This window comes from Mesorhizobium sp. Pch-S (assembly GCF_004136315.1).
Lineage (GTDB): Bacteria > Pseudomonadota > Alphaproteobacteria > Rhizobiales > Rhizobiaceae > Mesorhizobium.
In genome coordinates, this window is sequence record NZ_CP029562.1 from 1026546 (window position 1) to 1250784 (window position 224239).

Annotated in this window: 210 protein-coding genes, 3 tRNA genes, 4 pseudogenes and 1 riboswitch (2 of these 218 only partly in view); of the genes and pseudogenes, 99 read left to right on the plus strand and 118 right to left on the minus strand. The window is 63.9% G+C overall.

Features of this window, described 5'->3' with window-relative positions:
- On the minus strand, window positions 1-981 hold the 5' portion of the coding sequence (locus C1M53_RS04750; protein ID WP_129411192.1) for an RsmB/NOP family class I SAM-dependent RNA methyltransferase. Its footprint begins 309 nt before the window's first position; the window shows 981 of its 1290 coding nt (coding positions 1-981); the start codon lies at window positions 979-981; its stop codon lies beyond the left edge, outside the window.
- A 178-nt stretch (window positions 982-1159) separates the two neighbouring features.
- Between C1M53_RS04750 and C1M53_RS04755 the strand changes: the two genes are divergently transcribed.
- Window positions 1160-1837 (plus strand): MIP family channel protein, encoded by a 678-nt coding sequence (locus tag C1M53_RS04755; RefSeq protein WP_129411193.1) that lies wholly within the window; start codon window positions 1160-1162, stop codon window positions 1835-1837.
- A gap of 106 nt (window positions 1838-1943) precedes the next feature.
- Here the strand turns inward: C1M53_RS04755 and katG are convergent, their stop codons facing one another.
- Complete coding sequence (gene katG, locus C1M53_RS04760; protein WP_129411194.1) at window positions 1944-4127, minus strand: catalase/peroxidase HPI; 2184 nt, start codon at window positions 4125-4127, stop codon at window positions 1944-1946.
- 332 nt (window positions 4128-4459) lie between these two features.
- On the opposite strand from katG, the gene C1M53_RS04765 reads away from it, so the two are divergent.
- Entirely contained in the window at window positions 4460-5371 is a 912-nt protein-coding gene (locus C1M53_RS04765) for a hydrogen peroxide-inducible genes activator (protein ID WP_129411195.1), read from the plus strand.
- A 105-nt stretch (window positions 5372-5476) separates the two neighbouring features.
- Here C1M53_RS04765 and C1M53_RS04770 read toward each other — a convergent pair whose 3' ends face one another.
- Window positions 5477-6541 carry an ornithine cyclodeaminase gene (locus C1M53_RS04770; protein WP_245488567.1) on the minus strand — a complete coding sequence of 355 codons (1065 nt, stop codon included), beginning with the start codon at window positions 6539-6541 and terminating at the stop codon, window positions 5477-5479.
- A complete protein-coding gene (rocF, locus tag C1M53_RS04775; RefSeq protein ID WP_129411197.1) occupies window positions 6538-7458 on the minus strand; it encodes an arginase in 921 nt (306 codons plus the stop codon). The genes C1M53_RS04770 and rocF overlap by 4 nt, the downstream gene beginning before the upstream one ends.
- Before the next feature lie 282 nt (window positions 7459-7740).
- Between rocF and C1M53_RS04780 the strand changes: the two genes are divergently transcribed.
- Window positions 7741-8178, plus strand: coding sequence for an Lrp/AsnC family transcriptional regulator (locus C1M53_RS04780; protein WP_054309499.1), 438 nt, complete (start codon window positions 7741-7743; stop codon window positions 8176-8178).
- 4 nt (window positions 8179-8182) lie between these two features.
- Here C1M53_RS04780 and C1M53_RS04785 read toward each other — a convergent pair whose 3' ends face one another.
- The 5 genes from C1M53_RS04785 to hisS all read right to left on the minus strand — a co-directional run bounded on the left by C1M53_RS04785 (window position 8183) and on the right by hisS (window position 13891).
- Window positions 8183-9931: an AMP-binding protein gene (locus C1M53_RS04785; RefSeq protein WP_129411198.1), complete on the minus strand. Its 1749-nt coding sequence runs from the start codon at window positions 9929-9931 to the stop codon at window positions 8183-8185.
- Between the two features lie 83 nt (window positions 9932-10014).
- Entirely contained in the window at window positions 10015-10716 is a 702-nt protein-coding gene (gene hisG, locus C1M53_RS04790; protein WP_129411199.1) for an ATP phosphoribosyltransferase, read from the minus strand.
- On the minus strand, window positions 10713-11837 hold the full coding sequence (locus C1M53_RS04795; protein WP_129411200.1) for an ATP phosphoribosyltransferase regulatory subunit: 1125 nt from the start codon (window positions 11835-11837) through the stop codon (window positions 10713-10715). The genes hisG and C1M53_RS04795 overlap by 4 nt, the downstream gene beginning before the upstream one ends.
- Window positions 11834-12202 carry a VOC family protein gene (locus tag C1M53_RS04800; protein ID WP_129411201.1) on the minus strand — a complete coding sequence of 123 codons (369 nt, stop codon included), beginning with the start codon at window positions 12200-12202 and terminating at the stop codon, window positions 11834-11836. The genes C1M53_RS04795 and C1M53_RS04800 overlap by 4 nt, the downstream gene beginning before the upstream one ends.
- A 183-nt stretch (window positions 12203-12385) precedes the next feature.
- Entirely contained in the window at window positions 12386-13891 is a 1506-nt protein-coding gene (gene hisS, locus C1M53_RS04805) for a histidine--tRNA ligase (RefSeq protein WP_129411202.1), read from the minus strand.
- 300 nt (window positions 13892-14191) lie between these two features.
- Between hisS and C1M53_RS04810 the strand changes: the two genes are divergently transcribed.
- Both C1M53_RS04810 and C1M53_RS04815 read left to right on the plus strand, forming a co-directional pair.
- Window positions 14192-14437, plus strand: coding sequence for a hypothetical protein (locus C1M53_RS04810; protein WP_245488449.1), 246 nt, complete (start codon window positions 14192-14194; stop codon window positions 14435-14437).
- Window positions 14438-14559: 122 nt separating this feature from the next.
- Complete coding sequence (locus C1M53_RS04815) at window positions 14560-15528, plus strand: DUF389 domain-containing protein (protein ID WP_129411203.1); 969 nt, start codon at window positions 14560-14562, stop codon at window positions 15526-15528.
- A gap of 245 nt (window positions 15529-15773) precedes the next feature.
- Here the strand turns inward: C1M53_RS04815 and C1M53_RS04820 are convergent, their stop codons facing one another.
- Complete coding sequence (locus tag C1M53_RS04820; protein ID WP_129411204.1) at window positions 15774-16409, minus strand: DNA-3-methyladenine glycosylase I; 636 nt, start codon at window positions 16407-16409, stop codon at window positions 15774-15776.
- A 226-nt stretch (window positions 16410-16635) separates the two neighbouring features.
- On the opposite strand from C1M53_RS04820, the gene C1M53_RS04825 reads away from it, so the two are divergent.
- Window positions 16636-17460 carry a L,D-transpeptidase gene (locus C1M53_RS04825; RefSeq protein ID WP_129411205.1) on the plus strand — a complete coding sequence of 275 codons (825 nt, stop codon included), beginning with the start codon at window positions 16636-16638 and terminating at the stop codon, window positions 17458-17460.
- A 298-nt stretch (window positions 17461-17758) separates the two neighbouring features.
- Window positions 17759-18685 carry a bifunctional 5,10-methylenetetrahydrofolate dehydrogenase/5,10-methenyltetrahydrofolate cyclohydrolase gene (locus C1M53_RS04830; RefSeq protein ID WP_129411206.1) on the plus strand — a complete coding sequence of 309 codons (927 nt, stop codon included), beginning with the start codon at window positions 17759-17761 and terminating at the stop codon, window positions 18683-18685.
- A gap of 140 nt (window positions 18686-18825) precedes the next feature.
- Here C1M53_RS04830 and C1M53_RS04835 read toward each other — a convergent pair whose 3' ends face one another.
- The gene (locus C1M53_RS04835) at window positions 18826-19149 is read right to left on the minus strand and encodes a putative quinol monooxygenase (protein ID WP_129411207.1); all 324 of its coding nucleotides are present in this window, start codon (window positions 19147-19149) and stop codon (window positions 18826-18828) included.
- A gap of 101 nt (window positions 19150-19250) precedes the next feature.
- The gene (locus C1M53_RS04840; RefSeq protein WP_129411208.1) at window positions 19251-19814 is read right to left on the minus strand and encodes a helix-turn-helix domain-containing protein; all 564 of its coding nucleotides are present in this window, start codon (window positions 19812-19814) and stop codon (window positions 19251-19253) included.
- An 83-nt stretch (window positions 19815-19897) separates the two neighbouring features.
- On the opposite strand from C1M53_RS04840, the gene C1M53_RS04845 reads away from it, so the two are divergent.
- The gene (locus tag C1M53_RS04845; RefSeq protein WP_129411209.1) at window positions 19898-20806 is read left to right on the plus strand and encodes an SDR family oxidoreductase; all 909 of its coding nucleotides are present in this window, start codon (window positions 19898-19900) and stop codon (window positions 20804-20806) included.
- 96 nt (window positions 20807-20902) lie between these two features.
- Here C1M53_RS04845 and glcF read toward each other — a convergent pair.
- From glcF to C1M53_RS04875, 6 genes and pseudogenes are all read right to left on the minus strand, one after another.
- Window positions 20903-22215: pseudogene (gene glcF, locus C1M53_RS04850) on the minus strand (glycolate oxidase subunit GlcF).
- Between the two features lie 2 nt (window positions 22216-22217).
- Window positions 22218-23420, minus strand: a complete 1203-nt coding sequence (glcE, locus tag C1M53_RS04855; RefSeq protein WP_129411210.1) for a glycolate oxidase subunit GlcE — start codon at window positions 23418-23420, stop codon at window positions 22218-22220.
- The gene (locus C1M53_RS04860; RefSeq protein ID WP_129411211.1) at window positions 23417-24001 is read right to left on the minus strand and encodes an ASCH domain-containing protein; all 585 of its coding nucleotides are present in this window, start codon (window positions 23999-24001) and stop codon (window positions 23417-23419) included. Before C1M53_RS04860 ends, glcE begins: the two co-directional genes overlap by 4 nt.
- Window positions 24002-24011: 10 nt before the next feature.
- Window positions 24012-24275 carry a hypothetical protein gene (locus tag C1M53_RS04865; RefSeq protein ID WP_129411212.1) on the minus strand — a complete coding sequence of 88 codons (264 nt, stop codon included), beginning with the start codon at window positions 24273-24275 and terminating at the stop codon, window positions 24012-24014.
- A 147-nt stretch (window positions 24276-24422) separates the two neighbouring features.
- Window positions 24423-25919 (minus strand): FAD-linked oxidase C-terminal domain-containing protein, encoded by a 1497-nt coding sequence (locus C1M53_RS04870; protein WP_129411213.1) that lies wholly within the window; start codon window positions 25917-25919, stop codon window positions 24423-24425.
- A 157-nt stretch (window positions 25920-26076) separates the two neighbouring features.
- Window positions 26077-27399, minus strand: coding sequence for a DUF3422 family protein (locus C1M53_RS04875; RefSeq protein ID WP_129411214.1), 1323 nt, complete (start codon window positions 27397-27399; stop codon window positions 26077-26079).
- A gap of 202 nt (window positions 27400-27601) precedes the next feature.
- Between C1M53_RS04875 and C1M53_RS04880 the strand changes: the two genes are divergently transcribed.
- The 4 genes from C1M53_RS04880 to C1M53_RS04895 all read left to right on the plus strand — a co-directional run bounded on the left by C1M53_RS04880 (window position 27602) and on the right by C1M53_RS04895 (window position 30842).
- The gene (locus tag C1M53_RS04880; protein ID WP_129411215.1) at window positions 27602-28453 is read left to right on the plus strand and encodes an FCD domain-containing protein; all 852 of its coding nucleotides are present in this window, start codon (window positions 27602-27604) and stop codon (window positions 28451-28453) included.
- A complete protein-coding gene (locus C1M53_RS04885) occupies window positions 28450-29586 on the plus strand; it encodes an alpha-hydroxy acid oxidase (RefSeq protein ID WP_129411216.1) in 1137 nt (378 codons plus the stop codon). The genes C1M53_RS04880 and C1M53_RS04885 overlap by 4 nt, the downstream gene beginning before the upstream one ends.
- 139 nt (window positions 29587-29725) lie before the next feature.
- Complete coding sequence (locus tag C1M53_RS04890) at window positions 29726-29944, plus strand: hypothetical protein (protein ID WP_129411217.1); 219 nt, start codon at window positions 29726-29728, stop codon at window positions 29942-29944.
- Between the two features lie 196 nt (window positions 29945-30140).
- A complete protein-coding gene (locus C1M53_RS04895) occupies window positions 30141-30842 on the plus strand; it encodes a metallophosphoesterase (protein WP_129416025.1) in 702 nt (233 codons plus the stop codon).
- Here C1M53_RS04895 and C1M53_RS04900 read toward each other — a convergent pair.
- From C1M53_RS04900 to C1M53_RS04950, 11 genes are all read right to left on the minus strand, one after another.
- A complete protein-coding gene (locus C1M53_RS04900; protein WP_245488450.1) occupies window positions 30839-31654 on the minus strand; it encodes a hydroxymethylpyrimidine/phosphomethylpyrimidine kinase in 816 nt (271 codons plus the stop codon). The two genes, C1M53_RS04895 and C1M53_RS04900, sit on opposite strands and share 4 nt — an antisense overlap.
- A complete protein-coding gene (locus C1M53_RS04905; RefSeq protein ID WP_129411218.1) occupies window positions 31624-32229 on the minus strand; it encodes a thiamine phosphate synthase in 606 nt (201 codons plus the stop codon). Before C1M53_RS04905 ends, C1M53_RS04900 begins: the two co-directional genes overlap by 31 nt.
- Window positions 32226-32999, minus strand: a complete 774-nt coding sequence (locus tag C1M53_RS04910) for a thiazole synthase (protein ID WP_129411219.1) — start codon at window positions 32997-32999, stop codon at window positions 32226-32228. Before C1M53_RS04910 ends, C1M53_RS04905 begins: the two co-directional genes overlap by 4 nt.
- Window positions 33000-33259: 260 nt before the next feature.
- Window positions 33260-33457, minus strand: a complete 198-nt coding sequence (gene thiS, locus C1M53_RS04915; protein ID WP_129411220.1) for a sulfur carrier protein ThiS — start codon at window positions 33455-33457, stop codon at window positions 33260-33262.
- Window positions 33441-34424: a glycine oxidase ThiO gene (thiO, locus tag C1M53_RS04920; RefSeq protein ID WP_129411221.1), complete on the minus strand. Its 984-nt coding sequence runs from the start codon at window positions 34422-34424 to the stop codon at window positions 33441-33443. Before thiO ends, thiS begins: the two co-directional genes overlap by 17 nt.
- On the minus strand, window positions 34421-36277 hold the full coding sequence (gene thiC / locus C1M53_RS04925; RefSeq protein WP_245488451.1) for a phosphomethylpyrimidine synthase ThiC: 1857 nt from the start codon (window positions 36275-36277) through the stop codon (window positions 34421-34423). Before thiC ends, thiO begins: the two co-directional genes overlap by 4 nt.
- A gap of 113 nt (window positions 36278-36390) precedes the next feature.
- Window positions 36391-36502, minus strand: a riboswitch (TPP riboswitch).
- Between the two features lie 81 nt (window positions 36503-36583).
- Window positions 36584-37672, minus strand: coding sequence for a sn-glycerol-3-phosphate ABC transporter ATP-binding protein UgpC (gene ugpC, locus C1M53_RS04930; RefSeq protein ID WP_129411222.1), 1089 nt, complete (start codon window positions 37670-37672; stop codon window positions 36584-36586).
- A gap of 55 nt (window positions 37673-37727) precedes the next feature.
- Complete coding sequence (locus C1M53_RS04935) at window positions 37728-39077, minus strand: alpha-glucosidase/alpha-galactosidase (protein ID WP_129411223.1); 1350 nt, start codon at window positions 39075-39077, stop codon at window positions 37728-37730.
- Between the two features lie 277 nt (window positions 39078-39354).
- Window positions 39355-40671 carry a sugar ABC transporter substrate-binding protein gene (locus tag C1M53_RS04940; RefSeq protein ID WP_129411224.1) on the minus strand — a complete coding sequence of 439 codons (1317 nt, stop codon included), beginning with the start codon at window positions 40669-40671 and terminating at the stop codon, window positions 39355-39357.
- A gap of 37 nt (window positions 40672-40708) precedes the next feature.
- The gene (locus tag C1M53_RS04945) at window positions 40709-41500 is read right to left on the minus strand and encodes a carbohydrate ABC transporter permease (RefSeq protein WP_245488452.1); all 792 of its coding nucleotides are present in this window, start codon (window positions 41498-41500) and stop codon (window positions 40709-40711) included.
- 191 nt (window positions 41501-41691) lie between these two features.
- Window positions 41692-42597, minus strand: coding sequence for a sugar ABC transporter permease (locus C1M53_RS04950; protein WP_129411226.1), 906 nt, complete (start codon window positions 42595-42597; stop codon window positions 41692-41694).
- Between the two features lie 190 nt (window positions 42598-42787).
- On the opposite strand from C1M53_RS04950, the gene C1M53_RS04955 reads away from it, so the two are divergent.
- Window positions 42788-43819, plus strand: coding sequence for a LacI family DNA-binding transcriptional regulator (locus C1M53_RS04955; RefSeq protein ID WP_129411227.1), 1032 nt, complete (start codon window positions 42788-42790; stop codon window positions 43817-43819).
- Window positions 43820-43932: 113 nt separating this feature from the next.
- On the opposite strand, the gene C1M53_RS04960 is transcribed toward C1M53_RS04955, so the two are convergent.
- A complete protein-coding gene (locus C1M53_RS04960) occupies window positions 43933-44073 on the minus strand; it encodes a hypothetical protein (RefSeq protein ID WP_165358046.1) in 141 nt (46 codons plus the stop codon).
- A gap of 699 nt (window positions 44074-44772) precedes the next feature.
- Between C1M53_RS04960 and C1M53_RS04965 the strand changes: the two genes are divergently transcribed.
- The 3 genes from C1M53_RS04965 to C1M53_RS04975 all read left to right on the plus strand — a co-directional run bounded on the left by C1M53_RS04965 (window position 44773) and on the right by C1M53_RS04975 (window position 48309).
- A complete protein-coding gene (locus tag C1M53_RS04965) occupies window positions 44773-45927 on the plus strand; it encodes a porin (RefSeq protein ID WP_129411229.1) in 1155 nt (384 codons plus the stop codon).
- A 664-nt stretch (window positions 45928-46591) separates the two neighbouring features.
- Window positions 46592-47044, plus strand: a complete 453-nt coding sequence (locus tag C1M53_RS04970; RefSeq protein WP_129411230.1) for a MarR family transcriptional regulator — start codon at window positions 46592-46594, stop codon at window positions 47042-47044.
- Between the two features lie 158 nt (window positions 47045-47202).
- Window positions 47203-48309, plus strand: coding sequence for an ionic transporter y4hA (locus C1M53_RS04975; RefSeq protein WP_129411231.1), 1107 nt, complete (start codon window positions 47203-47205; stop codon window positions 48307-48309).
- Window positions 48310-48361: 52 nt separating this feature from the next.
- On the opposite strand, the gene C1M53_RS04980 is transcribed toward C1M53_RS04975, so the two are convergent.
- The gene (locus tag C1M53_RS04980) at window positions 48362-49852 is read right to left on the minus strand and encodes a hypothetical protein (RefSeq protein WP_129411232.1); all 1491 of its coding nucleotides are present in this window, start codon (window positions 49850-49852) and stop codon (window positions 48362-48364) included.
- A gap of 349 nt (window positions 49853-50201) precedes the next feature.
- Between C1M53_RS04980 and C1M53_RS04985 the strand changes: the two genes are divergently transcribed.
- Window positions 50202-50459, plus strand: coding sequence for a hypothetical protein (locus C1M53_RS04985; protein WP_129411233.1), 258 nt, complete (start codon window positions 50202-50204; stop codon window positions 50457-50459).
- Window positions 50460-50641: 182 nt separating this feature from the next.
- Window positions 50642-51034: a RidA family protein gene (locus tag C1M53_RS04990; RefSeq protein ID WP_129411234.1), complete on the plus strand. Its 393-nt coding sequence runs from the start codon at window positions 50642-50644 to the stop codon at window positions 51032-51034.
- An 88-nt stretch (window positions 51035-51122) separates the two neighbouring features.
- On the opposite strand, the gene C1M53_RS04995 is transcribed toward C1M53_RS04990, so the two are convergent.
- Together C1M53_RS04995 and C1M53_RS05000 are read right to left on the minus strand one after the other, a co-directional pair.
- Window positions 51123-51380 (minus strand): hypothetical protein, encoded by a 258-nt coding sequence (locus tag C1M53_RS04995; RefSeq protein ID WP_129411235.1) that lies wholly within the window; start codon window positions 51378-51380, stop codon window positions 51123-51125.
- Between the two features lie 79 nt (window positions 51381-51459).
- Window positions 51460-52158 (minus strand): type 1 glutamine amidotransferase, encoded by a 699-nt coding sequence (locus tag C1M53_RS05000; RefSeq protein WP_129411236.1) that lies wholly within the window; start codon window positions 52156-52158, stop codon window positions 51460-51462.
- Between the two features lie 92 nt (window positions 52159-52250).
- Between C1M53_RS05000 and C1M53_RS05005 the strand changes: the two genes are divergently transcribed.
- The gene (locus C1M53_RS05005) at window positions 52251-52910 is read left to right on the plus strand and encodes a hypothetical protein (protein ID WP_129411237.1); all 660 of its coding nucleotides are present in this window, start codon (window positions 52251-52253) and stop codon (window positions 52908-52910) included.
- Window positions 52911-53082: 172 nt separating this feature from the next.
- Here the strand turns inward: C1M53_RS05005 and C1M53_RS05010 are convergent, their stop codons facing one another.
- The 9 genes from C1M53_RS05010 to C1M53_RS32005 all read right to left on the minus strand — a co-directional run bounded on the left by C1M53_RS05010 (window position 53083) and on the right by C1M53_RS32005 (window position 59743).
- The gene (locus tag C1M53_RS05010) at window positions 53083-53670 is read right to left on the minus strand and encodes a biotin transporter BioY (protein WP_129411238.1); all 588 of its coding nucleotides are present in this window, start codon (window positions 53668-53670) and stop codon (window positions 53083-53085) included.
- 72 nt (window positions 53671-53742) lie between these two features.
- Window positions 53743-54489 carry a hypothetical protein gene (locus tag C1M53_RS31995; RefSeq protein ID WP_245488453.1) on the minus strand — a complete coding sequence of 249 codons (747 nt, stop codon included), beginning with the start codon at window positions 54487-54489 and terminating at the stop codon, window positions 53743-53745.
- Window positions 54441-55097, minus strand: a complete 657-nt coding sequence (locus C1M53_RS32000; RefSeq protein WP_245488454.1) for a hypothetical protein — start codon at window positions 55095-55097, stop codon at window positions 54441-54443. The genes C1M53_RS31995 and C1M53_RS32000 overlap by 49 nt, the downstream gene beginning before the upstream one ends.
- A gap of 95 nt (window positions 55098-55192) precedes the next feature.
- A complete protein-coding gene (locus C1M53_RS05020) occupies window positions 55193-56164 on the minus strand; it encodes a biotin-dependent carboxyltransferase family protein (RefSeq protein WP_129411239.1) in 972 nt (323 codons plus the stop codon).
- Window positions 56154-57029, minus strand: coding sequence for an allophanate hydrolase subunit 1 (locus C1M53_RS05025; RefSeq protein ID WP_129411240.1), 876 nt, complete (start codon window positions 57027-57029; stop codon window positions 56154-56156). Before C1M53_RS05025 ends, C1M53_RS05020 begins: the two co-directional genes overlap by 11 nt.
- A complete protein-coding gene (locus C1M53_RS05030; protein WP_129411241.1) occupies window positions 57026-58414 on the minus strand; it encodes an acetyl-CoA carboxylase biotin carboxylase subunit in 1389 nt (462 codons plus the stop codon). Before C1M53_RS05030 ends, C1M53_RS05025 begins: the two co-directional genes overlap by 4 nt.
- Window positions 58411-58653: an acetyl-CoA carboxylase gene (locus tag C1M53_RS05035; RefSeq protein WP_129411242.1), complete on the minus strand. Its 243-nt coding sequence runs from the start codon at window positions 58651-58653 to the stop codon at window positions 58411-58413. Before C1M53_RS05035 ends, C1M53_RS05030 begins: the two co-directional genes overlap by 4 nt.
- Window positions 58654-58655: 2 nt before the next feature.
- Window positions 58656-59456, minus strand: a complete 801-nt coding sequence (locus C1M53_RS05040) for a 5-oxoprolinase subunit PxpA (RefSeq protein ID WP_281040920.1) — start codon at window positions 59454-59456, stop codon at window positions 58656-58658.
- Window positions 59457-59560: 104 nt separating this feature from the next.
- Window positions 59561-59743 carry a hypothetical protein gene (locus C1M53_RS32005; RefSeq protein ID WP_245488455.1) on the minus strand — a complete coding sequence of 61 codons (183 nt, stop codon included), beginning with the start codon at window positions 59741-59743 and terminating at the stop codon, window positions 59561-59563.
- Between C1M53_RS32005 and C1M53_RS05045 the strand changes: the two genes are divergently transcribed.
- Window positions 59742-60647, plus strand: a complete 906-nt coding sequence (locus C1M53_RS05045) for a LysR family transcriptional regulator (RefSeq protein ID WP_129411244.1) — start codon at window positions 59742-59744, stop codon at window positions 60645-60647. The genes C1M53_RS32005 and C1M53_RS05045 overlap by 2 nt on opposite strands.
- Window positions 60648-60715: 68 nt before the next feature.
- Here C1M53_RS05045 and C1M53_RS05050 read toward each other — a convergent pair whose 3' ends face one another.
- On the minus strand, window positions 60716-62794 hold the full coding sequence (locus C1M53_RS05050; RefSeq protein WP_245488456.1) for a hydantoinase/oxoprolinase family protein: 2079 nt from the start codon (window positions 62792-62794) through the stop codon (window positions 60716-60718).
- A 10-nt stretch (window positions 62795-62804) separates the two neighbouring features.
- Window positions 62805-64553: a hydantoinase B/oxoprolinase family protein gene (locus C1M53_RS05055; RefSeq protein WP_129411246.1), complete on the minus strand. Its 1749-nt coding sequence runs from the start codon at window positions 64551-64553 to the stop codon at window positions 62805-62807.
- Window positions 64554-64770: 217 nt separating this feature from the next.
- On the opposite strand from C1M53_RS05055, the gene C1M53_RS05060 reads away from it, so the two are divergent.
- Window positions 64771-65757 (plus strand): helix-turn-helix domain-containing protein, encoded by a 987-nt coding sequence (locus tag C1M53_RS05060; RefSeq protein ID WP_129411247.1) that lies wholly within the window; start codon window positions 64771-64773, stop codon window positions 65755-65757.
- On the opposite strand, the gene C1M53_RS05065 is transcribed toward C1M53_RS05060, so the two are convergent.
- Window positions 65737-67176: an MFS transporter gene (locus C1M53_RS05065; protein ID WP_129411248.1), complete on the minus strand. Its 1440-nt coding sequence runs from the start codon at window positions 67174-67176 to the stop codon at window positions 65737-65739. The two genes, C1M53_RS05060 and C1M53_RS05065, sit on opposite strands and share 21 nt — an antisense overlap.
- A gap of 159 nt (window positions 67177-67335) precedes the next feature.
- Window positions 67336-67713 carry a helix-turn-helix domain-containing protein gene (locus tag C1M53_RS05070; protein WP_129411249.1) on the minus strand — a complete coding sequence of 126 codons (378 nt, stop codon included), beginning with the start codon at window positions 67711-67713 and terminating at the stop codon, window positions 67336-67338.
- Window positions 67714-68026: 313 nt separating this feature from the next.
- Between C1M53_RS05070 and C1M53_RS05075 the strand changes: the two genes are divergently transcribed.
- Entirely contained in the window at window positions 68027-68446 is a 420-nt protein-coding gene (locus C1M53_RS05075; RefSeq protein ID WP_245488457.1) for a GFA family protein, read from the plus strand.
- 1 nt (window position 68447) lies between these two features.
- Here C1M53_RS05075 and C1M53_RS05080 read toward each other — a convergent pair whose 3' ends face one another.
- Entirely contained in the window at window positions 68448-68843 is a 396-nt protein-coding gene (locus C1M53_RS05080) for a GFA family protein (RefSeq protein ID WP_129411251.1), read from the minus strand.
- 146 nt (window positions 68844-68989) lie between these two features.
- On the opposite strand from C1M53_RS05080, the gene C1M53_RS05085 reads away from it, so the two are divergent.
- Complete coding sequence (locus C1M53_RS05085) at window positions 68990-69721, plus strand: 16S rRNA (uracil(1498)-N(3))-methyltransferase (RefSeq protein ID WP_129416027.1); 732 nt, start codon at window positions 68990-68992, stop codon at window positions 69719-69721.
- Window positions 69722-69766: 45 nt separating this feature from the next.
- Here the strand turns inward: C1M53_RS05085 and C1M53_RS05090 are convergent, their stop codons facing one another.
- Window positions 69767-70678 (minus strand): alpha/beta fold hydrolase, encoded by a 912-nt coding sequence (locus C1M53_RS05090; RefSeq protein ID WP_129411252.1) that lies wholly within the window; start codon window positions 70676-70678, stop codon window positions 69767-69769.
- Window positions 70679-70813: 135 nt separating this feature from the next.
- Between C1M53_RS05090 and C1M53_RS05095 the strand changes: the two genes are divergently transcribed.
- Both C1M53_RS05095 and C1M53_RS05100 read left to right on the plus strand, forming a co-directional pair.
- A complete protein-coding gene (locus C1M53_RS05095; protein ID WP_129411253.1) occupies window positions 70814-71401 on the plus strand; it encodes a TetR/AcrR family transcriptional regulator in 588 nt (195 codons plus the stop codon).
- A 202-nt stretch (window positions 71402-71603) separates the two neighbouring features.
- Window positions 71604-72977 (plus strand): glutamate--cysteine ligase, encoded by a 1374-nt coding sequence (locus tag C1M53_RS05100; protein ID WP_129411254.1) that lies wholly within the window; start codon window positions 71604-71606, stop codon window positions 72975-72977.
- Between the two features lie 76 nt (window positions 72978-73053).
- Here C1M53_RS05100 and C1M53_RS05105 read toward each other — a convergent pair whose 3' ends face one another.
- Window positions 73054-73884 carry an AraC family transcriptional regulator gene (locus tag C1M53_RS05105; protein WP_129416028.1) on the minus strand — a complete coding sequence of 277 codons (831 nt, stop codon included), beginning with the start codon at window positions 73882-73884 and terminating at the stop codon, window positions 73054-73056.
- Between the two features lie 176 nt (window positions 73885-74060).
- Here C1M53_RS05105 and C1M53_RS05110 point away from each other — a divergent pair, with 176 nt between their 5' ends.
- From C1M53_RS05110 to C1M53_RS05120, 3 genes are all read left to right on the plus strand, one after another.
- Window positions 74061-74966: a DUF937 domain-containing protein gene (locus tag C1M53_RS05110; protein WP_129411255.1), complete on the plus strand. Its 906-nt coding sequence runs from the start codon at window positions 74061-74063 to the stop codon at window positions 74964-74966.
- Between the two features lie 58 nt (window positions 74967-75024).
- The gene (locus C1M53_RS05115) at window positions 75025-75612 is read left to right on the plus strand and encodes a hypothetical protein (RefSeq protein WP_129411256.1); all 588 of its coding nucleotides are present in this window, start codon (window positions 75025-75027) and stop codon (window positions 75610-75612) included.
- A 125-nt stretch (window positions 75613-75737) separates the two neighbouring features.
- On the plus strand, window positions 75738-76772 hold the full coding sequence (locus C1M53_RS05120; protein ID WP_129411257.1) for an aldo/keto reductase: 1035 nt from the start codon (window positions 75738-75740) through the stop codon (window positions 76770-76772).
- A gap of 181 nt (window positions 76773-76953) precedes the next feature.
- On the opposite strand, the gene C1M53_RS05125 is transcribed toward C1M53_RS05120, so the two are convergent.
- Window positions 76954-77244, minus strand: a complete 291-nt coding sequence (locus C1M53_RS05125; protein WP_101936649.1) for a DUF1127 domain-containing protein — start codon at window positions 77242-77244, stop codon at window positions 76954-76956.
- A gap of 236 nt (window positions 77245-77480) precedes the next feature.
- Between C1M53_RS05125 and C1M53_RS05130 the strand changes: the two genes are divergently transcribed.
- Entirely contained in the window at window positions 77481-78437 is a 957-nt protein-coding gene (locus C1M53_RS05130; protein WP_129411258.1) for a LysR substrate-binding domain-containing protein, read from the plus strand.
- 36 nt (window positions 78438-78473) lie between these two features.
- Here C1M53_RS05130 and C1M53_RS05135 read toward each other — a convergent pair whose 3' ends face one another.
- Window positions 78474-79421 (minus strand): DMT family transporter, encoded by a 948-nt coding sequence (locus tag C1M53_RS05135; RefSeq protein ID WP_245488458.1) that lies wholly within the window; start codon window positions 79419-79421, stop codon window positions 78474-78476.
- 137 nt (window positions 79422-79558) lie between these two features.
- On the opposite strand from C1M53_RS05135, the gene xseA reads away from it, so the two are divergent.
- Window positions 79559-81169 (plus strand): exodeoxyribonuclease VII large subunit, encoded by a 1611-nt coding sequence (xseA, locus tag C1M53_RS05140; protein WP_129411259.1) that lies wholly within the window; start codon window positions 79559-79561, stop codon window positions 81167-81169.
- 36 nt (window positions 81170-81205) lie between these two features.
- Here xseA and C1M53_RS05145 read toward each other — a convergent pair whose 3' ends face one another.
- The 4 genes from C1M53_RS05145 to C1M53_RS05160 all read right to left on the minus strand — a co-directional run bounded on the left by C1M53_RS05145 (window position 81206) and on the right by C1M53_RS05160 (window position 83144).
- The gene (locus C1M53_RS05145; protein WP_129411260.1) at window positions 81206-81568 is read right to left on the minus strand and encodes a VOC family protein; all 363 of its coding nucleotides are present in this window, start codon (window positions 81566-81568) and stop codon (window positions 81206-81208) included.
- Between the two features lie 51 nt (window positions 81569-81619).
- The gene (locus tag C1M53_RS05150; RefSeq protein ID WP_129411261.1) at window positions 81620-81862 is read right to left on the minus strand and encodes a DUF768 domain-containing protein; all 243 of its coding nucleotides are present in this window, start codon (window positions 81860-81862) and stop codon (window positions 81620-81622) included.
- Between the two features lie 257 nt (window positions 81863-82119).
- Window positions 82120-82196: transfer RNA gene (locus tag C1M53_RS05155), tRNA-His, on the minus strand.
- A 495-nt stretch (window positions 82197-82691) separates the two neighbouring features.
- Window positions 82692-83144, minus strand: a complete 453-nt coding sequence (locus tag C1M53_RS05160) for a phasin (protein ID WP_129411262.1) — start codon at window positions 83142-83144, stop codon at window positions 82692-82694.
- A gap of 268 nt (window positions 83145-83412) precedes the next feature.
- On the opposite strand from C1M53_RS05160, the pseudogene C1M53_RS05165 reads away from it, so the two are divergent.
- Window positions 83413-87305, plus strand: a pseudogene (locus C1M53_RS05165) (histidine kinase dimerization/phospho-acceptor domain-containing protein).
- A 558-nt stretch (window positions 87306-87863) separates the two neighbouring features.
- Here C1M53_RS05165 and C1M53_RS05170 read toward each other — a convergent pair.
- On the minus strand, window positions 87864-89822 hold the full coding sequence (locus C1M53_RS05170; protein ID WP_129411263.1) for an acetoacetate--CoA ligase: 1959 nt from the start codon (window positions 89820-89822) through the stop codon (window positions 87864-87866).
- Window positions 89823-90095: 273 nt separating this feature from the next.
- Between C1M53_RS05170 and C1M53_RS05175 the strand changes: the two genes are divergently transcribed.
- Complete coding sequence (locus tag C1M53_RS05175) at window positions 90096-92063, plus strand: AsmA family protein (protein WP_129411264.1); 1968 nt, start codon at window positions 90096-90098, stop codon at window positions 92061-92063.
- 44 nt (window positions 92064-92107) lie between these two features.
- Here the strand turns inward: C1M53_RS05175 and C1M53_RS05180 are convergent, their stop codons facing one another.
- The 6 genes from C1M53_RS05180 to C1M53_RS05205 all read right to left on the minus strand — a co-directional run bounded on the left by C1M53_RS05180 (window position 92108) and on the right by C1M53_RS05205 (window position 98248).
- The gene (locus tag C1M53_RS05180; protein WP_129411265.1) at window positions 92108-92926 is read right to left on the minus strand and encodes an ABC transporter permease subunit; all 819 of its coding nucleotides are present in this window, start codon (window positions 92924-92926) and stop codon (window positions 92108-92110) included.
- 1 nt (window position 92927) lies between these two features.
- Window positions 92928-93893: an ABC transporter permease subunit gene (locus tag C1M53_RS05185; RefSeq protein WP_129411266.1), complete on the minus strand. Its 966-nt coding sequence runs from the start codon at window positions 93891-93893 to the stop codon at window positions 92928-92930.
- Between the two features lie 9 nt (window positions 93894-93902).
- The gene (locus C1M53_RS05190; RefSeq protein ID WP_129411267.1) at window positions 93903-95042 is read right to left on the minus strand and encodes an ABC transporter ATP-binding protein; all 1140 of its coding nucleotides are present in this window, start codon (window positions 95040-95042) and stop codon (window positions 93903-93905) included.
- Between the two features lie 278 nt (window positions 95043-95320).
- Window positions 95321-96421, minus strand: a complete 1101-nt coding sequence (locus C1M53_RS05195) for a polyamine ABC transporter substrate-binding protein (protein ID WP_129416030.1) — start codon at window positions 96419-96421, stop codon at window positions 95321-95323.
- A gap of 358 nt (window positions 96422-96779) precedes the next feature.
- Window positions 96780-97712 (minus strand): DMT family transporter, encoded by a 933-nt coding sequence (locus tag C1M53_RS05200; protein ID WP_129411268.1) that lies wholly within the window; start codon window positions 97710-97712, stop codon window positions 96780-96782.
- Window positions 97713-97870: 158 nt separating this feature from the next.
- Window positions 97871-98248 carry a nuclear transport factor 2 family protein gene (locus tag C1M53_RS05205; RefSeq protein WP_129411269.1) on the minus strand — a complete coding sequence of 126 codons (378 nt, stop codon included), beginning with the start codon at window positions 98246-98248 and terminating at the stop codon, window positions 97871-97873.
- Window positions 98249-98330: 82 nt separating this feature from the next.
- Here C1M53_RS05205 and C1M53_RS05210 point away from each other — a divergent pair, with 82 nt between their 5' ends.
- On the plus strand, window positions 98331-98900 hold the full coding sequence (locus C1M53_RS05210; RefSeq protein WP_245488459.1) for a TetR/AcrR family transcriptional regulator: 570 nt from the start codon (window positions 98331-98333) through the stop codon (window positions 98898-98900).
- Between the two features lie 37 nt (window positions 98901-98937).
- Here the strand turns inward: C1M53_RS05210 and C1M53_RS05215 are convergent, their stop codons facing one another.
- The 3 genes from C1M53_RS05215 to C1M53_RS05225 form a co-directional block, all read right to left on the minus strand.
- Window positions 98938-100365 carry a S41 family peptidase gene (locus C1M53_RS05215; protein WP_129411271.1) on the minus strand — a complete coding sequence of 476 codons (1428 nt, stop codon included), beginning with the start codon at window positions 100363-100365 and terminating at the stop codon, window positions 98938-98940.
- Between the two features lie 222 nt (window positions 100366-100587).
- Window positions 100588-101376 (minus strand): methyltransferase, encoded by a 789-nt coding sequence (locus C1M53_RS05220; protein ID WP_129411272.1) that lies wholly within the window; start codon window positions 101374-101376, stop codon window positions 100588-100590.
- Window positions 101363-102259 carry a DMT family transporter gene (locus C1M53_RS05225; protein WP_129411273.1) on the minus strand — a complete coding sequence of 299 codons (897 nt, stop codon included), beginning with the start codon at window positions 102257-102259 and terminating at the stop codon, window positions 101363-101365. Before C1M53_RS05225 ends, C1M53_RS05220 begins: the two co-directional genes overlap by 14 nt.
- A gap of 188 nt (window positions 102260-102447) precedes the next feature.
- Between C1M53_RS05225 and C1M53_RS05230 the strand changes: the two genes are divergently transcribed.
- From C1M53_RS05230 to C1M53_RS05245, 4 genes are all read left to right on the plus strand, one after another.
- Window positions 102448-103404 (plus strand): fatty acid desaturase, encoded by a 957-nt coding sequence (locus tag C1M53_RS05230; protein WP_129411274.1) that lies wholly within the window; start codon window positions 102448-102450, stop codon window positions 103402-103404.
- 137 nt (window positions 103405-103541) lie between these two features.
- Window positions 103542-103958: a ParB N-terminal domain-containing protein gene (locus C1M53_RS05235; protein WP_129411275.1), complete on the plus strand. Its 417-nt coding sequence runs from the start codon at window positions 103542-103544 to the stop codon at window positions 103956-103958.
- Window positions 103959-103973: 15 nt separating this feature from the next.
- The gene (locus C1M53_RS05240) at window positions 103974-105308 is read left to right on the plus strand and encodes an alanine racemase (protein ID WP_245488569.1); all 1335 of its coding nucleotides are present in this window, start codon (window positions 103974-103976) and stop codon (window positions 105306-105308) included.
- 3 nt (window positions 105309-105311) lie between these two features.
- Window positions 105312-106355, plus strand: coding sequence for a cysteine synthase family protein (locus C1M53_RS05245; protein WP_129411277.1), 1044 nt, complete (start codon window positions 105312-105314; stop codon window positions 106353-106355).
- Window positions 106356-106433: 78 nt separating this feature from the next.
- Here the strand turns inward: C1M53_RS05245 and C1M53_RS05250 are convergent, their stop codons facing one another.
- The 3 genes from C1M53_RS05250 to C1M53_RS05260 all read right to left on the minus strand — a co-directional run bounded on the left by C1M53_RS05250 (window position 106434) and on the right by C1M53_RS05260 (window position 109476).
- Window positions 106434-107357: a LysR family transcriptional regulator gene (locus tag C1M53_RS05250; RefSeq protein ID WP_129411278.1), complete on the minus strand. Its 924-nt coding sequence runs from the start codon at window positions 107355-107357 to the stop codon at window positions 106434-106436.
- Window positions 107358-107563: 206 nt separating this feature from the next.
- Window positions 107564-109018 (minus strand): helix-turn-helix domain-containing protein, encoded by a 1455-nt coding sequence (locus C1M53_RS05255; protein WP_129411279.1) that lies wholly within the window; start codon window positions 109016-109018, stop codon window positions 107564-107566.
- A 5-nt stretch (window positions 109019-109023) separates the two neighbouring features.
- The gene (locus tag C1M53_RS05260; RefSeq protein ID WP_129411280.1) at window positions 109024-109476 is read right to left on the minus strand and encodes a hypothetical protein; all 453 of its coding nucleotides are present in this window, start codon (window positions 109474-109476) and stop codon (window positions 109024-109026) included.
- 239 nt (window positions 109477-109715) lie between these two features.
- On the opposite strand from C1M53_RS05260, the gene aceA reads away from it, so the two are divergent.
- From aceA to C1M53_RS05275, 3 genes are all read left to right on the plus strand, one after another.
- Window positions 109716-111005: an isocitrate lyase gene (aceA, locus tag C1M53_RS05265; protein WP_129411281.1), complete on the plus strand. Its 1290-nt coding sequence runs from the start codon at window positions 109716-109718 to the stop codon at window positions 111003-111005.
- A gap of 94 nt (window positions 111006-111099) precedes the next feature.
- Window positions 111100-111342, plus strand: a complete 243-nt coding sequence (locus C1M53_RS05270; RefSeq protein ID WP_024926069.1) for a hypothetical protein — start codon at window positions 111100-111102, stop codon at window positions 111340-111342.
- Window positions 111343-111617: 275 nt separating this feature from the next.
- Window positions 111618-112055: a response regulator gene (locus tag C1M53_RS05275; protein WP_129411282.1), complete on the plus strand. Its 438-nt coding sequence runs from the start codon at window positions 111618-111620 to the stop codon at window positions 112053-112055.
- Window positions 112056-112165: 110 nt separating this feature from the next.
- On the opposite strand, the gene C1M53_RS05280 is transcribed toward C1M53_RS05275, so the two are convergent.
- Entirely contained in the window at window positions 112166-112867 is a 702-nt protein-coding gene (locus C1M53_RS05280; protein ID WP_129411283.1) for an HAD family hydrolase, read from the minus strand.
- A 321-nt stretch (window positions 112868-113188) separates the two neighbouring features.
- Between C1M53_RS05280 and C1M53_RS05285 the strand changes: the two genes are divergently transcribed.
- Both C1M53_RS05285 and C1M53_RS05290 read left to right on the plus strand, forming a co-directional pair.
- Entirely contained in the window at window positions 113189-114622 is a 1434-nt protein-coding gene (locus C1M53_RS05285; protein WP_129411284.1) for a glutamine synthetase family protein, read from the plus strand.
- A 140-nt stretch (window positions 114623-114762) separates the two neighbouring features.
- Window positions 114763-116049 (plus strand): FAD-binding oxidoreductase, encoded by a 1287-nt coding sequence (locus C1M53_RS05290; protein WP_129411285.1) that lies wholly within the window; start codon window positions 114763-114765, stop codon window positions 116047-116049.
- On the opposite strand, the gene C1M53_RS05295 is transcribed toward C1M53_RS05290, so the two are convergent.
- The 3 genes from C1M53_RS05295 to C1M53_RS05305 form a co-directional block, all read right to left on the minus strand.
- A complete protein-coding gene (locus C1M53_RS05295) occupies window positions 116018-117496 on the minus strand; it encodes a HAMP domain-containing sensor histidine kinase (RefSeq protein WP_129411286.1) in 1479 nt (492 codons plus the stop codon). The two genes, C1M53_RS05290 and C1M53_RS05295, sit on opposite strands and share 32 nt — an antisense overlap.
- On the minus strand, window positions 117493-118167 hold the full coding sequence (locus tag C1M53_RS05300; RefSeq protein WP_129411287.1) for a response regulator transcription factor: 675 nt from the start codon (window positions 118165-118167) through the stop codon (window positions 117493-117495). Before C1M53_RS05300 ends, C1M53_RS05295 begins: the two co-directional genes overlap by 4 nt.
- 83 nt (window positions 118168-118250) lie before the next feature.
- Window positions 118251-118634 (minus strand): hypothetical protein, encoded by a 384-nt coding sequence (locus C1M53_RS05305; protein WP_129411288.1) that lies wholly within the window; start codon window positions 118632-118634, stop codon window positions 118251-118253.
- A gap of 487 nt (window positions 118635-119121) precedes the next feature.
- Here C1M53_RS05305 and C1M53_RS05310 point away from each other — a divergent pair, with 487 nt between their 5' ends.
- Window positions 119122-119949 carry an SH3 domain-containing protein gene (locus C1M53_RS05310; RefSeq protein WP_165358047.1) on the plus strand — a complete coding sequence of 276 codons (828 nt, stop codon included), beginning with the start codon at window positions 119122-119124 and terminating at the stop codon, window positions 119947-119949.
- Between the two features lie 45 nt (window positions 119950-119994).
- On the opposite strand, the pseudogene C1M53_RS05315 reads toward C1M53_RS05310, so the two are convergent.
- Together C1M53_RS05315 and C1M53_RS05320 are read right to left on the minus strand one after the other, a co-directional pair.
- A pseudogene (locus C1M53_RS05315) lies at window positions 119995-120740 on the minus strand (SDR family oxidoreductase).
- Between the two features lie 138 nt (window positions 120741-120878).
- Window positions 120879-122354 carry an aldehyde dehydrogenase family protein gene (locus tag C1M53_RS05320; RefSeq protein ID WP_129411290.1) on the minus strand — a complete coding sequence of 492 codons (1476 nt, stop codon included), beginning with the start codon at window positions 122352-122354 and terminating at the stop codon, window positions 120879-120881.
- A gap of 257 nt (window positions 122355-122611) precedes the next feature.
- On the opposite strand from C1M53_RS05320, the gene zwf reads away from it, so the two are divergent.
- The 3 genes from zwf (at window position 122612) to edd (ending at window position 126660) form a co-directional block, all read left to right on the plus strand.
- Window positions 122612-124084, plus strand: a complete 1473-nt coding sequence (zwf, locus tag C1M53_RS05325; protein WP_129416031.1) for a glucose-6-phosphate dehydrogenase — start codon at window positions 122612-122614, stop codon at window positions 124082-124084.
- 1 nt (window position 124085) lies between these two features.
- The gene (gene pgl, locus C1M53_RS05330; protein ID WP_129411291.1) at window positions 124086-124781 is read left to right on the plus strand and encodes a 6-phosphogluconolactonase; all 696 of its coding nucleotides are present in this window, start codon (window positions 124086-124088) and stop codon (window positions 124779-124781) included.
- A 61-nt stretch (window positions 124782-124842) separates the two neighbouring features.
- Complete coding sequence (edd, locus tag C1M53_RS05335) at window positions 124843-126660, plus strand: phosphogluconate dehydratase (protein ID WP_129411292.1); 1818 nt, start codon at window positions 124843-124845, stop codon at window positions 126658-126660.
- 103 nt (window positions 126661-126763) lie between these two features.
- On the opposite strand, the gene C1M53_RS05340 is transcribed toward edd, so the two are convergent.
- The 3 genes from C1M53_RS05340 to C1M53_RS05350 form a co-directional block, all read right to left on the minus strand.
- Window positions 126764-128413 carry a VWA domain-containing protein gene (locus C1M53_RS05340; RefSeq protein ID WP_129411293.1) on the minus strand — a complete coding sequence of 550 codons (1650 nt, stop codon included), beginning with the start codon at window positions 128411-128413 and terminating at the stop codon, window positions 126764-126766.
- Between the two features lie 590 nt (window positions 128414-129003).
- Window positions 129004-130656 carry a VWA domain-containing protein gene (locus tag C1M53_RS05345; RefSeq protein WP_129411294.1) on the minus strand — a complete coding sequence of 551 codons (1653 nt, stop codon included), beginning with the start codon at window positions 130654-130656 and terminating at the stop codon, window positions 129004-129006.
- Between the two features lie 110 nt (window positions 130657-130766).
- Window positions 130767-131219 carry a MarR family winged helix-turn-helix transcriptional regulator gene (locus C1M53_RS05350; RefSeq protein ID WP_245488460.1) on the minus strand — a complete coding sequence of 151 codons (453 nt, stop codon included), beginning with the start codon at window positions 131217-131219 and terminating at the stop codon, window positions 130767-130769.
- A gap of 78 nt (window positions 131220-131297) precedes the next feature.
- On the opposite strand from C1M53_RS05350, the gene C1M53_RS05355 reads away from it, so the two are divergent.
- A complete protein-coding gene (locus C1M53_RS05355; protein ID WP_245488461.1) occupies window positions 131298-132101 on the plus strand; it encodes a glucose 1-dehydrogenase in 804 nt (267 codons plus the stop codon).
- 19 nt (window positions 132102-132120) lie between these two features.
- Here C1M53_RS05355 and C1M53_RS05360 read toward each other — a convergent pair whose 3' ends face one another.
- The 3 genes from C1M53_RS05360 to C1M53_RS05370 all read right to left on the minus strand — a co-directional run bounded on the left by C1M53_RS05360 (window position 132121) and on the right by C1M53_RS05370 (window position 134983).
- The gene (locus C1M53_RS05360; RefSeq protein ID WP_129411295.1) at window positions 132121-133083 is read right to left on the minus strand and encodes a GlxA family transcriptional regulator; all 963 of its coding nucleotides are present in this window, start codon (window positions 133081-133083) and stop codon (window positions 132121-132123) included.
- A gap of 60 nt (window positions 133084-133143) precedes the next feature.
- Complete coding sequence (locus C1M53_RS05365; RefSeq protein WP_129411296.1) at window positions 133144-134034, minus strand: bifunctional methylenetetrahydrofolate dehydrogenase/methenyltetrahydrofolate cyclohydrolase; 891 nt, start codon at window positions 134032-134034, stop codon at window positions 133144-133146.
- 193 nt (window positions 134035-134227) lie between these two features.
- Window positions 134228-134983 (minus strand): WecB/TagA/CpsF family glycosyltransferase, encoded by a 756-nt coding sequence (locus C1M53_RS05370; protein WP_129416034.1) that lies wholly within the window; start codon window positions 134981-134983, stop codon window positions 134228-134230.
- 294 nt (window positions 134984-135277) lie between these two features.
- On the opposite strand from C1M53_RS05370, the gene proC reads away from it, so the two are divergent.
- The gene (gene proC, locus C1M53_RS05375; protein ID WP_129411297.1) at window positions 135278-136093 is read left to right on the plus strand and encodes a pyrroline-5-carboxylate reductase; all 816 of its coding nucleotides are present in this window, start codon (window positions 135278-135280) and stop codon (window positions 136091-136093) included.
- 18 nt (window positions 136094-136111) lie between these two features.
- Here proC and C1M53_RS05380 read toward each other — a convergent pair whose 3' ends face one another.
- Window positions 136112-137128 carry an AraC family transcriptional regulator gene (locus tag C1M53_RS05380; RefSeq protein ID WP_129411298.1) on the minus strand — a complete coding sequence of 339 codons (1017 nt, stop codon included), beginning with the start codon at window positions 137126-137128 and terminating at the stop codon, window positions 136112-136114.
- A gap of 138 nt (window positions 137129-137266) precedes the next feature.
- Here C1M53_RS05380 and C1M53_RS05385 point away from each other — a divergent pair, with 138 nt between their 5' ends.
- Together C1M53_RS05385 and C1M53_RS05390 are read left to right on the plus strand one after the other, a co-directional pair.
- Entirely contained in the window at window positions 137267-138334 is a 1068-nt protein-coding gene (locus C1M53_RS05385) for an alpha/beta fold hydrolase (RefSeq protein ID WP_129411299.1), read from the plus strand.
- A 123-nt stretch (window positions 138335-138457) separates the two neighbouring features.
- A complete protein-coding gene (locus tag C1M53_RS05390) occupies window positions 138458-138784 on the plus strand; it encodes a hypothetical protein (RefSeq protein WP_129411300.1) in 327 nt (108 codons plus the stop codon).
- A 108-nt stretch (window positions 138785-138892) separates the two neighbouring features.
- On the opposite strand, the gene C1M53_RS05395 is transcribed toward C1M53_RS05390, so the two are convergent.
- A complete protein-coding gene (locus C1M53_RS05395; RefSeq protein WP_129411301.1) occupies window positions 138893-140203 on the minus strand; it encodes an NAD(P)H-dependent oxidoreductase in 1311 nt (436 codons plus the stop codon).
- Between the two features lie 184 nt (window positions 140204-140387).
- Between C1M53_RS05395 and C1M53_RS05400 the strand changes: the two genes are divergently transcribed.
- From C1M53_RS05400 to C1M53_RS05420, 6 genes are all read left to right on the plus strand, one after another.
- Complete coding sequence (locus tag C1M53_RS05400; RefSeq protein ID WP_129411302.1) at window positions 140388-141107, plus strand: type 1 glutamine amidotransferase; 720 nt, start codon at window positions 140388-140390, stop codon at window positions 141105-141107.
- Between the two features lie 164 nt (window positions 141108-141271).
- Window positions 141272-141433, plus strand: a complete 162-nt coding sequence (locus C1M53_RS31605) for a hypothetical protein (protein WP_165358049.1) — start codon at window positions 141272-141274, stop codon at window positions 141431-141433.
- 6 nt (window positions 141434-141439) lie between these two features.
- The gene (locus C1M53_RS05405; protein ID WP_129411303.1) at window positions 141440-141661 is read left to right on the plus strand and encodes a hypothetical protein; all 222 of its coding nucleotides are present in this window, start codon (window positions 141440-141442) and stop codon (window positions 141659-141661) included.
- Between the two features lie 183 nt (window positions 141662-141844).
- Complete coding sequence (dapA, locus tag C1M53_RS05410) at window positions 141845-142771, plus strand: 4-hydroxy-tetrahydrodipicolinate synthase (RefSeq protein ID WP_129411304.1); 927 nt, start codon at window positions 141845-141847, stop codon at window positions 142769-142771.
- Window positions 142772-143007: 236 nt separating this feature from the next.
- Window positions 143008-147534 (plus strand): autotransporter domain-containing protein, encoded by a 4527-nt coding sequence (locus C1M53_RS05415; RefSeq protein ID WP_129411305.1) that lies wholly within the window; start codon window positions 143008-143010, stop codon window positions 147532-147534.
- Window positions 147535-147730: 196 nt separating this feature from the next.
- The gene (locus tag C1M53_RS05420; protein WP_129411306.1) at window positions 147731-148087 is read left to right on the plus strand and encodes a cupin domain-containing protein; all 357 of its coding nucleotides are present in this window, start codon (window positions 147731-147733) and stop codon (window positions 148085-148087) included.
- 251 nt (window positions 148088-148338) lie between these two features.
- Here C1M53_RS05420 and C1M53_RS05425 read toward each other — a convergent pair whose 3' ends face one another.
- The gene (locus tag C1M53_RS05425; protein ID WP_129411307.1) at window positions 148339-149277 is read right to left on the minus strand and encodes a LysR family transcriptional regulator; all 939 of its coding nucleotides are present in this window, start codon (window positions 149275-149277) and stop codon (window positions 148339-148341) included.
- Window positions 149278-149490: 213 nt separating this feature from the next.
- Between C1M53_RS05425 and C1M53_RS05430 the strand changes: the two genes are divergently transcribed.
- On the plus strand, window positions 149491-150123 hold the full coding sequence (locus tag C1M53_RS05430) for a glutathione S-transferase N-terminal domain-containing protein (protein ID WP_129411308.1): 633 nt from the start codon (window positions 149491-149493) through the stop codon (window positions 150121-150123).
- A 41-nt stretch (window positions 150124-150164) separates the two neighbouring features.
- Window positions 150165-151088, plus strand: a complete 924-nt coding sequence (locus tag C1M53_RS05435; RefSeq protein ID WP_129411309.1) for a DMT family transporter — start codon at window positions 150165-150167, stop codon at window positions 151086-151088.
- A gap of 233 nt (window positions 151089-151321) precedes the next feature.
- On the opposite strand, the gene C1M53_RS05440 is transcribed toward C1M53_RS05435, so the two are convergent.
- Window positions 151322-151903, minus strand: coding sequence for a TetR/AcrR family transcriptional regulator (locus C1M53_RS05440; RefSeq protein WP_129411310.1), 582 nt, complete (start codon window positions 151901-151903; stop codon window positions 151322-151324).
- Window positions 151904-152000: 97 nt separating this feature from the next.
- Between C1M53_RS05440 and C1M53_RS05445 the strand changes: the two genes are divergently transcribed.
- Window positions 152001-152519 carry a DinB family protein gene (locus tag C1M53_RS05445; protein ID WP_129411311.1) on the plus strand — a complete coding sequence of 173 codons (519 nt, stop codon included), beginning with the start codon at window positions 152001-152003 and terminating at the stop codon, window positions 152517-152519.
- A gap of 33 nt (window positions 152520-152552) precedes the next feature.
- Here C1M53_RS05445 and C1M53_RS05450 read toward each other — a convergent pair whose 3' ends face one another.
- Together C1M53_RS05450 and C1M53_RS05455 are read right to left on the minus strand one after the other, a co-directional pair.
- Window positions 152553-152765, minus strand: coding sequence for a hypothetical protein (locus tag C1M53_RS05450; protein WP_129411312.1), 213 nt, complete (start codon window positions 152763-152765; stop codon window positions 152553-152555).
- Entirely contained in the window at window positions 152762-153103 is a 342-nt protein-coding gene (locus tag C1M53_RS05455) for a hypothetical protein (protein WP_129411313.1), read from the minus strand. The genes C1M53_RS05450 and C1M53_RS05455 overlap by 4 nt, the downstream gene beginning before the upstream one ends.
- Window positions 153104-153341: 238 nt before the next feature.
- On the opposite strand from C1M53_RS05455, the gene thrS reads away from it, so the two are divergent.
- The gene (gene thrS / locus C1M53_RS05460) at window positions 153342-154547 is read left to right on the plus strand and encodes a threonine--tRNA ligase (protein WP_129411314.1); all 1206 of its coding nucleotides are present in this window, start codon (window positions 153342-153344) and stop codon (window positions 154545-154547) included.
- 151 nt (window positions 154548-154698) lie between these two features.
- Here thrS and C1M53_RS05465 read toward each other — a convergent pair whose 3' ends face one another.
- From C1M53_RS05465 to C1M53_RS05505, 9 genes are all read right to left on the minus strand, one after another.
- On the minus strand, window positions 154699-156264 hold the full coding sequence (locus C1M53_RS05465; protein WP_129416035.1) for an FGGY-family carbohydrate kinase: 1566 nt from the start codon (window positions 156262-156264) through the stop codon (window positions 154699-154701).
- A 172-nt stretch (window positions 156265-156436) separates the two neighbouring features.
- Entirely contained in the window at window positions 156437-157915 is a 1479-nt protein-coding gene (locus tag C1M53_RS05470) for a mannitol dehydrogenase family protein (RefSeq protein ID WP_129411315.1), read from the minus strand.
- 201 nt (window positions 157916-158116) lie between these two features.
- Window positions 158117-158890: an L-iditol 2-dehydrogenase gene (locus tag C1M53_RS05475; RefSeq protein WP_129411316.1), complete on the minus strand. Its 774-nt coding sequence runs from the start codon at window positions 158888-158890 to the stop codon at window positions 158117-158119.
- A gap of 31 nt (window positions 158891-158921) precedes the next feature.
- On the minus strand, window positions 158922-159311 hold the full coding sequence (locus C1M53_RS05480; RefSeq protein WP_129411317.1) for a VOC family protein: 390 nt from the start codon (window positions 159309-159311) through the stop codon (window positions 158922-158924).
- A 7-nt stretch (window positions 159312-159318) separates the two neighbouring features.
- On the minus strand, window positions 159319-160317 hold the full coding sequence (locus C1M53_RS05485; protein WP_129411318.1) for an ABC transporter ATP-binding protein: 999 nt from the start codon (window positions 160315-160317) through the stop codon (window positions 159319-159321).
- 27 nt (window positions 160318-160344) lie between these two features.
- Entirely contained in the window at window positions 160345-161169 is an 825-nt protein-coding gene (locus C1M53_RS05490) for a carbohydrate ABC transporter permease (protein ID WP_129411319.1), read from the minus strand.
- A gap of 9 nt (window positions 161170-161178) precedes the next feature.
- Window positions 161179-162051, minus strand: a complete 873-nt coding sequence (locus C1M53_RS05495; RefSeq protein WP_129411320.1) for a sugar ABC transporter permease — start codon at window positions 162049-162051, stop codon at window positions 161179-161181.
- Window positions 162052-162314: 263 nt separating this feature from the next.
- A complete protein-coding gene (locus C1M53_RS05500; protein ID WP_129411321.1) occupies window positions 162315-163625 on the minus strand; it encodes a sugar ABC transporter substrate-binding protein in 1311 nt (436 codons plus the stop codon).
- 251 nt (window positions 163626-163876) lie between these two features.
- Window positions 163877-164839, minus strand: coding sequence for a sugar-binding transcriptional regulator (locus C1M53_RS05505; RefSeq protein WP_129411322.1), 963 nt, complete (start codon window positions 164837-164839; stop codon window positions 163877-163879).
- Between the two features lie 353 nt (window positions 164840-165192).
- Here C1M53_RS05505 and C1M53_RS05510 point away from each other — a divergent pair, with 353 nt between their 5' ends.
- The 11 genes from C1M53_RS05510 to C1M53_RS05560 are packed head-to-tail and all read left to right on the plus strand — an operon-like array spanning window position 165193 to window position 175576.
- Window positions 165193-165894, plus strand: a complete 702-nt coding sequence (locus C1M53_RS05510; RefSeq protein ID WP_165358050.1) for an HAD-IB family phosphatase — start codon at window positions 165193-165195, stop codon at window positions 165892-165894.
- A 14-nt stretch (window positions 165895-165908) separates the two neighbouring features.
- On the plus strand, window positions 165909-167345 hold the full coding sequence (locus C1M53_RS05515) for an aminotransferase class III-fold pyridoxal phosphate-dependent enzyme (RefSeq protein WP_129411324.1): 1437 nt from the start codon (window positions 165909-165911) through the stop codon (window positions 167343-167345).
- A 4-nt stretch (window positions 167346-167349) separates the two neighbouring features.
- Window positions 167350-168273 (plus strand): hypothetical protein, encoded by a 924-nt coding sequence (locus C1M53_RS05520; RefSeq protein ID WP_129411325.1) that lies wholly within the window; start codon window positions 167350-167352, stop codon window positions 168271-168273.
- Complete coding sequence (locus C1M53_RS05525) at window positions 168270-168638, plus strand: EamA family transporter (protein WP_129411326.1); 369 nt, start codon at window positions 168270-168272, stop codon at window positions 168636-168638. The genes C1M53_RS05520 and C1M53_RS05525 overlap by 4 nt, the downstream gene beginning before the upstream one ends.
- Entirely contained in the window at window positions 168638-169510 is an 873-nt protein-coding gene (locus C1M53_RS05530) for an alpha/beta fold hydrolase (RefSeq protein WP_129411327.1), read from the plus strand. The genes C1M53_RS05525 and C1M53_RS05530 overlap by 1 nt, the downstream gene beginning before the upstream one ends.
- Window positions 169485-170735 (plus strand): GNAT family N-acetyltransferase, encoded by a 1251-nt coding sequence (locus C1M53_RS05535; RefSeq protein WP_207213069.1) that lies wholly within the window; start codon window positions 169485-169487, stop codon window positions 170733-170735. Before C1M53_RS05530 ends, C1M53_RS05535 begins: the two co-directional genes overlap by 26 nt.
- Complete coding sequence (locus tag C1M53_RS05540) at window positions 170732-171118, plus strand: EamA family transporter (RefSeq protein ID WP_129411328.1); 387 nt, start codon at window positions 170732-170734, stop codon at window positions 171116-171118. The genes C1M53_RS05535 and C1M53_RS05540 overlap by 4 nt, the downstream gene beginning before the upstream one ends.
- The gene (locus C1M53_RS05545) at window positions 171115-171624 is read left to right on the plus strand and encodes a DUF2147 domain-containing protein (RefSeq protein ID WP_129411329.1); all 510 of its coding nucleotides are present in this window, start codon (window positions 171115-171117) and stop codon (window positions 171622-171624) included. The genes C1M53_RS05540 and C1M53_RS05545 overlap by 4 nt, the downstream gene beginning before the upstream one ends.
- A gap of 25 nt (window positions 171625-171649) precedes the next feature.
- On the plus strand, window positions 171650-173413 hold the full coding sequence (locus tag C1M53_RS05550) for a HAMP domain-containing sensor histidine kinase (protein ID WP_129411330.1): 1764 nt from the start codon (window positions 171650-171652) through the stop codon (window positions 173411-173413).
- Complete coding sequence (locus tag C1M53_RS05555) at window positions 173388-174764, plus strand: sigma-54 dependent transcriptional regulator (protein ID WP_129411331.1); 1377 nt, start codon at window positions 173388-173390, stop codon at window positions 174762-174764. Before C1M53_RS05550 ends, C1M53_RS05555 begins: the two co-directional genes overlap by 26 nt.
- Before the next feature lie 8 nt (window positions 174765-174772).
- Window positions 174773-175576, plus strand: coding sequence for a MipA/OmpV family protein (locus C1M53_RS05560; protein WP_129411332.1), 804 nt, complete (start codon window positions 174773-174775; stop codon window positions 175574-175576).
- 70 nt (window positions 175577-175646) lie between these two features.
- On the opposite strand, the gene C1M53_RS05565 is transcribed toward C1M53_RS05560, so the two are convergent.
- Window positions 175647-176285 carry an NAD(P)-binding domain-containing protein gene (locus C1M53_RS05565; RefSeq protein ID WP_129411333.1) on the minus strand — a complete coding sequence of 213 codons (639 nt, stop codon included), beginning with the start codon at window positions 176283-176285 and terminating at the stop codon, window positions 175647-175649.
- A gap of 102 nt (window positions 176286-176387) precedes the next feature.
- On the opposite strand from C1M53_RS05565, the gene C1M53_RS05570 reads away from it, so the two are divergent.
- Window positions 176388-177299 (plus strand): LysR family transcriptional regulator, encoded by a 912-nt coding sequence (locus C1M53_RS05570; protein ID WP_129411334.1) that lies wholly within the window; start codon window positions 176388-176390, stop codon window positions 177297-177299.
- Window positions 177300-177344: 45 nt separating this feature from the next.
- Here C1M53_RS05570 and C1M53_RS05575 read toward each other — a convergent pair whose 3' ends face one another.
- Window positions 177345-177722, minus strand: coding sequence for a helix-turn-helix domain-containing protein (locus C1M53_RS05575; protein ID WP_129411335.1), 378 nt, complete (start codon window positions 177720-177722; stop codon window positions 177345-177347).
- 123 nt (window positions 177723-177845) lie between these two features.
- On the opposite strand from C1M53_RS05575, the gene C1M53_RS05580 reads away from it, so the two are divergent.
- Window positions 177846-178310, plus strand: coding sequence for a nuclear transport factor 2 family protein (locus C1M53_RS05580; RefSeq protein ID WP_129411336.1), 465 nt, complete (start codon window positions 177846-177848; stop codon window positions 178308-178310).
- Between the two features lie 44 nt (window positions 178311-178354).
- Here the strand turns inward: C1M53_RS05580 and C1M53_RS05585 are convergent, their stop codons facing one another.
- Window positions 178355-179080, minus strand: coding sequence for a LuxR C-terminal-related transcriptional regulator (locus tag C1M53_RS05585; RefSeq protein ID WP_165358051.1), 726 nt, complete (start codon window positions 179078-179080; stop codon window positions 178355-178357).
- A gap of 367 nt (window positions 179081-179447) precedes the next feature.
- Here C1M53_RS05585 and C1M53_RS05590 point away from each other — a divergent pair, with 367 nt between their 5' ends.
- Window positions 179448-184784 (plus strand): autotransporter domain-containing protein, encoded by a 5337-nt coding sequence (locus tag C1M53_RS05590; RefSeq protein WP_165358052.1) that lies wholly within the window; start codon window positions 179448-179450, stop codon window positions 184782-184784.
- Window positions 184785-184802: 18 nt separating this feature from the next.
- On the opposite strand, the gene C1M53_RS05595 is transcribed toward C1M53_RS05590, so the two are convergent.
- The 5 genes from C1M53_RS05595 to C1M53_RS05610 form a co-directional block, all read right to left on the minus strand.
- Window positions 184803-185525 carry an alpha/beta hydrolase gene (locus tag C1M53_RS05595; RefSeq protein WP_348630048.1) on the minus strand — a complete coding sequence of 241 codons (723 nt, stop codon included), beginning with the start codon at window positions 185523-185525 and terminating at the stop codon, window positions 184803-184805.
- Window positions 185438-185725: a hypothetical protein gene (locus C1M53_RS32435; RefSeq protein WP_348630062.1), complete on the minus strand. Its 288-nt coding sequence runs from the start codon at window positions 185723-185725 to the stop codon at window positions 185438-185440. Before C1M53_RS32435 ends, C1M53_RS05595 begins: the two co-directional genes overlap by 88 nt.
- 45 nt (window positions 185726-185770) lie before the next feature.
- Complete coding sequence (locus C1M53_RS05600; RefSeq protein ID WP_129411339.1) at window positions 185771-186202, minus strand: nuclear transport factor 2 family protein; 432 nt, start codon at window positions 186200-186202, stop codon at window positions 185771-185773.
- A 120-nt stretch (window positions 186203-186322) separates the two neighbouring features.
- Window positions 186323-186673, minus strand: a complete 351-nt coding sequence (locus tag C1M53_RS05605) for a hypothetical protein (protein WP_129411340.1) — start codon at window positions 186671-186673, stop codon at window positions 186323-186325.
- Between the two features lie 271 nt (window positions 186674-186944).
- Window positions 186945-187019, minus strand: a tRNA-Thr gene (locus C1M53_RS05610).
- Window positions 187020-187150: 131 nt separating this feature from the next.
- Here C1M53_RS05610 and C1M53_RS05615 point away from each other — a divergent pair.
- The 10 genes from C1M53_RS05615 to C1M53_RS05665 all read left to right on the plus strand — a co-directional run bounded on the left by C1M53_RS05615 (window position 187151) and on the right by C1M53_RS05665 (window position 193993).
- Entirely contained in the window at window positions 187151-187342 is a 192-nt protein-coding gene (locus tag C1M53_RS05615; protein ID WP_129411341.1) for a hypothetical protein, read from the plus strand.
- 132 nt (window positions 187343-187474) lie between these two features.
- Window positions 187475-188773 carry a UDP-N-acetylglucosamine 1-carboxyvinyltransferase gene (gene murA / locus C1M53_RS05620; RefSeq protein WP_129411342.1) on the plus strand — a complete coding sequence of 433 codons (1299 nt, stop codon included), beginning with the start codon at window positions 187475-187477 and terminating at the stop codon, window positions 188771-188773.
- Between the two features lie 262 nt (window positions 188774-189035).
- Window positions 189036-189470, plus strand: coding sequence for a DUF2948 family protein (locus tag C1M53_RS05630; RefSeq protein ID WP_129411343.1), 435 nt, complete (start codon window positions 189036-189038; stop codon window positions 189468-189470).
- 3 nt (window positions 189471-189473) lie between these two features.
- Window positions 189474-190766 (plus strand): histidinol dehydrogenase, encoded by a 1293-nt coding sequence (gene hisD / locus C1M53_RS05635; RefSeq protein ID WP_129411344.1) that lies wholly within the window; start codon window positions 189474-189476, stop codon window positions 190764-190766.
- Window positions 190767-190772: 6 nt separating this feature from the next.
- The gene (locus tag C1M53_RS05640) at window positions 190773-191258 is read left to right on the plus strand and encodes a UPF0262 family protein (protein ID WP_054310239.1); all 486 of its coding nucleotides are present in this window, start codon (window positions 190773-190775) and stop codon (window positions 191256-191258) included.
- Between the two features lie 204 nt (window positions 191259-191462).
- The gene (gene infA / locus C1M53_RS05645; protein ID WP_006200926.1) at window positions 191463-191681 is read left to right on the plus strand and encodes a translation initiation factor IF-1; all 219 of its coding nucleotides are present in this window, start codon (window positions 191463-191465) and stop codon (window positions 191679-191681) included.
- Window positions 191682-191704: 23 nt separating this feature from the next.
- Entirely contained in the window at window positions 191705-192334 is a 630-nt protein-coding gene (locus C1M53_RS05650) for a Maf-like protein (RefSeq protein WP_129411345.1), read from the plus strand.
- A gap of 186 nt (window positions 192335-192520) precedes the next feature.
- On the plus strand, window positions 192521-192751 hold the full coding sequence (gene yacG / locus C1M53_RS05655; RefSeq protein WP_129411346.1) for a DNA gyrase inhibitor YacG: 231 nt from the start codon (window positions 192521-192523) through the stop codon (window positions 192749-192751).
- Between the two features lie 222 nt (window positions 192752-192973).
- Window positions 192974-193049 (plus strand) — tRNA-Phe (locus tag C1M53_RS05660).
- Window positions 193050-193783: 734 nt separating this feature from the next.
- The gene (locus C1M53_RS05665; protein ID WP_129411347.1) at window positions 193784-193993 is read left to right on the plus strand and encodes a hypothetical protein; all 210 of its coding nucleotides are present in this window, start codon (window positions 193784-193786) and stop codon (window positions 193991-193993) included.
- 81 nt (window positions 193994-194074) lie between these two features.
- On the opposite strand, the gene C1M53_RS05670 is transcribed toward C1M53_RS05665, so the two are convergent.
- Both C1M53_RS05670 and C1M53_RS05675 read right to left on the minus strand, forming a co-directional pair.
- Window positions 194075-194374, minus strand: a complete 300-nt coding sequence (locus C1M53_RS05670) for a hypothetical protein (protein WP_129411348.1) — start codon at window positions 194372-194374, stop codon at window positions 194075-194077.
- A gap of 211 nt (window positions 194375-194585) precedes the next feature.
- Window positions 194586-195404 carry a helix-turn-helix transcriptional regulator gene (locus C1M53_RS05675; protein WP_129411349.1) on the minus strand — a complete coding sequence of 273 codons (819 nt, stop codon included), beginning with the start codon at window positions 195402-195404 and terminating at the stop codon, window positions 194586-194588.
- Between the two features lie 58 nt (window positions 195405-195462).
- On the opposite strand from C1M53_RS05675, the gene C1M53_RS05680 reads away from it, so the two are divergent.
- Window positions 195463-195882, plus strand: a complete 420-nt coding sequence (locus tag C1M53_RS05680; protein WP_129411350.1) for a cupin domain-containing protein — start codon at window positions 195463-195465, stop codon at window positions 195880-195882.
- Between the two features lie 25 nt (window positions 195883-195907).
- On the opposite strand, the gene lhgO is transcribed toward C1M53_RS05680, so the two are convergent.
- Window positions 195908-197110 carry an L-2-hydroxyglutarate oxidase gene (gene lhgO / locus C1M53_RS05685; RefSeq protein WP_129416037.1) on the minus strand — a complete coding sequence of 401 codons (1203 nt, stop codon included), beginning with the start codon at window positions 197108-197110 and terminating at the stop codon, window positions 195908-195910.
- Window positions 197111-197231: 121 nt separating this feature from the next.
- Here lhgO and C1M53_RS05690 point away from each other — a divergent pair, with 121 nt between their 5' ends.
- Window positions 197232-198716, plus strand: a complete 1485-nt coding sequence (locus C1M53_RS05690; protein WP_165358053.1) for a PLP-dependent aminotransferase family protein — start codon at window positions 197232-197234, stop codon at window positions 198714-198716.
- 80 nt (window positions 198717-198796) lie between these two features.
- Here the strand turns inward: C1M53_RS05690 and C1M53_RS05695 are convergent, their stop codons facing one another.
- The 9 genes from C1M53_RS05695 to C1M53_RS05735 form a co-directional block, all read right to left on the minus strand.
- On the minus strand, window positions 198797-199429 hold the full coding sequence (locus C1M53_RS05695; RefSeq protein WP_129411352.1) for a class II aldolase/adducin family protein: 633 nt from the start codon (window positions 199427-199429) through the stop codon (window positions 198797-198799).
- Window positions 199430-199462: 33 nt separating this feature from the next.
- Complete coding sequence (locus C1M53_RS05700; protein ID WP_165358054.1) at window positions 199463-200974, minus strand: amidohydrolase family protein; 1512 nt, start codon at window positions 200972-200974, stop codon at window positions 199463-199465.
- A complete protein-coding gene (locus C1M53_RS05705; RefSeq protein WP_129411354.1) occupies window positions 200971-202005 on the minus strand; it encodes a s-methyl-5-thioribose-1-phosphate isomerase in 1035 nt (344 codons plus the stop codon). Before C1M53_RS05705 ends, C1M53_RS05700 begins: the two co-directional genes overlap by 4 nt.
- 51 nt (window positions 202006-202056) lie before the next feature.
- Window positions 202057-202887 carry a nucleoside phosphorylase gene (locus C1M53_RS05710; RefSeq protein ID WP_129411355.1) on the minus strand — a complete coding sequence of 277 codons (831 nt, stop codon included), beginning with the start codon at window positions 202885-202887 and terminating at the stop codon, window positions 202057-202059.
- Between the two features lie 22 nt (window positions 202888-202909).
- A complete protein-coding gene (locus C1M53_RS05715) occupies window positions 202910-203659 on the minus strand; it encodes an ABC transporter permease (RefSeq protein ID WP_129411356.1) in 750 nt (249 codons plus the stop codon).
- Window positions 203656-204438, minus strand: coding sequence for an ABC transporter ATP-binding protein (locus C1M53_RS05720; RefSeq protein WP_129411357.1), 783 nt, complete (start codon window positions 204436-204438; stop codon window positions 203656-203658). Before C1M53_RS05720 ends, C1M53_RS05715 begins: the two co-directional genes overlap by 4 nt.
- 3 nt (window positions 204439-204441) lie before the next feature.
- On the minus strand, window positions 204442-205461 hold the full coding sequence (locus tag C1M53_RS05725; RefSeq protein ID WP_129411358.1) for an ABC transporter substrate-binding protein: 1020 nt from the start codon (window positions 205459-205461) through the stop codon (window positions 204442-204444).
- Window positions 205462-205768: 307 nt separating this feature from the next.
- Entirely contained in the window at window positions 205769-206185 is a 417-nt protein-coding gene (locus C1M53_RS05730; protein ID WP_129411359.1) for a hypothetical protein, read from the minus strand.
- A gap of 190 nt (window positions 206186-206375) precedes the next feature.
- A complete protein-coding gene (locus tag C1M53_RS05735; RefSeq protein ID WP_129411360.1) occupies window positions 206376-207167 on the minus strand; it encodes a helix-turn-helix transcriptional regulator in 792 nt (263 codons plus the stop codon).
- Between the two features lie 154 nt (window positions 207168-207321).
- On the opposite strand from C1M53_RS05735, the gene C1M53_RS05740 reads away from it, so the two are divergent.
- From C1M53_RS05740 to C1M53_RS05800, 13 genes and pseudogenes are all read left to right on the plus strand, one after another.
- Window positions 207322-208878 (plus strand): ABC transporter substrate-binding protein, encoded by a 1557-nt coding sequence (locus C1M53_RS05740; protein WP_129411361.1) that lies wholly within the window; start codon window positions 207322-207324, stop codon window positions 208876-208878.
- Window positions 208879-208953: 75 nt separating this feature from the next.
- Window positions 208954-210951 carry a CocE/NonD family hydrolase gene (locus tag C1M53_RS05745; RefSeq protein WP_129411362.1) on the plus strand — a complete coding sequence of 666 codons (1998 nt, stop codon included), beginning with the start codon at window positions 208954-208956 and terminating at the stop codon, window positions 210949-210951.
- A 164-nt stretch (window positions 210952-211115) separates the two neighbouring features.
- Entirely contained in the window at window positions 211116-211763 is a 648-nt protein-coding gene (locus tag C1M53_RS05750; protein ID WP_245488463.1) for a GntR family transcriptional regulator, read from the plus strand.
- 113 nt (window positions 211764-211876) lie between these two features.
- Entirely contained in the window at window positions 211877-212479 is a 603-nt protein-coding gene (locus C1M53_RS05755) for an amino acid synthesis family protein (protein ID WP_129411363.1), read from the plus strand.
- The gene (locus tag C1M53_RS05760; protein WP_129411364.1) at window positions 212454-213248 is read left to right on the plus strand and encodes an alpha/beta fold hydrolase; all 795 of its coding nucleotides are present in this window, start codon (window positions 212454-212456) and stop codon (window positions 213246-213248) included. Before C1M53_RS05755 ends, C1M53_RS05760 begins: the two co-directional genes overlap by 26 nt.
- A complete protein-coding gene (locus C1M53_RS05765) occupies window positions 213245-214177 on the plus strand; it encodes a flavin reductase (protein ID WP_129411365.1) in 933 nt (310 codons plus the stop codon). Before C1M53_RS05760 ends, C1M53_RS05765 begins: the two co-directional genes overlap by 4 nt.
- Window positions 214174-215214 (plus strand): LLM class flavin-dependent oxidoreductase, encoded by a 1041-nt coding sequence (locus C1M53_RS05770; RefSeq protein WP_129411366.1) that lies wholly within the window; start codon window positions 214174-214176, stop codon window positions 215212-215214. The genes C1M53_RS05765 and C1M53_RS05770 overlap by 4 nt, the downstream gene beginning before the upstream one ends.
- Before the next feature lie 5 nt (window positions 215215-215219).
- Window positions 215220-216683 carry an aldehyde dehydrogenase gene (locus C1M53_RS05775; protein WP_129411367.1) on the plus strand — a complete coding sequence of 488 codons (1464 nt, stop codon included), beginning with the start codon at window positions 215220-215222 and terminating at the stop codon, window positions 216681-216683.
- 36 nt (window positions 216684-216719) lie between these two features.
- The gene (locus C1M53_RS05780) at window positions 216720-217727 is read left to right on the plus strand and encodes an ABC transporter substrate-binding protein (protein ID WP_129411368.1); all 1008 of its coding nucleotides are present in this window, start codon (window positions 216720-216722) and stop codon (window positions 217725-217727) included.
- Between the two features lie 56 nt (window positions 217728-217783).
- Window positions 217784-218643 (plus strand): annotated as a pseudogene (locus tag C1M53_RS05785) (ABC transporter permease).
- A 4-nt stretch (window positions 218644-218647) separates the two neighbouring features.
- Window positions 218648-219448 carry an ABC transporter permease gene (locus C1M53_RS05790; protein ID WP_129411369.1) on the plus strand — a complete coding sequence of 267 codons (801 nt, stop codon included), beginning with the start codon at window positions 218648-218650 and terminating at the stop codon, window positions 219446-219448.
- Window positions 219445-220536, plus strand: a complete 1092-nt coding sequence (locus tag C1M53_RS05795) for an ABC transporter ATP-binding protein (protein ID WP_129411370.1) — start codon at window positions 219445-219447, stop codon at window positions 220534-220536. Before C1M53_RS05790 ends, C1M53_RS05795 begins: the two co-directional genes overlap by 4 nt.
- A gap of 155 nt (window positions 220537-220691) precedes the next feature.
- Window positions 220692-221078: an RcnB family protein gene (locus C1M53_RS05800; protein WP_129411371.1), complete on the plus strand. Its 387-nt coding sequence runs from the start codon at window positions 220692-220694 to the stop codon at window positions 221076-221078.
- 198 nt (window positions 221079-221276) lie between these two features.
- Here C1M53_RS05800 and C1M53_RS05805 read toward each other — a convergent pair whose 3' ends face one another.
- From C1M53_RS05805 to C1M53_RS05815, 3 genes are all read right to left on the minus strand, one after another.
- Window positions 221277-222293, minus strand: a complete 1017-nt coding sequence (locus C1M53_RS05805) for an Hsp33 family molecular chaperone (RefSeq protein WP_129411372.1) — start codon at window positions 222291-222293, stop codon at window positions 221277-221279.
- A 232-nt stretch (window positions 222294-222525) separates the two neighbouring features.
- Window positions 222526-223437: an ornithine carbamoyltransferase gene (argF, locus tag C1M53_RS05810; RefSeq protein WP_129416039.1), complete on the minus strand. Its 912-nt coding sequence runs from the start codon at window positions 223435-223437 to the stop codon at window positions 222526-222528.
- A 12-nt stretch (window positions 223438-223449) separates the two neighbouring features.
- Window positions 223450-224239, minus strand: partial view of an aspartate aminotransferase family protein gene (locus tag C1M53_RS05815; RefSeq protein ID WP_129411373.1) — the 3' portion only. The gene runs 407 nt beyond the window's last position; only the last 790 of its 1197 coding nucleotides appear in the window; the start codon falls outside the window, past its right edge; it ends in the stop codon at window positions 223450-223452.

A 224239-nucleotide genomic window follows, 5' to 3' on the forward strand; every position in this document is an offset into this window, starting at 1 on the left:
GTTGGTCAGCCGCCATTTGGCGTCGGGCCGGCGCCGCCATGTGCCGGAGCCGGTGCAGGGGGCATCGACCAGCACGATGTCCATGTGACCGGCCAGAGGCGCCAGTTCCTGTTCGCGCGCGACGACCTGGATGTTGCGGTTTTCCGAGCGGCGCATGCGGTCGAAGATCGGCGCCAGACGCTGCTTTTCGGCGTCATGCGCAAACACCTGCCCCTTGTTCTGCATTGCAGCCGACAGCGCCAGCGATTTGCCACCGGCGCCGGCGCAGTAGTCGAGCACCTGCATGCCTGGCTTGGCGTCGGCGAGTTCCGCGGCAATCTGCGAACCCTCGTCCTGCACCTCGAACCAGCCCTTCTGGAAAGCCGGTTCGGCCTGGACATTCGGATGGCGGCCGTCGCCGGCGATCGGCGCGATGCGGATACCCTGGGTGGCGAGATGCGAAGGCTCGGCGCCCGTCTCGGTGAGTTCCGCCAACACCTTGGCACGATCGGCCTGCAAGGTGTTGGTGCGCAGGTCGAGTGGCGGACGGGCAGCAAGAGCGGCCCCTTCTTCCACCCATGCCCCGTCGAAAGCTTCCTTCAACAGCGGTACGCACCAGTCGGGGCAGTCGGCACGCACCTCTTCGGGGGCGTCTGCGAGCTTGCGCCCGGCGACGGTTGCCAGTTCGGCCTCGCTCAGCAAGGGTGGCGCGAACTTGTCGCCTTCGAGCGCGGCGTTCAGCGACTGCGCCGTCTGCCCCCATTCCAGCAGGAGCGCGCCGAACCCGACGGCGCGCGGCGTCTCGTCATCGAAAAGCCAGCCGGCACTGCGTCTGCGGCGCAGCGCATCATAGACGATATTGCCGATGGCTGCGCGATCGCCGCCGCCGGCAAAACGGTGCGACAGTCCCCAGTCGCGCAAGGCATCCGCCGCAGGGCGATGCCGACGGTTGATGTCTTCCAAAACTTCGATGGCCGCCGCCAGCCTTCCGCCCAGTCGCATTCGTCTCGCCGCAAAGGATTGATTTCGTCCCTGCTGTAATGGGCGCAACCCGAATGCACAAGCTGTTGAACTGGCGTAATATCCACTGCTTTAAAACGGTTCGGCTTAAGCATACGCTCCCTCGTGCGATTCGCGGCTCTTGCCAGAGCCTGGCAGAGCCCTTTCGAGGAGAGGGACTATGAAATCTTATCTGGCTGAAGTTCTGGGTACATTTCTGTTGGTGTTCATCGGCACTGCCTCGGTGGTGACCGGAGGGTTCGGCGGCGCCCTGCCTCTGGGCCAAGAAGGCATTGGCCTTGCTTTCGGTATCGGCCTCATCGCCGCTGCCTACGCGATCGGGCCGATTTCCGGCGCGCATCTCAACCCGGCGGTGACGCTGGGCGTCTTCCTGGCCGGTCGCTTGCCGGCCAAGGACGTGATCCCTTACTGGATCGCACAGATCATCGGCGCCATCATCGCTTCGCTGGCGCTGTGGGTCATCGTTTCGGGACAGACCGGCGGCCATACCGGCGGCTTCGGCGCCAATGGCTGGGACGAAACGAAATGGGGCGTCAGCTCCGCCTTCCTCTGGGAGCTGATCGGCACCTTCACATTCGTGACGGTCATCCTCGGCGTCACCAGCGGCAAGCACACGACAGCCTTTGCCGGCCTCGTCATCGGCCTGACGCTGGCCGGTCTGCACTTCGCCATCATTCCGGTGACCGGAACCTCGCTCAACCCGGCGCGTTCGATCGGCCCGGCGCTGTTCAGCGGCAGCGCGGCGATCAGCCAGCTCTGGCTGTTCATCGTGGCGCCGCTGATCGGCGGCGCCATCGCCGGCATCGTCGCCAAGACCGGCGTGTTCGAGAAGGACTGAGCAACACCCAAGCAAGGCGCTTAACCAGGCGCCTTGCCGATCTTCAGACAATAAAAAACAGGCGCGGATCGCTCCGCGCCTGTTTTGTTTTCAGACAAACTCGAACTCAGACGAGGTCGAAGCGGTCGGCGTTCATGACCTTGTTCCAGGCAGCGACGAAGTCCTTCACGAAGGTCGCCTGGGCATCAGAGCTGCCATAGACCTCGGCAAGTGCGCGCAGCTGGGCGTGCGAGCCGAAGATCAGATCGACACGCGTGCCGGTCCAGCGGGCCTCGCCGGTGCTGCGGTCGCGCCCTTCGAACACGCCCTCGGTGGCGGAAGGCCGCCACTCAGTGCGCATGTCGAGCAGGTTGACGAAGAAGTCGTTGCTCAGCGTCTCCGGCCGTTCGGTGAACACACCATGCGTGGACTGGCCTGTATTGGCGCCGAGGACGCGCAGGCCGCCAAGCAGCACAGTCATTTCCGGAGCGGTCAGGTTCAGCAACTGCGCCTTGTCGACCAGCAGCGTCTCGGCGGAGAGGCGGTGAGTGCCGCGGCTGTAGTTGCGGAAACCGTCGGCGACCGGCTCGAGCGGAGCGAAGGAGGCGACGTCGGTGTCTTCCTGCGAAGCATCCATGCGGCCGGGCGTGAACGGCACGTTCACGGACTGGCCGGCGTCCTTTGCCGCCTTCTCGACCGCGGCGGCACCACCAAGCACGATCAGGTCAGCGAGCGAGACTTTCTTGCCGCTGGACTGCGCGGCATTGAACTCGGCCTGGATCGCCTCCAGCTTCTGCAGCACCGCGCTCAGTTCGACCGGCTGGTTGATCGCCCAGTCCTTCTGCGGCGCAAGCCGGATACGGGCGCCGTTGGCGCCGCCGCGCTTGTCGGAACCACGGAAGGTCGAGGCCGACGCCCAGGCAGTCGACACCAGTTGCGACACCGACAGGCCGGACGCCAGGATCTTCGCCTTCAGCGCGGCGATATCGGCCTGGTCGACCAGCCCGTGATCGACAGCCGGGATCGGATCCTGCCAAGGCAGCACTTCTTCCGGCACGAGCTTGCCGAGGTAGCGGGCGCGCGGTCCCATGTCGCGATGCGTCAGCTTGTACCAGGCGCGGGCGAAGGCGTCGGCGAACGCATCCGGATCCTCGTAGAAGCGCCGCGAGATCTTCTCGTAGGCGGGGTCGACGCGCAGCGCGAGGTCGGTGGTCAGCATCGACGGCGCATGACGCTTGGACTTGTCGTGCGCGTCCGGCACCGTGCCGGCGCCCATGCCATGCTTCGGCGTCCACTGATGGGCGCCGGCCGGGCTCTTGGTCAGTTCCCACTCATAGCCGAACAGGTTCCAGAAGAAGTTGTTCGTCCATTTGGTCGGGGTCGTCGTCCAGATGACTTCAAGGCCGCTGCCGATGGCGTCGCCACCCTTGCCGGTGCCGAAGGCATTGGCCCAGCCCAGGCCCTGCTGTTCGATGCCGGCCGCTTCCGGCTCCACTCCGACGAGCTTCGCATCGCCGGCGCCGTGCGTCTTGCCGAAGGTGTGGCCGCCGGCGATGAGCGCAACGGTCTCCTCGTCATTCATCGCCATGCGCGCGAAGGTCTCGCGGATGTCGCGCGCCGCAGCCAGCGGATCCGGCCTGCCGTTCGGCCCTTCCGGGTTCACGTAGATCAGGCCCATCTGCACGGCGCCGAGCGGGTTCTGCAGGTCGCGATCGCCGGTGTAGCGCTCGTCGGCGAGCCAGACGCCTTCCGGCCCCCAATAGAGCTCCTCCGGTTCCCAGACGTCGGCACGGCCACCGGCGAAACCGAAGGTCTTGAAGCCCATCGATTCCAGCGCGACGTTGCCGGTCAGGATAAGCAGGTCGGCCCAGGAGAGCTTGCGACCGTATTTCTGCTTGATCGGCCAGAGCAGGCGGCGGGCCTTGTCGAGGTTGACGTTGTCCGGCCAGGAATTCAGCGGGGCAAAACGCTGCTGTCCGGCGCCGGCACCGCCACGGCCGTCGCCGATGCGGTAGGTGCCCGCGCTGTGCCAGGCCATGCGGATGAAAAGCGGGCCGTAGTGGCCGAAGTCGGCCGGCCACCAATCCTGCGAATCCGTCATCAGCGCCTTCAGGTCGGCAATGACGGCATCGAGATCAAGGCTCTCGAACTCCTTGGCGTAGTCGAACGCCTCGCCCATCGGGTCGGACAGGCTGGAATGCCGGTGCAGGATCTGGATGTCCAGCTGGTTCGGCCACCAGTTCTGGTTTTTCGGTCCATGGCCGCTGAACGGGCATTTGCCTGCGCTTTTGTCGTCGGTCTTTGCGTCCATTTCTTTCTCCAACGCTGATCTTCAAACGATGCCAAATCCCATACACCCTACCGGGCACACAGCGGACTTTGGTCTGGAGAGAGGCTGATAATGGCTGCCTCCCTCGTGAATGGGTGGGTTGCCGAAGAGCTGCCCGAGGGGCGCCCGCCGAATAGAGCATTTTGTAGTCAAGTGGAATCACTTGGCGTTACAAAATGCGGCGAAAACAAAAACTTAGAGCGTTTCCGCGTTTCCGTGAAAAACGGAAACGCTCTAATGGAACGGCGGCAGCCTAAAAGCTCCATTCTATAAAAGCAAATTGCCTTTTCTGTTTTTTTCGATAGTTTTTTCTTATGATAAAACTGACACTGCGGCAGATGCAGTATTTCGAGACGCTGGTGCAGACGCTGCATTTCGGCAGGGCGGCAGCACTGTGCGGCATCAGCCAGCCGGCGCTTTCCGCGCAGATCGCCGACATGGAGGAAAAGCTCGGCAGCAAGCTGTTCGACCGCTCCGGCCGCAACGCCATCCTGACGCCGGAAGCCGCGACACTGCTGCCGCTGATCACGCGGGCGCTGGCGGCGGCGCGCGACGTCGAAGAGGCCGCCCTGGCGGGACGCAAGGCACTGGAAGGTCGCTTCCGGCTCGGCATCATCCCGACGGTGGCGCCTTATCTGCTGCCTTCGATCCTGCCGGAGCTGCGGCAGCGCTATCCCGAGCTGCGGCTCGAACTGCGCGAGGCGGTGACCGATACGCTAGCCGAGGAGGCAGCACTCGGCAGCCTCGACGCCTTCATCGCGGCACTGCCGCTCGACCAGCCGGGACTGACGGCGGAAGCCCTGTTCGAAGACCGCTTCTTCCTGGCGGTGCCGCGCGCGGAGCCCGACCTGGTGGCACCGCCGGTGCCGCCGGAAAGCCCGGTTCTGGAAAGACTGATGCTGCTGGAAGAGGGCCATTGCCTGCGTGAACAGGCGCTGCAGCTGTGTGGCAGCGTGCGCCCGACCGCCATGGCGAATTATGGCGCGACCAGCCTGACCACGCTGCTGCAGATGGTCGGACATGGCTTCGGCGTGACCCTGGTGCCGGAGATGGCCGTGGCGCCCACGGCAGCGCTGCCTGACCTGCGCGTCGTGCCTTTCGCCGAGCCGATGCCTTCTCGCACCGTGGCGCTGGCCTGGCGCCGCAATGGCCATCGCCAGGCAGAATGCAAGGCACTGGCCCAGGTGTTGAAAGGCGTGCGGACCGATGCCGCGCACGCCCACTAGAGCGTTTCCGTTTTTCACGGAAACGCGGAAACGCTCTAAGTTTTTGTTTTCGCTGCATTTTTGCAGCGCCAAGTAATTCCACTTGGCTACAAAATGCTCTAGGATTTAGGCAGGAAGCCCCTCTTTGGCCCCTGCCCTGAGCAGCATGCCGAAGAGGTCACGCGGTTCGTCGGGATCGGCGAGCAGGTCGAGTTCCTCATAGAGGCCGGTCGCCTGCAGCTGGTCACGCACATAACGCAGCGCCGAGAAATCCTCGGTGGCGAAGCCGACCGAATCGAACAGCGTGATCTGCTTGGCGCTGGTGCGGCCGGCAGCCTTGCCCGCCATCACCTGCCAAAGCTCGATCACCGGATGATCGGCATCCAGCTGCTGGATCTCGCCCTCGATGCGCGTCTGCGGCGGGAACTCCACGAAGATGTCAGAGCGCAGCAGGATGTCGCGATGCAGTTCGGTCTTGCCGGGGCAATCGCCGCCGACCGCGTTGATGTGCACGCCCGAGCCAACCATGTTGTCGGTCAGGATCGTCGCATACTGCTTGTCGGCCGTCACCGTGGTGATGACCTCGGCGCCCTCCACCGCCTCCTGGCCGGAGGCGCAGATGGTGATGTCGAAGCCCATACCGGCGAGGTTCCTGGCACAGCGCTTCGAGGCCGACGGATCGATGTCGTAGAGCCGCAGCCGGTCGATGCCGGTGATCGCCTTGAAGGCGATGGCCTGGAACTCCGACTGCGCGCCATTGCCGATGATGGTCATGGTGCGGGCACCCTTCGGCGCCAGGTATTTGGCAACCAGCGCCGAGGTGGCGGCGGTGCGCAGTGCCGTCAGGATGGTCATCTCGGTCAGCAGCATCGGGTAGCCCGAGCCGACATCGGCCAGAACACCGAAGGCGGTCACCGTCTGCAGGCCCTCGCGCGTGTTCTTCGGATGGCCGTTGACATATTTGAAGCCGTAGAGGCGGCCGTCGCTGGTCGGCATCAGCTCGATGACGCCGTCATGGCTGTGCGAGGCGACGCGCGGTGTCTTGTCGAACAGCTCCCAGCGGCGGAAGTCCTCTTCGATATAGGCTGCCAGTTCGGTCAGGAAGCGCTCGACGCCGATGGCCAGCACCAGCTTCATCATGGAATCCACGCTCACGAACGGAACGATGTTCAGTTTGGCCTGCATGATCAGAAGCTCCTCGTCGGACGGTCCATGATGCGGCGGCCCATCAGGCTGGCCGTCAGGTCGACCATCAGAGTGGCGGTGCGGCCACGTTCATCGAGGAAGGGATTGAGTTCGACGAGGTCGAGACTGGTGACGAGACCGCTGTCGGACAGCATCTCCATGACCAGATGCGCCTCGCGCAAGGTGGCGCCGCCCGGCACCGTGGTGCCGACTGCCGGCGCGATCGACGGGTCGAGGAAATCGACGTCGAGGCTGACATGCAGAAGGCCGTTCTCCTCGGCGACACGCGCGAGGAAGGCACGCAGCAACGGCGCGATGCCGTGCTCGTCGATGGCGCGCATGTCATGCACGGTCACGCCGGCTGCCTTGAGCGCCTCACGCTCGGGTGCATCGACGCTGCGCAGGCCAAGCGTGCAGATGCGCGTCGGATCCACTCGCACGGGCAGGTCCGGGAAAACACCGTCAAAGCCCGGGAGACCGCTGACATAGGCGAGCGGCACGCCATGCAAATTGCCGCTCGTGGTGGTGTCGAGCGTATGATAGTCGGGATGCGCGTCCAGCCACAGGACAAAAAGCGGGCGCCCGGTCTCGGCAGCGCGGCGGGCGACACCCGACAGTGTGCCGGCCGAAATGGCATGATCGCCACCGAGGAAGATCGGCATGGCGTCCTTGCTGGCCTGATAGGCAGCCTCGGCAATCGCCGCCGTCCAGGCAACGATCTCCGGCAGCTTCTTCAGCGCCGGATTGCGATGCGTGATCGGCTGGGCTGCGGCCGGCTGCACCGTGCCCAGATCCTCGACCTCGTGGCCGAGCTCGGTCAGTGCCGAAATCAATCCTGCCGTGCGCAGCGCACTCGGCCCCATCTCGCAGCCGAGATGCCCGGCGCCATCCTGTTCCGGCGCACCCACGATCCTGCAACGCATGGCGTTCCTTCCCTGTTTTTGTTCCCTATGTCCCGGATGTTGACACATCCAGGACGCCTCAAGCGCCGGCGCGGCCCCTCCGGGCCGCTTGGCTAGCGCGCCAACGGGCGCGGCGCGCGGTCGCGCGCTCCAACGGTCATTCCGAATGACCGTTGGTATTCTCTTGCTCAATTGAAGCGCAAACGACTGGCGGAATGAACAAACTGATTTGGCAGATATCGCTCATTGCCTTATCATTTCGGCAATATCGAATGCCAATATGGTCAATCATGGATATCCCGCATGGATTCGCTCGACGAAAAGCTGGTGACGCTGCTGAGGCATGACGGCCGCCGTTCCATCTCCGACCTTGCGGTCGACCTCGGCGTGTCGCGGGCAACGGTGCGTGCCCGCATCGAGCGGCTGGAGCGGCAGGGCGAGATCCTCGGCTATACCGTCATCTTGCGGGCGGATGCGCTCGAACAGCGCGTGCGCGGCATCATGATGATCGAGGTCGAGGGTCATGCCGCCGACCGGGTGGTGCGGGCACTGGGAGGCTTCCCGGAAATCTCCGCCATCCACACCACCAACGGCCGCTGGGACCTCGTCGTCGAACTGAACACGGAAACACTGACGCAGCTCGACGCCGTGCTGCGCAAGGTGCGGCTCATTCCGGCCATCACCGGTTCGGAAACGACGCTGCTGCTTGCGACGCCACGCTCGACGCGGGCGCGTCTATAACAAACTAGAGGCCCAGTTCCTCGACCATGGCATCGCGCATGACGAACTTCTGCGCCTTTCCGGTCACCGTCATCGGCAGGCTGTCCTTGAAGCGGATGTAGCGCGGCACCTTGTAGTGCGAGATCTGGCCGGCGCAGAAGGCCTTCACCTCCTCTTCGCTCATCGCCTCGCCCGGTTTCACCACGATCCAGGCGGCGATCTCCTCGCCATATTTTGCGTCAGGCACGCCGAACACCTGCACTTCCTTGACCTTCGGGTGGCGGTAGAGGAACTCCTCGACCTCGCGCGGATAAACGTTCTCGCCGCCGCGGATGACCATGTCCTTCACGCGGCCGACGATGTTGCAGAAACCTTCCTCGTCGATGGTGGCGAGGTCGCCCGTATGCATCCAGCCGTCCGGGTCGATCGCCTCGTCGGTCTTTTCCTGGTCTTCCCAATAGCCTTTCATCACCGAGTAACCGCGCGTGCACAGTTCGCCGCGCTCGCCGACCGGCACGGTCTCGCCCTCGGCATCCACCACCTTGACCTCCACATGCGGATGGATGCGCCCGACCGTCGAGACGCGCTTCTCGAGCGGATCATCAACCCCGCTCTGGAAGGAGACGGGACTGGTCTCGGTCATGCCGTAGGCGATCGTCACCTCCGACATGTTCATCAGCGCGATGACCTTCTTCATCACCTCGATCGGGCAAGGCGAGCCGGCCATGATGCCGGTGCGCAAGGACGACAGGTCGAAGCTCTTGAAATCGGCATGGTCGAGCATGGCGACAAACATGGTCGGCACGCCGTAGAGCCCGGTGCAGCGCTCGTCGGATATCGCCTTCAGCGTCACGCCGGGGTCGAAGCCCTCCCCCGGGAAAACCATGGTGGCGCCCTTGGAGACGCAGCCCATCGAGCCCATCGACATGCCAAAGCAATGATAAAAAGGTACCGGAATGCAGAGCCGGTCCTTCGCGGTCAGCCGAATGGCGGCGGTGACGAAATTGCCGTTGTTGACGATGTTGGCGTGGGTGAGCGTGGCACCCTTCGGCGCACCGGTGGTGCCGCTGGTGAACTGGATGTTGATGGCATCGTCCGGCTTCAGGCTCGCGCTGATGCGGTCGAGCCCGGCGCGGTCGGCACCAGCGCCCATGGCGAGCACATCGCCGAAATTGAGCATGCCAGGCGAAACCTCCTCACCCATGCGGATGACGGTCTTCAGCGCCGGCAGTTTCCCGGCAGCGAGTTTGCCGGGTTCGGCGCTGTCGATCTCTGGCGCCAGCGTACGGATCATGCCGAGATAGTCCGAGGTCTTGAACTGTGCCGCCGTGACCAGCGCCTTGCAGCCGACCTTGTTCAGCGCATAGTCGAGTTCGGCGAGCCGGTAGGCCGGATTGATGTTAACGAGGATCAGGCCGATACGGGCGGTGGCATACTGCGTCACCAGCCACTCCCAGCGGTTCGGCGACCAGATGCCGACGCGATCGCCCTTCACCAGTCCGAGTGTCGCCAGCCCGGCGGCGAAGTCGTCGACAACGCTTGCCAGTTCATCCCAGGAGAAGCGCTTGTCCTGACTTGGGAACACCGCGGCGTCGCGTGGTCCATAGGCCCGCACCGTGTCGGCCAGAAGCTGCGGAATGGTCTTGTCGAGCAGCGGCTGCAGGCGCTCGCCGGAGACATGCGACAGCCCTTCCTTCGGGGCAATGAAGACAATCCCCACCTGAACAGGATTTGACGGTCGCGTGCCTTTCAGTTCGTCCGGATTGATCGCCATGGCCTCCTCCTCCGCTAGCAGTGAAAGGCTATCAGCCAGCCACCGATGAGAAAATCAGGCCAAAAGTCTGATGGCAACACCCGTCAGGCAAGCGAAGCCGCGACCTTTGCAGCGATATCGGCGACGAGGGCGGCATCGGCCGGCTTGCGTTGCTTCTTCGAGACAACGAGGCAGGCCTGTGACTGCAGCACGATGCCGTCCGACAGGATCTTCAGATGGTTCGCCTTCAGCGTCGAGCCGGTGGTGGTGATGTCGACGATGATATCGGCCGAGCCTGCCGCCGGTGCGCCTTCGGTCGCGCCCAGGCTTTCGACGATGCGATAGACCTGGATGCCATGCTTGGCGGTGAAGAACTGCTGCGTCAGCCGCCAGTATTTGGTTGCGATGCGCAGCCGGCGGCCATGGCGCTGGCGGAAGTCGGCGGCGACGTCGTCGAGATCGGCCATCGAGTCGACGTCGAACCAGATGTCCGGCACCGCCACCACGACATCGGCGTGGCCGAAGCCGAGCCGCGCGGCGATCTCGGCGCGCGACTGCCAGTCCGCCAGGTTCTCGCGCAGCAGGTCCTCGCCGGTGATGCCGAGGTCGACGGCGCCCTGCCCGATCTCGCCGGCAATTTCCGAAGCCGACAGGAAGGCCACCTCGATGTCATCGCGACCGGCGATGCGGGCATGATATTTGCGATCGTCTTCCGGCAGGCTGACGGCGAGCCCGGCCTTGGCCAGCACTTCCAGCGCCTGTTCCTTCAACCGCCCCTTGGACGGGATCGCCAGCGTCACGGTCATGATGCGTCACCCCGCAGCGCCTCGATGCGGTCGAGCCAGACCGAGAAGCCGACACCCGGGATCTGGCCCTTGGCGCCGAGCAGCGTCAGCAGGCGGTCATAGCGGCCGCCGCCGACCAGCGGGCGTTCACTGTGCCCGGATGCGATCTCGAAGACGAGACCCGTATAATAGTCGAGCGGACGGCCGAAGGCGGCGTCATAGTGGACCGCATCGCCCGTCAGGCCGTGACCGGCAACCGCCTCCGCCCTCGCGGCAAAGGTGTCGAGCGCAGAGCCCAGAGCCAACCCCGCACTCGAGGCAAACTCCTGCAGGGCCCCTGCCGCCTGCGACAGCGGCACATGGATGGCAAGGAACGTCTTCAGCGCGGCGAAGGCCTCGTCGGATAGCCGCACCGAGCGCAGCTGCGCCTTCTCGATCAGCCGGCGCGCGATGTCGGCCGGCGTGCGGCTGGCGGAAGCAGAAAGGCCAAGTTTTTCCATGTCGGCGGCGATATGCGTCGTCAGGGCGTCGAGGTCGGCATCCAGTGCCAGCGTGGCGACCGGCGGCGGCAGTTGGCCGTTGCGTGGCGGATTGGCGAGATCGGCAAGGGCGGCTTCCAGCATCGCCTTCGAACCGAAGGCACGGGCAAGCCGCATGCGCCAGCCGCGCGGCAGGCCGAGCGCCGCCAGCACGGCCTCGAAGATGGCCTGGTCACCCAGCGTGACCGAAAGCGCGCGCTTCGGCAGCACCAGCGCCAGCAAGGCATGGGCGTCGGCAACGCTGCGGGCGTCGGCGGCTGCGGTATCGCCATCGCCGAGATCCTCGATGCCGGCCTGGAAGAATTCGTTGCCGCCGTCGCGGCGCTGGCGGAAGACCTCGCCGAGATAACCGTAGCGGCGCGGCGTGCCCGCCTGGCTGGCAATGTGGTCGAGGCAGACCGGAATGGTGAACTCGGGACGCAGGCAAAGCGTCTGCCCGGTCTCGCTCTCGGTCAGGAAGATGCGGCGGCGCAGATCCTCGCCAGCCATGTCGAGGAATGGATCTGCCGGCTGCAGCACGGCGACGTCGACGAGGCCGACGCCACGCTGTTCGAGCAGCGCCACCACTTCATCGGCAAAGGCAGGCGGACGCGCGCCTCTCATGACGTCACTTTCTGCATCAGTTCGATGCGGTTGCCGAATGGATCATAGACATGGATGCGCTCGTAGCCTTCGAGCGGCACATCGGTCGCCGTCCGGTACCCGGCCGTTACCGCCGCTGCCTCCAGCCGCTTCACATCATCGACCAGGAAGGCCGGATGCGCCTTGGCGGCCGCGTGGAAGTCGGGATCGACGCCGAGATGCACCTTGACCACAGCGCTTTCGAACCAGCAGCCGCCACGCCTGGCAAGGTTATCGAGTTTCGCCACCTCGGTCAGGCCCAGTATGCCGGCATAGAAGGCGCGCGCGTCGGCCTCGCGCCCGGCTGGCATGGCAAGCTGGACGTGATCGATGGCAAGCAGGGTCATTGAGCAACGCCTCCCCTTCTCCCCTTGCGGGAGAAGGTGGATCGGCGCGCAGCGCCGAGACGGATGAGGGGTGTTGGAAGAAACGGGATGCTGGCGATCCGGCCAACACCCCTCATCCGGCCCTCCGGGCCACCTTCTCCCACAAGGGGAGAAGGGGTCGGCAACGTCGAGCAAGCACTGGCCTCAGCCACGTTCGCGCTCCGCCTGCTGCGCGGCGAGGATCTTCTTCACCTCGGCGACCAGATCGGCTTCCTTCACCGTGACCTGGCCCGGCCGTGCTTCCTTGTATTCGGCATGATCGGCGATCGCCGCCGCCTGCCTGGCGCCTTCGATCAGGTCCTTCAGCTGGACTTCGCCGGCCTCGCGTTCGCTCGAGCCCTGGATGACGGCGATCGGCGACCCGCGACGGTCGGCATATTTCAGCTGCGCCTTCATGCCGGCGCCCCCGAGATAGAGTTCGGCGCGGATACCGGCCTGGCGCAGGTCCGACACCATCTTCTGGTAACGGCCGAGGCTTTCCGTGTCCTTGTCCATCACCAGAACGATCACCGGCTGCAGGATGTCGGAGGTGTCGAGCTTGCCGAGGTTCTTCAGCGCCGTCATCAGGCGCGAGACGCCGATGGAGAAACCCGTCGCTGGCACCGGTTCGCCACGGAAGCGCGAGACCAGCCCGTCATAACGTCCGCCGCCGCCAACCGAGCCGAAGCGCACGATCTTGCCTTCGTCGTTGGGAATCTCGGCCAGCAGCTCGGCCTCGTAGACCGGGCCGGTGTAATATTCGAGGCCGCGCACGATGGAAGGATCGATCTTGACGCGTGTGTCGAGATAGCCGGCGGCCGCGACCATCGCGCCGATATCCTGCAATTCCTGCACGCCTTCGGCGCCGCGTTCCGATCCGGCGACGGCTTCGCGCATCTTGGCCAGCGTGTCGGCAAGATCGCCGGTGCCCGGCGCGGTCAGGAGCAGCACGCGATCGGACTGCGCGGCATCCAGTCCGGCACCCTTGGTGAAGTCGCCGCTCTCGTCGAGGCGCCCCTTGCCAAGCAGCGCGCGCACACCGTCCGGCCCGACCTTGTCGAGTTTGTCGATGGCGCGCAGCACGGTCAGGCGGCGGCCGGCATTGTCGTCGCCGCCGAGGCCGATCGCTTCGAGCACACCGTCGAGCACCTTGCGGTTGTTGACGCGGATGGCATAGTCGCCGCGCTTGATGCCGAGCGCTTCCATGACATCGGCCATCATCATCGCCATTTCGGCATCCGCCGCGACGCCCGGCGTGCCGACGGTGTCGGCGTCGAACTGCATGAACTGGCGGAAGCGGCCGGGGCCCGGCTTCTCGTTGCGGAACACCCAGCCGGAGCGGTAGCTGCGATAGGGTTTCGGCAGGCGCTCATAATTCTCGGCGACGAAACGCGCCATCGGCGCCGTCAGGTCATAGCGCAGCGACAGCCACTGCTCGTCATCGTCCTGGAAGGAGAAGACGCCTTCATTGGGACGGTCCTGGTCCGGCAGGAACTTGCCCAGCGCATCGGTATATTCGATCAGCGGCTGGTCGACCGGCTCGAAGCCATAGAGCTCATAGACCGCGCGAATGGTCGCCATCATCTTCTCGACGGCACGGATGTCCTCGGCGCTGCGGTCGACAAGGCCGCGCGGCAGCCGCGCTTTCATCTTTTCCGGTTTGTCGGCCATGGTCTTGAACTCGCTGTCGATGGCATAGGCATGTCAAAAACTGCCGCTTTCGCGGCGCGGTTGTCCTAGCCGATGCAGGCAGGTGCGGCAAGGCGTTTGCCGGAGACAACACTTTCCAGCGCGACAGCGGTTTCGCGACGGCAGAACCGCTGGAATGAGCCCCTTGAAGCCTCCCCGGCTAACCACTCGTCAACCATTGCGGCCAAAAGCGCCAAAACGCACCAATTTGGCCATTATCGCGGCATCGTGCCGACATAATCGACGCCGATAAGCGGCTTGAAACCAAGGACTTGCACTGAAATGGCTGCGGCGCACAAAATCGAACTGCTGGATGAACCGGTCATGACCGCACAGGTGATACCGCTGCGCCGTTCCGAAGTCCTCGCGCCCACGGTCACCCAGCAGGCGGGACCATTCGAGGTGCCTGCCACCGATCGCAGAAGCTCCGGCCTCGGCGACATCCTGATCACCGGCCTGCTGGTGATCTACCCGGCACTCGCCACCATCACCGCGATCATCATCGGGCTGATGCTGTCGCGCGGCTGAACGCCTGCCTCGCACGATAATGACCTCCCGAAGCTCGGCGCTGGACAGCGCCGGCCGCCTGCGGCATCCATGCGCGCGGGCAGATGCCCGGATGAACCTCCATCGAGGAGAGGGCATTGCCGATGCTTCAGGTCCGTGTGCTGACGCCGCCCCAGAGTTGCGAAGCCGCCATCAAGGCCATCAAGGCAAATGCGACGACGGCCAATCTCGTGGTGCTGCACGGCGCAGCACTGGGCGGCAAGGGGGACGTCCTGCTGTTCGACGTGGCGCGCGAAACCGCAAATGCCATCGTCGATGCGCTGCGCGCTCTTGGCATCGAAAAGACCGGCTCCATTTCGCTGCATGACAACGTCACGATCATTTCAGAGGCGGCCGATCGAGCCGAGGCAGCAGCGGATGGCCACCCCGCCGACGCCGTCATCTGGGACGAGATCGAGGACCAGGCGCATGAGGACGCCGACCTCTCGTGGTCGTTCCTGACCTTTCTGGTGCTGGCGACCTTGATTGCCAGCATCGGGCGTTATGTCGACCAGCCTATCTTGATCATCGGCGCCATGGTGGTCGGGCCGGACTTCGCTCCTGTGGCGGCGATCTGCCTGGCAATTGCCCGGCGTCGCTGGTCGCTGCTGCGACCGGCAGCGACCACCCTGATCGGCGGCTTCGCTACGGCCACCGCCATTGCCTGGCTTGTCTGGGCGGCCGCCTATACCGCCGGCTTCGTCGATTTTGCTGCCGCGACCAGCGGCCCGCAGACACAGTTCATCGTCAAGCCCGACGCGTGGTCCTTCATCATTGCAGTGCTGGCCGGCTGTGCGGGCGTGCTCTCGCTGACGGCCGCGAAGTCGTCGGCGCTGGTCGGCGTGTTCATTTCCATCACCACCGTACCGGCGGTCGGCACGATTGCACTGACGCTCGCCGTCGGTGCGTGGGATGAAGCGCGGGCAGCGCTGATCCAGCTTGTGGTCAATGTCGTCGGCATGATCATCGCCGGCACGGCAACGCTCATGATCCAGCAGCGTCTGCTGCACGATCCGCGCAAGAGCCTGGCCGAGAGGGCCAGAAGGAGACGGATTCGAGCCCAACGCGGCTAAAGACCCACGGGCCGGCGTTTCCGCGAAAAACGGGAAACGCTCTCGAGCAATTCCAGCAAAAGTGCGTAGCGGTTTGCGTCCGGAAATTGCGTCAAAACAAGAAGATAGAGCATTGCCGGCGATTCTGTTTTTGCCGGAAATGCTCTAGAGCATTTTGTAGCCAAGTGGAATCACTTGGCGTTACAAAAATGCGACGAAAACAAAAACTTAGCGTTTCCGCGTTTCCGTGAAAAAACGGAAACGCTCTAGGCAGGCCGCTTCAGCGCCTGCCGCTCGGCCTCGACCTCGGCGCGGCAGACACAGCCTTCGATATGATCGTTGACCATGCCCATGGCCTGCATGAAGGCGTAGACGGTTGTCGGGCCGACAAAGGTCCAGCCACGCTTCTTCAGTTCCTTCGAGATGCGGGTCGACACAGCCGTGGTCGGGTTGGCGCGCAGATGGGTGATGTCGACCACTGCAGGCCGCTCCTGCGGGCCGGGCTCGAAGCTCCAGAACCAGGCGGCGAGCGAACCAGCCTCCTTGACCAGTTCCTGCGCGCGTCTGGCATTGTTGATGGTCGAGACGATCTTGCCGCGATGGCGGATGATGCCGGCATTGGTCAACAGCCGTTCGACGTCGGCATCGGTGAACCGCGCGACCTTGTCGAAATCGAAACCAACGAAGGCTTCGCGGAAAGCCTCGCGTTTGCGCAGGATGGTCAGCCAGGACAGACCCGACTGGAAGCCTTCCAGGCAGATCTTCTCGAACAGGCGGCGGTCGTTGGTCACCGGCCGGCCCCATTCATGGTCATGATAAAGCTGGTAGTCGGGCAGGTTGCCGTGCCAGGCACACCGGGTGACGCCATCGACCCCGGTGATCAAACCATTGTTGTCGCTCATTGCAAATCCATTCGTTAACGCCTGGAAAGCGTGCTTTACCGGGGCTTTACCAGATTCCTGAACCAGCCGGTAACCACACCAAAAGGTTTACTGACAAAGCGGCATTTTAAACGTTCGCGATTCACCATTCGCTTGCCGCCTGCGGACAACATGCCGATCGAGGCCGCGAGGAACACCCGTTTCCTGCGCGGCGCGACGATCGAGTTGAGAGTGCGTCCCTATGCGAATGACAAAGCTGTTTCTGCCCCTGTTCGGCGCAATCGGCGCGCTGGCAGCGGTTGCCACCCCTGCCCTTGCCAATGACCGCTATGCCGAGCGTCCGCCGGTGATGGTGAGCCCCGACCTTTCAGCGCCCTGGGTCACGCAGCTCGGCCGCGCGCCGGGCGTGGTCAGGGCCAGCCGCGGCTATGCCGTCCGGCCATGGGGAGAGCCGCAGGTGCGCTACCGCCAGGCCGTCCCGCAGGATCAGTATTACGGCCAGGCGCAGCCACGCGTGCAGTACCGCCAGGTCCGGCCGCAGGCCGGAACCGACCGCGTGCGTACCGCGGCAGTGCCCGGCCAGCAGGTCAGGCGAACGGTGGCAAGACCGCAGATCAACCCGATCTACCTGCCGCAGGAGGTCGCCTTCGACGGCAAGGAGAAGCCGGGCACCATCATCATCGATACCACGCAGAACTTCCTCTATCTGGTCGGCGAAGGCGGCAAGGCGCGCCGCTACGGCGTCGGCACCGGCAAGCCGGGCTTCGAATGGGCCGGCACGCACAAGGTCAGCCAGAAGCGCGAGTGGCCGGACTGGCGCCCGCCGAGCGAGATGATCGCACGCGAAAAGGCCAAGGGCCGCTACCTGCCGACCTTCCTGGCCGGCGGCATCGAGAACCCGCTTGGCGCCCGCGCACTCTATCTCGGCTCGACGCTCTACCGCATCCACGGCACCAACCAGCCCTGGACGATCGGCGGGGCGGTGTCCTCCGGCTGCATCCGCATGCGCAACGAGGATGTCGTCGACCTCTATGACCGGGTGAAGGTAGGCACGACGGTCGTCGTGATGTAATGTTTGCGCATTGAGTCGGCCTGACGCGCCGACCGACGAAATAACGGGGGACGGGCCTTGTGGGGACATGGCCAGTCCAGAAAGGGCAGCCGGCCATGCCGCGCTGCCCTTTCTGTTTTGGCCGTTTCGATCGGTTTTCACTGCCAGTGACCATAATTGACTAAGGCAGGACGGATTCAGTCTCCCGCCGGCGGCATTCTCCTGCTATGTCGCCCGCAACCGAGAGCGCCGCGCGTCTGTTCGGACGCGCAAAAGACGCTCTAGCACCTTGAAACGCTGGAACTCTGGAAATCCGCCCATGTCCACCACCGACAGCCGCTACCTGAAAGGTGGCCCCGTCGCCAAGCGCATCATCGAAAGCGTCCGCATCGCCGCCGAAGAGGCGCGTGCCGAAGGCTTTCCGGCGAAGCTGGTCTCGATCACCGTCGGCGATGTCGATGCCGTCGACGTCTATGTGCGCAACCAGCGCGCCAAGGCAGCGCAGGCCGGCATCGATTTCGAGGAGCGCCGCTTTCCGGCCGACGTCACCGCGCGCGAGCTCGAGGCCGCCATCCACGGCATGAATGCCGATCCACGCGTCACCGGCATCATAATCCAGCGCCCTGTGCCCAAGCATATTCCGGTCAAGGCGCTGCAGAGCGCGGTGCACCCGCTGAAAGACGTCGAGGGCATGCACCCGGCCTCGATCGGCAACATCGTCTACAACCAGCTCGACCTGGCGCCCTGTACAGCGGCCGCCTCGGTCGAGCTGCTCAAGGAAACCGGGCTCGACCTCAAGGGCCTCGAGGTCGTGGTCGTCGGCCATTCCGAGATCGTCGGCAAGCCGATCGCCTTCCTGTTGATGAGCGAGGGCGCCACCGTCACCGTCTGCCACCACATGACACGTTCGCTGGCCGTGCATGCGCGCCGCGCCGACGCGCTGTTCGTGGCGGTCGGCAAGCCGCGCCTGATCAAGGCCGACATGGTCAAGCCGGGCGCCGCCGTCATCGACATCGGCATCAACTCCGAAACGCTCCCGGACGGCACCACCCGCATCGTCGGCGACGTCGACACCGAAAGCGTCAAGGAGGTCGCCTCCTGGATCACCCCGGTGCCGGGCGGCGTCGGCCCGATCACCGTTTCGATCCTGCTGCGCAACACGATGGTGGCGCTCAACCGCCAGCGCGAACTCTACCGCGCCAGCTATGCCGTCGACGAACAGCCCGGCCAGATCGCCGCAGAGTAGTACCAACGGTCATCTTGATTGACCGTTGGAGCGCGCGACGGCGCGCCGCGCCCATTGGCGCGAAGCCAAGCGGCCCGGATGGGCCGCGCCGGCGATTGAGGCGCCCTGGATGAGTCAACATTCAGGGCCTCTGGATAAGACTAAGCCAGATCGAAGGCGCCGCGGCTGTCGCTTCTGAGCGGCTGCCAGACCTGGATGTCGCGCGGCCCTTCCAGCACCTCGTCCAGCGCGGCGTGCCATTCCTCGCGGTAAGGGCGCTTCAACTGCACGTCGAGCACGTCCTGATGGTCGACCCAGGTCTCGTGCAGCAGCAGCCGCAACGGGTCCTGCGGATCCCCGTGCAGGGTAGCGGAGATGAACATCTCTTCGTGACGCATCGCGTCGAGGACGCCATCGAGCAGCATCATGAACCGCTCCTGATGCTGCGGGCGGACGCGAAAGCCGATGATGTAGGTGATCGCCACTGTTCTTCTCCTGTCTGAGCTTGATGGCGCACAAAATGCCTGAGCCAGCGACAGCAGCAATGACCTCTCAGGTAATGATATCCAGATAACAGACGCGCCGGTCAACGCGGCAGCAGCGCCGTAACGAACTGACGCAGGCTGGTTTCGACGAAATCCTCGACGCGCCCTTGCGGGTCGAACCCCCACCACAGCAGCGACCCCTGCCACTGCGAGGCCATCAGCAGGCCGATATCGCGCGGCGCGACGGCTGTATCCGCAAAGCACGCGTCGAGCGCGGCCGAGAGACGCTGGCGCCAGGCAGCACCCCGTGCCCGCAGCACCGGGTCACGCAGGTCCTCGCGCAACACCAGCAGGCCCTCGGCATAGGCCTCGATCTCGCCATAGCCGCGCGACAGATCGACCAGCAGGCCGACCGCCCCCTCCGGCGTCCTGGCGACGCTGGCACCGAGCTCTTCGGTCCGCGCGTCAAGCCGATCCCAGGCGGCCAGCAAGGCCGACTGTTTCAGCCCGGCCTTGGTCCCGAAACGCTGGACTAGCGTTGCCGGGGAAAGACCGCAGGCACGTGCCAGGCTCTCGAAGGTCAGCGCCTCGGGGCCGCGCTCATGGATGAGGCCGAGCGCGATCTCCAGCACCTTCTCGTCGGACAACGTCTTGGGTCGCGGCATCTTGATTTCCAATTAATAAGTGAATATTCATTTATATATCATTTCACGCCATGCCATCAAAGGCAAAAGCCCGGGAGGTTTCAATGACTCTTGCTGGAAAGGTCGCGCTTGTCGCAGGCGCAACGCGCGGCGCAGGCCGCGGAATAGCAGTTGAACTGGGAGCAGCCGGCGCGACCGTCTACGTTACCGGGCGCACGACACGCCAGCAGCAATCCGAGTACCGGCGGCCGGAGACGATCGAGGAGACCGCCGACCTCGTGACTGCAGCCGGCGGCAAGGGCATCGCCGTCCAGGCCGACCATCTCGTTTCGGAAGAGGTCGCCGCCCTCGTGCAGCGCATCCGCACCGAGCAGGGCCGCCTCGACATCCTGGTAAACGACATCTGGGGCGGCGAAAACTATGTCGAATGGAACAAGCCCGTGTGGGAACACGATCTCGCCAAAGGCTTGCGCATGCTGCATCTGGCCATCGACACGCATCTCATCACCGCCCATCACGCATTGCCTCTGCTGATCGAGAATCCCGGCGGACTGTTGGTGGAGGTGACGGACGGGACGGCTGAATACAATGCCGACCACTACCGCCTCTCGCCCTTCTACGATCTCGCCAAGGTGGCGGTGAACCGCATGGGATGGGCTCACGCCAAGGACCTTGCCCCGCATGGCGCCACCGCCATTTCATTGACGCCCGGGTGGCTGCGTTCCGAAATCATGCTGGAGACGTTTGGCGTCAGGGAAGAGAACTGGCGCGACGCCATGGCGAAGGTGCCGCATTTCGTCATCTCGGAAACGCCGCGCTTCGTCGGCCGCGCCGTCGCAGCGCTTGCGGCCGATCCGGACCGGGCGCGCTGGAACGGCCAATCGCTGTCGAGCGGAAGCCTGGCGAAAGAGTACGGCTTCACCGACCTCGACGGTTCGCGGCCGGATGCCTGGCGTTACATCGCCGAGGTCGAGGAGCCCGGCAAGCCGGCGGACGCCACCGGCTATCGCTAGAGCGTTTCCGTTTTTCACGGAAACGCGGAAACGCTCCGAGTTTTGTTTTCGTCGCATTTTTGCAACGCCAAGTGATCCCACTTGGCTACAAATGCTCTAACCTGCTTTTCGCAGTTCGGCCGGCGGCTCGCCGCCATAGGCCCAGTCGAGCAGCTTCACCGTGTGCACCACCGGCAGTTTCGCGGCTGAACCGATCTGCGTGATGCAGCCGATGTTGCCGGTGGCGACCACTTCGGCGCCGGTGGCGGTGATGTTCCTGACCTTGCGTTCGAGCAGGCGGGCCGAAATCTCCGACTGCAGAATGTTGTAGGTGCCAGCGGAACCGCAGCACAGATGCCCTTCGCGCGGCTCCTTCACCACGAAACCGGCACGGGCGAGCAGCTCCTTCGGCTGACGCGTGATCTTCTGGCCATGCTGCATCGAGCAGGCGGAATGATAGGCTACGACCGTGCCCGACTTGCGCACGGGTTCCGGCAGGTCGAGCGTGGCGAGATATTCGGTCACGTCCCTGGCCAGCGCCGACACCTTCGCCGCTTTTTCGGCATAGGCGGGGTCCAGCCGCAGCATGAAGCCATAGTCCTTGATCGTGGTGCCACAGCCCGAGGCGGTGATGACGATGGCATCCAGCCCCTCGCCGTCGATCTCCCGCATCCAGGCATCGACATTGCGGCGGGCCGAGGCGAGTGCCGCTTCCTCACGCCCCATATGATGGACCAGCGAGCCGCAACAGCCCTCGCCTTCGGGCAGTACCACGTCAATGCCAAGCCTGTTGAGCAGCGAGACCGTCGCCTCGTTGATGCCGGGCTCCAGCACCTGCTGCGCGCAACCGGTGAGCAAGGCGACCCGCCCGCGCTTCTGTGCTCTCGCGGCACTGTGCACACCGGGCCTCGCCAATGGCGATGCCGCCGGCACGCTGATGGGTGCCAGCTTCAGCATGCGGCAAGCGGCTTCAGCGTTTTGCTGTTTTCGAACAGTCCCAAGAAAGGCCGGCCGAGCCTTGCCAGCTTCAGCGCGGCGCGGAAGCGCGCCGGATGCGGCAGCACGAAGGCGAGCACGGAGCGGATCAATCGGTCGGCCAGCGGCCGCCTGTAGGTCTTTTCGATATGGCTGCGCGCATGATCGACCAGATGCATGTAGTTGACGCCCGAGGGGCAGGTCGTCATGCAGGCGAGACAGGACAGGCAACGATCGACATGGGTGACGATCTCCTTGTCGGCCGGACGGCCGTTTTCCAGCATGTCCTTGATCAGGTAGATGCGCCCGCGCGGGCTGTCGAGTTCGTTGCCAAGCGTCACATAGGTCGGACAGGTGGCAGTGCAGAAGCCGCAATGCACGCATTTGCGCAGGATCTTCTCCGATTCCGCGACATGCGGATCGGCAAGCTGATCGGCGGTGAAAGAGGTCTGCATCGCTACGCCATCCGGCCTGGGTTGAGGATCTGCCTGGGGTCGAACTCGGATTTGAGCCGGTGGGCCAAGGCCGCCAGGGCCGATGGCTGCGGCTGGAACACCGGTGTGGCGGCACGGATGCCGGGGGCAGCCCGGACCAGCGTCGCATGGCCGCCGCCAAAATGCTGCACCGCCGCCCGCACCAGCTGATCTTCCGGTTCGCCCATTTCCATGCTGAGCCAGATCAGCCCGCCCTGCCAGTCGTAGAACACTTCCACCGCAAACTGCATGCGCAGCGCCATCACCATGGCATGGCCGTCGGCGGGTGCCATAGACACGCGCCAGAGCGGCTTGTCGGAACCGGCGAACGGCACGCAGTCTCGGACATCGCGCCAGATCGCTTCGGATGCTTCGCCGGCGATCTCCTGCAGCGGTCCGGCATTACGCAGCAGATTCTTCAAGGCACCGATGCGATAGCTCACCGAGGGGCCAAAACCCTCGACACGCAGCAGGGTCGCCGCCGCGCTGCCCAGGACGCCGCCGGCAACACGCGCCGCGATGCGTTCCGGCAGATGCGCGGCGCTCGACACTTCGGCGCTCGAGCCAAGCGCCAGCGACATGGCAGCAGTGGCGTTGTCGTCGAGCAGGCCGCGCACGGCCAGCGTCACCTCGGTTTCCGCCGCCGGCAGGACCTTGAAGGTGACGTCGGAAAACACCGCGAGCGTGCCCCATGATCCCGCCATCGCCTTGGAGAGATCGTAGCCGGTGACGTTCTTGACGACGCGTCCGCCGGATTTGAACGCCTCGCCACGCCCCGATACGGCATGGATACCGAGGATATGGTCGCGGGCAGCTCCAGCCTTCAGCCGGCGCGGGCCGGAAAGGTTGGCCGCAAGCACGCCGCCGATGGTGCCTTTGCCGGGTTCCTGCCCGAGCAGCCGGGCATAGTCCATCGGCTCGAAAGCAAGCTGCTGGCCGTTTTCGGCAAGCAGCGTCTCGATCTGAGCCAGCGGCGTTCCGGCACGCGCCGACAGCACCAGCTCCGCCGGTTCGTAGAGCGTGACGCCGGTGAGCTTCGAAAGATCGAGCGTGTGCTCGGTCTGCAGGGGGCGGCCAATCGCGCGCTTGGAGCCATGGCCGACGATCTCCAGCGGCGCCTCTTCGGCAACAGCCCATTGCACGGCGGAAAGGACTTCGGCAGGCGAGGTTGGGGTGAAGGTGGTCACAGCCGATGCTCCCGCAACTTCTCCAGCACCGCCTCGCCACGCGGCGAGAGCCGGTAGCCGATTTCAAGGCTTTCCGTCAGGCCAAGCTCCTTCAGCCTGCGCACATCCTGCTTGAACTTCAGCTTCTCGACGCCGGCAGCCAGCGCGAGTTCGCCAGCCGGTTTGCCCGGATGGGCGCCGATAGCGCTCAGAATCGACGGGAAATAACCCGGCTTCGCCTTGTCCCAGCGCGCGAAGCGGGCCGCCAGATCATGCCAGTCGGCTTCGGAAAGTTCGCCCTCGCGACGCAGGGCAACCCGCTGGTCCGGTTCGATGCCATCGAGAACGATCCGATAAAGCCTGCGATCGCCGTCCGAACGCAGATCGGCCAGCAGCGCCGCGCGATCGGCAAAGCCAGCCGCCTGCGCCTCGGCATCCGTCAGATCCCGTTCATCGACAGGCTCGACGGCACCGATGCGCACCACGCCGGCGGCGGTGCGCAGGCCGGTGCCGGCTTTCACCGTCGGGCGCAACCAGCGCCGGAAGGCCAGCGTGACGTCGCCACGCGCGATACCGACCAATGTTGCTTGCCTCAGTTGCACGAGATCCGTCTCACTTGAGCATGCCGTGATGGAAAGCCGCGGCAATCCAGTTCCAGTCTGCTTGGGAAAGATCGTAGGTCGACACCCTGCGCTGGCCTGAATCCGACAGGACAAGAAAGCTCCAGAGACGACCGGGCCCGGCGCGTACGCGCTCCAGTCGCAGATAGCCATGCTCGACCAGCCAGCGCATGTCGGGTGTGTAAGGCGGGCGATGTTGGCGGGCGATCCCCAAACCATCAGGCAGCTCACGAGCGACATAACAGAGCAACGCCATGCGTCGGCGCATGGAAGGAGGGTTCGCCAAGGGCCTTGGCGGAACGGTTGCCAAGCGATCCAACACCTCACGTTGTTCCTTGGTCTGTCGTATCCAAGCGCGCAATATCTGCCCCTTGGACTGTGGCCCAGCCAATCGCCCCATCGTTCAAAACCTCGGAATGTCGGGAAAGGCGACCTGGCCGCGATGCACATGCATGCGGCCGAGTTCGGCGCAGCGGCGCAGTTGCGGAAACACCTTGCCGGGGTTGAGCAGATGGTTGGGGTCGAAGGCGCATTTCACCCGCATCTGCTGGTCGAGATCGGCCCCGCTGAACATCTCCGGCATCAGGTCGCGCTTCTCGACGCCGACGCCATGTTCGCCGGTCAGCACGCCTCCGACCTCGACGCAGAGCCGCAGGATGTCGGCGCCGAACTTCTCGGCCTTGTCCAGTTCGCCCGGCACATTGGCATCGTAGAGGATCAGCGGATGCAGGTTGCCGTCGCCGGCATGGAAGACATTGGCGACGCGCAGGCCGTAGGTCTCGGACAGGTCGCGCATGCCGGCCAGCACGCGCGGCAGTTCCTTGCGCGGAATGGTGCCGTCCATGCAGTAGTAGTCCGGCGAGATGCGCCCGACCGCCGGGAAGGCTGCCTTGCGGCCGGCCCAGAAACGCAGGCGCTCTTCCTCCGAATTCGAGATGATGCAGGTGGTCGAGCCATTTTTGATGGCGATCGCCTCGACGGCGCCGATCAGGTGATCGACCTCGACCGCCGGCCCGTCGAGTTCGACGATCAGCAGCGCCTCGCATTCCAGCGGATAGCCGGCCTGCACGAAATCCTCCGCCGCGTGGATCGCCGGCCGGTCCATCATCTCCATGCCGCCGGGAATGATGCCGGCGCCGATGATGTCGGCCACGCACTGGCCGCCCTGCTCGCTGGTCGGGAAACCGATCAGCAGGGCGCGCGCCGTCTCCGGCTTCTTCAGGATGCGCACGGTCACTTCGGTGACGACGCCGAGCAGGCCTTCCGAGCCGGTCATCAGGCCGAGCAGGTCATAACCCTCGGCATCGAGATGCTTGCCGCCGAGCCGCACCACCTCGCCATTCATCAGCACCATTTCGATGCCCAGCACGTTGTTGGCGGTGAGACCGTATTTCAGGCAGTGCACGCCGCCGGAATTCTCCGCGACATTGCCGCCGATCGAGCAGGCGATCTGCGAGGACGGGTCCGGCGCGTAGTAGAACCCCTCCTGCTCCACCGCATGGGTGATGCCGAGATTGGTGACACCCGGCTGCGCGGTCACGGTGCGGTTGGGATAGTCGATGCCGAGGATGCGGTTGAAACGGCTCATCACCAGCAGGACCGCGTCTTCCAGCGGCAAGGCACCACCGGACAACGAGGTGCCGGCGCCGCGCGGCACGACGCGGATGTTGCGTTCGTTGCAATATTTCAGCACGCGCGACACCTGCGCCACCGTCTCGGGCAGCACCACGACCAGCGGAAGCTGGCGATAAGCGGTCAGTCCGTCGCTTTCGAAGGCGCGCATCTCGTTGACGGTCTCGACGACGCCTTCGCCCGGAACGATCGACCTGAGATCGGCGACGATGGTGGCGCGCCGCGCAAGGGTCGCCTCATCCGGCTTAGGCATGGCAAGACCGGACATGATGCCTCCCGCTTGGCAAATAGGCTGACTGGTAAAAGCTTTTTACCAATTTGGTGCAGTGCTTGCAAATGATGCTTTGGGCCCAGGCACTGACGGCCGCACGCGCACCTTCCCGCGCGTCAATCTGACGCTGGCAAACAGGATCGATCGTTCTACGCTATTCGCCCGCGTGGCCTGCCGGCTCGCCGTGCAGGCGCTGCACACGGCGCACACCCCACCAGACCAGCAGCACGGCGACCGGCACCGATGCGGCCGTGACCACTTCCGGCGCAAAGGCATGGCCGAAGAAGGAAGCGCCCTTGGCGAGATAGCCGATCAGCCCGACGACATAATAAGACACCGCCGCCACCGACAGGCCCTCCACCGTCTGCTGCAGGCGCAGCTGCAGGCGGGCGCGGTTGTTCATCGAGGCGAGCAGGTCGCGGTTCTGCTTTTCAACCTCGACATCGACCCAGGTGCGCAGCAGCGTGGTGGCGCGCGTCAGCTTGCGCGACAGGTTCGCCTGCCGCTCCTCGACCGAACGGCAGGTGCGCATGGCCGGCGCGACGCGGCGCTGCAGGAAGCCGGCCCAGGTGTCGTAGCCCGGCACCACCTCCTCATCGAGCGCTTCCAGGCGCTCCGTGACGATGCCGTCATAAGCGCGGCTGGCGCCGAAACGATAGAGGCTGGAAGCCGCATCCGCCTCCAGCTCGGCGGCGAGTTCGGTCAGGTCGGCCAGCAAGGTCTGGCTGTCGCGGGTTTCCGCCGCCTTCATCTCGCGCGTGATGACGGCCAGCTTGTCCTCGATGCGGCGCACGCGCGCCGACAGCGACAGCGCCAGCGGCAGCCCGAGCATGGCCAGCGTTCGATAGGTCTCGATATCGAGCAGACGCTGCGACAGCGCGCCGGTGCTCGCCGCGGTCAGCGAGCGGTTGAGCACCAGGATGCGCGTCAGGCCGTCGCCATCCTGGCGGAAGTCGGCGACGATGGCGGCAGCGCCACGCTCGACCAGCGAGAAACACAGGCTGGTGGGGTCGAAACCGTCGAGCAGCTTCTCGTTGGCGGCCGTCCAGTTACGAATCTCCAGCCGGATGCCGGAAATAACCGTTCCGGGCGGCGAGAAACCGTTGCCGAACGGCGTGTCCTCATGCGCACGCCCGCTTTCGTCGAGCGGCCCTTCCCACAGATAGGTCGAGAATTCGGTGTGGCGCTCCCAGCGCAGCGAACCCTTGCCCCACTTCATGGCATGGAGGCGCGCCTGGCTGCCGGGTGCGGCAATGCCGAGCCGGCGCGAAAGCTCGGACAGCACGGCGTGATCGACGCTGGTGCCGCCCTCGGTCATGAAGGAAAGCTGGATCAGGACGCGCGGTGTCTCGACCAGCGGGTGCGGGCGGGCATGCACCTCGCCGAGCGCGCTCGGGCGGCCCTCATGCGCGGGAAAACCCAGCACGCTGCCAATGGCACGCGGCCGGAATTCGAGATTGGACTGGTCGTCCGACACGGCAGTTCCCCCAGGTTCCGAGCCCTGTCTTTTGTAAAGCTCTAGGAGCAATCCCGGGCCGTGACAATGAAAACTCCTGGAGCAATGCCGCCAAAGCGACCGTCATCGCCTCTCCTTTGAACATCAAATTGGATAGATTAATTGACCAGTTTGCGTGATTGCCGCTATTCTGGGCTGCAGAAGCTTTTTCTCGGGCACTCCCTTGGGCGACATCTTTTCCCGCATCGATCATTCGCGCACCGCCGACGAGGTGGTGGCGCAGATCGAGGCCCTGATCCTCGAAGGCGTGCTGCGCCCGGCCGACCGGCTGCCGGGCGAACGCGACCTCGCGCGCCAGTTCGAGGTGTCGCGGCCGATCCTGCGCGATGCGCTGAAGGCGCTGGAGACGCGCGGCCTGCTGACGACCCGGCATGGCGGCGGCACCCATGTCGCCGACGTGATCGGCCAGGTGTTCTCCAAGCCGGTGATGGAGCTGATCTCCTCGCACCGCAAGGCGGCCGCCGATTATCTGGAGTACCGCCGCGAGATCGAGGGGGTTGCCGCCGAATATGCGGCCCGGCGCGCCACGCCGGACGACCTTGCCCTGCTCGACCGCATCATGGCGCGCATGGACGAGGCGCACCGCACCGGCGACTTCCAGCACGAAGCCGACATCGACGTCGAGTTCCACAATGCCGTCGGCGAATGCGCACACAACATCATCCTGCTCCACACCTTGCGCTCCTGCTACCGCCTGCTGTCGGAAGGCGTGTTCCAGAACCGGCTGCTGGTGTTCACCTTGCCTGGCGCGCGCGACGAATTGCTTGCCCAGCACCGCGCCATCCATGCCGCCGTCAAATCGGGCAACCCGGCGGCGGCACGTAAGGCGGCGATGGACCATATCACCTATGTCGAACGCTCCATGGTGGAAGCCGAGCGCAGCGGCGACTGGCAACGCGTGTCGCGGCTGCGGCTGAAACAGCGTGGCGGGGACGTGAAACAGCGTGACGGGGAATCCGGCCGCAGGCGCAACGAAACGGACGCGGCGGCACGCGAAACCGGGAAAGCGGAATGAGCATGCTTCTGACCATCGACGATCTGAAGAACCAGGCACGCCGGCGCGTGCCGAAGATGTTCTTCGACTATGCCGATTCCGGCGCCTGGACGGAGAGCACCTACCGCGCCAACGAAGAAGACTTCGGCAAGATCAAGCTGCGCCAGCGCGTGCTGGTCGACATGGCCAACCGCTCGCTGGCCTCGACCATGATCGGAGAGACCGTCTCGATGCCGGTGGCGCTGGCGCCGACGGGCTCGACCGGCATGCAGCATGCAGATGGCGAAATGCTGGCGGCACAGGCGGCCGAGGAGTTCGGCGTGCCGTTCACGCTGTCGACCATGAGCATCTGCTCGATCGAAGACGTCGCCTCGGTAACCAGCAAGCCGTTCTGGTTCCAGCTCTACGTGATGCGCGACAAGGACTTCGTGCTCAACCTGATCGATCGCGCCAAGGCCGCCAAATGTTCGGCGCTGGTGCTGACGCTCGACCTGCAGATCCTGGCACAGCGCCACAAGGATGTGCGCAATGGCCTGTCGGCTCCGCCGCGATTGACCTTGCCGAACCTGATCGACATGGCGATCAGGCCCGGCTGGTGCCTCGGCATGCTCGGAACCAAGCGCCGCACCTTCCGCAACATCGTCGGCCATGTGAAGGGCGTCGGCGACCTCGCCTCGCTGTCGTCCTGGACGAACGACCAGTTCGACCAGACGCTGTCCTGGGACGACGTCGAATGGATCCGCCAGCGCTGGGGCGGCAAGCTGATCCTGAAAGGCATTCTGGACAAGGAAGACGCGGTGCTGGCCGCCAAGACCGGCGCCGACGCCATCATCATCTCCAACCATGGCGGCCGCCAGCTCGACGGCGCCCCCTCCTCCATTGCGGTGCTGGAAGAGATCGTCGACACCGTCGGCGACCAGATCGAGGTCCACATGGATGGCGGCATCCGTTCCGGGCAGGATGTGCTGAAGGCGCTCTGCCTCGGCGCCAAGGGCACCTATATCGGCCGTCCATTCCTCTACGGGCTCGGCGCGGCCGGAAAGAAAGGCGTCACGCAGGCGCTGGAGATCATCCGCAAGGAACTCGACCTGACGCTGGCGCTGTGCGGCAAACGCGACATCAAGGATGCCGGCAAGCACATGCTTTACCGCTAGTGCACTGCTGCTATCTTCAAATCACGGAACCGCAACGCTAGCTTGCTGTTTTGGCGCATCCCGGTCCGAATGTCCCTGATCAGCAGTGGCCTCTCAGGCGCTGACTTGCTAGAGTTCGATGGACAACGGAGACATGCTAATGGGGCGGATCGAATTCGTGTTTCGTAAGCTGGCTTGGATGGCCAACTCAGGCTCGCCACTTCACGAAGCGCGGTTTGAAAAGGCGCAGGCCTTCTTGAATCCAAAGACCAAAAAAGATCGTGAACGCCTCGATGCCTTCTTCGAAAAATACCGCGGCCAAGTGCGCGGCAGCGCCCTCGTGCTCGTAGATGACGAAGGCAACCGGAGCGTCATCTAGCGAAGCGTCACACAGCCCTCCCGCCAAAGAATCGTTATCTCCCCATTTTGCCGCATCCTTGTCCAAAAGTTCCGCGACTTTCCGCTTCGCTGACCTTCGGTTCGGGATCATAATTCAGCGCTCCCGAACCGATTTGAAAGCAGCTTCTCCTTTGACCGACGGCATCCATTTCCTCGACGCCCGCGCGCCGGACGGCATGCGCCTCTACGCCATCGGCGACGTGCACGGCCGGCTCGATCTTTTGTCCGGCATGCACAGGCAGATCGCAGCCGAAATCGAACGCGACCGGCCGGCTGACTGGCGCATCATCCATCTCGGCGACTATGTCGACCGCGGCCCGGACTCCAAAGGCGTCATCGATTTCCTGATCGCCGCCGAGAAGCGCGACCCGCGCATCATCGCGCTGGCCGGCAACCATGATATCGGCTTCCGCGATTTCCTGGCGATGCCGGACGCCGATGGGCTGTTCGCACGTTATGGCGGTCGCGAGACGGCTCTTTCCTACGGCGTCGCGATCGATTTCGCCGATCCGGCCTCGCTCGAACAAGGCTGGAAGGGTCTCGTCAGCGCCGTGTCGCCCGAACAGAAACAGTTCCTGCACGACCTGCCCTATTCGGTTTCGTTCGGTGATTTCTTCTTCTGCCACGCCGGCGTGCGTCCCGGCATCGCGCTCGACCGGCAGGCGCATGACGACCTGATCTGGGTTCGCGCCATCTTCCTCGATCATCCCGGGCTCTACGAAAAGGTGATCGTGCACGGTCATACACCGCAGGCGGAAGCCGAGCTGATGCCCAACCGCGTCAACGTCGACACCGCCGCCTACCAGAGCGGCAGGCTGACGGCACTGGTGGTCGATGGTGCGGACAAGCGAATCCTGACGGAAACCATGGACGCTTAGAGCAGCGCGACTTGCGAAGCAGGCCTGCCGGTTCGCCGTCCTTCCCGCTCCAGCCTTTCAAAGACATGATCCTTTGCCTTGCCAACGGCCGTTGGCAGGTCATCCCCCAGACCCAGTCCGGCAGCGATGGCGCTGGCCAGCATGCAGCCGGTACCACGCATGCTGACATCGAGGCGCGGCGCTTCGAAACGTGACGGCTTCGCGCTGGCGCGCAGAAGAAGGTCGACCGAGCGATCGCCCCCTGCATGACCGCCCTTGACCAGCAAGGCCGGAACGCCGCTTTCGAACAGCGACCCCGCCTGACCGATGATGCCGGCCTCGTCTGTTGCCGCCGGTTTGCCGCTCAACAGGCCGAGTTCCGGCAGATTGGGCGTGACCAGCGTACACAGCGGCATCAGCCGGCGTTTCAGGACATCGATAGCATCCATAGGAAGCAGCGCGCGACCCGACGTCGAGGCAAGGACTGGATCGAGCAACACCGGCAACGGCAGGCGGCTGGCGAGAACGGAGGCAACCGCGGTTATGGCATCTGAACTGCCCAGCATGCCGATCTTGACCGCGGCTATCGCGTTGGCAGCAAAGGCGGCGCGCATCTGCGCCGCGATCAGGTCGGCCGGCATCTGCTCGACCCGCTCGACCGCGCCGTGGGTCTGCACGGTCACGGCCGTAACCGCGAGACAGGCACGCAGGCCGAAGGCCGCGATCGTCTCGACATCGCGCGCGATGCCGGCGCCGCCGCTGGAGTCCGAGCCGGCGACCACCAGAACATGCCGCCCGGGCGTCACCGCCATGGTGCGGTGGCCGCCAGCCATGCGCGGGTGCGGGCTTCCGGATCGGCATTGCGGGTGATGTCGGTGACGACGGCAGCGCTGTCGGCGCCTTGCGCAAGGACACCCGGAATGCGCTCGACGGTCAATCCGCCGATGGCGACAAGCGGCGTATCACCTGCCCGGCGCTTCCATTCGGCGATGCGGTCGAGGCCTTGCGGCGCCCATTTCATGGCCTTGAGGATGGTCGGATAGACCGGGCCCAGCGCGACATAGTCGGGTCCTGCCGCCAGCGCCGTCGCCAGTTCGGAGTGGTCATGCGTGCTCAGGCCGAGCTTCAGCCCTGCCCGGCGGATCGCCCCGACATCAGCCTCGGCCAGATCCTCCTGGCCGAGATGAACGAAGTCGCAGCCCTCTTCGATGGCGAGTTGCCAGTAATCGTTGACGACGAGCTGGCAGCCGTGGCGTTCGCATGTCGCCCTGGCGGCGCGGATCTCCACACGCAGCGCCTCGTCCGGCGTGTCCTTGACGCGGAGCTGCACCAGCTTCACGCCAAGCGGTACCAGCCGTTCGATCCAGGCAGCGGAATCGACGATGAGGTAGAATGGGTCGAGTTTCATGAGAACGCTGCCATGCCGATGACGGGGGTGGAGGGAACGGCCATGTCGCGCGGTTCGAGCGGACCGGCGTGGAAAGCCTCCCGCCCCGCCGCGATCGCCTTGCCGAAGGCGCTGGCCATCGCCACCGGATCGCCGGCCCTGGCGACGGCGGTGTTGAGCAGGACGGCGTCGTAACCGAGTTCCATGACCGCGGCCGCGTGCGACGGCCGGCCAATACCGGCATCGACGATCAGCGGCACCTCGGGGAAATGGCCGCGCAGCGAGCGCAGCGCATCGACATTCTGCGGTCCACGCGCCGAGCCGATCGGCGCACACCACGGCATCAGCAGCCTGCAGCCGGCCTCCAGCAGCCGCTCGGCCACGACCAGATCGTCGGTGGTGTAGGGAAACACCTCGAAGCCGTCCCCGCTCAGGATACGCGCGGCCTCGACCAGTCCGAACACGTCCGGCTGCAAGGTGTCGTGATTGCCGATGACCTCCAGCTTGATCCAGTTGGTGGCAAAGACCTCGCGCGCCATCTGCGCCGTGGTGACGGCTTCCTTCACCGAATGGCAGCCGGCGGTGTTGGGCAGCACGCGCACGCCGAGCGACTGGATCAGCGACCAGAACTGCCCGCCCGTCTTGCCGCCGGCGCTTTCCCGGCGCAACGACACCGTCACGATCTCGGTCTTCGAGGCTGTCACTGCATCGGCCATGATCGCCGGCGACGGATAAAGTGCTGTGCCCAGCAGCAGGCGTGATGAGAACTGCTGTCCATAGAGTTCGAGCATCAGGGGTGCTCCTTGGTGGCGGGTGAAGGGGCTGAACCCTCGCGTGTCGCGCTGCCCCTCACCTGCCTGCCGGCATCCTCTCCCCGTAAACGGGGAGAGGGCGACTTGCGCCAAGGGTTTCGCCAATCGCCAGCGTTGCAGAATGAGCGTCTTCGCCGGCGCCAGCCTCCTTCTCCCCGTTTACGGGGAGAAGTGCCCGGCAGGGCGATGAGGGGCAGTGCGACCGCGGATGCTCTCAGTGAGGATAAACTCGTCATGTCTCACCCTCCCTTCATCGGCGACAGGATTTCGATGCGATCGCCGTCGGCGATCCGGCAGGTCTCGCGCTCCCTGGCCGGCACCACTTCGCCGTTGAGCGCCGTTGCCAGCCAGCCGCCCTCGTAGTCGAGTTCGGCGAGCAGTGCGGCCAGCGTGCCGGCGTCGACCTCGCGGCTCTCGCCGTTAATGATGAGCCGCATGGGCGAGCTCCCCTTGCGATTTGAAGATCAGATCGGCCGCCTGCCTTGCCATGGCCGGCGCCAGCAGGAAGCCGTGGCGATAGAGGCCGTTGATCGAGACCCGGTTGGCTTCGCGGCTGACGCGCGGCAGGTTGTCGGCAAAGGCCGGGCGCACGCCGACACCGGCCTCGACGATCTCGGCCTCGCCGAACGCCGGGTGCAGCGCATAGGCGGCACCGAGCAGCTCCATCATCGAGCGCGCGGTGACGGGGTCATTGGCGTCGCTTTCGATCATCGTCGCGCCGACCATGAACAGATGATCGGCGCGCGGCACGACATAGACCGGAAAGCGCGGATGCAGCAGCCGAACCGGGCGCGCCAGTGAAACATCCGGCGCATGCAGCAGGAGCATCTCGCCGCGTACGCCGCGCAGGCCCGGAACGCCTGCCGCGATGCCGGTGCAATCGGCCTCGATGTCGACCGGCTCCGGCACCCGCACCGCGCCATAGCCGAATTCGAAGCGCACACCCATCCCGAGCAGCCTGTCCCTGAGGGTCGCCAGGGCGCGGCGCGGATCGAGATGTGCCTCCTGCGTGAAGAACAGCCCGCGCCGGAACCGGCCGGCGAGATCCGGTTCGAGCGCGGCAACGGCCTCTTCGCCGATCGTCGAGTACCCTGTCGTGCGCCGCGCGAAACGGTCGAGCTCGCCGGCATCCCGTGCCGGCGCCACCACCAGCGTGCCGGTGCGCACGACATGGCCCGGCAGCACGGTGTCCCACCAGTCGAGCGCCAGGCGCCCCAGCGTGACGACCGCCTCTTCCGCGCTCTCGCGCTCGCACCACGGCGCCAGCATGCCGCCGGCAGCCCAGGAGGCGCTGCCGGCAAGGCGATGCCGTTTTTCGATGACGGTGACGTCGGCGCCGCGCGACGCCAGCTCGTAGGCCAGCGTCAGTCCGGCGACGCCGGCTCCCTTGACCAGCGCTTTCATGGCTGGTCGGCCCCCGCCTCCGTAGCTTCGACGGAAGCGGCCACGTCGACGATGTCGACGGAATCGAGCGGCAAATAGAGATCGCCGCCGACGCGGAACTTTTCCGCCATCGCTGCCATGCCTTCCTTCTGTGCCTCGGCACGGATGTCGTGCGAGATGCGCATGGAGCAGAATTTCGGCCCGCACATGGAGCAGAAATGCGCCACCTTGTGCGCTTCCTTGGGCAAGGTCTCGTCGTGGAAGGCGCGCGCTGTTTCGGGATCGAGCGAGAGGTTGAACTGGTCTTCCCAACGGAACTCGAAGCGGGCGCGCGACAAGGCGTCGTCCCGGACCTTGGCGGCGGGATGGCCCTTGGCGAGGTCGGCGGCATGGGCGGCGATCTTGTAGGTGATGACGCCGACCTTCACGTCATTGCGGTCGGGCAGGCCGAGATGTTCCTTGGGCGTGACGTAGCAGAGCATGGCGGTGCCGAACCAGCCGATCATGGCAGCGCCGATGCCGCTGGTGATGTGGTCATAGCCGGGTGCGATATCGGTGGTGAGCGGCCCGAGCGTGTAGAACGGCGCCTCGCCGCAGACGGCGAGCTGCTTGTCCATGTTTTCCTTGATCTTGTGCATCGGCACGTGACCGGGACCCTCGATCATCACCTGGCAATCCTTGGCCCAGGCGATCTGCGTCAGTTCGCCCAGCGTCTCCAGCTCTGCGAACTGCGCGGCATCGTTGGCGTCGGCGATGGAGCCGGGCCGCAGCCCGTCGCCCAGCGAGAACGACACGTCATAGGCGCGGCAGATGTCGCAGATCTCCTCGAAATGCTCGTAGAGGAAGCTTTCCCTGTGATGGTAGAGGCACCACTTGGCCATGATCGAACCGCCGCGGCTGACGATGCCGGTGACGCGATCGACGGTGAGCGGAATGTAGGGCAGCCGCACGCCGGCATGGATGGTGAAATAGTCGACGCCCTGCTCCGCCTGTTCGATCAGCGTGTCGCGGAACACCTCCCAGGAGAGATCCTCGGCAACGCCGCCGACCTTTTCCAGCGCCTGGTAGAGCGGCACGGTGCCGATCGGCACCGGCGAATTGCGCAGGATCCAGTCGCGGATGTTGTGGATGTTGCGGCCGGTGGAAAGGTCCATCACCGTGTCGGCGCCCCAGCGGGTTGCCCAGACCATCTTTTCCACCTCCTCGGCCATGGACGAGGTGACGGCCGAATTGCCGATATTGGCGTTGATCTTGACCAGGAAATTGCGGCCGATGATCATCGGCTCGGCTTCCGGATGGTTGATGTTGGCCGGGATGATGGCGCGGCCGCGCGCAACCTCGTCGCGCACGAACTCCGGCGTGACGTAGTCGGGGACCGCCGCACCGAAGCTCTCGCCATCGCGCTGCAGCTTGGTGTGCACCGCCTGGCGGCCGAGGTTTTCGCGAATGGCGATGAATTCCATCTCCGGCGTGATGATGCCGGCGCGGGCGTAAGCGAGCTGGGTGACGGCACGTCCGCCCCTAGCCCGGAACGGCTGGTTGCGCACCGGGAATTCCGGCGTCAGCCGCTCACCGGAGACGAAGCCATTGTCCTCCGGCTTGACCAGCCGACCCTCGTAGCGCTCGACATCGCCGCGCGCGACGACCCATTCTTCGCGCAGGCGCGGCAGGCCGCGCTCGATATCGGTCTGCACGTTGGTGTCGGTGTAGGGCCCCGAGGAATCATAGACCGTGACCGGCGGCTCGCCGGCAGTCGGATGCACGGAGATCTCGCGCATCGGCACGCGCAGGCCGGGATGGATGACGCCCGGTTTGTAGACCTTGCGCGATGCCGGCAATTCGCCAACGGTGACGGTCGGGGTATGGATATTCATGTGCGAGCCTCCTCGAGTGACGGAGACCCAGTCCACGCAGTGAGGAGGAAGCGACGCCTGGCTGAAGGGAATACGGGCATCCTGCCCGATAACCAAAGCCGGAAATGCCGGCCCGCAAAGCGTTCCCACCGTCCCTACGCCAGTATGAACTGGATCAGGTTCAACGGGTCACTGCGCGTTACAGCAGTATCTCAGCCCCTTGTCGGGACCCCCCTGGTGAGCCTCAAGGGTGAACCTCAAGCGCCCTTTTTGTCAACAGGGGTGTGAGCGGGAGATGCGAGGAGGCCTTTGCCGGCCGGTCTCCACCTAAGGCAAACGCAGGTTCTTTCCCTCGGCATCGAACACATGCGGGGCTGTGGAAAACGCCAGCGGCAAGGTATCGCCGGAACGAACCGACGTGCGCTCCTGCGCCGGCACGATCAGCGCGGTGCCGTCCTGGGTCACGGCGTAGATGAGCGTGGAGCCGCCCAGATTTTCGGTGATTTCCACCCTGGCGCTGAACACCGGATTCGCGGCATCGATCCTGATGGTTTCCGGGCGCAGGCCGAGCGTGACCGGGCTGCCTGCTTCAGGCAACCGCGCAAAGGGTCCGGCAATGGACTGCGGCCGGGACAAGGCCGGACACGCGACCTGAATGCCATGCGCCGAGGAGCTTTCAACGGTTCCCGACAGCAACGTCATTCGCGGGCTGCCGATGAAGCCGGCGACGAAGAGATTGGCCGGATTGTCATAGAGATCGATGGGGGTGCCGATCTGTTCCACCAGCCCGCCGCGCAGAACGACAATCCTGTCAGCCAGCGTCATGGCCTCGACCTGATCGTGGGTGACGTAGATCATCGTCGCCCCGATCTCGCGATGGATCTTGGCGATTTCGACACGCATCTGGGTGCGAAGCTCGGCGTCCAGATTGGAGAGAGGCTCGTCGAACAGGAAGATCTTGGGCTTGCGCACGATGGCGCGGCCAATGGCGACACGCTGCCGCTGGCCGCCGGAGAGTTGCTTCGGCCTGCGGTCGAGCAGCGGTTCGATCTGCAGGATGCGGGCGGCCTCCGCGACGCGTGCCTTGATCTCGGCCTTCGGCACCTTGTTGATCTGCATGCCGAAGGCGATGTTGTCGAAGACCGACATGTGCGGGAAGAGCGCGTAGGACTGGAACACCATCGCGACATGACGATCGGCCGGATCGGCATGGGTCAGGTCCTCGCCGTCGATCGAGATCGAGCCCTCGCTGGTCTCCTCGAGGCCGGCGATCATGCGAAGCAGGGTCGACTTGCCGCAGCCCGAGGGGCCGACGAAGACGACGAATTCCCCCTTCGTGGCCTCGATCGACACTCCCTTGACGACCTGAAGGGAGCCGAACTGCTTGGTGACGTGATCGATCCTGAGAAAAGTCATGGGGTCGAACTGTTGCTCCGGTTATCTTGCGAATTGCCCGCCATCTGGCGGGCGCTCAGCCGCGTGCCCAGGCGGGCAGCCAATCGCCATGCGCCGCGATCAGCCTGTCGACGAGGTTCCAGATCTGGTCGAGATCGAGCTCGGCCGCCGTGTGCGGATCCATCATCGCCGCATGGTAGATATGGTCGCGGTTTTCGGTGGTCAGCGCCCGAACGGTGAGTTCCTGGACGTTGATGTTGGTGCGGATGAGCGCAGTCAGTTGCGGCGGAAGATCGCCGATGAGCGTTGGCTGGATGCCGTTGGCATCGACGAGGCAAGGTACCTCCGCGACGCAATTGGCCGGCAGCGAGGTGATCGAGCCGTTGTTGCGCTGGTTGCCGTAGATGATCGACGGCTCGCCGGTCCAGACCGAATTCATGATCGAGGAGGCATATTCGTGGCTCTCCTTGATGGCGATCGTATCGGCGCCGGTCAGCGTCCCGGATTCCTCCTTCCAGCGGGCGATCTGCTCGACGCAGCGTTTCGGGTATTCATCGAGCGGGATGCCGAATTTCTCGATGAGATCGGCACGGCCGTCCTTGATGAAATAGGGCGTGTATTCCGCGAAGTGTTCGGAGCTTTCGGTGACGAAATAGCCGAGCCGCGTCAGCATTTCATAGCGGACCCTGTTCGGACAGCGCGGGTTCCAATGGCTCGGTTTCGGGAAGCGCCCTTCGCGATAGCCCTGCACCAGGTCGGGATAGAGGTTGCGGTAGCTGCCATCCGCCAGGCGATGCTCGAAGGTGAGGAAGAACGCCATGTGGTTGATGCCGGCGGCGCGATAGCGGATTTCCGAAACCGGGATATCGAGATCGCGCGACAGCTCATAGGCGGTGCCCTGGACGGAATGGCACAGCCCCACCTGCCGGATGGAAGGATATTTCTCGGCGATCGCCCAGGTGTTGATCGCCATCGGGTTCACATACTGCAGCAGGATCGCCTTGGGGCAGACCTGAAGCATGTCCTCGCAGATGGCCCACAGATGCGGCACGGTGCGCAGGCCGCGCATGATGCCGCCGACGCCGAGCGTGTCGGCGATGGTCTGGCGCAGTCCGAATTGCTTGGGGACCTCGAAATCGGTCACGGTGCAAGGTTCGTAGCCGCCGATCTGGAAGGCGACGACGACGAAATCCGCCCCTTCCAGGGCCTTGCGCTGGTTGGAATGTGTTTCAATGGTCGCGCTGGCGCCAAGTGCCTGCACGAGTTTGCCGGCGACGACCTCGCTTTCCTTCAGCCGCTCGGGATTGATGTCCATCAACGCGATCACCGCGTCCTTGAGCGCGGGGCGATACAGCACATCGCCGATGATGTTCTTCATGAAAACGGTGGAGCCGGCTCCGATGAACGTGATCTTTGGGCGTCGCATTGCGGGTTCTCGATAAGATGACGGGGATTGTGAAGGGTCCTCCGACGTCCGGGAAGGAACGCCGGAGGAAAATCCTACCGCGGGGAGAGGCGCGCCAGGAATTGGAGTTCAAGGGCTCGGAGCGTGATCTTTACCGGAAACCGGTTCCCACTTTCCGGGATCACGCTGATTGTCGGAGCGTGATCTTTTCCGAAAACCGGTTCCCACTTTTCGGGATCACGCTGATTGTCGGAGCGTGATCTTTACCGAAAACCGGTTCCCACTTTTCGGGATCACGCTAGAGCATGCCGTTCGCCTGGTCGTTGGCTTCCTTGAGGATGGCGGCCGGATCGCCCTTGCCAAGCAGGACATTCTCGATCGCCGTCGTCAGGATCGCCGAAATCTCCGAGGCGCGATCCGAGATGGGGAACGGGAACGTCGTTTCCGGTGTCGCCAGCTGAACGAAGGCAGATACATCAAGTCCCTTTGCCTTGTGGGCCTCCTCGGCCGCCTTTGCTGCTTCGGGACGGGCCGGGAAGACGACCCCGGATTTGCCGACGATGGTCTGGCAATCCGATCCGCCGAGATATTTCACCCATTTCCAGGCTTCGTCCTTGTGCTGGGATCCGGACCAGATGCTGTCGGACAGACCGTTGAACATCGAGCGGCGGCCTTCAGGCCCCTGCGGCAGCGGCGCAAAGCCGAACTCGGCCTTGGACGTGTCGCGATAGGAGGAAATGTTCCACGAGCCATCCGGAACGATGGCGGCCTTGCCGGCTGCGAAGATCGCGGTCGCGTTCAGCCTGCCGGTCTGTTCCTGGCTGAGCGCGTAGCCCTTCTTCAGGGCCAGGTCGCGTATCCAGGTCAGCGTATCGGCAAGCGCCGGGCTGTCATAGCCATACTGCTTGCCCCACGGCTTATCGATCGGCTTGAAGCCGTCGGAGACAGCCAGGAAGCTCCATTGCGTCTGGCCGTAGCCATCCACGGTGTTGGTTGCCCAGCCATAGACGGCAACCCTGGACTTGTCGAAACCGGCTTCGTTGCCGCGCTTGCCGTTCTGATCCACGCTGAGGCGCGCGACGACCTTTTCGAGCGAGCCGCCGTCTTTCGGGTTCCAGGTGAGGTTCCTGAGCTCCTCCTCGCTGACCCCGGCATCGGCGACCATCTTCTTGTTGTAGACGAGGGCAATCGTGTCCCAGTCCTTCGGCAGACCGTATTGCCGGTCGTCCTTGTTCCAGCTTTCGGCCAGACCGGGCAGATAGGCCTTCATGTCGACCTTGTCGGCCGCGATGCGCTCCGACAGGTCATCCATCACGCCGTTCGCCAGGAATTCCGGGAAGCGGCTGAGATGGTTGACAAACACGTCCGGCGCGGTGCCGGCGACAAAGGATGTGCTCAGCGTGGTCCAGTAATTGTCCCAGCTGTCCTGCTTGATGTTGATCTTGATGCCGGGGTTTTCAGCCTCGAACTTGTCCGCGCACTGGCGATACACGGGAGCCTGGTTGGCGTCCCACATGGCATAATTGAGGGTCACCTCCTCGGCCCGCGCGAACGAGGATGCGAGCGTGGTCAGCGCGGTTGCGGCGGCAAGGACGCCTGTCAGGTTTTTTCTCATTGTCTCTCCTCCACTTCATGACTTCACGACTGGCCGGCTATTTCAGGCCGCTCGTCTGCAGCGACTCCACGATCTGCCGGCCGAAAATGATGAGCATGGCGATGACGGGCAGGATCGACAGCATGATCGCCGCCATCAGCCCGCTCCAGTCGGGATTGCCCCTGCCGGTCTGGCTCATGAAATCCGACAGGGCGACCGCCATGACGCGCACGCCGGGATCGCGCCCCACCAGGAAGGGCCAGAAGAACTCGTTCCACGAATTGATCGACAAAAGGATCGCCAGCGTGGCAATCGGCCCCTTCTGGATCGGCAGCGCGATGCGCCAGAAGATCTGGAACTGGGACGCCCCCTCCAGCCGCGCGGCCTCGTCGAGTTCCTTCGGCGCAGACAGGAAGAACTGGCGCAGGAAAAACACCGCGAAGGGCGTCATCAGGATCGTCGGGGCGACCAGACCGGCAAAGCTGTTCAGCAGACCGAGCTGCTTGATGAGAACGAAGTTCGGGATGAACAGCACCACGCTCGGGATCATGGTGGCGGCGAGGAAGGCGAAGAACAGCTTGTTGCGGCCCGGGAAATTCATGCGGGCAAAGGCGTAGCCGGCGAGCGCCGAAAAGAAGATCTGCCCCGTGACCGTCAACGCGGTGTAGATGACGCTGTTTCGCAGCGCCAGCATGAAGTCGATCGGCGCGGCGCGGAACGCCGACAGCTCGATGGTGGAAGGCAGGCCCATCACGCGCAGGAAGTTTCCGGGCGTGTAGGCGCTCGGCAACAGGCTCGACGCACTGGTGTAGACATCGTTCGGATACGTGAGGCCGATCTTGAGTGCCATCCACAGCGGCAGCAGGGAAATGAAGACGAACAGGGCAAGGACGGGATAACCCAGAGCATTTTGTAGCCAAGTGGAGTCACTTGGCGTTACAAAAATGCGACGAAAACAAAAACTTAGAGCGTTTCCGCGTTTCCGTGAAAAACGGAAACGCTCTAGGACGGCCTGCGGGGTGAGCTTCTTCATCGCGGGCCTCAATCCAGATCCGACTGATCTGCCCGCAACACCCGCATCTGCAGCAGCGTGATGAGGATCAGCGTGACGAACAGCACGACGGAAATCGCCGACGCGTATCCCATCTTGTTGAATTTGAAGGCGTTCTCGTAAATGTACCAGAGAATGACGCGGGTCGAATTGGATGGTCCGCCCGCTGTCGCGACAGCGACCACGTCGAAGACCTGAAACGAACCGATGAGGCTGGTCACCACGACAAAGGCCAGCACCGGACGCAGCAGCGGCAGGGTGATACGCCGGAACATCGTCCACTCACCTGCCCCCTCCAGCCTGGCAGCCTCGTAGAGATGGGCGGGAATCGCCTGCAGGCCGGCATAGAACAGCAGCGCGGTCAGGCCGGTGTGCCGCCAGGTGGAGATGGCGGCCACCGATACCATCGCCTCATCCGGAGAGGCGAGGAAACCCTGCGGTCCGACACCGAAGAAGGTGAGGAATGCGTTCACGAGACCCAGGATCGGGTCCAGCATCATCATCCAGACGAGCGCGGCAACCACATTGGAAATCAGATAGGGCGCGATGATGATCGCCCGCAGCCAGACCGCACGCGCCAGCCGGTCCGAGAGCACTGCCAGCAGCAGCCCGAGCACGGTCTGCAGCGGAATGTTGTAGAGAACGTAGGCGAACGTCACCTTGGCCGAATGCCAGAAGTTCGCGTCCGAAAGCAGCATCGCATAATTGCCGAGCCCGACGAATTTCGGGGCGCGCATGAGGTTCCAGTCGGTCAGGCTGATCTCAACGGCGCGAAGCGTCGGCAAAAGGTAGAAGATCAGGAAACCGAGGAACGCCGGGGCGACGAACAGATAGCCGACCAGGGCCTCCTTCCGCCGCCTCTGGCGCAGTGAAACACTCCTCCCCTGTGTCGGCATAGGATCTCCACCCGATTGATCATTACACGTGTTAGCCTCCATGAATTTCCATTCCTAACACGTGTTAGTAATGGATAAAGATGAAAAGCCGTTGTTGTCAAGCCGGGACTTCGGTTGTAGGTCATGACAAGGGCGAAGCGACTGAATGCGCTGATGAAAGATCGGCGGCGCGAGCACCCGGAGGCGGCCGATGAATTCCACCCGAGTGACCAGCCATGACGTGGCGCGCCGTGCCGGCGTATCCCGCGCGACGGTATCGCTGGTGCTGAACCGCTCGGAAAGCGTGGTCCTCAGCAAGGAAACCCGCGAACGCGTGATGCAGGCCGCGGCGGAACTCGGCTACAAGCCCAATTCGGCCGGGCGCATGCTGGTCAGCGGCCTGACCGAAACCATCGGCCTCGTGGTCTCGGATCCCTCGATCCTGCTGGTCGACCAGTATATCCCGCAGGTTCTCTACGGCATCGAAAAGGCCAACCGGGAAATGGGCTTCCATGTCCTGGTCGAGGGGCTTGAGGCCCATGGCACAGGCGGGGCTTACGACAACCTGGTGGAATCGCGGCGCATCGACGGGTTGATCGTCGTCAACCCGCGCGCTGGCGACGAAGCGCTGATCTCCCTGATCGACAAGAATTTCCCGGTCGTCCTCGTCGGCTCGGTACGCCACCCCTCCGAGGTCTCGGTAACGTTCAGCACGCGCGGGGCGATCAAGGCAGCCGTCGACCACGTCGCCGGCCTCGGCCACAAGCGGATCGGAGCGATAACGTTCTCGCCACGCGGTTTCGTAGCGACCGATGCGCGATTGAGAGCGCTGGAACGCAGCCTGCAGGACCACGGGCTTTCACTGGACGAGGATGCGGTGCAGGAAGGCGACTTCAGCGCCGAGAGCGGCCATGCCGCTGCAACCGCACTGCTGCGGCGGCGCCCGGACCTCACAGCGCTTTTTGCGGGCAACGACACGATTGCCATCGGCGTGCTCAACGCAGCACAGGAGATCGGCCGACGCGTTCCGGACGATCTTTCCATTGTCGGGTTCGACGACCTGCCGTTCGCGCGATGGCTGACGCCGCCCTTGACCACGATCAAGACGGAGGGTGTCCGGCAGGGAACGATCGCCGCCCAGATGCTCTTCGCGCGGCTGAACCACCGGCCGCTGGAAAACAACCGTGTGAGGCTGGAGCCGGAACTGGTGGTGCGCCGTTCAACGGCGCCCGCACCATCATAGGACTTTCAGGAAGAAAAGCGTTGCAGCCTTGGAAGCCAACGGCTCGACCTAGGCACCCGAAGGGCCTGGACGCACCACCGGCCATGCTTTCGACCGGCTGCCCGGAAGACTGATCAGTGCGAGGCGGAGACGACGCCGTAGCCGTCGACGGCGAGATGGTTGTTGGCTGCGTCGGCGGAGTAGATACCGAGGCCGCAGATCACGATTGCGGACAGCATGAAGAAGGACAGAAGCGCTGCTTTCACGGAGGTCATCTCAAGTTGAGCCTTCTGTATTGTCCTGCAAAGGACCGGTTACGAATGTGTTGAAACTCCCACTTGGCGAGGCGGTTTCAGCACATTTGCGTGTCTGGACGATGCTTGTTTCGGCTTGTGTGACGCTTGTGCAACAGTGGGACACCCGCGCCGGAAAGCCAGCCGCCGCCTTCTAGGAAATCGCGCCGACACAGGCCAAGCGCGAAATGCGCCATCCACAGCGGAATCCGGGCGGCGTGCCAAATTTGCCACGCGGACGTTGCGGAAGCTTTTCCCGGGCGCGTTTCAGGTGACCGGAATCGGCAGCCGATCACACCTCGCCACCACACTCGCAAAAATCGCGAAGCACGCCGTCCGTCTCCTCCGGTGCAAATCGAAATTGTTTCGGAGGCTCACTATGTGTTTTTGAAACCGTTCCATTTGATGATCAACTAAAAGTAAACATCCCATCGAAATAACTAACACCACCAATTTCACATAAAAAACAAACAGATATCAATCACGTAAAAACTGAAATCATTCCATTTGAAAGCATATTTAGAAACATGAACACAGATATGTGATATCTCGTTGCCGTTCGGCTACACATCAACTTAAGTCACGCGACGCAATATCAATCAATGACATTTGAGCTTAAAAATATTCAGGGTGCGAGGTTGATCGTACGTACTCGGAACCCAGTATCGATAGGGGATTACAGTGAACATCAGAACGCTTCTTTTAGGCTCGACTGCGGCTTTGATTGCCGTTTCCGGCGCACGTGCCGCTGACGCGGTCGTCGTCGCCGAGCCGGAACCCGCTGAATACGTCAAGATCTGCGACGTCTACGGCGCCGGCTACTTCTACATCCCGGGCACCGAGACCTGCCTGCGTGTCGGCGGCTACATCCGCTACGATGCCAGCCTGGGTGATCGCGGCACCTTCGACGGCGCCAGGACGACCGACCGCCTCAATGGCAAGGAACAGGATACCTGGGGCAAGAACACCCGTTTCGCCCTGAAGACCTGGACCGGCCAGGAGACCGAACTCGGCACCCTGAAGACCTACACCGAGACCCGCTTCCAGTTCGGCAACAGCAATGACAACGCTGACGCCCGCAACAAGAACGTCTCGCTGAACTTCGCCTGGATCCAGCTCGGCGGCCTGCGGGTCGGCAAGGACGAGTCGGCCTACGACACCTTCATCGGTTATGCCGGCAACGTCATCCAGGACACGATCGTTCCTTACGGCGAATTCGACACCAACCTGATCAGCTACACCTTCGACGCCGGCAACGGCTTCTCGGCGATCGTCTCGCTGGAACAGGGCTCGGGCAGCTACGACACCTTCGTCAAGGACGGAGCTGGCAACTGGGTTCCGGGCATCGTCAACAACACCATCGACAGCTATGCTCCGAACGTCGTGGTCGGCGCCAAGTATACCCAGGGCTGGGGCGGCATCACCGGTGTCATCGCCTACAATCCGAGCTGGGAAGAGTGGGCCGGCAAGGTACGCCTCGACGTGAACGCCACCGACCAGATCGCCCTGTGGGTCATGGGCGGCTATGGCACGGACGACAACGCGGCCCGTACCTTCTACAAGCCGTGGGGCGGCAACTGGGCCGTCTGGGGTGGCGGCAGCTACAAGTTCAACGAGAAGACCACGTTCAACCTCCAGGCGTCGTATGACGAGCAGGAAAACCTGGGCATCGCCGCCAACGTCGCTTACCAGGTGGTGCAGGGCTTCACCGTCACGGCCGAAGTCGACTACCTCAACGAAGGCAAGCGCGGCGATTCCGACTGGCTCGGCGACTGGACCACGACGGACAAGAAGAGCAGCGTCGGCGGCATCCTCCGCTTCCAGCGCGACTTCTAGAGCATTTTGTAGCCAAGTAGAAACACTTGGCGTTACAAAAATGCTGTGAAAACAAAAACTTAGAGCGTTTCCGTGTTTCCGTGAAAAACGGAAACGCTCCAGGACCTTCCTCCTTTAGCGGGTGCCGGTTTGACCTCCAGTCATTCGCTCTTTTTATCGAGGTGAAAGACCTCCCATTATCGGCCCGGACAGACCGGGCCGATCCTTTCGAAAGCTCTCGGCCGCAGCCCTGGTGGCTGGCCGATCAGAACCAGGACCGCAGGTTGGGACATCCTGATGCCGTCGTCCCACGAGCAATTTCGGCTCGACCTCTCGGCGCAGACGACATCATCGATGATCCAGCTGATCCGCGGCCGCCACCCCTGTCGGCCGCGGTTCAGTTTCGGCTGCAAGGCACTCTTCGGAATGTTGTGGGCGAATTTGGCTGTAACATTTCCGTGTTGCGGGAACTCCCTTTCGCCGCCTGCATTTTTCGTTCGCCGGATCGGGAACTCCGGCGAGGTCACCACCATCAATGGAACTGAATGATCGATCCGTGGAGCATGCTGTGGGATGGACGTTGTCCGTTCCCGTTCGCGACGGAACGATCCTCTTTTCTTCCAGGCCGGCCCAGAGGCCATCCAGGTGCCGTGACTTCAATGGGTGATATGCGGACAGGTCGACAATGGAAGAACAGGAAAGCCCGATCGCTATTTTCGAAGACATGGGGGAGATCGTCAGGCGCCTGCAAGACATCTACGAGATAGCGCTGCAAGGTACGGGACTGTCGCTGGAAGAAGGCGCCACGCTGTACCGGGTCGCGCATGGCGGCGCCAACAGCCAGAAGATGCTGGCCGACCAGTTGCGGATCGAAACGCCGACCTTCGCGCGCCTGGCCAGAAGGCTCGAGATCCGGGGGCTGATCCGGCGTTTCGAGGACGACAACGACCGTCGCGTCAAGCAGCTTTTCGTCACCACGGAAGGCATGGCGATGGTCTCGAAGTTCACAGAGAAGCTCGCCGCCGATACCGCGGAATTACTGTCCGCGTTCGGCCGGACCGAACTGGAAGCCGCCAAATCGGTCGTCAAGGACATCTCGACCAGCATCGGGGACCTTGCCCGCGCCAGGGGAAGATAGTCCCACACCGGCGGGTGTTGTCGATGTCACCCGGACATATGCCGAGACAGCACTTTCGCACTTTCGCACTTTGGTCGGCCGGTGCGAATGTACAGGGCGACACAGTTCCTCTACCTTCGCAGCCAGGACCGCAATGATCTCCGGCGCTTAGAGAATACATGGCTCTCGATCACCACACGACGATACCGCTCTGGACCTGGGCCGCGCCGGCGGCAGCGCTTGTGCTGGTTGCGCTGAAGTATCTCGGGCTGGTTTCAGACGACGCGATACCGGTGATCATCCTTGCATCGATCGCCCTCGGCGCGTCGATCTTCGCGTCCGTGCACCATGCCGAAATCCTGGCGCTCAGGGTCGGCGAACCGATGGGCTCGATCATCCTTGCCGTATGCGTGACGATCCTGGAGGTCGGGCTGATCGTCTCCATCATGCTGGCCGGCTCTGAAGGCAGCGAATCCGTCGCCCGCGACACGGTCTTCTCGGCGCTGATGATCGTGCTCAACTGCGTGATCGGACTGTGCCTGGTGTTTGGCGGCCGGCGCCACCACGAGCAGACCTTCCAGCTCAACGCAGCCTCCGCCTCGCTCGCCGTGCTCGGAACCCTGGCGATCAGCGTGCTGGTGCTGCCGAACTTCGTCTCGGCAGGCGGACCGCAGCAATTCTCGCCCATCCAGCTGCTGGTGGTCAGCCTGGTGCTGCTGGCTCTCTACGCGGTCTTCGTGTTCATCCAGACGATCAAGCATCGCGACTACTTCATGGACGTGCCAGTCGGCGGACAGGATCCCGACGAGGCCCCGCTCGAGCCGCCGACATCCAGGGTGACCCTTGTGAGCGCGGTGATGCTTCCGGTTTCGCTGCTCGTCGTCATCCTGCTGGCGAAAGTGCTGTCGCATCCGCTGGAGAACCTCGTCGCCGCAGCCGGCCTTCCGCAGGCCGTCGTCGGCGTCATCATCGCGACGCTGGTGCTTCTGCCCGAAGGCATCGCCTCGGTTCGCGCGGCACTTCTGAACCGGCTGCAGAACAGCGTGAACCTTGTGCTCGGTTCCGCGCTCGCCAGCATCGGCATGACCATCCCGGTCGTGGCGGCGGTGGCCGTGCTGACCGATCGCAAACTGATGCTCGGCCTCAGCCCCGCCGCCATGGTGCTTCTGCTGCTGACGCTGTTCGTCAGCACCATCACGCTCGGCACCGGACGCACCACCGTGCTGCAAGGCGCGGTGCATCTCGGCATCTTCGTCATCTTCCTGCTGATAACGGCCGTGCCGTAGGCTGGGGGCGTTTTGCATCCCATTTTTGATGCAAGAATGCCGAGTACCGTGGCTAAAGGAACTTTTTAATGATGATCTTGATGTACTTATTGACCGTACAGGACTCCCCATTCGCGCGGGTCGCAATGAGCGGAGCGAGAAGCGGAACTCCTCCAATGTATGTCGCAGCCTCCTTTGGGGGCATCGATGGCGAGGCGCCGTTTACATCCTGAACGACGAAATGAACCTTCCACTCTCCCAAAGGATCGAATTTCGCCTGAGCCATCAACTCCTCAATCAAGATGACCCCTGTGTACCACCCGTCCGATGCGATAGCGTCCCTATTCGCTCCATCATCAAGCAAGGGAATCCTGAATGAATTTTTGCCATCAGGCGCAACGGCTATAGCGTACGCATAGAGTTCGTCGCCCTTGTAGAAGGTGCCTTGAGCATCCTGGCCGCGGAGCCTGACAATGATTGGATCGAACTGAGCGGCCTCAGCTGGAGCTTGCATTTCCCAGGTGGCGAGGTGAACATTGGTCCGAGTTTCGTTCACCGTGAGCGATGTCGCTCTACCAGTGCTCAAGACCGCGTCATATGTCCACTTTGCTCCAACTGGGAATGGCGTGCCAGCTTCCATCGCAGGCGGATACGTTAGGTCTACTGAAACCGTTTCCCGAACAGGAACTTCGCCCGTCAGGAGGTTAGCCGCAGTCCTTCCCCGCTCCCAAGGATCTGCGTCATCTGCCAATCCAACCAGCATCGCTCCATTCGCAATAGCGGACAAAATCCCGGCAGGCGTTGCGTAATTCCCCTCCCCAAAAGCCGTTGGATCAGGAATGCACCATTCGAAATCGGCGGGATTATCGTGCCCATGGCCGCCGATCCCTATTTGAGCACTGCCGTGCCCTTTTGATGCCTCCAAAAGCGCACCAATACCGGCGAGAAGAGCTACCAGCCAGCCCACAACCTTCCACCATGGATCCTCAAACGGCAACGACAGACCATTCGGCAGCACAGTTGCTGTAAGTCGCTGAGGGAATTGGACAGGCGGTAGCTTTCCTTCGTCACCAGGTTTTGTTGTCTCCAACGACTGTTCCGAATTGTCGAACGTTATCGCCAAGCTCCCTTCCGGGACTTTACAAAGGTACGTCTTTGAGGTGCTGTCATAGCTCGTGCTGGAAAGAAAATAGCGGGCGTCACAGTAGCCATCCCAATATAGCGGCTTCCCACTCTCCAGTACCGACATTCCGCCCGCTTCAATCTGCAGGGTTTTCTTGCCAGGTTGGGCACCTGCAAACGTTACTTCCCATTGCAAGAGAGTGGCGGCACCGCTCGCCAGTTCGCGATTGACTTGGTGCTCTCGCAGCCCGAGCACAGTGTAGTCAGGAGTATCCGCAATCCGCGCCCAAAACCCTCTGACAGTATGCTTGCTGTCATTGACCAAGTAGACACTGATTAAAAGCCGCGTTATGCAAGTATCAAAAATACCGTCAGGCAGCATGAGACCGGTTACTGGCTCCACCGCAAACGGCCTCTTTCTGATCATAAATGGAGTCGCCATCTCCTCCCCCCTGTTACTTACCCTCCCCCTAGAGGGTACAGCGAGAGGACTGAACACGCAAAGAAGAAATTCGCCTTCAGAAAATAAAACTGCGGATCTACTCAAATTCCCCGCCACTCGGCTCTGCGAGTATGCCTTGCTGTATTGTGCTTCTTCGCCCAGGAAAATGCAGACCGTGGTTCGCCGCTCTTGAACGGGCACATTCCATCTGCTGTGTTTCAGGTCCTCCACAGCTCCTGAAATATGACGGCAGGCCAATCTCTCCCAGTCTGCCACACCACCCCCGAACGCGTCCTTGTCAGGGCACCTTACGTTTGGTTAACCTCCGCCACAAAACTGGGGGAGAACAATGACTTTCGAAAACACAATCCTGAATGCAAAAAACGTGCTGCGGATCATGAGCGCGACGCTGCTGATCCCGGCGATCCTGGATGTCGTCTCCGGATACCTGGGATTTCGCATTCCCTGGTATGCAACAGCAACCCTGCTCACGCTTTTCATGTATGCCTGCGAGGCCGACGCCAATGCGCAGCGATGGGAAGGGCTCTACGCGGAACTCGAAAGGCGGGACATGGAACGACGGGACAAGGAAAGGCAGTTGGCCTAGCCTGATCGCGTAAGGCTGCCCCGGGCGGCCGTCACCAACTCCGTGAAAACCGGACCTTGAACGGCTGCCAGCCAGCCCCTGGGCTCGTTCTTGTTGCGCCGTCGCCGACGCTTTGCCACCGTACCGCAGGCCAGCGACACGGTGAACACGCGTTTTCAATCGAACAAGACAGGAGATCGTCCATGTCCCTCGAACTCATCAACCCCGACGACCTGCCCGTTCCGGAGATCTACACGCAGGTTGTCATCGCGACGGGATCCAGGATGGTGTTCGTCTCCGGCCAGCAGCCGGAAGGCAGGGATGGCAAGCTGGTCGGGCACGGCGATTTTGCGGCGCAGGCGCGCCTGGCTTTCGGCAATCTCGGCCGGGCGCTCAGGGCGGCAGGCGCAAGACCCGAACAGGTCTGCAAGATCACCATCTACATCGTCGACTATGACCGTGACGAACATGTTCCGATCATCGAGGAAGCGCAGATTTCGCTGTTTGGAGACCACAAGCCGGCGAACGTGGTGGTCGGGGTGGCGATCATGTCACCGGGTTATCTGATAGAGGTCGACGCGATCGCGGTGATCTGACGAGGCCATCGGAAGCTGGCGCGATAACCTCCTTCCGGCTATGAGCCGGTGCGGGAGAAGCTTTGGATTGCCAAAGCTGCGGAAAGCTCTACTGCACCTGCAATCCAGCATAGATCGTCATTCCCGCCACCAGGATCACGATCATCCTCAATACCCATATGGCGAGCGGCGGGAACGGCATCCATCCGGCTATCGCGATAGCGGCAGCCGATATCAGCGCCGTTGAAGCCAACAAGAAAGACAGAAATACCATGGCACCTGCTTTCGGGGGCGCTTGGCTCCTCGCTGCCGATTCCGCCTTCTCTACCAACGAGAAGACGGTCGTTTTCCCCTCATGAACAGCCAAGGCATCATCTGCCAGTCATGAGTCGAGCTTACTACGCCGCCGCGCACACCTCTTCCCGGCTCTTCGACATTCCCAGCCCTCAGATCGTCGCCACCCAGGCCCTTGCGATCGCAAGACCCGACTGGTCGGCAAGCGCGGCATTGCGGGCGGCTTCGGCTGGCAGCCGCTCCGGCCAGTCCGGCCAGCGAGCCGTCACCGTCTCGGCGAAGGTCGTGGTCCAGTAATTGACCACAGGCGTGTCGGCCTCGAAATGGAACTGGAAGGCATAGACGGCGCGGCCGAGGCGGAAGGCCTGGTTTTCGGCCACAGCGCTCGAAGCCAGCCGCACGGCGCCGGGCGGCAGGGTGAAGGTGTCGTCGTGCCACTGGAAGATCGGGAACGCCACCGGCATGGCGCCGAGAACCGCGTCGGCCTTCGCCTCGTCGGTCAGGGTCACGCCGTGCCAGCCGAACTCGGACGCGCCGCCGACCTGGTTGATGCCGCCGAAGGCGCGCGCCACCAGCTGGCTGCCGAGGCAGATGCCGAGCACCGAGCGGTCCTTGTGGGCGAAGTCGCGGATGAGGTCGAGCAATTCGGGGAAATAGGGATGGCTGTCGTCGGCAAGCGCATTCTGGCCGCCGCCGAACATCACCAGCGCGTCATGCTCGCTGGCATCCTTCGGCAGTTCGTCGCCGAGATAGGCCCGGCGGACATCGAGTTCGGCATTGGCTTCGTTGAGTGCAGCCCCGACATTGCCGAGATCGGTGCCCTGATAATTCTCGACGACAAGAACCCGCATGACCATCCTGACATGAATTGCGCTGGCGATTGCGTATCATGGCAACGAAGCAGCGGCCAAGCGCCGGTGCCGGACAGCAACGGAAAAAGCCTATGCCACTGCAGAACCGCGTCGATCCCTATGGAGCCATCCACGCCGTGGCCGAGCGCGGGCTGTTCACCGGCAATCGCGGTATCATCCACGACCCGGAAACAAGGACGCTGCTGAAGAAGCGCTGGGCGCTGCCGGCCTGGATCATCTGCGTCTGCGACTACCAGGGCCGCAGGCGCGAACCGATGGGCCGCAACCGGCCAGGGGGCAAGGCCGGCTGGACCGAGCTGTTCTTCCTTGACGAGCCGACCGCGCTCGCCGCCGGGCATCGGCCCTGCTTCTTCTGCCAGCGGGCGCGGGCGAGCGAATTCCTCGGCTGTTTCGGCAAGGCCTTCGGCATCGCCGAGCCGCGCGCGCCGCAGCTGGATGCACGGCTGCACAAGGAGCGTTTTGCTTCCTCGCGCAAGCCGTTGCCGTCGATCCGGGCCGAGGAGATCGCGCGGCTGCCGGATGGCACGATGGTGGACATCGGCGGCAAGCCTTTTGCCGTGCGGGACGGCGGACTGCTGGGCTGGAGCTTTGCCGGCTACGACAGGCCGGCCAGCATGAGCGCGGCAACCAGGGGCGGCGCGTCAGTCGCGCTGATCACCCCTCCAACAGCGGTTGCCGCGCTCACCGCCGGCTTCACGCCGGTCTGGCATGCGAGCGCGGGAAACGGATAAGACCTGCGCAAACTGCTCCCCGCCCGCCTCGCTGCATGACGGGGTACGCACTTCCGGGAGCCGGCAGGGTGGGTTGCCACGCTGGCGCGATGCCCCCATCGCACCCTGGCGCAGCTCCCGCCCTGCCGGCCTCTCGAACCGACGCGGTCCGCATCGGGGGGAGGAATGCAGATCAGCTGTTCCTGCCGACGAGGCGCCAGACCAGCGGAAGTGCCGCCGACGCCAAGCCGAGCTTCAGCAGGTCGCCGAGCAGGAATGGGGTCAGCCCCCAGGCCAGAACCGGCTTGTCCCAGCCGACAACCGCGCCGAGCCAGAGCAGGCCCGGCAGATAGATCATGACGGTGCCGGCCAGCATCGCCAGCGCGGTGAGCGCAACGCTGCGATCCCAGCCGCGTTCGGCCAGCCAGCCGCAGACGGCGGCAGCAGGAAGGTAGCCCAGCAGATAACCGCCGGTCGGCCCCATCATGTAGGCAAGACCGATGCCCTTCTCCGGCGTGCCGGCAAAGACAGGCAAACCCGCAGCGCCTTCGGCGAGATAGAGCAGGACGGTGGCAAGCCCGAGCCGCCAGCCGAGTGCTGCGCCGATGGCCAGCACCGCGAAGGTCTGCATGGTCAGCGGCACGGGATAGAAGGGAAGCTGGACCTTCGCCGATGCCCAAAGCAGGAGCGAACCGGCAAAGACGACGGCGGCCTTTTGCAACAGCGACGTCTCGCCGGCGAAACGCTGCAGCAATGTGGAGATACCAGCCTGGGAAGCCATGGAACCTGTCCTTTCTCGCTTTTGAGTTCTCGGTAAAGCCTCGCGCCCCTGGCAGGGCGCGAGGTCTGGATGTCATGCGGCGGTGAGGAACCACTCGCGCTTGGCGCTGTTCAGGCCCAGCGCATAGATGCAGAAACCGACAACCGCGGTGGCCGGTGCCGATAGTTCGGTGTAGGCGCCACCCCACAGGTGCAGCGCGATGCCGACGGCTGCTGCCGCGAACCAGGCGATGATGCCGAGTGGATTGAAGGCCGGCACGTGGCTCGAACGGTATTCGATCGTGCTGCCGACAAGCTGCTCGTAGCGGCTGGAGAAGATATGGGCCATGGCGACCGCCACCCAGGCGACGACGAAGATGCCCTGATAGGCGAGTGCCTGCAGCAGATAGCTGAACACGTCGATCAGCATCAGCAGATAGACGATCGCGCCGACCACGATGGCCCAGCCGATGCGGCCGAAGGGCGGCTTGCCGAACAGCTGCACCAGCGCCTCAAGGTTGACCGCGGCGAGGTAATAGTTCGCCGTGTTGATGCGGGTCTGCGTGACCCAGACGAAGAGCAGGCCGCCTATGCCCATGATCTTCAGAAGCGCCAGCAGCACCGAGACTTCGGTGACGGTGCCGAGATCCGGCACCGTGCCGACCATGAACATGCCGAACAGGCCGCTGACCAGGAACACCATGACATAGAACGGCATGCCGAAGTTGAAATAGGCGTGATAGCCGGCATCTTCCTGGCGGCCGAAACGGGCGTAGTCGAAGGTGAACATCATCAGCACCCACACGCCCATGTAGTACACGAAGCAGGACAACCAGCCCAATGCCGGCTCGCCGCGGCCGGCCCGAGATTGAGCCACTTGTCGCTGTAGCCATACTGGCTGATCGCCAGCACCACCGCGAGCACGAGGCCCAGTATGTAGAACGGCAGCAGCACGCCGTTGAATTTGTCGAGCCAAGTCTGGATGCTGCCGAAGATCAGCGGCACCGAATAGAGCACGACGATCAGGGCAGCGATCGGATAGGAGATCGACGGGAAGATGTTGTTGATGCCGACCGCGATCACCGACCCCTCGAAGACGGCGTAGTAGATGGCGGTGGCGCAGAAGATCAATGTCGCGAGGCCTGCCCCGACATTGCCAAAGAGAACGCGTGAGAACAGGGCGACGGACAGCCCGGTCTTGATGGCAAACCTGCTCAGCACCGCATTGATGAGCCCATAGGCGACCACCGACAGCACCATGCCGATGATTGCGTTCCAGGTGCCGAAGCCAAGCGCCAGCGCGGCGCCGACCACGATGTAGAAGACGGCGCTGCAGACGGCCCACCATGCCATGGTCAAAGCCATCTTCGGCATGCGGGCATTGGGTGGTACGGCAATGTTCGAATAGTCCAGTGTGTCGGCTTCATCAGCCGCTAGTTTTCCAGCCATTGTATTTCCCCTTCTCTTTTTTGGTTATGACTGACGGATTGGCCGTCCACCTCCGCCTTGTTTCGACGCAATTGCGGACGGAAAACCGAATAGCTTCAGGCCAGCGCCTCCCTCATCCGATGGAGCAGCGCAGCCCTGTCGGCACGCGCGCGCAACGCCTCGGCCATGTCGACCTTGATGAAGGTCGTGGGCGTGTTGGGCTGCATCTGGCCGATCAGGTCCATGTCGGCGGCAATCACCGTGCCCAGCATGAAGTAGCCGCCGCCCGACACCGCATCCCGGTGCAGGATGATCGGCTCGGTGCCGCTCGGCACCTGGATGGAGCCATAGGGGTAGCAGCTGTCGACGATGTTGGAAGGATCGGAGCCCGCGCCGAAGGGCGGCTCGCGGTCGACGAACGCCAAGGGCCGGCCGCCCTTGAAACGATAGCCCATGCGGTCGGCTTCGGACGCGACCTTCCATTGGTCCTCGAAGAACCCGGCAGCCGACTCCTCCTGCAACCTGTGGACATAGAGCCCCGGCAGCACGCGCAGCCCGGCCGGCGACGCGGATGACCGCCGCAGTTCCTCCGGCAAGGTTTTGCCTTCCTTCGTCGCTCCCGGCCGCCCGATGGGGAGTTCATCGCCCTTGGCGATCGCCCGTCCCTTGAAGCCGCCGAGCGCACCGATGACATAGGTCGAGCGGCTGCCTAGCGCTTCCGGCACGTCGATGCCGCCGGCGATCGCCACATAGATGCGCGCGCCTTTCTTGAGGAAACCGAAGCTCAGCTTCCCGCCCGCCCTGACCTTGAGCGCGGTCCAGGACGGCTGCTCGACGCCATCGATCCTGATCGGCATCTCCGCGCCGGTGACGGCGATGGTCGCGTTCTCGCCGAACTCGAGCTCCGGCCCCATGAACACGGCTTCGAGGCACGCAGCACCTTCGTCATTGCCGACCAGAAGGTTGGCGGCGCGCAGCGCCATGCGATCCATGGCGCCGCCGATGGGAATGCCGAGATGAAAATAGCCGGGCCGGCCGAGGTCCTGCACCGTGGTGGCGAGGCCGGGATTGATGACGCTAACGACCATGGACCTCGCCCTCCAGTCTGGCGTTGTAGCCGTCGATGTCCTTGCGGAATTCGCGCAGGTCGAAGGTGACGTCGCGCATCACCGGCACGAAGCGCCCCGCCTTCACATCGCCTTCGATGCCGTCATGTTCGTCACGGCCGATCGGTCGGAATTTCACGATGTCGCCGGGACGGAAGAACACCATGAAATCCCTGAGATAGCTGGTCTTCTGCTCGGGATCGAAGATCGGCATCGGCGTGATGCCGAACATCTGGTAGCCGCCGGCGCCACGCACCGAGTAGATGCAGGAGAAGCAGCCGCCATGGCCGACGGTCAGCTTCGGCGTGTCGGTGCGCGGGCGCAGATATTTCGGCACCTGAAGCTGCCGCGGCCGGTCGACCATCTGGTACATGAACGGCAGGCCGGCGACGAAGCCGACCATCGAGACGAACCATGGCGCGCCGCTGTGGGCGGCAATGAAATCGCTGACACCGCCCAGATTGTTGATGCGCGCCGCATATTCGAGATCAGTCGCCTCAGGGTCCTGGTGCCGTTCGCGGAAACGCATCAGCGTCTCATGCGTCCACGGGTCCTCGTAGAACACCGGAATCTCGATGATGCGCGTGTCGATCACCGGTTCGGCGCTGGTCGTCGCCTTCTCGATCGCCTGGATCTCGGCCAGGATGTCGTCCGGCTTGATGACGTCCGGATCGAACTTGATCTGGAAGGATGCGTTGGCCGGGCAGATTTCGGTGACGCCCCTGATGCTGCTGTCGCGGATGGCGCTGGTCATCGACAGGCTCTTGAAGAACGCCTCCAGCGACATGCTCTCATCGCATTCGACGAAGAGATGCTCGTCGCCGCCGAATGAGTAGCGGTTGCTCATTGCGCAGCCTCCTTCGCACTATCGGCCTGGGCCTGGAATTCGGTATCGAGCCAGCCTTCGAGGAAACGGGTGTGGAACGTGCCGGCCGCGACATTGGCGTCGGCGGCCAGCGCCGCATGCAGCGGGATGGTGGTCGGGATGCCCTCGATCTTCAGCGACCGCAGCGCGGCGCCGAGCTTCGCCAGGCAATCGGCGCGGTCGGCGCCGTGAACCACCAGCTTGCCCAGCAGCGAGTCGTAGAAGGGCGGCACGGCGTAGCCGTCGAAAAGCATCGTGTCGAAGCGCACGCCGTCGCCGCCAGGCACGGCCAGCGTCGAAACCACGCCGGGCCAGGGCATGAAGTTCCTGGCCGGATCCTCGGCGTTGATGCGGCATTCGATGGCATGGCCGTGGATGGAGATGTCTTCCTGCCGCAGCGACAGCTTCTCGCCGCCCGCGATGCGCAGCATCTCCTGCACCAGGTCGATGCCGGTGATCATCTCGGTGACCGGATGCTCGACCTGGATGCGGGTGTTCACTTCGAGGAAGTAGAACTCCTGGCTGGCCTCGTCATAAAGATATTCCACCGTCCCGGCGCCGCTGTAGCCGACCGAGCGCGCCAGGGCGACGGCGCTGTCGCAGAGCTTGCGGCGCACGGTTGCGGGCAGGCCGACCGCGGGTGCCTCTTCCCAGACCTTCTGGCGACGGCGCTGCAACGAACATTCACGCTCGAAACAGTGCACGAAATTGGTGCCGTCGCCGAGAATCTGCACCTCGACGTGACGCGCCGCCAGCACGGCCTTTTCAATGTACAGCCCGCCATCGCCGAAAGCCGCGGCGGCTTCGGCCGAGGCCTGCGGAAACTGGCGGGTGAATTCGTCGAGGTCTGCGGCGACGCGAATGCCGCGACCGCCGCCGCCGGCAGCTGCCTTGATCATCACCGGGAAACCGATGCGCGCCGCGATCGCTGCCGCCTCCTCGACATCGGCGATACGCCCGCCACTGCCGGGCACGGTCGGAACGCCGGCCTTTTCGGCTTCGGCGCGGGCGGCGACCTTGTCGCCGAGCAGCCGGATCGAGGCGCCCGACGGGCCGACGAACGTCATGCCGGCGGCGACGACGGCATCGGCGAAGTCAGCGTTTTCGGCGAGGAACCCATAGCCGGGATGCACCGCATCGACCTTGGCCGCCTTCGCCGCCGCGATGACGGCCTCGATGTCGAGGTAGGATTTCTTCGCCGCCGCCGGGCCGATGAGGATCGCCTCGTCGGCCAGCCTGACCGGCAGCGAATCCGCATCGGCGGCGCTGTACACCTGCACCGTGCGCAGCCCGAGCGCCTTCGCCGCCCGGTTGATGCGCACCGCGATCTCGCCGCGATTGGCGATCAGGACCGATCTGATGTTCATGCGTCGATCTCTGCGATCGGCTGCCCCGCCATCACGGCATCGCCGTCATCGACGAGGAATTTGAGATTGGTGCCCGCGGCGCCGGCCGGGATCTCGTGGAACGATTTCATCACTTCGATGACGCCGAGGATGTCGGTCGCCGCCACCGCGTCGCCATCGTTCTTGAACACGTCGCTGTCGGGCGACGGCCGCCTGTAGAAGACGCCGGGCAAGGGTGAATTGAGTTCGGTTCTAGCCATGATCATCCCCTTGCCGTTGTTCTCAAATGACTTGTCAGTTCCGCAACCGGCCTGACCTTGACCCCGGCGGCATCGAGTGCCGCACGCATGGCCGTGGCGATTTCCAGGCTGCCAGGCGTGTCCGAGTGGAAGCAGATGGATTCGAAGGCGATGTCGATCTCGTCGCCCTCGACCGTGCGGACCTTGCCGGTCCGGCAGGCGTGCACCACCTTCTCGGCAACCTGGCGAGGGTCCAGGCGACCGGTGCGCCGCGTGAACACGATCGAGCCCGAGCGGTCGTAGTCGCGGTCGGCATAGAACTCGCGGATCACCGGGTGCCCGGCTTCCGTCGCCGCGCGATAGGTCTCGGACATTCCCATGCAGTAGATGAAGGCGTTGGGAGCGATCGTGCGCATGGTGCGGACGAAGTTGCGCGACATCTCCTCGCTGGCGGCAAATTCCATGTAGAGCGCGCCGTGCGGTTTCACATGCTGCAGGGTGGCGCCGTAACGGCGGGCAAATTCGCGCAGCGCCCCGATCTGGTAGACGATGTCGTTGACCAGTTCCTCGCTGGTGCCGTTGATGCGGCGCCGACCAAACCCCTGCAGGTCGCGGAAACCCGGATGCGCACCGACGCCGACGCCATGCTGGGTCGCCAGGCGAACGGTGGCGTCCATCAGATTGGGATCGCCGGCATGGAAGCCCGTGGCGATGTTGGCGGAGCTGATGAGCTTCATCAGGTCGGCGTCATCGATGTCGCCCAGGCGCCATTGGCCATAGCCTTCGCCCATGTCGCAATTGATGTCGACGGCCGCTGTCTGCAAGCAGACCTCCCTTGTCCTCACCGCGCGGCCACATGGACCCCGGGCACTCCTCGACGAAGAAGGTAGAGAGGGCGAAATCGTTTGGAAAATTCTATTAATCGATATCAAATATCTGAATTTTCTATCGCCCGAGTGATTGTCTCCGCACGCGACATCACGAGATTCATTGATTTTTTTGCCCAAGGTGATAGCTGCCAAGGCACCACATTGCTCCAAGCAGCAACGTAATATTGCTTTTGCAGCTGACAACTGCGCACAATATCTGAAATTCGGAACACAGCGCCCATGCCGGTAAGCCTTCGCCAGATCCGCTATTTCGTTTCCACCGCCGAGCATGGGCAGATTTCGCAGGCCGCTGCGGAACTGGGCATTTCCCAGTCGGCGGTGACGACGGCGATCAAGGAACTCGAGCAGACCGTCGGGCTCGACCTGTTCATCCGCTCGACCCAGGGCATGGAGATGACGACGGCGGGCCGGCAATTCCTGTTCCACGCCTATGAGATCCTGAACAAGGTCGACGAGGCGACGAACCTGTTGCTGCCGGCCAGCGATTTTTCGGGGCGGCTGACGGTCGCCGCCAGCTACACGGTGATCGGCTATTTCCTGCCGAACCATCTTGGACGGCTTCGCCGGGCCTGGCCGAACCTCGACATCCAGCTGTTCGAGCTGAACCGCGAGGCCATAGAAGAAGGACTGCTCGCCAATCGCTACGACATGGCGGTGCTGTTGACCTCCAACGTGATCAACTCGGACCTGGCGACGGAAACGCTGATGAATTCGCGGCGCCGGCTGTGGGTGCCGGCAAGGCATCGCCTGCTGTCGCAGGGCAGCGTCGGCCTCAAGGAGATCGCCGAGGAGCCCTACATCATGCTCACGGTCGATGAGGCCGCGCACACGGCGCTGCGCTACTGGAGCAACACCTCCTACCGGCCGAATGTCACGCTGAGGACGTCCTCGGTCGAAGCCGTCCGCTCGCTGGTGGCGGATGGGCAAGGCGTCGCAATCCTGTCCGACATGGTGCTGCGGCCGTGGTCGCTGGAGGGCAAGCGCATCGAGACGATCGTTCCGACCGAGCCGATCCCGTCGATGGATGTCGGCCTCGCCTGGCGGCGTGGCGCGCAGTTCACGCCGGCGATGGAAGCCTTCCGCTCCTATTTCCACCAGACCTTCTTCCTGCCGTCGCACAGGTAGAAGCGGCGGGCCGGCCATGCTCGTCCCAGCCATGCTCATCAATGAGCGGGTGGCCGGCGTCATCTCGACTAATCCTGCCGGGTGAGCAGGTAGCTGCCGCTCTCATGCAGCGCGGCAGACCAGCCGGGTTCGATGACGATGGTCGTCGTCACCTCCTCGATGATCGCGGGACCGGCCACGGCAACGCCGACACCAAGGGCTGCCCCGTCATAGACGGGCGTCGCTACCGGCTTGCCGGAAGCGTCGAAGACGGCGTCGCGATGGCCCTTCAGCGCCTGCTGCAGTCCACCTTTACCCTGCAGTCTCGGTGCCTTCGGCTTTTCGATGCGGCCATAAATGGTCGATTCGATGTTGACGACCTCGACCGTGCTGTGGCGCTCGGCGTAGGTGTAGAGCTCTTCATGCCGGGCATGGAACGCGTCCTTGACCTGGCCGATGGTCGCTTCGGTGATCTTGAAGTTGGGAATGTCGACCGTGCATTCATGCACCTGGCCGACATAACGCATCTCGAGGCTGCGCTGGACCTCGATCAGCGTGCCCGGAAAACCGTCGGCCTTCAGGTGGGCGATGCCCTGCGCCTCGATCTCCTCGAACAGCTGTTCGATCCTGTCGCAGGCGACGGCATTGTCGAGCCTGAGCGGCGCGGTCGCCATGTAGTTGTACTTCACGTCGGAGATGACCTGGCCGAAGGCGCAGAGGCCCGAGGCCAGCTTGGGCAGGATGATGGTATCGATGCCCATTTCGCGCGCCAGCGCGGTGATGTGGGCCGCGGTCGCGCCGCCTGCCCCGACCAGCACGAAATCGCGCGGATCGTAGCCGCGTTCGACAGACACGCGGCGAATGCCGTTGACCATGTTGTTGTTGACGATGGTGAACATGCCATAGGCAGCCTGCTCGATGCTGATGTTCAGCGGCGTGGCGATCGTCGCCACCACCTGCCGCGCCTTTTCGAGGTCGAGCGGCAGCTTGCCGCCAAGCAGGCCTTCGGGGTTGAGATAGCCGAGCACCAGATTGGCGTCCGACGTGGTCGGCTCCGTACCGCCGCGCCCGTAGCAGGCCGGCCCCGGTTCGGAACCGGCCGACTGCGGCCCGACCTGCAGCAGGCCGAGGCTGTCGATCCAGCCGATGGAACCACCGCCGGCGCCAAGCGTCTCGACCTGGATCATCGGCACGCCGATGCGGTAGCGCAGGAAGTCGATGTTCTTGTTGAGGTTGGTCTGGCCGTTGCGCGTCAGCGTGATGTCGAAGGAGGTGCCGCCCATGTCGACGGTGATGACGTTGTCCTTGCCGAACGGCGCGCCGGCGAACAGTCCCGCCTGCGGGGCGGAGGCCGGGCCGGAATTGATCGCATAGACGGAACGGTCGGTCATCGCCTGCCCGATCGCCAGTCCGCCATTCGACTGGAAATAGCGGACCGGCTGCCTGGCGCCGAGCGCGCGGAAATAGCTGTCGACCGCTGTCACGTAGCGGCGCATCACCGGCGCCAGGTAGGCATTGGTCACCGCGGTGGATGTGCGGGTGTATTCGCGCACCTGCGGATAGAGTTCGCTGCCGACCGTCAGGACGACGTCCGGCATCATCTCGCGCACGATCTCGGCCGCGCGGCGTTCATGCGCGGCATTGAGCACCGACCACACGAAGGAGATGGCGACCGTTTCGACGCCTTCCTTCAGGAACAGCCGGCAGGCCTGGCGAACGTCGTCCTCGTTCATCGGCGTGCGGATGGAGCCATCCGAAATCACCCGTTCGCGCACACCCTTGCGCAGATAGCGTGGCACCAGCATCGTCGCCGCCGGATATTCCGGATCGTAGCGAAAACCGTCTTCCTTGTGGCCGTTGCGGATCTCGATCGAGTCCTCATGGCCGGCGGTGCAGATCAGGCCGGTCCTGCCGCCACGATGGGTGATCAGCGCATTCAGCCCGACCGTGGTGCCGTTGATGCACAGGTCGCAATCGGAGACCACCTCGGACGGTGACACGCCGAGATCGTCGGCGATCAGCCTGAGGCCATTCTCGATGGCGCGGGTGGGATCCGAAGGCGTCGACAGTGCCTTGAAAAGTTTCACCTCGCCGGTGGCGCGATTGGCCACGACAAAGTCGGTGAAGGTGCCGCCGGCATCGATGCCGAGGCGATATGCATGTTCCACGGTCGTCTCCTCAGGCTGCGCGCAGTCGCTTGGTTTCGACCAGGTCGACATTCAATGTTTCGGGATCGGTGATGGCCACGCCATAGTCGGCACGCGCGCCTTCGATCGAGACGAGGCCGTTGCGGACATCCCACACCACCTTCTCGATCGGCCGTTCGAAGGGATTGCCGTAGCCACCGCCGCCCGGATTGAGATTGGTGATCGTCTCGCCGGTCCTGATCGTCTGGATGATGTTCTTGCGCTCGACCTCGACCTTGCCGGCGCGTTTCAGCTCGACACGGCCGACCTTCTTGTCGACCAGGGCGGATTTCGCGCCGGCAGCGCCCATCGCCGGAATGCGGCGGCCTTCGCCGAAACCGATGCAGAGCATGTCGCCGTCCAGCGGTTCGACTTCCCAGGCCGTGCCGGAACCGCCGCGGAATTTTCCGGCACCGCCGGAATCGGTCATCAGCGAATAGCGATGGATGATGATGGGATAGGAGTATTCGAGCAGTTCGACATCGCCGGAGGTCAAGGCGCCAAAGCAGCATTCCGGACCGACCGCGTGCCAGCCATCCTGCTGCGGCGTGGCGCCACCGCCCGAAATGATGGTCGCCAGGACCATCGTGACGAATTCCTCGTTGGTGCGGCTGTCCCTGCCGGCGATGTTGAGGCCGTTGGCATGGCCCCATGAGGCGGCGACCTTGGAAGGCATCGCCTTCTCGAAGGCGAGACGCACCGCATCGGTCAGCGTCTCCATCGGCGTCGTCGTGCAGTTCATGTGCGGCGCCGGCTCCTGCGCATTGCACAACGTGCCCTTCGGTCCGAAATCGACGGTGACGCAGCGATACAGCCCCTCATTGTAAGGCGGCGGCAGCGCAGCAAACATCATCAGGCCGAGATAGACGCCGGAATGCGAATTGCCCTCGTAGGAATTGATGAAATAGGGCACCTGCGGCGGGCTGGAGATGGCGATGTGGCAGCTGTCGCCCGTGACCGTCACGCGGGCGCCGATCTCGAAATCGCCGAAGCCGTGGCCGGCATCCTCGAGGATCGCCTTGCCTTCATAGGTGCCGTCCGGAACGGTGGCGATCAGCGAACGCATGTGCCGGTCCGCCATGTCCAGCAGCGTGTCGATGCAGGCATCGACCGTCGGCTTGCCGTATTTGTCGAGCAGCGCGATCAGGCTGCGTTCGCCAACCTGGCAGGCGCCGATCAGGGCGCGGAAGTCACCCTCCTGGTCGCGCCGCGCCCGCATGTTGGTGAAGATCATGTTGAGCACGTCGTTGCGCGGCTTGCCGCGGTCCCAGATCTTCACCGGCGGGATGCGCAGGCATTCGGCGTAGATCTCGGTCGCGTTGGGATTGTAGCCGGCAGGCACCGGGCCGCCGATGTCGGTGAGGTGGCCCTTGCAGACGGTCCAGTAGACCAGTTCGCCATGGTAGAAGACAGGCTTGTACATGCAGGTGTCGATGGCATGGCTGCCGCCGAAGGCCGGATCGTTGTGCAGGATAAGGTCGCCCTCGTGGATGTCACCCTCGAAGAAGCCGGCGACGGCTTTCATCGCGGGGATCAGCGAGCCGAGATGGATCGGGATGTCCTGGCCTTGCAGGATCATCTCGGGCCGCGCGTTGAACAGCGCGGTCGAGTAGTCATGCGCCAGGTTGAAGACGGAGGACCGCGCCGTCTTCTCCAGCGCCAGCGTCATCTCGCGCTGCGTTGTCTCCAGCACGCCACGCACCACCGACAGCGTGATCGGATCGACTTTCATTGTCGTCATTGCAACCTTTTCCTCCATGCCACGAGGCCTGTGGCCCGTCGCACGCGTTGTTCCCGCACGGCGTCTGATGCACCGTTGCCGCTTAAGCGAAACAGGTTTTGCAGGCGGGGTCTTTGCGCTGCGCGAACAAAAAATTGACGTTGCGTGCACTGGCCGACACGCACGTTGCGTTCCGCGGCGACGGTGCCTAGTCTTCGGTAACGTCGTCGGATCGAACATGAAGACGAGTGTCACAACAAGCGCGACGCGCCCCGCAGACCGGAGCCGGCACTGGCACCAGGCCATCGCTGGCGCCTATTTTCCACTCGACCTGAGATTCCGCAACGCCGACCATTTTTCGGGCGACCTGACGATCTGGCAGTTCGGCGACGTCTCGATCTCGCGCCTCACGTCCGACGCCTTGCAGTATCTGCGCCTGCCCCACCATTTCCGTGCGGCCCGCAAGGAAGAATTCCTGGTCACCGTGCCGGCGCGTTCGGAAGTGTTCTTCTCGCAGGGCGGCAGCGAGATCAGCTGTTCTCCGGGCGGGTTCTTCCTGGAACGCAGCCACGAGCCTTATGAATTCAGCCATGCCGATCCCGCCGATCTGTGGGTGCTCAAGGTGGAGTCGCGCGCGCTCGCCGATCGCGTGCACGGTCCGGACCGCTTCTGCTCGCTGCAGTTCGATGCGGCGAATGGAGCGGGTGGCCTGTTCACCGACATGCTGCATCTCCTGCCGGCCCGCTTCGACACGATGAACGCCGAATCCCGCATCGCGGTCGGGCGACAACTCGTCGACCTGCTGGCGCTGGCAATCAGGGCCGACGACCGCATCCTGATGTCGAAGAGTTCCACGGTGCGCAATGCCCATCTGGCGCGCATCGAAGCCTTCATCCGCGCCAATCTGAGAAACCCGGGACTTGACCCCGATCTGATAGCGCGCGCCTGCGGCCTGTCCACGCGCTATCTGCACGGCCTGTTCGGGGACATGGACCGCACCGTGGCCAGCTGGGTACGTGAATTGCGCCTGGCCGCCTGCAAGGCAGCGCTCGAAGATCCCGCCAACGGCCAGACGGTGATGGAGATCGCCTATCGCTGGGGCTTCGGCGACCAGACGCAGTTCAGCCGGACCTTCAAGGCCCAGTACGGCAAGCCTCCCGGTGAATACCGCGATGATTTCAGGACAGCCCGAGAGGCAGGCAGGTCAGCCGCGATGAACGACTGAGGCCGCGGCTGCGGCCCGTGTCTTTCCGGGCAGCAACAACGCAACAATCAAGCCAACCCCCGCCAGCGCCGCGCAGGCCAGGAAGCCTGCCTGATATCCTGTGGTCAGATCGGCGATCGTGTCCGACCCACCACTCCAGGACAGGGCGACGGTCGCTGCGACAGCGACACCCAATGCACCTCCCAGCTGGAAGGCCGCGCTGTTGATGCCAGATGCCAGGCCGGAATCGCCCTCGGCGACGTCGGACAGCGCGGCGATGGAGCCGGATACGACGGCAGCACCGATGCCTGGTCCGAAGATGACGAGCCCGGGCAGGATATCGGTCCAGTAATTGCCGCCCGCCATTGCAAGCAGCAGACACCCCGCCGCCATCAATGCCATGGCGATGACGGCCAGCGTGCGGGCGCCTATGCGGCTGGCGACCGGCCCCGAGGCGTAGGACATCACGATCGAGGCGGCGGCATAGATCATCGTGCTGATGCCGACCTCGAGCGCCGAATAACCCAACACCTTCTGCAGATAGAGCGACAGCACCAGGATCATGCCGAAGACGATCATGCCGGCGAGCAACACCACCAGATTGCCGCAGACCAGACGCACCGAACGAAAGAGGCGAAGCGGCACCAGCGGCGAAGCCGAACGCGCCTCGATGACCACGAACAGAAGGAGCAGCAAGGCCGACGCGGCGAAGGCCGCAAGGGTGTTTGCATGGGCCCAGCCCAGTTGCGGGACCTCGACGATGGCATAGACAAACGCCATCAGGCCAAAGGTGACGGTGACCGCGCCGGCAACGTCAAACCCCTTGCCGTGCGAACTGTCGCGGCTCTCCCTGAGGAGATAGGGGCTCAATGCCAGCAAGGCGAGGCAGACGGGAACGTTGATGAAGAACACCCACGGCCAGCCCAGCCAGTCGTTGAGCGGGCCACCGACGACAAGGGCGGCCGTGGCACCACCGGCACCCATGGCGGACCAGAAGCCGAGCGCCTTGTTGCGTTCGCCCCCTTCTTCGAAAGTGGTCATCAGGATCGACAGGGCCGTCGGCGTCATGATGGCGGCGGCAATGCCCTGGACGATGCGCATCGCGACCAGGAATTCGGGCGCTTGGGCAAGGCCGCACAGCAGCGAGGAGACGAGGAACAGCGCCGTGCCGGTGACGAACATGCGCCGTCGCCCGAGCAGGTCGGCCATGCGGCCGCCCAGCAGGAGCAGGCCACCCACCGTCAGCATGTAGGCGCTCATCACCCATTGCACGCCGGCCGCAGTGAAGCCCAGTTGCCGTTCGATCGACGGCAGTGCCAGGATGACGATCTGCCCGTCGAGGCAGACCATGAAATAGGTTGCGCACAGCAGGGCCAGCGCCTGCCAGCGCCTCGGATCGGGGGCCGGCCGCCCGGCAGCCGGATGATGGTGGTCGGACATGGATGTCTCCTCGATTGGTGCGTGGCCGAGCGGCCGATCGCGTCGAGGAGCGGAAATTATGCATACCGCACCGACATGCAATTACTGACAATGCTGTAAGCGCTGACCGGAATGTAAGCGCCTACCGTGCGGTAAGCAGTCCAGGCGTTTCCGCTCTGGTCAGGCCCGCAGGCGGATCAGCGGCCGCGGTTTCTCCTCGGTAACGGCCGGACGCGACGCCATGCGGCGCTCCTGTGCCTTGCCCCAGGCCGACATGACGCAGACCGCATCGTTGAGGGTGCGACCGATGTCCGTCACCGAATATTCGACCTTCTGCACCGCGCCCGGAAACACCTGGCGCCGGACAAGGCCATCGGCCTCCATCTCCCGCAGCTGCTGCGCCAGCACCTTCTCGCTGACGCCCGGCAGCAGGCGACGCAATGCGCCGAACCGGCGCGGCGCAAGCGTGATCTCCCACAGGATCTCCGTCTTCCATTTGCCGCCAATGGCATTCAGCGCTGTGGCAAAGCCGCATTCATCGGTGTCGAGATGTTTCATGCCGTCCTCCGGTTTCGTTGGAGCGGAATGCGTTGAACCGGCATCCCGCCCTATCTCTCTTCCGGAGCATGATCTTTTCCGAAAACCGGTTTCCGCTTTTTGCTTCGCTGACCTTCGGTTCCGGATCATGCCCCTGCTCCGATGCTCGCCGGGATAGGCACTTACTTCAAAGTGCGTAATTTACCCCCGGCCGGCAATCGACCTATCGAGACAATCAGGTTGACGAGAGGTATGGGCACGGCCCGATCGCGGCAAGCCGCACGGGGCGGCTCCGTCGATGCCTCCTGACAGAGTGGCGGCAGGAATGGATAGAGTGAACACAACAGAACGGCCCGGAGCAATCAGGACAGCGCGCTGCGGCTGCGGCGGGCTTGCCATCACCGTCGCGGGCGAGCCGCGCAGCGTCTATGCCTGCGCCTGCACGGAGTGCCAGCGCGCCACCGGTACCGCCTTTTCCTACCGCGCGGTCTTCGTCGATGACGCGGTGGCGAGCGTGGAAGGCGAGCGCCGGACATGGCGTCGTACCGGCGATGCAGGGCGCTGGGTGGAGCAGACCTTCTGTCCGACCTGCGGCACGCTGCTGTTCATGACTGGAGGAGGCCTGCCGGGCGCCGTCTCGGTGTCCGCCGGCTGCTTCACCGATCCGGACTTCGCGCCGCCGGCAACGCTGTTCCGCGCCCGGCGCAAGCACCGCTGGTTCGATCCGGGGCCGCGGACCAGGATCAGCGACTAGCCTATTTCAGCGTCTCCTGTTCGACCGAGGGGACATCCGGCAGGTCGTAATAGTCGCCGGCACATTCGGGATAGAGCTGGCTTTCCATCCTGAGGCCGGTCGGACCGTCGATCGTGCCGGCCCAGACCGACAGCCGGTCGCTTGCGAAGCGGCGCCAGAACAGATTCGAGCCGCACACCCTGCAGAAACCACGCTCGGCAATATCCGAGGAACGGAACCAGGTCAGCGTTTCGCCCTCGATCACCGCGTCGGCAGCCGCCGCCTGCGTTGCTGCCACATAGTGGCCCGAGGTCTTGCGACACTGCACGCAATGACAGGCGACGACCGGGCGCAGGTCGCCGCGCAATTCATAGGTGGTGCCGCCGCACAGGCATCCGCCGCGCCTGATCTTGCTCATGCATGCCCTCCATCAGCGTTCCGGAGCAAGCTAGGCGGGCTGTCCCGGCAACGAAGGGGCAAAACCGACACAAGCGCGTCGCTGCAAGCATCGAGATGCCAAGCGGCGCGCTTGACCTTGGGCAAGGGCTGCCGCATTGCTCGGCCATGCGCGCCAACTACAAGATGCAACGGCTGTTCGTGCCCGACGATCTGTCGGCCGGTGTCGAGTTCGAACCGGACACCCAGCAGAGCCATTACCTGATGCACGTGCTGCGCCTCGCCGACGGCGCCGAACTCCTGGCCTTCAACGGCCGCGACGGCGAATGGACGGCTCGGATCACCGGCAGGACGAAGAAGGCGGTGCGGCTGACCGTGCAGGCGCAGCAGCGGCCGCAGCCACCATTGCCCGATCTGGTCTATTGTTTCGCGCCGCTGAAGGTCGGGCGGCAGGACTATCTCATCCAGAAAGCGGTGGAGATGGGCGCCGGCGTGTTGCAGCCGGTGCAGACCCAGCACACGCAAGGCAAGATCACGACCGAGCGCATGCACGCCAACGCCGTCGAAGCCGCCGAGCAGTGCGGCGTGCTGGCCGTTCCGGCGGTGCGCGAGCCGCTCAAATTCGAGCGGCTGCTTGCCGGCTGGGACAAGGAAAGGCGGCTGGTGTTCTGCGACGAGGACGCCTCGACCAACAATCCGTTGCCGGCGCTGCAGTCGATCACGGAAAAGAAGCTGGCACTGCTCGTCGGTCCCGAAGGCGGGTTTTCCGACGACGAGCGCCGTATACTGCGCGCCCTGCCCTTCGTCACCGCCATTCCGCTGGGCCCCCGCATCCTGCGCGCCGATACAGCCGCCGTCGCGGCGCTGGCGGTGATGCAGGCGACGGTCGGAGACTGGTAGGGAGACACCTCCCTTCCCCCTTGTGGGAGAGAAGGAAAGTGCGCGCTACCTCACCTCCCTGTCGGGCCAGGGGTTGACCCCGTCGCGCAGCCACAAAAGCGTATCCAGCCAGAAGCCGGTGGCATGGCGGCTGTGGAACAGGCTGAAATGGCCAACGCTTTCCTGGCCGAGATCGGCGGGCCGGAGCAGGACCTGCGTGCGCGGCGCGCCGCGATAACGATCGAGCACGGCGCGGATTGCCGGCACGGTGGCGATGTCGTCATCGGATAGGGTGACGGCCAGGATCGGCGCCGTCACCGCATCGAAGCCACGCAGAACCGCTTCGCACTGCCGTTGCGGATAGTTGTCTTCCAGATATGGTCGGCGAAAGGCCCATTCGTAGGCGACGCCAGCCGGAAGGTCCTCCAGCCAACCCAGGCGACGACCGGGAAAATAGCCGCACAGCGCCGTCAGCGCGGGCATGGCGACATGCCATTTCAGGAACAGGCGGCGACGGCGCGAAGGTGCGTAGTGGCGCCAGCAGCCGAACTGCCCGCCGATGGAGAGCAGGCGGTGGATGGCCGGCGCATGGCCGGCCAGTCCCGGCAAGGCGCCGCCGACGCTATGACCGACAACGCAGACCGGGGCGGAACCATCGCGTGCGAGCGCCCAGGCCAGCACCGCGTCGAAATCCTTGTCGCCCCACTCACGCCAGCGATAGCCGCAGCCGCGCAGGTTCGCCGGGCGCGAAGCACCGATGCCGCGATAGTCGTAGGTGACGACATCGAAACCATGAGCGGCAAGGAAGCGGGCATAGTGGTGGTAGTAGCGGGCCAGCACGCCGGTAGCCGGATTGATGATGGCGATGCCGGCGGCCGTGCCGCGCACGCGTGGCCAGAAGTGGCCACCCAAAACGACGTCGTCGGCCGCAACGATCTCGATCGGCCGGGCTTCCTGGATCGGCGCGGAAACGGTCATGGCAAGGCTCCCCGGCGCGGTGCGCGCGGCCCGCTCTTCCTATCCTCGGGTCGTACGCAGACTCAAAAAACACGCGACAACCGACATAGTCCAGATCAGCTTGTTGTTACACTCACTAGTCAGTATACATGAGCCATGAAACCGACCGCCAACACGACCCGCGAACGCATCGTCGCAGCCGCCTCCAAGCTGTTCTATGGCCAGGGCGTACGCGCCGTGTCGGTCGATGCCGTTGCCGAAAAAGCCGGGCTCACCAAACGCACGTTCTATTATCATTTCGCCAGCAAGGACGATCTGATCGCCGCTTATCTGGAGCGGCGTGACCAGCCCAATCTCGGGCTGTTCCGGCACTGGTTCACGGAAAGCGGCGGCGAGCTCCCCGACAAGGTCGCCGCCATCTTCCGCACGCTCGGACAGGCAGCCAGGCGACCTGCCTGGAAGGGTTGCGGCTTCCTGCGGACTGCCGCCGAACTGGCCGACATGCCGGGCCATCCGGCGATCCGCATCGGCATTGCCCACAAGAAGCGTTTCGAAGACTGGCTGAAAACGGTTTTCGAAGCCGACGGCATCCTGGAAGCCGAACTGCTGGCGCGGCAGATCCTGCTTTTGCTCGACGGTTGCTTCGCCACCGTCCTGCTCAACCGCGACCCCTCCTACATGGACAGCGCTGCAGCCGCGGCAGCCACGCTGGTCAGGGCAGCGCAGGCGCAACGCCCTCTCTAGGGCGTTTCCGTGCTTTTCTTTACGCAACTCCGGGCACAAAACCCCTGCGCAATCTTGCTGGAGTTGCTCCTGGACAAGAACGAAATCCGGCGCGATCAAATCCTGTTGACGATTGGCTCAGGATTTTTTGCTTGATCGCCTCCTGACATTTCGTTCATCAAGCGCGCGGCGATCATCCGATCTGCCGCCGATGAGGGGCTTTATGGCACGCGACACGACCGATTTCCGACCCATCGAGGGCATGGACGAACTCGTCGACTACCTGGCCAAGGGCAACAAGCCGCGCTCCGAGTGGCGCATCGGCACCGAACACGAAAAATTCCCCTTCTATGTCGACGGCCATGCGCCGGTGCCCTATGGCGGCGACCGCGGCATCCGTTCGATCCTGGAAGGCATGCAGGAGAAACTCGGCTGGGATCCGATCCTGGATGAGGGCCGTATCATCGGCCTGGTCGAACCGACCGGCCAGGGCGCGATTTCGCTGGAGCCGGGCGGACAGTTCGAGCTCTCCGGCGCACCGCTGGAATCGATCCACCAGACCTGTCGCGAAGGCAACGCCCACCTGGCGCAGGTGCGCGAGATCGCCGAGCCGCTCGGCATCCGCTTCCTCGGCCTCGGCGGCAGCCCGAAATGGACGCTTGCCGAGACGCCACAAATGCCGAAGTCGCGCTACGAGATCATGACGCGCTACATGCCCAAGGTCGGCACCAAGGGCCTCGACATGATGTACCGCACCTGCACCATCCAGGTGAATCTCGACTTCGAGAGCGAGGCGGACATGCGCCGCAAGATGCAGGTTTCCCTGAAACTGCAGCCGCTGGCCACCGCGCTGTTTGCCAACTCGCCTTTCACCGACGGTCGGCCCAACGGCCTTCAGAGCTGGCGCGGCGAAATCTGGCGCGACACCGACAACCAGCGCTCCGGCCTGCTCGACTTCTGCTTCTCGCCGGAGTTCGGCTTTGCCGACTATGTCGAATGGGCCCTCGACGTGCCGATGTATTTCATCATCCGTGACGGCCGCTACCACGACATGACGCACATCACGTTCCGCCAGTTCATGGACGGCGCGGCGCGCAACCAGGTGCCGGATGGCCTGCCGACCATGGGCGACTGGGCCAACCACCTGTCGACGCTGTTCCCCGATGTGCGCCTCAAGCGCTTCCTGGAGATGCGTGGCGCCGACGGCGGTCCGTGGCGGCGCATCTGCGCACTGCCGGCCTTCTGGGTCGGCCTGCTCTATGACGGAGCCGCCCTCGATGCGGCCGAAGCGCTGACGCGCGACTGGAGCTATGAGGAAGTCAGGGCGATGCGCGACACGGTGCCGGAAAAAGGCATCGGCACGCCGTTCCGCACGACAACGCTGCGTGAAGTCGCACGCGAAGTGCTGGCGCTGTCGCGCCTGGGCCTGAAGAACCGCAACAGGCTGAACCGCGACGGCTTCGACGAAACCTCGTTCCTGTCGACGCTCGACGAGGTGGTGGCGCGTGGCACCACCAGCGCCGAAGAAATGCTGGCCGCCTACCACACACGCTGGGGCGACTCGATCGAGCCGGTGTTCCTGGAATATGCGTATTAAGGCCCGCGCCTCTACCTTCCGCTAAAGGACGATCTGGACTGGAGCCGGCCGAAAACCGGCGGTTCGGTTCCTTAGATCACTTGATCGGGATCCAGATTTCGACCTCGCCGAATCCGCTCGCGGCGTCGAAACGTCCGTCATACCGTTCGAAGTCCGGCGCGCAGGCCGTCTCGAGACCCGCTTCCGGCAGAGCTTTGTTCCAGATCGTGTAGACCGTGCTGCGTATCGCGGAGATATGCCCCCGGTGGGTAAACACCGCATATCGGCAAGCGGGAATACGGATGCGGGCCAACTCCGCCGGGATGGCGGAGAAGTCGCGGACTTCCACGCCGCAGATGTATTCGAAATTGCCGGCATCGTCGCCGTTGCAGCAGACGCCGTAACACGTCCATCCGACCTGCCCGGGGATGCTGCCGATCGATGGTCCGAAACGCTGCCACTGCGCGGGAATGCCCTCATTGGTCTCAAACGTATAACGCTCGCCAAGCCCGGCAATCAGCAAGGCCTGGCCATCCTCGATGCGAGGCGCTTCCAATTCGACGAGAAGACTGTGATCCATCCTGATCGGCTCCAGAAGTTTCAGGTTTTCGAGATGGCCCTGGGCGCGCACCTGCTCGGGTGTGAGGCCGAAATGGCTGCGAAAGGCCCGTGAGAAAGCCTCATGGGAGCCGTAGCCTGCGTCCAGCGCCACCGCCAGGATGTCCGGCGCCCCGCCCGAGAGTGCCCGGGCGGCCTCGGCAAGGCGGCGGTTGCGCAGATATCCCATCACCGTGTGGCCGGTCGCCGCCCAGAACACCCGCGACAGGTGAAAGCGCGAGACACCGCTCGCCTCCGCGACCTCCGCAAGCGAAAGAGCCTGCGCGAAGCGGTGTTCGATGAGCCACAGGGCTTTGCCGACAGGATCCATGCGTTCTCCCATGAAGACCTTCTCCTTATGGCCGATTCCGGATACCGCCATTTGATCGCCGTTGCGCATGGGCGATGTCCAGATCGCTCGAAGCGCTCGCGCCAATTGCCCACTTCAATCCTGTCCGGAAAGGCTCTACCTTTCTGAAAAGCGTATAGGCTGCGGAGGAGCAAGACATGCTGAACCTGTTCGACATGCTGAACCAGTCCCAGAACGGCAACGGCATGGAGGCATTGGCGCGGCAGTTCAATCTCAGCCAGCAGCAGACGCTGGCCGCGGTCGAGGCACTGATGCCCGCCTTCAGCCAGGGCCTGAAGCGCAACACAGCCAACCCCTATGGCGTCGGCACTTTCATGAATGCGATGGCCAGCGGCCAGTACGGACAGTATTTCGACAATGCGGCCCAGGCGTTTTCACCGCAGGGCGTGAACCAGGGCAATGATGTGCTCGGCCAGTTGTTCGGTTCCAAGGACCTGTCGCGCGCCGTGGCGGCGCAGGCCGCACAGGCCAGCGGCGTCGGCCAGCAGGTGCTGCAGCAGATGCTGCCGGTACTGGCCTCGATGGTGATGGGCGGGCTGTTCAAGCAGACCACCAACCAGATGCAGGCCGGCGGTTTCGGCGGCGGCAACAATCCACTCGGCCAGATCATCGAGGAGATGATGCGGCAAGGCGGCGGCATGATGGGCGGACAGCCGCAGCAACGCCAGGCGCCGCAGGGTCAGAATCCGTTCGGCAACAACCCGCTGGGCGACAACCCGCTCGGCAAGGTGCTGCAGGACATGTTCGGTGGCGGCGCACAGCAACAGGCTCCGCAGCCGCAACAGCCGCAAAACCCCTTCGGCGACAACAATCCCTGGGGGAAGATCCTGCAGGACATGCTGGGCGGCGCACAGCAGGCGCCTGAGCCCGCGCCGCAGCGCCGCGCTCCGGAACCCGAACCGAACCCGAGCGGTCGGGCACGCAACCCCTATGACGACATCTTCGGCAAGATGTTCGAAAGCGGTCGCCAGCAGCGCGACGACTACCAGCAGGGCGTCGAAAGCATCTTCGACCAGTTCCTCAAGGGCATGGACCGCCGGTAAGCCAATTCCTTAACGAGTGTGCGGCAGTCTCCACGGCGCTGGATCGAGGGGACCATGCATGTTCGGCTTGTTTGGGAAGAAAAAAGCCGCTCCTGTCCGCGTGATGGCTGTGCTGAATGCCAGGTTGCAGCCGCTGGACCGCGGCGAGATCGAAGACGCATTCGACACGGCCATGTCCGAACAGGGCTTCGGCATCCGCACCGTGGGTGGCGGCACCTTGCTGGAGGCCAACGGCGAAGTCAGCCAATGCGATATCGAGATCGAAATCGACGACTTCTCGGACAAGGCGGTCGATACCGTGAAGGGTGTTCTTGGCGCAATGCTGGCGCCCAGGGGATCGCATCTGCTGCTGCCGAGCCAGAACAACCAGCGCATCGCCTTCGGAACGCATGAAGGTCTAGCCCTCTACCTGAACGGCACCGATCTTCCAGACGAGGTCTATCGGGCCTGCGATTCCAACCATGTCTACGCCGAATGCCAGCGCCTGCTCGAAGGCGTCGGCCACGTCGCAAGCCACTGGCAGGGGCCAACCGAGACTGCCCTCTACATGTATGGACGCAACTTCGAGGAAATGCGGCAGCGGGTCGGATCGTTCCTGCAGGCATATCCTCTGTGTGCACGATGCCGCATAGAGCAGATCGCCTAACGCTGTCTCCCGAACGGCTGGAACGGGATGTGACTTGAAGTCACAAATCCTGTGCCTTTGGCCACTCTGGTTCACGAAACGACAGCCTTCTATCTAGCCATCATTGGCAGATGGAGACCCCTAGGATGGAATACCGCAATCTCGGCAGATCGGGCCTGAGGGTCCCCGTACTTTCCTTCGGAGCGGGCACGTTCGCCGGCAAGGGGCCGCTGTTCAGCGCCTGGGGCAATACCGGCATCGAGGAAGCCCGCCGGCTGGTGGACATCTGCCTGGAAGCCGGCGTCAACCTGTTCGACACCGCCGACGTCTATTCCGACGGCGCGTCGGAAACCGTGCTCGGCGAGGCGATCAAGGGCCGGCGCAACGACGTGCTGATCTCGACCAAGGCCAGCCTGCCGCTGGGCGACGGACCGAACCAGTGGGGATCGTCGCGCAGCCGGCTGATCGAGGCGGTGGATGCCGCGCTCGGCCGCCTCGGCACCGACCATATCGACATTTTCCAACTGCATGCCTTCGATGCGCACACACCTGTCGAGGAAGTGCTCTCCACGCTCGACGGTCTCGTGCAAGCCGGCAAGCTGCGCTACATCGGCGTCTCCAACTTCTCCGGCTGGCAGGTCATGAAATCGCTGGCGACGGCGGACAAGCATGGCTGGTCGCGTTATGTCGCAAACCAGGTCTACTACTCACTGGTCGGCCGCGATTATGAATGGGACCTGATGCCGCTCGGCCAGGACCAGGGCCTCGGCGCGCTGGTGTGGAGCCCGCTCGGCTGGGGCCGGTTGACCGGCAAGATCAGCCGCGACGCTCCGATCCCAGCCGGCAGCCGGCTGCATGAGACAGCCGACTTCGGCCCGCCGGTGGAGGACGAACATCTCTACCGCGTCGTCGACGCGCTGCAGCAAGTGGCGAAGGAGACCGGCAAAAGCGTGCCGCAGATCGCCATCAACTGGCTGCTGCAGCGGCCGACGGTGTCCTCCGTCATCATCGGGGCGCGCAACGAGGAGCAGTTGCGCCAGAACCTCGGCGCCGTCGGCTGGTCGCTGACACCGGAACAGGTCGCCAGGCTCGATGCGGCAAGCAGCGTGACGGCGCCCTACCCGCATTTCCCTTACCGCCGCCAGGAAGGTTTCGCACGGCTCAACCCGGCAATGGTGTGAGCTTCCCTTCTCCTCTTGAGGGAGAAGGGAAAAGCGCGCTCCCCCAAAAAGAAAAAGCCCGGTCCGTGGGAGGACCGGGCGGTGCGCAGGTCCCGGCTGGGTCGAGCCGGAAGGGAGTGGGAAACCTGCAGCAACTCTTTCCACCTGCGTTCCGCTGGAGGCCGGAACGCGAAGCGAGAGATCAGGCCACCCTGCGGGCCAGTTCCTCGATCGAGGCGATACGCTCGCTGGCAATCGAACGGAGCTTCACCGTCGGGTCCGAACCGAAGGGCAGGTCGATGGCGACGGAGAGATCGGCACGGGTCAGGCCGATATCGGCCAGTTCCGCATCGGACATCTCGCCGAGGCGATAGAAGGTGCGTCGGTTTTGCCAGGCATGGAAAAAGCCGATCATTCGGTTGAACACACGCGTCGCAGCAGCCGGGGTCGCGGTGATGCGCGCACTCTCTGGGGCGAAATCATACGTGGTCATGGGTCTTCTCCTCGAAACCGCGCGCAACAGGGTTCCGCACCGCCGAAACAGGCGGTCCGAAGCCGTTTCACACGCGCTCATATGGACAATTGGATAAATGCCACGTCGCGATTGATTAATCCAACGAATGTTTTTAATCTCTATCATCAACTCTGATGATGAATGGAACCGACAGCTCAATTTCCTCGACGAATGGTTTCTATCAAAATCATCAAAAACGATGATGGATCATAACGATGAAAGCGCCGCTCGACCTCGACCAGTTGCAGACCTTCATCTCGATCGCAGACACAGGATCCTTCACCCGCGCTGCCGAAGAGGTGCATCGCACGCAGTCGGCGGTGTCGATGCAGATGCGGCGGCTGGAGGAGCGCATCGGCAAGCCGCTGTTCGAAAAGGACGGCCGCTCCAACAAGCTGACCGAGGATGGCGACCGGCTTCTGTCCTATGCCCGGCGGCTGATCTACCTGAACCGCGAAACGCTTTCCGCCTTCGACGACAACCGGCTTGAAGGCACCATCCGCATCGGCACGCCGGACGATTATGCCGACCGCTTCCTGCCTGAGATCATGGCGCGCTTCGCGCGCTCCAATCCGCGCGTGGAACTCACCGTCACCTGCGAACCGACACCCGGGCTGGTGGAACAGATCAAGCGCGGCCATCTCGACCTGGCGCTGGTCACCCACAACGACGCGCGCGGCCAGTCGGAAGTGGTGCGGCGCGAACCGCTGCTGTGGGTCACGTCCGCCAACCACGCCACCCATGAGGAAGAAGTGCTGCCGATGGCCTTCGGCCGGCCGAACTGCATCTGGCGCCGCGCCGCCTGCGACGTGCTGGACGAGATGCGGCGCGACTACCGCATCCTGTTCTCCTCCTTCTCGGCAACGGTCATTGCCGCCGCGGTGCTGTCGGGACTGGCGATCTCGGTGCTGCCGGAATGCGCGCTGCGGCCCGGCATGCGTGTGCTGGGCGAAGCCGACGGCTTCGGCCTGCTGCCCGATTGCCGCATCGGCCTGATGCGCGGCCAGACCAGCCGGCCGGAAATCGTCGAGGCGCTGGCGCGCCACATCGCCGAAAGCCTCGACAACATCTCGGTGCCGATGAACGAGGAGCCCGGCAGTTTCGATTTCGCCTCGCTCGCCTTCACCAAGATGAAGCGGACCAAGCCCAGCCAGATCATGCCGGGCTGGTAACGGCTGCGGCCAGCGTTTCGTTAAAGCAGAAACGCGCTAGCGCCGGCCACCGCGCACAACCAGCACGTTGCCGACGGCGACCAGCACCATGCCGACGATGGCGAAGGCGGTCCATCGGTAGTCTTCGAGCACGGTCGAGACCAGCAGCGCGAAGATCGGGAACATCACCGTGGCATAGCCGGCGCGCGCCGCGCCGATGCGGCCGAGCAGCGTGAGGTAGGCGGCAAAGCCCATGATGGTGGAGACCACCGCCAGGAACAGCAGCGAACCGAAATAGGCCAGCGTCGGCACCACGGTGAAGGTGCGGCCCATCGAAAAGGCCAGGATCGCCGACCACAGCGTGCCGTAGAACATGCCCCAGGCGTTCATCGAGACGAGCGCCAGGCCCTTGCGCATACCTGCGGCCGAGATCACGTTGCCGATACAGAAGGAGAGCGTGCCGGCAACGCAGAAGGCAAGGCCGACCAGCGTGCCGCCGCCGAGATCATGGCCGACGATCTCGGGCAGGAACATCAACGCGATGCCGCAGAAGCCGGTGAGCCCGCCAAGCAGGATGCGCGGCGACGGCTTCTCGCGCATGACGATGGCGCCAAGCATCATGTTCATCACCGAGGCCAGCGAGAAGACCACCGACAGGAGCCCGGAGACCAGGTAGCCGGCGCCGTAATAGAACAGCAGGAAATTCGACGAGAACATCAGGACGCCGAGCGCCATGAAGCGCATGTGATCGGCCCAGGCGAAACGCAGCCGGCCACGCTTCAGCACCACCCAGCCGAACATCAGGGCAGTTGCAATGGCGAACCGCCAGACGATGTTGACCTCGTTGGCCACGGTGCCGACCTGGAACTCGATGGCGTACCAGGACAGGCTCCAGGCGATGACGGTGAGCGCATAGAGACCATAGTCGAGCGGCTCGAACGGACGTTCGCTGGCGCTGCGCATAACGGGCACGGGTTCAGGCGGCCGGGATTGCTGCATGTTCATGGCGACGCCTTGATTTCAGCAATTGCGCATCGATAGGCCGACCGGCCATGCACGTCCATCGCATTCATGTGGTCCAGCAACGCCCACTCAGGCTGCAGGGGCTTGACCCATGCCCCCTCCGGCGCGCCAATCGGTACATGAGTGACTTTTTCGAAGACGATTCGAGGCCGAACGCGACCAACGCCACCGAATATACGGTGAGCGAGATTTCCGGTGCGCTGAAGCGCACGGTGGAAGACACGTTCGGCAATGTGCGCGTGCGCGGCGAGATTTCCGGATATCGCGGCCCGCATTCATCGGGCCACGCCTACTTCGCGCTGAAGGACGACCGGTCCCGCCTCGACGCCGTGGTCTGGAAAGGCACGATGAGCAGGCTGCGCTTCCGTCCCGAAGAGGGCATGGAAGTGATCGCATCCGGCAAGCTCACCACCTATCCCGGCAAATCGAACTACCAGATCGTCATCGACAATCTGGAACCCGCAGGTGCCGGCGCCCTGATGGCGATGCTGGAAGAGCGCAAGCGCCGCCTCGCCGCCGAAGGCCTGTTCGACCCGGGTCGCAAGCAGCTGCTGCCCTACATGCCTTCTGTCATCGGCGTGGTCACCTCGCCCACCGGTGCGGTGATCCGCGATATCCTGCACCGTATCCGCGACCGCTTCCCGCTGCATGTGCTGGTGTGGCCGGTGCGTGTGCAGGGCGAAACGGCCGGCATGGAAGCAACAGTGGCGGTCGAGGGCTTCAACAGCCTGGAGCCGGGCGGGCCGATCCCGCGGCCGGACTTGATCATCGTGGCTCGCGGCGGCGGCAGCCTGGAGGATCTGTGGGGCTTCAACGATGAAGGGCTGGCACGGGCCGTCGCGGCTTCCGGGATTCCGATCATCTCGGCCGTCGGCCATGAAACCGACTGGACACTGATCGACCTTGCCGCCGACGTGCGCGCGCCGACACCGACCGGTGCCGCCGAAATCGCCGTACCGGTGAAAGGTGAGCTGGAGGCGACGCTTGCCAATCTGTCGGCGCGCCTTGCGGCAGCGCTTTCGCGCGGCATCGACCGCCGCCGCCAAGCGGCCCGCGCGGCAGCACGGGCCCTGCCCTCGCCGGACCAGTTGCTGGCATTGCCGAGGCGCCGTTTCGACGAGGCGGAAAACCGGCTGGGCCGCGCGCTGTCGGTGGCGATCGAACGCAAGCGTGGCCGGCTGGGCGCGATCCGGCTGACACCGGCGACACTGGCCCGGCGCATGGATGAGGCGCGGCGGCTGACCGCGCGTGACCTGGCCCGCGCGCAGGCTGCTTTCCTCGGCATCGTGCGCGAGCGCCGCGCGCGCTTCATGCGCACGGCGGCACGGCTTTCGCCCGCGCCGATCGCACGCCGGCAGAAGCTGCAAGGAGAAGCATTGCTGGCTCTGGCGCGACGCAAGGACCAGGCGATGACGGTACGGCTGGAGCGCTTGCGCGCCCGTCTCACCCAGGCCGACCGGCTGCTCTCGACGTTGAAACTGTCGGAGCAGGCGATCCTGGAGCGCGGCTATGCGCTCGTGCTCGATGCCGATGGAACGCTGGTCAGGCGGGCCGCGGACGTGACGCCGGGCGCCGGACTGGAACTGCGCTTTGCCGATGGTTCCGCCCATGCGACGGCCGAGGGCGGCGAACCGGCGCCAGGTCCGGCTTCGCCGGGTCCCATCGCGCCAAAACAGGCCCGAACTGCGCCAAAGGACAAGGGTCCCAGCGGCCAGGGGTCATTGTTCTAAACCGAGAACAATCGATCCGGCCATACGGCAGCGCTCTCAACCCTCTTTCCGGAAAGCGCGACTCGAGACGGAGATGGGATTCTGGCAGGGATCCTTCCCGTTCGCGAACAGGTAGCCATCGGCCTTGTGGATGGCGCCGAAATCGAGGCCGTCTTCGGCGCGCTGCCTGCAGAACAGTTCGACATCCTCGACGTCGAAGACCAGCTTGACGATCGACTGGCCGCCGCGCTGACCTTTGGCGGCCTGATGCAGCAGGATATTGGCGCCGCCATCCCTGGCGACCAGCTCGACAATCCTGTCTCCGGGTGAGCGGGTTGCCGTAAAGCCGAAATGCCGCTCATAGAAGCGGGCGGTTTCCTCGACATCCCTGGCGTAGATGACGACCCTGCCGAGTGGCATCGCTGATCTCGAGAACGAAGAGCCCTTCTCCATCGGGAGAAGGGAGCAGGCTCAGGCCGCCTTGTCGGCGTCCGTTTCCGCCTCGACGGCCTCTTCGAGGCGCGAAGCGATCAGTTCCTGGATATCGCCGACCTCTTCCTGGAGGTCTTCCAGCGGGATCCCCGCTTCGGCGGCCTTGGCGGCACACTGCTTGGCCAAAACCTCGGCATGTTTTTCGATCTTCACCGCTTCGGACGGGGCACAGCACTCCTTGCCGATCCAGTCCTGCAGAAATTCGATCGCGTGTACGCTCATAATTGAACTACCCGTTTCGGTTCTTTCCGGCCACCAGCGCTTGTCGGCGCGGCGGGCCGGTGTCTCTAGAGCGTTTCACGGAAACGCTCTGTCTTTTTTGGCGCAATTCCGGACGCAAAACCGCTAGGCACTTTTGCTGGAATTGCTCTGTTTCAATTGAAACCGAGTCGCAAGCTCACGGCAACCTTACCGGCACCAAAGAACAAGACCTGGTTTCAGTGATTGGTTTGCGGGGCATCCACCCGGCGAAAAAGAAGTGGTACCGTTGCTCGGGATCGAACCGAGGACCTCCGGATCCACAATCCGGCGCTCTAACCATCTGAGCTACAACGGCACTCATGCCCGTCGATGATCGCAACACCAGCTCCACTCGTGTCAGCCGCGCTCCGTCATCCGGCGAAGCGTCCATACGGGCAATCGGATCGTAATTCAAGGCTCTTGCGAAGGCAAAGGCCCGATCACCCACATCCGTGTTCACCCGGACGCCCGGACCCCGACAAAACGCTGGGGGCTGCCGACGCATTCCAACCAAACTCAAGCCTCAACCGAGACGCAGTACCAGTTTTCGGAGAGGTCCCACCCTTTTGGAGAATTTAAGAAAAAGGCCGGCGGGAGGAGGAGCCGGCCTTTTTCCGATATGAAGCCGGCGGGAGGAGGAGCCGGCTTTTGCCTGGAGCGGAGGGAGGAGGAACCACCCCAGGTATCTCTTGCCTCATAAAGCTAGGAAGCCGGTTTGATGCTTACAAGACCCCGGCCTGCCCTTGCCATTTTGCCGCACTTTCCGGCATGCATACTTTCCGAAAATCGCTTCCGATTTTCGGGCCGAGCATCAAGCGGCCTTGGAGACGTCCTTGAAGGCCTTCTCGAAAGCGGCCTTGTAAGGCTTGGAAACTTCCTCGGCGGCCTTGGAGGCGGCAGCCTGGAATTCCTTGGCCTGCTCGACGGCGGTCTCGACGCGCTTGCGCAGGAACGAGGTCTGCAGCTCGACGACTTCCGACAGCGACTTGGCGCCGACGAGGGCTTCGAGGTGCGAGAAATTGGCTTCGGCGTTGGCGCGCAGCGTGGCGATTGCCTTCAGCGACAGGTCGCTCGAGGTGGTCTTGGCGGTCTCGTAGCTGGTCTCGAAAGCCTTCTTGGCTTCCTCGGCGCCGGTCTTCAGCTTGGCGAAGGTCTCCTTCGACTGCTCGACGCCCTTCTCGGCGAAAGCGCGAACCTGGTCAGCAGCCTGCGAAGCATCGAAGGTCGGGAATTCAGTGGTCTCGGCGGTCTTCGTCTTGGTCATTTTCCATCCTCGGTGTGGACGGGCACGTTCGCACTCTGTGGCGCCGGGCCGTCTCGTTCATTTCTGTTAACACCATAGCATTTCCCATTGTGCAGTGCAATATTTATGTTGCGTCGCAACATTAGTGAAAAGAAACAAGGGGATGCCCGCGTTAACCAAAAGCCTTACTTTTCAAGTGGGCTATCTTCTGGCTTGTGGACCTTGCTGCGGCACCCATTTATTAACGAAGAATTAACCGCGGCCATCTCCTGGAGGATCGCCAGAGCGCATGCCGTCCGAGAACTATTCGTTCCTCGATGTTGCCGTCCTCGACGAGGTGCGGACGCGTTTCGCTGCCGGCGACGCGCTCCTCATCCTGTCGGCCGACCTCGACCAGGTGCTGTGGGCGAACGGCCCGGGCGCTGCGGTGCTCGGCCATGCCGACATCGAGGCGGCGATCGAGGCGCCGGCCGACCTGCCGCCCGTGGCGAAGCGCCAGATCACGGCCACCGCCGGCTTCCCGGCCATCGGCCGCAACCGCGCGCTGCTGGTCCGGCTTTCCCGGGGCATGGCAACGCAGGCAATCGGCTTCCAGGCCAGCGCCGTGACCATGCCGGACGGCGAAGCGGCAATCCTGCTTTCGGTGCCGGTCCAGCAGACCGGTTCGCGCAGCGTGGTCGAGATCGCCGAACGCGCCATCAGCGGCTTCACCACCGACGGCCAGTTCCTGGCTTTCATCGACGGTAGCGGTCATGTCGAAGCCGCATCGCAGGGCTTTCCGGAACTCGGAATCACCACCGAGACACTTGCAGCGCTGGCGGGCGAAACCGGCCGCGATCACGAACGCACGCTGAAGCGGCGTGTGCAGGCTGGAAAGCGCGCCCTGCCCGCGGGCATGGCGAGACTGACGGATGATCCGGAACGCCATCTGCTGGTGGTGATCGACGATGGCAGCACCGATCGGGCTGACACAGCACCCACAGCGACGATCCCTACCGGCAACGGCCCGACGGCTTCGGCCGAACCACCCGCCGCGGAAGGCTGGCGCGCAGCTGACGACAGCGCGTCCGCCAGCGCCGCATCCGGCGAACACCATCATGACGGCTGGTATTTCAGCGACGCCGGCCGCAATGGCGAAAACCAGACGCCGGCCGGGTCGGAGCCTGCCGAGACCGCGGCAGCCGCGTTGCCGGCCATCGCCCGTAACGCAGCGCCGGTGCGTTTCGTATGGCGCACCGATGCAGCCGGCCGCTTCAGCGCGATTTCTCCGGAGTTCGCCGCCGTTGTCGGCGAAGCCGCAGCCGATGTCATCGGCCGACGTTTCAAGGATGTCGCCACCACTTTCGGCTTCGATCCTTCCGGCGAAATCGCGGGGCTCCTGGACCGGCGCGACACGTGGTCGGGCCGTTCGGTCGCCTGGCCGATCGCCGGCAGCAGCCTGAAGGTGCCGGTCGACCTCGCCGCCCTGCCCGTCTACGACCGTAACCGCAACTTCGAAGGTTTCCGTGGTTTCGGCGTCGCGCGGGTCGCCGATGCCACAGAAGACCACGAAAAAGTCGGCGAGGCGCTGACGCCTGATTGGACACCGTCAGCAACGCCGCCCGCTGCAGTCGTCGCGCCGCCCGCCATACCGGAGGCGAAGCAACCTGGCGCAGAGGCAAGCCGCCACAACGCTTTCCAGGGCGAGACGCCCGCGCTGACCATTGCGCCGACGCTGGAACGCCGGTTCACCGACAAGGTCATCCGGCTGGCGGAACACCGGGCACCGGCCAATGACAAAGGCCTCTCGAACGTGGAGCGCACCGCCTTCCGCGAGATCGGCGAGCGCCTGAAAAAGGACAGCGCCGTCGAACCCGGCAAGGCTGCTCCCGCCACGCCGAAAGAGACGATCCCTGCCGCATCGCAGACGGATATCGCCGCTGCGTCGCCGGGCAATGTCGAAATGACTGCGGCATCCGGCAAGGACGTCGAAGCGACGAAGCCTGCCGACGCGATTGCGCCCGCAACCCCGGAGAAGCCGGAGACCGCGGTCCTGCCTGCTGTCGTCGCCGTTGAGCAACCAGCCCTGGACAACAAGGAAAACGCAGCGGACCCCGAAACCGTTGGCGCGCAGGATGATGCCGTTTCCCAGGAGGAGACCGACGCAGACGACAGCAGCACGCTGATCGAAGCGCAGGAAGCCGAGGACGTCGAGGATCTGACCCGGCTCGACGGCGCGGATGCCGAGACGGTTTCCGAAATCGAAGATTCCGTCGCGAGCTCCGAAGTGCCCGTTGCGCTGTCCAGCCAGCCGACCGAAACCGAAGTTGCCGGATCGGACGATGCCGTGCAACCGGACGCCAAGCTGGCGTCGCCACGCTCGCTGCTGGCCTTTGCCACCGAGGATGACGGTGAGGCAGATGACAGGACAGCGCCGACGCTGGACGATGCAGGTGACGTCAGGGCCGCCGCCGCCAAGGCAACGCAACAGCGTCGTGGCGCGGTTGCCGAAGAGACACCCCTTGCGGACGACGCAGCGGAAGACACCGATCTCGCCCGCCTGGAAGATGACGGCGATCTGACGCATCCCCGCGACGAGGATGAAGCGCTTGCCGGCGCTGAGCCGGCGCAGGTCGCCGTGGTACCGCGTATAGCGCCGCCGCTGCAGGCCGGCGGTTTCGTGCCCGCAGCCTTCTCAACCGGCGAAACAGTGCCGGACACCTCGCTTGTGGCGCGCCTGCCGGTGCCGCTGCTGATCCATTCCGGCGACAGGCTGCATTACGCGAATACGGAATTCCTGGCCCTGACCGGCTATGGCGATCTTGCCGCGCTGGAGGCCGCCGGCGGCCTGGATGCGCTGTTTGCCGACGCCTATGCCAGCGACGATGCGCCCGACCATTCAGACCACAAGCTGCGGCTCAGGAAAGCCGGTGGCGACGAGGTCCCGGTCGATGCGGTGCTGCGTTCCGTGCCGTGGGGCAAGGGCAAGGCCCTGATGCTGGTGCTGAACGGCACGACGGACAACCGGTCGGCGCAGGTCCTGCCCTTTCCGGCCGCCGAGACGGCACAGCCCGACAATGCCGAGCTCAAGGCGCGCATCGCCGAAATGCGCACCATCATCGACACCGCCACCGACGGCGTGGTGCTGATCAACCGCGATGGCACCATCCGCTCGATCAGCCGGCCGGCGGAGGCCCTGTTCAGCTTCGACAGCGATGACGTCGCCGGCAAGCCGTTCGCCTCGCTGTTCGCCATCGAAAGCCAGAAGGCGGCGCGTGACTACCTTGCCGGTCTTTCCGACAATGGTGTGGCCAGCGTGCTCAACGATGGCCGCGAAGTCATCGGCCGCGAGGCCGAAGGGCGTTTCATCCCGCTGTTCATGACCATCGGCCGCCTGCCAGGCGACAGCGGCTACTGCGCCGTGGTGCGCGACATCACGCAATGGAAACGGGCCGAGGAAGAACTCACCCAGGCGCGTGCGGTGGCCGAGCGCGCCTCCTCGCAGAAGACCGATTTCCTTGCCCGCATCAGCCACGAGATCCGCACGCCGCTCAACGCCATCATCGGTTTTTCCGAGCTGATGGTGGACGAGAAGTTCGGGCCGATCGCCAATGAGCGCTATCGCGACTATCTGCGCGACATCAACCGCTCGGGCAACCATGTCCTCGACCTCGTCAACGACCTGCTCGACATCTCCAAGATCGAGGCAGGCCAGCAGGAAATGGACTATGAGGCGGTGTCGCTCAACGACACGCTGGCCGAATCCGTCGCGCTGATGCAGCCGCAGGCCAACCGCGAGCGGGTGATCATCCGTTCGTCTTTCGCCTCGCGCCTGCCGGAGGTCGTGGCCGACCTGCGTTCGATCCGCCAGATCGCGCTCAACATCCTGTCAAATGCCGTCCGCTACACGCAGGCCGGCGGCCAGGTGATCGTCTCGACCGCCTATGAAACCTCTGGTGATGTGGTGATGCGGGTGCGCGATACCGGCGTTGGCATGACCCAGGCCGAGATCGAACACGCGCTGAAGCCCTTCAAGCAGGTCAACGCCCTGAAGCGCGGCCGCAGCGACGGCACCGGCCTCGGCCTGCCGCTGACCAAGGCGATGGTCGAGGCCAACCGCGCCCGGTTCACCATCAATTCGACGCCCGGCGAAGGCACGTGGTGGAAGTGGCCTTCCCGTCGACCCGCGTGCTGGCCGACTGACAGACCGTATAAAGAGCCGGTTTCGAAACTCGCGACAGCGCGTCAAATAGCGTTGCTTTGGTGCGTCCTTCGAGGCTCGCCCGGCTACGATTGCGCCTACTCTCCACCGCCCCGCGGGCTCACACCTCAGGATGAGGGCCGTTGTTTAACGACGCCCAAGTTTCCGGGGCACCTCGGAGTTCTCCCGAAGCGACACGACGGTCCTCATCCTGAGGTGCGAGCCCGCAAGACATTGGAAAGATGGCAAAACCCAAGCGGGCGAACCTCGAGGGACGCACCGCAAACCTGAAAATGGCGCTGTGGAGTTTCAAACGGCCTCTAAGAAAAAAGGCGCCCAGCGGGCGCCTGAAGAGGAATTTGTCACAACGGGCTTGAGCGATACTGTTCCCGCCTGGCGGGATGGGATTTCTCCCTCAAGTTACCCATGACTATCCGGGCCGGGTCGTAAACAAATCCTTACCGGACCGCGGAAAAATTTACGAAAGTGTACCACTTGTGAAAACGCGGTAAATTTGGGCGCTACGCTTTGTTTACCATCTTCTTTATCCGACTATCCATTCAGCTCCGCAGTTCGGGCCGATCCCTGAACAGGTCGAGCGCTTCGGGATTGGCGAGTGCTTCCTTGTTCTTGACGGCGCGGCCATGCACGACATCGCGCACGGCAAGCTCGGTGATCTTGCCCGACTTGGTGCGCGGGATGTCGGTGACGGCGACGATCCTGGCCGGCACGTGGCGCGGGCTGGCGCCGGTGCGGATCTTGGCCTTGATCTTCTTCTCGAGCGCCTCGTCGAGGACGACCCCGGAAGCCAGCCGCACGAACAACACCACCCGCACGTCGTCATCGAAATCCTGGCCGATGCAGATCGCCTCGAGGATTTCCGGCATCTGCTCGACCTGGTTGTAGATCTCTGCCGTGCCGATGCGCACGCCACCCGGGTTCAGCGTCGCATCCGAGCGGCCGTGGATGATCATGCCGCCATGTTCGGTCCATTCGGCAAAGTCGCCGTGGCACCAGACATTGTCGAAGCGCTCGAAATAGGCGCCGTGATACTTCTTGCCGTCGGGATCGTTCCAGAAGCCGATCGGCATGGCCGGGAACGCCCTGGCACAGACCAGCTCACCCTTTTCCTGCCGTACCGGCTGGCCGTCGTCATCCCAGACATCGACGGCGAGGCCGAGTCCAGGCCCCTGGATCTCGCCTTCCCAGACAGGTTCGGTCGGCACCCCCAGCACGAAGCAGGAGACGATGTCGGTGCCGCCCGAAATCGAAGCGAGGTGGATATCCTGCTTGATGCCTTCATAGACGAAACGGAAGCCTTCTGGCGACAGCGGGGAGCCGGTCGAGGAGATGGTGCGAACTGTGGAGAGATCGTGCGTGGTGATCGGCTTCAGCCCGGCCTTGCGCACCGAATCGATGAACTTCGCCGACGTGCCGAAATAGGTCATCTTCTCGGCGTCGGCGAAATCGAACAGCACATTGCCGGAGGGGTGAAAGGGCGAACCATCATAAAGCAGCAGCGTTGCGCCGCAGGACAGGCCCGAAACCAGCCAGTTCCACATCATCCAGCCGCAGGTGGTGAAATAGAAGAAGCGGTCGCCTTCGACGAGGCCGGCATGCAGGCGCAGTTCCTTGACATGCTGGATCAAGGTGCCGCCGGCCGAATGCACGATGCATTTCGGAATTCCGGTCGTGCCGGAGGAGAACAGGATATAGAGTGGATGCGCGAAAGGCAGTCGCTCGAACGTGACGGCTTTGGCCGCGAAGGGCTGCAGCGCCATCTCCAGCGCTTCCGCGCCCTCGATCGTGGCGGCGACATCCTCGGCCGTGCCGAGATAGTCGACCACCAGCACCTTGCGCAGGCTTTTCAGCTTCGAGACGACGGCAGCCACCTTGTCGGCGACCTCGATGGCCTTGCCGGCATACCAGTAGCCGTCCGGCACGATGAAGACGACCGGCTCGATCTGGCCGAAACGATCGAGCACGCCCTGTTCGCCAAAATCGGGCGAACAGGACGACCACACCGCGCCGATCGAGGTGGCGGCAAGCATGGCGGCAACCGTTTCGGGCATGTTCGGCATCATCGCGGCGATGCGATCGCCCTGCCTGACGCCAAGTTTCACGAACAGTTGCTGAAGCTGTGAGACCCTGGCGTGCAGCTCGTCCCACGACAGGCGCCGCTCGACCTGATCCTCGCCGCGAAACACGATCGCGTTGGAGGAACCGCTCTTCTTGAGCAGGTTTTCCGCAAAATTCAGCCGGGCATCGGGGAAGAAATGCGCGCCCGGCATCCTGTCGCCGTCGGCGAGCACCGTTTCGCCCTTGTCGCCCGTGATACCGCAGAAATCCCACACCAAATCCCAGAACGCTTCGCGTTCCGCCACCGACCAGGCATGCAGATCGCGATAGCTGGCGAAGCTCTGCCCGCTTGCCCGCTCGGCCGCGCGCGTGAACTCGGTCAGCGGCGCCTCGGCGATCCGTGCTTCCGATGGGCTCCAAAGGGGGGTATCTGCTGCCATCAATGTTCCTCCCGTGGCGTCACCCGTTAAGCATACTGCAACGCAACAACGCAAGGTCGGCGGATTGCGACAGGATGTGTGCTATCGCCATCGCATGGTCACAAAGACTTGAAATGCAGCCGTCTAGAGCGTTTCCGTTTTTCACGAAAACGCGGAAACGCTCTAACTTTTTGTTTTCGCGCAATTCCGGACGGAAAACCGTTACACACTTTTCCTGGAGTTGCTCTCGGTTTACACCCCTTCATGCGGTGGAATTGAAACGCTAAGGACCAGATGCCATCACCCCTGATCTGGCGGGCCATTTGGGCTGTATCGATTGCGGTCATCGTCGCCGTCCTGGCGTTCGTGGCCGTGCCCTATTTTGCGTCCAATCGCATCGTGCGCGACCGCATCGCATGGGAAATGAGCGCCTGGAGTGGTTTTCGCGTCACCATCGAAGGCACGCCCGAGATTTCGATCTGGCCGCAGTTCCGCGCCACGCTGTCAGGCGTCACGCTGTCGAAATGGAGCGATGACAAGGCTCCGCCGGTGATGCAGGCCGAACGGATCGACATCGACCTGTCGGCGATGGCGGCGTTGCGCGGCGATGTCGTGTTCTCCGGCGTGCAGCTGATCAAGCCGATTTTCCGCATCGAGCCCGCCGAGCATGGGATGCTTCTGCCTTCCGTACCGTCGGGCGGGCGCGTCGCGCGCGCCATCGACGCCGCCCGGGAAACGGTGAAGGCCAACCCCGGCAAGCCGGACGTCGTCAAGCTGCCCAAGGAAGGTTTCGGCAGCATCGAATTCCGCGACGGCCGTGTCGTCGCCAGCGTCGATGGTTCGGAAGAAGACGTCGTGACCGGGCTGTCGGGCATGGTCGACTGGGAGGCGCTGAATGCGTCGGGCTCGCTGACGGCCAACGGCACCTGGCGCGGCGAAAGCGTGTCCGTCGAGGCCAATTCACCGCAGCCCATGCTGTTGCTGGCGGGCGGTGCTGCCCCCTTCACCGTGTCGCTCAAGGCGCCGCCGGCCAATCTCTCGTTCGAAGGCAACGGCAACTTCTCCGCAAAGTCGTTCTTCGACGGCCAGGCCAAGTTCTCGGCGCCGTCGCTGCGGCGCGCGCTCTACTGGCTGCGGGCCGGCATCGCACCCGGCGCCACCACCGGTCCCGTCTCCGTCAGCAGCAAGGTCAGCGGCAACAGCGACCGGATCAAGTTCGACAATGCCGAAATGACGGTCGACAAGAACCCCGGCACCGGCGCGCTCGACCTTTCCTTCAACGATGCACTGCCGGTGATCTCCGGCACCATGGCCTTCGATACCGTCAATCTGGCGGCCTTCCTCGCCGCCTTCACCACGACGGCCGCCGCTCCCGGCGATCTCGACGCCATCGACACGTCCTTCGCCGACCGCTTCAACCTCGATCTGCGGCTGTCGGCAGCGCATGCCACCGCCGGACCGATCCAGCTTGCCGACATGGCCGGCACCGCCCAGGTCAAGAACGGCCTCGCCGTCTTCGACATTTCCGACGCCGGCGCCTTCGGCGGCAACATCCAGGCAAGCCTGCGCTTCGATCTGCGTCCGGAAGGCACCCAGGTCGAGATGAAGCTGCTGGCTTCCGACATCAACGGCGCCGAATTCACCTCGGCCGCAGGCATGACGCGCCTGATGCCGACAGGAACCGGCACAGTGTCGCTGATCCTGAAAGGCCCCGGCAAATCCTGGAATTCGATCCTGCAGAATGCAGACGGGTCGGTTTCGGCCACCTTCGGCCCGGGCAATCTCACCTCGCTGAACCTCCCATCCTTCCTGAAACACGCCGAGGACGGTGGTTTCTTCGCGCTCGACGAGGTCGCAGACGGCACCCTGGCCATCGACGGAGCCGAGCTCAAGGCCAGCATCGCCAAGGGCGTCGCCCGCATCGACCGAGCCGAGGCGAAGTCGGGCCAGACCAAGATCTGGCTGTCGGGCATCGTGCCTTATGCAGGGCGCGGGCTGGCGCTGTCAGGCGGCGTCATCCAGAAGCCGGCGGCCCAGCCGGCGCCTCCGGCACCTCAGGCCCAGCCGGCACCGGCGCAACCGGGCACCGTTCCGGACGGTCAGGCTCCAGCCAACCAGACCACGTCCACGACGCCACCTCCGGCAACGACGCCTGCCCCCACCACACCCGGCAACGGCGGCAACGAAGCGACCTTCTTCGTCGGCGGCACCTGGACAACGCCATTCGTGTCGCCGATCACGCGGCGCAAGACGGACGAATAAAAAAGGCAGCCGAAGCTGCCTTTTCTATTCCGGATCACGAATATCTATCCCCGCAGGGCCGCCTGTTCGTCGCGCAGCCGCTGCACTTCGCGGCGCTTGTTGACGACCGAGGCGATGATCACGCCTGTTGCCACGATCGCGATCAGGATCGTGCAGGCGGCGTTGATCTCCGGCGTCACGCCAAGGCGGACCTGGCTGTAGATCTTCATCGGCAACGTCGTCGCACCCGGCCCCGAGGTGAAGGACGACGTCACCAGATCGTCCAGCGACAGGGTGAAGGCCAGCATCCAGCCCGACACGATGGCAGGCAGGATGACCGGCAGCGTCACCTGGAAGAAGGTGGCCACCGGCGAGGCGCCGAGATCCATCGCCGCTTCCTCGAGCGAGCGGTCGAAGGTGACGAGGCGCGACTGTACGACGACGGCGACGAAGCACATGGTGAAGGAGATGTGCGCCAGCGTCAGCGTGAAGAAACCGCGATCGAGGCCGACTGCAACGAACAGCAGCAGCAACGACAGGCCGGTGATGACTTCCGGCATGACCAGCGGCGCAAACACCATACCCGAGAACAACATGCGGCCGCGGAAGCGGGTGTAGCGGGTCAGCGCGAGCGCCGCCAGCGTGCCCAGCACCGTCGCCACGGTGGCCGAGATCAGGCCGACGCGGATGGTGACCCAGGCGGCATCGATGAGCGCCTGGTTCTGGAACAGCGAGACATACCATTTGGTCGAGAAGCCGCCCCAGACGGTGACGAGCTTCGATTCGTTGAAGGAGAAGATCACCAGAAGCACGATGGGCAGGTACAGGAATGCAAAGCCCAGCGTGACCGAGGTGATGTTGAAACGGCTCCAGGTCGTGTTCATGTCAGCGCCCCTGTTCCTGAGCGCGCGCCTGGGCGTGCTGGAAGATGACAATCGGAACGATCAGCACCAGCAGCAGCAGCACCGCCACCGCCGAAGACACCGGCCAGTCGCGGTTGGCGTTGAACTCGTTCCACAGCGTGCGACCGATCATCAGCGTCTGCGAGCCGCCGAGCAGGTCCGGAATGACGAATTCGCCGACGGCCGGGATGAAGACCAGCAGACTGCCGGCCAGCACGCCGGGCAGCGACATCGGGAAGGTGATCTTCCAGAAGGCGGTGATCGGCGGGCAGCCAAGATCCTGCGCAGCCTCGACCAGCGAATAGTCCATCTTCTCCAGCGCCGAATAGAGCGGCAGCACCATGAATGGCAAGTAGGAATAGACGATGCCGATGAAGATCGCCGTGTAGGTGTTGAGGATGATCAGCGGCTCGCTGATGATGCCCGTGCTCAAGAGAAGCTGGTTGAGCAGGCCTTCCGGTTTCAGGATGCCGATCCAGGCATAGACGCGGATCAGGAATGACGTCCAGAACGGCAGGATGACCAGCATCAGCAGCGTCGGCCTGAGCGTCGCCGGCGCCCGCGCCATGCCGTAGGCGATCGGATAACCCACAAGCAGGGTGAGCAAGGTCGATATGCCGGCGACGATGACGCTGGTGAGGTAGGCGTTGATGTAGAGCGGGTCTTCCGTGAGGAAGATGTAGTTGTCGAAATTCAGTTCCTTCAGCTGGCCGATGATGCCGGAGATGCCGCCGCTGAAATCCAGCGCCGGCGTATAGGGCGGCATCGCGATCGCCGTTTGCGACAGCGATATCTTGAAGACGATGAAGAAGGGGACGAGGAAGAAGACCAACAGGAAGACATAAGGAATGATGATGACCAGCTTGCCGGTGAAGCTGGTAGCCTGCTGCGGAGCAGCCTGGGCCTGAGCGGCGCCGGCTGTGGTGGTCGCAAGGGTAGCACCCGCCATGATCGCCCCCTATCGCGTCAGCACGACGCCGGCATCAGGCCGGAAGGAAACCCAGGCACGGTCGTTCCAGGTCAGGGGATCGTCCGAGATGCGCGCGGCATTCATGCTTTGCGCCCGCACGATCTGCCCGTCGCTCAACTTGACGTGGTAGACGGTCATGTCGCCGAGATAAGCGATGTCGTAGACCTCGCCTTCCAGCGCGTTGGTCGAACCTTCCGGCTTGGCCGAGGAGATGCGGATCTTTTCCGGGCGGATGGCGAAGGCGACGTCGGCGCCGGCAGCGGCATCACCGGCATTCTCGACCAGGATCTGCGCGCCGGTCGAGCCGGTGATCCTCGCGGTCTTTTCGGTGCGTTCGGCGACCTTGCCCTCGAACATGTTCACATTGCCGACGAAGTTGGCGACGAAGCGCGAGGCTGGCGCCTCATAGACTTCGGCAGGCGTCGCCACCTGCATGACCTCGCCCTTGTCCATGATGGCGATGCGATCGGCCATGGTCATGGCCTCCTCCTGGTCGTGGGTGACGACGACAAAGGTCAGGCCGAGTTCCTGCTGCAGGTCCATCAGTTCGAACTGGGTTTCCTCGCGCAGCTTCTTGTCGAGCGCGCCGAGCGGCTCGTCGAGCAGCAGCACCTTCGGGCGTTTGGCGACGGAGCGGGCAAGCGCGACGCGCTGGCGCTGGCCGCCGGAAAGCTGGTGCGGCTTGCGCTTGGCGAAAGGCTCGAGCTTGACCAGCTTGAGCATCTCGGCGACGCGCTTTTCGATATCGGCCCTTGGCATGCCTTCCTGCTTCAGCCCGAAGGCGATGTTCTTTTCCACCGTCATGTGCGGGAACAGCGCATAGGACTGGAACATCATGTTGACCGGGCGCCGGTAGGGCGGCGTGCCTGCGAGGTTTTCGCCGTCGAGCAGGATGCGCCCCGAAGTCGGCTGTTCGAAGCCCGCCAGCATGCGCAGCAGCGTGGACTTGCCGCAGCCCGATGCGCCGAGCAGCGCGAAGAACTCGCGCTCGTAGATGGTCAGCGACAAGTTGTTGACGGCGACAAAGTCGCCGAACCGCTTGGTGACGTTTTCAAACTGGATATAAGGCTTTGCGTTCGGATCGTTCCACGGCGCAAAGTCTCTGCGGATGCTGCCCAGCGATTTCATTGTCCCACTCCCGTTCTGTCAGCACGCCGCGCATCCATCCGGACACGCAAAGGACGTTCCAACACTTTGAATCCACGCATCGCGCCTTCCAAAAACCGATCTCGATTTTCGGACCGATACGCCAGAGCAGTCTGCCGTTTCAGGGAAACGGCGAACCGCTCCATCTCCTTGCTTTTACGCAACCCCTGCCGGAAAACCGCTACGCACTTTTCCCGGAATTGCCTGGTTCCCCGAAAAGAACCCCGGCAGCCGGGCTGCCGGGGTTGTCCTTGTGGTGCTTATTGTCCGGTGATGACCTTGGTCCAGATGCGCGTGATGATGCGCTGGGTCTTGGGATCGTATGGCTTGACCGTGAAGAGCTTCTTCATCACGTCTTCGGTCGGGTAGATGGTGGGATCGCCGGTGATCTCCTTGTTGATCAGCGGCTGCGAAGCCTTGTTGCCGTTGGCGTAGAAGACATAGTCCGACGACTTGGCGATGACTTCCGGCTTCATCATGTAGTTGATGAATTCCAGCGCCTCTGCCGGATGCTTGGCGTCAGCCGGGATGGCCATCTGGTCGAACCACATCTCGGCGCCTTCCTTCGGGATCGTGTAGGCGATCTCGACGCCGGCCTTGGCTTCCTGGGCGCGGTTGCGCGCCTGGAACAGGTCGCCCGAGAAGCCGACGGCCAGGCAGATGTCGCCATTGGCGAGCGCGTTGATGTATTCCGACGAGTGGAACTTGCGCACCGACGGACGGATGCTCAGCATCAGCTCCTCAGCCTTGGCGAGATCCTCGGCCTTGTTCGAGCTCGGATCGATCTTCAGGTAGTTGAGTGCGGTCGGCAGGATGTCGGTCGGCGAATCCAGCATCATCACGCCGCAGTCCTTCAGCTTGGCGAGATTTTCCGGCTTGAACACCGTGTCCCAGCTGTCGATGGTGTCGACGCCGAGCGCTTCCTTGATCTTCTTGGTGTTATAGCCGATGCCGGTGGTGCCCCACATGTAGTTGACCGAGTACTCGTTGCCCGGATCGAAGGCAGCGACGCGCTCCTGCACGACGTTCCACATGTTGGCCAGGTTCGGCAGCTTGGACTTGTCGAGCTTCTGGTAGACGCCGGCAGCGATCTGGCGCACCAGGAACGGCGTCGCGGTCGGCACGACGACGTCGTAACCCGAGCCGCCTGCCAGCAGCTTGGTTTCCAGGATCTCGTTGGAATCATAGACGTCGTAGACGACCTTGATGCCGGTTTCCTTGGTGAAGTCGGCAATGATCGACTGGTCGATGTAGTCGGACCAGTTGTAGACGTTGACGACACGCTCCTGTGCCTGCGTGCCCAGCGTCGGCAACGTCAACGCCACGGCCGTCGCCGCCAGCAAAATCGCTTTGCGGATCATCATTCAAACTCCCTTTGTCAGTGTTCCCTTGCCGGACGGCACGGTGGCCGAGATCCGGCATGCATTGTCGAATGGTGTTGTGGCAACGGACGACATGCCGCCGAAACGGCGGTGCCTGGACTGCGTGCGATAGAAAGGCGAAATGCAGCCGTGGTGGCTGTTTGGGGGAACTACCGCCCGCGTCTGCCCGATTGGCAGACCTAGGCGATGAAGCTCGATCCTGGTTTGGCCGGCTCTGTCACGTGGCAAGATGCGCCTGTCTTGTTGTTGCCGCATCTGCAGCCTGCCCGTCGCGCAGCAGGCTTGTCAATGGGCAAAGATGTTCCAATCGCTCCTGACAATCAAATCTCGGTTTGTGTCAGGTGGGCGACGGGATGCCGGTGGTGCCGGGTCGCGCCGGCCGCGACTGCCGCCGCAGCTCCAGGCCGATATGCACGAGCAGGGCGGCAACGACGACGACACCCCCGACCATGGTGCGGGCGGAAGGCACCTCGCCATGCACCAGCCAGACCCAGATCGGCCCCAGGATGGGCTCGAATGTGCCAAGCAGTGCCGCCACGGCCGCCGGAACCAGCCTGGCGCCGGTGGCAAAGAAGGCGAGGCCTACGCCGAGATTGATGACGCCGAAGGCGAACAGGAAACCCATGTCGCGCGGCGAAACCGCGAACTGGCCAACCTGCGAAGCGGCAAAAAGCGCGGCAAGGATCGTGCCGAGGCAGGTGGCCGGCGTCATGCGCACCTGGGCAAAGCGACGGGTGATGACGGTGGCGATCGAAAACATGAAGGCGATGAGCAGCGCCAGCCCGTCGCCGATCGGCGACACGGCGCCGCCGAGCGATTCCGAGACCATGATGGCGACGCCGACAATCACGCCGGCGATCGCCGCCCAGGTGGCAGCAGAGACTTTCTCGCGAAACAGCAGCCAGCTCAGCAGCGCCGCCAGCAAGGGGACGCCAGCCTGCATGAGCAGGATGTTGGCGACCTTGGTGTAGGAGAGCGCGACGACGAAACAGGTGGAAGCGGTGGCGAAACAGACGGCGACCGCAAGACCCGGCAGCCCCATGTCACGGAACAGCTTCAGCGTTCCGCGCGGACCGTCGCGCCATGCCATGAAAGCAATCAGGAAGGCGGCTGCCCAGACCGAGCGCCAGAACACCACCGTCCAGCTGTCATCGATCGTTATGAAGCGCGCGATGGTGCCGCCAAGGCTCCACATCAGGGCGGACAGGAACACCAGCAGATAGCCGATGCGTTCCTCGCGCAATGCCGATGGTTGAGCGATGGCGTTCATGGCCCACCTTTGCCCTTTCGCAGGCGACGCAGTGTGTGGGGGGCGACAGAATTTGCCGGTTTCCAATTGCCCCCTGAGCAGACAGAGCGTGAAAGAACCGATACGGGCAAGGGCCGGACTGCCCGCATCGTTTGTTCCAATCGGGGACCGCCAGCCGATCACTCCGGCAACGGTGCCGCCTGTCCGGGCGACTTGGCATAGCCGAGTGCTTCCACGATCAGACCATCCCTGACCCGCATCAGATTGACGCCACGCACCGAACCGCCGTCGCCGAAATTGAAACGCCAGCGGATGACGGCGTCGTCGCCCATCGCGGTGATATCCTCGAGCTCGAAATAGGCAACGCGATCGGCGGCGATGGCATGCCAGAAGGCAAGGCAGGCTTCGCGGCCTTCGTAGCGGGTGCCGTTGGGGGCCGGCTGGATCGATTCCATGACGCAGTCCTCGGCGATCAGGTCGTCGAGAAGCGCAGGCCGATGTTCCTGGAATGCCTGGTTGAAGCGCCGCATGATGTCAAACGTACCGGTCGAGTGCATGTCTTCCTCCTGATGATTGATAAAAGACAGACAGGTCTGTCTACCATTGAAATAGACAGACCTGTCTGTTAGTGTCAACTCCATGCAAAAGACTGCTGACATGATCGACGTCCCACCCGCCCGTCGCCTGCTGGATACGGCGGGCCGGCTCTTCTACGCCGAAGGCATCCACGCCGTCGGCATCGACCGCATCATCGCCGAGGCGGGTGTGGCCAAGGCGACGTTCTACAAGCACTTTCCGTCGAAGGATGATCTCGTCGTCGCCCATATCGAAGAACAGGACCGGCAGGGGCGTGCCTATGTGGCCGCTCTGCCGCCCAGGCCACCACGCGAAATGATCGCCGCGATCCTGGGACGCATCGGCAATGCGGCGACCGATGCCGACTACCGGGGCTGCGTGTTCCTCAATGCCGCGGCGGAATATCCCGATCCGGCGAGCCCGGTGCGGCGGGCGGTGGATACGCGCCGTGCATGGTATCGCGACAGCCTGCACAAACTGTGCACCGCCAGCGGCGACCCGTCTCCCGCAATCACGGCCGGCCTGCTTGTCGCGCTGTCGGACGGCCTGCTGGAAGGCGCCTATCTCGACGACCCGGCTGCAATCCCTGCCCTGATCGAGGATGCCATCGCCCGGCTCCTGCCGAATGCCTGACCGGCGGCAATGCCCAGGCAGCAGGCCGTGATGGAGATCACTTCGCCTGCTTCAACGCTTCCGCCAGCACCGCATCCTCACCGGCGGCATAGCTTGCGAATGTCTGCGCGACAGGAATGGCGGGAGCCAGCGAACCCGACGGGGTGCCATAGACGTAGTTGAGGAAGAAGCACGTCGTGACCTGCGCCAGTCCGCAGCCGTCTTCCCAGTCGTGATAGGCGGTGGTGTAGCGGACCGTCAGCCTGGAATTCGGCAAGGTGACATTGCCACCCTCGCCCCAGAATTTCGACCGGTCGCCCATCGGCTCACCCACCAGGATGCCGCGCCCGCCGGCATGGTATTTCAGCATCGCCGCCGTGCTGAGCGCCGCCGAAAAGGTCGTACCGCTGGTGAGGATCAGGACCTTGCCGTCCTGCGGCACGAGCCCGGGCAACTGCTTCGAGAAATCGGCGCTTTGCGTGTAGTCGCCGCCTGGGTTGAACCGCAGGTCCACCACCGCGTTCCTGATCCGGCGCGTCTTCGCCTCGGCCAGTACATCGGCGAGATAGCCATGCAGGGATTTGCCGTCCTGGTCACGCACCCGGTTGATCTGGACATAGAGGACGCTGCCACCGGCCAGGTAGTCATGCCAGAAATACTGATCGGGACGCGCCAGCGCCGGCGGAACCTGGATGCCTTGCAGCACATGAATCCATGCACCTGTATCGCCCGGAACGGGAACGGGGCTCAGATAACGCCTGGGCCACGGGTTCCTGGGCAGCAGTTCCGGCGCACCCGGCAGGGCGGCGAGCTTCTGCACGCGCTCCGTCCCGTCACGCAGGCGCAATGCGAACTCGCTGACATCCGGGCTGTCGGCAAGGCCTGCCGCATGGAGAAGCTCCGGTGACACAAGCAGATTTGGCGAGAGCTCCCGCGCCAGATTGGCGGGGCCGCCGACATAAGCGCGCAACGCTTCGACCATCTGCTCGGGAGACTGACCATTCATGGCGAGGACCTGCGCACCGGGAAGGTCGCGCCGGTCAGGACTGGCCGCAACCACGTACAGGCCGTCGGCAAACCAACCGAGACGCACCGGCAGGACGTTGAAGCCATGGCCACCGACAAGTCCTCCGACATTGGTGTGGCCGTTGTCGGCAAGCGCCACCGCATGCGCGACGCCCATCGCAAAGGCGGCGCGGTCGAGATCCGGAGCACGTGCCTCAAGCTTGTCCACAGCGACCTCGAAGGCCGAACGGGTCTGATCTGTGAAGCTTCGCTCCACGTCAGGCAGCCGTCGCAGCAGGTCGAGATCCTGCTGGTTCTTCTCGGACTGCGACGCTGCCGGCGGAAACGTCATCGCCGGATAGGACTTGAAGGTGGGATAGAGAATGTATGCGGCAGGAGCCACCACGAGTACCAGAACGGCGACCACAATGATGGCGATGCGCTTCAGCCAGCGCCGCACGGGACGATCGGGACCAGCCATGGGCGCCCTCAACGGTTGCGCAATTTCGGACGGGAAAATGAAGAGACAGCCGGCAAGCGTCAATGTCAGCAATGGCTAACATGCCATCTCTGCTGAAGCGATCCTGACAAAATGGCAGGACGCGACATGAGGCTTGCAACAGGCTGGTGCCGGCGTGCGATCCGGGATTTCGTCGCGCCGCAGGTCCGCAGGACCTCGAAAGCACGGCAGTGCGCCGGACGCTCAGGGATCGATGACAAGGTATCCGAATTCGCCGTTCCGGTAGTGCTCGAAATGCCGGCAACCCTCGATCATCGGATCCAGCCGTGCGCGGCTGAGATAACCCGTCTCCACGTAGATCCGGCTCTGCCAGTTCCGGCGTCGTACCGAGTCGATGAAATCGATCAGGGTCACCACGGGGCCATCGGGATCGCAGATCGAAATGGGTGGCATCTGAGGACGCTCTTCCAGCTCGCGCCGGGTGTAGTCCGCGTCACCACCATATGGGATGTTCGCAATGATCACGTCGGGCTCCTGCATCCGCACGTCGTCCACGAAGTAGCTTTCCTGGAAATCGATCTCGGCCTGATGCGTCAGGGCATTTTCGCGTGCAAGCGCCAGCGCGTTGGGGTCGATATCACATGCGGAAATGACAAGGTCGGGCCGTGAGCACTTCAGCGAAATGGAGATCCAGCCGCAACCTGTGCCGACTTCCAGCAGGGACCCCTCCTTCGGCGCCTCTGCCATCACGCGCTCGATCAGCTCTTCAGTGTAGGCATCAGGGATGTAACTGCGCCGATCGATCTTGAATTTGCGCCCCAGCATTTTTGCCCAGCCTCGAAGATAGGCATTTGGTTCACCGAACTTCTTGCGGATCGCCAGACGGCGCAGCAGAGCGCCATCGCCGGCTGCCAAGTGCAATATCTCCAGGATTTCCTCTTGAGGCACATCGCGCTTCTCAAGCATGGACATAATATCCAGCTGGAACTTGCTATCCTCCATCTTCAAAATTTGCGTTTCAGCAATATTCATCTGCTTTCTCCAACCGGGTTGCAGCTACTGTGGCGTTTCTGCTGGGGAAAAAAGAGGCGATCGTTACGCCCACTATGATCAGGCTTCCCCCGACGATCGTTTCAATCGATGGCGTCTCCCCCAGAAAGGCTGCCCCTCCGGCGATCGACACGGCCGGCACCAAAAGGAGATAGGGGGCCACGAGATTGATCGCATGGCGAGAGATCAGGAAGTACCAAGTGCCGATCCCCCCTGCCGTCATGACGATCCCGAGATAGATGACCTGCAGCCAATTGGTCGCCGACGCGGTCCAGATCGACTGCATCTGCTGCTCCTCAAAAACAAAAGAGAGAATGACGAGCTGCGGCGCTGCCAGGAGCGACAAGGCGCCGAGCAAACTGAAGCTGGCGGTCAGGCTGAGCCTGCGGATCATCAACTGCCCGGTCGACCAGATCACCATGCTGACGACCGCCAGAATGACAGGGAAGAAACCACCGGACACAACTGGCCTCCCGGCTACGAAGATCACGCCGACGAAGGAGACGATCACCCCGATAATGATTGTCCGGCTGGGGATCTCCCGCAGGAAGAGCGCCGACATGACGATCAATATGGGAGCCTCCATCTGAGCCAACATCACAGTAATGGAGACATCCAACTGACTCAGGCTATAATTGGAAAGACTGTATGGAATACTTATTGATAAGATCGATAGAACAATAATATTCTTGAGTTTAAGATCCTTCCATTGACAGAACGGAAGCATGACGACGCCCGCACACGCGAACCGAAACGCGGCCATGAGTATTGGCGGAAAATGATCGAGCGCCGCTTTTCCGAAAACCCAGCCCAAACCAAAGACAACCGACAAGGTTAAGGCCAGAAACCTATGTGACCAAACCATTTACGGCTTTCCTCAGGAATTTTTGTCGAAGGTGAATTGCCGTCATTGTTTCTTACCTTCTGTTGAAAGGCAGCCACGATAAATTCGAAGTCCATATGAATTTATTGAATCGCAGACGTCTACTTCGATAGTGCAGTATCGTCTGCATCGATGCTCGCACTTTTCTGCTCAACTTGAGGGGACAAAGAATGTCACTTAATGGAAGCGATGTTCGTGCAAGATTTATCAAAAAATTTATGTACATTTCGAGGAAAAATACACGGTCCGAAGCAATACTCACCCTTCTTCTGGAAGTGACTGCGATCACATCCTGCGTGCTGGCGTCCATCCTGATCCTGCAGCACTCTCTGCTGGCCTTCGTTGCATTCTATCCGATCGCGATCGCGATGATCGGCATGCGCCTGAGATGCTTCGGCAATATCATCCACGAGTGCAGCCACGGCGGATTCGTCAGCGAGCGGACCTGGAACGAGGCGATCGGCCGCCTCCTTTCGATCCTGCTTCTCTATTCCTTCAGCAACTATCGCCGAGACCACATCACCCATCACCAGTATACGGGCGACTATGAGCGGGACCGGGAATTCGCGGAAACCGCGAAGTTCAATTTCCATGAACCACTCACGTCGTCCCGCTGGATCCACTATCTGCGCCGCTTTTTCGTTCCCGAGACAATCCTGGCTTATACAGGCCGCACGTTTCTCGGGAACGACGAGAGCCTGCCCTGGAGAGCCGGACGGTTGCTCTATGTCGGTTTTCTTCTTGCTGCGGTCGGCGGCCTCGTCGTCCTCAATCCCCTTGCCATCGCTGTCGTTGCGTTCTGGATTGTACCGCTTTGCGTCGTCTTGCCCGCCATAGGCTACGCCACCGACATCATGGATCACGCAGGGCTCCTGCAGAACGAGGACGACATCGACAAGGCCCGAAACTACGTGGTCCAGAATGCATTCGTGCAATGGCTGCTCTTTCCGCGAAACGACTCCTATCATCTGTTCCACCATCTCTTTCCGGCGGTATCGACGCGTTCCTTTCCGGAATGCCACGCAATCCTGATGTCCGAATGCCCGGAGTACGCGGCCCGTAAACACTCATTGATGGAGTGGATCGAGGATTTTCGCCACCGAACCCCCGCCCCTTCAATCGGCTAGAGCAATTCCGCCGGGGTTCGCAGCGAACTCCAGAATTGCGCATGAACGGAGCATTGAAGGCCATTTTGCCTTCGACGGATGCTCAAGACACCAGAGTCCAATCCTGATCATTGCCTGCTACATGGGGAACAATTGCCATGACCTCGGCATCCACCGCCTTGCCGGAATACAACATAGTCATGATACAGCTCGATGAGCTCAGACCCACCGAGGAGATCAACCTTGATCGGGCGATGTCGCTCTCAAAGGTCATCTCCCGCGGCTCCGTCTGGACACGCCCGCTTCTGGTAGAGCTCAAACACTCACTTGTCATGGATGGCCACCATCGGCTGCATTGCGCGCGTCACCTGTCGCTCCGCAAGGTGCCCTGCATTCAGCTATCCTATGAGGATCCGAGGCTCTCCGTCACCTCGTGGGAAGATGAGGCCTCATTCGACACGAAGAAGATCTATGAGGCCGGACTGTCCGGAAAGCTTCTCGGGTTCAAGTCCACGCGTCATCGCCTGGAGCCCCAGATTCCAGCCTGTGTGATCGCTCTAGACGCCTTGATGTAAGAGGCTGCGGTGAGCATGGACACCCGGACAGCCCCTCTCCTCAGCAGCCCGATTCAAGAGCTCCTTTCAGAAAGGACTTCATTGTCGGACTGGGTATCCGGCTTCGGATCTCCATTGCATGTGGTGTTTCCTGCCCAGGCCCGCGAGAATTATCGGCAATGGGAAGACCTGCTCGGAAGGGCTTACGGGTCATGCAAAATCCAGTTCGCCCTCAAGTCCTGCAAGTCATCGGCGCTTCTGCAGGCATTTGCGAAGGCCGGTGCCGGTGCCGACGTTTCATCAGCGCAAGAGATCGTGTCGGCCTTCGTCAACATGGTTTCTGCACATGATATGGCCATGACCGGGCCGGCAAAAACAAACCATGAAATGGCGCTTTGCCTGAAGCACCGGATCCCCATTCATGTAGACTGCATCGAAGAGCTTCGACGGCTCCTGGACATTGCCGGATGGGCCGGCGATCCGGCACGATTGTTTCTGAGGCTGCGGCCTGGATCAGAAGCCAGATCCCGCTTCGGAATGTCACCTGACCAGATCGAGGAGTGCCTGAACCTGCTGAAAGCGGCTGGTGTCGACCAGATTGGCTACTCCTTCCACCTCAACGACTACGAGATGTCCTCCCGTGTCAGGGAACTGGGCCGCTGTCTGCAACTGGCTCGCCGCAGTCATGCCGCGGGGTTTCGGTGCTGCGGCATAGACATTGGTGGCGGCTTCCCGATGCGCTACCTCGCAGGCTTCGATCGAGATACCTACAACAACGGTCCTCTCTGGTCGGGCAGATGCGCTTCCGGAACCTACCCCTATGCTGCCGAGACCTACGGCCCCTTTCATGCGGCGGCCGTGATCGCGACGGCGCTGGCCGATCCCACCGACCTTGCCTTTCTCGAGGCCGGGAACATCCCGATCCTGCTGCAACCTGGACGTTCACTGCTCGACCAATGTGGCGTCACCGCCTTTCGCGTGACCGAACTGAAAGCGCTGGACGAGAACAGCCAGATCGCCGTGCTCGACGGCATGTCATTCTCCTTGTCGGAAACATGGTTTGGAAGTGATTTCGTCCCCGAACCCATCATCATCAATGTCGGTAACCGGGCACCCAGGACGGCCGATCTGCACACATATCTGGTCGGGAGAAGCTGCCTGGAATCCGACGTCATCCGAAAACGCAGCATCCGGCCATCCAACGGTATCTCGGCGGGTGATCTCGTGGTCTTCGTGAATACGGCCGGATACCAGATGGATTCCAACGAAAGCGCCTTCCATCAGATTCCCCTGCCAAGAAAACTTGCCGCCGTACGCAAAAGCACCGGTTGGGCGTTCCACCTGGACGAACAGGGATCGAGGGAGGAGTGAACGATGATCGTCGAGAATATTCTGGAAACAATCGGCAACACACCTGTTCTCCACATCGCATTGAGGGGTGGCGAAGTCAGTCTTTTCATCAAGCTGGAGATGTTCAATCCGACCGGCTCCATGAAGGACCGGATGGCTCTGAGCATGATACGGAACCTGCCGCATGGCGAATACGGAGCCCCTCCTGAGGTCGTGGAATCCTCCTCGGGAAACACGGCAAGCGGGCTTTCGATGATCTCCGCGGTGATGGGCATGAAGTTCACCGCATTGATGGATCATCATGCCAGCTCGGACAAGATCAACACAGTGCGGGCCCTTGGGGGCGCGGTCATCGTTGTGGGAAATCCTGACGGAACGCTGGCCACCGGCATGCGTGACAGCATGGCCAGGGAGATGTCCCTCAAGGAAGGCGTCCATTGGACGGAACAACATAACAACCCGGCCAACAGCGAAGGATACGAAAGCCTGGCTGCCGAACTTCTCACGGATATCGGACCGAGCATCACCCATTTCGTTTCCGCCATCGGCACAGGCGGTTCCCTCTGCGGGACAGCCCGGGCGCTGCGCCGTGCACTTCCTGCCTTGCGGGTAATTGGTGTCGAGCCTGCCGGCAGCATTGTCTTCGGGGGCTCGGGCCATGTCTACCATCAATCCGGCACTGGTACCCCTGCCGGAGCCGATGTTGGCCTGGTCATAGACTATGACGTGATCGACCATGGCCGGAAGGTCAGTGACGGAGCCGCGTTCTCGGTCTGCCGTTACCTCGCACGAAAGCACGGCCTCCTCGTTGGCGGGTCCACCGGCGGTGCCGTCTTTGAAGCACTCCGGATTGCGCGAGATGCACCGCGCGGCTCGAAGATCGTTACCTTGGCCTGCGATAGCGGAACCAAGTACCTGGACAGCATCTACAACGACGAGTGGCTCGTCGCACGCAATATAAGCCTCACGAATATCGACGATGATTTCGCAGACGTCCTGATGGATACAACGAGTGTATCCGAGATTTTGCATCACAGGCCGGCAGATCTGGCGGAAGCACTCGCCTGAACCAGGTCGACAAGGAAACGCAGTCGCGGCCGCGGCCTCCATCAGGCGCCTGATCGCATGGCAGCGCGGTCAACGCGTTCAGGGCCGCATGATCTGGTTCACGGTGCGCTTCAGCAGGGCTCTGAGCTGTTTTGTCGCTTCTCTTTGGGAGCGTCTCTTAGGGGTCAGGAGGTAGTAGCCATAAGGCGCATCGACCCACTGGTTAAACGGGCTCACCAGATTGCCGCGTCGAACCTCTTCGCCGACGGTGACATAGTCCATCATGGCAACGCATTGGCTCACCTTGAGCACTTCGACCGTAAATCTCGAACCTTTCACCGCATGTCCGAGTGAGATCTCGAATTTTCGGGCATACTCTTCGCTGTAGAAGGATTTCGCCCAATAGTACCATGTCGAACGACCTTCCGGCGTCGATTCCGGTGAGGGCAACCGGGTGAGTTTCAGATAATCATCCACATTCTCGATAAGACGAGCCGTTTCGGGCGTACATACCGGGGCGATCTTGTCCGTGAAAAGCAACTCGGAATCCGCATCCACGTAGTCCCCGCCGCCGTAGCGGATCGCGAAGTCTACCGTGTTGCGATCGAAACTCAGCGGTACAGGCGAAAAATCACATTGAATATGAAGCCCCGGGAAGCGGAGCTCGAGTGCGGCCAACTGCTCCGCGAGCCAGGAGATTGCGAGTGTCGGAACGCATGTGATGCGCAGTGGCCCGGACACTTCGTGCCGCATCAAACTATCGGTGGCATTGATAAGGATGTCGAAGCCTGGCCGAATTGCATCAGAATACATGCGCCCCTGCGGCGTCAGTGTAATCGAGTTCGTTGTTCGAGCGATGAGCTTGGTGCCCAGGAACTCTTCAAGCGTCTGAAGGTGATGGGTTACCGATGGAGGCGATATCCCCAGTTCGAGCGCGGCCTTCGACATGCTTTCCTGCCGAGCGATCGCATCGAACGCACGGATTGCGTTCAGGGGTGGCAATTTTGACCGCGTCCCTTTCATCCGTACACTCCCAACGCTACTCCCTGACTAGAGAGGTGGCTCGCTTTGAACCGTACCGTCTGAGGTATTGCGGCGGACACTTGTGTAATTACGACATTGCCATGTTTCTCAGGCCGCACGGCGGGCCTCGCGCCAGATCCAAACAAGCGGTGGCAGCAGGATGAGACCCAACGTCTCCATGACCTGCGCGAGCACACGGTGCTCTCCTACTGAAAATCGAAAGCGCTTAGGCCAGTGACCATCTCATCGAGACCCAGCGGGCGTGTGACCGGTGGCTCGGCGCGCGACAGGCAGCCGGAGCGCTCGCACAGGCGGCAGGCGGGACCGACTGGCGTTGCCTTGACCGCGCCGCTCTTGCCGCCAAGCGCCAGCGCGGGAAGCGCAGCGCCGTAGACGATCTCGTCGCGGAAGGCGATGTCGCAGCCAAGCAGGATAGCGGTGCGGCGCGGCCGTTCCGAAAAAGCGCCCTGTGGTCCCTCCAGCGTGCGCGCGACAGTGAGGAACTCTGCGCCGTCCGGCATCTCGACCGCCTCGACGAAGATCTGGCCTGGCTGGGTGAAGGCGGCATGCACCGGCAGTTTCGGGCAGCCGCCGCCGAAACGGCTGTGCGGAAAACCCTGCGCGCCGCCGCGGCGGAAGCGGTTGCCGGCATTGTCGACCTCAAGCATGAAGAACGGCACGCCGGAAGCGCCGGCGCGCTGCAGCATGGTCAGCCGGTTGGCGGCCTGCTCGAAGGAGACGCTGAAGCGCGACCGCAGCACATCGACGTCGTAGCGGGCACGCTGGGCGGCGGAGAGAAAGGCCTGGTACGGCATCATCAGCGCATGCGCTGCATAGCGGCCGAGCTCGAAACGGGCGAGCCGCCTCGCCTCGTCGGACGACAGTTTGAGTGCCGCGATCTCAGCCGCCACCGCCACCTGCATGCGGATCAGGCTCGCTTCCATCGCCACCTCGCGCAGCTGGTCGAAAGGCGACAGGCGCTCAGACAGGAACAGGCGCTGCGAATGACGATCATAGCGGCGCCGCCAGTTGGGCATCGTCGCGACAGGCAACACCTTGACGACGATGCCGTGTTCGCGCCGCAGCCATTCCTTCAGGGCGCCGAACAGGTCGTCGCCGGGGTTGAGCCCCGAATTGAGCAAAGTCGTGAACGCCTCGGCTTCTTCCTCGAGCGCCGGGAAATGATTGGGCCGGCGCTCGAAAACCTCATGCACCTCGTCGATCGGCAGGCGTGCACCGGAAAGCGCCGTGGTGTGGCCTTCGCGGGCAAGCAGTTCGGTAAGGTCCGACAGCCGCTCGGCCTGTTCGCGATAGGCGCGGAACAGCTTGATGACGGCCGCCGCTGCATTGGGGGCAGCCTCGGCGATCTCGACCAGCTCCTGGTCGCCCGGCAGTTCGCCGGCCAGCAGCGGATCGGTGAAGACCTCGCGCAAGGCCGAGATCGACCCGCGCGCCTCCCCCTGCAGTTCGTCCGGCTCGACCTTGTAGACGGAAGCAAGCTTGAGAATGAGCTGGACCGTCAGCGGGCGCTGGTTGCGCTCGATCAGGTTGAGATAGGAAGGCGAGATGCCCAGCCCCTCGGCCATCGCCGTCTGGGTCAGCCCCTTCTGGTTGCGGATGCGGCGGATGCGCGGACCGGCGAAGATCTTCTGCTCAGCCATGGCGCTTAGTCGGTCGTCGCGGGGGAGTTCAGAGCTGACGGGGAGCCGAGGCTATGTACTGGAGTTCCTTCATTGCGCCCCTGAGCAGTCACCACGGTCATCGCGGTGAGGCCGATCAAGCTCAACATGAGAACGAATTTCGACGCCATCGCCCTGCGAACAAAAAGAGCAGAACCGATAGCTGCGGCAATCAACACACACCATCCCATTTCCGAAACACTGTCCCAGCGCTGCGGAAACCGGACCGTCTGGATCAACCGCATGCCGGCGAACATACACACGATGGAAAACGACGCAGCCATCATGCGGGAACCGTTACCCTCCAGGGTCAATCCCATGATGCGATTTTGCTCCTCCGACCGTGGCTGGCGAAAAATCGTATCGAAAAGACTGGGCAAAAAGACTGCCCCTATCGCGCCCAGGCTAGCGCCGGCGAGGAAGTTCCAGAAATTCGGCATCGCCACCCTCCTGTAAATATTTTTTCAACCCAACCAGCGGATCGATATTTACACAATTTACAAATTTACAGCGTGACTCTGTCAAACACAACACAGATTTTCCCTTATCTTTCAGCCGAAATCGTGAATTCACTAGGTCGATTTCGCACCGCAATGTAAATCAAGTCACAGGGAGATCGCCGTCAACTGACGAAAGCCTGGCGGTTTCACGAAACGCAATTTGTGAAGCGGAGCAGACAATGACCGATTTTTACAACCTCGTCCCTTCGGCCGCTGAAGGCCGGTTCGACGGCATCGAGCGGCCCTATTCGCCGGAGGATGTGAAGCGGCTGCGTGGCTCCGTGCAGATCAAGTACAGCCTGGCCGAAATGGGCGCGAACCGCCTGTGGAAGCTCATTCACGAGGAAGACTTCGTCAACGCGCTCGGCGCGCTCTCCGGCAACCAGGCCATGCAGATGGTCCGCGCCGGACTGAAGGCGATCTATCTGTCCGGCTGGCAGGTCGCGGCGGACGCCAACACGGCTTCCGCCATGTATCCGGACCAGTCGCTCTATCCGGCCAATGCCGCGCCGGAACTCGCCAAGCGCATCAACCGCACACTGCAGCGCGCCGACCAGATCGAGACCTCGGAAGGCAAGGGCCTTTCGGTCGACACCTGGTTCGCGCCGATCGTCGCCGACGCGGAAGCCGGCTTCGGCGGACCGTTGAATGCCTTCGAGATCATGAAGGCCTTCATCGAAGCCGGCGCCGCGGGCGTTCACTTCGAGGACCAGCTGGCATCGGAAAAGAAATGCGGCCATCTCGGCGGCAAGGTGCTGATCCCGACTGCGGCACACATCCGCAACCTGAACGCCGCACGGCTTGCCGCCGACGTCATGGGCGTGCCTACGCTGATCGTTGCCCGCACCGACGCCGAGGCAGCCAAGCTGCTGACCTCCGACATCGACGAGCGCGACCAGCCCTTCGTCGACAAGGACGCCGGCCGCACGGTGGAAGGCTTCTACCAGGTGAAGAACGGCATCGAGCCGTGCATCGCCCGCGCCATCGCCTATGCGCCGCATTGCGACCTGATCTGGATGGAGACCGGCAAGCCGGACCTCGCCCAGGCGAGGAAGTTCGCGGAAGCCGTGCACAAGGCGCATCCGGGCAAGAAGCTGGCCTACAACTGCTCGCCGTCGTTCAACTGGAAAAAGAACCTCGACGACGCGACGATCGCCAAGTTCCAGCGCGAGCTGGGGGCGATGGGCTACAAGTTCCAGTTCATCACGCTGGCCGGTTTCCATCAGCTCAACTTCGGCATGTTCGAACTGGCACGCGGCTACAAGGATCGCCAGATGGCGGCCTATTCGGAGCTGCAGGAAGCGGAATTCGCGGCCGAGGCCAACGGCTACACCGCCACCAAGCACCAGCGCGAAGTCGGCACCGGCTACTTTGACGCCGTCTCGATGGCGATCACCGGCGGCAAGTCGTCGACGACCGCCATGCACGACTCGACCGAGCACGAACAGTTCCGCCCGGCCGCCGAGTAGAAGCCGGATCGCAGATTATCCCCGGCGCCGAGGCGCCGGGGCGGCAACAGAGGAATCGCCTCGCAAGGCGAAGGAACATTCGAGGAGAACAACGATGGCACCGCGTACCCGTGTCAAGGAAAGAGCCGAGGAACAGGCCACCACCATGAGCGCCGACCAGCAGGCAGTGATCCGCATCGTCGCCAACGATCTGCACCGCCTCAACCAGTCGGTGATGAAGGCCGTCGAAGCAGGCGTTTCGGTCGAACTGGTCCGTTCGGCCCGCCATCATGGCGGCGACGGCAACTGGGGTGATCTTTTGATCCCGGTCATCGTGACCCAGCAAAGTCACGGCTGACAAAAGTCAAGACTTACCCACAAAAAAGCAAAAAACCGCCGCGCGGATCACCGCGTGGCGGTTTTTGTTTTACCCATGCTTTCATCAGGCGACGGCCTGCTACTTTAGTTGCATAGTTACCACTAATATTATTGTGATGTGCAAACAGGCCGGCTAGTACAGCCGTACGCTTGACATGGACGTGAGGCTCAACCCATTCTCAGGCCAAGGTACAACCTAGCATTGAATTTGGACACGCAAGGCGCGTCCACTCTCCGGCAATGAACGAGAACGATATGACGGTTGTTGACGAATCCACCCCGGCCAGGGGCGGCCCGAGGCTGGATTTCAGCAAGGTGCTGGTCGTCAGCCGATCGCCGATCAACCGCATCGTCGTTTCCAGGATCATCGAGCAGAGCGGACTGAAGGCGATCGCGGAATCACCCGAAACGGCGCCATCGGCATTGACGGATGTCATTCCCGGGGCCGTGGTGCTGGACGGCGGACCGGAAAACAGCGATTGCGACGCGGTGTTCTCAGGTGTCGTGGCGCTCCGCGGAATGGCGGGCCGATCGGCGCCATGCGTTGTCTTCCTTTCCAACCGCACCGGCACGGTGGAGAGCCTCGGGCTGCCGCGCACGGTGGATTTCGTGGTGGCCAAGCCGATCACGCCCGACCGGCTGCAGCAGATCATCGAGACGCTGAAGAGCAGCGCCAGGCATTCCCCGCGATAAAGCAGTTCCAGGAAAGCTGCCCTGCGGTTTCCGTCCGGAATTGCGTAACAGATGTTAGAGCGTTTCCGCGCTTCCGCGTCTCCTTGAAAAAGGGAGCACTCCCGGCGCCGCTATTTGCCGATCTCGGCAAGCAGTCCCGGCAGTTCGCCGAGATGGCCGATTTCGCGGAAGCGCGGCGCGGCCTTCGGCGCTTCGACATGCTCGATCACCCAGGTCAGCTCATGTGGCACGAAAACGCCCCAGCTGCCGGCCTCGATTGCCGGAACGACATCGGATTTCAGCGAATTGCCGACCATCATCGCATGCTCGGCACCATCGCCGTGACGGGCAAAGATGCGCTCATAGGTCGGGCGCGACTTGTCGGATACGATCTCGACAGCCTGGAAGAAATCGCCAAGACCGGACTGGGCGAGCTTGCGCTCCTGGTCGAACAGGTCGCCCTTGGTGATCAGCACCAGCCGGTAGCGTCCGGCCAGCAGCTCCAGCGTGTCATGCACATGCGGCAGCGTCTCGATCGGGTGGCTCAGCATCTCGCGTCCGGCCGCCAGGATCTTGCCGATGACTTCGCTCGGCACCTTGCCGCCAGTGACATCGATCGCCGTCTCGATCATCGACAGCGTGAAGCCCTTGATGCCGAAACCATAGGCGCCGAGGTTGCGCCTTTCGGCTTCCAGCAGCCGCTCCAGCAGATGCTCCGTGTCGACGTGATCGGAAAGCAGTTCGGCGAAATGACGCTCCGTCAGCCGGAAGAACTGCTCGTTCTGCCACAGCGTGTCGTCGGCATCGAAACCAATGGTGGTGAGGCTGGTCATGACGCTGATTTAAAGCATGTCGCGCCATGTGTGCAGTGGTTTTGCGACAGCGCATTTTGCAGTCAAGTGGAATCACCTGGCGCTACAAAATGCGGCGAAAACAGAAGTTAGAGCGTTTCCGCATCTCCGTGAAAAAACGGAAACGCTCTAGCGGCATGCACCCGATCGAAACCCGGCGCACAAGGGGTGCATCGGGCTAAAAATGGCTCAAAACCAGCCTTTTGGAACGCATGGGCCAGCAAAAACCGGCATGAGCCCCCCTTTTCTTCCTTCCGGGGGCCCGGCTATACTCGGTAATCTGCAACCACAATCTGGTGATTGATGCCGTCTGCCAAGAAGGAAGTCCGTCCGTCGAGCCGGGGGACACGAACCCGCGCGCCTGCGTTTCTGAAAAATCTCAGGGGAGTGAAGAGCTTCAAGGAGGCGAGCGTCTGGCTGGAATCGCGCGGCATCGAGGACATCGAATGCATCACACCCGACCAGGCCGGCGTCGCCCGCGGCAAGATGATGCCGTCGTCCAAATTCACTTCCAACACCTCGCTGGCGCTGCCTTCCGCACCGTTCATGATGACGATTTCCGGCCAGTATCCGGAAGACGGCAACGGCTTCGAATATCCGGAAGACGATGGCGACCTGAAGCTGGTGCCCGACCTTTCGACGCTGACCGCCGTGCCATGGGAAGAAGACCCGACCGCTGCCGTCATCTGCGACCTCGTCCATCAGGACGGCCGTGCCGTCGAATTCACGCCGCGCAACGTGCTGAAGCGCGTGGTCGCCGCCTATGATCGCCATGGCCTGAGGCCCGTCGTCGCGCCCGAGATCGAGTTCTACCTGGTGCGCAAGAACCCGGACCCGGACTATCCGCTGACCCCGCCGGTCGGCCGTTCGGGCCGGCCGATCGCCGGTGGCTCAGGTTACTCCATCGCCGGCGTCAACGAATATGACGAGCTGATCGACGACATCTATCATTTCTCCGAAGCGCAGGGCCTCGAGATCGACACGCTGATCCATGAGGAAGGCGCGGGTCAGCTCGAGATCAACCTGCGCCATGGCGACCCGATCGAACTGGCCGACCAGGTCTTCCTGTTCAAGCGGACCTTGCGGGAAGCAGCGCTGAAGCACGATGTCTATGCCACCTTCATGGCCAAGCCGATCCAGGGCCAGCCGGGTTCGGCCATGCATATCCACCAGTCGATCGTCGACAAGAAGACCGGCAGGAACATCTTCTCGGCGGAAGACGGCACCGAGACGGAAGCCTTCTTCCATTTCATCGGCGGCATGCAGAAGCATGTGCCGAACGCGCTGGTGATGTTCGCGCCCTATGTGAACTCCTATCGCCGCCTCACCCAGGCAGCGTCGGCTCCGGTCAACAATAAATGGGGTTACGACAACCGCACCACCGCCTTCCGCGTGCCGCGTTCGGACCCGAACGCGCGGCGCGTGGAAAACCGCATCCCGTCGTCGGACGCCAACCCCTATCTGGCGCTCGCCGCATCGCTGGCCTGTGGCCTGATCGGCATCAACAACAAGCTGCAGGCCGAGCCGCCGGTGCTGACCACGGCCAACGAGGATGAGATCGACCTGCCGCGCGGCCTGCTCGAGGCCGTCGACCTGTTCGAGGGTGACGAGGAACTGGCCGCCATGCTCGGCCGCACCTTCGCCGCCACCTATGCAGCGATCAAGCGTGCGGAATTCGAGACCTTCATGGAAGTGATCAGCCCGTGGGAGCGGGAGTATCTGCTGCTCAATGTGTGAGGAGATAGGCAGTCGGGAGTAGGCAGTCGGCAGTCGGGAAGAGCAGCGCAGGTCGTTGCTCGGGCCGACGCTCACTGCGACGATCAAAAACCCGACTGCCGACTGCCTACTCCCGACTGCCTCACTTCCTGAAAGCTCCCATGCCCTACCAATCCCCCATTTCCCCCGGCCGCTCCTGGTATGAGGACAGTGCCGGTCCGCGTCCTGAGTATCCCACGCTGGACGGCGACCGGCAGGCCGATGTCGTCATCGTCGGCGGCGGCTTCACCGGCCTTTCGGCCGCTGTGCATCTGGCCAAGGCCGGCACCAATGTGGTGCTGATCGAAAGCTACCGGTTCGGCGACGGTGCGTCCGGCCGCAACGGCGGCCAGATGGGCACGGGCCAGCGCGCCTGGGCGGAGGAACTGGAAAGCGAATACGGCCTCACCCGCGCCAGGGCGCTGTTCGACCTCGCCGAAGAAGCCAAGGCGCATCTCATCGACTTCTCCACCGCCAACGGCATCGAGATCGACTACATGCCCGGCCAGCTGTCGGTGGCGCACAAGCCGCGCTACGTCGACGATTACAAGGCGCATGCCGAGATCATGGCAACGCGCTTCAACTATCCGCACATCACGTTCATGGATGCCAGGGAGACGGCCGAGCGGCTCGGCTCGACACTCTATTACGGCGGCAGCCGGGACACCGGCACCGGCCACATCCATCCGCTGAAGCTGGTGATCGGCACGGCACGCGCGGCCGCGGCCGCCGGCGCGCATATCTTCGAGAATACGCAGGCCACCAGCATTGCGGCGCAGGGCGGCAAGGTGAAGGTGACGACGGCACGTGGCACGATCACCGCCGACAAGTGCCTGCTCGCCGCCAATGCGTATGGCGGCGACCTCGAACCGGTGAGCGCGTCGCATATCATGCCGATCGGCTCCTTCATCGGCGCCACCGTGCCGCTGGGCGACGAACTGAAGGTGCTGCCTGGCGGCGAATCGGTCGACGATTCCCGCTTCGTGGTGCGCTATTTCCGCAAGTCGAAGGACAACCGGCTTCTGTTCGGCGGACGCGAGGTCTATGCGGTCAACGACCCGAAGGACATCCACATCCATATCCGCAAGCAGATCACCGAGATCTATCCGGCGCTGAAGGATGTCGAGATCACGCATGGCTGGGGCGGCTATGTCGGCATCACCGTGCCGCGCAAGCCCTTCGTGCGCGAAGTGATGCCGAATGTCCTCTCCATCGGCGGCTATTCCGGCCACGGCGTCATGCTGTCGAACTTCTTCGGCAAGCTTTATGCCGAGACGGTTTCGGGCAACCGCGATCGCCTCAAGCTGATCGAAGAATTAAAGATACCCCCCTTCCCGGGCGGACGCCGCTTCCGTGCGCCGCTGCTGTTCCTGGCGCTCAACTGGTTCGCGCTGCGCGACCGGATTTGACCGCAGGCTTGACCGTTGCCGCCAGCGGCAGTTGCAGCCGGATATGCGTGCCTTTCCAGGCGCCATCGAGGATTTCGACGGTGCCGCCATGCAGGCGCGCGATCTCGCGGACAAGGTTGAGGCCAAGCCCCGCACCGGTGGATCGCGGCCTTAGCCGGTAGAACGGCTCGAACACGCGCTCGCGCTCCGCCTGAGGAATGCCCGGTCCTTCGTCGTGGATCTCAAGGCCACCCTCATCATCGACGAAGACGGTGATGGTGCCCGAACCGCCGCCGTGCTCGATGGCGTTGCGCAGGAGATTGGCGACCGCACGTTCGATCTGCTGCTGCCGGATGTTGACCGGCACCTTGCCTCCGGCCGGCTCGAAAGACAGCTCATAACCGGCCTCAAGCGCCAGCGGCGCAAAATCGGCTGCCAGGTTCCGGGCGAGATCGACCAGGTCGACCACGTCGCGCTGGCCGGACGAATGATCGATTGCCTGGCTGTCCAACAATTGCTGCGCAAGATGCGACAGGCGTTCGATGTCCTGCAGCAGCTTGCGGCTCTCTGGATCCTCGCGCAGCAATTCGGCGCGCGTGCGCATGATGGCGATTGGCGTGCGCAGTTCATGCGCAGCATCCGTAAGGAAACGGTTACGCTTTTCGTACCCCTCACCGAGCCGGGCAAGCGCGCGATTGAACGCCTGCACCAGCGGCGCCACCTCCTGCGGCACACCTTCGGTCGGCAGCTGTACGGCACGATTGTCGATGTCGATGGCGCTGGCTTCCTCGGCGGTGGCGACCAGCCCGGCAAGCGAGCGGCGCACGACCGCCGGCGTCGTCACCAGCGTGGTGAAGCCCATGACGATGATGATCGGCATCAGCATGACGACGGTGAGGATGAGCAGGATCGGCCCGACGCGCAGCCAGTTGGTGGTGCCGTCGGGATTGCGCGCCAGCTCGATCTGCAGGTCGATGTTGACCTCGACGCCATCGTTTTCAGCGCGCGATGACAGAGTGGAGGCGATCACGCCCACACGGCCGGCCGGTGTATCCAGGTTGGCAAGGGTAGCAGCCGGACGCAGATCGTTCTGTGCAAATGTCAGCGCGGCACGGTCGACACTCTTCAGCAAGCCGTCGCCACCGCCGGCATACACCGCAGGCACGTTGCCGCGATGCAATTCCTGGCCGTTCTGGTCACGCGCCACGAACCACATGTTCGGAAAACTCTGGCGGAACCGCTTGAGGTCTTCGGTCTCCCTGAGCACCAGCTGTCCGTTGCCGTCACGGCTCAGCGCCTCGCCAACGATAACGGCCGCCTCTTCATTGTCGACCAGCAGGCGCGGCTGCGCGATGAAAAGCACCAGGGTGAGCAGGCCCAGGAAGACAAGCAGCATGGCTGCCTGCAGCAGGATCAGCCTGCGCACCAGCACCCATTGCAGCGAACGCGGACGCGGCCTCTTTTTCATGTCACCGCACGCAGCAGATAGCCGAGATTGCGGATCGCCCGGATCTCGACGCCGGCATCGACCTCGTCGAGTTTGCGCCGCAACCGCGAGAGATGGGAATCCAGGGCATTGGAGCCGATCTCGTCGTCCATGGCATAGACCGATTCCTCCAGCGTCGAGCGCAGCACCGCGCGACCGGGCCGGCGGATCAGGGCCTCCAGGGCCAGTTGTTCACGGCGCAGCAATTCGAGCGGCTTGTTGTTCACCATCGCCTCGCGATGATGGAAGTCATAGGTCAGGCGCCCGACCACGATGAGCTCGGAGCGCAAGGTCGCCGGCCGGCGCTGCAGGGCACGCAGCCGCGCCATCAGCTCCTCCACGGCGAAAGGCTTGGCCAGATAATCGTCGGCGCCGCCGTCGAGCCCGGCGACGCGGTCATCCAGTCCGCCGAGCGCGGTCAGCATCAGGATCGGCGCATCGACGCGGCTGGCCCGCAGCTTCGGAATCAGATCCAGGCCCTCGCCGTCCGGCAGCCGCCGGTCGAGAACCAGCGCATCATAAGGACCGAAGGCGGCAGCGGCCTCGGCGTCCGCGATGGTGGCGACATGATCGACGATGACATGCCGGCGCTCCAGCGCCGTCTTCAGCACCGAAGCCATCTCCGGCTCGTCCTCGAGCAGCAGAATACGCATTATCCCTCTCACCCATGCTCTGGGTTTGCGCCGCCTTCGGCTCTGGCCATCCGGCGGCGCTTTTTCAGAAACGTCAAAAACGCTTATTCACATTCCAGCTTCGGCTTGCGGAAGCTGGTGACATACCAGCCCTGCCCCCAGCGCCGTGCGTAGAATGTGTAGAAACACTCCTGCTCCTCGACATAGCCCGGCGTCACCGTCTCCTCGTAGCGCGTGCCGCGCCTCGTGTCCTTGATCTCGCCGCTGGTCGAACCCGCCACCACGTTGGTCGAGACCTTGCGCCATTGGTAGGCGCGCTCGTCACGGCTGAGGTCGAGGACGGTCGATGGCGGGCCATAGTCGATGATGACCTCGGAGATCGGCCGGCCGACATAGTTCTTCATGATGTCGGAAGCACAGCCGACGAGTAAGGTCGCCGCAGCAAGCGCGGCAGCGGTGCATGCAGCACGAATAAGATGAGAAGGCATGGTGAATCCCGTTTGGCGTCCCTGCACGGCTGCTAGCGGTACTAGATTACATGGACATTGCAGAAAACGACGCGGATCGCTGCTTCGCCTGTGTGCTTTCGGCGTCGAACTGATTCGCGCAATCGGGCTCAAAATGTAATCATGTACTTACGCATACCTCCCCAAAAAGCGCCTGAACCGGCTCCCATGACAAAATCTGCATATAAGTTTGGGGGGAACGGTTGTCGTTTAAGCTTGAAAGGCGCATAGATGCCACAATCGTCTGCCAGATGATCCAGACTGGGCATTGCGAAATCGGAGCTTCGTATCGCCTGGAGGGATTTCGGGACCGACGCTGATCACGGCGCTGCCCTTGATCGAAGAACGTCGGCCGTGTTCAGGGGTAACCAGAACCTCAGATGCTCAACTTGGTTCAGTTCTGTTTCGCTGACCGCGGGACCGTCGACACCTCAGGCCATCGAGCCCAAAGCGCCCAATGGAGGCCGTGTTGAAACGGCCGCTCGGTTTCGGAGCGTCCAGGCCGCACCGCATTTCGATGCAGTTCGGCTACAACACAAAGCCGTCCTTCTGGCAGAAAGTCGGAGCGCACTCTCATCTGGTGATCGCGGCCGTCGGCACCATGGCGCTGCTCAGCGTCGCCGGCACCGCACTGTGGCTGGCGCTGCCATCGGGCGAAAGGCAAGCTTTCGCCAAACATCCGGTCGCCTCCGAGGCCGCAGCTTCCGAGCAGAGCGCTGAACCCGCGCAGGTCGCGGAACAGAAGCCTGCCGAGCCGGCAGTCACCACCGCGAAGGGCGCACAGGTCAAGCCGACCGCCGTACAGACAGCAACTGCAAGCGCCGTACCTTCCAACACGCCAAAGCCGCAGACGGCTGCCGCGATCCAGGAGGCCGCCAAATCGGTGGTGGTCGCCAAGCCTGGCCAGGACGACGCGGACGACACCGAAGACGAGCCGACCACCGAACAGGCCTTTGCCGAGCCGGAAGATACGAGCTCCCCTGCCGAAGCCGTGCTGGCCAAGGCAGCGCCGGTGCCACAGGCAAAGCCCGCGAAGGTAAAGGCTGAATCGACCGCCGGCATTCCTGCAGCGGAAGAGCCCGAGCAGGAAGCGACTCCCGCCGCGGCGAGTGGCAACGGAACGATCCTGCGCTCGGTGACAATGCGTTCAGGCCCGAAGAAAGGCGCCGGCGTCATTGCCACGGTGCCGGCCAAGGCCAGCGTCGACGTCATCTCGTGCGGCAAGCACAAATGGTGCGAGATCGTCTACCAGAACAAGCGCGGCTGGATCTACCAGGGCTTCCTCAACCGCGGGTGACGAGGTTCCCTCTCCCGCAAGGGGAGAAGGAAAAAAGCAGCCCCCTCAGATACACCTTCCGCCGTCCACCTCAGCGCAACGCCGGTGATGAATTCGGCTTCGTCGGAAGCCAGCCATAAGGCGGCATTGGCGATGTCGAGCGGCGTCGACAGGCGGCCGAGCGGAATGGAGGCGCGGAACCTGGCGCGCAGCTCGGGGGTATCCTCGCCCATGAACTGGGCCAGCATCCCGGTTTCGCCGGCGACCGGACAGAGGCAGTTGACGCGGATGTTCTTCGGCGCCAGTTCCACCGCCATCGACTTGGTGGCAGTGATCGCCCAGCCCTTGGAGGCGTTGTACCAGGTCAGCCCCGGACGCGGACGCAGGCCGGCGGTCGAGGCCGTGGTCAGGATGACACCGCCACCCTGCCGCTCCATGATCGGCACCACGGCGACCGTAGCGTGATAGATCGCCTTCATGTTGACGGCGGTGATGAGGTCGAACGTCGCTTCGTCCACGGCCAGCATGTCGCCGTTGCGGTGGGTGTAGCCGGCATTGTTGACCATGATGTCGACGCGGCCGAAGGTGTTTTGGGCGGCATAGACCATCTCGTCGACCTCCGAGCGGCTGGAGACGTCGCTGGCGACGGCAATCGCGGAAGAGCCGATCTCGGCGGCGACGCGTTCCGCGCCCCGTGCGTTCAGGTCGGCCACCACCACTCTCGCGCCTTCCTCGGCAAAGCGCCTGGCCATGCCTTCGCCAAATCCGGAAGCAGCGCCGGTGATGATCGCAACCTTGTCTTTCAAACGCATGTCTTGTCCTTGTGCAGAAATTCCCGTCAGCGGGAGATGGCAGCCCCCGATCTCAAAGCGCTGAATTCACCCTGGAGCGTTTCCGTTTTTCGTGAAAACGCGGAAACGCTCTAACTATTTGTTTTTACGCATTCCGCTCTACCCGTGATTGAACACGACGGTCTTTGTCGCCGACATGTCGTACAGCGCCTCGAAGCCTTTCTCGCGGCCATGGCCGGAACGCTTGAAACCGCCGAAGGGCAGTTCGATGCCGCCGCCGGCACCGTAACCATTGACGAACACCTGGCCGGAACGCACCCGCTTGGCCAGCCGGTGCTGGCGCGCGCCGTCCCTGGTCCAGATGCCTGCGACGAGGCCGAATTCGGTGCCATTGGCGAGCCTGACCGCCTCGTCCTCGCTGTCGAAGGCAAACAGGGTCAGCACCGGACCGAACACCTCTTCCTGCGCAATGGTGGCGGCAGGATCGACGGAACCGAACAGCGCCGGCGCGAAATAATAGCCGCTGGCCGGCGCCGCCTTGTCGACCGAACCGCGCGCCAGCACCGGGATGCCGGCCTTTTCGGCATCGGCCACCATGCCGGCGACACGTGCCTGCTGGCGTGGATTGATCAGCGCACCGAGATCGAGATCGGCATCGTGTGGACCGGCGACCAGTTTCGAGAAGCGTTCGGCAAGCGCCTTGGCAACCTCGTCATAGACCGGCCGCTCCACGAGCACGCGGCTGCCGGCAGAGCAGGTCTGGCCACCGTTCTGGATGATGGCGTTGACCAGCACCGGCACGGCCTTTTCGAGGTCGGTGTCGGCGAACACCAGTTGCGGCGACTTGCCGCCGAGCTCCATGGTGACGCCGCGATTGTGCACCGCTGCCGCCTGCTGGATCGCCGTGCCGGTGACCGGCGAGCCGGTAAAGGTGACATAGTCGACATCGGGGTGACCCGACAGGAGCGCACCCGCCTCGCGGCCGTAACCGGTGATGACGTTGAAGACGCCTTCCGGGATTCCTGCTTCCAGCGCCAGTTCCGCCATGCGAATGGTGGTGAGCGAGGCATCCTCGGCCGGCTTCACCACCAGTGTGTTGCCCATGGCGAGTGCTGCACCGGCGACGCGCGCCAGGATCTGCAGCGGATAGTTCCACGGAATGATGCCAGCGACGACACCATGCGGCTCGCGCAGCGTCAGCGCGGTATAACCGTCGAGGAAGGGAATGGTGGCACCGTGGATCTTGTCGGCGGCGCCGCCGTAGAATTCGTAATAACGCATGGTGGCGGCAACATCGGCCTTGCCCTGCCGCACGGGCTTGCCGGTATCACGCGATTCCAGCGCCGCGAGTTCGGCGCCGTGCTTTTCGACCAGCTGGAACAGCCGGGTCAGGCAGCGGCCGCGTTCCACCGCCGGCATTTTTGCCCACGGGCCATCCTCGAAGGCGCTGCGCGCACTGGCCACCGCCAGATCGACATCGGCCTGCCCGGATGCCGGAATCGAGGCGAACACCTGGCCATCCGAGGGAGCGGCGACATCGATGCGCAGGCCGGAAACGGCATCGACCGCCTTGCCGCCAATGATCTGGCGAAAGCTGCGGCCTTCCGCAACCGAGCTCGAAAGATGTCCGTCCATTGCAAAGTCTCCCGTGGCCTTCCGGCAAATGCGCCCTATCTCGGCGGGGCGTGATAGTGACGGCACTATTGCGCAATGAACAGTACCCGTGCTGGACCAGTCGCCTACACGATGCTGTGACACCATAACCCTAGTCAAATTAAATCGATTAGATTATATGGACATCCGTCGCATGGCGGCAGTGTTGTTAGCGCATCATGACCAACGACCGGACCCAGCCGGGTGACGGGCAAAGGCAGCGCGAGATCGGACGAAACATGACCAGCCAGATCATCCCCGTCGACCCGTTCGACTTCATCATTTTCGGTGGCACCGGCGATCTGTCGGAACGCAAGCTCCTGCCGGCACTCTATTATCGCCAGCGCGACCATCAGTTCTCCGAGCCGACCAGGATCATCGGCACGTCGCGAACCAAGATGAGCGACGACGAATTCCGCGCCTTCGCAAAGAAGGCGATCGAGAGCCATGTCGCAGCGGCCGATATCGATGCCAAGGAACTGGACGTCTTCCTTGCCCGCCTTTCCTACGTACCGGCTGACGCCACCAGCGGCACCGGCTTCGATGAGCTGAAGAAGGCGATCGGCGATTCAAAGGCCATCCGCGCCTTCTACATGGCGGTTTCGCCGTCGCTGTTCGGTTCGATCTCGGATCAGCTCAAGCAGCACAAGCTGATCACGCCGACCTCGCGCATCGTCGTGGAGAAGCCGATCGGACGAGACCTCGCTTCGGCCAGGGCGCTGAACGACCTGGTCGGCGACGATTTCGACGAAAGCCAGATTTTCCGCATCGACCACTATCTCGGCAAGGAGACCGTGCAGAACCTGATGGCGCTGCGCTTCGCCAACGCGCTCTACGAGCCGTTGTGGAATTCGGCCCATATCGACCATGTCCAGATCACTGTGGCCGAGACCGTCGGCCTCGAAGACCGCGTCACCTATTACGACAAGGCTGGCGCGCTGCGCGACATGGTCCAGAACCACATGCTGCAGCTGCTCTGCCTCGTCGCCATGGAAGTGCCTTCCTCGATGGATGCGGACGCCGTGCGCGACGAGAAGCTGAAGGTGTTGCGTGCGCTGAAGCGCATCAACGGCACCGAAGCGCCGAAACAGACCGTGCGTGGCCAGTACCGTGCCGGCGCTTCCGCCGGCGGTCCGGTGAAGGGTTATGTCGAGGAACTCGGCGCCGAAAGCAACACCGAGACCTTCGTCGCCATCAAGGCCGAGATCGCCAACTGGCGCTGGGCCGGGGTGCCGTTCTACCTGCGCACCGGCAAGCGGCTGGCGTCGCGCGTTTCTGAGATCGTCATCGAGTTCAAGCCGATCCCGCATTCGATTTTCAACGGCGACAGCGCCGGGCCGATCTTCGCCAACCAGCTCGTCATCCGCCTGCAGCCGAACGAGGGCGTCAAGCAGTACATCATGATCAAGGATCCGGGCCCGGGCGGCATGCGCCTGCGCCAGATCTCGCTCGACATGAGCTTCGCGCAGCAGTTCCAGGGCCGCGCGCCGGACGCCTATGAACGCCTGATCATGGACGTGATCCGCGGCAACCAGACGCTGTTCATGCGCCGCGACGAAGTCGAGGCGGCCTGGAAATGGATCGACCCGATCCAGAACGCCTGGGAAAATGCCCGCCAGGACGCGCAGGGCTATACTGCCGGAACCTGGGGTCCGTCCGCATCGATCGCGCTGATCGAGCGTGACGGCCGCACCTGGCACGAGAGCAACTGAGATGGCCGGGAATTATCGCCGCAACGACTTCGCCGACCGGGAGAGCCTGGCCGCCGCGCTTGCCGAGACGGTCGCCGGAAGGCTGTCGACCGAAATCCGGGCCACGCAGGCGGCGAGCCTCGCCGTCTCCGGCGGCTCGACCCCTGCCCGCTTCTTCGAGGTGCTGTCGAACACCGGCATCGCCTGGGACAGCGTCAACCTGACGCTGATCGACGAACGCTACGTGCCCGACACCTCGCCGCGCTCCAATGCCGGCCTGGTCAAGGCCAGGCTGCTGCAGAACAAGGCGGCCGCCGCCCATTTCCTGCCGCTCTACCGCGGCGGCGAACTCGACGCGGACCTGAAGGACGCCGAGCATTTCCTGACGACCTTCTTCAATCCGCCCGACGTGGCGATCCTCGGCATGGGCAATGACGGCCACACGGCTTCATTCTTCCCGGACGCGAAGGAGCTGGAGCATCTGCTCGACCCCACCTCGCGTGACGAGATCGCCGCCGTCCATGCCGACAGCGCCGGCGAGTTGCGACTGACACTAACGCTTTCGCTGATCCGCCGGGCGCGCTTCCTCGCCCTGCATATCGAAGGCGCCGAAAAGCTTGAGACGCTTGAAAAGGCGCTCGCGCCGGGATCGCAACTGCCGATCCGTCGCGTCATCGATGCAGCGACGAGCCCGGTCGAAATCTTCTGGGCCCCCTGATTGTGAATGGCGAAGGCCGGACGGCCTGGCGTGCCGTCGTCTTCGCGAAAGGACGATAGCCATGACAGCCAGATCCGACATCGAAGCCATCACCAGCCGTATCCGCGAGCGCTCCCGCGCCAGCCGCGAGACCTATCTCGGCCGCATCGACGCAGCATCAAGCCGCGTCGCCAATCGCGGCGTGCTGTCCTGCGGCAACCTCGCCCACGGCTTCGCCGTCTGCAGCCCTTCGGAGAAGGTCGCGCTCGGTGCCGACCGCGTGCCGAACCTCGGCATCATCACCTCCTACAACGACATGCTGTCGGCGCATCAGCCGTTCGAGAGCTATCCGCAGCTCATCAAGCAGGCAGCAACGGAGGCCGGCGGCATTGCCCAGGTCGCAGGCGGGGTGCCGGCCATGTGCGACGGCGTCACCCAGGGCCAGCCCGGCATGGAACTGTCGCTGTTCTCGCGCGACGTGATCGCCATGGCTGCCGCGATCGGGCTTTCGCACAACATGTTCGACGCCGCCGTCTATCTCGGCGTCTGCGACAAGATCGTGCCGGGGCTGGTGATCGCAGCTCTCACCTTCGGCCATCTGCCGGCCGTCTTCATTCCGGCGGGCCCGATGACCTCCGGCATCCCGAATGACGAAAAGGCGCGCGTGCGCCAGCTCTATGCGGAAGGCAAATGCGGGCGCGCCGAACTGCTGGAGGCCGAGTCCAAATCCTATCACGGCCCCGGCACCTGCACCTTCTACGGCACCGCCAACTCCAACCAGATGCTGATGGAGATCATGGGCCTGCACACGCCGGGCGCTTCCTTCGTCAATCCCGGCACGCCGCTGCGCGACGCGCTGACCCGCGAGGCCACCAAGCGGGCCCTGAGCCTGACCGCCATGGGCAACGCCTATACGCCGGTCGGCCGCATGATCGACGAGCGCTCCTTCGTCAACGGCATCGTCGGCCTGCATGCCACCGGCGGCTCGACCAACCACACCATCCACCTGATCGCGATGGCGGCCGCAGCCGGCATCAAGCTGACCTGGCAGGATATTTCCGATCTTTCCGAGGCGGTGCCGCTGCTCGCCCGCGTCTATCCGAACGGGCTTTCCGACGTGAACCATTTCCACGCCGCCGGCGGGCTCGGCTTCATGATCCGCGAGCTGCTCGATGCCGGCCTGCTGCATGAGGACGTGCAGACGGTGTGGGGCGAAGGCCTGCGCCCTTACACGGTCGAAGCCAGGCTTGGCGCCGACGGTTCCGTCATGCGCGAGGCCGCCCCCGCGGTGAGCGGCGACGAGAAGGTGCTGGTGCCAGTGAAGCAGGCCTTCCAGGCGACCGGCGGCCTCAAGGTGCTCGCCGGCAATCTCGGCCACGCCATCATCAAGACCTCCGCCGTCAAGCCGGAGCGGCGCATCATCGAAGCACCCGCCAAGGTGTTCCACAGCCAGCAGGGCCTGAACGATGCCTTCAAGGCCGGCGAGCTGACCGGCGATTTCGTCGCCGTCATCCGCTTCCAGGGGCCCAAGGCCAATGGCATGCCGGAACTGCACAAGCTGACCACGGTGCTCGGCATCCTGCAGGACCGTGGCCAGCGCGTGGCGCTGGTCACCGACGGGCGCATGTCTGGCGCTTCCGGCAAGGTGCCGGCAGCAATCCACGTCACGCCGGAAGCGCTGGAAGACGGCCCGATCGCCCGCGTGCATGACGGTGACATCGTCAGGCTCGACGGCGAAGCAGGCACGCTGGAAGTGCTGGTGCCGGCCGGCGAGTTCGCCGTACGGTCCTCGGCCTCGGCCGACCTTTCCGAGCACGAATTCGGGCTGGGCCGCGAACTGTTCGCCGGCTTCCGCCAGATGGCCGGCCGCGCCGACCACGGCGCCAGCGCGTTCGGCTGATGCCCCCACCTCCTCCCCTGGCGGGAGAAGGTGGATGGGCGCGTCAGGACCTTATCTCCCCTTCGCGGAGAGATGGAGAGGGTCTGCTCTTGCAAACAGAACCTTATGGCACCGTCACTTCGGTCCGTTCTCCGGCCTTGATCGTGACCGGGATCTCGGACTTGGCATCGTCGTCGCCGCGGGTCGCCACCACGACATAGTCGCCCGCCGGCAGGGTGGCCTGATGCGACTCGTCGTAAGAAAAGCCAAACGCCTGGCGCTTGCCCTCGAGATCCTTCCTGGCTCCGAAGACTTCGATCTCCTTGGCGCCGTCCGCCGTCGCGGCGAGCACGCCGGCGTTGAGCACGACATCGACGTCGGTCCTTTCACCGACCTTCACCGCGAAGGGCGTCTCCGCGACCGCCTCATCCATCTTGGCCTGCAGGACGTAATTGCCGGCCGGCAGGTCGAACTGCTGGTCCGGCCCATAGGAGGTTGAGACATCCTGGCGCTCTCCGGCCAGGTTCTTCTCGGCCTTCAGCACGCGCACGACCAGACCACCGGAATCCACCTTGTCGCCTGCGACATAGAAGGCGTTGGCCGCCACCTTGCCGACGCCAGCAACGATGTCCTTCTCAATCGTCTCGCCAGCCTTCAGCGTGAGGTTCTCCGTCACGACGCCCTCACCGACCTTGACCGTGATTTCCTGCGCCCCTGCCGGAACGAAGGTCTTCATCTGACCATAGTCTGTGGCCGTGCCGCCCGGATATTTGACCTGGATGGCAGCGCCGTCCGCGATCTCCGACCCTTCGCTGGCATGGGCTCTCAGGATCAACATGCCGGCATCCAGGACAAAATACGGTTCGGCGACCTTGCCTGCCTCGACCGTGACAAACTGTTCGCGCTCGACCTCGCCAGCCTTGACGGCGAGAACGTATTTGCCCGGCTGAACGCTGCCTTTCCAGTCACCGTATTCGGTCAGGATGTTCTCGCCGCGGCTGTTGTCGTCCTTGGTCCTGTAGAGAGCCCAGCTCTGGCCGACGTCGTCGGTGATCTCGGCGCCACCCTCGGCAAGCGCAAAGGTCGGCCGCAGGTTGAATTCGGCCTTTGCTGGCTTGGGCTCAGGCGCTGGTGCCGACTGCGGCGCGGGCTTTTCGACGACGGTCTGCTTCAGCGCCGATTCCAGGCCCTTCGCGTCGGTGGCCTGGATGTATCTGCCGCCGGTGTTTTCGGCGAGACAGGCCACCTGCCTGCCTTCGTCCGTCGTCAGACCGAAGCCGACGACATGGGCGGTGAAGTTGACGCCCGATGCCTTCAGTTCCTTGCCGAGCGCGCAAGGGTCGGCATTGCAGGTCTCGAGCCCGTCGGTGATCAGGACGACGGTCGCCTTGTCCTCAGTGTATTTCAGCGCTTCCGCGGCCTTGCGCACGGCGGCCGTCAGCGGTGTCTTGCCAAGGAATTTCATGGAACCGGCGGCCGTCGTGATGGCGCCCGCGGTACCGGCGGCCGGCGGAACGATCAGTTCGATGTCCTCGCAGCTGCCTTTTTCGCGATGGCCATAGGCCATGAAGCCCACCTCCCTGTCGGCAGGCAGCGACTGCAGCACGGTGCGCAGCGACTGGCGCGCGATCTCGAGCTTCGGCTTGCCGTCAATCTTGCCCCACATCGAGCCGGAAGCATCGAGGATGATGATGGTGCGATCGGCGCCGAGCGCCGGCACCGCCAAGAGCAGGACCGCGGCGAAAACCGTGATCCATCGGGCAAAAGTCGACATGGTATCTTTCCTTGCGAGCCTAGTGGTTGCGAAGTGTGCCCCGGTGCCCACCGCAGTATCTGGAACGCGCCGAAATCAGAATGCTGTGCCGTACCGCCGCCGGAATTCGCCCATGACCGACAAGGGCCGCCGGATAGCGACCCGATCAGACAGTGCAAATTCCAGAAACGAGATACCGGCCCGATCCAGAGAAGCCGCGAACATAGCGGCTCGGCAGGTGGATGAAAATCGGCGGCGGCCCCGCCGGCCGTTTACTCAGCGGAAGAAAATCGTCGTTTTGCCCGATTTGATGATTGTTCTTTCGCTAAGAATAGCGCCTTTCCAGGCAAACTGGCTGGAAAAATAACCGTCAACCATTCTTATTTATCATTTTGTTATCAAACATATTTTTTAGGAATCGAGGCTCCATCGCCTTGACGATCACGCTTTTATAAATGACGTTTTTATAATTTTAGTGCATTTCGATCGCGACCAGCTGAACGCGGCCAGGGGCCTGTGCGAAACAGGCGCCAGTCGACGACGCGCCGCACCGAAATCCCGTCGTGACCATGCGACGCGACCGGTTTCTCAATGCGGGAACGCGTCCGTTTCTACGGCACCGTCACCTCGGCCCGCTCGCCGGCTTTCACCGTCACCGGGGCTTCCGTCTTGACGTTGTCATCGCCACGGATCGCCACCACGACGTAGTCGCCGGCCGGCAGCGTCGACTGATGCGTCTCACCATAGGAATTGCCGAAGGGCTGGCGCTTGCCTTCGATGTCCTTCTTGGCGCCATAGACCTCGATCTCCTTGGCCCCCTTCGCATCGACGGACAGCACGCCCGCATTGAGCACGACATTGACGTCGGTCTTCTCGCCGACCTTCACGGTGAAGGGAGTCTCGGCGGTCGCTTCGTCCATCTTGGCGACGACGACATAGTTGCCGGGCGGCAGGTCGAACTTCTGGTCCGGCCCATAGGACGTCGACACATCGTCGCGCTGGCCGTCGAGGTTCTTCTCGGCCTTGAAGACGCGCACGACGAGGCCGCCGGAATCCACTTTCTTGCCCTCGGCATAGAAGGCGTTGGTCACAGCCTTGCCGACACCGACGGCGATATCCTTTTCGATCGTCTCGCCGGCCTTCAGCGTGACCTTTTCGGTCGCGGTGCCTTCGCCGACCTCGACGGTGATCTCCTGTTCGCCGGCCGGGAAGACGGCCTTCATCTGGCCGTAATAGGTGGTGGTGCCGTCACCCGGATATTTGACCTGGATGGCGGCGCCGTCGGCGATCTCCGAACCCTCGCTGGCGTGCGCGCGCACGATCAACGTTCCGGCATCCGCCACGTAATGCGGCGCGGCGATTTTGCCGGCCTCGATGGTCACGGCCTGCTCGCGCTCGACATGGCCGACCTTGGCGACGAGCACATATCTGCCGGGCTCGGCATTGCCTTTCCAGGCGCCATATTCGGTCGAGACATAGTCGCCGCGGCTGCCATCCGGATTGGCTTTGTAAAGCACCCAGGACTGCCCGATGTCGGTGGTGATGTCGGGATTGCCTTCGGCCAGGGTCAGCGTCGGCACCAGGTTGAATTCAACCTTTGCCGGTTCCGGCGCGGGAGCCGGCTTGGGTTCGGGCGCAGGCTTCTCGGCGACGGTCTGCTTGAGTGCGTCCTCGAGACCAGCCGCGTCAGTGGCCTGGATATATTTGCCGCCGGTGTTTTCGGCGAGGCAGGCCACCTGCCGGCCTTCGTCCGCCGTCAGGCCGAAACCGACGACATGGGCGGTGAAGTCGACGCCGGATGCCTTCAATTCCTTGCCGAGCGCGCAAGGATCGGCATTGCAGGTCTCGAGCCCGTCGGTGATCAGGACGACGGTCGCCTTGTCCTCGGTGTATTTCAGCGCTTCCGCGGCCTTGCGCACGGCGGCCGTCAGCGGTGTCTTGCCGAGGAATTTCATGGAATCGGCGGCCGCCGTAATGGCACCTGCGGTGCCGGCGGCCGGCGGAACGATCAGTTCGATGTCCTCGCAGCTGCCTTTCTCGCGATGGCCATAGGCCATGAAGCCCACCTCCCTGTCGGCGGCCAGCGACTGCAGCACGGTGCGCAGTGACTGGCGCGCGATCTCGAGCTTCGGCTTGCCGTCGATCTGCCCCCACATCGAGCCGGACGCATCCAGGATGATAATGGTTCGGTCGGCGGCCAGCGCGGGCGCGGTGAGCAGCAGCGCCGTCACGACAGCTGCGATCCATCTGGCAAAAATCGGCATGGTATCCCCCTCGCGAGCCTGGCTCGATCCGACGAAGCGGCGAAGATAGCGGTTCGGCAGGAGGAAGGGAATCTGCAATAGCCGATGAAATCGGCGGCCCGGCAAAAAGCCTAACGTTCTTCGGCGCGGACTCGATGCAACGCTTCGGCATAGGCCGAGAGCCCGGCCACGACGACGCGACGCTGGTCATCGGACAGATGCAGGAAGGCTGCCGCGACCTGGCCATGGCCGAAACGGTTGATCGCTGCAAACGTGGCCTTCCCACGCGCCGTCAGCCGCAGAAGCTTCGAGCGGGCATCATCCGGGTTGACGCGCTCTTCGACTTCGCCGGCATCGATCAGTTTGCGCAGCATCCGGCTGACGCTCGATTTCTCGAGATTGAGGATTTCCCCAAGCGCGCCCGCGGTCAAACCGTCATTGGAGCCGATCTCGATGATCGCATGGACTGCCGAGGCAGGCAGGTCGGTGCCCGCCACGGTCGGCTTCATGAAACCAAGTTCGCGCACGATCCTGCGCGACGAATCGCGGACTTTCTGGATCTCGACCGTCTCGCTTTCGCTCACCACAAAGCTTCCTTGCGTCTTATTAGTTGTATGATACAACTTTATTCTCTGGATCCAAAACAGCAATGCGGGATCATCATGTCAGCCAAAGCCTCGAATGTCAGCGCCGGGAGGGAAGCAGGCCGGATGGATGGCCTGGTCTGCCTGGTCACCGGAGGCGGCAGCGGCATCGGCCGGGCGACGGCACTGCGGATGGCGGAGGCTGGAGCAGCCGCGGTCATCATTGCCGGCCGTCGTGACGAGGAAGGAGAGGCTGTCGCACAGGCCTGCCGTGCAGCTGGCGCCGAGGGCCTGTTCCTGCGCACGGACGTGACGCGGGAAGAAGATGTCAGCCATCTCATGCAGACCATTGTCGCGCGGTTCGGCAGGCTGGACGCAGCCTTCAACAATGCCGGTTATCAGGAACGGCCCGCCCCGCTGGAACATCAGGACAGCGATGTCTTCGACGCTGTTTTCGACACCAATGTGCGCTCGGTCTTCCTGTCCCTCAAACATCAGCTTGCCGTCATGCTGGCACAGCAAAGCGGCGGCAGGATCGTCATCAACGCCTCGGTGAGCGGCGTCCGCAATCCCAACCCCGGCTTTGCGCTCTACTCGGCGTCCAAGGCAGCGGCGATTTCGCTGATGCGCTCCGCGGCCATGGCCTATGCTCCCCACGGCGTACGCATCAATGCCGTGGCACCGGGTCGTGTCATGACCGACATGATGATGAGGGCGGCGGCCGGTGTGGGAAGCATGGAAGCCGTGGCGGCGGGCCTGCCACTGCGCCGCATGGGCCGGCCCGAGGACGTCGCCGAAGCGGTCGTCTGGCTCGCCTGCGACCAGTCCGCCTACATTGTCGGGCATGTCCTGGCCGCCGACGGCGGTTTCCTGGCGAGTTGAGGGGCAATCGCCGCCCGGCTCAATAGGTCGTGCGTCGCTCTTCGCTCGGCGGGCGGCCGAACTGCAGCCGGTAGCTTTGCGCGAAATAAGAGTGCGAGGTGAAGCCGGTGGCGATCGCCACGTCGAGGATCGGCATGTTGGTCTGGCGCAGCAGTTCGCGGGCGCGCTCGAGCCTGAGCCGCATGTAGTAGCGCCCCGGCGTCACGGTCAGGTGCCTGAGGAACAGCCGCTCCACCTGCCGCACCGAAAGCCCTGCCGACTTGGCGAGCTGAACCGCCGACAAGGGCTCGTCGAGATGATCGGCCATCAGCTCGACGATCTTGCGCAGCTTCTCCGACTTGCCGGTCAGGTCACGCTCCGGCCCGACACGCTGGCGGTCTCCGGCCGAGCGGATGCGTTCGTGCTGGAACTGGTTGGCGACGGCATTGGCGAGATTGGCGCCAAAATCGGTGCGCACGATTTCCAGCATCAGGTCGATCGAGGTGGTGCCGCCGGCGCTGGTGTAGCGCTTGCGGTCGATCTCGAAGACGTTGCCGGTGCATTCGATGTCCGGGAAGCGCTCCATGAAGCCGGCGCGATTCTCCCAGTGGATGGTGCAGCGATGGCCCTCGAGCTGGCCGGCTTCGGCCAGGACGTAGGAGCCGACCGACAGCGCGCCCAGCACACCGCCACGCCGTCCCCAGGCGCGCAGGGCGCCGAGCACCTTCGACTTGCCGGGGAATTCCAGGTTGAGCGCGGCGCAGACGAACAGGATATCGACCGGCGGCACGTCGGCCACGGCATAGTCGACCTTCAGCGGCAGGTCGTTGGAGGCGGTAACCGCATCGCCATCCGGAGAAACGGTGGTCCAGCTGTAGAAATCATGGCCGAGCAGGCGGTTGGCCGAGCGCACCACGTCGATCGCCGCCGCCACGGAAAACATCGGAAACTTGTCGACCAGCAGGAAGGCGAAGCGCCTGCCGCCTTGAACGGCGTCCGTCACGATGGGCCGTTCTATGGGAACAGGAGGCGTCGGCAAAGCTGGGCTCTCAAATGGCGGCTATCAGAAGGAAGGGCGGTCGAGTCCGGCGGCAAGATAGGCGGAAATAACCGTGTTGGCCATCAGCATGGCGATGGTCATCGGACCGACGCCACCGGGCACCGGCGTGATGGCACCGGCAACGGCCGCGGCCTCGGCATAGGCGACATCGCCGACCAGCCGCGTCTTGCCCTCGCCTTTTTCCGGCGCCGGAATGCGGTTGATGCCGACGTCGATGACGGTGGCACCCGGTTTGACCCAGTCACCCTTGACCATTTCCGGCCGGCCGACCGCCGCGACCAGGATGTCGGCCGTGCGGGCCAGCGCGGGCAGATCCTTCGTGCGGCTGTGCGCGATGGTCACGGTGCAGTTGGCGGCGAGCAGCAGGTTGGCCATCGGCTTGCCGACAATGTTGGAACGGCCGACGACCACGGCGTTGAGACCCGACAGGTCCTTGCCGCGCACGCGTTCGATCAACAGCATCGAGCCGGCGGGCGTGCAGGGCACGAAGGCCGTTTCGAGCTCGCCGGCGCCGAGCTTGCCGACATTGATGAAGTGGAAGCCGTCGACATCCTTTTCCGGCGCGATCGCCTGGATGACCTTGCCGGCATCGATATGGTCCGGCAGCGGCAATTGCACCAGGATGCCATGGATGGCCGGGTCTGCGTTGAGATCGGCGATGATGCCGAGCAGGCCGGCTTCGCTTGTCTCGGCCGGCAGCGTGTGCTGCACGGAATGGAAGCCGCATTCCTTCGCGGTACGGGACTTCGAGGCGACATAGACCTGGCTGGCCGGGTCTTCGCCGACGATGACGACGGCAAGGCCGGGCCTGGTGCCGGCAAGGGCCGCGGTCAGCGCCTTGACCTTGCCGACCACATCCTCGGCCACTTTCTTTCCATCGATCACGTCAGCCATGCTTCACCCGGTCAGCCAAATCACGTTCATGCCAGAACAGAGGCGCGACCTTCTCACGAAATTCCATCAATGCAATCCCGCCAAAACGCCGTCGCATGCCGTAAACTCGAAACTCCACTTCGTTGTTTCGCGGCATTCTGTAAGTTTCACCTTACCATTTAACTGGCTGCAGGGCGTCTTCGACGCAACGCACTCACCGCTTGATCCGGACCGGAGATGCGGTCCGCTTCTGGCGCATGACACGGCACAGGAACAGTGGGTTGCCGATGAGATAGCGGCGCCACATCCGGCCGGGTTCGACCGCCAGCCGGAACGCCCATTCGAGCCGGAGCCTGCGCAGCCAGAGCGGTGCCCGCGGCACCGCGCCGCTCAGGAAATCGAACAGCGCACCGACAGCCAGAGGCAGCGTGCAATGGCGGTGGTCGAGATTGCGGGCGATCCACAATTCCTGGCGCGGCACGCCCATGGCGACCAGTAGGATGTCGGGCCGATGCTCGGCCAGTTGCTGGACGATCCGCGCCTCTTCGGTCGGGGAGAAGAAGCCATCGTTGAAGACGACGATCCTGTGCTGCGGCACCAGCTGCCGCAGCCTGGCACCGGCGCCCTCGGCATTGGCTCGTGTGGCGCCGAGCAAACCAACCGTCAGCGGCTCCTTGATGGCCATGAGCAGGTCCGGCACGAAATCGGTGCCGTTGAGATTGGCCGGGAACTTCCGGCCGTAGAGCAGCATGGCGGCGATATCGACGCCGATACCGTCCGGCAGGACCAGGAAATCGTCCAGCGCCCCCGCGAAACTGTCATCGACCGAGGCAATGTTGGCGTTGTGCGCGTTGAGAAAGGTGACCTTGGTGAACCGCCTGTCGCGTACGAAGCCGGCAAGCTGCGACAGTGCCTCTTCCCAGCCCAGGCTGGCGACGGAAACTCCCAGAACCGACCGTGTGCATCCCATGCCGAAGTCCCAGACAGCAGGCACTTGCTCGGCCCGCCTTTCGATCGCAGCCGCACCGCCACCGGCGCAGACATAAGGAGGTTTTCCCATCTCCGGCACGGGCATCGCTGACGCAGCGATGGTGCGGACCGGAGATGCCCGCACTATCGCCCGGCGGGCAGCATTAGCAAAGGGCGATGAAATGATGATTAAGCGACGTGGGAGCGTTTTACCTTCCTGTGCAAGGGGAAGGTAAGCGTCTCTCTTCCACCCCCGCGCATGACCGTCTAAGGAAGAGCTTTCGGGAGGCCTTCCATGACCATCAAGCTTGTTCTCGCCGGCTGCGGCAATATGGGTTACGCCATGCTGGCCGGCTGGGTGAAATCCGGCAAGCTCAAGGCAGCGGAAGTGCTGGTGGTGGAACCTGCCGATGCGCTGCGCGCCCGCGCGGAGGCCCTGGGCTGCCCGGCAGTGGCGGACGCTGCGGACATTGCGGCAGATGTAAAACCGGCGCTTGTCGTGCTGGCGGTCAAACCGCAGGTGATCCGGGAAGTGACGGCCGCCTACGCAAAATTCGGCAATGGCGGGACGACCTTCCTCAGCGTCGCCGCCGGCACGCCGGTCGCCACCTTTGCCGGCATTCTGGGCGACCGCACGCCGATCGTGCGCTGCATGCCGAACACACCGGCGGCCATCGGCAAGGGTATGATGGTGGTGTTCTCCAACAGCCTGGTTTCCGAGACCGCCAGGAGCGTCGTGGCCGACCTGCTCTCTTCCAGCGGCGCCGTCGCGACGATCGACGACGAAGCCCTGATGGATGCGGTGACCGCCGTTTCGGGTTCCGGCCCCGCCTACATCTTCCATTTCATCGAATGCCTGACTGCCGCCGGCGAACAGGCCGGCCTGCCTGCGGACACGGCAAAGCTGCTTGCCATGCAGACGGTCTATGGCGCCGCCACCCTGGCCGCCGATAGCGGCGAGGAACCCGGCCTGCTACGCCAGCAGGTGACCAGCCCGAACGGCACCACCGCGGCAGCGCTCGGCGTTCTGATGGGCGGCGACCGGCTGAAAAGCCTCGTCACCGAAGCCGTCGAGGCGGCGCGCGCACGCTCGGTGGAACTGGGCAAATAGCTTCGCCTTTTCGGACGATCAGGCCGCGCGGTTCCTGTCGCGCCAGGTTGCGGGACTGAGCGACGTCACCCGGCGGAACTCCCGGTTGAAGTTCGACTTTGTCTGGAAACCGGACTCGAACATCGCGGCGGTCACCGAGCCGTTGTCCTGCCGTAGCAGCCGGCAGGCTTCGGCGATCCTGAAATCGTTGATGTATTGCGAGACGTTCTTGCCGGCCAGCCGGTTCACCGCACCCGATATCTGCCTGGCCGGCAGGCTCGCACGGCGCGCCAGCCGCGACAGGGTCAGGTTCTCGTCGAGGAACAACCTGTGTTCGTTGAGCAGACGGTCGACGCGGTCGAGCACCTCGCGGTCCTGGGCAGTCGTGATTGACGATCGCTGCGCCTCCGCGACGGGCTCGGGAAGGGCTCGCGCCCGCGCCGCAACGATCGCCGCAAGACCAAGCGCCAGCAGCCAGAGCAGATTGGCATTGGTCACGATCAACGGGACACTCGCGCCCTGTTTCCATTCGAAATCCAGCCGGACGACAAGGTCGAACACGGCGGAAAGGCAGAGCGAAACGGCAGCAATGATCAGGGCCTTGTGCGCGGCCACCGCGCCATCGAAGCGGGCGCCATCCAGCGCGTCGGGTCCGGCCCTGCCCAGCCGCAGCAAAGCGATAGCATAACCGACGAAGAGCAGGATCAGTGCAAAATCGATGAGGTTGGGGGCGAGGAACAGCAGCGCCACGATGACGAATGGCGGCAGCGCCTGAAGCCAGATGTCATGCTCCCGGGCGCCGTCTCGGTCGATCAGGCTGTGGAAGCTTGCCAGCACCAGCGGCGGCAGGCAGCCGCCCATTACCGGCAGGATGAAGCGCATTGCCTCGACGCCATAGCCCCAGCGCAGCCCAAGCACGATCGACTGCAGGCAGCACAGGCCGATCAGCGCCAGGAAGGGCCGGTTGACACTGACCCGATCTGAATTGCGCAGCAGGACGACAAGCAGGATCAGCAACAGCAGTGCGACGACGAAGGGCAAGGGAACGAAGATCACGACACGTATCGGCGTTGGAATTTCAGAAGCGATGATGGCTCGGATCGCAATCGAGAACGACCTGAATCACGATCGAGGAAGCATCAAGCCGCGGTGCCTGCAATGGGTCTTGCGTATTTTTTCATAACGGAGCTTCCGATGCCGACCTTCCAGACCGTTGCCACCGCCGCGCTTTTCGCCGCCTTCGTCACCCCTTGCCTCGCCGCCGAGGTCGGCGTGCGCCAGATTGTCATAGAGGCGAGCGAACACGGTCGCGATCTTGTCGCCACCGTCTGGTATCCGGCAGATGCCGGTGGACAGCCGACAGTGGTTGGCGACAGCAGGGTGTTCAAGGGTGAGCCAGCCTTCCTCGATGCTCCCGCCGCCAGGGGCCGCTATCCACTCGTTGTCCTGTCGCACGGCTCGGGCAGCCGCGTTCAGGCGATGGGGTGGCTGGCGACGGCGCTGGCCAAGGCCGGGTTTGTCGTCGCAGGCCCGAACCATCCCGGCACCACCAGCGGCTATTCGCTACCGGCCGAAACGCCGAAGGTGTGGCAGCGCACGCAGGATCTCTCGCGCGTGATCGACAAACTGTCGACCGATCCGCAATGGCAGGGCGTTGTCGACCCCGACAAGGTCGGTGTCGCCGGCTTCTCGCTCGGCGGCGCCACCGCCATGGAGATCGCCGGTGCCCGCGCCAAGCTGGAAACCTATGCCAGGTACTGCGACAGTTATACGAAATGGGACTGCGCCTGGTTTGCCAGCGGCGTCGGCTATCTCAACGATGCGCGGGTGACGGTTGACAAGGTCGACCTGCGTTCGATCGACAAAGACCTTTTCGAACAGTCCAATCTCGATCGCCGCATCAAGACGGCGGTGCTGATAGACCCTGGCCTGGCGCCGGCCTATGACGAGCAGAGCCTGAAGGAGATCGCCATTCCGATGGCGTTCATCAATCTCGGCAACCCGGACGTCATCCCGACCGCGGTGCTTGCCGACAGGCTGGCATCGCTGACGCCGCAGGGAACCTATGCGGCGATAAAGGACGCCAACCACTTCAGCTTCCTGCCCGAATGCAAGGAGGGTAGCGCCGCACTGCTGAAATCCGTCGGGGAGTTCGACCCGATCTGCGACGACGCCGGCAACCGCTCGCGCGCGGACATCCATGCCGAAGCGACCCGGCTGGTGCTGGAGGCCCTGCAGCGGACGTTGAAAGGCCGATCCTAGGCTTTCCGGGAGATTGCCGGAACATCTTGATCGATGTTCGGCTTTCCGCGATCGTCGGCGATCATGCGTGGCGGCTCCGTTTTCGCAGCAAAGCGGAGCCAGCCCGTGCAGGCGGAGACCAGGATGGCAGAAGCACTGAAGGCCGGCGATCCGGTCAGCATCGAGGTCGCGGGAACGCAACGACCGGGGAAGGTGCTGGCGACAGCCGACTGGCAGTGGATTCTCGTGCAGGCCGATGATGGGCGTCTGTGGCTCGACGTGATGATGAATGTCTCCGCCGCCTATTGGTCACAACTCGTCCTGCTGGATCGCGATACGGACGCAGACGACCTGCCTGCCATCGCGGAGATCGCACGTGCCGTCGCATGGCATCCACGCCGCGTCGATGCCGCGGATGTTCCGGGCGCCGAGCGGCTGGCCGGGCCGGGCGAGCGGCTGACCCGGCTGTAGGCGGCGACACGAGAGCGTTTAGGCTTCTGCCGGAAGCGCTCTCGCTCCTTGTTTCCTGGCAATTCCGGCTGTAAAACCGCCGGGCATCTTTGCAGGAATTGTTCCAGCTCAGCCGTAGAGCATCTCGTCCTGTTTTTTGCGCAAGGCATAAAGCCGCGTCGAGCTGTCCGGAGCAGCGTTGTCGGCAGTGAGCAGTTCGCCCTTTTTCACCGGCTTCAATACCTTGCCGCCCTCGAGCAGACCGACCGGCACGGCGCGCACGGCGCGCGCTTCCCCGACCGTCATCGTCCAGGAGCGGTAGCAGGTCTCGCCGATGGCATCGAAGGTCTCGCCGGCGGCGAGGTCGCGCTTGGCCACCGCGCAGACTTCGGCGACGGGACGCGGCAGCGGCACCATGTCCGGCTTGCCATAAAGCATGATGCGGGCCGCCGTCAGCGGCACTTCCAGCGAGGTCAGGTGATAGGGCCGGAACAGGCCGTAATAGGGGCCCTTGCCGACATGCAGGTCATCCAGGCGCTCGATGACGCGCGGATGCGTGGCTTCGACGATGACGAAAACGCCGGGCGCCACGCCCTTGCCGATGGTGTAGTCGACCACGCCCTTCTTCGACAGCACGCCGCCGTCGGCGCGCGGAATCAGCACCTTGGCCAGTTCGTCACGATTGGCGGCGGGGCCATGCATGCCCGGTCTGTCCGGCACCAGGCCGGTGGCATTGGCGATGGCGCACATCTCGACCATCGTCTTGGAACCGTCGACGAACTCGACCAGCATGCGCGGGTTCATGTTGCGGCGTTCGGCCTCGGCACGATAGTCGTCCGGCACGGCATCATGATTGAGCGGATTGTTCTTGCCCTTGCCGGCGGCGACGACCGTGCAGCCGAGCGCGGACACGAACTCGATCAGCTCCATGCAGGAGGACGGCTCGTCGCCGGCGCCGAGCGAATAGACGACGCCGAGCCGGTCGGCCTCCTTCTTCAGCAGGCAGCCGATGGTGACATCGGCCTCGACATTCATCATCACCAGATGTTTGCCGTGCTCCATGGCCGACAGGCAGAAATCGGCGGCGACACCGGGCTTGCCGGTGGCATCGATCACGACGTCGACCAGCGGGTTGGTGACCAGCATGTCGTTAGAGGTGATGGCGATCCTGCCTGCCTCGATCGCCGCGGTGACCTGCGCCTGGTTCCCGGCCTCGCGTGCCATCGCCTCGTCGCCATAGGCGATGCGGATCGCCTCGCGCGCCGTGTGCGGGCGCCTCGTCGAAATGGCGCAGACCTCGATGCCCGGCATCAGCATGCCCTGCGTGACAAGGTCGGTGCCCATCTCGCCGGAGCCGATGACGCCGATGCGCACCGGCCTGCCCTCATCGGCACGCCGGGCAAGATCGCGGGCAAGTCCGGTCAGGGCGACATTGGTCATGAACAAGGTCCTGTGGCTTGGTCGGCGGCTCTTGCAGGAAACCGGGCGGCCTTGTCAACAAACCGCCAGCGCCTCGGGCCTGCAGTGCCGGGTGTGGCGGCAGAACATCCGATCTGGATCATTGGGAAACAGCTCCCGTTTGTCTATGCAGGGATCGCAGCCGGTCGGACACATGGGGTGTTGCATGCGCATTCTCGTCTTCCAGCATGTCGATGTCGAACATCCGGGCATCTTCCGCGACTTCTGGGCCGAACAGGGGCATGAATGGGTGCCCGTCGAACTCGACGCCGGCGAGCCGATCCCGGACTTCGACGGCTTCGACCTGCTCGCGGTGTTCGGCGGACCGATGGATGTCTGGCAGGAAGAGGTGCATCCCTGGCTGGTGCCCGAGAAGGCGGCGATCCGGCGCTGGGTGAGCGAACTCGGGCGGCCCTATCTCGGCATCTGCCTCGGCCACCAGCTGCTGGGGGGCGCACTCGGCGGCACGGTCGGCCTGATGGGCAGGCCGGAAGTGGGCTTGGCATCGGTCGAACTGACCGCGACCGGCCGCAACGATCCGGTCTTTGCCGGGCTCGGACCGACGGTCGAATGCCTGCAATGGCACGGTGCCGAAATCGCGCGCCTGCCCGAAGGCGCCGAGATCCTGGCCAGCAATGCCGCCTGCGTGACGCAGGCGATCCGCTGGGGCCGGCACGCCTATGGTTTCCAGTATCATCTCGAAGCCATGGAAACGACGGTGGCCGACTGGGCGGCGATCCCGGAATACAAGCAGAGCCTGGAGCGGGTGATGGGCAGCGGCGCCGCCGCAACCCTTGAAGCGTCGATGGCGCCGCGGCTTGTCGATTTCCGCCAGGCAGCCAAAAGGCTGAACGACAATCTGATGGCAATCGTCGCCGCATCGTAGGGCGCCGACAGCCCGCAAGGGAGGGTTGCCGTTCCGGCATGGCACCTCGTACCCCTTATGAAATCCTTATTTTTTGTCGCCGCCTTCTCTCTCGAACCCTTATGCCGGGGCTCCTAACTTCCCGGCTGCACACGCTCCAAGGCGCGGTGCGAAAGGAACGAGACATGTACAGCTACCACATCCCCGACGACGACGACCGCATGCCCCATGCTGTCGCGCGCAGCCTGCAATCCCGGGCGGACGAGCCACTGATGTTCTTGCGGCTCTTCCTGGTGGTCGGCATCTTCTTCGCCGCCATCGGCGGCTTCCACCAGTTCATCGGGTGATCGGCGATGCGCAATTCCCTGATTTCGGAGCCTCTTTCCGCGACCCATCGTTTCCTGGTCGGGCGCGATGGCGAAGGGCGCTGGATCGCCCGCGATGAGCTTGGCCTGACCGGCGGTGTCTTCACCGACAAGGCATCGGCGATGCATTTCGCCGAGACCGAAAGCGATCATAAGGCCGGCTGCGTCAGCCTCGCGCCGGAGAGCGCGCGGCTTTCGCTCTTCAACTGACCCAGAGCGTTTCCGTTTTTACGGAAACGCGTAAACGCTCCAAGTTTTTGTTTTGACGCTATTCCGGACGCAAAACCGTTGCTGGAATTGCTCCAATCCGTTTCGGACCGGCCGGCGACGCGGCGCCATGCCCACGCCCAGGTGCGCCGCCGCTGGTCCGAATCCCTGCAAGAGAGAACCTCCATGCACATCGACAGAACCCGCTTCAAAGGCGCCATTTCGGCACTGCCGACCCCATTCCGCAAAGGCGCGGTCGACATGGCCGCCTTCGATTTCCTGATCCGCTGGCAACTCGACCAGGGCATTGATGGTGTCGTCGTCTGCGGCACCACCGGCGAGGCGCCGACGCTGACACATGACGAACGCCTCGCCGTGACGCGCCGCTGCGTCGAAACCGTCGCCAGCCAGGTTCCGGTGATCGCCGGCACCGGCTCGAACAGCACCGAAGAGACGATTGCCGCGACACTGGCCGCAGCCGCCTGCGGTGCCGACGCTGCCCTTGTCGTGACGCCTTATTACAACAAGCCCGGCCAGGAAGGTCTCTACCGCCATTTCGCGGCAATCGCGCAGGCGACGACCATCCCGCTCATCCTCTACAACGTGCCGTCGCGCACCGGTGTCGACCTGTTGCCGGATACGGTGCGCAGGTTGGCTGCCTTTCCGGCGATCATCGGCATCAAGGACGCCACCGGCGATCTCGACCGGCCGGAGCGCACCGTCAGGCTCGCCGGCCGGGACTTCCTGCAGTTCTCAGGACATGATGCCACCGCGCTGGCGTTCAACACGATCTGCGGCGCCGGCACGATCTCGGTCGTCGCCAATGTGGCGCCCGGTCTCTGCACCGAAATGTTTCGCGCCTGCCGCAATGGCGACCTGCTCTCGGCACGCACGATCCGCCACCGGCTGGAGCCGCTGGTTGCCGCACTGGAACGCGAAACCAATCCGGTCCCGGTGAAATATGCGCTGCATCGCCTGCTCGGGCTGAGCCCGGAAGTGCGCCTGCCCCTGACGGCGGCGCGGCCGGAAACCGAAACCGCCGTCGAACAGGCGATCACGGCGCTGTTTCCGTTTGATTTCGACCAGCCCAGGCGCGTCGCCGCACGACGATAAAATGGCGAGACAACGGGTTATTACCGGCATTTTGGATCAGTAAGGATAGGGTTTATAAACCCTTTTGCTGGTCCAAACGCCGACACCTTTTTAGGCGATTGCGTTCATTAGAAGTTACTTTTATTCCTCTTGCCGCAAGGTAAGTTGAGAGTGACGATTGATTCTCTCAACATTATTTACCTGGCTAACAAGGTGGTTCGGGGTGGCGGCCCCGCGGCAAGAGGGGGCCACGACCTGTGTTGACCAATCGATATTCCAAACGGACCTTTTTGAGTGCCGGCGTTTCGTTTGCCGCGCTTATCGCAGCAAGCCTGGGCGGCGTATCGCTGGCCTCCGCGGCAGATTTCACGGCCGGCACCGAGCAGCAATTGCGCGACGCGATCGCGGCGGCGAACGCTTCGCCCGATGCCGCCTCGACGATCACGCTGACCAACAGCTTCACAGTGTTGAGCGCGCCCGACCTGCCGACGTCCAACAAGTCGATAACGATTAAAACCGGCGCTTTCGAATTATCCGGTCTAGGCATGCCCGGCAGCCCAGGCAACATCAGCTTTTCCGGCGCCTTTCCGAGCGGGACACTTATCATAGAAGGCGCCTTCAAGGGCGGGGATCAGTCGGGCAGCATAGCAGCCGGAACAGGCCTTATGGTCAACGGTACGGGATCGGGTGGTGCCATCGTCAACAATGGAACCATCAAAGCCGGTGACGCGACGGCCGCCACTGGCATTGGAGGCATTGGCGTCAGCTTGAACGGCGGCGTGACCCTCGCCAACAAAGGCACGATCGCAGGCGGTACAGGAAGTGGCAGCGGCAACTCCAACAACATGGCCGGCGTTTACGTGGGCGGCGCCAACACCGTCGTCAACAGTGCCGGAGCGACGATCCAGGGCGGAAACAGCACTCAGGGCGGCTACACAGGCGCCGGTGTCTATTTGAGCTTTGTGAATTCCTCGACATTCACCAATTACGGCACAGTCCAGGGTGGCTCCGATCTCAGCGGAACGGTGGCCGGAAACGGCGCCGTTGTCGTTCGTGCCAGTGGCGGCACGATAATCAATTACGGCACCTTGATTGGAGGCAACCAAGCCGCTGCAATCCGTGGGGAGGGGGCGTCTTCGATTGGCGTTGTCATCAACAGCGGCACCATCCAGGCTGGTGCCGGTGCTGCCAATGCTATCCAGCTCGGTGGATTGGCGGGCTGGGTCACCCTCGAACTTCAGGCCGGCTCGACGATTGTCGGTAACGTTGTTGCCGGCAACGGAACCAGAGATATCCTCCGGCTCGGCGGTGCAGCCGACAGCAGCTTCGATACGTCGGCTATCGGCGCCGCCGCACAATACCGGAACTTCGACACGTTCGAGAAGGCAGGAACCAGCACCTGGACGCTGACCGGCTCGACCAGCGCCGTCACGCCATGGACGATCCGCCAGGGCACGCTGTCGATTTCCACCGACAGCCAGCTCGGCGATCCTTCCGCCACGCTGACCTTCATGGGCGGCACGCTGCGCATGACCGCCGCCGCAGCAAGCACGCGCGCGGTCAACCTCGCAGCCAGCGGCACGGTTGAGACCGACGGCACGACGTCCGGGCTCTCCGGTGTCATTTCGGGCGTCGGGGGCCTGACCAAAACCGGCACGGGCACGCTGGTCCTGGGCAACGCGAATACCTATCTGGGCGGCACCACCATCGCTGGCGGAACCGTATCCGTGCTGGCCGACAACAATCTCGGCGACGCAGCCGGAGATCTGATTTTCAACGGCGGCGTGCTGCAGGTGGGCGGCAATACGTTTTCCTCCACCGCGCGCACCATCAACTGGGGCGCCAATGGCGGCGGCTTCACCATTCTCGATGCCGGCAACAACTTCACGGTTTCGCAGGCGCTCAACGGACCAGGCGGCTTGAGCAAGTCCGGTGCCGGGACACTGACGCTGACCGGTTCGAACAGCTATGCCGGCACCACCACCATCAACCAGGGCACACTGCGGCTCGGCAATGGCGGCACGTCGGGCTCGATCGCCGGCAATGTCGTCAACAATGGCGGCACTCTGGCCTTCAACCGGTCCGACACACTCACCTTCGCCGGCGCCATCTCCGGCACCGGTGCCGTGCAGCAGATCGGCAGCGGCACCACCACGCTGACCGGCGCCAACAGCTACAAGGGCGCGACCGTGGTGAACAACGGCACCCTGCTCATCAACGGCGACCAGACGGCGGCAACCGGCCCGACCTTCGTCCTGCCCAATGCCACGCTCGGCGGCAGCGGCATCATCGGCGGCGATGTGACCATCATCGATCTCGCCACGCTGGCACCCGGCAATGCCGGCGCTGCACCGGGTACGCTGACCATCAACGGCAACCTGTTCCTCAGCGAGGCCAGCAAGCTTGCCTATGGCTTCGGCCAGGCCAATGTCGTTGGCGGTGCACTGAACGACCTCGTCAAGGTCGGCGGCAACCTGACGCTCGACGGCAAGCTGAACGTGACCCTGGCGCCCGGCGGCGCCTTCGACGCCGGCATCTATCGCATCGCCAGCTATGGCGGCACGCTGACCGACAATGGGCTGGACATCACCAGCCTGCCAGCCGGTACGCCGGCGGGAACGGTGCTCCTGCAGACCGCCGTCGACAAGCAGGTTAACCTGGTCAACACCACCGGGCTCAATTTCAGCTTCTGGGACCCGATCAATCCACAATCCAATCCCGGCAACAATGGCAGGGTCGTCGGCGGCGCCGGAATCTGGCGCAACGATGCAGGTAACAACAACTGGACGACGGCGGACGGTGCGGTGAACGCGCCCTGGGCCAACGGCAATTTCGCCGTCTTCCAGGGGGCGGCTGGGACCGTGACGGTGGACAATTCTGGCTCGGCCCCGGTGACGGTGGGCGGCATGCAGTTCGCCGACACCGGCTATGTCATTGCCGGTGATGCGCTGACGCTGGCCGGCTCGTCCGGTACCGTCGTCCGCGTCGGTGACGGCACCAGCGAAGGCGCCAGCTACACCGCCACCATCAGCGCGGCGCTGCAAGGCAATTCCCAGCTGATCAAGAGCGATCTCGGCACGCTGAAGCTGACCGGCGACAGTTCAGGCTTCACCGGCGGCACAGCGGTCAGGCAAGGTATTCTTTCCGTCGACGGCAAATTGGGTGGCACGGTCGACGTGCTGGCCGGCGGCCGCCTGCAGGGCAACGGCACCATCGGCGGCCTGAGCGTCGCCAATGGCGGCGTGGTCGCGCCGGGCAATTCGATCGGCACGCTGAACATCGCGGGCGATGTCACCTTCGCCGCGGGCTCGACCTATGAGGTCGAGATCGCGGGCAACGGCAGCGGCGATCGTATCGCCGCCACCGGCAAGGCAACGCTCGGCGGCGGCACGGTGGCGGTGACGGCGCTGGATGCGCAGACCAGCTACAAGGCCAGCCAGACCTACACCATCCTGACGGCAGCTGGCGGTGTGACCGGCGGCTTCGACCCTGCGGTGCTGGCCCGTTCGGCTTTCCTCGACGCCAGCCTCATCCAGAGCGCCAATGCTGTCGACCTGAAGATCGCGATCAAGGGCTCGAAACCGGAGGAACCCGGCAAGCCTGAAGAGCCCGGAAAACCCGAGGAGCCGGGCGGTGCAAAGCCGCTCTTCGCCACTGTCGCCGACACCTACAACCAGAAACAGACCGCCGGCGCGCTCGACACGCTGCAGCAGAGCGGGACGCCGCTGGCGCTCTACAACACACTGCTGGTGCTGTCGGCGGACAAAGCCCGCGCCGCCTTCGACAGCCTGTCGGGCGAGATCCATGCATCGACGGTGACGGGTTTGCTCGAGGACAGCCGTTTCGTGCGCGATGCCGTGAACGATCGCCTGCGCTCGGCCTTCGAGACCGTCGGCGGCCTGCCGCTGATGGGCTATGGCGACGATGCGAAAGAGATCACCACGGCTTCGGTTGCTTCCGAGCGCTACGGCGCCTGGGGCTCGGTGTTCGGTTCGTGGGGGCACTTCGGCGGCGACGGCAATGCCGCCAGGCTGTCGCGTTCGACCGGCGGTTTCGTCACCGGTGTCGATGGTCTGATCACCGACGACGTCCGCCTCGGCTTGCTCGCCGGCTACAGCCATTCGTCCTTCAAGGTCGATGATCGCAGGTCATCGGCTTCGAGCGACAACTACCATCTCGGCGTCTATGGCGGCACCGAGTGGGGAGCTCTCTCCTTCCGCTCCGGCCTTGCCTACACATGGAGCGAGATCGATACGAGCCGGCAGGTCGCCTTCCCCGGCTTCAGCGACAGCCTGACCGGTTCCTACCGCGCCGGCACCACGCAGGTCTTCGGCGAACTCGGCTACAGCCTCAAGGCCGGCAGCGTCGCCTTCGAGCCGTTCGCCAACCTCGCCTATGTCAACGTCCACACCAACGGCTTCACCGAGCAAGGCGGAGCATCGGCGCTGACCGTCCACGGCGGCTCCAACGACAGCACCTTCACGACGCTCGGGCTGCGCGCCGCGACCGACTTCGACCTCGGTTCAACCAAGGCCACGGTTCGCGGCATGATCGGCTGGCGCCATGCCTATGGCGATGTCACGCCGACGGTCAGCCAGGCCTTCACCGGCTCAAGCGCCTTCACCATCGCCGGTGCGCCGATCGCGAGAGACAGTGCCGTCATCGAGGCCGGGCTCGACTTCGCCATCACACCGCAGGCCACGCTCGGGCTGTCCTATCACGGACAGGTCGGATCGAAGGCCAGCGACCACGGTGTGCGGGCGGATCTCAATGTGAGGTTCTGACGCCATGGCATCATCGCCGCTCCGGTTCGCCGGAGCGGCGCTTGCCATTGTGGCCGGTGGCGAAACCCGAACACGTGGTCAGGACGATCCCGGCGAGTTCAATTCCCAACAGGAAACGAAGTTGCCTGATCCAAATGCATCGGATATTCGAACTGTCGGGCACTCTGCCCGAAAATCCAATTGGGAGAGGTTCATCGTGACACGCGACACACTTATCAAGTTCGGCAAGGTGGAGAACGCCGATGCCAGCGACCTGCCGGGCTGGGTGGTGGTCGAAGGAACGCCGACGATGAAAACCGCCGTCCAGCACACCACCGAGGATGGCAAGGTCCTGTCGGGCACCTGGCAAGCGACCCCGGGCACCTATCACGCGACCTACACCGATTACGAATTCGTCCACATGATCGCCGGGCGCATCATCATCACACCGGATGGCGGTGATCCGGTTGAAGTCGGTCCGGGCGATGCGTTTGTCGTGGAAGCCGACTTCAAGGGAACCTGGAAGATCGTCGAGCCGGTGACGAAGCACTTCGTGGTCACTGTTGGCTCGTAGGACGCGGCCGGCCGGCGATATTTTTCGGCAGCGCTGTTTGCATTCCAGGACTCGCTGGCGCGACCTCCGGTTGGCCAGGCCATCGTCAGCCTGAGATCGCAAATTTCAGAAAAATATCAGAATCCGGACCTTGCTCCGTCGGGACATTAGCCCGAAGACATATATGGGCCGCCGTTGCAGTCGCTTCGGCGGTCCGATGTCACATTCCGGCCCCAACGGCCGCCCGCTCAGCTCCGGCTGGGCGGGCTTTTTTATGGGATACGGGGGGCGTCCTGTCCCTGGCTTGCCTCGAACAACGGGCGGTGTTTCACCAGTGCCTGGCCGGCAAATTCGGTGAAGGCGCTGACGCGGGCGGTGCGGCGCAGATCCTCATGGGTAAGGATCCACAGCGCCGTCGCCATCTCGGCGACCGGGGAACCGATGCGGACAAGGCCCGGCGTCCGTTCGCCGAGATAACATGGCAGACCGACGAGGCCGAGGCCGGCAGCCGCTGCCTCGCGGGCCGCGACCAGCGAGTCGCAACGCAGCACCGAGGCCGAGCCCGGCAGCCTGGCACGCATCCACCGGGCGACGCTGGAGCCGGCCAGTGCATCGCTGAGGCCTATCCAGCGTTCATCGGTTACCGCCAGATCGTCACCGGCTTCGAGGCCACGCTCCTGGAGATAGGCAGGCGCGGCATAGATGGCGAAGGCAATGCCCGAGATGCGGCGGCCGACCAATGTCTCCGGTGGATCCATGGCCGGGCGCACGGCGACATCGGCGTCGCGATGGGTGAGGTTGGCGAAGGCATTTGCCGTGGCCACTTCCAGCAGCACGCCGGGATGGCGCTGGCGGAAGGCCGCCAGGACCGAGGGCAGCACCGACGCCATCAGCGTGTCGGTGGTGGTGATGCGCAGGCTGCCTTCGAGGCGCAGGTCCTGCCCGGTCAGGCGGCGCTCCAGCTCGGTGACAGTTTCCGCCATCTGCCGTGACACGGCAAGCAGTTCCTCGCCGCCGGCGGTCAGCGTGTAGCCGGTCGGCAGGCGGTCGAACAGGCGCACGCCGAGCTTCTGCTCGAAGGCGCCGACCCGGCGCAGCACGGTGGTGTGGTTGACACCGAGCGAACGCGCCGCCGCGGCGAGCGAACTCGTTTCCGCAACCGCCAGCACGAAACGCAGGTCTTCCCAGTCGATGCGATAGTTACTGTGCATGATTGCACGAACCTAGCGCAAGATAACGCTTCAGGCGAGCATTTCCGCAGAGGTCGAACGCAAAACCGGAGCATGCCTCGTCGCGTAATCCCGCCTCATCAGCCTCTGTGCGTTTTTGCAGGATAAGACGGCAAACAGACAGATCGAACTGCGAACAAGCACAGTCTACCCAAACTCCAACGATCGGACGGACCGGTCGAAGGAGACCACGAGATGACCCCCATCCAGCTCTACACCTACCAGACGCCGAACGGCCACAAGGCCTCGATCATGCTCGAAGAGACCGGATTGCCCTACGAGGTCCAGATCATCGACATCGAGGCCGGCGAACAGAGGACGCCGGAGTTCCTGGCGCTCAACCCCAACAACAAGATCCCGGTCATCGTCGATCCGGACAGGGACCGCACCATCTTCGAATCCGGCGCGATCCTGCACTATCTCGCCGAACGCTCCGGCGTGCTTGTACCGGGTTCCGATGCCGAACGCGTTCAGGTGCAGAGCTGGACCCTGTTCCAGGCAGCACATGTCGGCCCGACCTTGGGGCAGCTGTGGAACTACAAGATCTTCGCGCCGGAGAAGATCCCCTATGTCATCGGTCGCTTCGAGGCCGAGGCAAACCGCGTGTTCCGCGTGCTGGAGAGCCAGCTGTCGCGCCACGCCCATATCGTCGGCGAAGCCTATGGAATTGCCGACGTGATGACCTGGCCGTGGATCCACGCCGGGCTCACCAAGCTCGGGCTCTCGCTCGACGCCACGCCCAGCCTCGCACGCTGGTACATGGCCATCGGCGCGCGGCCTGCCGTGCTGCGCGGCCTCGTCGTGCCGCGGCTGCCAGCCCACCACTGATCCCTCAAACATCATTCGCATTCTTTTCAAAGGAGGCTCCCATGGAGACCCTGTTCGTACCCCTGTCCCTGTTCGCCGGCGGCCTGCTCGCCGTCCAGGCCGGCGCCAATGCACAGCTCTCGAAGGCCATCGGTTCGCCCTTCGCGGCGACCACGCTGCAGCTCACGGTCGGCACCGGACTGCTGCTGCTGATCGCCCTGTTCACCGGCACGCTGGCCGCGCTCGGCGCCTTGCCGCAGGCTGAATGGTGGCACCTCATCGGCGGCACCGCCTCGGCGATCTATGTCGTCTCGACCATCGTGCTGTTCCCCCGCCTCGGCGCCGTCGTCTCGGTCGGACTGTTCATCGCCGGGCAGATGCTCGCCTCGCTTGCCCTCGACAGCTTCGGCCTGCTCGGCGTGGCGCAGACCGGTCTGCAGGCCGGAGCGGCCATCGGCACGCTGGTGGTGCTGGCCGGCGTCGCCATGATCGTCTTCGGCCAGGGTGGCAGCGACAACCTCAAGGCCGACAAGTTGGGCTGGATCGCACTGGCGCTGATCGCCGGTGCGGTGCTCCCGGTCCAGGGTGCGGTCAATGCGCTGCTGCGACATGATCTTGGCGGCGCACCTTTCGCAGTGGGCGCCATCTCATTCTTCGTCGCGACGCTGGCGATGGCAGCGGTGATGCTGGTGGTGCTGGCCTTGCGCAAGACGCCGAGCCCCAACATCGGCGGCGTGCAGACCATGCCCTGGTGGGGCTGGCTCGGCGGCGTCGCGGGGGCAACCTACGTCACCACCGTGTTCACCGCGATCCCGGTCATCGGCGCAGCCGCCGCGGTCGGCTTCACCGTCGCCGGCCAGCAAGTCGCCAGCGTGTTCGTCGATCGCTATGGCTGGTTCCGCCTGCCGCAGCGGCCGGTGTCGGGCCTGCGCCTCGCAGGGGTGGTGCTGCTCCTCGCCGGCGTCGCCGTCATCAAGCTGGTCTGAACCGTCAGGTTTGTGGTGCGTCCTTCGAGGCTCGTCCGTGCGTATCTTCCAATGCCTTGCGGGCTCACACCTCAGGATGAGGACGGTTGTGCAATGGAGGCCACATTCTGAGGGGTTTCAGAACTTGGGTGGCGTTGCACAACCGTCCTCATCCTGAGGTGCGAGCCCGCACAAGCATTGGATGGATTGCACAACCATTGCGGGCGAGCCTCGAAGGACGCACCAAATCACCGCTAGTGTTCCGCCAGATAAAGACGGATCAGCCTGACCAGCTCGTCGCGGACCTGCGCCTCATGCAGCATGCCGCGGCGCGCCGCGTTGTGGATGACGCCATCGATGGCGTCCGACAGCACCAGGCCGACGACGGCCGGACCCCTGTCGTTGGGTCGGTAGGCCGCAGCAGCCTCGGTATAGAATGCGAGGTATTGCCGCTCGATCTGGCTGTTCTGGTCGCGATAGGCTTCAAGGCCCGGCGCCTCGTCCAGCAGCACCCGGTGCAGACCAGGATGGATGCTGTGGGCTTCGACGATGTTGGCCACCAGCGTCGCGGCGAAATCGGCGAGAGGCTGTCGCTGCGCCAGGGCTGTCCTCACGGCGGCAAGGCTGTCGTCCAGATGATGGCGGCGGATCGCCCCCACCAGCGAGACCTTGTCGGGAAAATACTGGTAGAGCGAGCCGACGCTGACGCCGGCCGCCTCGGCCACCCTGTTGGTGGTGAAACCCGGCCATCCCTGCTCGCTCAGAATGCGAGCCCCGGCCTCGACGATCGCATCGACCGTCGCCCGGGACCGCGCTTGTCGCGGCTCCTTGCGCATCAACGGCTGCCGCTTTGTTATGCGAGTAGACAATTTCGCACCCTCGCCAAAATATAGAGACATTACTCACATTTTCTCGGCAGGGACAGGTTCGGCAATGCGTGAAATGCTTCGCACCCTTTACGGCTACCAGGCCTGGGCAAACAACGAGCTGTTCGACAGGCTGGCGCTGCTCGACCAGCAGACGCAGGCGGCGGAACTGCATACCGCACTGCGCCTGGTCAGCCACCATCACGTGGTGGCCGAGATCTTCGCGGCGCATCTCAGCGGCGCCAGACAGCACCACACATCCGACAACACGCCGGAGACGCCGACGCTGGAGGCCCTGCGGGCGTCGGTATCGGCAACGGACGGATGGTACCAGCAATACGTCCTCGACGTGACGGACGGTCAGCTCGATGAAGCCGTCGCCTTCACCTTCACCGATGGCGACAAGGGCAGCATGACACGGCACGAAATGCTGCAGCACGTCGCCCTGCATTCGGCGATCCATCGCGGCGAGGTCAGCCGCATCCTGGTGCAGCTTTCGATCACGCCGCCCTGGGATACGCTCGCCGTCTACCTGCACCGGACGCAGCCGGCGCGGCGTGAGCAGGAACTGCGGCCGACCGGGTGAACCAGCCCTCCGCCGATCCAGTCCCTCCAGCGCTCAAGCCGGCATCGCGTCCTGCCAGCCGGTTTTCTCGAGAACAATCCTGGCCAGCTCGACAGGCGTCCGTCCGTCTGTCGGCACCACGATCAGGCCATCGGCATTCTCGCCGGCCATGCGCCTTGCCTGCCGCAGCGAGCGTTCGGCCTGCGCTTCCGCGCCCCGGCCGATCTCGCGCTGCGCCAGGCGCTCAAGCAGCACGGGCTCGCTCACGCCAAGCCGCACGAGGTGATCTCGGCGTCGGGAATGGCTGCCAGGATCCAGCGCCTGTCGAAGGCAAGATGCTGCATGACGCCCGACATGATCAGCCGCGTGTGGCCCAGGGCCCGGTATGTCGACCAGATAGCGGCAAGGTTGATGCTGCTGATGTCGACGGTGCCCGGCCACAGCCGGTCGAGCTCTTCCCGTGTCGGGCGCGGGAACACCCTGTCGAGCTCGTCGGTTTCGACAACCGCGTGCGCGATCTGCGCGGCGGCGAGCTCAACACTGAGTTCCCAGCAAAGCGTCGACTTGCCGACACCCGCCGGTCCCGTAATCAGCAACAGCTGCATTTTGCCTCTTCGGTTCTGTGCCGGTCCAACCGGCTGACATTGACAACGCGCCAAACCATACCCATACCTTGTGCCCATGAGACAGATGTTTGCCTCCGCCACGACCACGACGACCATCGCTTTGCGGTGGCCGGTCGTCTGATGCGCTGAACAAACAGCTTCTCGACCCCCAGCCCCGCCGGATCGTGCGGGGTTTTTTGTTCCTTTCGCTGTCCGGCTTTTTTTCAAGGACAGAACCATGGAACAAGACGATCACCGTATCCTGGCCAACCGGCTCGACCTCTTCCATTTCGAAGAGGACGCTCCCGGCATGGTCTATTGGCACCCGGCCGGCTGGCAGCTCTATCGCCAGCTCGAGGACTATATCCGAAGTCGCATGCGGCAATCCGGTTATGAGGAGGTGCATTCGCCGCAGCTCCTGCCGCGCAGCCTGTGGGAGCGCTCCGGACATTGGGAGAAATTCCGCGACAACATGTTCGTGATGCCGCGCGAAGGCGGCCGCGACATGGCGCTCAAGCCGATGAGCTGTCCGTGCCACATCCAGATCTTCAACGCCTCGCTGCGCTCCTGGCGTGACCTGCCGATGCGGCTTTGCGAGTTCGGCGCATGCCACCGCGACGAGCCCTCCGGCGCGATGCATGGACTGATGCGCACGCGCGGCTTCGTCCAGGACGATGCCCATGTGCTTTGCCAGTCGGAGCAGGTCGAGGCGGAAGTCGCCCGCTTCGTCGTGCTGCTTTCGTCGATCTATGCCGACCTCGGCTTCGATGATTTCGAAGTGGCGCTCTCGCTGCGTCCTGAAAAGCGGGCGGGATCGGAGGCGGACTGGGACGTGGCGGAAGCGCAATTGCTGGCAGCGGCAAGGGCCGCGGGTCTGGAGCCCGTCCTGCAGCCCGGTGAAGGCGCTTTCTACGGGCCGAAACTGGAGTTCGCGCTGCGCGACCGCCAAGGGCGCTCGTGGCAGTGCGGCACGATCCAGCTCGACTTCGTGCTGCCGGCGCGGCTCGACGCGTCCTACATCGATGCCGGCGGCAACCGCGCGGTGCCGGTGATGCTGCATCATGCCGTGTTCGGCTCGATGGGCCGCATGATCGGCATCCTGCTCGAGCATCACCAGGGCAAGCTGCCGTTCTGGCTGGCCCCGGTCCAGATCGCCATCCTGCCCGTGGCTGAAGACCAGCACGATGTCGCGAAGGACTTCGGGCAGCGCCTCGTCGCCGCCGGGCTGCGGCCACGGCTGTTCGATCAGGCCGAGACGTTGTCGCGGCGCATCGTCAGCAGCCACGACCTGTCGATTCCGGTCGTCGCGGTTCTCGGCAAGCGGGAAGCGCAGGATGGCTCCGTCGCCCTCAAGTCGAGGCACGGGCAATGGACGATGGCTCTGGACGAGGCCGTTTCGCGGCTGCTTGCGACGTCCAGCCAGAGAGGCGACGCGTTCAGGTGACGCGCCGCCCCTCATACCAGAAGTCCTGGATGTTGACCCATCCAGGACGCCTCAATCGCCGGCGCGGCCCCTCCTGGCCACTTGGCTTTCGCGCCAACGGGCGCGGCGCGCGGTCGCGCGCTCCGACGGTCATTCAAAATGACCGTCGGTGTCACTCCAGCGCATCGAGTGCCTGGCGCTGCCGGTGCATTTCGAGGAACACGCGATAGTCGCGGTCGAACCGGCTGAGCGAAGCCGGGTTCGGCCGCCGCTCGCGGCCCGGCTGGCGCATGGCCGCGCAGGCCTCGGCGAGGCTCGGATGCAGCCCGGCGGCTGCTGCCGCCGACATTGCCGTGCCGAGCAGCACAGCATCGCCGCTGTCCGATTCCAGCACCGTGCAGCCGGTGGCATCGGCGTAGAGTTCCATCAGCAGCGGGTTGCGGGTGTGGCCGCCGGTCACATGCAGCGTGTCGATGACATAGCCATTGGCATTGAGGGCTTCGAGCACATGACGCACGCCGAGCGCGATGGCGACCGCCGTGCGCCAATAGAGCCGGGCAAGGCTGTCGAAGGATGAATCCAGCGTCAGCCCGCTGATGACGCCCAGCGCGTGCGGATCGGCCAGTGGCGTGCGGTTGCCGTGGAAATCCGGCAGCACATGCAGCCGCGCGGCCAGGTCCAGCCCCTCCTCGGCACGCAGTTCGAGGACGCGTTCGACGATGCGCTTGTGCGTGGCTGCATCCGGTTCGCCGCCATGCCAGCGGATGATGTGGTCGAGCAACGCGCCGGTGGCCGACTGCCCGCCCTCGCTGAGCCAGAGACCCGGCAGGGGTGCGCCAAAATAGGGGCCCCACATGCCGGCGAAAGCCCGCGGCTCGGACGACATCGCCATGACGCAGCTCGATGTGCCGGCGATCAGCGCCAGATGCCGGTCGACATCATCCAGGCCGCCGATGACGCCGAGCGCACCGGCGAAGGCGTCGATGAGGCCGGCGCCGACGCGGCAGGCCGTGGTAAGGCCGAGCGCGGCGGCGGCCTCTTCGGTCAACGGACCCAGATCGCTGCCGACCGGGCTGGGGCGATCCGGCAGCGAACCGTGTTCGAAGATGTCGGCGAGGCCCACGGCCTCGAAGAAATCCGGCCGCCAGCCGGTCTCCTCATGGGCGAGGAAGGTCCATTTGGCGGTGAGCGTGCATTGCGAGCGGGCAAACGAACCGCAGGCCCTGTAAGTGAGGAAATCGGCAAGGTCGAAAAGCTGGCCGGTACGCGCCCAGGCATCGGGCAGATGTCGCTTCACCCACATCAGCTTCGGCGTCGCCATCTCCGGCGACATCACCCCGCCGACATGGCCGAGGACACGGTGGCGGGTGGCCGTGCATTCGTCAGCCTCGGCCAGGGCGCGGTGGTCCATCCAGACGATGGTGTCCCAGCGCTCGCCGCCCGCCTTTGAAACACCGATCTGCTCGCCGTTGCGGCCACGGAAAACATTGGAGCAGGTGGCGTCGAAGGAAATGCCGACGACGTCTTCCGTCGCGACGCCGGCCGCTTCGCGGGCGGCGCGCATGGCTTCGCAGGCGGCGGCCCAGATGTTTTCCGAATCCTGTTCGTAGTGGCCGGGGCTGGCGCGGTTCATGGCGATCGGCCGCTCGGCGCGGGCCAGCAGCCGACCGTTGCTGTCAAACAGGCCGGCGCGCGCGCTGCCCGTACCGACATCGATGGCGGCGAGCACCGGCGCCATCAGTATGGCTGGACCCGCGGGGCGGCCGTCATGGCCGATGATCCAGAGAGCCCGCAGGCCCATTCCGGCTGTGGCAAGAGGGTCGAAAAGGGAGCATCGGCACGCGGCATGGTGCGCACTCTATATGCGCGTTTTGCCCGGCGCTACCGCCTCGGCCACATGGACGACTGGTTCAGAGTTTTCCTGCCAGATAACGTGTCAGCGTCTCGCGCGCGCCAACGTCCCAGACCGTCTTCAGGGCATGGGAGAACGCCTCGATAAAGGCTGGCGAGCGGCCGACCTCGCCATAGATATCCTCCATGGCAAGCCAGGCCGACGGGTCGTCCCTCGCGGCCCTGGCGGTCGCCTGCATGCGGTCCCAGCTCGGATCGTTTGGTTCGATCACCGCGCCGGAATCGGTGGTGCCGAAACAGTAGCGGCACCAGAAGGCGGATTCGAGCGCGAGGCCGGAAACGCCGGCGCCGGCCTTCAATCGGTCCGCGATGGTGGGGATGATGAATTTCGGCTGGCGGTTGGAACCATCGAGGCAAAGCCGGCGCACGGTGTCGCCGATCTTGGGGTTGGAGAAGCGGCGCTCGATCAGCTGGTAATAGTCCTCGAGGTCGGTGTCCGGCACCGGCGGCACGGTCGGGATGATCTCGTCATGTTCGAGCCTGGCGAGGAAGGCCCGCACCAGCGGCTCCTGCATCGCCTCATGCACGAAATGGATGTCCATCAGCCCGGCCGGGTAGGCGATGGTGGCATGGCCGCCATTGAGGATGCGGATCTTCATCAGCTCATAGGGCGAGACGTCCGGCACGAACTGCACGCCGACCTTTTCCAGCGCCGGGCGGCCTGCCGGAAATTTGTCTTCCAGCACCCATTGCCGGAACGGCTCGCAGAATACCGGCCAGTTGTCGTCGACGTCGAAATCCGTCGCCAGTATGCCATGCTCGCGCTTGGTGGTGGCGGGGGTGATGCGATCGACCATGCCGTTCGGAAAGGCGACATTGCCGGCAACCCATTCGGCGAGATCACGGTCGAACAGGCGGGCGAGGCCGATGACGCCGTCGGACGTGACGCGGCCATTGTGAGGAATGTTGTCGCAGGACATCACCGTAAACGGCTGGACGCGTGCAGCGCGACGGCGCACCAGCCCGGCAAGGATCAGGCCGAACACCGTCTTCGGATGGTCCGGATCGCTGGCATCGGCAACGATGTCGGGGTGTTCCGGATTGAAATAGCCCGAGGCCGGATCGATGAAATAACCACCTTCGGTGATGGTCAGCGAAACGATGCGGATGGCCGGATCGGCCAGCCTGTCGATGATCGCCGCCGTCTCGCCCGGCACCAGGAAATCGATCATCGCACCGGTCACCCGGGCGGCCATATGGCCGTCGTCCTGCTCGACCACGGTGGTCAGCCAGTCCTGCTCGGCCAGTCTGGCGCGACCTGCCTTCTCGCCCTCGAACACCCCGGCGCCGACAAGCGCCCAGTCGTGCCCCTCACCCGTGTTGAAAAGGTCGTCGAGATAGACGGCCTGGTGGGCGCGGTGGAAGTTGCCGACGCCGAAATGCAGGATGCCGGCCTTGAGGCTTTCGCGCTTGTAGCCGGGGGCGGCCACCTTCGCGGGCAGCTTGTCCAGATTGGCGAGCGAGAGTTTGGTCGTCATGTCAAAACGCCTTTCATTGAGCACCACCTCCCCTTCTCCCCTTGTGGGAGAAGGTGGATCGGCGCACAGCGCCGAGACGGATGAGGGGTGCTGGAAGAAGCTGAACGCTGGCGATCCGGCCAACACCCCTCATCCGACCTCGCTTACGGCGGCCTAGCCGCCGGGCTCGGCCACCTTCTCCCGCAAGGGGAGAAGGCAAGATCAACTCATCCACTGGCCGCCATCGACGTTGTAGGTCTGGGCGACGATGTATTCGGCCTCCCTGCTGGCCAGGAAAACCGCCATGCCGGTCAGGTCTTCGGCCCGGCCCATGCGGCCGTAAGGCACGCCCTCGCCGACCAGCTTCTTCTTCTCGCCGAGCGGCCGGTTCTCGTATCTGGCGAACAGGGAATCGACATGATCCCAGTGCTCGCCGTCGACCACGCCCGGCGCGATCGCATTGACGTTGATGCGGTGCCTGATCAGGTCGAGCCCGGCCGACTGGGTCAGCGAAATGACGGCCGCCTTGGTGGCGCAATAGACCCCGACCAGCGCTTCGCCGCGACGGCCCGCCTGGCTTGCCATGTTGATGATCCTGCCGCCTTTGCCGCGCGCGATCATCGATTTCGCCGCTGCCTGCAGCATGAACAGCGTGCCGGCGACATTGACGGCGAACAGCCGGTCGTAGCTGGCGCGGCTGATCTCGACGATGGGTGCTGCATCGAACAGAGCGGCGTTGTTGATGAGGATGTCGAGCCCGCCGGCCTTGTTTTCGACCGCGGCAATCGCGGCATCGATCGAAGCCTGATCGGTGACGTCGAGCCGCACCGCATAGGCAGCCGGCCCGATCTCGGACGCGGTTTTTTCCGCCGCTTCCAGGTTGATGTCGGCGATCGCCACCGTCGCGCCTTCGCGCACATAGGCTTCGGCGAAGGCACGGCCGATGCCGCGCGCCGAACCGGTGACGATGGCGGATTTGCCTTCAAGACGCTTCATCGGATTGCACCCGCACGGAAAGCCACGGTCGTCATAGGTCCTCGTCCTCGGCCAGCGGTTCGCCGATCTCGACCGCATGGCGATCGGGATCGTAGAAGCGGAACACGCGCTGGCCCCACGCCTGTTCGATGATCGGATGGATCAGGTCGACCTTGCCGCTCAGCCGCGCAAAGCAGGCGTCGATGTCCTCATCCTCGAAATAGAGCAGCAGATTCGGCTGCCCCAGCGGTTCGGTTTTTGGGGGAGCCGCCACTCCCCATACGGTTTCGATCAGCGCCGACGCGTCGTGGATGGCGAAATGCCCCTTGAAGATGACGATCGTGCCGTGGTCGGCCTTGACCGTCAGGCCAAGCAGATCGCGATAAAAAGCCGTCGCGACGCCAATGTCCCTGACGAAGATGATCGGATTGACGAAGCGCACGACCGTCTCACAGCGCCTTTCCGTCGGCGTCGAAGCGATGCAGCTTGGCCGGGTCCGGCGTCAGGTAGACGATGTCGCCATGGCGAACCCCGATCTCGCCGTCGGCACGCACGTTGATGGTGCCGACATCGTCGGTGTGGACATGCAGGAAGGTGTCGGCGCCGAGATGTTCGGCGACGCCGACCTTGCCGCGCCATTCGCCGCTGTTGGAGGCGATCTTGAGATGTTCGGGGCGGATGCCGACGGTGGCCGCATTGTGCTTGGCCGCCGCCGCGCCGCTGACCAGGTTCATCTTCGGCGAGCCGATGAAGCCGGCGACGAACAGGTTCTTCGGGCTGCGATACAGATCCAGCGGCGAGCCGACCTGCTCGATGTTGCCGGCGTTCAGCACCACGATCTTGTCGGCCATGGTCATGGCCTCGACCTGATCGTGGGTCACGTAGATCATGGTCGTCTTGAGCTGATTGTGCAGCTCCGAGATTTCCAGGCGCATGGTGCCGCGCAGCGCCGCATCGAGGTTCGACAGCGGCTCGTCGAACAGGAAGGCCGAGGGCTGGCGCACGATGGCGCGGCCGATGGCGACACGCTGGCGCTGGCCGCCGGAAAGCTGGCCAGGGCGGCGCTCGAGATAGTTGGTCAGGTTCAGCACGCGGGCGGCATCGCCGACTTTCTTGTCGATGACCTCCTGGCTTTCACCGGCCATCTTGAGCGGGAAGGCGATGTTCTTGGCCACCGTCATATGCGGGTAGAGCGCATAGGACTGGAACACCATGGCCAGCTTGCGCTTGGCCGGCGCCTCGTTGGTGACGTCGCGGCCATCGATGGAGATGGTGCCGCCGCTGGTGTCCTCCAGCCCGGCGATGAGGCGGAGCAGCGTGGACTTGCCGCAGCCGGAGGGGCCGACGAACACGACGAACTCGCCGTCCTCGATGTCGAGGTCGATGTTGGGAATGATCGACGTCGCCCCGAAGGACTTGGAGACATTCCTGAGAGCGATCTTACCCATTTTGTCCTCCTTGAGCTTCCCGGCGCATCACTTCACGGCGCCGAAGGTCAGGCCGCGCACCAGCTGCTTCTGGCTGAACCAGCCCATGATCAGGATCGGTGCGATGGCCAGCGTCGATGCCGCCGAAAGCTTCGCCCAGAACAGTCCCTGCGGACTGGAGAAGGACGAGATGAAAGCGGTGAGCGGAGCGGCGTTGGTGGTGGTGAGCCGGATGGTCCAGAACGCTTCGTTCCAGGCCAGGATGATGTTGAGCAGCATGGTCGAGGCGATGCCCGGCACCGCCATCGGCGTCAGCACATAGAGGATCTCGCCCCACAGCGTGGCGCCGTCCATGCGCGCCGCCTCCAGGATCTCGCCCGGGATTTCGCGGAAATAGGTGTAGAGCATCCAGATGACGATCGGCAGGTTGATCAGCATCAGCATCACCGTCATGCCGATGCGGCTGTCGAGGAGGCCGAGATTGCGGAAGATCAGGTAGATCGGAAACAGCACCGCCACCGCCGGCATCATCTTGGTGGAGAGCATCCACATCAGGACGTCCTTGGTGCGCTTGGTCGGTGAGAACGCCATCGACCAGGCGGCCGGGATGGCGACCACCAGGGCCAGCACCGTCGAGCCCAGCGCCAGGATCACCGAGTTCATGAACGGCTTGAAGTAGTTGTACTGCGACTGGACTTCCGCATAGCTCTCCAGCGTGCCCGACGGGATCAGGCTGAAGCCCTGGATCGCCTCCTGCTCCGACTTGAAGGAGGTGATGATGGTGTAGAGGATCGGGAAGAAGATCACGAGCGCGACAGTCCAGGCCGCAATCGTTGCGATCGTCTTGTGCCGGTTGGTGACGGCGCGTGCCATTGCAGCCTCCTACTTGTCCAGGTTCTTGCCGACGGCGCGCATGGCGAAGAAGGCAACGATGTTGGCAAGGATGACGGCGATGATGCCGCCGGCGGACGCCTGTCCGATTTTGTATTCGAGCAGGGCCTTCTGGTAGACGAGGAACGGCAGGTTGGTGGACGCGTAGCCCGGCCCGCCATTGGTGGTGACGAGGATTTCGGCATAGACCGAAAGCAGGAAGATCGTCTGGATCAGCACCACCACGGTGATGGCGCGCGAGAGATGCGGCAGCGTCAGGTACCAGAAGCGCGACAGAATGCCGGCGCCATCCATTTCAGCCGCCTCCTTCTGCTCGCCGTCCAGCGACTGCAGCGAGGTGAGCAGGATCAGCGTGGCGAAAGGCAACCACTGCCAGGCCACGATCACGATGATCGAAAACAGCGGATATTGCGCGAACCAGTCGATCGGTTGCGCCCCGAAGAAGCGGGCTATGTCGGCGAACACGCCGTAGCCCGGATGCATGATCATGTTCTTCCACACCAGTGCCGCGACCGGCGGCATGACGAAGAAGGGCGAGATCACCAGAATGCGCACGAAACCCTGCCCCCACATCGGCTGGTCGAGCAGAAGCGCAAGCAGGATGCCGCCGACGATGGTGATGGCGAGCACCGCGACCACCAGGATCAGCGTGTTGAGGATGGCGGTGATGAAGGCCGGGTTGTTGAAGAAGAGCGCGTAGTTCGAGAAGCCGACGAAGCCGTCGCGGATCGGATTCAGCGGGTTGTACTGCTGGAAGGAGAACCACAGCGTGATCGCCAGCGGTACCGCCATCCAGATCAGCAGGAGCAGCACCGATGGTGCGGCCATGAAACGCGCGAGCGTACGGGTCTGTTTGGTTGCCATGGTCTCCTCCAACCGGTTCCCAAGAGCCGTAACCTAGCCGTCGCCGCCGTCATGGCGGGCAGCCTATCGATCGCCCGGCCGCACAACGGCCGGGAGAGAGGGAACAGATTACCGCATCTTTTCCAAAAATGACCGCCCGGACCGGGAAGACCCGGGCGGCCAAGGCACCAGGATGTTTCCGGCATCGAACGATGCCTCGAACACCGGGAGGAGCCCTTTGGGCGTCAGCGGATGCCCTTGTCGCCGGGCACCCGGACTGCCCTTTACTGGATGTAACCGCCTTCGGTCATCGCTGCCTTGGCGGCGTCCTGTGCCTGCTTGAGTGCATCGTCCACCGACATCTGGCCGGCAAGTGCCGCCGAGAACAGCTGGCCGACCGTCGTGCCGAGACCCTGGAATTCGGGGATCGCCACGAACTGCACGCCGACATAAGGCACCGGCTTGACCGTCGGCTTGGTCGGGTCGGCGGAATTGATGGAGTCCAGCGTCATCTTGGCGAAGGGCGCTGCCTTGTCATATTCCGGATTGGCGTAAAGCGAGCTGCGCGTGCCGGGCGGCACGTTGGCCCAGCCTTCCTTCGAAGCGACGAGATCGAGATAGCCCTTGCCGGTCGCCCAGGCGACGAACTTCTCGGCCGATGCCGCCTTCTGCGTGCCGGCCGGAATGCCGAGCGACCAGGCCCACAGCCAGTTGCCGCGCTTGCCGAGGCCGTTGTCGGGCGCCAGCGCGTAGCCGACCTTGTCGGCGACCTTGGAGTTCTTGGGATCCGACACGAAGGAAGCCGCCACGGTGGCGTCGATCCACATGCCGCACTTGCCCTGCTGGAACAGCGCGAGGTTCTCGTTGAAGCCATTGGAGGATGCGCCGTCCGGACCATCGGCCTTCATCAGGTCAACATAGAACTGCAGCGTGTTCTTCCATTCCGGCTGGTCGAACTGCGGGTTCCACTTCTCGTCGAACCAGCGCGCGCCAAACGAGTTCGACATGGCGGTCAGGAAGGCCATGTTCTCACCCCAGCCGGCCTTGCCGCGCAGGCAGACGCCGTTCACGCCATTGGCCTTGTCGGTCATCTTGTCGGCGGCTTCCTTGATGAAGGTCCAGGTCGGCGCGTCGGGCATCTTGAGGCCGGCCTTCTCGATCAGGTCCTTGCGGTACATGACGAAGGAGCTTTCGCCGTAGAAGGGTGCGGCGTAAAGCTTGCCGTCGACGGAAAGGCCGCCGGCGATCGCCGGGATGATGTCCTTCTGGTCGTAGTCGGCGCCGAGATTGTCGAGCGGCAGCAGCCAGTTCTGCTTCGCCCAGATCGGCACTTCATAGGTGCCGATGGTCATCACGTCATACTGGCCACCCTTGGTGGCGATGTCGGTGGTGACGCGTTCACGCAGCACGTTCTCTTCCAGCGTGACCCAGTTGAGCTGGATGTCGGGGTTCTTCTTGGTGAAGTCCTCCGTCAGTTTCTGCATGCGGATCATGTCGCCATTGTTGACGGTGGCGATGGTGATCGTCTCGGCATGCGCGGCGAACGCAAAAGCGCTGGCCGAACACAGCCCCAGGACGAGGGTGCGCAGGTTCATCGATTTCCTCCCAAAGAGCCAAGTGAGCATTTGCCTTAGCTGTGAGCAATTATTCATTCTTCGGGATTTATGTCAAGCCGGAATCCGGCTGCTGCCATCACAGACGACCCAACCCCGGCCGGCCGGAATGGTTCCAGCCTCGGCAAGAAGCCGGGCGCCCCAAGGCAAATGGCGGGAAACAATGCCGGACTGGCGAGATGGAGCGGCTGGCAAAGTGATGTCGGGGACGGTCCCGGAGGGACCTGGCGCGCCTAGATTGCGGTCGCCAGCAGGCCTTCGGCCGTACGCTCGTCGGTGATCAGGCCATTGACGAGACGCCGCGTCACCGCGGCGAGGATGCCGGGCAGCTTGCGTTCGCCCATGGCGAGCGCCACGACCAGCGAACGCTCGCGCGAGGGCAGCGGTGCGGAGGCGACACGATCGTTGGTGATGCCATCGATCAGGCGGCCATCACGGTCGAAGGCCCAGCCGACGATCTCGCCGACGGCGCCGGCCTTCTGCAGCGCCTTGAGGTCGGCCTCGGTGATGAAGCCGTCTTCCAGCAGCGGCGCCTGCGGGCCGAGGTCGCCAACGCCGACAAAGGTGACGTCGGCCTGTGCGGCCAGGGCCAGCGTCGGCTGGATAAGCTGCTGGCTGTGCAGCATTTTCCGCTCCTCCGGCGAAGAGGCGATCGCCGGCAGCGGCATCGGGAAACTGCGCGCCTTGATGGTGTCGGCCATGGTGAAGATGACGTTGTAGAAGGCGGCCGAACCGTCCGGCGAGATGTTTCCGGTGAGCGAAACCACCTTGTGCTGCGGGCACTCCATCGGCGGCAGCTGCTCGATGGCAGCCTTCAGCGTGCGGCCGGTGCCGATAGCCATGATGACCGGCTCCGGCCGGCGCAGCCACTTCTCGATTTCGACTGCCGCCGCCTGGGCGACGCCGATGGTCGAAGAAGTGGAATCGGGATCGCTCGGCGTCACCTCGACCAGGTCGAGCGCGAATCGGGATTTCAGCCTGGCGGCAAGGTCGAGGCAGTTGGCGATGGGATGGTCGACCCGGACCTTGATCAGTCCCTCAGACATCGCCAGCGACACCAGCCGCTGCGCGGTCTGGCGCGAAATGCCGAGCTTCGCGGCGATCTGGTCCTGCGTGTTGCCGGCAACATAATAGAGCCAGCCGGCACGCGCGGCATCGTCAAGCCTGGGATTGCTGGTTTCGGACCGAGCACTCATTGCAACCACTCGCGGGGCAGTCACTTTGCGGGGCAACCCCACACGGGTCGGCACGCCAGGAAGACTATCGCCCGCTACTGTCGCAGGGTTTTCGAGAATGCGCAATCGCTCACCAATTAGACAATTGTTCGACAACCATCTTGAAGCCGTCATGGTCTTCCAGGTCACCGCACCATCGTTCGGCACCGTCTTTCGGGCGACCATGCAACTGCCGCTACGGAATGCAGTCTCCTTGCCCTCTTCCCGGCAGGTTCCTACAAATTTTGTAGCTGGAAATCACGGAGCAAAAACCGGTTTCCCCTGATTTCCTTCGATTTTTCGACTTGGCACGCGACATGCACGTGCAGTGCAGCATGAACAAGATCGACCTCCTCCCCCTGCCCCCCGTGCAGTGCTTCATCGACTTCGATGGCACGATTTCGCTGGAAGACACCACCGACCTGCTGCTCGCCCAGTTCGCGGAGCCGGCATGGCGCACCGTCGAAGCCGCCTGGGAGCGCGGCGTCATCGGCTCGCGCGAATGCATGTCCAGGCAGGTGGAGCTGCTGCGCGTCGAACCGGTCATGCTCGACCTGTTCGCCAACTGCCTGCGCATCGACCCGGGCTTCGCGCGCTTCGTCGAGGCGCTGCAGGCCAGCAATATCAGCGTCACCATCGTCTCCGACGGGCTGGACCGCGTCATTGCCCACGCGCTCAGGGGTTACGGCCTGGCCCTGCCGGTTCTCGCCAACGAACTCATGCATGCCGGCGGCGACCGCTGGCAGCTCGGCTGCCCGCACGCTTCCGACAGCTGCCGCGCCAGCTCCGCGCACTGCAAATGCGCCAGCTTCGACCGTGCACCCGACAGCGCGCTGCGCGTGCTGATCGGCGACGGCCGTTCCGATTTCTGCGCCGCCTCCATCGCCGACATGGTGTTCGCGAAAGGCAAGCTCGCCGACCATTGCCGCGCCAACGGCATCACCTATCGCAGCTTCGGCAACTTCACCGACCTGCCACCGCTTTTCTCCGACTGGCTGGCCAGCGCCATGGCCGTCCAGTCCACCCACCTTCTGTAACAAGGACCTGACCTATGCCCACCAACGCCGCCCTTCGGCTCGAAGCCGATTCCGAGCTTGAACGCAGCGAGGCCGAACTGCTCGCGCTCGAGGCCACCTACTGCTCGCATGGCGACACCGTGCACTACACGGATTTCCCGAAGATCTTCGACCGCTGCGAAGGCTCCTATATGTTCGATGCGGCCGGCACGCCGTTCCTCGACCTGCAGATGTGGTATTCGGCGGTCAATTTCGGCTACGCCAACCCGCGCCTCAACAATGCGCTGAAGCGCCAGATCGACAAGCTGCCGCAGGTCGCCAGCCAGTACCTGCACCGCGAGAAGATCGAGCTCGCCGCGCTGATCGCGCGCGATGCCGAGCAGAAATTCGGCCACAAGGGCCGCGTGCATTTCAACGTCGGCGGCGCCCAGGCGATCGAGGACTCGCTGAAGCTGGTACGCAATGCCTCCAAGGGCAAAAGCCTGATGTTCGCCTTCGAGGGCGGCTATCACGGCCGCACGCTGGGCGCCTCGGCCATCACCTCGTCCTACCGCTATCGCCGCCGCTACGGCCATTTCGGCGAACGCGCGCAGTTCGTGCCGTTCCCTTATCATTTCCGCGCGCCGAAAGGCATGGACAAGGAAGAATACGGCCTGCATTGCGTGCGCCAGTTCGAGCGCCTGTTCGAAAGCGAATATCAGGGCGTGTGGGACCCGAAGGCCGGCGAGGCCGAATATGCGGCCTTCTATGTCGAGCCGCTGCAGGGCACCGGCGGCTACATCGTGCCGCCGATGAACTTCTTCACCGAATTGAAGAAAGTGCTCGACCGCTACAACATCCTGATGGTGGTGGACGAGATCCAGATGGGTTTCTACCGCACCGGCAAGCTGTGGTCGATCGAGCACTTCGGCGTCAATCCCGACGTCGTCGTCTTCGGCAAGGCACTGACCAACGGCCTCAACCCGCTGTCCGGCGTGTGGGCACGCGAGGAGCTGATCAATCCGGGTGCCTTCCCGCCCGGTTCGACCCACTCGACCTTCAACGCCAACCCGCTCGGCACCGCCGTCGCGCTCGAAGCCATGAAGATGATGGCCGAGGACGACTATGAGACGATGGTGCCGGAAAAGGGCGCCTACTTCCTGCGCGGTCTCGAAGAGCTGAAGCGGCGCCACAAGATCGTCGGCGAAGTCGATGGCCTCGGCCTGGCGCTGCGCATCGAGATCTGCGAGCCGCATGACAGCTACACGCCGTCCAAGGCGCTGGTCGACCGCATGGTGGACGAGTCGCTGAAGGGCGACCTCGTGCACAACGGCCAGACCTACGGCCTCGTGCTCGACATCGGCGGCTACTTCAAGAACGTCATCACGCTGGCGCCGTCGCTGACCATCAGCCATGCCGAGATCGACCTGGCGATCGCGCTGCTCGACCAGCTGTTCACCCGCGTCACCAAAGCCCATGTAGCCAAGGGGTGAACGGATGCGCCTGCGCATCGTCGATCTCGACGGCGCCGTGACGGGTCAGGGCTTCCACAGCACCCGGACCGGACCAGCCGACATCGTGCCAGCCGGGGACCTAGCGCCCCGGCTGCGCATCGTTGCGAGCAGGCGAGCGCTCGACGAACTCGGCAAGCGCATCGGCCCGCGCACGAACGGCAATGCCGAGCTGATCTTCTACGGCTCGGGCGACTTCCATCATCTCGCCGACCTGTTCCTCGGCCGTGCGGAAGAACCGCTGACGGTGATCCAGTTCGACAATCATCCCGACTGGGTGACGTTTCCAGCGACGTCCAACTGCGGCGGCTGGGTCAACCGCACGCTGCAACGGCGCAACGTCGTCCGCGTGATCACCATAGGCCCGACCAGCACCGATCTCGTGCTGCCGCAGATCAAGTCGGCCAACCTGCAGGCGATCCGCGACGGCCGCCTCGAAATGTATGCCTGGCGCGTGCCGGCGACGCAGCTCGTCGGCAAGGCGGTCGAAAAAGGCGGCGCCAGCACCTTTGGCGACGGCTTCGCCAAGCGGCTCATCTGGCGCAACCTCGCCGACGAGGACTGGCAGGGCTTCGTCGACGAGCTGATTTCCCGTCTGGGCCCGGAAGCGCTGTGGATCACTTTCGACAAGGACGTGCTGGCCACCGGCGAGGCGGTGACCAACTGGGACCAGGGCGCCATGCGGCTCGACCAGGTGCTGCACGCCATCGAACGGCTGGCCGCGCACCGGCGCGTCCTCGGCGTCGACGTCTGCGGCGACTATTCGCCGCCCGAGTTCCGCGACCCCTTCCGCTACACGCTGGCCAGGCTCGACCACCCGCGCCAGCCGAAATTCGATGGCGCGATGGCTGCGGTCAACAACGCCACCAACGCCCGCATCGCGGCAAGGCTCGAACAGGTGCTGGCATGAGTACCGAACTGATCATCCTGTTCGTGCTGTCGATCGTCTGCGACGTGTTCGGCCAGATCGCCTTCAAGTTCGGCGCCGACGCGCTGCCGGAATTTTCCGCCCAGCGCTGGCAGCCTTTCGCCCGTGCCCTGTTCGCCGACCGCTGGGTCGGGATCGGGCTCGTCATCTATGTCGCCGAGTTCATCATCTGGGTGCGCATCCTGACGCTCGCCCCGCTCGGCATCGCCTTTCCCCTCGCCAGCCTCAACATCCTTGCCATCACGCTCGCCGGGCGCCTGTGGCTGGGTGAAGAGACCGGCCCCTCTCAATGGCTCGGCGCGCTGCTCATCACGGCAGGCGTCATTCTCGTCGCAGGTACGATCTGATGGTTGAAACCACGAAACTGCAGTCCAAGGACCGCACCATTTTCTTCCCGCGCGGCGATGTCGGCGTGCTGCTCCTGCACGGGCTCGGCGGCACGCCGATCGAGATGAACAACGTCGCGCGCAATTTCGCCGAGCGTGGCCACACTGTGCTGTGCCCGACGCTGGCCGGGCATTGCGGCACCGAGGCCGACCTCGTCGCCACCAACTGGAAAGACTGGTACGCCAGCGCCGAAGACGCGCTGACCACGCTGGAGCAGCGTTGCCGCGTCGTGCTGGTCGGCGGCCTTTCGATGGGCGCGGTGCTGGCAGCCATGCTGGCGGCGCGCCAGCCGCAGCGAGTGCACGGCCTCATCATGTTCGCGCCGACGCTCTGGTATGACGGCTGGTCGATCCCCTGGTACCGCTTCCTGCTCAAGCTGTTCATCAACACGCCGAGCGGCCGCAAGTACCGCTTCGTCGAACAGGAGCCATACGGGCTGAAGGACGAGCGCCTGCGCATGGTGCTGGCGCAGTCGATGTTCTCCGGCGACTCCACCGCCGCCGGCCTCGAAGCGACGCCGGCGCTCGCGCTGCGCGAGCTGTGGCGGCTGGTCGATGCGCTGAAGCCGGAACTGCCGGAGCTGCGCCAGCCGACGATGGTGGTGCATGCGCGCGAGGACGACATCGCCAGCCTGAGCAACCTCGAATATCTGCAGCGCAACCTCGGCGGCATGGTCGAGTCGCTGGTTCTGGATGACAGCTACCACCTCGTCACGCTCGACCGGCAAAGGCGGCTTGTCATCGCCAGAGCCGCCGCCTTCGTCGAGAGCGTCGCCCGATCCTACGAACGCGCAGGGGCGCATGAGCATGAGCGGCTTCAGGTTGTCGCCTGACGCGTTGCCAATCCAGGGCGGCGACATCGTCGACGGGCGGATCCAGCAGGGCGACATCGTCGCCGGACGGGCAATGCATGGCGACATCGTTGCAGGTCTGTCCGCGCTCGATGCAGCCTCATGGCCGGCGACGAGCTGCAGCAACGCCGAAGGCATCCACTATCACGCTGCCTGCGAGGTTTCGGCTGCGGCAGACGGCACGGCACCGCTCGCCGCCGCCGTGACCGACAGCCGTGGCCTGGCGATGGCGGCGTCGCTGTTTTCGTTGACCTATCGGCTCGACACCCCGTTCCAGGGTTCGCTCGGCGCCTGGACCAGCCGGCTGGTCGACCGGTTCCCGGGATTGCTGGCGCTCGGCCTGCTCGGCGTCGGTTCGCCGATGGCCGACCATTGCCATTTCGTGCGCCGCGACTGGCTGTCGGCCAGCGAAGGCACCACCGCGCACGCCCTGCTGATCGATGCCGTGGAGCGCGAGGCACGCCGGCGCAGGGCCGCCGTCATCGTGTTCAAGGACGTCGCGCCCGAAGACGAGATGCTGGTCGGCAACCTGCTCGCCGCCAAAGGTTTCACGCGGCTGGCCAGCCTGCCGGTGGCGGTGGCCGATGTCGGCGACACTGAAGACGCCTATCTGGCGCGGCTGTCCAATGCGACGCGCAAGGACATAAGGCGCAAGCTGAAAAGCCGCGACGGCATCCGCATCGAAAGGCGCAACGACATCGCCGGGCTGGAGGACCAGATCGCCGCGCTCTACCGCTCGACGCAGGAGAACAGCAAGCTGCGCTACGGCGACTTCGAGGAATTGCCGCGCGGCTATTTCACGGAGGTGGCGCGGCGGCTCGGCAAGGATGCGGTGTTCCAGCTCTATTGGGTCGGCGATCGTCTCGCCGCCTTCAACCTGCTTCTGGTGGGGGCGGACCGGGTGATCGACAAGTTTCTCGGCATGGCCTATCCGCTGGCGCGCGAGCACAATCTCTATGTGGTGAGCTGGATGGAGAATGTGCGGTTCTGCAGGGAGATCGGAAAGCCGCTGCTGCAGACCGGCCAGACCGCCTATGCTTCCAAGCTGCGCATGGGCAGCCGACTGGTGCCTTCGGCCATATATGCCAAGCACACCAATGGGCTTCTGAACCGTGGCCTCGCGGCCGTCGCCCCCTGGCTGGCGCTCGACCGCTGGGATCCGGACCTGCGCGAGGCCCGTGCCGGTAGCAAGGCAGGTGGACAATGACCATGTCGGCCACAGGCACCTCCGGCCTGCGCGGCATCATCGCCGGCTTCGTCGTCGTCGACACGGCAACGCAGATCGCCTTCAAATGGGCGAGCGAGCGCATCGGCGCCGGCTCGCTCGACATGGCCTGGGTGCTGGCGGCGCTGACGACGCCGGCACTGTGGCTCGCCGTGTTCTTCTATGCCCTTACTTTCGTGCTGTGGATGCTGATACTGGCGCGCATGGACCTTGGCCGCGCCTTTCCGCTTTCCGCGCTCACCTACGTCACCGTGCCGGCGGCGGGCATGCTTCTGTTCGGCGAACATCTCTCCTGGCCGCAGACGGCGGGCATCGCGCTCATCATCTCCGGCGTCCTGCTGATTGGTCGAGGAAAACCGGAATGACGCCCTTCCATCGCAGCATGCAAAAGACCATCGCGCAATGTCTGGCCGCCGCCGCGACCAGCCTCGTGCTTGTCGCCAGCGCCGGTGCTGCACCGGCCGAAGACGTCGCGACCACCTGGCTGACCCATGACGGCCAGGGCGTCGTCGAGATCGCCCCTTGCGGGGGCAAGCTATGCGGACGCATCGTCTGGCTGAAGACACCGACAGACGACAAGGGTGCCGCGCTGACCGACCAGAACAACCCGAGCCAGAAACTGCGCAGGCGGCCGATCTGCGGTCTTGCCGTGCTGAACGGACTTCAGCCCGACAAATCCGGCGGCTGGGACGGCGGCAAGATCTACGATCCGGAGGAAGGCGACACCTACGACGCGGCGCTGAAGCTTGCCGGGCCCGACAGACTGACCGTCACCGGCTATCTCGGTGTCAAGGCACTCGGCCAGACCTTCACCTGGAAGCGGTACGCCCTGCCGGCCGGCCAGCGCTGTTCCACGGCGGCGCAGCAATGAAATCCAGGCGGCAACAGGAGACGTCGTGCTCAACGGACTGACCCTGCGCTGGCGGCTGGTGCTTGCCTTCCTCGCGGTCTCCGTGCCGCCGGTGCTGATCGCGTCCTATGTCGCGGCGGTGCTGATCTCGTCCAGCTTCAAGCACAATGTCGAACGCTGGCTCGGGCGTGCCGCCGACTTCCTGGTCAGCGAAACGATGAGCAGCGAGGACGAGGCCGACCGCGCCGCCTCCATCCTCGGCGCCTCGCTGCCAACGCATGGCGGCGCGCTGACGGGAGAGGTCAACGAGAACTCCACTTCGCTGCGTGTCTATTCCGACCTGTTGTCGACCGTCGGCTACGACCTCGTGCTGATCTACGACGACAAGGGCAACACGCTCTACCGCTTCGGCAACGCCACGCTGGACATGCCGCTGCCGCGCACGTCGACACGGTCGGTGTTCACTGTGACCAAGGAGGATCGGCCGGGCCTCGTCGTCGGCGCGGCCCGCATGTTCGAGCGCGACGGGCAGGTGCTGCACGTGCTGGTCGCCAACCAGATCGACGATTCCTTCTTCGCCGCACCGCGCGCCAAGACGGCGATCATCATCCACGCCTACCGGCTGCAGGGGAACAACATGATCCCGCTGGTGCGCGAGGGACGCGGCGATCCGCGAACCATATCCGACGACGTGCTGGCCATCCTGAACCGCGGCGACAGCTATACCGTGGTGCCGGATAACGGCAGCGGCGGACTGGCCACCGGCTATGGCGCGATCCGTGACGATTCCGGCCGCCTGGTCGGCATCGTCACTTTTGGCCTGGCGGCGCGGCGGCCGGTGTTCGAGCAGCTGATCGACTGGCGGCTGTTCACCATCCTGGCGCTGATCGCCTCCAGCCTGTCCATCACCGTCGGCATCGTGCTGGCCAGCCGGCTGACCGGGCCACTGCAGAGCCTGAAACGTGGCCTGCGCGAAGTCGCCTCCGGCAACTACCGCCTGCAGCTGCCCGAGCGTGGCGGCCCGGAAATCGCCGAGGTGGCGAGCGGCTTCAACATCATGACGCGCCAGCTCGAACGGCTGCGCCAGATGGAAGGCGAGATGCGCCGGCGCGAACAGCTGGCAGCACTCGGCGAGGCCGCCGCCGTCATCGCGCACGAAATCCGCAACCCGCTCGGCATCATCAAGACGTCGAGCCAGCTGGTGGCGCAGCGCAGCTATCTCGCCCAGCCCGACGAGCGGCTGCTCGGGTTCATCCTCGACGAAGTCAACCGCATCGACCGGCTGGTCACCGAGGTGCTCGACTATGTACGGCCGAACCGGCCGACCATGCGGGTGGTCGCCCTGGACGAGATCGTCAGCAAGGCGATCGACTTCATGGCACCCGAGCTCGACAAGCGCGGCATCACCCGCGATGTCGCGGTGACGGGCGGCCTGATGGTGGAAGCCGATGCCGACCAGATCCACCAGGTCGTCATCAACCTGGTGCTCAACGCCATGGAGGCGATGGCCGACGGCGGCAAGCTGACGGTCAAGGCCGAAGCCGACGCAGAGGCCGCGGAAGCCGTGCTGACCATCGCCGACTGCGGCACCGGCATGGAGCCGGACGTGGTGCACCGTATGTTCGACCCCTTCTTCACCACCAAGACCAAGGGCACCGGCCTCGGGCTCGCCAAAGTGCTTTCCGTGGTCGAACATCACGGCGGCGCGATCACCTGCACCAGTGCCTTGGAGAGCGGCACCAGCATCGTTATACGTTTGCCGTTGAACCAGAAGAAAGGTCCAAATGGCGAGCTCGATCCTGGTCGTTGACGACGAGCCGCGCCTGGCGGAAACGCTGGCGCTGGCGCTCGAAGGAGGCGGCCTGACCAGCGACTTCGTGACCAGCGCCGAAAGCGCGCTGGAGCGCGTCGAAAATGGCGAGTTCGGTCTGGTCATCACCGATCTCAGGATGCCCGGCCGTAACGGCCGCGACCTGCTGCACGAACTGCGCAGCAGGCGGCCCGAGCTGCCCGTGGTGGTGATGACAGCCTATGCCTCGCTGCGCGACGCGGTTGCGCTGGTGAAGGAAGGCGCCTTCGACTACATCTCGAAGCCGTTCGAGATCGACGACGTCATCGCCACCGCCCGGCGGGCCTTGCGGCTCACGCAGGTCGTCAACGAGAACCGTCGCCTGCGCGCCGAGCTGGAGGACAGATACAGCTTCGGCAACCTGATCGGCTCCAGCCCGGCCTTCGGCGAGGTGCTGCGGCAGATCGCAGAAGTCTGCGAAAGCCGCGCCACCGTGCTGATCCAGGGCGAGAGCGGCACCGGCAAGGAGCTTGTCGCCCGCGCCATCCATTTCAACAGCCCGCGGCGGGACAATCCCTTCATCGCGGTCAACTGTTCGGCGATCCCGGAGAACCTGCTGGAGAGCGAGCTGTTCGGCCACGCCAAGGGCGCCTTCACCGGCGCGGTCGCCGCGCGCGAGGGCCGCTTCGTCACTGCCAATGGCGGCACGCTGTTCCTCGACGAGATCGGCGATCTGCCCGCCTCGCTGCAGCCCAAGCTGCTGCGCGCGCTGCAGGAGCAGAGTTTCGAGCCGGTCGGCTCGGATCGCAGCGTGAAGGTGGATGTGCGCATCATCGCAGCCACCCATCGCGACCTCGAAGCGGCCATGGACGAAGGCGATTTCCGCGAGGACCTCTATTACCGCCTCGCCGTCTATCCGATGCGCGTGCCGGCACTGCGCGAACGCGCCGGCGACGTGCTGCCGATCGCCAGCCATTTCCTCAGCCATTTCGCTGCCGAAATGACCAAGAAAATCTCCGGCTTCGCGCCGGAAGCCGAGGCGGCGCTGTCGAGCTATCAGTGGCCCGGCAACATCCGCGAGCTGCAGAATGCCATCGAGCGGGCAACCATCGTCGCTTCCCACAACGTCATCACGCCGCAGGACCTGCCGGGTTATGTCACCCGTGCCCGACGGCAGGCCGCATCGACCCCTGCCGTGCCTTCCGACCTCGATGGCGAAATGGAACGCATCGAGCGCGATTTCATCCTCGCGGCCCTGCAGGAAAGCGACGGTGTCCAGGTCAAGGCCGCCGAACGGCTGGGTATTGCGGAACGAAGCCTTTGGCATCGGATCAAAAAACTTGGTATCAAGATCGCCAAGACAGCGAAGTGAGGTTGGTTTTGCGTTGGGTTCTGGCTGCTGGCGTTAGCGCGATTTTACTCGGTTCGGCGCAGGCTGCCGACAGCCTCGGCGAAAAGCCGGTCGCGTCCAACGACCCCTGGATCATCAGCGTCGGCGGCATGATGACGGTGAGCCCGAAATGGGACGGCTCTTCGCGCTACAGCCTCGGCGGCATGCCCTCGATCTCGTTCCGCCGCGCTTCCGAGCCGGAGACCTTCTCGGCGCCAGACGACAATTTCGACATCACCTTCTTCACCGGCAAGCGTTTCGCCATCGGTCCCGTCGCCAGCCTGCGTCCCGGCCGTTCCAGTGAGGGCGGCCGGCTGGAGGGGCTCGACAGCTATCCCTGGACGGTGGAGGCGGGTGTCTTCGCCGAATTCTGGCCGATCGAGGACCAGTTGCGGCTGCGCGGAGAACTGCGTCACGGCCTGCGCTCCAATGATGGCTTCAGCGCCGACCTGGGGGCGGACTATGTGCAGAACTACGGCCAGCTGACGCTGTCGGGCGGCCCGCGCATGGTGCTGGCCGACGATCATGTCATGAACCTCAAATACGGCATCTCGCCGGAGGCAGCACTGCGCAACGGCAGCGTCGCCGCGTTCGATCCGAAGGGCGGCATCGTCAGTGTCGGCCTGTCGGCGGCGCAGAGCTATGTGTGGTCGAAGGAGTGGACGACCACGCTCTACCAGCGCTTCGACTACATGGTCGGCGACGCCGCGAGCAGCCCGATCGTCAAGGATCTCGGCTCCCGCAACCAGTTCACCTTCGGCGTCGGCGCGACCTATTCGTTCACGGCTGAATAGACAGATTCTTCCCGCCCCGTTTCAGGGCGGGCTTTTCACGACAGAAACTGAACCTGGCAAATGATCTGCCTTAGATCAGTGCGCTCGCTTCCTGCTGCGAAACGGTGCGCCCGAGCTTGCCGAATTCGTGCAGGTCGCCACCAACCTCGATGCGGATCGACCGGTCGATCCCGCCGACATAAACGGGCACGAACCCGCCGGCCGTGATGAGCCTGGCAACAGTTTCGCCGGCACCCATGTCGTCACTTGCGTAGAACAACACCGCACGCTCGGGCATGCGATTTGCCGCCGCTTCCAGCGACTGAGCGCCAAGGGTGCCAAACGCCTTGACCAGTTTCGCCCCGGCGGGCAGCAGGCCGGCGATCAGCTGACCGGAAGACTGGTCTTGCGGGATGATCTTCCTGAAGCCGCCATTGCCGTCCGGCGCGATCGGGTTCGACGGATCGACGACGACCTTGCCGGTGAACATGGCGCCTTTGTCGGCGAGCAATGCCTTGATCGCATCGAAATAGATGGCAAGGATCACCACATCCGCCGACTTGATCGCATCGTCGACCTCCATGGCCTCGACATTGCCGCCGAGCGCGCCGGCAAGCATCTGCGCTTTCTTGAATGTCCTGTCCGCGACGATGATTTTTTCCCCGCCCGTGGCCAGGTTCCTGGCGACGCGGGAACCAATGTTGCCGACACCGATGATTGCTGTGGTCATGATCATTCTCCTGTTCTGAACCAATGAAAGAATGATAATGCGCGCCCGATTTTGCTATTAGATGGGAAAGAAGGGAAACCTTTTCCCATAAATGGAAAAATCATGATCGACCTCAACACGCTGCTGATGTTTGCCAAGGTGGTTGAAGCCAACAGCTTCTCAGAAGCGGCACGGCGCCTGCGCATGCCGGTTTCGACACTCAGCCGGCGCATCGCCGAAATGGAGGACCAGCTCGGCGTCAGATTGCTGGAACGCTCCACACGCACCTTGCGCCTGACCGATATCGGTGCCGACGTCTTCGAACAGGCGCGACGCAGCGCCGAGCTGAACGACGCCGTCGAAAGCATCGTTTCCAGCTCCACATCGGAGGTGACGGGGGCACTGCGCCTGTCATGCCCGCCGAACATGTCCGACACGCTCGTGGTGCCGCTGGTGCAGGCCTTCCAGGCGCAGTTTCCGGCGGTGAAGGTGCAGATCTTCGTGACGCAGCGAACAGTCGATCATATCGTCGAAGGCATCGACCTGGCGTTCCGTTACGGCCAGTTGAAGGATTCGGCGCTGGTCGGGCGCAAGATCCTGCGATACCGTCACCAACTGGTGGCAAGTCCCGACTATCTGGCGGGCGCCGGGCTGCCGCAACATCCCAGTGACCTCGCCCGGCATCGGCTGCTGACATTCTCGTTCGGATCGCTGGAGCGCCGCTGGACCTTTGTCCGGCCGGCAGGCAGCGAGCAGTTTACGCTGTCCTTTTCGCCGCATCTGGCCATGAACGACTATGCCGGCCTCGCATCGGCGCTGCTGTCGGCCGGCGGGATCGGCGACCTGCCTCCCATCGTCAGGCCCGAACTGCTTCGGGACGGCCAACTGGTCGAAGTGATGCCGGAATGGCACCTTCCCTGCCACGACCTGACGCTTGTCTACACCAGCAACCGCAACGCGTCGCATCCGGTGCGGCTGTTCAAGGAGTTTGTCATCGAGACGACGCCAGGACTGTTCCCGCACCTGCCGGTCTGACACGGGACAGTCGCCTGTTTCGATACGAGCGTCGCGGTTCGCGGCTCAGCCGCTTTGAGCCAGCCGCGCCAGCTTGCGCGACTTGCAGATGGCACCGTGGTTTTCGTCTGCCCATTGGGTCAAAATCCGCAGCGGGTCGAGGAACGACCGACCGAGTGATGTCAGTGTATATTCGACGCGCGGCGGCACTTCGGCAAAGATGGTGCGGCTGAGGTAGCCGTCCTCCTCGAGCCGCCGCAGCGTGCGCGCCAGCATCTGGCGCGAGATGTCGTCGATCTCGCGGCCGAGTTCATTGAAGCGCATGGTCTTGCGACCGAGCGCTTCCAGCACCAGCAAGCTCCATTGATCGCCGATGCGGTCGAGCACATCGCGGATCGGGCAAGGCTGTTCGAACTCGATTTCCTCGGTCTTCTGCTGATTCATCGCTCTGTTTCCCGGTCACTGCGCAGTGACCTGTTCGCTTGAAACTGACTTCTTGCGGGGTCTGTGCGGCTCCTGTAGCGCTCCATTGGTCTACAAGATAGACCAATCTTAGCAGGAGTTGATATGACGGCATTCCCAAAAATCGCAGCACTTGCCCTGTTGATCGGCACGGCCCTGTCGTCGTCGGCCTTCGCGCAGACGCGCGACCTCGCTGTCGAGGAAGCCAACCGCAAGCTGGTGGTCGAGTTCTACGACCGCGTCTTCAACAAACATGAGACGGCGGAAGCCGCCGAAGTCGTCGCGGATTCCTACATCCAGCACAATCCGAACGTGCCGGACGGCAAGGAGCCGTTCGTCTCCTTCTTCACCGGCTATTTCAAGACCAATCCGGAATCGCGGGCGAAGATCGTGCGCAGCGCCACCGATGGCGACCTCGTCTACCTGCACGTCCATTCGACCGAAAGCCCGAAGGATCGTGGCGTGGCCGTCGTCGACATCTTCCGCGTGAAGGACGGCAAGATCGTCGAGCACTGGGATGTCATCCAGCCCGTCCCTGAAAAGGCGGCCAACCAGAACACGATGTTCTAAAGCAAAGTGCCGCGGGCCGCTGTCGCATACCTGGCCGGTCTCGGTCAGAGCATATGCCGGTTGGCTGCCCGGGCCACGGCCTGGGCGCGGTTGACCGCGCCCAGTTTCCTGCGGGCATTGTCGATGTGGAAGCGCACCGTCGCTTCCGTGACGCCGGTGATCTCGGCAATCTCCCGGTCCTTGCGCCCATCCGCCATGTAGGTGAGGCAGTCGCGTTCGCGCGGCGTCAACTCCGGCAGGTCGTCCGGCACGCCGCCGGCGAAATCCATCAGCCGCTCGGTCAAAAGCAAGCCTGCCAGCTGCATCGTCCTCGCGGCGTCGATGCTCGGCTCGCGCTCGCCGAGCCCCAGATGCAGCGAGGCGATGACACCCCTGCTGCCATAGGATGTCGTGCACAAAGCTTCGGCGATTTCAGCCTCGCCCAGCGCATCCCAGTAGCTGCGATAGCGCGGGTCGCCGTGGCCGGCGAAATCGGAGAAACGATAGCGTGTGCGGTTCTCGCGGATCGCCGCAAGCAAAGGGTTGCAGTCGAAACAGACGTAGTTGAAAGCGGCGCTGCCGGGCCAGCCCTGTGGCGAAATGCGCTTGATGAACCCACCGGCCGACCAATGCGCCTGCGAGGTCAGCCGCTCCACCGGCCGCCGGTAGAGCCGGGTCTGGAGATAGGTCGCACCGAGGGCGGAAGCCGCGGTGAAAAACCGGACACTGGCTTCCTCCGCCGAGGGTGCGGTCAGCGCCCCTTCGGCAAGCGTCATGATCTGCCCGAGCATTGCCGTCGCGCCCCGATGTCGGATCCCCCAGGCATTGTTGGCATGGCCACCGCGCGTTTTCAACGAAAGCGGCGTTTTCCACGCCGGAAAAGCGCAAAACCTATGACTTTCGAGAGTTGTGCAGTGCGGCAGATCAGCGATCTTCAGCCCATTGAATCGCATGGGGACATGAGTGGGCAAGCCCGGCCGCACCGTGCAGCCGGGTCGCCTGCTCATGACGGATCATCGACGCATGTGACCACCCTGCCGGACAGGCGGGGATCGCAGCGGGATTTGTGGGGCGGACCATCGCATGACGTTGAAGACCGGTGCATTGCGGGCGCCAGGCCGAACTGCCTGGGCACACGCGGGATTGCGGAGCGTGGGGTTGGCGGCGCTCGTCCTGTCGAGCTCGTCGCTGGCACTCGGTGCTTCGCTGACCTGGAACGGTTCGGGCTCGGGCAACTGGTTCATCGGCGGCAACTGGACACCTGCGGCGGTGCCGACCAGTGCCGACACCCTCGTCATCGACAATGCCGGCCCCAACACGGCGACCGTCAATTCGGCCGGCGCGGTCGCCCGCACGCTGACGATCGGCAGCCTGGCTGGAACGAGCGGCGCGCTCGTCGTCAACGGCGCCGGCACCCTGGCGGTGGGTTCGAACTACCTCATCGTCGGCGACAACGGCAGCGGAACGCTGACGATATCGGGCGGCGGCAAGGTCACCGGCAGCGGTGTACTCGCCAACAATCCGTTCTCCAATGGCCAGGTGACCGTCAGCGGTGTCGGCTCGCAATGGAGCAACAGCTTCCTGTCGATCGCGGCCGACAATGGCGCGATCGGACGCTTCCGCGTCGAAGCGGGAGGCAAATTGCTGTCCAGCGGCAGCGTCATGCTCGCCGAGACCTCCGCCAACGCCGATGGACAATTGCTGGTGACGGGGGCCGGATCGGACTTCACCATGAGCAATGCCGGCGTCGTCCAGTTCCGGGTCGGCGCGGCCGGCAAGGGCGATTTCCAGTTGCTGGACGGTGCCACCGCTTCCACACGCTACACCTATCTCGGTGGCAGCGTGGGAAGCCTCGGCACCGCCACCGTCTCGGGCGGCGCCTCCTGGACTACAGGTCCGTTCACCGTCGGGCCGCTGGGCCAAGGCGAGCTGACCGTCTCCGGTGGCGGCAAGATCGCCACCACCGGCACCGGCAGCACGGCCCGCATCGTCAATGGCAAGGCAACCGTCACCGGTGCCGGTTCGCAGTGGAAGATCGACGGCAGCAACTATCTGCCGCTGGGGATCGGTTCGACCAGCCAGACAGCGAGCCTCGATGTCCTCAACGGCGGGGCGGTGCTGATCGACGTCAACGCGCCGAACTTCCTCGCTGCCGACCTGCGGCTGGCTGACGGCGCCGGCCAGAAGGCGACCATCACCATTGACGGTGCCGGTTCGAGCTTCACCACGCCCTATCGGCTCTACAGCGGCAATGGCAGCAATTCGACTGCCGCGATCGTCGTCTCCGGCGGCGGCAGGCTCAACACCGGCTATGCCAACATCGCCAGCGCCAGCGACGCCAGCCCTGCGACGACGGACACCGTGACCGTGACCGGCGCCAACTCGCTATGGGCCATCAGCACCACGCTGGGTTCGGGTCCGACCGACCTGCAGGGACTCACCATCGGCGGCAACGGCAAGGGTGCGCTGACCATCACAGACGGCGGCAAGGTCCAGGTCATCGGCGGCAGCGGCGGCGTCGGTCTCGGCGGCGTCACTGGCTCAGCCGGCACGCTCAACATCGGCGCGACCGTGGGCTCTCCCGCCGCGGCACCCGGGACGCTGGAAGCCAACCAGGTGCTGTTCTCCGGCACCGCCACCGGACCGCAGGCGATCAATTTCAACCATACCTCCGGCAGCTACGTCTTCGCGCCCAACATTGGCGGCTTCGGCGCGCTCGCCGGTCCCGCCGCAGTGAACATCCTGGCCGGCACCACCATCTTCACCAGCGAGAACGCCTATTCGGCGGTCACCAACATCAGCCCCGGCGCCGTCCTGCAGCTCGGCAATGGCGGCACGACCGGCAGCATCCGCGACGGCATCGTCAACAATGACGGCACGCTGATCATCGACCGTTCGGCCGATATCTTTCCCCGCTATGCCGGCGTCATCTCGGGCACGGGTACTCTGATCAAGAACGGGACGGGTCTGGTCACGCTCGTCGGCGTCAACACCTACAGCGGCGGCACCACCATCAACGCCGGGGAACTGCGCATCGGCGACGGATTTGCCGGTGACGGCGCCCTCACCGGCAACTATGCCAACCATTCCAGGCTGTCCGTCTATTTCAACGGTACGCCCAGCTATTCCGGCATCATTTCAGGCGAAGGCAGTTTTGAGAAAACCGGCAACGGCTCGCTGACGCTGAACGGCATCCAGACCTATACGGGCGGAACGAAGCTCACGTTCGGCACGCTTCTGCTCGGCGGAGCCAACCGGCTGGCGCCCACGGGTGCCCTCACCCTCAATGGCGGCATCTTCGACCTCAATGGCTACACACAGACCGTGGGCGACCTTTCCGGCTACGGCCGGCTCGTCATCGGCACCGGCGGCCTGACGGCCGGCGGGGCGGCGGACACCAGCTTCAACGGCGTCATCACCGGCAGCGGCACCTTGACCAAGACGGGCAGCGGCACGCTGACGCTGGCTCTCAGCGCCCTCTTCCCAACCACCTTCACCGGCACGACCAATGCCAATGCCGGCACGCTCAAGGTGGATGGCGCCATGGCGTCGAGCAGTTTCCAGGTCAATGCCGGCGGCACGCTGGCGGGCGGCGGTTCGGTGGGCGTCACCAGCGTTGCCAATGGCGGCACGCTGGCCGGCAAGGCGGGGCAATCGCTGACGCTCGCCTCGCTGACGCTCAATGACGGCTCCAACATCAACGCGGCTCTGGGAGCCGCCAACACCATGCCGCTGTTCGACGTCGCCGGCAATTTGACGCTGGACGGCAAGCTGACGGTGAGCGACGCCGGCGGCTTCGGCAACGGCAGCTACCGGATCGCCAATTATGGCGGCACGCTGACAAACAACGGACTGGTGATCGGCAGCGTTCCCGCCGGCTTCAATCCGGGCGACTGGTCGATCCTGGCAGGAAGCGGCACCGTCAACCTGCTGGTTGCGACCGGCGCTGGCGAGCAATACTGGGACGGCGCCAACATGGCGCCGGGCGGCGTCGCCGACGGGCGCGGCGGCAACGGCACCTGGGATGCCTCCTCGACCAACTGGACCAACAGCGCCGGCACCATCAACGCGGCGGCGGCTGGCCAGAAGGCGGTCTTTGCCGGCGTGCCGGGCACGGTGAGCATCGTCGGCGCGCAGACCTTCACCGGCCTGCGCTTCGTGTCGCACCCGAGCGACTGGACCTATACGCTTGCGACTGGCGCGGGTGGCGGCCTGATCACCAATTCGGCCGGCACCGAGATCATCGTCGCTGCCGATCCCGGGGTTGCCGTGAACGATGCGGTGCTCAATGTCGGCATCTCCGGAACCGGCAGCATCGTCAAGCTCGGCAACGGCACGCTCACGCTCGGCGCCGCCAACAGCTACCAGGGCGGCACTCTTGTCAGGGAAGGCGAGCTGGTGGCAACGGCGAACGGTGCCTTGGGCGCCGGCGCCGTCTCCGTCTCCGGCGCGCCGGCCGCCACGCAGAAACCCGCCCTGCGTTTTGCCGGTCCGGTCAACGCCAATGGGCTGACGATATCGACGCAGAACGGCTCGGCGGTATTCGACAGCCAGTCCAGCGCCGGCACCGCAGCCGTCACCAACCAGGGCGACGGCAGCACCGTGTTCCTGGCCGGTTCCAATGCGGGTATGGCGACCATCACCAACCAGGCTGGCGGCACCACGGCCTTCCGCGGTGACGTTGCCTCGGCCGGCGCGCGGATCGTCAACCAGGGCGGCGGCAAGGTCGACCTTTCTACCTTCGATGCGGCCGGCCTGTGCAACTGTGTTTCGCTCGGCTCCGTCTCCGGTGCCGGCGCCATCTCGCTCGGCGCGCATCAGCTAGAAACCGGCGCACTCGATCTCGACGAGACGATATCGGGCGTCATTTCCGACGGTGGCGCTTCGGCCAAGGGCAGCTTTGCCAAGGCGGGCACGGGCACGCTGGTGCTGTCCGGCGCCAACACCTATCTCGGCACCACCACCGTCAAGGGCGGCCTGCTGAGGATCGACGGCTCGCTGGGTTCGGCCGATGTGGTGGTGGCAGGCGGCGCAACGCTCGGCGGCATCGGCATGATCGGCACGCAGGCGGGCGGCACGGTGACAATCCAGACGGGCGGCCACCACGCCCCCGGTGCCTCGATCGGCACGCAGACCATCAACGGCAACTACAGGCTTGCCGGCACGCTCGACATCGAAATCGAACCTGGCCGCGCCGACAAGGTGGTGGTGACCGGCAATGTCGACCTCGGCGGCGGCACCCTCGCCTTGCATGAACTGTCGGCGACCGGCTGGCAGCCGAGCCAGAGCTATACGATCATCGACAACCAGGGCGTCAGCGCCGTGGCCGGCCAGTTCGCCTCGATCGCCCATCTCTACGCCTTCCTGATGCCTGCGGTGAGCTACACCGGCGGCGACGGCAACAACGTGGTGCTGACGCTCGACCGCAACCAGGTCGACTTCGCTGCGGTCGCGCGCACCCCCAACCAGAAGGCCGCCGCCGGGGGCATCGAATCGCTGGGCGCCGGCAACGGCGTCTACAATGCCATCGCGCCGTTGACCGAGGATGGAGCCCGCCACGCCTTCGACCAGCTTTCGGGTGAAGTGCACGCGGCAACAGCCGGCATGCTGCTCGACGAAAGCCAGTTGCTGCGCGAGGCGGTGCTGGCCCGCGCCGACTCCGTGACGGTTGAAGGAGCCGAACGCGGGTTCTGGATCCAGGGCACCGGGCTCGCCCGCTCGCTCGACAGCGACGGCAATGCCGCCGATGCCAGTGCCAAAACAGGCGCCATGTTCTCCGGCGTCGACAGCGGCGCGGGCGAGTGGACGCTCGGTTTTCTCGGCGGCATCAGCGTCAGCTCGCTGAACGTCGGCGACCGCAATTCCTCCGCAGATGTCACCAGCGTGCATCTCGGCGCCTATGCCGGCGGCATTGTCGACAACCTCAGGCTCAAGTTCGGCGCCGGCTACAGCCATCACGACGTCGACACATCGCGCACGCCGCAATTTGCCGGTTTCAGCGAGCGGCTCAGGTCCGGCTACGGCGCAAGTTCGCTGCAGGTTTTCGGCGAGGTGGCGCGGCCGTTCGATGTCGGCACGCTCAAGGTCGAGCCGTTCGCCGACCTTGCCTATGTGCGGCTGTCGACCGACGGTTTCACGGAGAGCGGCGGCGTGGCCGCGCTTGGTGCCGGCGGCTACGCCAACGACGCCGGCTTCACCACGCTGGGCGCGCGTCTGTCGCGGCAGTTCACCACAGACGGCACGGTGTTCGACTTCAATGCCTCGCTCGGCTGGCGCCATGCCTTCGCCAACGCGCCGGCCGCGAGCCTCTCTTTCGCCGGCGGCACTGCCTTCACGGTCTATGGTGTGCCGGTGACCCGCGATACGCTGGCGCTGCAGGCCGGCTTCGACGTCAGGCTGGGCGCCACGAGCCAGCTGGGACTCCGTTATGATGGCCAGTTCGGATCGGGCGGCATCGAGAACGCGTTCAAGGCGAGTTTCTCGACGCGTTTCTGATGCGAGGGAGCCGTGCGATCAGCCGTACCCGAAGAACTCCCGCAGCAGGCCGGCAGTTGCTTCCGGCTTTTCCTCGGGAAAGAAATGGCCGCCATCGACGGAATGGCCACGCACGTCCCGTGCCCAACGACGCCAGATGCCGAGCGGCCCGCCAGCTTCCTCGTACCAGCTGGCGAGGCCGCCATGCGCGCTCCACAGCGCCAGCAGCGGGCAATCGACCTGGCGCCCGGCCTGGAGATCGGCGCGGTCGTGCTCGCGGTCGACGGTGGCGGCCGCGCGGTATTCCTCGCAGATCGCATGTATCTGCGCCGGATCTCGCAGTGCCGCGGCATAGGCCTCCCGCACGGCACGCGGAAAGGTTTCGGGCGCCGATCCCCACTCGTCCAGCGCGTTGTCGACGATCGCCTCGGGAGCAGCGGCGATCAGCCGTTCCGGCAGCGGCGCCGGCTGTGCCAGCAATGAAAACGGCCAGAACGCCAGGGCGAGGCGCGCATCCGCACGGTCCCACACCTCGAAGGTGGGAATGATGTCGAGCACTGCCAGCCTGGTCACGACCTCGGCATGGTCGAGTGCCATGCGATAGGCGACCCGGCCGCCGCGGTCGTGCCCGGCAACCGCGAAGCGGTCGTGCCCCAGCGCTGCCATCGTCTCGATCAATGTCGTCGCCATGGCGCGTTTCGACATGGCCCCATGTCCCTGCTCATCGGCAGGCGGACAATCGCTGGCGCCATAGCCCGGCAGGTCGACGGCAACGCGGTGAAATGCGACGCCAGCATCGGGCCGATGTCGCGCCACATCAGGCTTGTCTGCGGAAATCCATGCAGAAGCAGCAGCGGCGGTCCCAACCCGGCCTTGTGCACGAACACGCCGCCCTGCGCCGTCTCGACCCTGCGGCTCTCGAACCCGATCATCGCCTGCTGTTCCATCGAGGCAGAACGCACGACGCGCGGATTTCGTTCATCCAATCTGGCCGGCAGGAGGCTGCGTCACCCGATGCCGTGTTTGCGCAGCAGCTCCTGCTCGTCGCCGGCGACCCAGCCGAACACCTTCGGCTCGCCGCCCAGCATCTGCATCAGGTAATGCACCTCGAAGTCGATCGACAGGTCCGGCTGGTCCTTGCGGGCATAGGTTGCCGTCCAGGCGACATGGGCGACGCAATGATGCTCGTCGATGGGAGTGACGCGGATATCGGTTATCCGCATCGCCTTCGTGCCGATCTCCCGGTAGTGCGCGTAGCCGTGCGCCAGCGTGCGCTTGAGCTGCTCATCATTGCGGCCGGTCATCACCCCACGCGGCGATGCCGCGATGAATTCCGGGGCGTAGAGCGCTGTCAGCTCATGCTCGTCGATGTTACCGGCCAGCGCCCGGTTGAAGAAGCCTGCATAGCGTTCGAAAAACTTCCTGACGCTCGTTTCCATCGTCGGTCTCCCTTGGAAGCGAAAGGGCCGTGGCGCGAACTGGTTCCATTCTTCCGGCAACGCCCATGCGCCGAAAAGGTCCGTGAAACTGGCAGCCTCGCGCTTGGCTTGCCTGGGATCCTACTCCCCTGCTCTCGCCATCGCATAGGCATTCCGCTTCGGCGGCGGGCGGTCAAGCGACGATCCGGCGATGGCTGCAAACCAGGCACCCTCGACCATGCGGGCTGCCGCCCGCGCCGACTTCTCGACACCGTTGAGGCTGCCGATGTTGCGGCTGATCTCGGTGCCATGCGCGTTCATCGCCCAGAACCACAGGCCCTGCTGCGGGCCGGCATCACGCAGATAGATGCGGCCGACGCTGCCGTCATAACCGTCCGCGTCGGCGACATAGTCGGCCTCGCGATCGGCCTGCCGCCAGTTCAGACGCAGTGAAAAAGCTTCGCTCTCCGCGACCCTCGCAGGTTCGGTCATCGTCGTTCTCCGTCGGTTTGATGGCGGCAGACTGCCATCGCGACAGAGAGGCCGTCAAGGATTTTGTTCCTATTTTGTTCCCATGCGAACAGTTGCTGACTCTGGACTGGCAGAGACGAATCGCGAGAGCGCCATTGAATGATCGGCGTCGCGACCTGTCTCAATCCTCTGTGACGAACCGCGCAATCCGAAGGCTTTCCGCAGGGCCAGACACGACCGTGCAGCCTTGTTGCGCGGTGACAAGACGATCTGTTGGTTCTATTGGGGAGAATGGTGCTGCCAGAGAGGATTGAACTCTCGACCTCTCCCTTACCAAGGGAGTGCTCTACCACTGAGCTACGGCAGCATCGTGAATGCGGCGCCTTCTGCCACAATGAATCGCCAAGCGCAAGTTGCTATAATAGCATTTTCCAACTGCCTCCCAGACATGGCCGCGCCACAATGTCGGTTATGCATTGTTAAGGACTAAGCGAGACCATGACCGACAAGACCGAACCGAAATCGCCCAAGCCGGAAACCAGGGCCGACCACCGCAAGGCCAGGCTGGCCGAGGCTCTGCGTGCGAACCTGCAGAAGCGCAAGGCACAGCTCAGGTCGCGCCGCACCGGCGAGGCCGATACCAGGCCCGACGGGCTTGCCGCAGCGAAGGAACAGAAAAAAGAAGGGTAAGAGAATCAATACGCGGCCATTCTTGCGCCGACTTCTCGAAATCCTATTTCTTGAACCGGACCGACCAATGGTTTAGAGGGCGGCCCAAACACAACCGATTTAAGCCGGCTTCCGGCTGAGGGACACTCTTTCATGGATCGCATCAGGATCGTCGGCGGCCGCGAGCTCGCCGGCACCATCCCAATCTCTGGCGCCAAGAACGCCGCCCTGCCCCTGATGATCGCCGCGATGATGACCGGCGACACGCTGACGCTGGAAAACGTGCCGCATCTGGCCGATGTCGAGCAGCTCATCCGCATCCTCGGCAACCACGGCGTCGACTATTCGGTCAATGGCAAGCGCGATCACCAGAACGGCAATGGCGGCGGCTATTCGCGCACCATCAACTTCACCGCGCGCGACATCGTCGACACGACCGCTCCTTATGAGCTGGTCTCCAAGATGCGTGCCTCATTCTGGGTGATCGGCCCGCTGCTCGCCCGCATGGGCGAAGCGCGCGTGTCGCTGCCCGGCGGCTGCGCCATCGGTACCCGTCCGGTCGACCTCTTCATCGACGGGCTGCAGGCGCTCGGCGCCGACATCGACGTCGACAACGGCTATGTCGTGGCCAAGGCCAAGAACCGGCTGAAGGGCAACCGCTACGTCTTCCCGAAGGTTTCCGTCGGCGCCACCCATGTGCTGATGATGGCAGCAGCACTTGCCCGCGGCGAAACCGTGCTGGAAAACGCTGCCCGCGAGCCGGAGGTCGTCAACCTGGCCGAATGCCTGAACGCCATGGGTGCCAGGATCCACGGCGCCGGCACCGCGACCATCACCATCGACGGCGTCGACCAGCTTCACGGCGCCAGCGTGCGCGTGATCCCCGACCGCATCGAGACCGGCACCTATGCCATGGCGGTGGCCATGGCCGGCGGCGACGTGCTCCTGAAGGACGCCCAGCCTGACCTGCTGCAGACGGCGCTCGACGTCATCGCCCAGACCGGCGCCGAGATCACGCCGACCAATGAAGGCATCCGCGTGAAGCGCAATGGCGCCGGCATCGCGCCGGTCGACGTCACCACCGAGCCTTTCCCCGGCTTCCCGACCGACCTGCAGGCGCAGTTCATGGGCCTGATGACCAAGGCCAAGGGCAAGTCGCGCATCACCGAGACGATCTTCGAGAACCGCTTCATGCATGTGCAGGAGCTGGCCCGCCTCGGCGCCCACATCACGCTTTCGGGCCAGACGGCGATCGTCGAGGGTGTCTCCAAGCTCAAGGGCGCACCCGTGATGGCGACCGACCTGCGCGCCTCGGTCTCGCTGGTCATCGCCGGCCTTGCCGCCGAAGGCGAGACCACCGTCAACCGCATCTACCATCTCGACCGCGGCTTCGAGCGGCTGGAAGACAAGCTTTCCGGCTGCGGCGCGGTGATCGAGCGGATCAGCGGCTAAGTCGGCAGTCGGCAGTCGGCAGTCGGCAGTCGGCAGTCGGCAGTCGGCAGTCGGCAGTCGGCAGTCGGCAGTGAAGCCGATCGCATGTGTGGAACGGCGATCAAGGCGGTCACGGAACTGTCGTTCGTCGTTCGCACGCCAATCCCCAATCTTTATTCCCGACTGCCGACTGCCGACTGCCGACTGCCTTCCCCGGTTGCGCCCGCTGAGAAGACCGCCTAACAGAAGGTTGGACAAAAACCTTCGCAGGTGCGGTATCCGCATGGACGCTTTGAAGTTATTGGCGCTGGACGAGCAGGACCTGGGCATCATTTCGGCCCATGTCCAGGATGCCGTCATGAAGGTGGGCGACATAGAATATCTGCCGACCTGGAAGCGCTTCGTCATGCCGATGAACCGCTTTGCCTGGGAAGTGCGCTCCGGTTTCTTCCGCAAGCACAATGAGCGTCGGCAAAGCGTGCTGCATTTCGAGCGCGTGCTGGCGGTGAAGACCAGCGGCATCGCCCGCGAGAAATCGGAAGAGGTGCTGTCGCTGCTGGCCATCAGCTTCATCCCGATCGCGCCGCCCGCCGGCATCATCGAGCTGATCTTTGCCGGCAACGGCACCATCATGCTGGAAGTCGAATATGTCGAGGCGCGCCTCGCCGATCTCGGCGGCGCCTGGCAGGCCTCCTCGCGCCCGGTTCACAGGGGCTAAGCGATGGCTGTCACATTGAATGCAGCCGATGCGGATTTCGAAGCCCGCTTCACCGCTTTCCTGGCGACCAAGCGTGAGGTTTCGGCCGACGTGGAAGCGGTGGTGCGCGACATCATCGCCCGCGTCCGCGCGGAAGGCGACGAGGCGCTGATCGACTACACGCAACGCTTCGACAAGGCCGATCTCGGCACGCTCGGCATTGCCGTTTCCCGCGCCGACATCGAGGCGGCCTATACGGTAGCCGACCGGGAGACGGTGGAAGCGCTGAAATTCGCCCGCGACCGCATCCGCTCGCATCACCAGCGGCAAATGCCGAAGGACGATCGCTACACCGATCCGCTCGGTGTCGAACTGGGCTCGCGCTGGACGGCGGTCGAGGCAGTCGGGCTCTACGTGCCGGGCGGCACGGCAAGCTATCCGAGTTCGGTGCTGATGAACGCAGTGCCGGCCAAGGTGGCCGGCGTCGGGCGCATCGTCATGGTGGTCCCTGCGACTGGCGGCGTCATCAGCCCGCTGGTGCTGGTGGCGGCCGATCTCGCCGGCGTTTCGGAAATCTACCGCATCGGCGGCGCGCAGGCGGTGGCTGCCCTTGCCTATGGCACCGAGACGATCCGCCCGGTGGCCAAGATCGTCGGCCCCGGCAATGCCTATGTGGCCGCGGCCAAGCGCCAGGTGTTCGGCACGGTCGGCATCGACATGATCGCCGGCCCGTCGGAAGTGCTGGTGGTCGCCGATGGCAGCAACGATCCCGACTGGATCGCCGCGGACCTCCTGGCACAGGCCGAGCACGATGCCTCGGCGCAGTCGATCCTGATCACCGACGATGCCGCCTTCGCGACGGCCGTGGAAGCCGCCGTGCAGCGCCAGCTCGCTGCCTTGCCGCGCGGCGCGATCGCCGCCGAAAGCTGGCGCGACTTCGGCGCCGTCATCCTGGTGGACGAGCTTGAAGACGCGCTGCCGCTGGCCAACCGCATCGCGGCCGAACATGTCGAGCTGGCGCTCGACGAGCCGGAAGCGTTCCTGACCGGCCTTCGCAATGCCGGTTCGGTCTTCCTCGGCCGCCACACGCCGGAAGCGATCGGCGACTATGTCGCCGGTTCCAACCACGTGCTGCCGACGGCGCGTTCGGCGCGCTTCTCGTCCGGGCTTTCGGTGCTCGACTTCGTCAAGCGCATGTCGGTGCTGAAGCTCGGACCCGAACAGCTGCGACAGCTGGCGCCGGCGGCGATCGCGCTCGCCAGGGCCGAAGGGCTCGACGCGCATGGCCGCTCCGTCTCGATCCGGCTGAACATGTAGGCGGATATGTCGGGAGCCGGGCCAAACAACGCAAGGCTGATCGACGTCGAACTCGACGAAACGATCGGCCGCTCGACGCCCGACGTGGAACATGAGCGGGCGGTGGCCATCTTCGACCTGATCGAGGAAAACTCGTTCAGCCCGGTCAATGACGACGGCAGCGGTCCCTACAAGCTGAAGCTGTCGCTTGCCGAATCGCGGCTGGTCTTCGCCATCAGCCGCGAGGACGGCGCCGACGTCGTCACCCACATCCTGTCGCTGACGCCGTTCCGGCGCATCGTGAAGGACTATTACCTGATCTGCGAAAGCTACTACGACGCCATCCGCTCCTCGACCCCGAGCCATATCGAAGCGATCGATATGGGCCGGCGCGGCCTGCACAATGAGGGCTCGCAGACGCTGATGGACCGGCTGGCCGGCAAGATCGAAATCGACTTCGACACGGCACGACGGCTGTTCACGCTGGTCTGCGTGCTGCACTGGCGCGGGTGAGAAAGAAAAACGCTGAACAAAAGTGTCGTTGGCTGTTTCATTCTGACATTTGCCCGCAGGTGTTGTATCGGAGGGTGAAAATGTCGGAATCGGACCACAAAGTTCGAGCCGATTAAGCTTGTTCACAAAGCGGCGATAATCATATAGGTTCCGCGCCAAATTCCGGCCGGCCTGCCGGAAATCCATACAAACCAAAGGTATCGAATGCCGAAGGAAGAAGTCCTCGAGTTTCCGGGTGTGGTGACGGAATTGTTGCCCAATGCGATGTTCCGCGTGAAGCTCGAAAACGAACACGAAATCATTGCCCATACGGCTGGGCGCATGCGCAAGAACCGCATCCGCGTTCTGACGGGTGACAAGGTTCTGGTCGAGATGACGCCTTACGACCTGACCAAGGGCCGCATCACCTATCGCTTCAAGTAAATTGTCGTAGCGGGCCAGATGCGATGAGCACCATGCACAAGCTCGTGCTTGCCTCGGGATCGCCCCGCCGGATCGAGCTCCTGCAGCAGGCTGGCATCGAGCCCGACCGCATCCTGCCCGCCGATATCGACGAGACGCCGCAGCGTGCCGAGCATCCTCGCTCGCTCGCCAAGCGCCTGTGCCGCGAGAAGGCCGAGAAGGCCTTTGCCTCCATGCAAGGCGACGCCGAGGGCGAACGCGGCTATGTGCTGGCGGCAGACACGGTGGTCGCGGTCGGCCGGCGCATCCTGCCGAAAGCGGAGACCAGCGACGACGCTGCCTTCTGCCTGCAATTGCTGTCGGGCCGGTCGCACCGTGTCTATACCGGTGTGTGCCTGATCACGCCGGACGGCAAGCAGCGGCAGCGGCTGGTGGAAACGCGCGTGCGCTTCAAGCGCCTGCCCCGCACCGAAATCGACCGCTATGTCGCTTCCGGCGAATGGCGCGGCAAGGCCGGTGGCTATGGCGTGCAGGGGTTGGCCGGCGCCTTCGTCGTCAAGATGTCCGGCTCCTATTCCAACATCGTCGGCCTGCCGCTCTACGAGACCACCGCGCTTCTGGCCGGCGAAGGTTTCGACATCCATCGCGGCTGGCCGGAACGCGGACTGTCCTAGAGCGTTTCCGTCTTTCACGGAAACGCAGAAACGCTCTAAGCTTTTGTTTTACCGCATTTTTGTAACGCCAAGTGATCCCACTTGGCTACAAAATGCTCTAGATCATTATTCCGACGGGAGGTCTGCGAAGGCGCAGATGTCCTCGGATATGGGTCGGGCAGGAACCGCGCCACAGCGAGAGAAACCATGGCAAGCAATGACAGCACCGTGACGCCGCTGCGTCCAAAACGGCCCTGCCCCGAATGCGGACGGCCCTCGGCGCGCGACACCTATCCGTTCTGCTCGACACGCTGCAAGGACATCGACCTCAACCGCTGGCTGAAGGGCGTCTATGTCATCCCTGGCGACGACGGCGAGGCGGAAGACGCGCTGCCGGGCAACGCGCCAGGCAAGGCGCCGGACGACGCGCAGGACTGATCACACCTGCCCGCAACACTGGTGCAAAGACCGGCAAGGCGCCGATTTTTAAGGCGTTTTCGGCTAACGATTGTTTTCCCGGCGAAATCGACACGGCGGTGCTGGACAGGCGGGAATCTCATGCTATAACCCCGCTCGCTTTCGGGCTTTGGCCCGGCGAGCAGGCAAGGTCCGGATTTTGAATTCCAATCGTGAATTACAGATCAAGGCTCTCGTCAGGATGCCCAAGTAGCTCAGTTGGTAGAGCATGCGACTGAAAATCGCAGTGTCGGTGGTTCGATTCCGCCCTTGGGCACCATTCTTTTATCTCACGCCAATTCGCTTCGCTCACGGCTCCGATGGGGCGGCCTGACGGCCGACGGACGGTCGTCCTTGCGAACCACAGGGTTCGATGCCAGTTCTGCTTCGGCGGGCGACCTTCCTCACCCAATTCGCTTCGCTCACGGCTCTGATGGGGCGGCCTGACGGCCGACGGACGGTCGTCCTTGCGAACCGACTGGGTTCGATGCCAGTTCTGCTTCGGCGGACGACCCTCCTCACGCCAATTCGCTTCGCTCACGGCTCCGATGGGGCGGCCTGACGGTCGACGGACGGTCGTCCTTGCGAACCATAGGGTTCGATGCCAGTTCTGCTTCGGCGGGCGACCCTCCTCACGCCAATTCGCTTCGCTCACGGCTCCGATGGGGCGGCGTCTATACTCCGAGCGTGCCGGTCGTTCCGAAAATTGAGATCAAAAAAGCGCCGCCCGGGAGAACCAGAGGCAGCGCGAGTCATCACAGGTTGGGTGCCCTGTGCAACGGTCGACGGCCGAAAATCGGGAAAATGGCGGCCGGCGCAAGGGATGCAATTGCGGCTGCGCCGGCCTAACGCCGGTTAGGCTCCCAGCGCCATCGGCGACGCTAGCGAAGACAATTAGCCAGCACATCTTCCATATGGGGTAGAGGATAGTCTCGCTCGACCGGATTTGCCGCCAGGTTCCCCAATGGCGCTCCGGTTCATTGACGCTTTCACCATCGCGGATAAACTGCCGCCATGTGGCGCAACCTGCCTCCGCTGCGGAAGGGTGACGCAAGGGCGATGCTCATCGCTTTTGCCCTTGGCACCGGCGTGGTCGGCGTCATGATCTATTTCGCGACAGACCTGCAATCGGTCCAGGCAAAGGTCAACCACGGCTTCGGAACGGGATGGGACTGCGTGCGCATGGATCACGGCGACCCAATCTGCACGAAATCGAGGCCCTGACGCGGCTACCTGTTCACTTGCCGAACCAGATGCCGGCACCCGGGCGATTGCGACAACCAGAACGCAGCGCGCAAACAATCGCTAGATGGAGCCGGCTTCCTTCCGGATCAGGCCCGCGACGACCTGCTCCGCCTCCTGCAGGAATGAACGCAGCTGGCCAGCGCTGGTGGTCTCGGCATGAGCCTGCATATCCAGAATATCGAGATAGAGCTCGACGGTGCGCTCATAGAGATGCGGGACTGTCTGCGATGGACGCGCCCTGCCCAGCGCATTGGCGTATTTCTCCGAGCCGAGGAAATGCCCCGGCTTTTTGCCGTCATGCAATTCCGGACACAGGATCGCTACGCGTTTCTGCTGCTCCGGCACGGTCAAATCAGACATCTCGATCACCCCAGCGCGGCCGCTGGCCCTAACGATGCAGTTGTTCAATCCGACGCCAAAACGGCATTCGCATCCAAAACCGGATGAATCGGACCTGCACACAATAGCCGGGGCACACTGACATCATTCTGTCAGGAGCTTGGCGCGTATCGCCGATGGTTTTGCTGACGGCCTTGCCTTTGGCAGCCGAATGGCTTCGTGGACTGGCGGCTTACGGCCTGCGGACACCAGGGTGAAGAAACCGTGCCTGGCCAGGGGTGATGCCAAAGAACGCGCGAAACGCCGCGCCGAAGGCCGGGATGCTTTCAAAGCCGGCGATGGAGGCCGCCTTCGCCGGCTGCACCCCCATCGTCAATGCACTCAAGGCCTCGGTCAGACGCGCCTGCTGTCGCCATTGCCGGAAGCTCAACCCCGTCTCGGCCCGGAACAGGCGGGCCAGCGTCCGGCTCGAGGCATTTGCCACCTCCGCCCACGCCTCCAGGCTCCTCTGGTCGCCGGGCCGCTGGCGGAGCAGCATAACCACCCGGTGCAGACGGGGGTCCCGAGGCAGGGGCAGGCCGAGTGGCAGCGGCGTCGATCGTGCGATTTCGTCAAGGGCGAGTTCCGCCAGGTGATGACCTCTGCCATGCAGCTGCCATTCCACGGGTTCGGCGCAGGCTGCAACGATGACTTCGCGCAGCAGGCCGGAGACGGCAATGACCTTCGGCTCCACGCCGACCCGCATGGCGGCATCTTCCCGCAGGAACAATTCCCGCATTGCCACGGGCCCGTCCAGGCTCACCGCGTGTTGCGCACCCGCAGGCAGGAACAACGCCGTCGTTGGCGGCACCACATAATGCGCAAGCTGGGTTTCCACGCGCATCACGCCGGAGATGGCATAGAGCAGCTGAGCCCTCGGATGCTCGTGGAACCCCGACGACAGGCCTGACGGATAATCGCAGGCAAAGCCCACGACAGGCCGCGGGGCGGTCTCGAACGGCAGGATCGCAGCTTGTCTTGTTGGCGACAGAAATTGGCCGGTCGTCTCCATCCGGCTAGCCTAAGCTAAGCGCAGGTTCTTTCAAGATTTTCCCAGGAGGGAAACGACCATGAGCACGGGGCTTTTCCAGACGATCGGATATGTCAAAGCGCACCAGCTGGTCGATGGTCCGATCACGCCAGGCCAGAACAGGAAAAAAGCGCTCGAGGCCGGCAATCTCTGGGTCGGCCAATGCCATGTCACAGCACTCGATGCACCCAGCCAGTGGCATCACCACGAAGAATTCGACAGCGGGATGTACATGCTGTCAGGTCGCATCCGGGTGGATTTCGGCGCGAATGGCGAGCAATCTTTCGAGATCGGCAAGGGCGATTACGCCTATTTCCCCCGCCGGGCGATCCATCGCTGCCAGATCATCGAGGGCGGCAACGACGTTCACTATGTCTTCGTTCGCGTCGGCGCAGGCGAGACCGTGGTGAACGTCGATGGCCCGGGAACGTTTGCCCCTCAGCGGACGCACGCCACCTGATGGCCATCCGGTACCGCCGACGACATCACCGCGACCCCTCCAGCTTTTCCGCGACGGTGTCGACGATGTGCGCGCCGATCGGCAAAGCGGCGGTTGCGGCCGGGGAAGGCGCGTTGCAGACATGGGTGGTCCTTGGCGTCTGCACGATGAGGAAGTCATGGATCAGTGTGCCGTCGGCTTTCACAGCCTGGGCACGGATGCCGCTCGGATGCGGTTCGAGATCTTCAAGCGTGAGCGAGGGACAATATTTCTGGCAGAGCGCCAGATAGCGGCGGCGGGAAAAAGCGCTGTGGAGTTCATCGACGGCGGATGCCCGATTGTTCCATATCGTGCGCCAGAAGCCGGGAAACGTCGCCAGGTCGATCGAATCCACGACATTCAGGCTCAGGCGGCCATAGCCTTCGCGGGCGAACGACAGGGCGGCATTCGGCCCTACGGTGACATAACCTCCAATCATCCGGGTCAGGTGCACGCCGAGAAAAGGCAGCGCCGGATCGGGAACGGGATAGATCAGGTGGCGGATGATGGCATTGCGTTCGGAGCGCAGCCGGAAGTAGTCGCCACGGAACGGCACGATCCGGAAATCGATGTCGAGTCCGGCCAGTCGAGCCATGCGGTCGGACTGGACGCCCGCGCAGGTGATCACGGAGCGCGCATGCAAGGTGCCGCCATCGGTGTGTATCTCGACCTCACCGGGATGTTCCTTGAAGCCCGTGCAGACGGCGCCGAAGCGGATCTCTCCGCCGGCAGTGATGAACCGGCTGGCCATGCCGCGACAGACCGCTCCGTAGTCGACGATGCCGGTCTCGCGGAACAGCAGTGCGCCCAGTCCGGTAATATCGGGTTCCCGCTCGGCCAGTTGCTCGCCGTCCAGCCGGATGGGCTCAAGGCCATTGGCGCGCGCTCGTGTTTCCAGATCGCCGAGCCGGGCGAGTTCCGGGCTGGACGTGGCAACGATAAGCTTCCCGCACTGCTCGTAGGGAATGGAGTTCTCGCGACAGAAGGCCATGGTCCGCGCGCTGCCCTCGCGGCAGAACCTCGCCTTGAGCGACCCCGGCGCGTAATAGACCCCGGCGTGGATCACGCCGCTGTTGCGGCCGGTCTGGTGAAGGGCGGGCGCACTCTCCTTTTCCAGCAGGACAATCGAGGCATGCTGGAACCGTTGCTGCAATTGCATCGCCGTCGAAAGGCCAACGATGCCGGCACCGATGATGCAAAAATCGAAGATCACGATCGTTCCGTTGATTTGAGCTGCTGCTGCCCGCCATAGACCATTACGCAGCGAAAGAACGATGGTAAGGTCCAGTTTATCACCGCCTGGGAACCAGCGGGATAGCTGGGCAGGTGGCATGAAGACCAGGGCGAGAGGCCAGAGCGACGCGAACATGGTCTGGGAGCATCTCCTGGCCAGGCCCGATCCAGCGCGGGGCGCCATCACCGTGCAGGTGATCGAGAGCTTCGTCGACGCGATCGTCAGCCGACAGATCCCGGCGGGCGTGCGGGTTCCATCGACGCGTGCCATGGCTGCGACGCTCGGCATCGGCCGCAACACGGCGATCGCCGCCATCAACTCCCTCGTCGAACAGGGCTACCTCGTCGTAAAGGACCGCTCCGGTGTCTTCGTCGCGCAGTTCGGCTTCGAGGCAGGAGCGACCGAACGCCGGAATGAGCCCAGGGAAACGGACTACGACTGGCATCGGCGCCTCGGCCTCGAGCGGCCTGCGCCCCGCTCGCAGCCGCTGGCCCCTCCCTCATACAATTTCCGCTATGGCCAGTTCGACCCGAGCACCTTCCCGACCAGCCACTGGCGACAGTGCGAGCGCAGCGCGCTCGGCCTGACCCAGATCGCCGACTGGGGCCGCGACATGGTCGACATGGACGACGCCGGCCTCATCGAAAGCCTGCGCCGCCATGTGCTGCCCAACCATGGCATCTGGGCGGAGGCCAACGAGATCCTGATCACGCTCGGCGGACAGGAGGGGCGCTATCTGGTGGCGCGGCTGCTCGGCCAGGCTGGCACGACCGTCGGGCTGGAGCGGCCCGGCCTGCCTGACATGGAACAGCTCATCCGCTCGACCGCGGCAAAGCGGGTGCACCTGCCGGTCGACCAGAATGGCGCGGTCCTTTCGGTGGAACTGCGGCAATGCGACGTGATCTTCATCACCCCGGGCCACCAGTGCCCGACGACGGCGGTGATGCCAGTGGAGCGCCGGCAGGCACTGCTCGACATTGCACGCCGCCGCGACACCATCGTGGTCGAGGACACCTATGACACCGAAGTGCTGAGCCACGGGCGCATGACCCCGTCGCTGAAGAGCCTGGATCGCGAAGGCCGGGTGATCCATATCGGCAGCCTGTCGAAGGCGGTGGCGCCTGGATTGCGCACCGGTTTCGTCGTCGCCTCGCCGCCGGTCATCGAGGCCTTGCGTGCCATCCGTCGCCTGATCCACCGTCATCCGCCCGGCAACATCCAGCGTACGCTGGCGATGTTCATCGACCGTGGCTACTACCACTCCTATCTGCGCAAGGTCTCGGGCATCCTGCAGCGGCGGCGCGAGGTGCTGAGCGCCGCACTCGGCGAACTGAAGACGCCGGCCCGCATCGTCGGCAGCGAAGGCGCGTCCACCTTCTGGGTCGAAGTACCCGCCTCCGTGGACACGGCGGCGCTGAGCGCCGTGCTGGAAAGCGAAGGCGTTCTCGTCGATCCGGGCAGTCGTTTCTTCACTGACGACGCCCCGCGCAACTACCTGCGCATAGCCGTCTCGCAGATCCATGAGAGCCAGATCGGCAAAGGCGTCAGGCGCATCGATGCGGCAATCCGGGCGGCTGCCTGAGGCTGATTGCTTTCTGGAATTGCTTACCCGTAGTTCCGATAACGCTCCGCCGCAATTCCGGGAAGCGGGTTGCTCCGGGCTCAGCCGTAGTTCCGGTAACGCTCAACCGCGATCGCGATCTGATCCTCATCCAGGAGGGTGACGGGCCCCGCTTGCCGCGCCTGGATGTACTGGCGGCAGAGGATCTCGAGGCGGTATGCGGCATTGAACGCCTTTCGCAGCGAGGTGCCATAGGCGATCATGCCGTGGTTGCCGAGCAGGCACGCCGTGCGCCCGTCGAGCGCAACAACGGCGGATTCGCCCAGTTCCACTGACCCGTAGGTCTCATAGCTGGTGCAGCGCACGTCGCCGCCGCCGAAAGCCGCGAGCATGTAGTGGAACGGCGGCAGCGGCTGATTGGTGCAGGCCATGGCGACGCAATGGTCGGAATGGGTGTGGACAACAGCCTCGGCGCGCCCAAAGGCGCGGTAGATCGCGGCATGCATCGACCATTCGCTCGATGGCCTCAACCCCTCTGCGCATCGTCCATCCATATCGGTGCGGGCGAAGCTTTCCGGCTTGATCGTTTCCGCCGAAGCGCCCGCCGGCGAGATCAGCATGCCGTCTTCGTGGCGCACGCTGATATTGCCTGCGGCCAGGAAGATCAGCCCGGCGCGGTCCAGCTCGCGGTAGAGGTGGGACAGTTCAGCGCGTTTGTCAGCTTCGACGGACATGGTGATCCTTCCGGGCGTTCGATTGGTGGGCCGTCAGGCCAGGGTCATTGATCGCGGCGAGAGCCGCGGAGCACAGCAGGAACAGGTCACGCCCTGGAAGGCCGAGCCCTGCCAGGCGGCATAGCCGGCCTGCAGCCCGTCGATCGCAGGCCCGGTTTCCGCCGCAAGTGCCCGCAGCTCGGCGGCCACGACCGAGGCCCTCTCGATCAGCGCAACCTCGTCGAGCACGGTGACGGTGCCATTGCGCAACAACCAGTTGCCGTCCACCATCAGGGAATGCACGCTGCGCGCATCGGCATGCGCGACGATGGATGCGGGGCTCACCGGAGCAACCGCCAGTCCCGGCGCGCGCGGATCGAGCATCAGCACATCGGCGACGGCGCCTGCTTCAAGCCGGCCGCGGACGGCCTGGTTGCGGAACACCCCGGCGCCTGCCGTGGTGGCGGCGTAGAGAACCTGCCCGGGTTTCGGCCAGTGCCTGAAGTCGCTGCCGGGGTCCCGTCCGGAAACCAGCATGTGCCGCATCACTTCGAACAGGTCATGGCGGCCGCCGGCATTGGAACAATCCGTGCCGAGGGCAACCTCGAGACCGAGTTCGAGGTCCTCGCGGATGGTCTTGCGCCCGGAGCCCAGCATGGCGTTGCTGACCGGGTTGAAGGAAAGGGTCACCCCGCGCCTGGCCAGCAGTTCCTTCTCTTCTCGCGTCAGCCAGACGCCGTGGGCCACCGACAGCCGGTCGTGCAGCAGGCCGGCGGCATCCAGTGCCTTGACGAGACCACCACGCCAGCGGGCGTCGGCGAGCTGTCTCTGGGGATAGGTCTCCAGCAGATGCGTGTGGCTGCCGAGGCCGAGGCTGTCCTGAAGCCGCTGCCAGAGTTTCCAGAAATCGTCCGAGCAGCGCTGCGGCGCGTTGGGACCGCACATCAGTTCGACACGGCCGTGTCCTTGCTGACGCAGGCGGACGGCGAGACCCCGATACAGCGCTTCGATCTCTTCGGCGCGGCGTGGCGCCAGCGGCAGCAAGCGCGCCGCAAGCTCGGTGTCGAGCGGGATGCCCAGCAGTTCCTCGTCGCGCAGGTCGGCGAAGAACGGGGCGAAAGCGACCCGGAGGCCGGATTCGAGGTGGGCATCGAGGCCGATCCCGGCCCGGCCCGCCTGCGGGAAATGATCGACATAGCTGCCGATGCCGTTGCGGATCAGTTCGACCGCCGTCAGCAGCACGCCGAGACGCGCGGCTTCGTCGGTGACCCCGCGGCCGTGGTTGATGGCATGGAACGACCAGAGCTCGAGCGGCAGGGAATTCTCGGTTCCCCGAAACAGCGTCGAGGACGAATGGACATGGCAATCGGCCAAAGGCGGCATCAGGATCATGCCGGCCGCATCGATGACCTCGTCAGCGCCGAGCGCGGCCGCGTCAGCTTCGGCCGGGGTGAGGACGGAGACAATCCGCGTTCCCTTGACCAGCAGGCCTCCCGCCATGAACCCGGCGTCACCACCGGGCCAGACGGTCGCGCCGATGAAGCAGGTCGACCTGTCGCCGCTCATGACTGCGGCTGCCTTGCGAAAGTCTGCAGGATCATGGCCGGCGCGAAGACACCGATCGAGGTCGCCACGGCCGAGACCAGACGCGGCGGCGTGACGTCGAAGGCCGGATACCATCCCCTGGCCAGATAGGAAGCGGTTCGCATGCCGAGGCAATAGAGCGACTCGTCGCCGTCACGCTCCTCCATCCTGACATCCTCCGGGCTCGGCGCCCTGGCGTCTGGAAAGCGCACCATGGCAATGAACGGTATACCGAAATGATGCGCGGCGATGGCCAGCTGCAGCGTGCCCACCTTGTTGATGACATGGCCGGACAGGGTGACGCGGTCGGCCGCGGTCATCAGCCGGCTGACCTGGCCGCGGTCCATGGCATGGGCGGCCATGCCGTCGGTGATCACCGTCGTCTCGATGCCCATCTCGGCCACGCTGTGTGCCGTCAGCCGCGCGCCTTGCAGATAGGGCCGGGTCTCGGTGCAGATCACCTTCACCGACTTCCCGGCCTCCATGGCGCAGCCGAGCGCGTGGATCAGCCCCGACTCCGCCCAGCAGTGGGTGAGAATGGTGTCGCCGTCCTCGATCAGGCTGGCGGCACTGGCGCCGAGCTTGCGGCTGAATTCCTGTTGCCTCTCCCAGGCCTGGCGGGTGGCAACTTCGATGCACTCGGCCATGTCGGCGCGATCCAGCCAGGCTTCCGCCTCGGCCTGCAGCTGGCCGATGACATCACGGATGTTGTTGTTGGTCGGCCGTGTCCGCAACAGACGGGCGGCGGCATCGGCGAGCGCCTGCCGGCGCGCCGCTGGCTGCAGCGAACTCGCCTTCCTGGCGGCAAGCACGAAGCCGGCGCTCGCCGCGAAAAAGGGGCCACTGCTCTGGGTCACCATCTGCTCGATGGCCAGCGCGACCTCTTCCAGGGTCTCGCAGTCGACGAAGCGGGTCTGGAACGGGAAGACCCGCCGGTCGAGGATGCGCACGCGGTCGGGCTCGAGCAGGACGCTCTTGGCAATAAGGGTCGGCATAGCGATAGACGCGTCCATCACCGTCTCCATCTCAGAAATGTTCTTGGCAGTACCCCGCCGGCGCGGGGTCTAGACGTCCGTTGCCGTGATCAGCGTTCGCCCGGCCTCCCCGGCCCTTTGATCCCACTCCGCCAGCCGCCTGATGGCTTCGGCGCCGATCAGGCAGGCACGCGCCACACCGCCGCTCTCGTCCCAGACGCCGGTGATGCGGTTGGCGATGACCGAGCAGATCGCGCCGGCACGGAGGCCGTAGATCCGCGCCAGAGTCAGCAGCGCCGCGGTCTCCATCTCGAAATTGAGGACGCCGGCCCGTTTCATCTCTTCCAGGATGCGCTCGCCTTCCGGCGCGACATAACCGTTGAAACCCGGCCGTCCCTGGCCGGCGATGAAGGATCCGGTGGTGGCGCCGGTGCCGACGCAATGGCTGAAGCCATTCGTGGCGGCAGCATCGACCAGCGCAAAAGTGACCTCATGCGAGGCGACGGCCGGGAATTCGTTGCGGACATAGAAATGGCTGGTGCCATCGAGGCGCACCGACGCGTCGTTGATGATCAGCGAACCGGGCTCGATGTCCTCCTTCAGCGTGCCGCAAGTGCCGACGCGGATGAAGGTATCGATGCCGAGCTTCACCAGGTCGGCAAGCACGATGTCGAGCGACGGCGCCCCCATCATGGTCGAGACGGCGCCGATGCGCACGCCCTTATAGGTGCCGACGGCCGCCCGATAGCCGCGTGGCAGCGCAATGACCTCGGACGTTTCCCATTGGCTTGCCATGAAGTCGACGCGCTCCGGATCGCCCGGCAGCAGCACGTAGCGGGGCAGGTTCAGCGCGGCGAGCGCATTGATGCGACGGCGGTCGCCGGTGTTTGCTGTCGCGGTTTCGGTGGATTGACTGGTCATCTTGGTTTCCCTTGCCGCGCGATCAGGCGGTCCGCCATTTGACGAAATATTTCTCGGCCAGCACCACGGCCCCGAACATCGCCAGCGCCAGTGCCGACGACATCATGATCGAGGCATAGAGCAGCGGCGTGCGGTAATCGAAGGTCGACTGGATGATGAGCATGCCGATGCCGGATTCCGCGCCCACCCACTCGCTGACGATGGCGCCGATGACACTGCTGGTGGCGGCGATCTTCAGGGCCGTGAACACGAAGGGCAGCGAGCGCGGCAGGCGCAGGCGGAAGAACACCTCGACCGGGCTGGCCGACATGATCTTCATCAGCTCCATCTCGGAATGCGACACCGCCTCCAGGCCACGCAAGGTATTCACCAGCGTCGGGAACATGCAGATGATGGCGGCGATCGCGATCTTCGACGACATCGACAGGCCGAAGACGAGGATCAGTACCGGTGACAGCGCGATGATCGGTATGGTGTTGAACAGCACGACGACCGGGAAATAGATGGCGCGCAGGCGCTGGCTGTGCACGAAGATCGTCGCCAGCAGGAAGCCGATGCCATTGCCGACGAAGAAGCCGGCAATGGCTTCCACCGCCGTCGGCTGGATGTTGTGCCACAGCAGCTGCCGGTTTTCCCACAGCGCGTGGACCACGGTGAGCGGGTCGGGTGCGATGAAGGGGCGCACCTGGAAGCCGATGATGACCGCCTGCCACAGCGCGACCAGGGAAAGCAGGCCGATGACCGGCCAGGCCCATGACAGCGAGGGTCTCATGCGTGCCCCCGGGGGCCATGCGCCGTCTCCATGACGCCGCGCAGGCGCGAGGTGATGTCGAAGAAGGTCGCCGAGGAGCGATCGATGCCATTGCCGGGCTTGTGCTCGTCGAGCTCGATCGTCTCGACGATACGTCCGGGATGCGCGCCCATCACCACGACCGTCTGGCCAAGGAAAGCTGCCTCCGACAACCCATGGGTGACGAACACGATCGTGGTGCCCGTCTCGCGCCAGATGCGCAGAAGCTCGTCGTTCAGGCCGTCGCGGGTGATCTCGTCGAGCGCACCGAACGGTTCGTCCATCAAAAGGATGTCCGGCTTCGTCACCAGGGCCCGCGCGATTGCGACGCGCTGGCGCTGCCCGCCCGACAGCTGCCAGGGCTGGGCATCCTCGCGCCCTTTCAGGCCGACGAGCTCCAGCAGTTCGCGCGGGTCGCGATGCGACCGCTTCTGCGCCGCCCAGCCGCCGACCTGCAGCGGCATCTCGACATTTTCCAGCGCCGTGCGCCAGGGCAGCAGGGTGGCCTCCTGGAACACGAAGGAGATACGGCGCTGGCGGCGCACCTCCTGCGGACGGTCGCCGAACACCCGGATCGTACCGCCGGTGCTCTGCAGAAGGTCGGCGATGTTGCGCAGCAGGGTGGACTTGCCGCAGCCGGAAGGGCCGATCAGCACCACGAACCGGCCTTTCGAAACCCTGAGATCAAGGCTTTGGTAGGCGGTAAGCTGACCGAATGACATTGTGAGGTCGCTGACCTCGATGGCGAGTTCTCCAGACATCGGCTATCCCAGCTTCGGACGGACGTCCGCGGTGGCGTCGAGCACCTGCCAGGATACACATTTCTCGACCACCGGTGCCGCCCCGGCGAAACGGCCCGCCTGCTGGAACAGCGAAATCTGCGTCGCCAGCTTCGCGGCGTCGTGCCAGCCCCAGCCGTGTTCCCGGGTCTCCTGGTCGAAGGAAAGCGCCATGATCGTGTCCACGGTCTTGTATTCGATCTCGCGGTCGAGTGCCGGATAGGCGTCGCACATGAGGTCGACGGCGGCGCGGCGGTTCTCGTAAGCCCAGCCCCAGCCGCGCGAAACCGCCCGGATGAATCTGGTGAGGTTCTGCTTCTGGCTGTCGAAGGTTTCAGCGCTGGTGAAATAGGAATTGGCGTAGTTCGGAATGATCTCGGACGGCACCAGGGTGACGATATCCGGGCCGAGCACGGAAAGCGCCTTGGTGTTGGTGAGGAAGCCGGTGACGGCATCGACCTGTCCGGTCAGCAGCGGCGTCATGTCGGCACCCATGGTGACGACCTTGACCGACGAGGCATCGAGGCCGCTCTTGGCCATGATCAGGTCGAGCAGGTAGCGCCCATTCGGATTGATCGCAATCGTCTTGCCGACGAGATCCTGCGGCGTGCGGATCGGCTTGCCGGGCAGCGAGATGTAGGCATAGGGCGAGCGACGCAGGCCGCTGGCGAACAGGAGCAGCGGCCGGCCGGCCTCATACGCGGTCAGGAACTGGGCGGTGGAGGAGAACTGGCCGGCCACAGCTTGCCCCGCCAGCACCGGCGGTACGGTCTGTGCGTTCGGCCCGCCGGGCCCGAACACGACAGTCAGCCCCTCTTCCTTGAAGAAACCCTTCTGCTGGGCGACGATATCGCCGAGCTGGCCGTTGCCGAGCAGCCAGTCGAACTGGATCCGCACTTCCACGCCGTCATCGGCGAAGGCTGGCCCGAACGACACCATCGCCCCGCCCAGACCCGCGGCAACGCCGCCTTTCAGCAAGGTGCGCCTGCTTATTCCCCCCATCATCCCGTTCCCTTTTTTAAGATGATCGTTTGTTGTTGTTCGCCAGTCGTAGCCGCACTTCCTGTCACCGATAAGAACCAGTTATGCGAATAGGAGGAACCACTTTGAGAACCTCCGTCTGCCAGGCGGAACCGGGTCTTGACCAGCAGGCAGCTCAGGGTCTCTTTCGAACGATCGTTGTATTCCGGGGCATGAAGAGCGAGTGGCGATGGCCCTCAGGCTGCATGAGCGGCCATCAGGGTATCCAGCAACAAAAAACCCCGGACGCCAGCGGCCTCCGGGGGTCGGGAAGACAGCGATCCGGCCGGCGCTAGCCGGCTGCGTCTGCGATGAGGCGGCAGATGGAGTCGCGGGTGACGTCTTCGGGAGCGATCTGGCCGGCCTGTACCATGAACACCACGTCGATCCGGCTGCCCTTGCCGGACTTGCGCACGACCACGCGCAGCGTCTGCTCACGGCCGGAGCCGGAGGTTTCCTGCTTGGCGGTCAGCGAGCCCATCGCCTTGTCGACCTTGATGTTCTCGAAACCCTCGGCCAGCATGGCGCGATGGGCATTGTCCAGCGCCTTCTTGGCATCGGTCTTCGGGAGAACGCCGGAGCTCTTGTAACTGACGGCCGTTATCGACGGCACGCCCACGACCTTGAAATTCTTCTGGCAGGACTGGGCGTTGGCTGTGGAGACCGCCAGCAGGGAAGCCGCCGCGGCAACGAAAATCTTGCTGATCATGAAAAACCTGCGCCTGAAAATTGTTCCGTTTCCGCCGGGCCTCGCTTCCCGGCTGTCCTCAGCAATAGTCGGCTAGCCGGCAACATGCCAGCACAACGATGCACTAGAGCGCCGCGCGTCCATTCGGACACGCAAAGGACGCTCCGGCGCTTGGAAGCTGTGGCCGACGGTCCAGGGCGTCACCGCCTCACTATGAGGTGGTCGCGGCAGTGAAAGGCTGGACGTCGGCAAGGAAAGACGCAACCGCCGACGGCAGGCTGGCGGAGGTGGGCGCGTAGACGCCACAGGCGGAAAGCAGGCTGCGTTTGTTGGCGGTGAGCCCGAGATGGCGCCAGATGGTGCGGGTTGCGTAGGGCATGTTGTTGTTGCGCCAGGAGATGCCCATCGTCAGGCCGCGAAGATAACGGCGCTGGTGCAGTTCGAACGGCATCAGGATCGTCTGCCCGAAGGTCGGCGCTTCGCCACGGGTCAATTCGGTCAGGAAGATGCGCTGGCGCTGGTAGGCAGCGAGGCCGACATAACGCGAGCGCTGGGAAATGCCGCGTTCGGGATCGAAGATGCGCTCCAGCGTCGTGACGACGACCTGGCCCTCCTTCTCGCGCATGTGGGCGCAGGAGCAGACGACCTGGCCCGGCCAGGAAAGCGATATGTGCCAGGTCTGGTAGAAGCCGAGATGCGGCCGCAAGGCACGCAGGTCGCCGGGAAAGGCGTCGTCCAGCGGCCCGGCATCCATGGCCGGCCGGCTCTTTTCTGTCAGCCTTCGCTGGAAGGCATGCGGAGGCAGGTTGAAATCGGCCGGATCGAGACCGAAGGCGGCGGCAATTCGCAGACGGTTGTGCGCGGAAGGCAAGGTTCCGGCGTTGAGATAGCGGTTGAACTGTTGCCTGTTGACGCCGACGACGCGACACAGGTCGGAAATCGATCGCCGCGTACTGCATGCGAATTTGAGATTGGCGAGAAAATTGACCGGGGCGTCGTGCATCGGTGGTGTCTTGCAAAACCGGGAACTGATCGAGAGGATCACCCCAGTGTAAACTCGCTTAAAGCAGCGTCAACGCGCGAAATTGCGCAGGCGTGGGCACGGATCATTATCGCTCCCGAGCGCCATTCCCGGCAGCTCCAATAATGGGGACACAATGATCAGCAACACGTTGAATCTCTCGCGCCGCACTTTTCTACAGGGCAGCACGCTTCTTGGCCTGTCGGCTGCGGCCGGAACCTTTGCGCTGCCGGCGATGGCCGAGGAACCGGTGCGCGGCGGCACCTTGCGGATGGGCCTGGAAGGCGGCGCTTCCGCCGACGCGCTCGACCCGGCGCTGGCATCGGCAAGCGTGCTGTTCGTGATCGCACATTGCTGGGGCGACACCTTGGTCGAGTCCGATCCCAAGACCGGTGTCGCGGTGCCCTCGCTGGCCGAATCCTGGTCGCCGTCGCCGGATGCCAAGGTGTGGACCTTCAAGATCCGCAAGGACGTGCGTTTCCACGACGGCAAGGCGCTGACCGTCGCCGACGCGGTCGCCACACTGCAGCGCCATGCCGGCGCCAAGTCGCAGTCGGGCGCGCTCGGCCTTTTGACCGGCATCGAAAAAATCGAGGACAAGGCCGGCGACCTGGTCATCACGCTGAAGGAAGGCAATGCCGACCTGCCGCTGGTGCTGACCGACTATCATCTGCAGATCCAGCCGAATGGCGGCAACGACAACCCCAGCGCGGCGATCGGCACCGGCCCCTACAAGCTGGTCAAGTTCGAGCCGGGCGTGCGCACCGCCTTCGAACGCAACAAGGACGACTGGCGCCAGGACCGCGGTTATGTCGACGCCGTCGAGATCACGGTGATGAACGACCTGACGGCGCGCATCAATGCGTTGCGCTCAGGCCAGGTCGATTTCATCAATGTCGTGCAGCCGAAGGTCGTGCCGCTGCTGAAGCGGCTGCCCGAGGTCGAGATCCTGCGCACGCCGAGCAAAGGTTTCTATGCCTTCCTGATGCATTGCGACACCGCCCCCTTCGACAACAACGACCTGCGCATGGCGCTGAAGCTTGCGATCGACCGCGAGGCGATCCTCAAGCAGGTGGTGGGCGGCTTCGGCACCATCGGCAACGACTATCCGATCAATGCCAGCTATGCGCTGGCACCGACGGACATCGAGCAGCGCCCATACGACCCCGACAAGGCGGCGTTCCACTACAAGAAGTCCGGACATGACGGACCGATCCTGCTGCGCACCTCCGATGCCGCCTTCCCCGGCGCCGTCGATGCAGCACAGCTTTTCCAGATCAGCGCGGCCAAGGCCGGCATCAAGCTCGACGTGCAGCGCGAACCGAGCGACGGCTACTGGACGGAGGTTTGGAACAAGAAGCCGTTCTGCGCCTCCTACTGGGGTGGACGCCCGACGCAGGATGCGCGCTATTCCACCTCCTATGTGTCGAATGCGGAATGGAACGACACGCGTTTCAAGCGTCCGGATTTCGACAAACTGGTCGCAGAGGCGCGTGGCGAGCTCGACGAGACCAAGCGCCGCGCCCTTTACCGCCAGATGGCGGTGACGGTGCACGACGAAGGCGGACTGATCCTGCCGGTGTTCAACGACTATCTCAACGCCTCGTCGAAGAAGCTGAAGGGCTTCGTCGACGACATCGGCAACGACCTCTCCAACGGCCGTATCGCCAGCCGGGTCTGGCTCCAGGCCTGAGACCGGACTGATCTTTCCACGTAATAACAGAGGCGGTACGCGCCGCGTGCCGCCGGTACTTTCATGGTTGGTTGCATGTCGAATACGAAATTTCATGTCATCGAGAACGAGTGGATCGTGCTCAAGGACGGCACACGGCTGGCCGCGCGCATCTGGATGCCGGACGACGCCGGCAAGGCTGCGCCGGTGCCTGCCGTCCTGGAGTTCCTGCCCTACCGCAAGCGCAACGGTACCGCGCCACGGGATGAATCCAATTATCCGGCGTTTGCCGCTGCGGGCATCGCCGGCGTGCGCGTCGATATTCGCGGCAGCGGCGAATCCGACGGCGTCATCGATGGCGAATACACGCCGCGCGAGCTTTCCGACGCCATCGAGGTGATCGACTGGATCACGGCGCAGCCCTGGTCGAACGGCAGCGTCGGCATGATGGGCATTTCCTGGGGCGGCTTCAACTGCCTGCAGGTGGCGGCGCTGAAGCCGCCGGCCCTGAAGGCGGTGATCTCCATCGCCTCCACGGTCGATCGCTACAATGACGACATCCACTACAAGAACGGCACACACCTGTCGGCGCAGCTGTCCTGGGCGGCGACGATGAGCGCCTACCAGTCGCGCTCGCCGGACCCGGAGATCGTCGGCGAGCGCTGGCGCACCATGTGGCTGGAGCGGCTGGAACAGGAGCCTTTCTTCATGGAGGAATGGCTGTCGCACCAGCGCCGCGACGACTTCTGGAAGCATGGCTCGATCGCCGAGGATTTCGACGGCTTCCCGGTCCCGGCGCTGGTGATTTCCGGCTGGGCCGACGGCTACCGCAACACGCCGCTGAAGGCGGTGGCCGGGATGCCCGGCAAGGCCAAGGCTTTGGTCGGCCCGTGGGTGCACAAATATCCGCATTTCGCCTATCCGAAGCCGCGCGCCGATTTCCACGCCGAAGCGATCGCCTGGTGGCGCCGCTGGCTGTGCGACGAGCAGAACGGCGCCGAGGCCGCGCCGCAGGTGCGTGCCTATATCCTCGACGGTCCGCGTCCGGCGCGCTGGCGCGAGGCAGATCCCGGCTACTGGGTCGCCAAGGACGCATGGCGCGAACCCGAAACCATGACGCTGGCAATCGGTTCCGCTGGGCGGCTGGAACGCGACCCCGCAGGGCGCGCCGACGGCAACGCGCTGCTCAACTCGCCGCTGGATACCGGAACGGCGGCCGGCGAATTCTTCACGCTCAAGCCGGACACGGAAATGGCCGGCGACCAGCGCCTCGACGACGCCGGTTCGCTGACGTTCGAAACCGGGATGTCGATGGATGAATGCGTGATCCTCGGCCAGCCCGTGCTGAAGCTCAGGCTCTCCAGCGACGCGCCGCTTGCCAATCTGGCCGCGCGGCTGGTGGATGTGCATGCCGACGGCACCGCCACCCGCGTCTCATTCGGCGTGCTCAACCTCGCGCATCGCGCGGGCAACGCCGAACCGAGAGCGCTGGAACCCGGCAGGACGGTCGAGGTGGAACTGGTGCTCGACGCCTGCGGCTATCGCTTCGCACCGGGACACCGCATCCGGCTGTCGCTGTCGAGCGCCTATTGGCCGATGATCCTGCCGCCACCGTATGACGCCACGCTGGACGTCGAACTTTCATCCATCGAACTCGGCCTGCCGCTGCTCGGCGAACACCGCCGCATCGATGTGCCGGAGCCGGCCGATCCCGACCCGCTGCCGCGCTACGAGACGCTTGCGCAAGGCTCGGCCGGGCGCGTCGTCGAGCGCGACATGCTGAACGGCGTCACCCGCTACAGGGTCAGCGAGGATACAGGACTGAACCGTCATCCCGGCAATGGCCTGAGCGCGCGCGACACCACCGAACAGGTCTGGTCGATCGTGCCGGGAGATCCGCTGTCGATGACGGCCGAAATCACCATGCACAGCCTTGTCGCCCGCGAGGGCTGGGAAACCCGGACCCGCAGCGTCATCCGGCTGTCCTGCACCGAAACGGAGTGGATCACCTCCGAGCACATGCAGGCCAGCCATGACGGGACCATTGTGTTCGAACGCGAGCGCAGCGCTCGCATCCCGCGCGATCACATGTGAAACCTGTGCAGGAAAGGCCAACGGAATAGCCGCCCGGCGTTTTGGGAAGGCATGGCTTCACAGTTTCGATAATATGGAATACCAGATACGCGTTCGGTATCTGGAGACAAAGACGCTTGCAACGCGGCAACCTATCCCTACGGGTCAAGCGACCGGAAAAAACATTGCGCGAGCTGACACTCGAGCAGATGCGCAATGCCATCATCGATGGCCATTTCAAGCCGAACGAAAGGCTGGTCGAGCGCGACCTGTGCGAACAGCTGGGCGTGAGCCGCACCATTGTCCGCGAGGTCCTGCGCCACCTCGAATCGGAGGGTCTCGTGGCAACGGGCCTCACGCGGGGACCTGTCGTCGCGCAAACCACCACCAAGCAGGCGATGCAGATCTACGAAATCCGCGGGGTGCTGGAAGGTCTGGCGGCCAAGGCCTGTGCCGAAGGCGACCGTGAAGCGATCGCGGGTGCCCTGCAAGCCGTGCTCGACCGGATCCTGGCTGGTTATGCCAAACGCAAGATGGATGCCGTGCTCAAGGAGACGGCCGAATTCTACCGGCTTCTCTTTGCCGGAGCCGAACACGACGTGGCCTGGGACATCGTCTGCTCGCTGACCGCGCGCATCACCCGACTGCGGGCGATGACGATCCGCTCCCCCGGTCGAAGCGAAGAGGGCCCGGCCCAGATGCAACGCATCGTCGACGCAATTCGTGCCGGCAAGGGTGACGAGGCCTATCAGGCCGCGCAAGCCCATATCGGCATCGCCTCCTCCATCGCGCGGCGCCTACTGGAAGAGGCTGCCGGCGACCGCGGCATCTGACGCACCAAACGACCGTATTTTGTCAAACGGGCCAAGGCGATTGCTTGACAGCCATTTTGGTATACCATAATAGCGAATTCCAATAAAGCAGTCCGCGATACAGGGAGAACGCGTTGCCGGCACTCATTCGCAAGACGATCCTGCAGATCGAGACGACGCTGATGGAAGGTGGCAGGGCGGCGGCGGAGCCGCTGCGGATGATCGCCGCCATGGCTGTGATCAAGAATCCCTGGAGCGGCCGCGCCTTCGTCGAAAACCTCAAGCCGGAAATCCACGACGTCGCTCCCGTCCTCGGCGAATTGCTGACCGGCATGATCGTGGAGGCAGCCGGCTCCGGCGCGGCTGTCGAAGGCTACGGCAAGGCAGCCGTGGTCGGCCTCGACGGCGAGATCGAACACGCCTCGGCGCTGATTCACACGCTTCGTTTCGGCAATCACTATCGCGAAGCCGTCGGTGCCAGGACCTATCTCGCCTTCACCAACACGCGCGGCCCCGGCAACGCGCCGATCATGATCCCGCTCATGGACAAGAGCGACGAGGGCCGGCGTTCGCACTATCTGACGATCCAGACCTCCATTCCCGATGCTCCCGCCGCCGACGAGATCGTCGTCGCGCTCGGTGCCTCGATCGGCGGACGCCCGCATCACCGCATCGGCAACCGTTACGAAGACCTCAAGGAACTCGGACGCGATGTTGGCAACCCTGCATCGGTCTAGGACCCGCGGCGGCGCGGCCTATGTCGACAGGGGGCGTGGCGAGCCGCTGCTCCTCATCCATGGCGTCGGCATGCGTCTTGAAGCATGGGCACCGCAGATCGCGGCGCTCGCTCGCGACCATCGCGTCATCGCCGTCGACATGCCCGGCCATGGCGAGAGTGATCGTCTGCCCCGTGGTTCGCAGCTGCCCGACTTCGTGGACTGGTTCGCGACAACCCTGGACGACCTCGGCCTGGGCGCCGTCAACGTCGCCGGTCACTCGATGGGCGCCCTGATCTCAGTTGGACTGGCGGCAACGCATCCCGATCGCATACGTCGAGTCGCCCTGTTGAACGGCGTCTACCGCCGCAGCCCGGAGGCGCGCGCCGCGGTCGAGCAGCGGGCAGCCGCGATGCGGAATAGCGATTTCGACAGGGAAGCGCCGCTGGGTCGCTGGTTTTCCGCCGACGAAGTCGACGGTGAGGCGTATCGTCTCACACGCAGCTGGCTGATGCACAACGATCCGGAGGGCTACACCACCGCCTATGCTGCCTTTGCTGCCGGGGACACCGTCTATGCCGACGCCTGGCCACGGATACAGGTTCCCGCCCTGTTCCTGACCGGCGGTGACGACCCCAACTCCACGCCGCTGATGTCCCGGCAGATGGCACAGGCCGCAGTCAACGGCCGTTGCCTGGTCATCGACGCACATCGCCATATGGTGAACCTCACGGCGCCCGAACAGGTCAACCGGGCGATGCAGGAATGGCTCGAGGAGGTGCCGGCATGAGCAAGCCCGACCCGCGCGCGTTGCGCGACGCTTTTGGTGCGTTTCTGACCGGCGTCACGGTGGTCACGACACATGATGCGGATGGAGCGCCGATCGGCTTCACCGCCAACTCCTTCGCCAGCGTATCGCTGGAACCGCCACTCTTGCTGGTGTGTCTCGCCCGCAGCTCGCGCAATTTCGGCCCGCTCACGCAAGCGCCGGGTTTCGCGGTCAACATCCTGTCCCAGGGCCAGAAAGAGGTTTCGAACACCTTCGCCCGCCCGGTGGAAGATCGCTTCGCGACGGTGGACTGGACGGTTGGACCGAATGGTTCGCCGATCCTCTCCGACGTGGCGGCCTGGTTCGACTGCACGATGCACCAGATCGTCGATGGCGGCGATCATGTCGTCCTTCTCGGCCGGATCGAAGCCTTCTACAATGGCCAGTTGAACGGCCTCGGCTACGCACGGGGCGGCTATTTCGTCCCCGAGCTTGCGCAGAAGGCGGTTTCGGTTGCGTCTTCGGAGACGGGTACGATTGCCGGCACTGTCGCCACCCGGGCAGGCCAGGTGCTGCTTTTGCGCGGGCCGGCCGGGCGCTTTGCACTCCCGTCGTGCGTGCTCGCCAGCGGCGACGGCCCCGATCAGCTGCAGACCTTTGTCGGCGGCCTTGCGGGCGTCGCCGCCTCGCTGGGCTTCATCTATTCGGTCTACGAGGATCGCAAGACCGGCAAGCAGCATCTCGTCTATCGTTGCGAGCTTGGGCCGGGAGACATCAGAACCGGGCAACTGTTCCCGGTCGACGCGCTGCCGCTCGACAACCTCGTCGATGCACCGACCGCCGATATCCTCGGCCGCTACGCTTCGGAGAGCGTGCTCGGCAATTTCGGCATGTATGTGGGCGACGAGCAGAGCGGCAAGGTCGTGTCCGTAGGCAAGGGTTCATCATGAAGTTCTCTCTTTTCGCCCATATGGAGCGGCTCGACGCCGGACAGGACCAGAAGCAGCTCTATGACGAGTTCATCGCCCTGTGCGAGATCGCCGACCGCGGTGGCATGCATGCGATCTGGACCGGCGAGCATCATGGGATGGATTTCACCATCGCACCGAATCCCTTCATCAATCTGGCCGATCTCGCGCGTCGCACCCGCAATGTCCGGCTCGGCACCGGCACCGTGGTCGCGCCGTTCTGGCATCCGATCAAGCTGGCCGGCGAAGCCGCCATGGTGGACATCATATCGGACGGCCGCCTCGATATCGGCATCGCGCGAGGCGCCTACAACTTCGAATATCAGCGCCTTTCTCCCGGCATGGATGCCTGGGGAGCCGGCCAGAGGCTGCGCGAGATGGTGCCGGCGCTCAAGGCCCTCTGGGCCGGCGACCATGCCATGGAAGGCGAGTTCTGGTCGTTTCCTGCCACCACCTCGGCGCCGAAGCCGCTGCAGAAACCGCATCCGCCGATCTGGGTGGCGGCACGCGATCCCAATTCGCATGAATTCGCGGTCGCCAATGGCTGCAACGTGCAGGTGACGCCACTGTGGCTCGGCGATGAGGAGGTCGAGGGTTTGATGACGCGGTTCAACGAAGCCTGCGCCAAGCACCCGGACGTATCACGGCCGAAGATCATGGTGCTGCGCCACACCTATGTCGGCACCGGCGAGGCGGACCTCGAGCAGGCGGCCAGGGAGATCAGCGTCTACTACAACTATTTCGGGGCCTGGTTCAAAAACGAAAAGCCCATCCGGCAGGGCCTGATCGAACGGCTCACGGATGACGAGATCGCCGCGAACGCGATGTATGCGCCCGACGTCATGCGCCGCAACAATGTCGTCGGCACCCCCGACGAGGTGATCGCGCGGCTGAAGCACTACGAAGCACTCGGCTATGACGAATATTCTTTCTGGATCGATACCGGCATGAGCTTCGAGCGCAAGCGCGCCTCGCTGGAGCGCTTCATCGCATCGGTCATGCCGGCATTTGCGGGGTGAACGCGATGGACCGTTTCCAGCATTACATCGACGGCGCCTTCGAGGACGCGACGTTCAGCTTCGAAAGCCTCGATCCCGCCACCGGCGAGGCGTGGGCGGTGATGCCCGAGGCGCGCGAAGCGGAAGTCGAGCGCGCGGTCGCCGCCGCCCATCGCGCATTGCATGAAGGCCCTTGGCCACAGATGACGGCAAGCGCCCGCGGCAAGCTGCTCTACAGGCTTGCCGACCTCGTCGCGGAACATGCCGGACGGCTGGCGGAGCTGGAAACGCGCGACACCGGCAAGATCATTCGCGAGACGTCCGCCCAGATCGCCTATGTGGCCGAATATTACCGCTACTATGCCGGCCTCGCTGACAAGATCGAAGGTTCCTTCCTGCCGATCGACAAGCCGGACATGGATGTCTGGCTGCGGCGCGAGCCGATCGGCGTGGTCGCCGCGATCGTGCCCTGGAACAGCCAGCTCTTCCTTGCCGCGGTGAAGATCGGCCCGGCGCTCGCCGCCGGATGCACGCTGGTCGTCAAAGCCTCGGAAGACGGTCCGGCGCCGCTGCTGGAGTTCGCACGCCTGATCGACAAGGCAGGCTTTCCCGCCGGCGTCGTCAATGTTCTGACCGGCTTCGGGCCGACCTGCGGTTCGCTGCTCACTCGCCATCGCGATATTGCCCATGTCGCCTTCACCGGCGGCCCGGAGACCGCGCGGCACGTGGTGCGCAATTCCGCTGAAAACCTTGCCAGCACCTCGCTTGAACTCGGCGGCAAATCCCCCTTCGTCGTCTTCGCCGACGCAGACCTGGAAAGTGCCGCCAATGCACAGGTGGCCGGCATCTTCGCCGCCTCCGGCCAGAGCTGCGTCGCGGGCTCGCGGCTGATCGTCGAGGCTTCCGTGAAGGATCGTTTCCTTTCCATCCTCAAGGACAAGGCCGAAGCCATCAGGATCGGCTCGCCGCAGGACCGGGAGACGGAAATGGGACCGCTGTGCACCGAGCGGCAGCGCCGGCATATCGAAAGCATCGTCGAACAATCGGTCGCGGCCGGAGCCAGGCTGGTCACGGGCGGCAGCACGCCGTCCGGATCCGGCTACTTCTACCCGCCGACGATCCTCGACTGCACGAAGATAGAGGCGGAGTCCGTCCGGCGGGAACTGTTCGGCCCGGTGCTGTCGGTGCTCGAATTCCACGATGAGGAGGAAGCGGTCCGGCTCGCCAACGACACGCCCTTCGGCCTTGCCTGCGGCGTGTTCACGCAGAACCTGACGCGAGCGCATCGCCTGTCGAAACGCATCCGCGCCGGCATCGTCTGGATCAACACCTATCGCGCGGTCTCGCCGATCGCGCCATTCGGCGGCTACGGCCAATCCGGCCATGGACGTGAAGGGGGTCTCGCGGCCGCCCTCGATTTTACCAAGACCAAGACGGTGTGGCTGAGGACATCGGACGAACCGATCCCAGACCCCTTCGTCATGCGGTGATCAAGCAAGCAGGGAAAAATCCCGGGAGGAGATGAAATGCGCAACGCGATCGTAACGGCAGTCTTCTGCATCACCATGCTCAGCGGCGCCGCCTCGGCCGACGAGATGGTGTTCACCAGTTGGGGCGGCACCACCCAGGACGCCCAGAAGGCAGCCTGGGCGGACAAGTTCACCGCCACCACCAAGATCAATGTCCTGCAGGATGGCCCAACCGACTACGGCAAGATCAAGGCCATGGTCGAAGCCAACGCCGTCACCTGGGACGTGGTCGACGTCGAGGGTGACTACGCCGTCCAGGCCGGCGACAGCGGCCTTCTGGAGAAACTCGACTTTTCCGTCATCGACAAGTCGAAGCTCGATCCGCGCTTCGTCACCGACTACAGCGTGGGCAGCTTCTATTATTCCTTCGTCATCGGCTGCAACGGCAATGCCGTGGCCGCGTGTCCCAAGACCTGGGCCGAACTGTTCGACACGACGAAATTCCCCGGCAAGCGAACTTTCTACAAATGGTCGGCGCCGGGCGTCATCGAGGCAGCACTGCTCGCCGACGGCGTTGCGCCGGACAAGCTCTATCCGCTCGACCTCGACCGCGCCTTCAAGAAGCTCGACACGATCAAGAGCGATATCATCTGGTGGACGGGCGGTGCGCAGTCACAGCAATTGCTGGCGTCCGCGGAAGCCCCCTATGGCAGCTTCTGGAACGGCCGCCTGACCGCGCTCGAACAGACCGGCGTCGCGGTCACCGTTTCCTGGGATCAGAACATCACCGCCGCCGACTCGCTGGTCATTCCAAAGGGCGCGAAGAACAAGGATGCGGCCATGAAGTTCATCGCGCTGGCCTCGAGTGCCGAAGGCCAGAAGGACTTCGCGGTTCCGACCGGCTATGCGCCCACCAATCTCGACTCTGCCGCGTTGATGGACGAAGCCGTCCGCAAGCTGCTTCCCGACGCCCAGTCGGCGAGCCAGATCAATGCCGACATGAAGTACTGGGCAGAGAACCGCGACGCCATCGGCAGCCGCTGGTACGCCTGGCAAGCCAAGTAAAAGTACGCAGAGAGGAAGAGTTAGGGCGCCTGCTGGAAACACTCCAGGAAACAGATATGGCCATTTCGCATCCCGACATATCGGCCAGCACGCGCGCACCCAGCGGCTTCGCCTATGCACTGCCGGCACTGCTGCTGCTCGGGCTGTTCTTCGTGGTGCCGGTGATGATGCTTTTGGTGCGCAGCGTGCTGGAACCACAGCCCGGCTTCGGCAACTATGTCGAGTTGCTCGGCTCCTCCACCTATCTGCGCATCTTCTTCAATACCTTCCTCGTGTCCGCGGTGGTCACCCTGCTGTCGGTGCTGATCGGTTTTCCCGTCGCCTGGATGCTCGCCATCATGCCGTCGCGATGGGCGGCAGTGCTGTTCGCCATCATCGTGCTCTCCATGTGGACCAATCTGCTGGCGCGCACCTATGCCTGGATGGTTCTGCTCCAGCGCACCGGCCTCATCAACAAGACCCTGATGAACCTCGGCCTGATCGACCAGCCGCTGGCGCTGGTGAACAATCTCACCGGTGTCACGATCGGCATGGTCTACATCATGCTGCCCTTCGTCATTCTGCCGTTGCCGGGGTCATCAGGAATATAGACCCGGCCATATTGCAGGCAGCGTCGGTGTGCGGGGCGACCCGCTGGCAATCGCTCGTCCGTGTTCTCATCCCCCTCGCCCTGCCGGGCGTGGTGGCGGGCGCGCTGATGGTCTTCGTCATGTCGCTCGGCTACTTCGTGACGCCGGCACTGCTGGGGGGCACCTCCAACATGATGCTGGCGGAGATGATCGCGCAGTTCGTCCAGTCGCTGGTGAACTGGGGCATGGGCGGCGCCGCGGCTTTTGTCCTGCTGGTCGTGACACTCGCCATCTATGCGGTTCAGCTGCGCCTGTTCGGCGCCGGTCGCATCGGCCAGGGAGGTTGATGCCGTGCTGCTCGACTTCGACCGTCTCGGCAGCTGGAAATGGGCGCTCGCCGCAATCACCATCCTGGTCGCGCTGTTCCTGCTGGTGCCGATCCTGTTCATTGCCGTGCTGTCCTTCGGCAGCTCCCAATGGCTGATCCTTCCGCCACCCGGCTGGACCTTGAAATGGTATGAGAGCCTGTTCTCCGATCCGCGCTGGCTGCAATCCGCCTGGACCAGCGCCAAGGTGGCTTCCGCCGTGACGGTGCTGTCGGTCGTCATCGGCCTGTTTGCGTCTTTGGCGCTGACGCGCGGCACCTTCAAGGGACGCGGGGTGCTGCGCGCGCTGTTCATCACCCCAATGATCCTGCCCGTCGTCGTGCTGGCGGTCGCACTGTATGCTTTCTTTCTCAGGATCGGGCTCAGCGGCACGCTGACCGGATTTGTCCTTGCCCATCTGGTGCTTGCCTTGCCGTTCTCGATCATCTCGATCAGCAACGCGCTGGAAGGCTTCGACAGGTCGATCGAAGATGCGGCCATCCTCTGCGGAGCACATCCCTGGGAGGCGCGCTGGCGCATCACCTTGCCGGCGATAAGCCACGGACTGTTCGCCGCCGCGATCTTCTCCTTCCTGGTGTCCTGGGATGAGGTCGTCGTCGCCATCTTCATGGCCAGCCCGACACTGCAAACCCTGCCCGTCAAGATCTGGACCACACTGCGCCAGGACCTGACGCCCGTCATCGCGGCCGCGTCGACACTGCTCGTCCTGTTCACGGCCGCGCTGATGCTGCTGGCCGCCATGCTTCGAAAAGGCCTGAAGAAATGACGATGCCCTATCTCGCGATCCGAAACATCCGAAAGCAATATGGCGACGTCGTCGCAGTCAGCGACGTGACGCTGGACATCGCCAAGGGCGAATTCATGACTTTCCTCGGTCCCTCGGGGTCCGGCAAGAGCACGACACTCTATGCACTGGCCGGTCTCCAGCAGCCGACGTCGGGCGACATCCTGCTCGAAGGCAGATCCCTGCTCTCGGTTCCTTCGCACAAGCGCAACATCGGCATGGTGTTTCAGCGCTACACCCTGTTTCCCCACCTGTCTGTCGGCGACAACATCGCCTTTCCGCTCAGCGTGCGACGCCGGCCGAAAGCCGAGATCGATGCCGCCGTGCAGCGATGCTTGAAACTGGTGCGGCTGGAAGGCTTCGCCGACCGCATCCCGGCCAAACTGTCAGGCGGCCAGCAGCAGCGCGTGGCACTTGCCCGCGCGCTCGCCTACGATCCGCCGGTCCTTTTGATGGATGAACCTCTGTCAGCGCTCGACAAGAAACTGCGCGAGGAGATCCAGTACGAGATCCGCCGCATTCACCAGGAGACAGGCGTCACCATCCTCTATGTCACGCACGATCAGGAAGAAGCATTGCGGCTATCCGATCGCATCGCCGTGTTCAGCAAGGGTGTGATCGATCAGGTCGGCACGGGTACGGAACTCTACACCCATCCCGCCACCCGCTTCGTGGCCGAATTCATCGGCGACTCGGATTTTCTCGGCGGCCGCGTCGAAAGAGCCGACGGCAAGCATGCCGACATCAGGATCGGCGTGGATCTCGTGATGCGCGGCGTGCCGGTCCATGGCGCGGCCAAAGCCGGCACCTCGGCCGCGATCATGCTGAGGCCCGAGCGCATCAGCCTCTCGCAGCGGAAACCTGCCCAGCCGGCGCTTGCGGCGACCATCCGCGACATCACCTTTCTCGGCAACAACACCCATGTGCAGGCACAGACGCCGAACCGCGAGGATATCTCGGTGCGCCTGCCGTTTGGCCATGAATCGGCCGCGGGCCTCAGCACCGGGCAACAGGTCTGGTTGAGCTGGGACGCGTCGGCGGCTCATGCATTCTGTGAATCGGCGACGTGAAGGCCGTCGAATCCGAACGCTCCGCCACGGCGGTCTATTCGCAATCCATAATATAAAGCACTGAATTCATTACATAATTGTAATGTCGCCATTCAGTTTTGGTTCATCTTTCGGGACCTAATCCTCTTCGTGCGAACACATGAGGAGTTACGCCAATGAAACGTCCAATTCTCTCCGGCCTGGCGATTTCAATGCTTGCCGCATCGAGCCTGCCGGGCTTTGCCGCGCCGATCGCGGTTCCGAGCGTTCCGGATTCGAACGTCATCTCGGCGCAGTACCGGGAACCGGTTCGGAAGGAACGCCGCGTCGTCAACGAACGCGTCATCGTCAAGAAGAAGGTCGTCACCAAGCAGGTGGTCAAGCAGCGCTGGAAGAACGGCCAGCGCTACGAAAGCTGGCGCAGTGCGAAAGGCATGAAGGACTACAGCCGCTATGGCCTGCGCCGTCCCGGACCGGGGCAGCATTGGGTACGCGCCGGCAACGACTATCTGCTGGTCGGCATCGCCACGGGCGTGATCGCGAGTGTGATCGCAGCGCGATAAGCGCAGCATTGCCTCCCAGCAAAAAGGCGACCCTGGTGGGTCGCCTTTTTCCGTATCAGTCAGAGCATTTTGTAGCCAAGCGGCATCACTTAGCGTTCCAAAAATGCGCCGAAAACAAAGACTTAGAGCGTTTCCGCGTTTTCGTGAAAAATGGGAACGCTCTAGTCCGCGCCAACTTCGAGAGCGAAGCCATCGTCGTTATTCGACGGCGGCAAAGTCGGCCGGATCGAAGTCGTAACGCGTCGAGCAGAACTCACATTCGACACTGATGCGGCCCTCTTCCGTGCTGTCCTTGATCTCCTGCGCGGTGAAGCCTTCAAGAATGCCGCGGATCTTGTCGGACGAGCAGGAGCACTGGTCGGCGACGTGAACCTCGTCGAACACGCGCACGCCATGCTCATGGAACAGGCGATAGAGCAGCCGTTCGGTTCCGACGGTCGGGTCGATCAGTTCAGCCGGTTCGACGGTGGCCAGCAACGCCAGCAATTCCTGCCAGGAATTGTCGATCGGATCGAGCACCGCTTCCGCCGTATCGCCGTCACCGCCCGGCAGATCGGCCAGGCGCATGCGCTCCGGTGCCTCGGGCAGGAACTGCGCGAGCAGACCACCGGCGCGCCATTGCTTGCGCCCGCCCGGCAGCACCAGCTGGGCGACAGCCAGTCGCAGGTCGGTCGGGATCTGTTCCGACTGCCTGAAATAGGTGCGCGCGGCCTCTTCCAGCGAGGTGTTGTCGAGCTGGACGATGCCTTGGTAGCGCTGCGTGTAGGCGCCCTGGTCGATGGTGAGCGCGAGCACGCCGGAGCCCAGCAAGGTCTCCGCCGTCACGTCGCCGGCAGCGGTCGCCGCCGCCAGCTTGTCGGCATCGAAACGGGCATAGGCGCGCAGGGCGTTCGGCGTCGAGAAGTCGGCGACCAGCATGTCCACCGGCCCGTCGGTGCGGGTCTGCAGGATGAACTTGCCGTCGAACTTCAGCGAAGTGCCGAGCAGCACGGTGACGACGCAGGCTTCCGCCAGAAGCCGGGCAACCGGCTCCGGATAATCATGGCGCGACAGGATGGCGTCGAGCATCGGCCCGAGTTGCACGGCGCGACCGCGCACGTCGAGCGGGCCGACCTCGAACGGCACGACATGGTCGTCGCCGGCATGGCCGAATTCGCCGAGTTTGGGTCCCGTTTCCGTCATTCCATGTTCAGTCAAAATGGTCGTTTCCAACATGACAAAGTCTCCCGGCGCGGCACAACCGCCCTTTTTGGGGAGCATGCCTTCAAACGCCAATGATTTGCGTGATGCCCGGGAGATAGGCATCACACCTCGTCGTATCAAGTCGCAGGCCCTGATCGCAAAACCGTGGACACTTTTGCGGGGCCTGCTGGGTATCAAGTCGCAGGCCCTGATCGCAAAACCGTGGACACTTTTGCGGGGGTCTGCCGGTATCAAGCAGCCGGCATCAGGCGCCCAGGCACCAGGCCAGCACCGCCTTCTGCGCGTGCAGCCTGTTCTCGGCCTCATCGAACACCACGGAATTCGGGCCGTCGATCACCTCGTCGGTCACTTCCTCGCCGCGATGGGCGGGCAGGCAGTGCATGAACAGGGCGTCTTTTTTGGCCTTGGCCATCAGTGCGGCATTGACCTGATAGGGCACGAACACGTTGTGGCCGCGGGCGCGATGCTCCTGGCCCATCGAGACCCAGGTGTCGGTGACGACGCAGTCGACCTGGTCGACCGCTTCCTCGGCCGAACGGGTGAAGCGGATCCTGCCGCCATTGCCCTTGGCCCAATCGACGAATTTCTGCTCCGGCTCGCTGCCTTCCGGCACGGCGACGTTCAGGTTGAACGCAAAACGCGCCGATGCCTCGACGAGCGAGTGCAGCACGTTGTTGCCGTCGCCGGTCCAGGCGAAGGTCTTGCCGGCCACCGGCCCACGATGTTCCTCGTAGGTCATGATGTCGGCCATCAGCTGGCAGGGGTGGGTATCGTCGGTCAGGCCGTTGATGACCGGAACCGTGGCGTTCTCGGTGAGTTCGAGCAGCCGGTTGTGCGCGGTGGTGCGGATCATGATCGCATCGACATAACGCGACAGCACCTTGGCCGTGTCGGCGATGGATTCCGAACGGCCGAGCTGCATCTCCGTGCCGGTCAGCATGATCGTCTCGCCGCCGAGCTGGCGCATGCCGACATCGAAGGAGATGCGCGTGCGTGTCGACGGCTTGTCGAAGATCATCGCCAGCACCTTGCCGTCGAGCGGCTTCGAGCGCTCGCCGGCCTTGAGGCGGGCCTTGCGGGCCGACGCGTCATCCAGGATGGCGCGCAGGTCGGTTGCGGAAACGGTGGACAGGTCTGTGAAGTGACGAACGCTCATCATGCCGTCCGGTTACTTCGCCGCGGCCGCGACGGCTTCCGACAGGCCCCTGGCGGCACCGCGGATACGCTTCAGGCCTTCCTGGATGTCGGCTTCAGTGACGGTGAGCGGCGGCAGCAGGCGGATGACGTTGTCGCCGGCCGGCACCGCCAGCAGATGCTGGTCACGCAGGGCGCCGTTGACGGTGCCATTCGGCATGACGCATTTGAGGCCGAGCATCAGGCCATCGCCGCGAATGCCTTCGATGACATCCGGGAATTCGTCGGCAACGGCCGCCAGCCCCTGCTTGAACAGCAGCGCCTTGCGGTTGACGTCTTCCAGGAAACCCTCATCCAGCACCACGTCGAGCACGGCGTTGCCGACGGCCATGGCGAGCGGATTGCCGCCGAAGGTGGTGCCATGCACGCCGGCGGTCATGCCGCGCGCAGCTTCGTCGGTGGCCAGGCACGCGCCCATCGGGAAGCCGCCGCCGATGCCCTTGGCGATCGCCATCAGGTCCGGGGTCACGCCGGCCCACTCATGCGCGAACAGCTTGCCGGTGCGGCCGATGCCGCACTGGACCTCGTCGAAGATCAGCAGCAGGCCGTGCTTGTCGCACAGCTGGCGCAGGCGCTTCAGCGACTGCAGCGGGAACGAGCGGATGCCACCCTCGCCCTGCAGCGGCTCGAGCAGGATCGCCGCGGTCTCGGGCGTGATCGCCTTTTCAGCGGCCTCGATGTCGTCGAACGGCACCTGGTCGAAACCGTCGACCTTCGGGCCGAAGCCTTCCAGATATTTGTACTGGCCGCCGGCGGCGATGGTG

What these genes read in the sequence shown, in the direction of transcription:
- C1M53_RS04755 (WP_129411193.1), top strand. Translation starts at nt 1,160, where the DNA reads ATGAAATCTTATCTGGCTGAAGTTCTGGGTACATTTCTGTTGGTGTTC.
- katG (WP_129411194.1), bottom strand. Translation starts at nt 4,127, where the DNA reads ATGGACGCAAAGACCGACGACAAAAGCGCAGGCAAATGCCCGTTCAGC.
- C1M53_RS04765 (WP_129411195.1), top strand. Translation starts at nt 4,460, where the DNA reads ATGATAAAACTGACACTGCGGCAGATGCAGTATTTCGAGACGCTGGTG.
- rocF (WP_129411197.1), bottom strand. Translation starts at nt 7,458, where the DNA reads ATGCGTTGCAGGATCGTGGGTGCGCCGGAACAGGATGGCGCCGGGCAT.
- C1M53_RS04780 (WP_054309499.1), top strand. Translation starts at nt 7,741, where the DNA reads ATGGATTCGCTCGACGAAAAGCTGGTGACGCTGCTGAGGCATGACGGC.
- C1M53_RS04785 (WP_129411198.1), bottom strand. Translation starts at nt 9,931, where the DNA reads ATGGCGATCAATCCGGACGAACTGAAAGGCACGCGACCGTCAAATCCT.
- hisG (WP_129411199.1), bottom strand. Translation starts at nt 10,716, where the DNA reads ATGACCGTGACGCTGGCGATCCCGTCCAAGGGGCGGTTGAAGGAACAG.
- C1M53_RS04795 (WP_129411200.1), bottom strand. Translation starts at nt 11,837, where the DNA reads ATGAGAGGCGCGCGTCCGCCTGCCTTTGCCGATGAAGTGGTGGCGCTG.
- C1M53_RS04800 (WP_129411201.1), bottom strand. Translation starts at nt 12,202, where the DNA reads ATGACCCTGCTTGCCATCGATCACGTCCAGCTTGCCATGCCAGCCGGG.
- hisS (WP_129411202.1), bottom strand. Translation starts at nt 13,891, where the DNA reads ATGGCCGACAAACCGGAAAAGATGAAAGCGCGGCTGCCGCGCGGCCTT.
- C1M53_RS04810 (WP_245488449.1), top strand. Translation starts at nt 14,192, where the DNA reads ATGGCTGCGGCGCACAAAATCGAACTGCTGGATGAACCGGTCATGACC.
- C1M53_RS04815 (WP_129411203.1), top strand. Translation starts at nt 14,560, where the DNA reads ATGCTTCAGGTCCGTGTGCTGACGCCGCCCCAGAGTTGCGAAGCCGCC.
- C1M53_RS04820 (WP_129411204.1), bottom strand. Translation starts at nt 16,409, where the DNA reads ATGAGCGACAACAATGGTTTGATCACCGGGGTCGATGGCGTCACCCGG.
- C1M53_RS04825 (WP_129411205.1), top strand. Translation starts at nt 16,636, where the DNA reads ATGACAAAGCTGTTTCTGCCCCTGTTCGGCGCAATCGGCGCGCTGGCA.
- C1M53_RS04830 (WP_129411206.1), top strand. Translation starts at nt 17,759, where the DNA reads ATGTCCACCACCGACAGCCGCTACCTGAAAGGTGGCCCCGTCGCCAAG.
- C1M53_RS04840 (WP_129411208.1), bottom strand. Translation starts at nt 19,814, where the DNA reads ATGCCGCGACCCAAGACGTTGTCCGACGAGAAGGTGCTGGAGATCGCG.
- C1M53_RS04845 (WP_129411209.1), top strand. Translation starts at nt 19,898, where the DNA reads ATGACTCTTGCTGGAAAGGTCGCGCTTGTCGCAGGCGCAACGCGCGGC.
- C1M53_RS04865 (WP_129411212.1), bottom strand. Translation starts at nt 24,275, where the DNA reads ATGGCGTTGCTCTGTTATGTCGCTCGTGAGCTGCCTGATGGTTTGGGG.
- C1M53_RS04870 (WP_129411213.1), bottom strand. Translation starts at nt 25,919, where the DNA reads ATGTCCGGTCTTGCCATGCCTAAGCCGGATGAGGCGACCCTTGCGCGG.
- C1M53_RS04885 (WP_129411216.1), top strand. Translation starts at nt 28,450, where the DNA reads ATGAGCATGCTTCTGACCATCGACGATCTGAAGAACCAGGCACGCCGG.
- C1M53_RS04890 (WP_129411217.1), top strand. Translation starts at nt 29,726, where the DNA reads ATGGGGCGGATCGAATTCGTGTTTCGTAAGCTGGCTTGGATGGCCAAC.
- C1M53_RS04895 (WP_129416025.1), top strand. Translation starts at nt 30,141, where the DNA reads ATGCGCCTCTACGCCATCGGCGACGTGCACGGCCGGCTCGATCTTTTG.
- C1M53_RS04900 (WP_245488450.1), bottom strand. Translation starts at nt 31,654, where the DNA reads ATGGCTGGCGGCCACCGCACCATGGCGGTGACGCCCGGGCGGCATGTT.
- C1M53_RS04905 (WP_129411218.1), bottom strand. Translation starts at nt 32,229, where the DNA reads ATGAAACTCGACCCATTCTACCTCATCGTCGATTCCGCTGCCTGGATC.
- C1M53_RS04910 (WP_129411219.1), bottom strand. Translation starts at nt 32,999, where the DNA reads ATGCTCGAACTCTATGGACAGCAGTTCTCATCACGCCTGCTGCTGGGC.
- thiS (WP_129411220.1), bottom strand. Translation starts at nt 33,457, where the DNA reads ATGCGGCTCATCATTAACGGCGAGAGCCGCGAGGTCGACGCCGGCACG.
- thiO (WP_129411221.1), bottom strand. Translation starts at nt 34,424, where the DNA reads ATGAAAGCGCTGGTCAAGGGAGCCGGCGTCGCCGGACTGACGCTGGCC.
- thiC (WP_245488451.1), bottom strand. Translation starts at nt 36,277, where the DNA reads ATGAATATCCATACCCCGACCGTCACCGTTGGCGAATTGCCGGCATCG.
- ugpC (WP_129411222.1), bottom strand. Translation starts at nt 37,672, where the DNA reads ATGACTTTTCTCAGGATCGATCACGTCACCAAGCAGTTCGGCTCCCTT.
- C1M53_RS04935 (WP_129411223.1), bottom strand. Translation starts at nt 39,077, where the DNA reads ATGCGACGCCCAAAGATCACGTTCATCGGAGCCGGCTCCACCGTTTTC.
- C1M53_RS04940 (WP_129411224.1), bottom strand. Translation starts at nt 40,671, where the DNA reads ATGAGAAAAAACCTGACAGGCGTCCTTGCCGCCGCAACCGCGCTGACC.
- C1M53_RS04945 (WP_245488452.1), bottom strand. Translation starts at nt 41,500, where the DNA reads ATGGCACTCAAGATCGGCCTCACGTATCCGAACGATGTCTACACCAGT.
- C1M53_RS04950 (WP_129411226.1), bottom strand. Translation starts at nt 42,597, where the DNA reads ATGCCGACACAGGGGAGGAGTGTTTCACTGCGCCAGAGGCGGCGGAAG.
- C1M53_RS04955 (WP_129411227.1), top strand. Translation starts at nt 42,788, where the DNA reads ATGAATTCCACCCGAGTGACCAGCCATGACGTGGCGCGCCGTGCCGGC.
- C1M53_RS04960 (WP_165358046.1), bottom strand. Translation starts at nt 44,073, where the DNA reads ATGACCTCCGTGAAAGCAGCGCTTCTGTCCTTCTTCATGCTGTCCGCA.
- C1M53_RS04970 (WP_129411230.1), top strand. Translation starts at nt 46,592, where the DNA reads ATGGAAGAACAGGAAAGCCCGATCGCTATTTTCGAAGACATGGGGGAG.
- C1M53_RS04975 (WP_129411231.1), top strand. Translation starts at nt 47,203, where the DNA reads ATGGCTCTCGATCACCACACGACGATACCGCTCTGGACCTGGGCCGCG.
- C1M53_RS04980 (WP_129411232.1), bottom strand. Translation starts at nt 49,852, where the DNA reads ATGGCGACTCCATTTATGATCAGAAAGAGGCCGTTTGCGGTGGAGCCA.
- C1M53_RS04985 (WP_129411233.1), top strand. Translation starts at nt 50,202, where the DNA reads ATGACTTTCGAAAACACAATCCTGAATGCAAAAAACGTGCTGCGGATC.
- C1M53_RS04990 (WP_129411234.1), top strand. Translation starts at nt 50,642, where the DNA reads ATGTCCCTCGAACTCATCAACCCCGACGACCTGCCCGTTCCGGAGATC.
- C1M53_RS05000 (WP_129411236.1), bottom strand. Translation starts at nt 52,158, where the DNA reads ATGCGGGTTCTTGTCGTCGAGAATTATCAGGGCACCGATCTCGGCAAT.
- C1M53_RS05005 (WP_129411237.1), top strand. Translation starts at nt 52,251, where the DNA reads ATGCCACTGCAGAACCGCGTCGATCCCTATGGAGCCATCCACGCCGTG.
- C1M53_RS05010 (WP_129411238.1), bottom strand. Translation starts at nt 53,670, where the DNA reads ATGGCTTCCCAGGCTGGTATCTCCACATTGCTGCAGCGTTTCGCCGGC.
- C1M53_RS32000 (WP_245488454.1), bottom strand. Translation starts at nt 55,097, where the DNA reads ATGGCTGGAAAACTAGCGGCTGATGAAGCCGACACACTGGACTATTCG.
- C1M53_RS05020 (WP_129411239.1), bottom strand. Translation starts at nt 56,164, where the DNA reads ATGGTCGTTAGCGTCATCAATCCCGGCCTCGCCACCACGGTGCAGGAC.
- C1M53_RS05025 (WP_129411240.1), bottom strand. Translation starts at nt 57,029, where the DNA reads ATGAGCAACCGCTACTCATTCGGCGGCGACGAGCATCTCTTCGTCGAA.
- C1M53_RS05030 (WP_129411241.1), bottom strand. Translation starts at nt 58,414, where the DNA reads ATGAACATCAGATCGGTCCTGATCGCCAATCGCGGCGAGATCGCGGTG.
- C1M53_RS05035 (WP_129411242.1), bottom strand. Translation starts at nt 58,653, where the DNA reads ATGGCTAGAACCGAACTCAATTCACCCTTGCCCGGCGTCTTCTACAGG.
- C1M53_RS05045 (WP_129411244.1), top strand. Translation starts at nt 59,742, where the DNA reads ATGCCGGTAAGCCTTCGCCAGATCCGCTATTTCGTTTCCACCGCCGAG.
- C1M53_RS32005 (WP_245488455.1), bottom strand. Translation starts at nt 59,743, where the DNA reads ATGGGCGCTGTGTTCCGAATTTCAGATATTGTGCGCAGTTGTCAGCTG.
- C1M53_RS05055 (WP_129411246.1), bottom strand. Translation starts at nt 64,553, where the DNA reads ATGACGACAATGAAAGTCGATCCGATCACGCTGTCGGTGGTGCGTGGC.
- C1M53_RS05060 (WP_129411247.1), top strand. Translation starts at nt 64,771, where the DNA reads ATGAAGACGAGTGTCACAACAAGCGCGACGCGCCCCGCAGACCGGAGC.
- C1M53_RS05065 (WP_129411248.1), bottom strand. Translation starts at nt 67,176, where the DNA reads ATGTCCGACCACCATCATCCGGCTGCCGGGCGGCCGGCCCCCGATCCG.
- C1M53_RS05070 (WP_129411249.1), bottom strand. Translation starts at nt 67,713, where the DNA reads ATGAAACATCTCGACACCGATGAATGCGGCTTTGCCACAGCGCTGAAT.
- C1M53_RS05080 (WP_129411251.1), bottom strand. Translation starts at nt 68,843, where the DNA reads ATGAGCAAGATCAGGCGCGGCGGATGCCTGTGCGGCGGCACCACCTAT.
- C1M53_RS05085 (WP_129416027.1), top strand. Translation starts at nt 68,990, where the DNA reads ATGCGCGCCAACTACAAGATGCAACGGCTGTTCGTGCCCGACGATCTG.
- C1M53_RS05090 (WP_129411252.1), bottom strand. Translation starts at nt 70,678, where the DNA reads ATGACCGTTTCCGCGCCGATCCAGGAAGCCCGGCCGATCGAGATCGTT.
- C1M53_RS05095 (WP_129411253.1), top strand. Translation starts at nt 70,814, where the DNA reads ATGAAACCGACCGCCAACACGACCCGCGAACGCATCGTCGCAGCCGCC.
- C1M53_RS05100 (WP_129411254.1), top strand. Translation starts at nt 71,604, where the DNA reads ATGGCACGCGACACGACCGATTTCCGACCCATCGAGGGCATGGACGAA.
- C1M53_RS05105 (WP_129416028.1), bottom strand. Translation starts at nt 73,884, where the DNA reads ATGGATCCTGTCGGCAAAGCCCTGTGGCTCATCGAACACCGCTTCGCG.
- C1M53_RS05110 (WP_129411255.1), top strand. Translation starts at nt 74,061, where the DNA reads ATGCTGAACCTGTTCGACATGCTGAACCAGTCCCAGAACGGCAACGGC.
- C1M53_RS05115 (WP_129411256.1), top strand. Translation starts at nt 75,025, where the DNA reads ATGTTCGGCTTGTTTGGGAAGAAAAAAGCCGCTCCTGTCCGCGTGATG.
- C1M53_RS05120 (WP_129411257.1), top strand. Translation starts at nt 75,738, where the DNA reads ATGGAATACCGCAATCTCGGCAGATCGGGCCTGAGGGTCCCCGTACTT.
- C1M53_RS05125 (WP_101936649.1), bottom strand. Translation starts at nt 77,244, where the DNA reads ATGACCACGTATGATTTCGCCCCAGAGAGTGCGCGCATCACCGCGACC.
- C1M53_RS05130 (WP_129411258.1), top strand. Translation starts at nt 77,481, where the DNA reads ATGAAAGCGCCGCTCGACCTCGACCAGTTGCAGACCTTCATCTCGATC.
- C1M53_RS05135 (WP_245488458.1), bottom strand. Translation starts at nt 79,421, where the DNA reads ATGAACATGCAGCAATCCCGGCCGCCTGAACCCGTGCCCGTTATGCGC.
- xseA (WP_129411259.1), top strand. Translation starts at nt 79,559, where the DNA reads ATGAGTGACTTTTTCGAAGACGATTCGAGGCCGAACGCGACCAACGCC.
- C1M53_RS05145 (WP_129411260.1), bottom strand. Translation starts at nt 81,568, where the DNA reads ATGCCACTCGGCAGGGTCGTCATCTACGCCAGGGATGTCGAGGAAACC.
- C1M53_RS05150 (WP_129411261.1), bottom strand. Translation starts at nt 81,862, where the DNA reads ATGAGCGTACACGCGATCGAATTTCTGCAGGACTGGATCGGCAAGGAG.
- C1M53_RS05160 (WP_129411262.1), bottom strand. Translation starts at nt 83,144, where the DNA reads ATGACCAAGACGAAGACCGCCGAGACCACTGAATTCCCGACCTTCGAT.
- C1M53_RS05170 (WP_129411263.1), bottom strand. Translation starts at nt 89,822, where the DNA reads ATGGCAGCAGATACCCCCCTTTGGAGCCCATCGGAAGCACGGATCGCC.
- C1M53_RS05175 (WP_129411264.1), top strand. Translation starts at nt 90,096, where the DNA reads ATGCCATCACCCCTGATCTGGCGGGCCATTTGGGCTGTATCGATTGCG.
- C1M53_RS05180 (WP_129411265.1), bottom strand. Translation starts at nt 92,926, where the DNA reads ATGAACACGACCTGGAGCCGTTTCAACATCACCTCGGTCACGCTGGGC.
- C1M53_RS05185 (WP_129411266.1), bottom strand. Translation starts at nt 93,893, where the DNA reads ATGGCGGGTGCTACCCTTGCGACCACCACAGCCGGCGCCGCTCAGGCC.
- C1M53_RS05190 (WP_129411267.1), bottom strand. Translation starts at nt 95,042, where the DNA reads ATGAAATCGCTGGGCAGCATCCGCAGAGACTTTGCGCCGTGGAACGAT.
- C1M53_RS05195 (WP_129416030.1), bottom strand. Translation starts at nt 96,421, where the DNA reads ATGATCCGCAAAGCGATTTTGCTGGCGGCGACGGCCGTGGCGTTGACG.
- C1M53_RS05200 (WP_129411268.1), bottom strand. Translation starts at nt 97,712, where the DNA reads ATGAACGCCATCGCTCAACCATCGGCATTGCGCGAGGAACGCATCGGC.
- C1M53_RS05205 (WP_129411269.1), bottom strand. Translation starts at nt 98,248, where the DNA reads ATGCACTCGACCGGTACGTTTGACATCATGCGGCGCTTCAACCAGGCA.
- C1M53_RS05210 (WP_245488459.1), top strand. Translation starts at nt 98,331, where the DNA reads ATGCAAAAGACTGCTGACATGATCGACGTCCCACCCGCCCGTCGCCTG.
- C1M53_RS05215 (WP_129411271.1), bottom strand. Translation starts at nt 100,365, where the DNA reads ATGGCTGGTCCCGATCGTCCCGTGCGGCGCTGGCTGAAGCGCATCGCC.
- C1M53_RS05220 (WP_129411272.1), bottom strand. Translation starts at nt 101,376, where the DNA reads ATGAATATTGCTGAAACGCAAATTTTGAAGATGGAGGATAGCAAGTTC.
- C1M53_RS05225 (WP_129411273.1), bottom strand. Translation starts at nt 102,259, where the DNA reads ATGGTTTGGTCACATAGGTTTCTGGCCTTAACCTTGTCGGTTGTCTTT.
- C1M53_RS05230 (WP_129411274.1), top strand. Translation starts at nt 102,448, where the DNA reads ATGTCACTTAATGGAAGCGATGTTCGTGCAAGATTTATCAAAAAATTT.
- C1M53_RS05235 (WP_129411275.1), top strand. Translation starts at nt 103,542, where the DNA reads ATGACCTCGGCATCCACCGCCTTGCCGGAATACAACATAGTCATGATA.
- C1M53_RS05240 (WP_245488569.1), top strand. Translation starts at nt 103,974, where the DNA reads ATGGACACCCGGACAGCCCCTCTCCTCAGCAGCCCGATTCAAGAGCTC.
- C1M53_RS05245 (WP_129411277.1), top strand. Translation starts at nt 105,312, where the DNA reads ATGATCGTCGAGAATATTCTGGAAACAATCGGCAACACACCTGTTCTC.
- C1M53_RS05250 (WP_129411278.1), bottom strand. Translation starts at nt 107,357, where the DNA reads ATGAAAGGGACGCGGTCAAAATTGCCACCCCTGAACGCAATCCGTGCG.
- C1M53_RS05255 (WP_129411279.1), bottom strand. Translation starts at nt 109,018, where the DNA reads ATGGCTGAGCAGAAGATCTTCGCCGGTCCGCGCATCCGCCGCATCCGC.
- C1M53_RS05260 (WP_129411280.1), bottom strand. Translation starts at nt 109,476, where the DNA reads ATGCCGAATTTCTGGAACTTCCTCGCCGGCGCTAGCCTGGGCGCGATA.
- aceA (WP_129411281.1), top strand. Translation starts at nt 109,716, where the DNA reads ATGACCGATTTTTACAACCTCGTCCCTTCGGCCGCTGAAGGCCGGTTC.
- C1M53_RS05270 (WP_024926069.1), top strand. Translation starts at nt 111,100, where the DNA reads ATGGCACCGCGTACCCGTGTCAAGGAAAGAGCCGAGGAACAGGCCACC.
- C1M53_RS05275 (WP_129411282.1), top strand. Translation starts at nt 111,618, where the DNA reads ATGACGGTTGTTGACGAATCCACCCCGGCCAGGGGCGGCCCGAGGCTG.
- C1M53_RS05280 (WP_129411283.1), bottom strand. Translation starts at nt 112,867, where the DNA reads ATGACCAGCCTCACCACCATTGGTTTCGATGCCGACGACACGCTGTGG.
- C1M53_RS05285 (WP_129411284.1), top strand. Translation starts at nt 113,189, where the DNA reads ATGCCGTCTGCCAAGAAGGAAGTCCGTCCGTCGAGCCGGGGGACACGA.
- C1M53_RS05290 (WP_129411285.1), top strand. Translation starts at nt 114,763, where the DNA reads ATGCCCTACCAATCCCCCATTTCCCCCGGCCGCTCCTGGTATGAGGAC.
- C1M53_RS05295 (WP_129411286.1), bottom strand. Translation starts at nt 117,496, where the DNA reads ATGAAAAAGAGGCCGCGTCCGCGTTCGCTGCAATGGGTGCTGGTGCGC.
- C1M53_RS05300 (WP_129411287.1), bottom strand. Translation starts at nt 118,167, where the DNA reads ATGCGTATTCTGCTGCTCGAGGACGAGCCGGAGATGGCTTCGGTGCTG.
- C1M53_RS05305 (WP_129411288.1), bottom strand. Translation starts at nt 118,634, where the DNA reads ATGCCTTCTCATCTTATTCGTGCTGCATGCACCGCTGCCGCGCTTGCT.
- C1M53_RS05320 (WP_129411290.1), bottom strand. Translation starts at nt 122,354, where the DNA reads ATGGACGGACATCTTTCGAGCTCGGTTGCGGAAGGCCGCAGCTTTCGC.
- zwf (WP_129416031.1), top strand. Translation starts at nt 122,612, where the DNA reads ATGACCAGCCAGATCATCCCCGTCGACCCGTTCGACTTCATCATTTTC.
- pgl (WP_129411291.1), top strand. Translation starts at nt 124,086, where the DNA reads ATGGCCGGGAATTATCGCCGCAACGACTTCGCCGACCGGGAGAGCCTG.
- edd (WP_129411292.1), top strand. Translation starts at nt 124,843, where the DNA reads ATGACAGCCAGATCCGACATCGAAGCCATCACCAGCCGTATCCGCGAG.
- C1M53_RS05340 (WP_129411293.1), bottom strand. Translation starts at nt 128,413, where the DNA reads ATGTCGACTTTTGCCCGATGGATCACGGTTTTCGCCGCGGTCCTGCTC.
- C1M53_RS05345 (WP_129411294.1), bottom strand. Translation starts at nt 130,656, where the DNA reads ATGCCGATTTTTGCCAGATGGATCGCAGCTGTCGTGACGGCGCTGCTG.
- C1M53_RS05355 (WP_245488461.1), top strand. Translation starts at nt 131,298, where the DNA reads ATGTCAGCCAAAGCCTCGAATGTCAGCGCCGGGAGGGAAGCAGGCCGG.
- C1M53_RS05365 (WP_129411296.1), bottom strand. Translation starts at nt 134,034, where the DNA reads ATGGCTGACGTGATCGATGGAAAGAAAGTGGCCGAGGATGTGGTCGGC.
- C1M53_RS05370 (WP_129416034.1), bottom strand. Translation starts at nt 134,983, where the DNA reads ATGGGATGCACACGGTCGGTTCTGGGAGTTTCCGTCGCCAGCCTGGGC.
- proC (WP_129411297.1), top strand. Translation starts at nt 135,278, where the DNA reads ATGACCATCAAGCTTGTTCTCGCCGGCTGCGGCAATATGGGTTACGCC.
- C1M53_RS05385 (WP_129411299.1), top strand. Translation starts at nt 137,267, where the DNA reads ATGCCGACCTTCCAGACCGTTGCCACCGCCGCGCTTTTCGCCGCCTTC.
- C1M53_RS05390 (WP_129411300.1), top strand. Translation starts at nt 138,458, where the DNA reads ATGGCAGAAGCACTGAAGGCCGGCGATCCGGTCAGCATCGAGGTCGCG.
- C1M53_RS05395 (WP_129411301.1), bottom strand. Translation starts at nt 140,203, where the DNA reads ATGACCAATGTCGCCCTGACCGGACTTGCCCGCGATCTTGCCCGGCGT.
- C1M53_RS05400 (WP_129411302.1), top strand. Translation starts at nt 140,388, where the DNA reads ATGCGCATTCTCGTCTTCCAGCATGTCGATGTCGAACATCCGGGCATC.
- C1M53_RS31605 (WP_165358049.1), top strand. Translation starts at nt 141,272, where the DNA reads ATGTACAGCTACCACATCCCCGACGACGACGACCGCATGCCCCATGCT.
- C1M53_RS05405 (WP_129411303.1), top strand. Translation starts at nt 141,440, where the DNA reads ATGCGCAATTCCCTGATTTCGGAGCCTCTTTCCGCGACCCATCGTTTC.
- dapA (WP_129411304.1), top strand. Translation starts at nt 141,845, where the DNA reads ATGCACATCGACAGAACCCGCTTCAAAGGCGCCATTTCGGCACTGCCG.
- C1M53_RS05425 (WP_129411307.1), bottom strand. Translation starts at nt 149,277, where the DNA reads ATGCACAGTAACTATCGCATCGACTGGGAAGACCTGCGTTTCGTGCTG.
- C1M53_RS05430 (WP_129411308.1), top strand. Translation starts at nt 149,491, where the DNA reads ATGACCCCCATCCAGCTCTACACCTACCAGACGCCGAACGGCCACAAG.
- C1M53_RS05435 (WP_129411309.1), top strand. Translation starts at nt 150,165, where the DNA reads ATGGAGACCCTGTTCGTACCCCTGTCCCTGTTCGCCGGCGGCCTGCTC.
- C1M53_RS05440 (WP_129411310.1), bottom strand. Translation starts at nt 151,903, where the DNA reads ATGCGCAAGGAGCCGCGACAAGCGCGGTCCCGGGCGACGGTCGATGCG.
- C1M53_RS05445 (WP_129411311.1), top strand. Translation starts at nt 152,001, where the DNA reads ATGCGTGAAATGCTTCGCACCCTTTACGGCTACCAGGCCTGGGCAAAC.
- C1M53_RS05455 (WP_129411313.1), bottom strand. Translation starts at nt 153,103, where the DNA reads ATGCAGCTGTTGCTGATTACGGGACCGGCGGGTGTCGGCAAGTCGACG.
- thrS (WP_129411314.1), top strand. Translation starts at nt 153,342, where the DNA reads ATGGAACAAGACGATCACCGTATCCTGGCCAACCGGCTCGACCTCTTC.
- C1M53_RS05465 (WP_129416035.1), bottom strand. Translation starts at nt 156,264, where the DNA reads ATGGCGCCGGTGCTCGCCGCCATCGATGTCGGTACGGGCAGCGCGCGC.
- C1M53_RS05470 (WP_129411315.1), bottom strand. Translation starts at nt 157,915, where the DNA reads ATGACGACCAAACTCTCGCTCGCCAATCTGGACAAGCTGCCCGCGAAG.
- C1M53_RS05475 (WP_129411316.1), bottom strand. Translation starts at nt 158,890, where the DNA reads ATGAAGCGTCTTGAAGGCAAATCCGCCATCGTCACCGGTTCGGCGCGC.
- C1M53_RS05485 (WP_129411318.1), bottom strand. Translation starts at nt 160,317, where the DNA reads ATGGGTAAGATCGCTCTCAGGAATGTCTCCAAGTCCTTCGGGGCGACG.
- C1M53_RS05490 (WP_129411319.1), bottom strand. Translation starts at nt 161,169, where the DNA reads ATGGCACGCGCCGTCACCAACCGGCACAAGACGATCGCAACGATTGCG.
- C1M53_RS05495 (WP_129411320.1), bottom strand. Translation starts at nt 162,051, where the DNA reads ATGGCAACCAAACAGACCCGTACGCTCGCGCGTTTCATGGCCGCACCA.
- C1M53_RS05500 (WP_129411321.1), bottom strand. Translation starts at nt 163,625, where the DNA reads ATGAACCTGCGCACCCTCGTCCTGGGGCTGTGTTCGGCCAGCGCTTTT.
- C1M53_RS05505 (WP_129411322.1), bottom strand. Translation starts at nt 164,839, where the DNA reads ATGAGTGCTCGGTCCGAAACCAGCAATCCCAGGCTTGACGATGCCGCG.
- C1M53_RS05510 (WP_165358050.1), top strand. Translation starts at nt 165,193, where the DNA reads ATGAACAAGATCGACCTCCTCCCCCTGCCCCCCGTGCAGTGCTTCATC.
- C1M53_RS05515 (WP_129411324.1), top strand. Translation starts at nt 165,909, where the DNA reads ATGCCCACCAACGCCGCCCTTCGGCTCGAAGCCGATTCCGAGCTTGAA.
- C1M53_RS05520 (WP_129411325.1), top strand. Translation starts at nt 167,350, where the DNA reads ATGCGCCTGCGCATCGTCGATCTCGACGGCGCCGTGACGGGTCAGGGC.
- C1M53_RS05525 (WP_129411326.1), top strand. Translation starts at nt 168,270, where the DNA reads ATGAGTACCGAACTGATCATCCTGTTCGTGCTGTCGATCGTCTGCGAC.
- C1M53_RS05530 (WP_129411327.1), top strand. Translation starts at nt 168,638, where the DNA reads ATGGTTGAAACCACGAAACTGCAGTCCAAGGACCGCACCATTTTCTTC.
- C1M53_RS05535 (WP_207213069.1), top strand. Translation starts at nt 169,485, where the DNA reads ATGAGCGGCTTCAGGTTGTCGCCTGACGCGTTGCCAATCCAGGGCGGC.
- C1M53_RS05540 (WP_129411328.1), top strand. Translation starts at nt 170,732, where the DNA reads ATGACCATGTCGGCCACAGGCACCTCCGGCCTGCGCGGCATCATCGCC.
- C1M53_RS05545 (WP_129411329.1), top strand. Translation starts at nt 171,115, where the DNA reads ATGACGCCCTTCCATCGCAGCATGCAAAAGACCATCGCGCAATGTCTG.
- C1M53_RS05555 (WP_129411331.1), top strand. Translation starts at nt 173,388, where the DNA reads ATGGCGAGCTCGATCCTGGTCGTTGACGACGAGCCGCGCCTGGCGGAA.
- C1M53_RS05565 (WP_129411333.1), bottom strand. Translation starts at nt 176,285, where the DNA reads ATGACCACAGCAATCATCGGTGTCGGCAACATTGGTTCCCGCGTCGCC.
- C1M53_RS05570 (WP_129411334.1), top strand. Translation starts at nt 176,388, where the DNA reads ATGATCGACCTCAACACGCTGCTGATGTTTGCCAAGGTGGTTGAAGCC.
- C1M53_RS05575 (WP_129411335.1), bottom strand. Translation starts at nt 177,722, where the DNA reads ATGAATCAGCAGAAGACCGAGGAAATCGAGTTCGAACAGCCTTGCCCG.
- C1M53_RS05580 (WP_129411336.1), top strand. Translation starts at nt 177,846, where the DNA reads ATGACGGCATTCCCAAAAATCGCAGCACTTGCCCTGTTGATCGGCACG.
- C1M53_RS05585 (WP_165358051.1), bottom strand. Translation starts at nt 179,080, where the DNA reads ATGCTCGGGCAGATCATGACGCTTGCCGAAGGGGCGCTGACCGCACCC.
- C1M53_RS05600 (WP_129411339.1), bottom strand. Translation starts at nt 186,202, where the DNA reads ATGGAAACGAGCGTCAGGAAGTTTTTCGAACGCTATGCAGGCTTCTTC.
- C1M53_RS05605 (WP_129411340.1), bottom strand. Translation starts at nt 186,673, where the DNA reads ATGACCGAACCTGCGAGGGTCGCGGAGAGCGAAGCTTTTTCACTGCGT.
- C1M53_RS05615 (WP_129411341.1), top strand. Translation starts at nt 187,151, where the DNA reads ATGACCGACAAGACCGAACCGAAATCGCCCAAGCCGGAAACCAGGGCC.
- murA (WP_129411342.1), top strand. Translation starts at nt 187,475, where the DNA reads ATGGATCGCATCAGGATCGTCGGCGGCCGCGAGCTCGCCGGCACCATC.
- C1M53_RS05630 (WP_129411343.1), top strand. Translation starts at nt 189,036, where the DNA reads ATGGACGCTTTGAAGTTATTGGCGCTGGACGAGCAGGACCTGGGCATC.
- hisD (WP_129411344.1), top strand. Translation starts at nt 189,474, where the DNA reads ATGGCTGTCACATTGAATGCAGCCGATGCGGATTTCGAAGCCCGCTTC.
- C1M53_RS05640 (WP_054310239.1), top strand. Translation starts at nt 190,773, where the DNA reads ATGTCGGGAGCCGGGCCAAACAACGCAAGGCTGATCGACGTCGAACTC.
- infA (WP_006200926.1), top strand. Translation starts at nt 191,463, where the DNA reads ATGCCGAAGGAAGAAGTCCTCGAGTTTCCGGGTGTGGTGACGGAATTG.
- C1M53_RS05650 (WP_129411345.1), top strand. Translation starts at nt 191,705, where the DNA reads ATGAGCACCATGCACAAGCTCGTGCTTGCCTCGGGATCGCCCCGCCGG.
- yacG (WP_129411346.1), top strand. Translation starts at nt 192,521, where the DNA reads ATGGCAAGCAATGACAGCACCGTGACGCCGCTGCGTCCAAAACGGCCC.
- C1M53_RS05665 (WP_129411347.1), top strand. Translation starts at nt 193,784, where the DNA reads ATGTGGCGCAACCTGCCTCCGCTGCGGAAGGGTGACGCAAGGGCGATG.
- C1M53_RS05670 (WP_129411348.1), bottom strand. Translation starts at nt 194,374, where the DNA reads ATGTCTGATTTGACCGTGCCGGAGCAGCAGAAACGCGTAGCGATCCTG.
- C1M53_RS05675 (WP_129411349.1), bottom strand. Translation starts at nt 195,404, where the DNA reads ATGGAGACGACCGGCCAATTTCTGTCGCCAACAAGACAAGCTGCGATC.
- C1M53_RS05680 (WP_129411350.1), top strand. Translation starts at nt 195,463, where the DNA reads ATGAGCACGGGGCTTTTCCAGACGATCGGATATGTCAAAGCGCACCAG.
- C1M53_RS05690 (WP_165358053.1), top strand. Translation starts at nt 197,232, where the DNA reads ATGAAGACCAGGGCGAGAGGCCAGAGCGACGCGAACATGGTCTGGGAG.
- C1M53_RS05695 (WP_129411352.1), bottom strand. Translation starts at nt 199,429, where the DNA reads ATGTCCGTCGAAGCTGACAAACGCGCTGAACTGTCCCACCTCTACCGC.
- C1M53_RS05700 (WP_165358054.1), bottom strand. Translation starts at nt 200,974, where the DNA reads ATGAGCGGCGACAGGTCGACCTGCTTCATCGGCGCGACCGTCTGGCCC.
- C1M53_RS05705 (WP_129411354.1), bottom strand. Translation starts at nt 202,005, where the DNA reads ATGGACGCGTCTATCGCTATGCCGACCCTTATTGCCAAGAGCGTCCTG.
- C1M53_RS05710 (WP_129411355.1), bottom strand. Translation starts at nt 202,887, where the DNA reads ATGACCAGTCAATCCACCGAAACCGCGACAGCAAACACCGGCGACCGC.
- C1M53_RS05715 (WP_129411356.1), bottom strand. Translation starts at nt 203,659, where the DNA reads ATGAGACCCTCGCTGTCATGGGCCTGGCCGGTCATCGGCCTGCTTTCC.
- C1M53_RS05720 (WP_129411357.1), bottom strand. Translation starts at nt 204,438, where the DNA reads ATGTCTGGAGAACTCGCCATCGAGGTCAGCGACCTCACAATGTCATTC.
- C1M53_RS05725 (WP_129411358.1), bottom strand. Translation starts at nt 205,461, where the DNA reads ATGATGGGGGGAATAAGCAGGCGCACCTTGCTGAAAGGCGGCGTTGCC.
- C1M53_RS05730 (WP_129411359.1), bottom strand. Translation starts at nt 206,185, where the DNA reads ATGATCAGCAAGATTTTCGTTGCCGCGGCGGCTTCCCTGCTGGCGGTC.
- C1M53_RS05735 (WP_129411360.1), bottom strand. Translation starts at nt 207,167, where the DNA reads ATGCACGACGCCCCGGTCAATTTTCTCGCCAATCTCAAATTCGCATGC.
- C1M53_RS05740 (WP_129411361.1), top strand. Translation starts at nt 207,322, where the DNA reads ATGATCAGCAACACGTTGAATCTCTCGCGCCGCACTTTTCTACAGGGC.
- C1M53_RS05745 (WP_129411362.1), top strand. Translation starts at nt 208,954, where the DNA reads ATGTCGAATACGAAATTTCATGTCATCGAGAACGAGTGGATCGTGCTC.
- C1M53_RS05760 (WP_129411364.1), top strand. Translation starts at nt 212,454, where the DNA reads ATGTTGGCAACCCTGCATCGGTCTAGGACCCGCGGCGGCGCGGCCTAT.
- C1M53_RS05765 (WP_129411365.1), top strand. Translation starts at nt 213,245, where the DNA reads ATGAGCAAGCCCGACCCGCGCGCGTTGCGCGACGCTTTTGGTGCGTTT.
- C1M53_RS05770 (WP_129411366.1), top strand. Translation starts at nt 214,174, where the DNA reads ATGAAGTTCTCTCTTTTCGCCCATATGGAGCGGCTCGACGCCGGACAG.
- C1M53_RS05775 (WP_129411367.1), top strand. Translation starts at nt 215,220, where the DNA reads ATGGACCGTTTCCAGCATTACATCGACGGCGCCTTCGAGGACGCGACG.
- C1M53_RS05780 (WP_129411368.1), top strand. Translation starts at nt 216,720, where the DNA reads ATGCGCAACGCGATCGTAACGGCAGTCTTCTGCATCACCATGCTCAGC.
- C1M53_RS05795 (WP_129411370.1), top strand. Translation starts at nt 219,445, where the DNA reads ATGACGATGCCCTATCTCGCGATCCGAAACATCCGAAAGCAATATGGC.
- C1M53_RS05800 (WP_129411371.1), top strand. Translation starts at nt 220,692, where the DNA reads ATGAAACGTCCAATTCTCTCCGGCCTGGCGATTTCAATGCTTGCCGCA.
- C1M53_RS05805 (WP_129411372.1), bottom strand. Translation starts at nt 222,293, where the DNA reads ATGTTGGAAACGACCATTTTGACTGAACATGGAATGACGGAAACGGGA.
- argF (WP_129416039.1), bottom strand. Translation starts at nt 223,437, where the DNA reads ATGAGCGTTCGTCACTTCACAGACCTGTCCACCGTTTCCGCAACCGAC.